Origin of the sequence: Streptomyces sp. RPT161 (assembly GCF_027533845.1) — a bacterium.
GTDB classification, from domain to species: Bacteria; Actinomycetota; Actinomycetes; order Streptomycetales; family Streptomycetaceae; genus Streptantibioticus_A; species Streptantibioticus_A silvisoli_A.
This window is the reverse complement of sequence record NZ_JAPZVN010000008.1, coordinates 1-228,821: the sequence shown is the minus strand read 5'-3', so window position 1 is coordinate 228,821 and position 228,821 is coordinate 1. Positions and strand designations below refer to the sequence as shown.

Sequence of the window (228,821 nt, the reverse complement as noted above, 5' to 3'; positions counted from 1 at the left end):
TCGCGCACCTGGTGCTGGCGCCCGACCTCCCGGCTCCGCGGGCCGGGGGCGACGCGCGCAGCGCGCGGTGGGCTCCGGTGGACGACCTGTTGCAGGCGGAGAACGGTGCGCCGGGCGAGGAGCATCGCGCGCCGCTCGCCTTCGATCACTCGCAGATCCTCGCCGACGGCGTGGAGCGCGCCAGGTCGAAGATCGAGTACTCATCGCTGGCCACCGCGTTCTGCCCGCCCGAGTTCACCGTCGGCGAGCTGCGCCGGGTCTACGAGGCGGTGTGGGGTGTGGCGCTGGATCCGCGAAACTTCCACCGCAAGGTGACCGGAACGCCGGGCTTCCTGGTTCCGGCGGGCGGTACCACAACGCGCCAAGGAGGCCGTCCCGCCCAGTTGTTCAGGGCCGGCGGCGCGACGTTGCTCAATCCGCCGATGCTGCGCCCCGAGGTGTGATTCACGGACCCGAACGCAGCCAACTTCTGTGCTGTGCTGGCCTGTTGCGCGGCCTCGTTGGTCTACTCCCTTACCGCACAGGGGTGTTGACGTGTGGGACGAGTCTGGCAGTCGCGTTGATGTGTCCGTAACTCCCCTGAGAAAGCACGTTTCTTTACGATAAAGCGTCAATTATGCGGTGAGGGGCGATCACCCTTTCGTGTGCTTTTCAGCAAAGCCCTCAAGGCCGCCGGGGACATCGCCGACAAAGGATGCGTGACTACCCTTGCGCACACCATGATGACCGCGGCCCGCCCCGTCGACTCCGGCCTCGCCGGGCATGGGGAGCTCGACCGCTACCCGTACGGGGAAGCCCCCGGCACCGACCGCCCCGGTAACCCCAACTGGGACGGGGTGGATACCGAGATGGGGCGGGTCGGGCGCCGCGCCGGAGGCAGCCGAGGGCGCGGCCTGCACGGCCAACTCGTCCAGCAGCTCGGCCAGATGATCGTCTCCGGCGATCTCGGCGCCGACCGCCCGCTCGTCCCCGAGGAGATCGGTCAGCGCTTCGAGGTCTCCCGCACCGTCGTCCGTGAATCACTGCGCGTCCTGGAGGCCAAGGGCCTCGTCAGCGCCCGCCCCAACGTCGGCACCAGGGTCCGCCCGGTCAGCGACTGGAACCTGCTCGACCCCGACATCATCGAGTGGCGGGCCTTCGGCCCGCAGCGCGACGACCAGCGGCGCGAGCTGTCCGAACTGCGCTGGACCATCGAGCCGCTCGCGGCCCGGCTCGCGGCCGGTCATGGCCGTGAGGACGTCCAGCAGCGTCTCGCCGACATGGCCGAGATCATGGGCCACGCGGTCGCCCAGGGGGACTCGCTGACCTTCTCCCGCGCCGACGCCGAGTTCCACGCTCTCGTCCTGCAGATCACCGGCAACCGGATGCTGGAGCACCTGTCCGGCATCGTCTCCTCGGCGCTCCAGGTCTCCGGCGGCCCGGTCACCGGCTGCGACCGCCCCACCGAGGCGGCGGTCGGGCTGCACCTGGCCGTCGTCGAGGCCCTGGCGAACGGGGACGCTCAGGGCGCGGAGGGCGCCATGCGGCAGCTGCTCACCCCGCACCCCGAAGTGGACCGCGTCGTTCCGGCGCCGCGCGAGCACTGAACCCGGCGGCCGCCCACTCGCCGCTCCCGCCCACGCCGCGCCGTACCGCCGGACAAGGACGGCCCCGTCGCCGGGTGTTCCGCCCGCGTCTTCCGTGCGCCGATGTCCCCGGCCGCCGCCGACCCCTCCGAACGGGCCCGGCGGCGGCCGTCTTCGGTGGAAGTGCCGGGCTAAGAGCTGGTTTACGCTGAATTACGGTGTGACACGGGCCACGCAGGACCCGCGTAACACTCGTAGGAGAGGCGCGATGACCTAAGAGGTGGTGCCGCAGAAGGAATACGGACGACATCGCAGATGCTGTGTTCCTGTGCGGTCCCGCCTCCACCGCCGGACCATCCCCGCCGGCGGCCGATCCCCTGCCGGGTGCAGGCGCGGTCGGAAGTCGTTCCCATCGTTCCGAGAGGTTGTTCGTGTCGGCCAGCACATCCCGTACGCTCCCGCCGGAGATCACCGAATCCGAGTCTCTGATGGCGCTCATTGAGCGGGGTAAGGCACAGGGCCAGATCGCAGGCGACGACGTCCGTCGGGCCTTCGAGGCGGACCAGATTCCGGCAACCCAGTGGAAGAACGTTCTGCGCAGCCTCAACCAGGTCCTCGACGAGGAGGGTGTGACGCTGATGGTCAGTGCCGCAGAGGCGCCGAAGCGCACCCGCAAGAGCGTCGCAGCCAAGAGCCCGGCGAAGCGTACTGCCACCAAGCCCGTCGCCACCACGACGAGCACCGTCAAGAAGACCGCCGCCGCCAAGACGGTGACCGCCCCGTCGGCCACCGCGGAGGTCTCCTTGGAGGCCGACGCCGAGGAGAACGCCGCCGGGGCGGGCGTGAAGAAGGCGGCCGCCAAGAAGACCGCGGCGAAGAAGGCCCCGGCGAAGAAGGCGACGGCCAAGAAGACCACGGCGAAGAAGACCGCCGAGGACGACCTCGTCGAGGCCGAGGACCTGCTGGACGAGGCGCCCGGCAAGCCCGGTGAGGCCGGCCCCGACCAGCCGGAGTCCGAGGGCTTCGTGCTCTCCGACGACGACGAGGACGACGCGCCCGCGCAGCAGGTCGCCGCGGCCGGCGCCACCGCCGACCCGGTCAAGGACTACCTCAAGCAGATCGGCAAGGTGCCGCTGCTCAACGCCGAGCAGGAGGTCGAGCTCGCCAAGCGCATCGAGGCGGGCCTGTTCGCGGAGGACAAGCTCTCCGCGGCCGACAAGCTCGCGCCCAAGCTCCAGCGCGAGCTGGAGATCATCGCCGAGGACGGTCGCCGCGCCAAGAACCACCTGCTGGAGGCCAACCTCCGTCTGGTGGTCTCGCTGGCCAAGCGCTACACCGGCCGCGGCATGCTGTTCCTGGACCTGATCCAGGAGGGCAACCTGGGTCTGATCCGCGCGGTGGAGAAGTTCGACTACACCAAGGGCTACAAGTTCTCCACGTACGCCACCTGGTGGATCCGGCAGGCGATCACCCGAGCCATGGCCGACCAGGCCCGCACCATCCGTATTCCGGTGCACATGGTCGAGGTCATCAACAAGCTCGCCCGTGTGCAGCGCCAGATGCTCCAGGACCTGGGGCGCGAGCCCACCCCGGAGGAACTGGCCAAGGAACTGGACATGACCCCGGAGAAGGTCATCGAGGTCCAGAAGTACGGCCGCGAGCCGATCTCCCTGCACACTCCGCTGGGCGAGGACGGCGACAGCGAGTTCGGTGACCTCATCGAGGACTCCGAGGCGGTCGTCCCGGCCGACGCGGTCAGCTTCACCCTGTTGCAGGAGCAGTTGCACTCCGTCCTGGACACCCTCTCCGAGCGCGAGGCGGGCGTGGTCTCCATGCGCTTCGGCCTCACCGACGGCCAGCCGAAGACGCTGGACGAGATCGGCAAGGTCTACGGCGTGACCCGTGAGCGGATCCGCCAGATCGAGTCCAAGACCATGTCCAAGCTGCGCCACCCGTCGCGTTCCCAGGTGCTCCGGGACTACCTGGACTGAGCCCTTCGTGGCGCCGTCTTTCGCGGGCCCGTGACCTCCTCGCGAGGTTGCGGGCCCGCGGGCTTTTCCGGATGCGGTACGGCTCCAGGTGGATGACGCTGAGTGTCCCAACCGTTCCGGATGGTCAGGAGACCGTATGTGCACCAGACCCCGCCGTCGGACGGCCGCCGCGGTGGTCGGCGGACTCGCGCTCTTCGCGGCTGCGGTGCCGCTCGCCACGTCCACCCCCGCCTTCGCCACAGGGGCCCACAGACACCATGAACGGGTCATAGGCGGCCGTCCAACGGGCATATCGGCGCACCCCTGGGTGGTGGCCCTGGCGAGCCGCGAGCGCTTCGGCGTCGACCGGTCGGGCCAGTTCTGCGGCGGGGCGCTGATAGCTCCCCGGGTGGTGCTGACCGCCGCCCACTGCTTCGGTCGTGATGTGCTCGGAGCCGACTGGTGGGCCATCCGCGACCTGCGGGTCGTGGCGGGCCGCTCGGATATGCGCGGCCACCAGGGGCGTGAGGTCCCGGTGCGCCATGTGTGGATCAATCCGTCGTACAACCCGCGGACCAACGCGGGCGACCTCGCGGTGGTCCGGCTGGCCCGCTCGCTCCCCGGGCGCACGATACGCCTGGCAAGCGATCGCGAGCTGAGAGGCGACCGCCAGGGGAGCGCCACGGTCTACGGGTGGGGCGACACCAACGGGCACGGTAGCTACTCACCGGTGCTGCGCGCCGCACGGGTGCGGCTGGTGTCGAACGAGGGGTGTGCGCGCGCCTACCCGGGGAGCCTGGCGGGCACGTACATGCCCGCGTCCATGGTGTGCGCGGGAGAGCCGCAGGGGGGACGGGACGCCTGCCAGGGCGACAGTGGGGGGCCTTTGGTGGTCCACGGCCGACTGGTCGGGCTGGTCTCGTGGGGGACGGGCTGTGGTGAGGCGGCACACCCGGGGGTGTACACCAGGGTTTCCGCCTATGCCGGTGTGATCCGGCACCTCCTGTAGCGGGCGCGTGGCGCCGTCCTGGTGTGTGTTGTTGCCCGCCGGGTGGCGGTATCAAGCGCACTTATGTGCCACTCGTAATGGCGCGTCACTAAGTGTGCGTGAATCTCACCGTTTCGCCGCGGGGTTAGCGGAACGGTTTGCGATCGAGCGCGTACGGATGGTGATGTTGAATAGCGTTGAGCGGCCACCCCTCGGTGGGGGTGGCCGCTCAACGCACCGGTCATGCCGGTCCGAGCTCGTCGTATGCGATGTGTAGGTCAGTCCTCGACGACCGTCGCCGGGGCGGCGGTGAGTCGTCCGGTCTCGTCCTGTATTTCCGCAGCGATCTTCTTCAGTTCCGGCTCGAACTTGCGCCCGTGATGCGCGCAGAACAGGAGCTCGCCACCGCTGATGAGAACGACGCGCAGGTAGGCCTGGGCGCCGCAGCGGTCGCAGCGGTCCGCCGCGGTCAGCGGGTTCGCGGGGGTCAGAACAGTAGTCACGTCGCCTCTTCTCTAGCTCGACGAGCTGTCGTACCAGGGTCAACATCCAACCAGGCCGAAAACGTTCCCGCTCGTGGCTTTTCCTCGAAAGTTGGGCCCGAGGCGGCCGGATGGTACCGGTTGGCGGCGAATAGGGATTAAAGAGTCAGTTGTGATATTTGGGGCATATGTCGGATTTTCGCCTCCCGGCAGGGTTGCCGGTTGTTGCTGAGGACGTGCCCGGAGCCTAAATGGTTCATGCCTAGTTGGGAACGTGATGTGGGTATCACTCGTACGAGGTATCGAACGTGCGATCGATGTCGGGCTAGCATAAACGGCGAAACCGGGTCGCGGCGAGGTCGCCCCGCCGGGCATCGGTACTCTCGTCGGCGAACAACCACAACTGCCCACACCGGAAACGGTTGCAAGAACTGCGAGGAGCTGCCCGCGTGACCGCCGACACATCAGCGCCGTCCACCGCCCTGCTCAGCGGCGCGGACCGCGACGGCTCGAACTACACCGCGCGGCACCTGCTCGTCCTCGAGGGTCTGGAGGCCGTCCGCAAGCGCCCTGGCATGTACATCGGCTCGACCGACAGCCGCGGTCTGATGCACTGCCTGTGGGAGATCATCGACAACTCCGTCGACGAGGCGCTGGGCGGCTACTGCGACCATATCGAGGTCGTCCTGCACGACGACGGATCCGTCGAGGTCCGGGACAACGGTCGCGGCATCCCGGTGGACGTGGAGCCCAAGACCGGCCTGTCCGGCGTCGAGGTCGTCATGACCAAGCTGCACGCGGGCGGCAAGTTCGGTGGCGGGTCCTACGCCGCCTCCGGCGGTCTGCACGGCGTCGGCGCCTCCGTGGTCAACGCGCTGAGCGCCCGGCTGGACGTCGAGGTCGACCGCAGCGGCCACACCCACGCCATCAGCTTCCGCCGCGGCGTGCCCGGCATCTTCACCGAGTCCGGGCCCGACGCCCCGTTCGACCCGGGCAGCGGCCTGCGCAAGGCCAAGAAGATCACCAAGAACCGCACCGGCACCCGGGTCCGCTACTGGGCCGACCGCCAGATCTTCCTCAAGGACGCCAAGCTCTCTCTGGAGAACCTCCACCAGCGCGCCCGCCAGACCGCGTTCCTCGTACCGGGACTGACCATCGTCGTACGGGACGAGCGCGGTCTGGACGAGGGCGCTCCGGCCGAGGAGGTATTCCACTTCGACGGCGGCATCAGCGAGTTCTGCGAGTACCTGGCGCCCGACAAGGCCATCTGCGACGTGCTGCGGCTGCGCGGCGAGGGCACGTTCAAGGAGACCGTGCCGGTGCTCGACGAGCGCGGCCACATGACGCCCACCGAGGTCACCCGCCAGCTCGGCGTCGACATCGCACTGCGCTGGGGCGCGGGCTACGACACCACCCTGCGCTCCTTCGTCAACATCATCGCCACCCCCAAGGGCGGCACCCATGTGTCGGGCTTCGAGCGCTCCATCGCCCGGACCGTCAACGACGTGCTGCGCGCCACGAAGCTGCTGCGCGTCGCCGAGGACGACGTGGTCAAGGACGACGCGATGGAGGGTCTGACGGCGGTGGTCACCGTCCGGCTCGCCGAACCGCAGTTCGAGGGCCAGACCAAGGAGGTCCTGGGCACCTCCGCCGCCTCCCGGATCGTGGCGAACGTGGTGGCCAAGGAGCTCAAGGCGTTCTTGACCTCCACCAAGCGGGACGACAAGCAGCAGGCCCGCGCGGTGCTGGAGAAGGTCGTCGCCGCTGCCCGCACCCGTATCGCGGCCCGCCAGCACAAGGAGGCGCAGCGCCGCAAGACCGCGCTGGAGTCCTCCTCGCTCCCGGCGAAGCTCGCCGACTGCCGCAGCGACGACGTCGACCGCACCGAACTGTTCATCGTCGAGGGCGACTCGGCGCTCGGCACCGCCAAGGTGGCGCGGAACTCGGAGTTCCAGGCGCTGCTGCCGATCCGCGGCAAGATCCTCAACGTTCAGAAGTCGTCCGTCTCGGACATGCTGAAGAACGCCGAGTGCGGGGCGATCATCCAGGTCATAGGTGCCGGTTCGGGACGCACCTTCGACATCAACCAGGCCCGCTACGGGAAGGTCATCTTCCTCGCGGACGCCGATGTCGACGGCGCCCACATCCGCACCCTGCTGCTCACCCTCTTCCAGCGCTACATGCGCCCGATGGTGGAGGAGGGCCGGGTCTTCTCCGCGGTGCCGCCGCTGCACCGCATCGAGCTGACCAACCCCAAGAAGGGGCAGGACAAGTACATCTACACCTACTCGGACACCGAGCTGCGGCAGACCCTGCTGGACCTCCAGCGCCGCAACGTCCGCTACAAGGACAGCATCCAGCGCTACAAGGGGCTCGGTGAGATGGACGCCGACCAGCTCGCGGAGACCACCATGGACCCGCGCCACCGCACCCTGCGCCGGATCAACATCGGCGACCTGGAGGCCGCCGAGCGCGTCTTCGAACTGCTGATGGGCAACGAGGTGGCGCCGCGCAAGGAGTTCATCACCAACTCCGCGGCCACACTGGACCGTTCGCGCATCGACGTGTGACCGCAGACATCGGTCAGCGGAAAACGGGAGGCGGATGGGAGGCTCCGGGGCGTACCGTGCGCCGTCATGGAGCTGACCATCCGCCCCTTCCGACCCGCTGACGCCGAGGCCGCCGCCGAGGTGCGTGACATCGTTGCGCCCTATCTGGTCTCGACACCGCAGACCATGGCCTGGCGCGCCGCTGAGGCGCCCGCCGACCAGCGGTACCGGATGCTCGTCGCCGAGGTCCGGCACGAGCGAAACTCCCCTCGCGGAAGGGCGGTTGACGGCGCGGCGGGGACCGGCCGCCGAGTGGTCGGAATCGCCGCCACCGGGTTGATCTACGAGAACAGCGTTCCGGGGCAGGCGTTCGCGAACCTCCAAGTGCTTCCCGAGGTGCGTCGGCGGGGGGTGGGCAGCGCCCTGCTCAGCGCCGCCGAGGAGTACCTCGCGGGCCAGGGGGCGGACACCGTGTTCGCCTGGGTCGTCGGCGACGAGACGTCGCTGGACTTCGCACGCCGGCGCGGCTACCGCCCGGGCCGCTCGGCCAGCTTCCAGCGCCTGGATCTGACGGACGGCACGCTGCCCGCCGTCCCCGAAGTTCCCCACGGGTACGAGCTGCGCACCGGCGCGGACTTCGCGGACGATCCGCGACCGCTGTACGAGGCGGACGCGGAGGCGGCGGCGGACGAACCCAGCGACGCGTCGTGTGACGGGATCGGGTACGCGCAGTGGCTCGCCCAGTACTGGAACTCGCCTGATTTGGACCGGGAGTTGACGATCGCCGTGGTGGCGGACGGGACCGTCGCCGCCTTCAGCATGGCGCACACCGACGGCCGCCGCCGGTATCTGTCGGGGATGACCGGAACACGGCGGGCGTGGCGCGGCCGGGGGCTGGCGAAGTTGGCGAAGGCCACCTCGCTGCACCGGGCACGGGCGGCGGGTTATGCCGAGGCGTTCACGGCCAACGACACCGGCAACGGGCCGATGCTGGCCGTCAACGCGTGGTTCGGCTACCGGCAGTGCGCCATCGAGACGAGGTATGTGCGTGTCCTCCCCGGTGGGTAGCCGCGTGGTTGATCGTTTCTTCCCCGGTGAGGCTCCGCTGGCCGCTCCGGATGCCGCCGCGTCCCCCGGCAGCGTGCCCCGCCTTGCGCGGCGGGGCGTCTCGTCCTCCACGGCCGGGCCCCGCCGCCTTCCGTGACCGCGTGCCCCCGGTCTGGGCGTTTCTCCACCCGTGGGTGGAGAGGCGATCTCCACCCAGGTTCAACCCTGGATCCGATCCGCGGGAAACGACGGATCTCTACCGTCGTAAGCGTCTGGTTTTCTCGAGGTTCCTCGCAGTTCGGAGGCGTTTCCCATGTCCGGTCTTACCGATGTCGCGGTGATCATCGCGGTGGTCGTGCTGGTGCTGGCACGCCAGCTCAGGCCGCAGAAGGTGGCCGACAGCGCTCGCTGGTGGATCCTTCCGGTGGTTCTGGTCGTCCTCTCGGTGCGCAACGGCGGTGTGGTCGACAACCGCCATGTGGCGCTGTCGGTGGGTCTGCTGGCCGCCGAGATAGTGGTGGGGCTGGGCATGGGCGCGGTGTGGGCGTACACCACCCGGCTGTGGCGGGAGGCCGACGGCTCGGTGTGGGCCAGGGGCGCCAAGGCGACCACGGCAGCCTGGACGGGCGGGGTGCTGCTGCGAATAGGCCTGGCCGCCGTGGGCGCGGTGCTGGGCGTGCACCAGGGCAGCGGAGCGACGATGCTGGCGTTGGCGGCGACGTTGCTGGTCCGGACCGGTTTGGTGATGTGGCGGGCCCGTGAGCTGGAGCCCGCGTACCGCGTCACCGCCGCCGCACCGTGACGGCGTACACGGCGGAAGGAGCCCACGTGCCGCTCAGCTTCTGGACAGCCTGGCCCTCCAAGGAGGCCCTGTCCTGGGAGAGCAGGACGACGGCGCACCGGGTGCTCGGCTGGGCGATGCGGCTGCTGATCGTGGCCGGAGTGCTGTGGGGGGCGTTCGCCAACGGGCGGATCCACGGCTGGCGTCCGGTGTGGGTGACGCTCGCGGTCGCGGCGGCCGTCCTGGTGGTGTGGGGCCTGATGCGGGTCACCGTGGAGCACCGGATCTGGCCCGCCTTGGGGCTGCTGGGATTGCTGTTCGCCGGAGCGTTCGCCGCGCAGAGCCAGCATGCGGGGTACGCCGCCACCGTCTTGTGGTGCGCCTGCGCGATCCTGGCGATGGAGCGGCTGCCACTGGCCGTGGCGATCCCGCTCACCAGCGCCGCCCTGGGGGCGTACGCGCTGCTGGCGAGCCGGGACAACTGGCTGACCACGGCGTTCACCGCCGCGGGGCTCGGCCTGGTGGGTTATGTGGTGCGGTTGGACAAGGAGGCCCGGGGCAACACCCAGCGGCTGCTGGCCCAGGAGCGGGCCGCTCGCGCCGCCGAGGCGGAGACGGCGGCGCTGCGCGAACGAGGCCGGATCGCCCGGGAGATCCACGATGTGCTGGCGCACAGCCTTTCGGCGCAGATGGTGCATCTGGAGGCGGCCCGGCTGCTCATCGAGCGGGGCGGCGATCGGGGCGAGGTGCTGGACCGGGTGGTGTCGGCTCGCCGGATGGCGCGCCAGGGCCTGGCCGAGACCCGGCAGGCGCTGTCGGCGCTGCGCGGTGAGATGACACCGGCGGAGGACTTCCTGCGCGAGCTGGTGGACTCCGAGGGCGCCCGGCTGCGGATCGAGGGCGAGCGCAGGGATCTGCCGGCGGAGGCTGGGCTCGCCGTGCGGAGGGTGGCCCAGGAGGCGGTGACCAACGCGCGCAAGCACGCGCCGGGGGCGAAGGTGGCGATCCGGCTCGACTATCTGCCGGGGGAAGTGGAGTTGGAAGTCCGCGACTTCGGCGGACGGCCTGTGGATAACGAGCCTGTGGATAACGGCGAACTCGGTGGCTCGGGAGGAGGCTACGGTCTGCTGGGAATGCGTGAACGCGCCGAGTTGCTCGGCGGCACGCTGGAGGCGGGACCGGCCGAGGAGGGGTTCGTGGTGCGACTGCGGGTGCCGGCGTGATGGCCGGGCGAGCGACACGTGTGGTGGTGGCCGATGACCAGACCGTGGTGCGGGAGGGCATCGTGATGCTGCTCGGGCTGCTGCCCGGGCTGGAAGTGGTGGGAGCGGCGGCCGATGGGGAGGAGGCGGTGCGGCTGGTGGCGGAGACGGCCCCGGACGTGGTGCTGATGGATCTGCGGATGCCCCGCTGCGACGGGGCGGAGGCCACTCGCAGGATCCGGCGCGACCATCCGGACACCCAGGTGGTGGTGCTGACGACGTTCGCCGATGACGATTCGCTCTTTCCGGCGTTGGAGGCGGGGGCGCGCGGCTATCTGACCAAGGACGCGGGCGGCGAGGAGATCCTGCGGGCCATCGAGGATGTGATGTCGGGCCAGGCGGGACTGTCGCCGAAGGTGCAGCGCCGCCTGCTGGAGCGGCTGGCCCAGGGCGGCCCGGTGGTCGCGCGGGCGGTCGGCCCAGCGCGCGGGGCGCCGGAGGAGCTGCCGGACGGGCTGACCGGACGCGAGGCGCAGGTACTGGCGCTGGTGGCGGAGGGCCTGTCCAACACGGAGATCGCCGCGACGCTCTACGTCAGCCCGGCCACGGTCAAGACCCATATCAACAACCTGTTCTCGAAGATCGGGGCCCGGGACCGGGCGCAGGCGGTGCGGTACGCGTTCCGGCACGGGATCGTGCGGCCCGCGCAGGACTGAGCGGCGGCGGTGGACACCGGGGGCACAGCGTTCGGAACCGCTCGGGGTGATGAGGTCCCGGACCTCATCACCTGATGGAGTGAACGTTTCGTCTTATCGGCGAGGGAGCTTCCGGATCTGCCCATTCTTGGGCGAACGGCCAATTGGCGTGCGGCTCAAGGAGATTCACTGTGGACGTACACGACGGTGGTGGGGCGGTACGGCTCGGGGTGCAGGACCCCTGGACCGAAGCCCTGGCCGTCGGCCCGTGGGAGGAACACGGCGGGCCGTCGCAGAGGCCGGAGCCCGGTGCGGCGGCGCGGGGGGAGCCCGACCGTACGGCGGTGTACCGGCAGGTGCAGGCCGGGGAGGCGTTCCAGGAGGTGCGGCGCCGGTATCGGCGGTTCGCGTTTCCGGCGGCGGGGGCGTGTCTCGTCTGTTACCTGCTGTATGTGACGGCGGCGATCACGGCACCTGGGCTGATGGGGCGTCCCGTGGCGGGGGCGGTCAATGTCGCGATGCTGGCCGGCCTCGCGCAGTTCGCCATGACCTTCCTGCTGACCTGGGCCTACGCGCGGCATGCGCGGCTGCGCCGGGACCGGGCGGCGCTGGAGTTGCGCTGGGACACCCAGGAGCGGGTGCGGTGACCGGGCGGCCCGGTATGGCGGTAGGGCAACTGCGAGCGACGTTGGCGCAGTTGGCGGCCCGGCATTCGGTGACCGGGCATCAGGCGCTGGCGCTCTCGCTGTTCACCGCCTTCGTCTCGATCACCTTGGCGATCACCGTCTGGGCTGGGCGGGGGCGCCGCTCGTCGGAGGAGTTCTTCTCCGGCGGACGGCTGTTCTCCCCGCTGGAGAACGGTTTCGCCATCAGCGGTGACTACTTGTCCGCCGGTTCGTTCCTCGGTGTCTCCGGGCTGATCGCGCTCTACGGCTATGACGGGGTGCTCTACCTCGTCGGGTTCTTCGTGGCATGGCTCGGCGTGCTGATGCTGGTGGCGGAACTGGTGCGCAACTGCGGCCGGTTCACCCTCGCCGATGTGCTGTCCGCCCGGATGGGCGAGCGGCCGGTACGGATCGCCGCTGGGATCTCGTCGATCACGGTGGCGGTGCTCTACCTGGTGGCGCAACTGGTCGGCGCCGGCAGTCTGGTCTCGCTGCTGCTGGACGGTGAGGCGGCGCACGCCAGGACCTGGACGGTCGGCGGCGTGGGCGCCCTGATGGTGTTCTACGTGGTGTTCGGCGGAATGCGTGCCACCACATGGATCCAGGTGGTCAAGGGGGCGTTGCTGCTGGGCGGTTCGGCGGTGCTGACGGCCATGGTGCTCGCCCACTTCCACGGCGACGTCAGCGCCCTGCTGCGCGCCGCCGCGCACGGCAGCGGGCACGGCGCGGCCTATCTGCGGCCCGGCCTGAAGTACGGCGGATCCCCGCTCGCCCGGCTGGACTTCGTCAGCCTCGGGCTCGCCCTGGTGCTCGGTACGGCGGGACTGCCGCACATCCTGGTGCGCTTCTACACGGTGCCCACCGCGCGTGCCGCGCGCCGCTCGGTGGTGTGGGCGGTCGCGCTGATCGGCGCCTTCTATCTGATGACGATGGTGCTGGGGTTCGGCGCGGCGGCCCTGGTGGGTTCCGGCGCGGTACGGGCGTCCAACGCGGCCGGGAACACGGCGGTTCCGCTGCTCGCCCTGAGTCTGGGCGGGGGAGCGGGTTCGACGGGCGGGACGGTGCTGTTCGCCGTGGTCGGCTCGGTGGCCTTCGCCACGATCCTGGCGGTGGTCGCCGGTCTCACCCTCGCCTCCTCGGCCAGCGTCGCCCACGACCTGTACGGCAGCCTGCGGCGGGGGCACGGCGGGCCGTCGAACACTCCGGACGCCCGGGAGGTTGCCGTGGCCCGGCTGGCGGCAGTGGCCATCGGGGCGGTGGCCATCGGACTGACGCTGTACGCCCAGGCGTTGAACGTGGCGGTCGTGGTGGGGGTGGCGTTCGCCGTCGCCGCCTCGGCCAATCTGCCCGTCCTGCTGCTCACGCTGTTCTGGCGCCGCTTCACCACCCGGGGCGCGGTGTGGTCCGTCTACGGCGGACTGGTGCCGTCGGTCGCGCTGGTGGTCTTCTCCCCGGTGGTCTCCGGCGGCCCCGGCGCGATCTTCCCCCGGCTCGACTTCGCCTGGTTCCCGCTGCAGAACCCCGGCATCGTCTCCATCCCCCTCGGCTTCCTGGTCGGTTGGCTGGGCACCGTGCTCTCCCCGGTGCCCGCCGACCCGGGCCGCTACGCCGAAGTGGAGGTGCGTTCGCTCACCGGTGCGGGCGCGGCGTAGCCGGGCTCAACTGCCCACCCGGTACCGGTGTTCCGGTCGCCCTGTCGTCCCGTACCGCAACTCCAGCCGCGCCATGCCCTCCCGTACCAGGTAGGACAGATAGCGCTGGGCGGTCGCGCGGGACACCCCGGTGGCCTCGGCGACCTCGGCCGCCGACAGGCCGGTCCGCGCGGAGCGGACCGCGTCCCGTACCACGGCGAGGGTCGGCGCCGAATGCCCCTTGGCCGGTACGGAGGGCAGCGCGCTCGGCCGGGCGGCGCTGAACAGCGCGTCCACATCGGCCTGGTCGGCCTCCGCGGCCGGGTCGAGCGCGTCCACCCGGTGCCGTAGCTCCCGGTACGCGGTCAGCCGTTCGGCGAGCGCGGCGGAGCCGAACGGCTTGACCAGATAGCCGATCGCGCCGAGTTGCATCGCCGCGCGGACCGAGCCCACGTCCCGGGCCGCCGTGGTCATGATGGCGTCCGGCCGCGGCGCGCCCGTCTCCTGGCTGAGCCGCCGCAGGATGTCCAGGCCGCTGCCGTCCGGCAGGTACACGTCGAGCAGCAGCAGTTCGGGCCGAGTCTCCCGGACGGCGGCGAGCGCGGCGTCGACGGAACCCGGCTGGCCGACCACCTCGAAGCCGGCCACCCGCCGCACATACGCGGTGTGGATACCGCCCACCCGGAAGTCGTCCTCCACCACCAGCGTCCTGATCGCGGTCCCGCTCACCAGCCCGCTCCCTTCGCCGCCGCCACGGGCGCCGCGCGGGGCACCGGCAGCACCACCGTGAACACCGCGCCCGGCCCCTCGCTCACCTCGATCGAACCCCCGTGCCGCAGCACCAGCCGGTGTACCAGGGCGAGGCCGAGGCCGCGGCGGGCGGTGCCGCGGTCCGGTCGGGTCGACCAGCCGTCCTCGAAGATCCGCGCCCGCGCCCGCGGCGGCACGCCCGGCCCGCTGTCGGCCACCCGTACCGTCACCCTCGCCGCGTCCTCCACCAGGGACAGCCGCACCCGCGCCGGGGACGTGCCGCCGCAGGCCGCCGCGTCCACCGCGTTGTCCAGCAGGTTGCCGACGATGGTCAGCAGCCGGTCCAGGTGCGCCGGCTGCTCGCCGAGTCGGGAGTCCTCACTCAGGACGAGGCGTACCCCGCGCTCCGCCGCCACCGTGGTCTTCGCCGTCAGCAGTCCGACCATCAGCGGGTTGCCGATCCGGGACCGTATGGATTCGGCCAGCGCCGGTTCGGCGCCCGCCGATTCCACCGCGTAGGCGAACGCCGCCTCGTGCTCGCCCAGTTCCAGCAGACCGGCCAGGGTGTGCATGCGGTTGGAGAACTCGTGCTGCTGTGCGCGCAGCGCGTCGGTCAGTCCGCGCACCGAGTCCAACTCCCGCAGCAGCCCCACCAGTTCGGTACGGTCCCGGACCGTCACCACCGCGCCCAGCTCATGGCCGCGCAGCGTGACCGGCATCCGGTTGACCGCCAGGCAGTGGCTGTCGGTCACCACGGTCAGGTCGGCGCCGGTCAGCGTGCCGTCCAGGGCGCGGCGCAGCCGCCCGTCGGGCAGTACGTCGGACAGCCGGGAGCCGAGCGCCGTGCCGAGGCCGAGCAGCCGCCGCGCCTCGTCGTTGACCACGGTGACCCGGCCCTGCCGGTCGAAGCCGATCACGCCCTCGCGGATCCCGTGCAGCATCGCCTCACGGTCCTGGAGAAGCCCGGCGATCTCCTCCAGCTCCAGGCCGAAAGTCGACCGTTTCAGCCGGCGGGCCAGCACAGAGGAGGCGGCCACGCCCACCGCCAGGGCCAGCGCGGCGAACAGCCCGAAGACCGGCAGCTCACGCCAGAGCTGGCCGATCACGTCCCTCTCCGGCATGCCCACCGACACCTCGCCGATCACATCCCCGGTGGGCCCGCGCAGCGGTGCCTTGCCGTTGGCGGAGCGGCCGGTGATTCCCTGGTCGACGCCCACGTGGTCGCGCCCGTCGAGCGCCACCAGCGGCCGTTCCGCCACCGGTTCGCCGATCAGGGCGGGCATCGGATGGGAGTGCCGGATGCCGTCCCGGTCGATCACCACCACATAGCTGGCGTGCGAGGCGCTCTGGATCCGCGCGGCGATGCTCTGCACGATGTCGCCCCCGGTGCGGTACGCGATGGCGTCCCGGATCTGCGGCTCTGCGGCGGTGGTGGACGCGATGGCCAGCGCCCGGCGCTCGTACTCGCGGTCCAGCTGGGCGCGTTGCGCCACGGCGAACAGCAGGAAGCCGATCGTGCTGGTCAGCCCGAGGATCGCGAGCTGGCTCAGCAGGATCCGACTGGACAGCTTCCGGTTGCGCCGCCCCCACCTGCGCGGCATGCGCGCGTACAGCCCGCTCAGCATGGACATGGGTGCCCTTCCCACCCCCCGGGTTGGACTCGGCACGGACACGCGCCCCGACGCGGCGCCCGCCCCCGTGATGCGCAGATTGTGCCCGCCAGCGGCGTCGCTGCCCACCCCCGAGACGGTGAGCACAACGAGCAGAACCTCGGACAACGCGGTAAAGCCGCGCAACGCGCGCAAGTCTCGCGGCCGTCGTCCGCTCCGCCCTACCGTCTCGGCACCCCGACCGTCCCAAGGTGGTGCGACAGCAGTGACCGCACAAGCGAACCAGACATCGACCGGCACGGTGCCGGCGATCGAACTGCGCGCGGCGACCAAGAGGTTCCGCACGCCCTCGGGCGGGATCTACACCGCCCTACGGGAGCTGGACCTGACCGTGGCGCCCGGTGAGTTCTGCGCCGTCGTAGGCCCCACCGGCTGCGGCAAGTCCACCACCTTGTCCCTGGTCTCCGGCCTGGAGCCGGCCAGCCGCGGCGAGACGCTGATCCACGGCGAGCCGGTGACCGGCATAGACCGGCGGGTGGGCTTCATGTTCCAGACCGACGCGGTCTTCCCCTGGAAGCCGGTGCTCGACAACGTCGCCGCCGGGCCGCGCTTCCGCGGCGTCGGCAAACGGGAGGCGGTCGACAAGGCACGCGACTGGCTGCGCCGCGTCGGACTGTCCGGATTCGAGGACCGGCTGCCCCACCAGCTCTCCGGCGGCATGCGCAAACGCGTCGCGCTCGCCCAGACGCTGATCAACGAGCCGGAGATCCTGCTGATGGACGAGCCGTTCTCGGCGCTGGACGTGCAGACCCGGCAGATCGTCCAGGACGAACTGCTGAGCCTGTGGGAACTGACCAGGCCCGCCGTCGTCTTCGTCACCCACGACCTGGACGAGGCCATCGCGCTGGCCGACAAGGTGGTGGTGCTGACCGTCGGCCCCGGCACGGTCAAGGACACCTTCGCCATCGACCTGCCGCGCCCGCGCAGGGTGCGGGACATCCGCTTCCATCCGCACTTCGTCGAGCTGTACGAGCGGATCTGGACCAGCCTGCGCGACGAGGTGCGGCTGGCCTACGCCCGCACCGTCGGAGAGCCGCCGCGCCCCGAGCCCGCCGAGGACCAGCCCCGTACCGACGACACGATCGGACAGCCGCGATGACCACCACCGCCCCCGTGCCCCCGACGGTTGACGACACCGACGCCGCGGAGCTGATGCGGGCCGCCAGGTCGGGCAGGCGCCGCCGCAGGCTGCTGGTCCTCAGCGCGCAGCTCGCCCTCGTTGTCTTGGTGGTCGGCGGCTGGCAACTCGCCTCGGCGCAGGGCGTACTGGACTCCTTCACCTACGGTTCGCCCTCGGGTGTGGTGGACCAGCTGAGGACCTGGTTCACCCAGGGCGCCTCCACCGGGTCCATCTGGCACAACATCGGCGTGACCATGGAGGAGACGGTCCTCGGCTTCCTCATCGGCACGCTGTCGGGTGTTGTCCTGGGCATCGCGCTGGGGCGGATCCACGCGCTGGCCGAGGTGATGGCACCGTTCATCAAGGCCGGGAACTCCATCCCGCGCGTGGTGCTGGGCTCGATGTTCATCATCTGGTTCGGGCTCGGGCCGTCCGGCAAGGTCGCGCTCGCCGTGGTGCTGGTGTTCTTCTCCGTCTTCTTCAACGCCTTCCAGGGCACCCGCGAGGTGGACCGCGACCTGATCGCCAACGCCCGCATCCTGGGCGCCTCGGAGTGGCAGGTGACCTCGCAGGTGGTGCTGCCGTCGGCGATGACCTGGATCGTCGCCTCGCTGCACGCCGCGTTCGGCTTCGCGCTGATCGGCGCCATCGTCGGCGAGGTGCTCGGCGCCCAGGCCGGGCTGGGGCAGCTCATCCAGCAGGCGCAGGGCAACTTCAACGCCAACGGCGTCTACGCGGGAATCATCATCATCGCCGTCCTCGCACTGGCCGCGGAGTTCCTCATCACCCGCTTCGAGAAGCGGGTACTGCGCTGGCGGCCCACCCAACTGTCCGGCGACACCGCCGGTCTGTGAACCCCCTTCCCTCCCCGTTCCGGTAAGGAGACCCGCGATGAAGCCGGTCAAGGCCAAGAAGTCCGTGCTGCTGGTGGCGAGTTGTACCTCTCTCGCCCTGTCGCTGACCGCCTGTGGCGGCGGCTCCGCGAAGACCGCGCCCAAGGACGCGACGGGCCGCTCCACCGTGCGGATCATGGTGGGCGGTCTGGACAAGCAGATCTATCTGCCGGTGATGCTGGCGCAGAAGCTGGGCTACTTCAAGGCGCAGGGCATCAACGCGGTGCTGTCCGACGAACCCGCCGGCGTGGACGCCGAGACCGACATGCTGGCCGGGCAGCAGGACGCGGTGGTCGGTTTCTACGACCACAACATCGACCTGCAGTCCAAGGGCAAGTCCACCGAGTCCGTGGTGCAGTTGCTCCAGGCGCCGGGCGAGGTGGAGATGGTGCGCACCGACGAGGCGGGTTCGGTGCACTCGCCCGCCGACTTCCGGGGGAAGAAGCTGGGCGTCACCGGGCTCGGCAGCTCGACCAACTTCCTCACCCAGTACCTGGAGGCCAAGAACGGCCTGAAGACGTCCGACGCCACCTCGGTCGCGGTGGGCGCCGGATCGACGTTCGTGGCCGCCATGCAGAACAAGCAGATCGACGCGGGCATGACCACCGAGCCGACGATCTCCATCCTGCAGCAGAAGGGCCTGGCCAAGCCGCTGGTCGACATGCGGACGGCGGCCGGTGCCAAGGCAGCGCTCGGCGGCACCTATCCGGCGTCCTGCCTGTATCTGACCACCGCGTACATCCAGAAGAACCCCGACGTGGTGCAGAAGCTGGTCAACGCCTTCGTCGAGACGATGAAGTGGATCAACACGCACAGCGCGGCGCAGATCGCCGACAAGATGCCCGCCGACTACTACGCGGGCGTCGGCAAGGCCACCTACACCAAGGCGCTGGAGAACGAGAAGGGCATGTACTCGCCCGACGGGCTGATGCCCGCCGACGGCCCGCGCACCGTGCTGAGCGTGCTGTCCGCGTGGGACCCCACGGTCAAGGGGCACTCGGTGGACCTGTCCAGGACCTACACGAACGAGTTCGTGAACAAGGCGCGTTGAGTACCGGGCCCGAGCAACTCCCGTCACTGCGACGGGAGTTCCTCCCGAACCGAGCGGACCTCCATGCGCACCGGGGTTCCCGGCTCGGCGCCGCAGCTCTCCGGGCGCGGCGGTGTCACGGTCACCTGCTCGACCAGGGCGTGCCACGCCCGGCCGTCGGTGTGCCAGACGCGTACCGTCCAACGGCCCGGTGACTCCTCGGCGGTGGCGGCGGTGAGCGCCTCGGCCCGGTCCTCGCCGATCAGCGCCCGGACCGCCAACTCGGCCGCCTGGACCGGCCGTTCGAAGGCGGAGCGGCCACGGCAGTGCTCCAGCACCATACGGCCCTCGCGGGCCGCCTCCACGATCCCCTTGGCGCGCGCCGCGTCCAGCCGCGCGTAGGCGTAGCCGTACGGCAGCACGAGCATCGTCGGGGCGAAACGATGGCCGCCGAGATGGGTGGCCTCCCACACCTCGCCGACCCCTGAGGCGACCAGTTCGGCCACGAGCGGCCGTCCGCGCAGGGCGCAGCAGCGGTCCCGCTTGGCGTTGGTGCACACCAGGGCCAGCGGCTCGCCCTCGTGGGGCACGCCGAAACAGCTGTCACCGCGGCCCAGCCGGGCGAAGTCCAACGCCAGCAGCTCCGCCGGGTCGGCCACCTCGGCGGTGCGCAGCCAACCGGCGCCGGGCACCGTGTGGGCCGCGAACACCCGCCTGCGCTCCGGATGGTGGTGGTCGGCGTGCGGTCCCGGCCTGCGGATCAGCCCCAGCCGTACGCCGGTTCCGGCGGCGGCCGCCTCCAGCGCCCGGCCGGTGCGCGGATCGAGGTGGCTGGAGGTGAGGGCCTTGGCGCCCCAGGGGCCCGGCTGCTCCAGCAGCAGCCAGGTCCGGGCGCTGGCCGCCGTCGCCTCGGACGGCTCGGCCAGCTCCCGGGAGGCGGTCGCACAGGTGATCACATGGTGAGCCTAAACCGGACGGGGCGCGCCCCGCCCGGTGCGGCGCCGTTACGCGGGGCCCGCGACCGCCGCCAGCGGCTTGTTCACCGGCGTGCCCGAGCCGTCACGGCGCGGATCCGGCTCGGGCAGCTCCACCGGCGAGCCGTCCGCCGCGCAGGCCCGGGCCGGGGCCGGGCCCGCCCAGGCCAGCGCCAGGCCGTCCTCGCCGCGCAGGAACCGGTGGCAGCGCACGCCACCGGTGGCCCGGCCCTTGCGCGGATACTGGTCGAACGGGGTCACCTTGATCGTGGTCTGAGTGGCGCCGTCCAGCGTGCCCTCGGCGCGGGCCACCGTGAGCACCAGCGCGTCCGAGGCCGGATCCACCGCGGTGAACGAGATCACCTTCGCGCCCGCCGACAGCTTGACACCCGCCATTCCGCCCGCCGGACGGCCCTGCGGCCGCACCTGGCCGGCCGGGTAGCGCAGCAACTGCGCGTCGTCGGTGATGAAGACCAGGTCCTCCTCACCGGTGCGCAGTTCGGCGGCGCCGACCACGCGGTCGCCCTCCTTCAGGCCGATGACCTCGAACTCGTCCTTGTTCGCCGGGAAGTCGGGCACGACCCGCTTGACGACGCCCTGCTCGGTGCCGAGCGCCAGCCCGGGGGAGGACTCGTCCAGCGTGGACAGGCACAGCACCCGCTCGTCCTCCGCCAGTGACACGAACTCCGAAACGGCCGCCCCGCCCGCGAGGTTGGGCGTCGAGGAACCCTCCGGCAGCGCCGGCAGGTCGACCACGGCCACCCTCAGCAGCCGTCCGGCCGAGGTCACCACGCCCACGTCGCCACGGGTCGTGGCGGGCACGGCGGAGACGATCACATCGTGCTTGGCGCGCTTGCCGCCCTCCCGCCGCCCGCCACCGCCCCCGGCGGAGGCGCCGCGCGCCGCCGCCGGGTCCTCGGCCGCCGCAGGCTCGCCGTTGGCCGTGCGCGCCAGCAGCCCGGTGGCGGACAGCAGCACCCGGCACGGGTCGTCGGAGACCTCCAGCGGCATCGCCGACACCGGCGCGCCCGCCGACTCCTCCAGCACCGTGCGCCGCGGAGTGCCGTACTTCTTGGCGACCGCGGCCAGTTCGTTGGAGACCAGCTTGCGCAGTTCCGTGTCCGACTCCAGGATGCGGGTCAACTCCGCGATCTCGCTGGTGAGTCTGTCACGCTCGGCCTCCAGCTCCAGCCGGTCGAACTTGGTCAGGCGGCGCAGCGGGGTGTCCAGGATGTACTGCGTCTGCGTCTCGGACAGCGAGAAGCGCTCCATCAGGCGCTGCTTGGCCTCCGCGGAGTTCTCGCTGGAGCGGATGAGCCGGATCACCTCGTCGATGTCGACCAGCGCGACCAGCAGGCCCTCGACCAGGTGCAGCCGGTCGCGCCGCTTGGTGCGGCGGAACTCGCTGCGCCGCCGCACCACGTCGAAGCGGTGGTCGACATAGACCTCCAGCAGTTCCTTCAGGCCCAGGGTGAGCGGCTGGCCGTCGACCAGCGCCACGTTGTTGATGCCGAAGGAGTCCTCCATCGGCGTCAACTTGTAGAGCTGCTCAAGTACCGCTTCCGGGTTGAATCCGTTCTTCACCTCGATGACCAGGCGCAGCCCGTGCTGCCGGTCGGTGAGGTCCTTGACGTCGGCGATGCCCTGGAGCTTCTTCGCGCCGACCAGGTCCTTGATCTTGGCGATTACCTTCTCCGGGCCGACGGTGAAGGGGAGTTCGGTGACGACGATGCCCTTGCGGCGCGCCGTGACGTTCTCGATCGTGGCCGTGGAGCGGATCTTGAACGTGCCGCGCCCGGTCTCGTACGCGTCGCGGATGCCGGACAGGCCGACGACCCGGCCGCCGGTGGGCAGGTCGGGACCCGGGACGAACCGCATCAGCGTGTCGAGATCCGCGTTCGGGTGCCTGATCAGATGGCGGGCGGCGGCGATCACCTCGCCGAGGTTGTGCGGCGGCATGTTGGTGGCCATGCCGACGGCGATCCCGGAGGCGCCGTTGACCAGCAGGTTGGGGAACGCGGCGGGCAGCGCGACCGGCTCCTTCTCCTGCCCGTCGTAGTTGGGCGCGAAGTCGACCGTGTCCTCATCGATGGACTCGGTCATCAGCACCGCTGCCGGGTCCATCCGCGACTCGGTGTACCGCATCGCGGCGGGCGGGTCGTCGTTGCCCAGCGAACCGAAGTTGCCGTGGCCGTCGACCATCGGCATCCGCATGGAGAAGTCCTGCGCCATGCGGACCAGCGCGTCGTAGATGGAGGCGTCACCGTGCGGGTGCAGCTTTCCCATCACCTCGCCGACGACGCGGGCGCACTTGACGTACCCGCGCTCGGGGCGCAGGCCCATCTCGTTCATCTGGTAGATGATCCGGCGCTGCACCGGCTTGAGGCCGTCCCGGGCGTCGGGCAGCGCTCGTGAGTAGATGACCGAGTAGGCGTACTCCAGGTAGGAGCCCTGCATCTCGTCGACGACGTCGATGTCGAGGATGCGCTCCTCGAAATCGTCCGGAGGCGTGGTCTTCGTGCTGCGGCGGGCCATCGCGCGGCTGCTCCTTGGGCGGACCTGGTCGGGTTGTGTCGGGTCCATTGTGGACCGCCCCACTGACAGCCCGGACCACGACCCGTCGCGATCGTCCCGCCACCCCACGACACCTGGGGCGGAATCCCGGGAACTTCGCGACCTGTCCGTGCGCTTGCCTAGAGTGGGGCACGATCTACACCGCGACCGGAAGGACGGCTAGCGCATGGCTCACATGGCCTCGTCGGAGGCACAATCCGGCGGCCTGACAGCGACGGAGCACCGCCTGGCCAACGGGCTGCGCGTGGTGCTCTCCGAGGACCACCTCACACCGGTCGCCGCGATCTGCCTCTGGTACGACGTCGGCTCGCGTCACGAGGTCGCGGGCCGCACCGGACTCGCCCACCTCTTCGAGCACTTGATGTTCCAGGGCTCCGCGCAGGTGCCGGGCAACGGCCACTTCGAGCTGGTGCAGGGCGCGGGCGGCTCGCTCAACGGCACCACCAGCTTCGAGCGCACCAACTACTTCGAGACCATGCCCGCCCACCAGGTGGAGCTGGCGCTGTGGCTGGAGGCCGACCGGATGGGCAGCCTGCTCACCGCGCTCGACCTGGAGAGCCTGGACAACCAGCGCGACGTGGTCAAGAACGAGCGCCGCCAGCGGTACGACAACGTGCCCTACGGCACCGCGTTCGAGCGACTGACGGCCATGGCGTTCCCGGAGGGGCACCCGTACCACCACACGCCGATCGGCTCGATGGCGGACCTGGACGCCGCCTCGCTGGAGGACGCCCGCCAGTTCTTCCGCACCTACTACGCGCCCAACAACGCGGTCCTCGCGGTCGTCGGCGACATCGACCCGGAGCAGACGCTGCGCTGGATCGAGAAGTACTTCGGCTCCATCCCCGCGCACGACGGCAAGCCCACCCCGCGAGACGGCTCGCTGCCCGAGCTGGTGGGCGAGGAACTGCGCGAGGTGATCCACGAGGACGTGCCGTCCCGCGCCCTGATGGCCGCCTACCGTCTGCCGCACGACGGCACCCGCGAAGCGGACGCCGCCGACCTCGCGCTGACCGTGCTCGGCGGCGGCGAGTCCTCCCGGCTGCACAACCGCCTGGTCCGGCACGACCGCACCGCGGTCGGCGCGGGCTTCGGCCTGCTGCGGCTGGCCGGTGCGCCCTCGCTGGGCTGGCTGGACGTGAAGGCGTCCAGCGGCGCCGAGGTGGCCGACATCGAGGCCGCGGTCGACGAGGAGCTGGCCCGGTTCGCGGAGCAGGGGCCGACGCCGGAGGAGATGGAGCGCGCCCAGGCCCAACTGGAGCGCGAATGGCTGGACCGGCTGGCCACGGTCGGCGGTCGCGCCGACGAACTGTGCCGCTACGCCGTGCTGTTCGGCGATCCGCAACTGGCACTGACCGCTGTCCAGCGGGTACTTGAGGTGACCCCCGAGGAGGTCAGGGCGGTGGCCGCGGCGCGGCTGCGGCCGGACAACCGGGCGGTACTGATCTACGAACCGACCGGGCGCGAGGGCGCCCCGGAGGGACCCGAGGGCCCGACCGTCGGCCCGGTCGAGGAAGACGGCGAGGAAGCCCGATGAGCAACGCCACGCAGTCCGCCATGACGTTCCACCCGCAGCCGCAGGCGGGCGCCGCCAAGCCGTGGGCCTTCCCGGCCCCCGAGCGCGGCGCGCTGCCCAACGGCCTGACCGTGCTGCACTGCCACCGGCCCGGCCAGCGGGTCATCGCGGCGGAGGTGCTGCTGGACGCACCGCTGGACGCCGAGCCCGCCGGCCTCGAAGGCGTCGCCACCATCATGTCCAGGGCGTTCTCCGAGGGCACCGACACCCTCACCGCCGAGGAGTTCGCGGCCGAACTGGAGCGCTGCGGCGCCACGTTGGACGCGCACGCCGACCACCCCGGGGTACGGGTGCAGCTCGAGGTCCCCGCCTCCCGGCTGGAGAAGGCGCTCGGCCTGATGGCCGACGCGCTGCGCGCGCCCGCCTTCCCGGAGGGCGAGGTCAGCCGGCTGGTCAAGAACCGGCTGGACGAGATCCCGCACGAGATGGCCAACCCGGCGCGCAGGGCGGCGGTCGCGCTGTCCGCCGAGCTGTTCCCGGCGGAGTCCCGGATGTCCCGGCCGCGGCAGGGCACCGAGGAGACGGTCGTCGACATCGACGCCGCGGCGGTGCGCGCCTTCTACTCGGCACATGTCCGCCCGGCCACCGCGACCGCCGTCATCGTCGGGGATCTGACCGGAATCGATCTTGACGCGGTACTGGCCCGGACCCTCGGCACCTGGACCGGCGACGCCGCGGCGCCCCGCCGGATGCCGCCGATCAGCGCGGACGACACCGCCCGGGTGGTGGTCGTGGACCGGCCGGGCGCGGTGCAGACCCAGGTGCTCATCGGCCGCGTCGGCGGCGACCGGCACGACATGGCGTGGCCCGCGCAGGTGCTCGGCACGTACTGCCTGGGCGGCACGCTGACCTCGCGGCTGGACCGGGTGCTGCGAGAGGAGAAGGGCTACACCTACGGGGTGCGGGCTTTCGGCCAGGTACTGCGCTCGGCGCCGGACGGCTCGGGGGCCTCGCTGCTGGCGATCAGCGGTTCGGTCGCCACCGACGTCACGGCTCCGGCGCTCGCCGACACCTGGCAGGTGCTGCGCACCCTCGCCAAGGACGGGCTGACCGACGAGGAACGCGACGTGGCGGTGCAGAACCTGGTCGGTGTCGCGCCGCTGAAGTACGAGACCGCCGCCGCGGTCGCCGACACCCTCGCGGACCAGGTCGAGCAGTACCTGCCGGACGACTTCCAGGCCCGGCTGTACGAGCGGCTGGCCGCCACCGGAACCGTGGAGGCGACGGCGGCCGTGGTCAACGCCTTCGCGCCGGACCGCATGGTGGTGGTGCTGGTCGGTGACGCCTCGGTGATCGAGCAGCCGGTACGGGAGTTGGGCATCGGCCCGGTATCCGTGGTCCGCGGCTAGCGACCCCGCCGTCCCGCGCGCCCAGGGGCGCGCGGGACGGCCATACGCGAGAATGCGCCGAATTCATCCCGGCCGCCGGAATCGCCGCCGATTTGGAATACAGTTTGGGAATGGCGACCGGCAAAACGCGATCGGAAGTGGACGGCACCGGTGAAGCGGCGCGGCGTATTTCCGCCCGCACGGTGTGCTCCGCGATCCGGGACGACATCGTCAGCGGATTCTTCGCTCCCGGCGGCCGGCTGACCGAGGAGTTGCTGGCCAAGCGGTACGGGGTGTCCCGGGTGCCGGTGCGTGAGGCGCTGCGCACCCTGGAGTCCGAGGGGTTCGTGCGCACCCGCAGGCATGCGGGCGCCACCGTCGCCGAGCCCACCGAGCAGGAGGCTGGCGATCTGCTCGAAATGCGGTCGCTGCTGGAGCCGTTGGGGGCGGCGCGGGCCGCCCAACGCCGCACCCAGCAGCAACTGCGGGTGCTGAGTGGGCTGGTGCGGCTGGGGCAGGAGCGTTGCAGGGAGGGGCAGTTGTCCGATCTGCCAGCGTTGGACGGCTGGTTCCACGAGACGCTGGCCCAGGCCTCCGGCAGTCCCGGACTCGCTTCGCTGCTCACCCAGTTGCGGCGGAAGATCTCCTGGATGTACGCGGTGGAGCAGGCCGGGCGGGGCCCCGGCGCCTGGGAGGAGCACGCGGCGATCACCGACGCGGTGGCGCGACGCGATGCGGTGCGGGCGCGCGAGCTGGCCGCCGCGCACGTCGCCAGGGCGACCGCCGCGCACCGGTTGAAACATGCTGTAAACACCAGACGCGACCGCATTTAACAGGCGTGCCGTATACAACTCGCAGGGAATTGCCCGGCCATTTTTCCGCGGATATGCGAATGGCGGTGCCAGGTATCTGAACCGATACCCGGCACCGCCGTGCCGCGCATTGGGCGCGGAAAGGTCTCAGACGGTTTCCGGCAGCTCGTCCAGGCCCTCGGCGACCAGCTTGGACAGCCGGTCGAGCGCCTCCTCCGCGCCCTCGGCGTCGGAGGCCAGCACGATCTCCTCGCCGCCCTGCGCGCCCAGCCCGAGCACGGCGAGCATGGAGGCGGCGTTGACCGGGGTGCCGTCGGCCTTGGCGATCGTGATCGGCACGCCGGCGGCGGTCGCGGCGCGGACGAAGATCGACGCGGGGCGGGCGTGCAGGCCCTCGGCCCAGCCGACGTTGACGCGGCGCTCAGCCATGGTTCAACCCTTCTGATGACTCTGGTTGTCTAGACCAGTTAACCACGACCGCGCGGGTGCCGGACGCCTCCCCGGCACGCCATGCGCCGAGCGTCGCCCGCGGCAGCGCCGAACCGGGCCGATCGGCCTACTCTTGCGCCCATGGAGACCTCGCGCACCCCGGCCTACCCCGTCCACTGGGAGGCGGACGTGGTGCTGCGCGACGGGGGGATCGCCCACATCCGGCCCATCACACCCGACGACGCGCAGCGGCTGGTCAGCTTCTACGAGCAGGTGTCCGACGAGTCGAAGTACTACCGCTTCTTCGCTCCCTACCCCCGGCTTTCCGACCGGGACGTGCACCGCTTCACCCACCACGACTACGTCGACCGGGTGGGCCTGGCGGCCACCGTGGGCGGCGAGTTCATCGCCACCGTCCGCTACGACCGGCTGGACGACGGCGTGGCGGAGGTCGCGTTCCTGGTCCAGGACGCCCATCAGGGCCGGGGTGTCGCCTCCGCACTGCTGGAGCACATCGCCGCCGTCGCCCGGGAGAACGGCATCCGCCGCTTCGACGCCGAAGTGCTGCCCGCCAACCGGAAGATGATCAAAGTCTTCACGGACGTGGGCTACACCGCTCAACGGAGCTTCACCGACGGCGTGGTCCGCCTCGAACTCGACCTGGAGCCCACCGAGGCCTCGGTCGCCGTGATGCGCGCCCGCGAGCAGCGCGCCGAGGCCCGCTCCGTGCAGCGGCTGCTGGCCCCCCGCGCGGTCGCCGTGGTCGGCGCCGGGCGGGCCGAGGGCGGGGTCGGCCGCGGCCTGCTGCGCAACCTGCTCGCCGCGGGCTTCACCGGCCGCCTGTACGCGGTCAACCGCAATTTCCCGCAGGGCATGGACATGCTGGAGCCGGAAGGCGTTCCCGGGTACCGCTCGGTGGCCGCCATCGGCCAGCCGGTGGACCTGGCGGTCCTCGCGGTGCCCGCCGAGGCGGTGCCGGAAGCCGTGGCGGACTGCGGGGTGCACGGCGTGCAGGGCCTGCTCGTGATCGCCAACGGCTACGCCGAGTCCGGCCCGCAGGGGCGGGAGCGACAGCGCGCCCTGGTCCGCCAGGCCAGGTCCTACGGGATGCGGGTCATCGGACCGAACGCTTTCGGACTGATCAACACCGCTCCCGGGGTGCGGCTCAACGCGTCGCTGTCACCCGAGGCACCCGCCGCCGGGCGGCTCGGGCTGTTCACCCAGTCCGGCGCCATCGGCATCTCCCTGCTGTCCGGACTGCACCGGCGCGGCGCCGGACTCGGCGGCATCTCGACCTTCGTCTCGGCGGGCAACCGCGCCGACGTGTCCGGAAACGACCTGCTCCAGTACTGGCACGACGACCCCGACACCGACGTGGCGCTGATGTACCTGGAATCCATCGGCAACCCACGCAAGTTCACCCGGCTGGCGCGCCGCACCGCCGCCGTCAAACCCGTCGTCGTGGTCAAGGGCGCCCGGCACTCCGGTGCGCTGCCGCCCGGCCACACCGTGCCCGTCACCCGCATCCCGGACGCCACCGTCTCCGCGCTGCTGAGGCAGGCCGGGATCATCCGGGTCGACACGGTCACCGAACTCCTGGACACCGGGGTGCTGTTGGCGCACCAGCCGCTGCCCGCCGGTGAACGCGTCGCCATCCTCGGCAACTCCGAGTCGCTGGGCCTGCTCGCGTACGACGCCTGCCTGAGCGCCGGACTGCGCCCGAGGCCACCGCGCGACCTCACCACCGGGGCGGCGCCCCAGGACTTCCACGCCGCGCTGGCCGCCGCGCTGGCCGACGACGAGGTGGACGCGGTCCTGGTCACCGCGATCCCACGGGTCGGCGCGGTGGACGCCGGTGACCCCGACTCGGCCGACGACCCGGCGCTGGCGGCGGCGCTGCGCACCGCGGCCGGGGCCGCCGCCAAGCCGGTGGCCGTGGTCCAGCTCGCCCTGGACCGGCTCGCCGACCGGCTGGGCGAGGCCGCCCCCGAGGGCGCGTCCGGCGCGCCCCGGATCCCCACCTACCCGGCCGCCGAGCGGGCGGTACGGGCGCTGGCCGAGGCGGTGCGCTACGCGCGCTGGCGGCGGGAGGACGCGACCCCCGGCCGGGTGCCGGAACTGGACGGCGTCGACGAGGCGGCGGCCAGGGCGGACGTCGACCGGCTGCTGGACGCCACCGAGCCCGCGGGCGGCCGGGGCGTCACCCTGGACGACGCGGCCGGAGGCGCCCTGCTCGGCCGGTACGGGATCGAGGTATGGGCCGCGCTGGCCGCCCCCGACGCCGACAGCGCGGTCGCCGCCGCCCGGCGGCTGGGCTTCCCGGTGGCGCTCAAGGCCACCGCCCCGCACCTGCGGCACCGCGCCGACCTCGGCGGGGTGCGGCTCGACCTCGCGGGAGAGGGCGAACTGCGGCGCGCCTACGAGGAGTTGACACGGCAGCTGGGCAGGCCCGACGAGGTGCGGCCGGTCGTGCAGTCCATGGCGCCGCGCGGGGTCGACACAGTGGTGCGGGCCGCCGTGGACCCGGCCGCGGGCTCGGTGCTCTCCTTCGGGCTCGCGGGCGCGGCATCCGAGCTGCTCGGTGATCTCGCGCACCACCTGGTGCCGGTCACCGACCGGGACGCCGCCCAACTGGTGCGCACCATCAAGGCGGCGCCCATGCTGTTCGGCTGGCGCGGCGCGGAGCCCGCCGACACCGCCGCCCTGGAGGAGACGCTGCTGCGGGTGTCCCGGCTGGTCGACGACCTGCCGGAGGTGGTCTCCGTTCACCTCGAACCCGTTGTCGTGGCCCCCCGCGGGCTCGGGGTCAGCGTCCTGGGCGCGACCGTGCGGCTGGCGCACCCCCCGGCCCGTACCGACCTGGGACCGCGTGCACTGTCGTCTCTGTGAGCGTGCGGCCGACACTAAGATGGTGCCCATGGCGAAGACCGGTACGACGACTCAGGGGCTGCGCGCGGCGATCGAGCGCAGCGGCTACTACCCGGCGCTCGTGGCGGAGGCCGTGGAGGCCTCGGTCGGCGGGGAACCGGTGGTGGCGTACCTGGTCAACCAAGAGACCACATTCGACGCCAACGAGGTGCGCCGACACATCACCGTCCTCGTCCTCACCCCCACCCGCTTCCTGGTCAGCCACACCGACGAACAGGGCGCGGACGACACCTCGCCCTCCCCGTACGCCACCACCTCCACCGAGTCCGTGAAGATAGGCCGGATCTCGTCCGTGGTGGTCAGCCGGGTCGTCGCCAACCCCGAGTCGTACACTCCCGGCACGCTGCCGCGCGAGGTGGTGCTCACCATAGGGTGGGGCGCCGTCAGCCGTATCGACCTGGAGCCCGCCGCCTGCGGGGACCCCAACTGCGACGCGGACCACGGCTTCACCGGCTCCTCCACCGCCGACGACCTCTCGCTGCGGGTGAGCGAGGCGGGCGACGGTCCGGAGGCGGTGCGCCAGACGCTCGCCTTCGCCCAGGCGCTCTCCGAAGCCACCGCCTCCGCTACGGCGCAGCGCTGATGGCGCAGCCTGCCGCGACCGGGCAGCACGGTTACCCCGCCCCGCTCGACATCCGCACCGCCCCCGCCCCCCGTTACGGGACGGCGGCCCTGGCCGACCTGCTGCCCGCGGTGGCGCGCGGCCTGTCGGTGCCGGGCGTTCCGGCCACCGCCCTGGACCTGACGCCGGCCGACCGGGTGTGCGTCTTCCTGGTGGACGGCATGGGCTGGGAACTGCTCAAGGCCCACCCGGACGAGGCGCCCTACCTGACCTCGCTGCTGGGCAGTTCGCTGGGCGGCTCCGGTACCCCGCTCACCGCGGGCTTCCCGTCCACCACCGCCACCTCGCTGGCCTCGGTGGGCACCGGGCTGCCCCCGGGCGCGCACGGCCTGGCCGGGTACACGGTCGCCGTACCGGGGCAGCGCCAGTTGATGAACCAGTTGCGCTGGCAGCCGTGGACCGACCCGCACAAGTGGCAGCCGTACCCCACGGTCTTCCAGCTCAGCGACGCCGCGGGGGTGGCCACCTGCCAGGTGTCCGCACCGGCCTTCGAGCACACCCCGCTGACCCAGATCGCGCTGTCCGGCGGAACGTTTCACGGTCGGCTGACCGGCGAGGAGCGGATGGACCTGGCCGCCGACCGGCTGGCCGCCGCCGACCGCACGCTGGTCTACACGTACTACAGCGAACTCGACGGCATGGGGCACCGGCACGGTGTCGACTCCGATGCCTGGCGCGGCCAGTTGATGATGGTCGACCGGCTGGCGCAGCGGCTCGCCGAGCAACTCCCGCCGCGCTCCGTGCTGTACGTCACCGCCGACCACGGGATGATCGACATCCCCTTCGACCCCGAGGCGCGGATCGACTTCGACGAGGACTGGGAGCTAGGCGCGGGCGTCGAGCTGCTCGGTGGGGAGGCGCGGGCCCGCCATGTCTACGCGGTGCCGGGCGCCGCCGCCGATGTGCACGCGGTGTGGAGCGAGGTGCTGGGCGACCGGATGTGGGTGGCCACCCGCGAACAGGCCATCGCCGCCGGGTGGTTCGGACCACGGGTGGACGAGCGGGTGCACGGCCGGATCGGCGACGTGGTGGCGGTGGCCCGGGACGACATCGCGGTGGTCGCCACCCGCAACGAGCCGGGCGAGTCCTCCATGGTCGGACTGCACGGCTCGCTCGCGCCGGTGGAACAGCTCGTACCGCTGCTCGAAGTGCGCGGCTAGACGCCTCCCGCCGCAGGCGTGGTGGTTCTGGGGCCTTGCTCCCGTGCCTTCCTGCCGCCGGGCCGCGTGGCACCCTGTCGACATCCTCTTTCCGAAAGGCCCATGGCTGCTCCATGTCCGAACTGGTGTACTTCTGCGGGACCATGGACTGCGGCAAGAGCACGCTCGCCCTGCAGATCGAGCACAACCGCTCGGCGCGCGGTCTCCAGGGGCTGATCTTCACCCGCAGCGACCGTGCCGGCGCCGGTGTGCTCTCCTCCCGCCTCGGCCTGTCCACCAAGGCCGTCGAGGCCACGGACGACCTCGACTTCTACGGGTACGTGGTGGGCCACCTGTCCGGCGGCGGCCGCGCCGACTACGTGATAGCCGACGAGGCGCAGTTCTTCACCCCCGAGCAGGTCGACCAACTCGCCCGGGTGGTGGACGACTTGGAGCTGGACGTCTACGCCTTCGGCATCGCCACCGACTTCCGCACCCGCCTCTTCCCCGGATCCCAGCGCCTGGTGGAGCTGGCCGACCGGATCGAGGTGCTCCAGGTCGAGGCGCTGTGCTGGTGCGGCGCCCGGGCCACCCACAACGCGCGCACCGTGGACGGCCGGATGGTCGTCGAGGGCGCCCAGGTCGTGGTGGGCGACGTCAACCACTCGCGGGGCGAGGTGGGTTACGAGGTGCTGTGCCGCCGTCACCATATTCGCCGGATGACGGCGGCCTCGGCTCGCGCGGCGGCGCTGTCCCCGGACGTGCTGCCCGTCGAACAGCACTGAGGTCCGGAGCCTGTCGGGCGGTTGTGCGACTGCCGCAGCCCACGACACGAGTTCTACGGCTCGGTGGTCCTGACCACGGAGAACCGGGCGCCCTGCGGGTCCTCCACGGTCGCCGTCCGCCCGTACGCCGAGTCGTGCGGCCCGCGCAGCACCCGCCCGCCCAACTCCACCACGCGGCGCGCCGCCTCGTCGGTGTCCGCCACCGCGAAGTAGGTCATCCAGTGCGGCCCGCGGTCGCGTGGCACCGCCTGGCCGACGCCGTGGATCCCGGCCACCGGGCGGCCCTCCAGCAGCAGTGTCAGGTAGTCCAGGTCGGCGGAGACCACGGCCTGCGTCTCGTAGCCGAAGACCGCGGTGTAGAACTTGCCGACGGTGGCCGACTCACGGGTGAGCAGCTCGTTCCACGCCAGCGTCCCCGGCTCGCCCACCACCCCGACCCCCAGGTGGGTGTTGGGCTGCCAGACCCCGAACACCGCTCCGCTCGGGTCGGCGGCGATCGCCATCCGGCCCGCCTCGTCGTCGGCGTCCAAAGGCCCCACGGCCACCGTGCCACCGCAGTCGCGGACCAGCTCGCAGGTGGCGTCCGCGTCCTGCGAGCACAGGTAGGTGGTCCAGGCGACGGGCAGGCCGCGGCCTTTGGGGACCTCGTCGATCCCGGCGACCAGGCGGCCTTCCCGTAGCGCCCGGACATACGGCCCGAAGTGCTTGGGGCCAGGCTGGAACTCCCAGCCGAACAGCCTGCCGTAGAACTCCTCGGTCACCGGCAGGCTGCGCACCAACAGGCTGACCCAGCAGGGCGTGCCCTGGGGACGCCGGGCCGATACCTCGGTCATCGGATTCTCTCCTCGCGCGACGGTTAGCGGGGGACGAGCCAGAGATGATGCTGTCACCACTGGGCCCGTCGCGCGCCCCCACCGCGCCGCTTCCACGGTGGGCCGCGAGGAGGATGCCCGGTTGGTCATCTCTTGTCCGTGTCACGACCGTTGCCGCCTCATGACGATCGGTATGCCGGGGTGAAACCGCCAACGGCCGTACCGGCGCCCGGAACCCGGTGCGGGGACAATGGCGGCATGGATGCCATCATCTCAGCGGCGGAGCTGCTCAGCGCCCCCCAGGACCGGACGATCCTCGATGTGCGCTACCAACTCGGCGGCCCGCCCGGTCGGCCGCAGTACGAGGCGGGACACATCCCCGGCGCCCGCTACGTCGACCTCGAGGCCGAACTCGCCGGGCCGCCCGGGGCGCACGGCCGCCATCCGCTGCCGGAACTCGACGTCTTCACCACGGCGATGCGCCGTGCCGGAGTCCGTGACGACCGGCAGGTCGTGGTCTACGACGGCGGGCAGGGCTGGGCGGCGGCCCGCGCCTGGTGGATGCTGCGCTGGGCGGGGCACCGGGACGTACGGGTGCTGGACGGCGGGCTGCCGGCCTGGACCGGCCCGCTGGAGACCGGCGAGTCACGGCCCGCCGAGGGCGACTTCACCGCCCGGCCGGGCGCGGCCCCCCTGCTGACCGCCGACGACGCGGCGGCGCTGGCCCGCACCGGGGTGCTGCTCGACGCCCGGGCGGCGGAGCGGTACCGCGGCGAGGTCGAGCCGATCGACCCGGTGGCCGGGCACATCCCGGGCGCGGTGAGTGCTCCGACGACCGAGAACATCGCCGAGGACGGCCGGTTGCGCTCGTCCGAGGAGTTGGCAAAGCGCTTCGCCGCCCTCGGTGTTGGGCAGGGCACCGAGGTCGGCGTCTACTGCGGCTCGGGCGTCTCGGCCGCCCAGCAGGTGCTGGCGCTCGCGGTGGCGGGCATTCCGGCCGCGCTGTACGTGGGTTCGTGGAGCGAGTGGTGCCATGACGGCAGCCGCCCGGTCGCCACGGGGGCGACGCCGTAGCGACCGGGCGGCTATGGGGAGCGCGTTGGGGCGCGCCGGGGGCCGCCGGGCGCACCCGGCGGCCCCCGGCGCGCTAGTCCTGCTTCTTACGACGGCTGCCGAAGACGATCTCGTCCCAACTCGGCACCGTGGCCCGCCGACCCGGCCGTACCCCGTCCGCCTCCGCCTGGCGGTCGGTGGTGCCGACCAGCCGCTCGCGGTGGCCGGCCACCGAACGCGGCATCAGCACGTCCGCGTAGGCGGAACCGGCGCCCGCGCTGGCCGCCGGGGCGGGCGGCGCCTCCTCCACCTCCGCGGGCTCGTCGTCCGGCTCGGTGGCCGAGGCCGTCTCGGAGCCCGTGGAGGTGGACGGGACCACCATGTCGCCGCGGAAGCTCGGCACCGCCTCCAGCAGGCTGGTCAGCGAGTCCTTGCCGTCCTCGGGACGCTCCTCGGACTGCTCGGCGCGGTCGGCGCGCTCGACCCGGTCCACGCGGTCGATGCGCGGCGTGCCGCGGTCCAGCGGACGGTCCCTGGGCAGCCGGGCGATCCGCGGTACGAACGGGAAGCTCGGCTCCGGCTGCTCCGGCACCGTCTCGCCGATGAGCGCCCGCGCCTCGTCGTCCACCGCCTGCACGAGCCGCCGGGGCGGGTCGTACGTCCAGGTGGCCGAGTGCGGTTCACCCGCGACCCGGTAGACCAGCAGCACCTCCCAGGTGCCGTCGTCCCGCCGCCAGGAGTCCCACTGGGCGCTGTCCTTCTCCGCGCCGCGCAGCAGCAGCCGTTCGGCCACCGCCTCGCCCAACTGCGGGCCGGTGCTCTCGCCCTGCCGCCGTACCGGCGTCTTGCGGGCGCGCTCGGCCATGAACGCCCGCTCCGCCAGCACCGGTCCCTCGAAGCGCCGAACGCGTTCGACGGGGATCCCGGCGAGCTGCGCCACCTCCTCAGCGGAGGCGCCCGCTCGTATGCGGGCCTGGATGTCACGCGGGCGCAGATGGCTCTCGACCTCGATCTCGATCTGTCCGAGGCGGGCTCTGTCGTTGCGTACGGCGGCGCGCAGCCGCTCGTCGATGGGGAGGGTGTACTCCGTGTTGTCCGCAGCTTTGAGCACCAGTCGTGTGCCGTCGTTGCTCACGGCCACGACACGCAGATCGGGCATGGGGACCTCCCGGGTGGTGCCTGCCGACGTCACGTGCGTCGCTGCTCCCGAAGAACGAGTGTGGCCTGCCCGACTCCGGCCTGCCACAACCTTGCCGACTTACCCGGCGTGTCGGGCACCTTCCCCAACGCGCCGTTATGGCACGGTTACCTATTCGCAACTGAAAGTGACGAGCTTCATCACTCCCTGTCACAAACTGTCGCGAATGCCAGTCCTGCTGGGCGGCGCCTGGCTGGCGGCACCTTCGGGACCCCTCCCGCAGGATCCGGGCAGCCGGACGGGAAACCGGTGCACGGGCTGGCAACAGTACTCCATTCGGGCCACTTCGGTGCAGCACCGCGCCGCCGATGTTCCGGGGGAGTGGGGGGAGTTGGGCTGGGCTCCGGGTGGGCGCCCGGTTTTCCGCGTGGCGATGTTCACACAATCTTCAGAACCGGAACTGACGCTTTTGCTTGTCGGTCCTTTCTGTGTGCAAGGTGGAAGAGACCGACAAGCAAGGGACGGGGATGGATGTCAAGGCGGAAAACGGTACGAAACCGGACAAGAAGCGCATCGATCTCAGCCTGACCCAAGTCGCCGGTAGCGGCGCCGCCGCACTGGTGGCGGCCTACCTCGCGTCCTTCCTGGGCGTCTACGGAACGATCCTCGGCGCGGCCGTGGTCAGCGTGCTCGCCACCACCGGCGGCGCGATCTTCCAGCACCTCTTCCGCCGCACCGGCGAACAACTGCGCGACGCGACCACCCCGATGGTCCGGACGCAGAACCGGCGCACGGGCCCGGCGGACGATGCCACCAGAATGCTCCCCGCGTACGCCAGATCGGCGGCGAACGACCCGACCGCCGTGGTGCCGAAGGCCGAGCCGGACACCGCGCTGCTGATGCCGCGGCTGCCGCACGACGAGTCGTACAGCGAGTCGACCCTGCACGGCACCCGCTGGCGCGGCTGGCGCCGCTCGCTGCTGGCGGCCGGAGTGGTGTTCGCCCTGGCCATGGCCGTGTTCACCACCATCGAACTGGCCTCGGGCAGCCCGCTGTCCCGCACCTCGATCGGCCAGGCGGTCAACCCCGGTGGCGCGCGCCACGCGCCGACCGTCCCCAGCCACCAGCCGAGTACGGTGCCCAGCGGCGGTTCCAGCGAGTCCGGAACCGACGGCGGCACGACCCCGTCGCAGGACCCGTCGACCGGAACGGGCGGTTCCACGCCGTCGGAGCAGCCGAGCGCTGGACCGTCGCAGGGAAGTGGCGCGGCCAGCCCCAACACCACGCCGTCGCAGGCGCCTTCGCCGGGCCCGTCGCACGGCACCGGCTCGGACGGCGGCGGCAGCGGTCAGGGCGCGGGCGGCGGTTCGGGCCAGCCGGGCGCCGCCCAGCCCTCCCCGCGGGGCGGTTCCGGTACCGGCGCCCAGTGAGCCGGTACCGGACGGCCGGTCACTCGCCCAGCACCCTGCGCAGGTAGTCGTTGGCGAACAGGCGCTGCGGGTCCAGCCGGTCCCGTAGCGCCTGGAACTCGCCGAAGCGCGGGTAGACCCGCGCGAGGTACTCCGCGTCGCGGGAGTGCAACTTGCCCCAGTGCGGGCGCCCCTGGTGGGCGGTCATGATCCGCTCCACCGCCGTGAAGTACTCCTGGTGGCGGCTGCCCCGGTACATGTGCACCGCGACATAGGCGGTGTCCCGCCCGGAGGCGGTGGACAGCGTGATGTCGTCGGCCGGGGCCACCCGCACCTCCACGGGGAAGCTGATCCGCAGCCCGGAGCGCTCGACCATGGTCTTCAGCTCGCGCAGCGCGCTGGTGGCGGCCGCCCGCGGAACGGCGTACTCCATCTCGATGAACCGCACCCGGCGCGGACTGGTGAACACCTTGTACGCGGCGTCGGTGTAGGTCCGCGCGGACAGCGCGCGGCTGGACACCTTCGCGATGGCCGGAATGGTCGACGGCACAGCCTTGCCCAGTGCGCAGACCGCCTGGAAGACCCCGTTGGACAGCAACTCGTCGTCCAGCCAGCCGCGTACGGGGTGCAGCGGGGCCGCCGGACCCAGACTGCGGTTGTTGCGCTTGGTGTTGCAGCTGTCGGTGTGCGGGAACCAGTAGAACTCGAAGTGCTCGTTCTCGGCCACCAGTTGGTCAAACGTGCTCAACACCGTGTCGAACGGCATGGGTTCCTCGCGCGCGGTGAGCAGGAACGACGGTTCCACGCCGAACGTGATCGCGCTGACCACGCCGAGCGCGCCGAGGCCGACCCGGGCGGAGGCGAACACCTCCGGGTTCCGCTTGGCCGAGCAGTCCAGTACCGAACCGTCGGCCAGCACCAGCTCAAGTCCCTTGATCTGGGCGGCGATCGACGCCGAGTCGCGCCCGGTGCCATGGGTTCCGGTGCTGGTGGCACCGGCGACGGTCTGCTGCTGGATGTCGCCCATGTTGGTCAGCGACAGGCCGGCCGAGTCCAGCAGCCGGTTCAACCGGTGCAGCGGCAGGCCCGCTTCGACGGTGACGGTGCCCGCGGCGCGGTCCACCGCGCGCACCGTGGTCAGCCGGTCCGGGCGGATCAGCAGCCCGTCGGTGGCGGCGACCGCGGTGAAGGAGTGCCCGGTGCCCACCGCCTTGGCCGTCAGCCCGTCCTCGGCGGCCTGGCGCACGGCGGCGGCCAGTTCGTCCACCGAGGCGGGGGAAACGATCCTGCGCGGTCGCACGGTCACATTTCCGGCCCAGTTACGCCACGTAGTCGTCTCGCTGGTGGTGCTCGTCGTACTCGTCACGCTGCGGCCCCTCCCGCTCCGGCGCCGGACGCAGCCGGCGGTGCCCGAGGAACGCCGCCGCCGCGGCCAGCGCCCCGGCGGCCGCCGGCACCGCGTACCCCGTCCCGGCGCCGGACGCGTCCACGACCGACCCGGCGGCGGAGGAGCCGAGGGCCACCCCGACCGCGAGCCCGGTGCTCGTCCAGGTCATGCCCTCGGTCAGCTGCGCGCGCGGCACCAACTGCTCGACCAGCGCCATGGTGGTGACCATCGTCGGGGCGATCGACAGCCCGGCGACGAACAGCGCCACGGCCAGGGCGGGCAGGTTCCCGACCAGTTGGAGGGGGATCATACTCACGGCCATCGCGCACACCCCCAGAAGGAAGCGGCGCGAAGCGCTGCCCTTCGGGCGCAGCAGCCCGAACACGGCTCCGGCGCAGCAGGAGCCCAGCGCGTACACCGCCAGCACCACGCTCGCCGCGGGCTTGTGCCCCTGCTCCTGGGCGAAGGCCACCGTGACCACGTCCACCGCGCCGAAGATCGCGCCGGTGGCGGTGAAGGTGACCACCAGCACCTGGAGCCCGGCCGACCGCAGCGCGGAGCCACCCGTGCGGTGCTCACCCGGCTGCGGCACCGGCTCGGTGCCCCGCTGGGCGGTCAGCCAGCAGACCCCGACCGCCAGGAAGCCCGCGGCCAGCAGCGGTCCGGCCTCGGGGAACCAGGCGGTGCTCAGTCCGATGGACAGGATCGGCCCGAAGATGAAGCAGACCTCGTCGAGCACCGACTCGAACGAGTAGGCGGCGTGCAGTCGGGAGGAGTCGCGGTGGATCGCCGCCCAGCGCGCCCGCACCATCGACCCCAGGCTCGGCGTGGCGCCCGCCCCCGTCACGCACACGAACAGCGCCCAGTCCGGCGCCCCGAGCCGTACGCACACCAGCAGTGCGGCCACCGCGGCCACGGTCACCGTGGCGGCGGGCCGAAGCACCGTCCGCTGCCCGTAGCGGTCCACCAGACGGGAGATCTGCGGGCCGATGACCGCGGCGGCCAGCGCGAGCGTCGCCGACAGCCCGCCCGCCAGCCCGTAGCGCCCGTTGACCTGGGAGATCATCGTCACTATCCCGATGCCGAGCATGGACAGCGGCATTCGGCCGAGGAATCCGGCGGCCGAGAACACCTTGGTGCCAGGGGCGGCGAATATCGCGCGGTAGGGGGCGAGCACGGGCGCTCCAGGCGGCTCAGTGAGCTGAGGGAAGGACGGGGCAGGACGCGGTAGATGGCTTATACAGCTTATGGATGGGGCGCAAGGGGTTTTCCGGCACGATCGGCACCCGCCTGGCGTCTCGGCCGCCGGTGGCGGATGGCAGGATCGGAGCCATGGCCGATCAGCTGGACCCCACTCCCTACGACGCCCTGTTGCTGCTGTCCTTCGGCGGCCCCGAGGGGCCCGACGACGTGGTGCCGTTCCTGGAGAACGTCACCGCCGGGCGCGGCATCCCGCGCGAGCGGCTGAAGGAGGTCGGGCGGCACTACTACCTCTTCGGCGGGGTCAGCCCGATCAACGCGCAGAACCGCGAACTGCTGCAGGCGCTGCGCAAGGACTTCGCCGAGCACGGCCTGGACCTTCCGGTCTACTGGGGCAACCGCAACTGGGCGCCCTATCTGACCGACACCCTGCGCACCATGGTGGACGACGGGCACCGCCGCGTCCTGGTGTTGGCCACCAGTGCCTACGCCTCGTACTCCGGCTGCCGCCAGTACCGCGAGAACCTCGCCGACGCGCTCGCCACACTGGCCGCCGAGGGCCGCGAGCTGCCGCGGGTGGACAAGCTGCGGCACTACTTCAACCACCCCGGTTTCGTACGGCCGATGATCGACGCGGTGCTCCGCGCCCTCGCCGAACTGCCCGAGGACGTACGGTCCGGCGCGCACCTGGCGTTCACCACCCACTCCATCCCGACCGCCGCCGCCGACACCTCCGGCCCCGTCGAGGCACACGGCGACGGCGGCGCCTACGTCGCCGAGCACCTGGACACCGCGAGGGTGATCGCCGACGCGGTACGCGAGGCGACCGGCGTCGAGCGGCCCTGGCGGCTCGTCTACCAGTCGCGCAGCGGCGCCCCGCACATCCCGTGGCTGGAGCCGGACGTCTGCGACCACCTGGAGGCCGAACACGCCGCCGGGGCGCCCGCGGTGGTGATGGTTCCGATCGGGTTCGTCTCCGACCACATGGAGGTCAAGTACGACCTCGACACCGAGGCCGCCGCCAAGGCCGCCGAACTGGGGTTGCCGGTCGCCCGTGCGGCGACCGTGGGCGCCGACCCGCGGTTCGCCGCCGCCGTGCGCGAACTGGTGCTGGAGCGGTCCGCCGTGGAGCGCGGCGAGAGCGTCCAGCGCTGCGCGCTGGGCGAGTTGGGGCCGAGCCATGACGTCTGCCCGATCGGCTGCTGCCCGGCCCGCGGCCCGCGCCCGGCCGCCGCGGGCCTCGACTGAGACCGCCGAGCCCGATGCCGTACGAGAGGACCGCTGTGGAAGACCTGGACCGTGAACTCCTGGAGATCGCGCTGGACGCCGCGGAGCGCGCCGGTGCTCTGCTGCGCGACGGCAGGCCCGGTGACCTGGTGGTGGCCGCCACCAAGACCAGTCCGATCGACGTGGTGACCGAGATGGACATCGCCGCGGAGAAGCTGATCACCGGGCTGATCGCCGAACGGCGCCCGGACGACGGCCTGTTGGGGGAGGAGGGTGCCAGTGTCCAGGGCAGCAGCGGGGTGCGGTGGGTCATCGACCCGCTGGACGGCACCGTCAACTACCTTTACGGGCTGCCCTCCTGGGCGGTGAGCATCGCGGCGCAGCGCGACGGGCGGACCGTCGTCGGCGTGGTGGTGGCGCCGATGCGCCGGGAGACGTACCACGCGGTGCTGGGCGGCGGCGCGCACGTCAACGGTGCGGCGGTGCGCTGCCGTACCGCCCCCGCGTTCGAGCAGGCGCTGATCGGCACCGGCTTCGGCTACCTCACCGAGCGGCGGGCCGCCCAGGCCGAGGTGGTGCGCGCACTGCTGCCCCGGGTCCGGGACATCCGCCGCGGTGGCTCGGCGGCGATCGACCTGTGCGACCTTGGCTGCGGTCGGCTGGACGGCTACTACGAGCGGGGGCTGAACGCCTGGGACTACGCGGCGGGTGAGCTGTTCGCCCGGGAGGCCGGAGCGCTCACCGGGGGCAGGCCGGGCCAGCCGGCGTCCACCGAGCTGACGGTGGCCGCGCCCGCCGGTCTGTTCGAGCCGCTCCAGGGGCTGCTGGACGAGCTGGGCGCCTGGCACGACTGAGCCGCGCCGACGGCCCGGATGCGCCCGCGCCCCGGACGCCTCGTCGAGGCGTCCGGGGCGCGGTACACGTCAGTGATTCGGTCCCGAAATAAAAAAGAGCGCGAAGCCGCGCCTTCACCTGGCGGAATCAGGCGACCTTGCGAGAGACCACGACACCGTGCTCGGCGGCGAGGCGGTGCAGGTCGTCAAGCTCGGCCTGCTCCACCTCGGCCAGGAACTCGTCTCCGGTCTCCAGGGCACGGTGCAGGTCGGACTCGGCATTCCGTATGCGTTGCATGATTCCGGTGGTGAATGCGTCCATGAGGCGCCCCCTCGTTGTCGTCGGTGGCACAAGGTGGTGTGTCTGCTCTGGGCGATCACTGTGAACGCGCACGGATACGCGCGAGGTGTGGGTCGTGACCGCGGGGTTGCAGTCGTCTTCCCCTGCCCCGGCGGAACGGAAACCTCCTTATGCCGGAGAAGTTTGCCGACGGCCTCGCCGCCGCCCTCCGCCGGACGTCCTCCCGGACTCCCGCACGGCCGCTTACCGGTGTTTTATGGGCATCCAAGGCAGGATGTAGGGACACCCAGTCTGTTTCGTGGAAGGAACCTGCCTCGTGCGCGTACTCGTCGTCGAGGACGAGCAGCTGCTCGCCGATGCCGTGGCCACCGGCCTGCGCCGGGAGGCCATGGCCGTCGATGTCGTCTACGACGGCGCTGCCGCTCTGGAGCGCATCGGGGTCAACGACTACGACGTGGTGGTCCTCGACCGCGACCTTCCCGTGGTGCACGGCGACGAGGTGTGCCGCAAGCTGGTCGGCCTCGGGCTGCCCACCCGGGTCCTCATGCTGACCGCCGCGGGCGACGTCAGCGACCGGGTCGAGGGCCTGGAACTGGGCGCTGACGACTACCTGCCCAAGCCGTTCGCGTTCAGCGAGCTGACCGCCCGGGTGCGTGCCCTGGGCCGGCGCACCAGCGTGCCGCTGCCCCCGGTGCTGGAGCGGGCCGGGATCAAGCTGGACCCGAACCGCCGCGAGGTCTTCCGGGACGGCAAGGAGGTGCATCTGGCGCCCAAGGAGTTCGCGGTGCTTGAGGTACTCCTGCGCAGCGAGGGGTCGGTGGTCTCCGCCGAGCAGCTGCTGGAGAAGGCGTGGGACGAGAACACCGACCCGTTCACCAACGTGGTGCGGGTGACGGTCATGACGCTGCGGCGCAAGCTCGGCGAGCCCGCCGTCATCGTGACGGTGCCCGGCTCGGGATACCGGATCTGATCCGCCATGGCCGTCTCGTCCTCCCCCTCCTCGTCCCCGGTGTCCGGACCGCCGCCCAAGACCCCGCCGAAGCCGACGTGGGACCCGCGCCCCGCGGAGGCCACCGGCCCCTGGCTGCGGCCGACGATCCGGATAAGGCTGACCGTGCTGTACGGCGGCATGTTCCTGATCGCCGGTGTACTGCTGCTGCTGATCATCTACCTGCTCGCCGCGCAGGCCATGCACTCCGGTGACGAGGCGCCGTTCCGGCTGTACAGCGGCAAGGTGCAGATCACCAGCAACACCTGTCCCGGACTGTCCGATCCCAGCCTGACCACGTCGAACTTCAACGACGCGCTCGACCAGTGCATGCGGGCGCAGCGCGAGCACGCGCTGAGCGACCTGCTGCGCCGCTCGCTGCTGGCGCTGCTCGGCCTGACGGTGGTCGCGTTCGCCTTCGGCTATGTGATGGCCGGACGGGTGCTGGCGCCGCTGGGCCGGATCATGCGCACCGCCCGCGCGGTGGCCGGCTCCGACCTGTCCCGGCGGATCGAGATGGACGGCCCGGACGACGAGCTGAAGGAGCTGGCCGACACCTTCGACGACATGCTCGACCGGCTGGGGCGCTCCTTCGAGTCGCAACGCCGCTTCGTCTCCAACGCCTCCCATGAGCTGCGCACCCCGCTGGCGATCAACCGCACCCTGCTGGAGGTGCAGCTCGCCGACCCCAACGCCTCGCCCGACCTGCAGCAGCTGGGCAAGACGCTGCTGGCCACCAATCTGCGCAGCGAGCAGCTGGTCGAGGGGCTCTTGCTGCTCGCCCGCAGCGACAACGAGGTGGTGGAGCGCAAACCGGTCGATCTCGCCGAGGTGGCCACCCAGGCGCTCGACCAGACCCGTGCCGAGGCCGTCGCCAAGGGTGTGGAGCTGCGCGGCGAGAACCTCCAGCCCGCGGTGGTGCGGGGGAGCGGGGTGCTGCTGGAGCGGATCGCGCTCAACCTGGTGCAGAACGCGGTGCGCTACAACGCTCCGGACGGCTGGGTGGAGGTCAACACGGCCACCGAGGACGGGCAGGCCGTGCTGACCGTCGCCAACACCGGCCCGGTGGTCCCGGCGTACGAGCTGGACAACATCTTCGAGCCGTTCCGCAGGCTGCGTACCGAGCGCACCCACAGCGACAAGGGTGTCGGGCTCGGCCTGTCGATCGTCCGGTCGGTGGCCCGGGCGCACGGCGGCTCGATCACCGCCACGCCCCGGGACGGCGGCGGCCTGGTGATGCGGGTCGCCATCCCGCTGTGACCTGCGACGTGACCAGCGGGGTAACCCGATCGGGCGATAGTGTGCGGCGCGCCCGGGACGCGTTCGCTTCGCGCGGAATTTTCTGATCTGTCCGACCGTTTGGCCCCCTGTGACCGATCGCACATGCGATTTCGGCCATGCATACTCTGAGTGATCAGTTCACTTGCGCAAAAAGCCGAAAAATCCATGTTTCCGCAGGTCATGATCACGGGAAGTACACGTGACGGCGTGAGTGAAGTGCGACATTCGGACCGTGTTCGGTCCTGATAGGCAGCCCACCCGATCACCTCTTCGGGGGTGCGGTTGGGTGTCGATTGAGTAACAGGCCTTGATGTGAGGCAAAATCTCCGCCTCGGGTCGGGCACAAGACCGGCCCCTCGCGCGTTACGTGCGCTGGAGATACCGCAAACACCCAGAGGGGGAGAGCGCCATGGCAACCGATTACGACACGCCACGCAAGACCGATGACGACGTCAACGAAGACAGCATCGAGGAACTGAAGGCCCGGCGGAACGACAAGTCGACGTCCACCGTGGACATCGACGAGTTCGAGCAGGCCGAGGGACTCGAACTGCCCGGCGCTGACCTCTCCAACGAAGAGCTCTCGGTGCGGGTGCTGCCCCGCCAGGCGGACGAGTTCACCTGCATGAGCTGCTTCCTGGTGCACCACCGCAGCCAGCTGGCCGAGGAGAAGAACGGCCAGCCGATCTGCCGCGACTGCGCGGCCTGACGGCCGGGGTAGCCGTGGCGGGCCCCGTACCGTTCCGGAAGAAGGGCAAGGTCGGCGCTCCGGCGGCAGACGACGGCGAGCGAGGCTCCGCTGACCAGCGGCGCGCGACGCGGCCCGACCGGGCGGCGGTGGGCGTCCGGCGGGGAGTCTCGCTCGTGCGTCGGGTGGGCAGCGGCGCGCGGGCCGGTGCCACCGTGCTCACCGAGCGGCTGGTCGACGCCGCGCCACGGATCCCGGTCCGCGACCTGGCCACGCTGCGGGCGCAGTTCCCCGGCCTCGGCCCGGAGGAGATCGCCGACCGGCTGGTCGCGGGGGCGACCGCCGGTACCGCCACCGTCGGTGCGGGCATCGGCGCCGCCGCGATGCTCCCGGTGCCGCCCGCCATGACCGCCGAACTGGCCGCCGAGACGCTCGCGGTGGCGGCCGTGGAGTTCAAGCTCATCGCCGAGCTGCACGAGGTCTACGGCGTGCCCGCGACCGGTACGGTCCGGCAGCGCGCCGCCGCCTACCTCGGCGCGTGGACCGAGCAGCGCGGCATCCAGGTCAGCAAGCCGTCCTCGGTCGACGTCGCGCTCAGCGCCCAGATGAAGCGCGAGCTGCGCCAGCAGCTCGTCAAGCGCACCGCGCGCCACCTGCCGACGCTCACGCCTTTGATGGTCGGCGCCGCCGTCGGTGCCGTACTGAACCGGCGCGACACCCGCAAGCTCGCCCAGCGGGTCCGCGCCGACCTGCGCCAGCGCCAGATGCCCTGGGAAGACCTGGACGCGCCTAGCGCGCCCTGACCGCCTCCAGTGCCGCGGCCAGCCGCTCCGGCGAGCGGGTCGACAGGTACAGGTACGGGGTCGGGTCCTGCGGATCGGTGACCTCGACCTTCAACGCGGTCGGCACATAGCTGCGCAGCAGCATGAAGGCCCGCATGTCCGCCTTGTACGTGCGCCATGCCCGCGCCTCCTCGGCGTCCAGTGCCAGCGCCTCGCCCAGCGCCTCCACCGGGATCTTCGCCTCCCCGGCCACCAGCGACCCGGCGACCACCCGGATCCGCGCCGAACCGTAGGAACTCACCAGGGCCAGGAACAGCGCCGTCGCCCCGACGAAGACACCGAGCAGCGGCAGCGTCCCGAACGGCAGCGCTATCAGCGCACAGCCGATTCCACCCACCACGGCGAGGAACCACCAGGAGCGCGGCACGGTGAGGCGTTCGTCGTAAGGCTGCATGGCAACAGCTTGACACGCGTGACTATGAACGCGTTCGACCGCTCCACACCCCCGCGTACCGGAAGGCTCGCTTCCGGTACGTGCCGGGCGATTCGATCCCCTGTGCGCACCGTACGGATTCCGCACCCGTAGGAGGGTAGGGTTCGGGCCGTGAGTGCAGCTACAGGATCCGACAGCGGCGTTGGCGCCGCGCTGACGCCACCGCCTGAGGCGACCCCACCGGTCCGGCACCCCGAGGCCCCCGAGCCGGGCACGCTGCTGGGGGCGCACTACGACCAGTGCTTCGGCTGCGGCGAGGACCAGCCGCACGGGCTGCACCTTCAGGCACGGGCCGGCGAGGGCGTCACCGTCACCGCCGAGTTCACCGTGCGCCCCGCCCACCAGGGCGCCCCCGGCCTCGCCCACGGCGGTGTGCTGACGCTGGCGCTGGACGAGACGCTGGGCTCGCTGAACTGGCTGCTGCGGGTCATCGCGGTCACCGGCCGGCTGGAGACCGACTTCCTGCGTCCGGTCCCGGTCGGCGCCACCCTCCATCTCCAGGCGCGCTGCACCGGCGTCGCGGGGCGCAAGATCTACGGTTCCGCCGTCGGCCGGATAGGCGGCCCGGACGGGCCGGTGGCGGTGCGCGCCGACGCCGTCTTCGTCGAGGTGAAGCTCGAACACTTCACCAAGAACGGCCGCCCCCAGGAGATCAAGGCCGCCCTCGCCGACCCCGACCAGGTCAAGGTCGCCCGCGCCTTCGAGGTGAACCCGTGAGTGCCGCCCGCGAACCGGTGGACGTGCTGATCCGCCGCGTCGACCCCGAGGTTCCCATCCCGTCCTACGGCCACCCCGGCGACGCGGGCGTCGACCTGGTGACCACCGAGGCCGCCGAACTCGCCCCCGGCGAGCGCATGGTGCTGCCGACCGGCATCGCCATCGCGCTGCCCGACGGGTACGCCGCGTTCGTCCACCCGCGTTCGGGGCTTGCCGCTCGGTGTGGTGTCTCCATGGTGAATACGCCCGGGACGGTGGATGCCGGGTACCGTGGGGAGATCAAGGTGATTGTGGTCAACCTGGACCCGCGCGAGAGCGTACGGTTCGAGCGGTTCGACCGGATCGCCCAGCTGGTCGTCCAGCAGGTCGAGAAGGTCCGCTTCCACGAGGTCGCGGAGCTGCCCGGCTCTGCGAGGGCCGCGGGGGGCTTCGGCTCCACTGGGGGGCATGCCGCGGTGGCGGGCCCGGCGGCTCGTACGACGGGTTCTACGATCGGTAAGGGCTACGCTTCGGTCGCCGCAGACCGGGAAGGACAGTGACCGTGTTCCGTCGTCGCCGCAAGGAGCGCGAAGACGCCCTCGACGGGCTTGCCGAAGAGGCGGGCCCGGACGAGACGACACAGGACGCCGACGCGTCAGAGGAGCCGGAGGAGTCCCGGCGCTTCAACCTGCCGCCAGCCCCGCGCCCGGACGGACCGTGGGACATCAGTGAGGTCAGCAACCCCGGCGAGGGCCGGGTGGACCTCGGCGGGCTGTTCGTGCCCGGGGTGGACGGCATGGAGCTGCGGGTGGAGGTGGCGGGCGACGCGATCGTCGCGGCGACCGTCGTGCTCCAGGACAGCGCCATCCAGCTACAGGCGTTCGCCGCGCCCAAGTCCGAGGGGATCTGGGGCGAGGTACGCGAGGAGATCGCTTCCGGGATCACCCAGCAGGGCGGTGTCATCGACGAGGTCGAGGGCCCGCTCGGCTGGGAGCTGCGCGCGCAGGTCCCGGTGCAGCTGCCGGACGGCACCAACGGTGTGCAGCTGGTGCGCTTCGTCGGCTGCGACGGGCCGCGCTGGTTCCTGCGCGGAGTGATCTCCGGTCAGGGCGCGGTGCATCCGCAGGCCGCCGGTGTGCTGGAGCAGATCTTCCGGGACACCGTGGTCAACCGGGGCGACTCGCCGATGGCTCCGCGCGACCCCGTCGTCCTCAAACTCCCCGACGACGCCCAGATGATGCCGGAGGGCCTCCAGGACCAGGGCGCGCCGGGCAAGTTCTCCGACGGCATCGACCCGATGCGCCGCGGCCCGGAGATCACCGAGGTCCGCTGACAGCGGTCGGCCGTCCGCGCCGCGGTGCCTGCCCGGGCGCGGCGGATCGCGTTTTGGACGCGATGGGATAACGCCTTCAATACGTAGGAAACCGGTGGCCCGGACCTGTGAAAACAGGTCCGGGCCACCGGTTTTTCTTGTGCGTATGGAAGGCGTCAAGGGCGCGACAAAGGGCGTAAGGGAGGCGTCAACGCGGCTCGCGTTCGGAGGATCGGCGGTTTCACTCGACGTTGTCCGAAATCCGATCCCGAAATAGGAGCACGCGATGGCCGACTTGGCCTTCGTCCTCACCACTCTCGCGGTCTTCGCGCTGGTGGCTCTGGTCGCCAAGGGGGTTGCGAAGCTGTGAGCGCCGAGAACATCACCGGCCTCGTCGTGGCCGTCGCCCTGCTGGGTTACCTGGTCCTCGCCCTCATCTACCCGGAGAGGTTCTGAGCGTCCACATGAGCCCGATACTCGCAGACGTGCTCCAGGTCTCCGCGCTGGTCGTGGCGCTCGCCCTGGTGTACGTGCCCCTCGGCGACTACATGGCCGGGGTCTACAGCTCGAAGAAGCACCTGCGCGTGGAGCGCTTGATCTACCGCTCCATTGGCGCCAACCCCGACACCGAGATGCGCTGGCCCGCCTATCTGCGCGGCGTCCTCGCCTTCTCGCTGATCAGCGTCCTGTTCCTCTACCTGCTGCAGCGGATCCAGAACCACCTGCCCGGCTCGCTCGGCTTCGCCGCCGTCACACCGCAGCAGGCGTTCAACACCGCCGCCTCCTTCGTCACCAACACCAACTGGCAGTCGTACTCCGGCGAGACCACGATGGGTCACGTCGTGCAGACCGGTGGCCTGGCGGTGCAGAACTTCGTCTCCGCCGCCGTCGGCATCGCGGTGGCCATCGCGCTGGTCCGCGGCTTCGCCCGGTCGCGCACCGGTGAGCTCGGCAACTTCTGGTCGGACCTGGTGCGCACCACCGTCCGCATCCTGCTGCCGCTCTCCTTCGTCGCCGCGATCGTGCTGGTCGCCTGCGGCGCCATCCAGGACTTCGGCACCTGGCACAACCTGACCACCCTGACCGGTGGTTCGCAGGGCATGCCGGTCGGCGGGGTCGCCTCGCAGGAGGCGATCAAGGAACTGGGCACCAACGGCGGTGGCTTCTTCAACGCCAACTCGGCCCACCCGTTCGAGAACCCGAACGCCTTCACCAACCTCTTCGAGATCTTCCTGATCCTCGTCATCCCGTTCGCGCTCACCCGCACCTTCGGCAAGCTGGTCGGCAACGTGAAGCAGGGCTACGCGATCCTCGCCGCGATGTTCATCATCTGGCTGGGCTTCGTCGTCCTGATGAGCTGGACCGAGTTCGCCCACCCGGGCGCCGCGCTCCAGGCCGCGCACGGCGCGATGGAGGGCAAGGAGCAGCGGTTCGGCGTCGGAGCGTCCGCGCTCTTCTCGGTCAGCACGACGCTCACCTCGACCGGCGCGGTGGACTCCTTCCACTCGTCGTTCACCGCCTTCGGCGGCGGCCTCGACCTGCTCGCCATGATGCTCGGCGAACTCGCGCCCGGCGGTACCGGTTCCGGCCTATACGGCATGCTGATCATGGCGATCATCGCGGTGTTCATCGCCGGTCTGATGGTCGGCCGCACCCCCGAGTACCTGGGCAAGAAGATCGGCGGCCGGGAGATCAAGTTCGCCGCGTGCTACATCCTGATCACCCCCGCGGTGGCGCTGATCTTCACCGCGCTGGCGATGGCCCTGCCGACGCCGATCCACTCGGCGGCCAACCCCGGCCCGCACGGCTTCTCCGAGGTGCTCTACGCGTACACCTCCGCGGCCAACAACAACGGTTCGGCCTTCGCGGGTCTGAACGCCAACACCGACTGGTTCAACACCACGACCGGTCTCGCGGTCCTGCTGGGTCGCTTCCTGCCGATGGTGTTCGTGCTGGCGCTGGCCGGCTCGCTCGCCGAGCAGCGGCCGGTCCCGGAGACCGCGGGCACCCTGCGCACCGAAAAGCCGCTGTTCGCGGGGCTGTTGGTGGGCACCGTGCTGATCGTCACCGGTCTGACGTACTTCCCCGCGCTGGCGCTGGGCCCGATCGCTGAGGGGCTGTCATGACCACCGGCGACATAAAGACTTCTGTCGAGGAACCCATGTCCACTGAAACTCCCGTACGGGCTCCGGAAGCGGAAGTCCCTGCGAACGCCCAGCCCGAGGGGGGCCGGGTAGGGGCCGGCGCGTTCGAGCCGAAGGCGCTGCTGAAGTCGCTGCCGGACGCGATGCGCAAGCTCGACCCGAGGGTGATGGTCAAGTCGCCCGTCATGTTCGTGGTCGAGATCGGCTCCGTGCTCACCACGGTCCTGTCCATCGTCCATCCCGGCGACTGGTTCGGCTGGGCGATCGCCGCCTGGCTGTGGCTGACGGTGATCTTCGCCAACCTGGCGGAGGCGGTCGCCGAGGGCCGCGGCAAGGCGCAGGCCGACACCCTGCGCAAGGCCAAGACCGACACCGTCGCGCGCCGTCTTGACGGCGATGCCGAGGAGAGCGTCCCCGGCACCGAACTGCGCGTCGGCGACCTGGTGGTCTGCGAGGCGGGCGACATCATCCCCGGCGACGGTGACGTGGTCGAGGGTGTGGCGAGCGTCGACGAGTCGGCGATCACCGGTGAGTCGGCCCCGGTCATCCGCGAGTCGGGTGGCGACCGCTGCGCGGTCACCGGCGGCACCAAGGTGCTGTCCGACCGGATCGTCATCAAGATCACGACGAAGCCGGGCGAGACCTTCATCGACCGCATGATCAGCCTGGTCGAGGGCGCGGCGCGGCAGAAGACGCCGAACGAGATCGCGCTCAACATCCTGCTGGCATCGCTGACCATCGTCTTCCTGCTGGCGGTCGTCACCCTCCAGCCGTTCGCGATCTACGCGAAGGCCGAGCAGTCGATGATCGTGCTGGTCGCGCTGCTGGTCTGCCTGATCCCGACCACCATCGGCGCGCTGCTGTCCGCGATCGGCATCGCGGGTATGGACCGGCTGGTGCAGCGAAACGTCCTGGCGATGTCCGGTAGGGCGGTCGAGGCCGCCGGTGACGTCTCCACGCTGCTGCTGGACAAGACCGGCACCATCACCTACGGCAACCGTCAGGCCTCCGAGTTCGTACCCGTGCGCGGCACCACCGCCGCCGAGGTGGCGGACGCCGCCCAGCTCTCGTCGCTCGCCGACGAGACGCCCGAGGGCCGCTCGATCGTGGTGCTCGCCAAGGAGAAGTTCGGCCTGCGCGAGCGCCACCAGGGCGAGCTGGTGGACGCCGAGTGGATTCCGTTCACCGCCCAGACCCGTATGTCGGGTGTGGACGTGGACGGCCGCAAGGTCCGCAAGGGCGCGACCGGTTCGGTGATCGCCTGGGTCCAGGAGCGCGGCGGCACGGTCGCCGAGGACGCCCAGTCGCTCACCGACACCATCTCCCAGGCCGGTGGTACTCCGCTGCTGGTCGCCGTCGAGGACACCGACGGAGCCCGGGTGCTGGGCGTCATCCACCTCAAGGACGTCGTCAAGCACGGCATGCGCGAGCGGTTCGACGAACTGCGCCGGATGGGCATCAAGACCGTCATGATCACCGGCGACAACCCGCTGACCGCCGCCGCGATCGCCGAGGAGGCGGGGGTCGACGACTTCCTCGCGGAGGCGACTCCCGAGGACAAGATGGCGCTGATCAAGCGGGAGCAGGCGGGCGGCAAGCTGGTCGCGATGACCGGTGACGGCACCAACGACGCTCCGGCGCTGGCCCAGGCGGACGTCGGTGTGGCGATGAACACCGGTACCTCGGCCGCCAAGGAGGCCGGGAACATGGTGGACCTGGACTCCAACCCGACCAAGCTGATCGAGATCGTCGAGATCGGCAAGCAACTCCTCATCACCCGGGGCGCGTTGACGACCTTCTCCATCGCCAACGACGTGGCGAAGTACTTCGCCATCATCCCGGCCATGTTCGCGGTCGCGTACCCGGGCCTGAACAAGCTCAACGTCATGGCGCTGCACAGCCCGCAGTCGGCGATCCTGTCGGCGATCATCTTCAACGCGCTGATCATCGTCGCCCTGGTGCCGCTCGCCCTGCGGGGTGTCCGGTACCGGCCGATGAGCGCCGACAAGATGCTGCGGCGCAACCTCGCCATCTACGGTGTCGGCGGCCTGATCGCCCCGTTCATCGGCATCAAGATCATCGACATGCTCATTACTCTGATCCCCGGGATCGGGTGACCCGCCATGAACAACTCCTTCCGTAACAGTGCCCGGCTGGCGTGGGCCGCGCTGCGCGCGCTGCTCGTACTGACCGTGGTGACCGGTGTGATCTACCCGCTCGCCGTGTGGGGCGTCGGCCAGGCCGCGTTCAACAACAAGGCCAACGGCTCCCAGGTGAAGGTCGACGGCAGGGTGGTCGGCTCCAGCCTGCTGGGCCAGAACTTCAACCTGCCGAAGAAGAACCCCAACGACCCCAAGGAGACCGCGCAGCCGGACCCCAGGTGGTTCCAGCCGCGGCCCTCGGCGGCCGGTACCGACGGCTACGACACCACCGCCTCCGGTGCGTCCAACCTCGGCCCGACCAACCCGCAGCTGGTCCAGACGGTCAACGACCGGCGCAAGCAGGTCGCCGAGTTCAACGGGGTCTCGCCGTCCGCCGTACCGGTGGACGCGGTGACCGCGAGCGGCTCGGGCCTTGACCCGGACATCTCGCCGGAGTACGCCAAGATCCAGGTCAACCGGGTCGCCAAGGCCCGCCACCTGGACCCGGCGAAGGTGGCCCAGCTGGTCGCCGACCACACCGACGGACGCCAGCTCGGCTTCCTCGGAAACCCGACGGTCAACGTGCTGGAGCTGAACATCGCCCTCCGGCAGCTCGCGGGCTGACCACCCGCCCATCCGGACCACCCGGTGCGCCGAACTCCCTTCGGCCGCCGGGTGGTTCGCTCTTTTCGCGTGCCGAACGGGCGTTTGGCGAAGACGGGTGCGTCAACGGGGCGTCAGTGGCCCGTCATCAGCGCGTATGGGACATGTGGCGCTTCTTGTGCGAGACCGCGCGCAACGGTTGGATCGACGCTGTGAACAGCGGAACGCGCCATGACGACCGACCCCCGAGTACCGGGCCTGCGTCGGTCGGGCTCCGCTTCCCCGTGACGCTCTGACGCGCCGTCGAGACGCACTGAGGCGTCGTCCTCCCCTTTTGTGACCGCCGCCCCTACCGCGGCGGTGCTCTCCCGTACGCATGCCCCGCGGCGCGCGGATCCGCGCGCCGCGGTGGTGTGCCCTGCCCATGGATCGGACCATGTCCCAAACCGCAAGCACGCCGTCCACCGGCCGTACGGCCCTGGTCACCGGAGCGACCTCCGGGATCGGCTGGGAGACCGCGCGGCTGCTCGCAGCACAGGGCTGCACCGTCATCGTGCACGCCCCCACCGCCGAGTCCGCCAGCGAGGCCGTCGAGCGGCTGGTCGCGGCGGGCGCCGACCCGTCCCGGCTCTGCCCGGCCGTCGCCGACTTCACCCGCCTTGAGGAGGTGGAGGCGATGGCCCGCAGGATCCGTGACAGCCACCCGCGGCTCGACGTACTGGTGAACAACGCGGCGGTGGCCGCTCCCGAGCGGCACACCATCACCGACGACGGCAACGAGATCGCCTTCCAGGTCAACTTCCTCGCCGCGTACCTGCTCACCCGGCAGCTGGAGGGTCCGCTCAACGCGTCGCCGAGCGGCCGGGTGGTCAACGTCTCGTCGTCGCTGCACCGCACCGCGTCGATCGCCTGGAGTGACCCCAACCGGGCCCGCCGCTACTCCCGGCTCGCCGCCTACGCGCAGTCGCAGCTGGCGCTCACCGTCTTCGCCGCCGACTCTGCGGTCCAGGCGGTCAGCGTGCACCCGGGCAACTGCGAGACCGCGCTGCTGCCGCTGTACGGGCACGAGGGAGCCCCCGCGGCCGAGGGCGCGGCGCACGTGGTGCGGCTGTGCGACCCCGGCACCGAGATCGTCAACGGCGCCTACTACGACCGCGCCGAGCGCACCGAGCCCGCTCCGGCGGCCACCGAGGAGCGCACCGTCAAGCGCCTGAACAAGCTCGCCGACCAGCTGGTCGGCTCGCACGCCTGAAGGGGGACGCACCGCTCATGTCCAAGCGAGCCCGCAAGAAGAAAGCCCGTAGGAAGAAGGGCGCCAACCACGGCAAGAAGGCCGGTCAGCGCTGACCGGTCAGGCCAGGACAAGGCCCCGGAACCGTCCGCACAGGGCGATCCGGGGCCTTCGTCGTTTCGCACTGACTACGCCGATGAGACTTCGATCACAAGAGGTTTGACGCAACGAATACGCATACCGGCCAAAACTTTACGCATCCCTAACGCGCTCATCCCCCATTCGAGGGACTACGCGGCCGAATCCATGCTTAGGATCGCTGGCCGTGACAATGCTCCCCAAGCAGTTCCTGCTGGGCCGCCCGCTGCGTACCACGCAGATGGGAGAGACGCTTCTGGCGAAGCGACTGGCCCTTCCGGTCTTCTGCAGCGACCCGCTCTCCTCCGTCGCGTATGCCACCGAGGAGATCCTGATGGTGCTGGCGCTCGGCGGCGCCGCCCTGCTCCACCTCGCCTGGTGGGTAGGTGCCGCGATCGTCCTGCTACTGGTCGTGGTCGTCGCCTCGTACCGGCAGACCTGCTACGCGTACCCAGGCGGAGGCGGCGCCTACGTGGTCAGCGCGGAGAACCTCGGCCCGACAGCGGCGTTGACCGCCGCCAGCGCGCTGATGGTCGACTACGTGCTGACCGTCGCGGTCTCGGTGGTGGCCGGTGTCGCCGCCATCACCTCCGCCTTCCCGGGCCTGAGCAAGCACGCGGTGCTGCTCTCGCTGGCCTTCGTGGCCCTGCTCACCGTGATGAACCTGCGCGGTGTACGGGAGTCGGGGCGTGCCTTCGCGGTACCCACCTACGCGTTCGTGATCAGCATCTACGTGATGTTCGCGTTCGCCGCGGCCCGCATGCTGATGGGCCACACCATCCGCGCCGAGTCCGCGCACCTGTCCATCCACGCCACCGGTACCTACGCCGGAATCGGCCTGCTGCTGCTGGGGCTTCGGGCCTTCGCCTCCGGCTGCACCGCGCTGACCGGTGTCGAGGCGATCAGCAACGGCGTCCCGGCGTTCAAGAAGCCCAAGAGCCGCAACGCCGCCATGACGCTGGCCGTCATGGGCACGCTGGCGATCACCATGTTCGTCGGCATCACCATCCTGGCGATGGTCTTCCAGGTGCACGTCGCCGACGACCCGACCCAACTCGGCCTGCCCGCCGGCACTTCGACGCCCACCGCGCTGGCCCAGATCGCCCGGGCCGCCTTCGGCAACGTCACCGTGCTGTTCTACTTCGTCCAGGCAGCCACCGCCGCGGTGCTGATCCTGGCCGCGAACACCGCGTTCAACGGCTTCCCGATGCTCGCCTCGATCCTGGCCCAGGACCGTTACCTGCCACGGCAGTTGCACAACCGGGGTGACCGGCTGGTCTTCTCCAACGGCGTGGTGCTGCTGGCGCTGGCCGCCGCGGGCCTGATCGTGGCCTTCGACGCCGACCTCAGCGAGATCATCCAGCTCTACATCATCGGTGTCTTCGTCTCCTTCACCCTGTCCCAGGCGGGCATGGTGCGGCACTGGGGACGCAAGCTCACCGACACCACCGACGCCTCGGGCCGGCTGCGGATCCGCAGGTCCCAGGCGATCAACGCGCTGGGCGCCGCGCTCACCGCGCTGGTGCTGGTGATCGTGCTGATCACCAAGTTCGCGCACGGCGCCTGGATCGTCTGCATCGCCATGCCCGCCCTGTTCCTGGCCATGAAGGCGGTGCGCAGGCACTACCAGCGGGTCGCCGAGGAACTGAAGGTGACACCCGACGCCCGCCCCGAGCGGCCGTCCCGGAACCACGCCGTGGTGCTGGTCTCCACCATCCACGCGCCCACGCTGCGGGCGGTGGGCTACGCCCAGTCGATGCGCCCGGACACCCTGGAGGCGGTCACCGTGGCCGTCGACCCGGCTGCGGCGGAGAAGCTGAACGACAAGTGGGCGGCGCACGAGATGGGCGTACCGCTGAAGGTGCTGGACTCCCCCTACCGGGAGATATCCCGACCGGTGCTGGAGTACGTGCGCGGACTGCGCCGGGAGAGCCCGCGCGACGTGGTCACCGTGCTGATCCCGGAGTACGTGCTGGGCCGTTGGTGGGAGCAGATCCTGCACAACCAGAGCGCGCTGCGGCTCAAGGCCCGGCTGCTGTTCACCTCCGGCGTGATGGTGATCAGCGTGCCGTACCTGCTGGACTCGGCCCAGCGCCGGGAGGAGCGGTTCGGCCGCGCCGCCGCTGGTGACCAGGGCGCGGAGGAGCCGCTGACCAGCGTCTGAGCGGCAGGGGGCGGCCGGACGACAGGGTGTCGTCAGAATCGTGTCAATACCTCGCCGGGCGCCCCCACCTGTCCGTTATGCCGTGAAGCCCCGCCGTAAGGTCATGTGTGCCAGATCAGCTCACCCCATACGAAGATGGAGCCATGGCACGCGGCAAACTGCGCATCTACCTCGGGGCGGCCCCCGGCGTGGGCAAGACCTACGCCATGCTCTCCGAGGCGCACCGGCGCCTGGAGCGGGGCACGGACATCGTGGTCGGCTTCGTGGAGCACCACAACCGCCCGCGTACCGAGGTCATGCTGCACGGCCTTGAGCTGGTCCCGCGCCGGGAGATCGAGTACCGCGGCGCCATGTTCACCGAGATGGACGTGGACGCGGTGCTGGCCCGCCGCCCCAAGGTCGCCCTCGTCGACGAGATGGCGCACACCAACATCCCGGGCAGCCGCAACGCCAAGCGATGGCAGGACATCGAGGAGTTGCTGGAGGCGGGCATCGATGTCGTCTCCAGCGTCAACATCCAGCACCTGGAGTCACTCGGCGACGTCGTCGAGTCCATCACTGGGGTGCGCCAGCAGGAGACCCTGCCCGACGAGGTGGTGCGCAGGGCCGACCAGATCGAGCTGGTCGACATGTCGCCACAGGCGCTGCGCCGCCGCATGGCGCACGGCAACATCTACAAGCCGGACAAGGTCGACGCCGCCCTGTCGAACTACTTCCGGCCCGGCAACCTCACCGCCCTGCGCGAACTGGCGCTGCTGTGGGTCGCCGACCGGGTGGACGAGTACCTCCAGCAGTACCGCGCCGAGCACCGCATCTCCAGCACCTGGCAGGCCCGTGAGCGCATCGTCGTCGGCCTGACCGGCGGCCCCGAGGGGCGCACCCTGATACGCCGGGCCGTCCGGATGGCCGCCAAGGGCTCCGGCAGCGAGATATTGGCCGTCTACGTCGCCCGTAGCGACGGCCTGGCCTCCGGCTCGCCCAAGGAGCTGGCGGTACAGCGCACCCTCGTGGAAGATCTCGGCGGATCGTTTCACCATGTGGTGGGCGATGACATCCCCACCGCGCTGCTCGACTTCGCCCGGGGCGTCAACGCCACCCAGATCGTGCTCGGCTCCAGCCGCCGAAAGGCCTGGCAGTACATCTTCGGGCCCGGCGTCGGCGCCACCGTGGCCCGTGAGTCCGGCCCCGACCTCGACGTGCACATCGTCACCCACGAGGAGGCCGCCAAGGGCCGCGGCCTGCCGATGGCGCGTGGCGCCCGGCTGGGCAAGGGCCGCAAGGCGCTGGGCTGGCTGGTCGGCTGCGGCGGCGCGGTACTGCTGACGGTGCTGCTCGACCAGTTCAACCCCGGGCTCGGGCTCGCCAACGACATGCTGCTGTACCTGTCGCTGACCGTGGCGGCGGCGCTGATCGGCGGCATGCTCCCGGCACTGGCCTCGGCGGCGGCCGGATCCCTGCTGCTGAACTACTTCTTCACGCCTCCGGTCCACACCCTGACGATCAACGATCCGCACAACATCGTCGCCGAAGTGGTCTTCGTCGCGGTGGCGATATCGGTCGCCTCGGTGGTCGACCTGGCGGCCCGCCGCACCCACCAGGCGGCCCGGCTGCGCGCGGAGGCGGAGATACTCTCGCTGCTCGCGGGCAGCGTGCTGCGCGGCGAGAGCTCGCTGGACGCGCTGCTGGACCGGGTCAGGGAGACCTTCGCGATGGAGTCGGTCGCGCTGCTGGAGCGGGCCGACGACTACGGCCCGTGGACCTGCGCGGGCAGCGTCGGCCCGTCCCCGTGCGTCCGGCCCGACGACGCCGACGTGGAGGTGCCGGTCGGCGACCACATGTCGCTGGCGCTCAGCGGGCGCGTGCTGCCCGCCGAGGACCGCCGGCTGCTCTCCGCGTTCGCCGCGCAGGCCGCGGGCATCCTGGACCGCCAGCGACTGCTGGGCGAGGCCGAGCAGGCCAGGGAACTCGCCGAGGGCAACCGGATAAGGACCGCGCTGCTCGCCGCCGTCTCACACGACCTGCGCACCCCGCTGGCCGCCATCAAGGCCGCCGTCTCCTCACTGCGCTCCGACGACGTGGCATGGTCGCCGGAGGACGAGGCTGAACTGCTCGAAGGCATCGAGGAAGGCGCGGACAAGCTCGACCACCTGGTCGGCAACCTGCTGGACATGTCCCGGCTGCAGACCGGCACCGTCACCCCGCTGATGCAGGAGGTCGACCTCGACGAGGTCGTCCCGATGGCGCTCGGCGGCGTACCGCCGGACTCGGTCACCCTGGACATCCCCGAAACGCTTCCGATGATCTTCGCCGACCCCGGCCTGCTGGAGCGGGTGGTCGCCAACGTGGTGGAGAACGCGGTCAAGTACAGCCCGCCCGACGAGCGCGTCCTGGTCGCCGCCAGCGCCCTCGGCGGCCGGGTCGAACTGCGTGTCGCGGACCGGGGCCCCGGCGTTCCGGAACACGCCAAGGACCGGATATTCGAACCCTTCCAGCGGTACGGTGACGCTCCGCGCGGCGCCGGAGTGGGCCTCGGCCTCGCGGTGGCCCGCGGTTTCGCCGAGGCGATGGGCGGCACGCTCGTCGCCGACGACACTCCGGGTGGCGGCCTGACCATGGTCCTCACCCTCCAGGCGGCGGCCACCGCGCTGCCGACCGCCTCCAAGCTTCCGGCGCAGGCCACCCCGTGACTGGCCACCTCATGACCCGAAAGGCAGGTTCCATGCCGCAGCCCTCCGGCGGGGCGACCCGGCCCCCCGTCAGGGTGCTCGTGGTTGACGACGAGCCGCAGATCGTCCGCGCACTCGTGATCAACCTGCGGGCCCGCAAGTACGAAGTGGACGCCGCACCCGACGGCGCTACCGCGCTGCAACTCGCGGCAGCCCGCCATCCCGACGTGATCGTGCTCGACCTCGGCCTGCCCGACATGGACGGCGCCGAGGTCATCAAGGGTCTGCGCGGCTGGACCCGGGTGCCGATCATCGTCCTGTCCGCACGGCAGGCCTCCGACGAGAAGGTCGAGGCGCTGGACGCCGGGGCCGACGACTACGTCACCAAGCCGTTCGGCATGGACGAGCTGCTGGCCCGGCTGCGCGCCGCGGTCCGCCGCTCCCAGCCCACCGGCGACGGGGACGAGGCGGTGCTGGTCGAGACCGACTCGTTCACCGTCGACCTGGCCGCCAAGAAGGTGAACCGGGACGGCGTCGACGTACGCCTCACCCCGACCGAGTGGCACCTGCTGGAGGTCCTGGTGCGCAGCACCGGGCGGCTGGTCAGCCAGAAGCAGCTGCTCCAGGAGGTGTGGGGACCGGCGTACGGGACCGAGACCAACTACCTGCGGGTCTACATGGCGCAGCTGCGCCGCAAGCTGGAGGCCGACCCGGCGCACCCCAAGCACTTCATCACCGAGCCGGGCATGGGCTACCGCTTCGAGCCCTGAGCCGCCGGCGTACGGGGGTGCGGGCCGTCCCCCGGACGGACCGGGCCGCCGCTTCGAGCCGTGGCCGGTATCCAGGGGGCGACCGGTACCCTTCCTGTATGAGTGGAGCCACTCGTCCGGACCGGCCGACCGGACGCCTGCGCCGGATCTTCGGTCGACTCGCCGCCTCCCAGGAGGACGAGCACGCCGAGGACCTGCGCAAGGACACACCGACGGCCGACTGCACCCGGATAAGGGACTGTCAGGACCGCCAGATCGTGACCGTGACCGGTACGCTGCGCACGGTCACGCTGCGGCCGCGGGCCGGTGTGCCCGCCCTGGAGGCGGAGCTGTTCGACGGCACCGCCCCGCTCGACGTGGTGTGGCTGGGCCGCCGCAGCATCGCCGGGATAGAACCGGGACGCAGGATCATCGCCTCCGGCCGGATCGCCCAGAACCGCGGTCGGCTGGTGTTGTTCAACCCCAAGTACGAGCTGCGTCCCGTCGGACAGGAGTAGCCGGTGGCGTTCACCAACAAGCGGACCGACCAGCAGGCAGACCAGGACCGGCGTTCGCCGGACGAGGCCGCCGCGTCCAAGGCGGCGGCCGACGCCGCGCTGCTTGAGGCGTTCGGCGGTGTTTGGGGCATGGTGGACACCACCGTCCCCGGCCTGGTCTTCGTGGCGGTCTTCACCATCCGGCACGACATCACCGCCTCGGCTGTGGCGGCGCTCGGGCTGACCCTGCTGCTGGCCATCGCCCGGCTGGTCCGCAAGCAGACCCTCAAGCACGCGCTGAGCGGGGTGTTCGGGGTCGCCTTCGGCGCGTTCTTCGCGATGCTCTCCGGCGACGCCAAGAACTTCTACCTGCCGGGCATGCTCTACACGCTGGGCCTGGCGGTGGCGTACGTGGTCTCGGCGCTGGTCCGCTTCCCGCTGATCGGGGTGCTGCTCGGCCCGATCCTGCGGGAGAACCTGTCCTGGCGGACCCGCAACCCAGGCCGCTTCCGGGCGTACACCAAGGCCACCTGGGCGTGGGGCCTCATCCTGCTGGCCAAGTCGGCGATCCTCTTCCCGCTGTACTGGTGGGGCAACGCCACCCAGCTCGGCTGGGTCAAGGTCGCCCTCGGCATCCCACCGTTCCTGCTCGCGGTCTACCTGACCTGGATCTTCCTGGCCAAGGCGCCGCCGCCGATCGACGTGATCGCCGAACTGGAGGCCGAGGAGGCCGCCGAACGCGCCAAGCGGGAGAGCAGCGCCGCCTGACCCGCGAACGCGACGGGGTCCGGAACCGAGTCGGTTCCGGACCCCGTCGCAGTGTCGGGGATCAGCCCGCGGTGTCCGTGCGGGAGACCGACAGCAACTGCTCCAGCTGCTCCTCGCGGTCCTGCGCGGCCACGAACAGCAGCTCGTCACCGGCCTCCAGCGCGTCGTCCTTGGCGGGCGTGAGTACCCGGTGGCCGCGGATGATCGTCACCAGCGAGGTGTCGGTGGGCCAGGCCACGTCGCCGACCCGGGTGCCGACCAGCGCCGCGTCCGGCGGAAGCGTCAGCTCCACCAGGTTGGCGTCGCCCTGGCTGAAGCGCAGCAGCCGTACCAGGTCGCCGACGCTGACCGCCTCCTCCACCAGCGCGGACATCAGCCGCGGTGTGGAGACGGCGACGTCCACGCCCCACGCCTCGTTGAACAGCCACTCGTTCTTGGGGTTGTTGACCCGGGCCACCACCCGCGGCACCCCGTACTCGGTCTTGGCCAGCAGTGAGACGACCAGGTTGACCTTGTCGTCACCGGTCGCCGCGATGACCACGTTGCAGCGCTGCAGCGCGGCCTCGTCCAGCGAGGTGATCTCGCAGGCGTCGGCCAGCAGCCACTCGGCCTGCGGCACCCGCTCCACCGAGATGGACGACGGGTTCTTGTCCACGAGCAGCACCTCGTGCCCGTTCTCCAGGAGCTCCCCGGCGATGGAACGCCCCACCGCACCGGCTCCGGCGATCGCGACCCTCATGAACGACTCTCCTCGGGCCCGTCGGCGAACGCCGCCTCGACCTTCTCGACCTCGTCGGTGCGCATCATCACGTGCACCAGGTCGCCTTCCTGCAACACCGTGGACGCTGTCGGCAGCACCGCCTCGCCCAGCCGGGTGAGGAACGCCACCCGCACCCCGGTGTCCTCCTGGAGCTTGCGGATGCGCTGCCCCACCCACTTGGTGGAGGTGGGCACCTCCGCCAACTGCACCGTGCCACTGGGGTCACGCCACAGCGGCTCCGCACCCGACGGCAGCAGCCGGCGCAGCATCTGGTCCGCGGTCCACCGCACCGTGGCCACCGTGGGAATGCCCAGCCGCTGGTAGACCTCGGCCCGGCGGGGGTCGTAGATGCGGGCCGCGACGTTCTCCACGCCGAACATCTCACGCGCCACCCGGGCGGCGATGATGTTGGAGTTGTCGCCGCTGCTGACCGCCGCGAACGCCCCGGCCTCCTCGATCCCGGCCTCGCGCAGGGTGTCCTGGTCGAAGCCGACCCCGGTCACCCGGCGCCCGGCGAAACCGGACCCGAGACGGCGGAACGCCGTCGGGTCCTGGTCGACCACGGCGACCGTATGACCCTGCTGTTCGAGGGTCTGGGCGAGTGTGGACCCCACTCGTCCGCAGCCCATGATTACGACGTGCACGCCTGTCCTTCCGGCTGTGTTCATCTCGTCGGAGACCATCCCAGCGTCTCAGACCGGGGCCAAAGCTACACACGCGCGGTCGTCGCGGGGAGTCCACGCACGGCTCGCAAGCGTTCCGCGCGGGCACACGGGGGTGGCGACTGTCGAGCAATCTTGACGAACCCTTAACATCCTCTGGTGTCCAATCTGACCGACCTGCCGAAACGGATCCTGATCGGCCGGGCGCTGCGCAGCGACCGACTGGGCGAAACACTGCTCCCCAAGCGCATCGCCCTCCCGGTCTTCGCCTCCGACCCGCTCTCCTCCGTGGCCTACGCGCCCGGTGAGGTGCTGATCGTCCTGTCCATGGCGGGCGTCTCGGCGTACCACCTCAGCCCGTGGATCACGGTCGCCATCGTGGTGCTGATGTTCACGGTGGTCGCCTCCTACCGGCAGAACGTGCACGCGTACCCCAGTGGCGGCGGCGACTACGAGGTGGCCACCACCAACCTGGGTCCGCGCGCCGGGCTCACCGTCGCCAGCGCGCTGCTCGTCGACTACGTGATGACGGTCGCCGTCTCGATCTCCTCGGGGATCGAGAACCTGGGCTCCGCGGTGCCGTTCGTCATAGAACACAAGGTGCTCTGCGCGCTCGCGGTGATCGCTGTGCTGACCCTGATGAACCTGCGCGGGGTCCGCGAGTCCGGCACCATCTTCGCCATCCCGACCTACGCGTTCGTCGGCGGCGTCTGCCTCATGATCATCTGGGGTGCGGTGCGGGCCCTCGTCCTCGACGCGCACATGAGGGCGCCCACCGCCGACCTCACCATCCACGCCGAGACCCCGGGCATCGCCGGGTTCGCCATGGTCTTCCTGCTGCTGCGCGCCTTCTCCTCCGGCTGCGCCGCGCTCACCGGCGTCGAGGCGATCAGCAACGGTGTACCCGCCTTCCGCAAGCCCAAGAGCAGGAACGCCGCGACCACGCTGGCGCTGATGGGCGGTCTGGCGGTGGTCATGTTCGTCGGCATCATCACGCTGGCGCTGACCACCCGTGTGCGGATGGCCGAGCACCCGGCCACCGACCTGCTGCGCGACGGGCACCCGGTGGGTCCCGGCTTCATCCAGAACCCCGTGATCACCCAGGTCGCCGCGGCCGTGTTCGGCGACGGCTCGATCCCGTTCGTCTTCCTGTCCGCGGTCACCGCGCTGGTGCTGTTCCTCGCCGCCAACACCGCGTACAACGGCTTCCCGGTGCTCGGCTCGATCCTCGCCCAGGACCGCTACCTGCCCCGCCAGTTGCACACCCGCGGCGACCGGCTGGCGTTCAGCAACGGCATCGTGGCGCTGGCCCTGTTCGCCGGGCTGCTGGTGTACCTGTACGGTGCCGACTCCACCAGGCTGCTCCAGCTGTACATCGTCGGCGTCTTCGTCTCGTTCACCCTCAGCCAGACCGGCATGGTCCGGCACTGGAACCGGCATCTGGCCACCGAGACCGACCCGGCCGAGCGCCGCCGGATGATCCGCTCCCGGGCGATCAACACCTTCGGCGCCTTCCTGACCGCCCTGGTCCTGGTCATCGTGCTGCTCACCAAGTTCACCCACGGCGCCTGGGTCGCGGTGGTCGGCATGGCCGTGTTCTACCTGCTGATGACCGGCATCCGACGGCACTACGACAGCGTGAGCGAGGAGCTGTCGGTAGCCGAGGACCCGGACGACCAGATGGCGGCGCCGTCCCGGGTGCACTCCATCGTCCTCGTCTCCAAGCTGCACAAGCCGACGCTGCGCGCCCTGTCGTACGCGAAGCTGTTCCGCTCCGACACCCTCGAAGCGCTCAGCATCAACGTCGACCCCGCCGAGACCGAACTGCTCCAGCGGGAGTGGGAGCGCCGCGATCTCGACGTACCGCTGAGGGTGCTCGACTCGCCGTACCGCGAGATAACCCGGCCGATCGTGGAGTACGTGCGCGACGTACGGCGCCACAGCCCGTGCGAGGTGGTCAGCGTCTACATCCCCGAGTACGTCGTCGGCCGCTGGTACGAGCACCTGCTGCACAACCAGAGCGCGCTGCGGCTCAAGGGGCGGCTGCTGTTCACCCCGGGCGTGATGGTCACCTCCGTACCGTGGCAGCTCGACTCCAGCGTCCGGGCGAAGAACCGTTCCCGTGGGCGGCGCGACTGGAGCGCCCCCGGTTCGGTGCGCCGCGGCCAGGTGTCCGCGCCCCGGCGGTCCGGCGAGGCGCAGCGGCCGGTCGGTGGCGAGCGGAGCGGGACGTAGACTGAGGGGCTGTTGCCTCAACGGAGGCACTGGATCGTGCTCAGGAGCCCCCGCACCGTGAAGAACCGCACCCGTGCGAACCGTACGAAGGACCAGGACACCGCGGGCGGCGGCTCGCTGGTGGGCGAGCGGTACGAGGTCGAGGTCGGCCCGGTCGCGCACGGCGGCCACTGCATCGCCCGCCATGAGGGCCGGGTGCTGTTCGTACGGCACGCGCTGCCCGGCGAGCGGGTGATCGCCCAGGTCACCGAGGGCGGCGAGGACTCCCGGTTCCTACGGGCCGACGCCGTCGAGGTGCTGCACGCCTCCGACGACCGGGTGGCGGCGCCCTGTCCGTTCTCCGGGCCCGGCCGCTGCGGCGGCTGCGACTGGCAGCACGTGGCGCCCGGCGCGCAGCGTCGGCTGAAGGTCGCCGTCGTCACCGAGCAGCTCGCCCGGCTCGCGGGGCTCACCCCTGAGGAGGCGGGCTGGGACGGCACCGTCGAGCCCGCCCCCGGTGACAAGGTGGCCAAGGGCCAGGTCCCGGCGTGGCGCACCCGGGTGCAGTACGCGGTGGACGCCGAGGGCCGGGCCGGTCTGCGTCGGCACCGCTCGCACGAGGTCGAGCCGATCGACCGCTGCCTGATCGCCGCCCCGGGGGTCAGCGAACTCGGCGTCGAGTCCCGTGACTGGACCGGGGTCGCCGCTGTCGAGGCCATCGCCGCGACCGGTTCCTCGGACCGCCAGGTGATCGTCACCCCGGCCCCCGGCGGTCGGCTGCCCATCGTGGAACTCGACCGTCCGGTCTCCGTGCTGCGGGTGGACGAGCAGGGCGGCGTACACCGGGTGCATGGCCGCGGCTTCGTCCGCGAGCGGGCGATCGACCGCACCTGGCGGGTCGGCTCCGGCGGTTTCTGGCAGGTACACCCGCAGGCCGCGGACATCCTGGTCGGCGCGGTGCTGGACGGGCTGAAGCCGCGCAAGGGGGAGACCGCACTCGATCTGTACTGCGGCGTCGGCCTGTTCGCGGGCGCGCTGCGCGAGCGGCTCGGCGACCGCGGCGCGGTGCTCGCCGTCGAGTCCGACAAGCGCGCGGTGGAGGACGCCCGGCACAACCTCGCCGACCTGGACCGGGTGCGGATCGAACTCGGCAAGGTCGAGCACGTCCTGCCGCGCACCGGCATCACCGAGGCCGACCTCGTCGTCCTCGACCCGCCCCGCGCCGGCGCGGGCAAGCCCACCGTCCGCCACCTCGCCTCCCTGACCCCCCGCCGCATCGCCTACGTGGCCTGCGACCCCGCCGCCCTCGCCCGCGACCTGTCCTACTTCGCCGCGGAGGGCTACCACCCGGTGTCACTGAGGGCGTTCGACCTGTTCCCGATGACGCATCACGTGGAGTGCGTGGCGATTTTGGAGCCGGTGCGCGAGGGCTCAGCCTGACGAGGTCTCGGAGGCCGGGGCCTCGGCCTCGGTGGTCAGGTGGTGCGGTGCCCCCGCCCACGAACGCAGTGCGGCGATGCTGGGGAAGTTGGCGACGTCCTTGTCCAGCGGGGTGCTGGTGTACTGGTGGAAGGTCCAGTGGTGCTTGACCCGCGGGTGCCCGGCGTTGGTGTAGTCGGCGATCCACAGGCCGTCGCCGCAGTTGGAATCGGTGTCCACGGTCAGCCAGTCGGTCCGGCTGCAGTAGACGACCACGCGATGGCCCTTCGCCCTGGCGCGGACGTGTGCCACCCAGGCGTCCTTGTATGCGCGCGCCTGCTGGTCCGAAACGTTTTGCCCGTACCATTCCCAGTCGAGGCACACGATGTCGCCCGCCACCAGGTTGATCTGGGCGAGGAAGTGATCGGCCTCCGCCGTCGGGGAGTTGGCGATGTGGGGGTAGTGGTAGAAGCCGGTCACCAGCCCGGCGTGGCGTGCGGTGGTGCGTTGGGCGACCCACTTCGGATTGACGTAGCCGAGGCCTTCGGTGATCTTGATGAAGACGAAGGAAAGCCCGGTGGTGGAGTAATCGCTGGGTTGGTAGGAACTGACGTCGATGCCCTGCAGCATGGTGGGGGCGCCTCCTCAAGGGTGGGGGGAAGAGGACGGAACGGGTGGGACGTGGCGCCCCACACGCAATGTTGTACCCGTGTGTGACACGGATGTCGCACCCGGGTGACACGGGGATCTTGAAATCGTGCGGCGCGGATGTGTTCCGTCACCGGAGCGAGGCCAAATATCCGAACTCGGCTTTCCGGCAGTGGGAGTTGGCGCGCGCCTAACCGCTGGTCAGCGCCGCGATTTTGGTGACCGTGTGCCAATTGCGAGAGGTGCCACTCACGCCGAGGCGGGCCGTCGCGAGATCGCGGACGAGACGGCTGCCGCTGATGCCGTTCGGGCAATGCACATACAACTCACGCTCCCCTTGCCGGAATTGGTCCGGAGCGTACCGTTCCGGATCCAGTTCGGCGAGCCTTGACGCGTCGATCGGGCCGGAAAGAAATGTCACCACAAGCCTGGCCGGGTCGATGCGCACCCCGGCGACCTCGCCCGCCAGCTCCCGCGCGAACGGATTGCGCTCGACGACCCGCTGGATATCCGCGCCGGTGCGAATCGTGCACGGCACCGTCAGCGCGCTCACCGCGGCGATGCGTGATTCCAACTCCTCGGCGAGCAGCGCCGGATCCGCCTCGGCGTGGTCGAAAACCGCGTTGCCGCTCTGCAGCAGCGTTTTGACGTTCTCCCCGCCCATGGCGCCGATCAGTTCGCGCAGGGTGCCCATCGGCAGCCGGTTCCGCGAACCGAGGTTGATGCCGCGCAGCAGGGCCACATATCTCGTCACCACGTCACGGTAGCCCGTTCGGAGGACTGCACCCCGGGCGGAACGGTTCGGCGCGCGGGGGAATGTCCTACGTTCCCGATCATGAATCCCAGCAACACCCGCCCCACCATCACCGAACTGCGGCTGGCCGCCTTCAAGGCACACCGTGGTGCGCGCTTCGCGCTCGGTCCGCTCACGCTGATCGCCGGAGGCGGCGGCAGCGGTAAGTCCAGCGTGCTGGAGGCGCTGGCGGTGCTGGCCCGGCTGGCCGGCGGTGAGGAACTGGGCGGCGCCTTCGACGGGGTGGTACGCGGCGGCGCGCCCGCCTGCGCGCCGCGCGGCCCCCGGCCGGACACCCGACGACGCGGCTTCCGCATCGGCTGCACGGTGGAGGGCCCGGCGGGGACGGTACGGCTCGACGTGGCGGTGCAGACCGAGCCGGAGCTCCGCGTCGTAGGCGAGCGCCTGACGGGCGGAGGACGGATCCTGCTGGCCACGGCGCTGAGGGATCCGGCCCGCCACGCCGTCCAGGCCGCCTGGCACACCGCGGGCCTGACCCGGGTCACCCGCGCGCCGCTGCCCGCCGACCGGCTGGCCACGGCTCTGCTGCCGCTGCGTGTGGCGGGTACGACGGACGGGCAGAGGCTGGTGCTGGCCGCCGCGGAGCAGGTGGTCATCGCGCTGCGCGCGGTCTTCCCCGTCGATCCGCAGCCATGGCGGATGCGCGAGCCCGCCCGGCTCGGCGACGGGCTGCTGCGCGGTGGGTGCGACAACCTGTCCGCCGTGCTGTACCGCACCCAGGACGAGTGCCGTACCCGGCACGCCGCCCTGGTCGGCGCAGCCCGGGTGGCCTGCGCCGGACCGGTGGACGGCCTGGTGGCTCATCCAGAGGGACACGACAGCGTGCTGGCCGCCGTGGACCGCGGACCGCTGGGCGCGACTCCGCTGGACCGGCTGGGCGACAGTGAACTGCGCTTCCTGGCACTGGCGTTGGTGCTGCTCACCGGGCCAGGCGTGCTGGAGATGGACCAAAGCGCCGAGGTGCCGCCCGCGTTGCGTGCCATGACGGTGCTGGCGGACGGTCTGGACAGCGGTTTGGACCGCCGTCAGACCGCCGAACTCCTCGCCCTGGCGGCCCGCGCCGCCCGCCGGGGGCATGTGCGGCTCCTGGGGACGGTGTACGACGCTGACCCGTTCGAGGACGCGGAGTCGGTGTCGGTGATCCGGTTGCGGCCTGCTGATGAGGGCGGGGCGCGGGTGCCGCAGCAGCGCGGGGACGCGGAGCGGGGCGCGTCCGCCGTGACGGCGCGCCGTGATCGGGAGTAGGGCCGTGCGATGCGGGGCCGGGCGCGGGGTGCGCGGCGCTCATGCGGTAGACCTGGCGGGGTGAGTGAAGAACTGCATGGACTGCGGCGCAGGTTGGTCGAGTTCGCGGCGGCGCGCCGCTGGGAGCCCTACCACACGCCCAAGAACCTCGCGGCGGCGCTGAGCGTCGAGGCGGCGGAGCTGCTGGAGATCTTCCAGTGGCTGACGCCGGAGGAATCGGCGCGGGTGATGGCCGAACCGGACACCGCGCACCGGGTCGAGGACGAGGTCGCCGACGTGCTGGCGTATCTGCTGCAGTTCTGCGAGTCGTTGGGAATCGATCCGCTGGCGGCGCTGTCGGCGAAGATCGACCGTAACGAGGAACGTTTCCCCAAGCCGTAACTCACTCGTGCGGGTGAGTGAGTTATCCACATCGGATTGGTTGTCCACCGAATTCACCGCCCTTCTTTCCGGGTTGATCGCCAGCCGTCACGCTGGGTGTCAGCCGGTCAACGAACCGGATCGTGAAGGGGGACAGGGCGATGGACGCTACACGACTCATCGTGGCGAACCGGCAGGCGCTCGCGCAGGCCACGGACGTGGCGGCGGTGATCGCCGAGGTCTGGCAGGCACAGGCGCTGGCCCAGGCCGTCGGTGCCTGGCTCGCGGCGCACGGTGACCCCGCGTTACGGGACGCGGCCCGCGCGCTGTGCCTTGCGGGCGGCCGGGCTCGGGACACGGCACAGCCCCAGGGCGCCCGCTCGCCCGTGATACGCGCGGCGCGGCTGACCGGGGTACGGGATCCTACGGCCGTCCTGCGGCGTCTGCTGGCCCTCCTGGCGGAGACGGGCGCAGCCGTGGCAACGCTCGCCTGCACGACGGAGGACGAGCGGGTCTACTGGCAGTGCATTGACGCGCTGGACGCGACGGACGAGACGAAGGACCGCGTGCGCGCGCTACTACGCCAGTACGGGGCGCGCCGCCCCGAGCCCACGGAGGAGCCGCCACCGGCGCCGCCATGAGGGGCGTGCCCGGCCGGAGCACTCAGCCTGCGGCAGGTTCGGCGAGCCACCACGACCGGCCAGGTCCACAGGTGCCGGACCCACCGCAGCCCGCCGGCCCGGCGGGCGGTGCGTCAGGCGGCAGGGCCGTCGGCGTCCGCCGACGGGGCGGGGGCGCGGTCGGACGAGCGTAGGTCCGCGTCGAGCCCCGCGAGATCCGCCGTCACGGCGGCAAGCAGTTCCTCCATCTGCTGCAGCAGCCCCTTGGGCGGTGCCGCGCCCGTGCTGCCTGCGTCCGAGAGGCCCTGGTCGGGGGCGGTCTCCTGGGACAACGTGGCCTCCTTGGGCCCTGGCCCTCCCCGAGCGGGCGGGCGATGTAACCGATCGTGGCGGGCGCCGGACTCGCGCGGGCCCGGCGCCCGGGCTCCGCCCGACCAAACGATCACGAATGCCGGCGGTCACTGCCAACGGGGCGCGGCTGGCGGCGAGTTGAAGATGTTCACCCTCCGGTGGCAGTCGGAAGCCGATGTTCGAGACAGGGGATTGACCGGCCCCCCGGTGGGCAAACAGGCGAAAGGAGTGGTCGGCGTGTGAACACATGTTCGCAAAGCACATGCGGTTTGCACGTGAACGTGATGCAGTGGAGTGGTTGTCCGACAGCGACCGGCGACAAGGGGTCCCCGCGATGACGAGTGACCGTCCGATCAGCGAGACCGAAGCAGAGGCCCGAGCACACGGCATCTGCTTCAAGAACGGCCCGCCCAGGCGCACGGGTGTCGAACTGGAATGGTTGGTCCACGATGACCTCGACCCCTTGCGCACAGTCGGCCGGGCACGCTACAGCGCCGCACTGGCCGACCTGAGACGACTCCCGCTGCGCTCCACGCTCACCCAGGAACCGGGTGGCCAACTCGAACTCAGCTCGCCTCCCGCGGACTCGATCACCGAGTGCGTGACCTCGATGGCGGAGGACCTGGCGGCGGTACGGGAAGCGCTGCACGGCCACCGGCTGCGCCTCGTCGGATACGGGCACGAGCCCTGGCGAAGACCCCGTCGGCTGCTGCGACTACCGCGCTACACCGCCATGGAGGAGTACTTCGACCGGAGCGGCCCGGTCGGCCGCGCCATGATGTGCGGCACCGCCTCCGTCCAGGTCTGCCTGGACGCCGGAACCGAGGGGCGGGGCCCGGACGGCTACGCGGCCCGCTGGCGGCTGGCCCATCTGATCGGGCCGGTGCTGGTCGCGTCGTTCGCCAACTCGCCGTTCAGCCGCGGTCAGCCCACCGGGATCCGATGTACCAGGCAGGCGGTGTGGGCGGCACTCGACCCGCCCCGCACCATGGCCCCGCCGGAGGCCGCCGACCCCCGCGACGCCTGGGCCGGATACGCACTGGACGCCCCCGTGCTGTGCATACGGCAGGACGGCGAAGCATGGGCGGTCCCCGAGAAGCTGTCCTTCCGCGACTGGATACGCGACGGCGGCCGCGACAGATCGCCGCGTGCGCCCACCGACGACGACCTCGCCTACCACCTGACCACCCTCTTCCCGCCGGTGCGCCCGCACGGCCATCTTGAACTGCGCATGATCGACGCGCAGCCGGGCGACGACGGCTGGATCGTCCCGCTGGCGGTCACCGCCGCGCTGCTGGACGACCCGGTGGCGGCGGTGGCGGCGCACCGTGCGGTGGGCACGCTGGACCTGCGCCCGTACGACCGCGCGCCCGGCAACCCGCTGTGGCGGCGAGCCGCCCGGCACGGGCTGACCGACCCGGCGCTGCGCCGCGCCGCCGAGGCGTGCTTCGCCGCGGCCCGCGACGCGCTGCCCAGGCTGGGGGCCTCGGTGGCGATCCGTACCGCTGTGGACGCCTTCACCGAGCGCTATGTCGCACGGGGCCGATGTCCCGCCGACGACCTGCTCGACCAAGTGACACAGGGGCAGCGGGCGACCGCCCGCACCGCCTCGCTGATCGGAAAGGACGGCCGACCGTGACGGCCCAGCACTCCGAAACCGCCGAGAGCGCCGACCCGGTACTCCTGAAGGAGCGGGTCGCGCGGGTACTGGACACCGCGCGCACCCGCACCAGCACCCTCACCACCTGCGTCGACGAGCAGGATCTGATCACCCAGCACTCTCCGCTGATGTCTCCGCTGGTGTGGGACCTCGCGCACATCGCCAACCAGGAGGAGCTGTGGCTGCTGCGGGCCGTCGGCGGGCGTGGCGCGATGCGCCCGGAGATCGACCCGATCTACGACGCCTTCGAGCACCCCCGGGCCGCCCGTCCGAGCCTGCCGCTGCTGTCGCCCGCCGAGGCCCGCGGATACGCCGCCGAGGTGCGCGGACGGGTCTTCGACCTGCTGGACGCCACGGCGCTGCACGGTACCGAACTGCTCACGGCGGGCTTCGCGTTCGGCATGATCGCCCAGCATGAGCAGCAGCACGACGAGACCATGCTGATCACACACCAGCTGCGGCAGGGGCACGTCGCGCTCACCGCGCCACCACCCGGCCCGGCCCCCGCCGACGCGCTACGACTACCGGCCGAAGTCCTGGTCCCCGGCGGCCTGTTCACCATGGGCACCGACACCGAGCCCTGGGCGCTGGACAACGAGCGGTCCGCGCACCGGGTGGACGTCGCACCGTTCTTCCTGGACACCACCCCCGTCACCTGCGGCGACTATGCGCGCTTCATCGAGGACGGGGGCTACCGCGAGTCCCGCTGGTGGCAGCCGAAGGGCTGGGCCATGGTGCGCGAACACGTCCTGGCCGCACCGCTGTTCTGGACCCATGAGGGCGGCCAGTGGCTGCGCCGGTGCTTCGGCGCGGTCGAGCCGGTGCGTGCCGACGAGCCGGTGGTGCACGTGAGCTGGTACGAGGCGGACGCCTACGCCCGCTGGGCGGGCCGCCGACTGCCCACCGAGGCCGAGTGGGAGAAGGCCGCCCGCCACGACCCGGCCACCGACCGCTCCCGGCGCTACCCATGGGGAGACGCCGATCCCACCCCGGCGCACGCCAACCTCGGCCAGCGCCATCTGCGGCCCGCCCCCGCGGGCAGCTATCCGGAGGGCGCCTCGCCGTACGGCATAAGGCAGTTGGTCGGCGACGTGTGGGAGTGGACCGCCAGCGACTTCCTGCCGTACCCCGGGTTCCGCGCCTTCCCGTACCGGGAGTACTCGGAGGTCTTCTTCGGACCGGAGTACAAGGTGCTGCGCGGTGGGTCCTTCGCCGTGGACCCGGTCGCCTGCCGCGGCACCTTCCGCAACTGGGACTACCCCGTCCGGCGGCAGATCTTCGCCGGGTTCCGCACCGCCCGCGACGCCGACCCCGCCGAGGTGCTCTGATGTGCCGCCACCTCGCCTACCTCGGTCCCGACGTCCCGCTGCGCCGGATCCTCGTCGAGCCGCCGCACTCGCTGTACCGGCAGTCCTGGGCGCCGCGCCGCCAGCGCAACGGCACCGTCAACGCGGACGGCTTCGGCGTCGGCTGGTACGCGCCCGACGACCCGGTACCGGCCCGCTACCGGCAGGCCCGGCCGATCTGGGCCGACCCGTCGTTCGCCGACCTGGCCCGGGTGGTGCGTACCGGCGCGCTGCTGGCCGCCGTACGGGACACCACCGACGGATCGACGCCCGACGAGTCCGCCACCGCCCCCTACGGCGCGGGGGGTTGGCTGTTCAGCCACAACGGCGCCGTGCCCGGCTGGCCGCGTTCCGTCGCCGGGCTGGCCGAGGAACTGCCCGCCGAGGAACTGCTCGACATCGAGGCGCGCTGCGACTCGGCGCTGCTGTGGGCGCTGGTGCTGCACCGGCTGCGGTCGGGCTACGCGCTCGGCGACGCCCTCGCGGAGACGGTCACCGAGGTCGCGGCCCGCACGGAGGCCCGGTTGAACCTGCTGCTCACCGACGGCAGCTGCATAGCCGCCACCGCCTGGGGCGACTCCCTGTGGCACCGGCTGGAACCCGGCCACGGCGTCACCGTCGCCTCCGAACCGTACGACGACGAACCCGGCTGGACCGAGGTCCCCGACCGCACCCTGCTGCTCGCCACCCGGGACGGGATCGAGACCACCCCCCTCAAGGAGCCGACCGTATGAGCGCCTTCACGCTGACCAGGCAGCTTCCGTTGGACGCCACCACCGCGGCACTGCGCGCCGACGCCGCGGTGGGACTGACCGCCAACCCCAAGTGGCTGCCGCCGAAGTGGTTCTACGACGCCCGCGGCAGCGAACTGTTCGAGGAGATCACCCGGCTCCCCGAGTACTACCCGACCCGCGCCGAGCGGGCCATCCTCGACCATGTCGCCTCCGACATCGCCGCCGCCACCGGCGCCAGGACGCTGGTCGAACTCGGCTCCGGCTCCTCGGAGAAGACCCGGCTGCTGATCGGCGCGCTGCGCGAGCACGGCACGCTGGCCACGTATCTGCCCATCGACGTCAGCGAGTCCGCCCTGGAACAGGCGGGCCGGGCGCTGCTCGTCGACTACCCGGGGCTGAACGTGCACGGCCTGGTGGCCGACTTCCAGGCCGGGCTCAGCCTCCCGGACAGCGAGGCCCCGCGGCTGCTGGCGTTCCTCGGCGGCACCATCGGCAATCTGCGGCCCGCCGAGCGGGCCGCGTTCCTCAACGCGGTGCGCACCGCGCTCGGCCCGGACGATGCGCTGCTGCTCGGCACCGACCTGGTGAAGGACGAACGGGTGCTGGTCGCCGCCTACGACGACGCCGCCGGAGTCACCGCCGAGTTCAACAAGAACGTGCTGAGCGTGCTGAACCGGGAACTCGAAGCCGACTTCGCCCTGGACGACTTCGACCATGTGGCGCTGTGGGACCGCGAACAGGAGTGGATGGAGATGCGGCTGCGCGCCCGGCGCCCGCTCACCGTCAAGGTCCCGGCACTGGACCTCAAGGTCGACTTCGCGCGCGGTGAGGAAATACGCACCGAGGTGTCGGCGAAGTTCCGCGAAGCCGGGGTGCGCCGCGAACTGGCCGCAGCCGGAATGGAGTTGGCGCACTGGTGGACCGATCCGGAAGGCCGGTTCGCACTCTCCCTGGCACGCCCCGCCCGGTAGAGCGCGGCATCGCGGCCGTACCCGGTGCAGGATGGAGGTTATGGATCTACGCATTTTCACCGAACCTCAACAGGGCGCCTCCTACGACACCCTGCTCTCGGTGGCCAAGGCCACCGAGGAGCTGGGGTACGACGCCTTCTTCCGCTCGGACCACTATCTGCGGATGGGGGCGGTCGACGGGCTGCCCGGCCCGACCGACGCCTGGATCACCCTCGCCGGACTCGCCCGGGAGACCAAGCGCATCCGGCTCGGCACGCTGATGACCGCGGGCACCTTCCGGCTGCCCGGCGTGCTGGCCATCCAGGTGGCGCAGGTCGACCAGATGTCCGGGGGCCGGGTGGAACTCGGCCTCGGCGCGGGCTGGTACGAGGAGGAGCACACCGCGTACGGCATCCCGTTCCCCAAGGAGAAGTTCGGTCGCCTTGAGGAGCAGCTGGCCGTCATCACCGGTCTGTGGTCCACCCCGGTGGGCCGGACCTTCGACTTCGACGGCACCTACTACCAGCTCAAGGACTCGCCCGCGCTGCCCAAGCCCGCGCAGCGCAAGATCCCGGTGATCATCGGCGGACACGGTGCCAAGCGCACCCCGCGGCTCGCGGCCCGGTTCGCCGATGAGTTCAACATCCCGTTCGCCTCGGTCGAGGACACCGAGCGGCAGTTCGGCCGGGTGCGCGAGGCCGCCGCGGCGCACGGCCGCAAGCCGGACGAGATCGTGTACTCCAACGCGCTGGTCGCCTGCGTCGGCAAGGACGACGCCGAAGTGGCCCGCCGCGCCGCGGTCATCGGCCGGGAGGTGGAGGAGCTGAAGGCCAACGGCCTCGCGGGCTCGCCGGACGAGGTGGTCGACAAGATCGGCCGCTACCGCGAGGTCGGCTCGTCCCGGATCTACCTCCAGAACCTCGACCTGAACGACCTGGACCACCTGGAGCTGATCGCCTCCCGCGTACAGTCGCAACTCGGCTGACCGGACGGCGCTCGCCCCCAACACCCCCAAGGAGCACCCGAGTTGCCCGCCCCGACCACCCCGCTGGCCGCCGCCCTCGCCGAGGGACCGGTGGTGCTCGACGGCGGTCTGTCCAACCAACTCCAGGACCAGGGCTGCGACCTGTCCGACGAGTTGTGGACCGCCCGACTGCTCGCCGACGCCCCCGGACAGATCGAGGCGGCGCACGCGGCGTATCTGCGGGCGGGCGCGCGGGTGCTCACCACCGCCAGCTACCAGGCCACCTACCAGGGCTTCGCCCAGCGGGGACGGTCCGAGCGGGAGACCTCGCAGCTGCTGCGGCGCAGCGTGGAACTCGCCCGGCGGGCGGCGCGCGGGCTGCCCGAGGTGTGGGTGGCCGCCTCCGTCGGCCCGTACGGCGCGATGCTCGCCGACGGCAGCGAGTACCGGGGCCGGTACGGGCTTTCGGTAAGGGAGTTGGAGCGCTTCCACCGGCCCCGGATAGACGCGCTGGCCGCGGCCGGTCCGGATGTGCTGGCCCTGGAGACCGTCCCGGACACCGACGAGGCGGAGGCGCTGCTCAGAGCGGTCGACGGCGTCGGGCTGCCGGTCTGGCTGTCGTACACCATCAGCGGCGGACGCACCCGCGCCGGGCAGCCGCTGGCGGAGGCGTTCGCACTGGCCGCGACCGTGCCCGAGGTGATCGCGGTCGGCGTCAACTGCTCCGCCGCCCAGGACATCGGCCCGGCGGTGGCCGTCGCGCACGCCGTCACCGGCAAGCCGGTGGTGGCCTACCCCAACGGCGGTGAGTGGGACGCGGTGGCCCGCACCTGGCACGACACGCCCCTCGACGTGGCGGCCCTGGTGCGGGACTGGCGGTCGGACGGCGCCCGGCTGATCGGCGGCTGCTGCCGGGTCGGGCCACGGGACATCGCCCGTGTCGCCGCCGCGCTCGCCCACCCGTAACGCCCGCTAATCCGCTGGTCAGCCGGGGCGCACCGGGTCATACTCGGGCAGGTGTTCCTGACGATGTCGACCACCGGCAGCGCGAAGTCCCCGGCCACCGATCTGGGGTTCCTGCTGCACAAGCACCCCGCCAGGGCCCAGGCGTTCGCCACCGCGCACGGCACCGCGCACGTCTTCTACCCCGAGGCGTCCGAGCGGCGTTGCACGGCCGCGCTGCTGCTGGAGGTCGATCCGGTGACCCTGGCCCGCCGGGCGAAGGGCAAGGGCCGTGGCGGCAGCCCCGATGTGGCGCTGGCCGACTACGTCAACGACCGCCCGTACGCGGCGACTTCGCTGCTCGCCGTGGCGCTCGGCAACGTCTTCTCCACCGCGCTCAAGGGAATCTGCCGCACCATGCCGCGGCGCGCCGCCGAGCCGCTGCCGCTGCGGGTCGAGATACCCGTGCTGCCCGCCAAGGGCGGTGCGGCCCTGGTCCACGCGCTGTTTGAGCCGCTCGGCTGGACCGTGGCCGCCGAACCCGTCGCACTGGACGAGCGGTTCCCCGAGTGGGGCGACTCGCGGTACGTGGCGCTGACCCTTGAGGGGCGGCAGCGGCTCTCGGACGCGCTGCGCCATCTGTACGTCCTGCTCCCGGTGCTGGACGACGCCAAGCACTACTGGATCGCGCCGGACGAGGTCGACAAGCTGCTGCGCGCCGGTGACGGCTGGCTGGCCGGCCACCCCGAGCAGAAGCTGATCACCTCCCGCTATCTGGCCCGCCGCCGGTCGCTGACCCGCCAGGCCACGGAGCGACTGGAACTCGCCAGGCTCGCCGCCGTGGACGACAGCGCGGACGAGGAGATCGACAACGCGGTGGACGAGACCGCGGACACCGAGGAGCGCCCGGTGCCGCTCGCGGTGCGCCGCCGCGAGGCGATCGTCGCCGCACTGCGCGCCGCCGGCGCCCACCGGGTCCTCGATCTCGGTTGCGGTCAGGGCCAGTTGGTGGGCGAGCTGCTCAAGGACGCGGCGTTCACCGAGATCGTCGGTGTCGATGTGTCGGTACGCGCTCTCGCCGTCGCCGCGCGGCGGCTGCGCCTTGATCGGATGACGGAGCGGCAGGCCGACCGGGTGCGGCTGCTCCAGGGCTCGCTGACGTACACCGACTCGCGGCTGAAGGGCTACGACGGGGCCGTCCTCAGCGAGGTCGTCGAGCACCTGGACCCGCCCCGGCTGCCCGCCCTGGAGTACGCGGTGTTCGGTGCCGCCCGGCCCGCCACCGTCATCGTCACCACGCCCAACGCCGAGTACAACGTGCGCTGGGAGACGCTGCCGGACGGGCGGGTACGGCATCCGGACCACCGCTTCGAGTGGACCCGCGAGGAGTTCCGCCGCTGGGCGGACCAGGTCGGCGAACGGTACGGCTACCGCGTGGAGTTCGGCGCGGTGGGCGAGGACGACCCCGAGGTCGGGCCGCCGACCCAGTCGGCCGTCTTCAGCAGGACCGAGAGCACCGCGAAGGGAGCGTCCGCATGAGCGAGCGCCGGGTACCACTGCCCGTCACCGACCTGTCCCTGGTGGTGCTGGTCGGCGCCACCGGCTCCGGCAAGTCCACCTTCGCCCGGCGCCACTTTAAGCCAACCGAGGTGGTCTCCTCCGACTTCTGCCGCGGCCTGGTCAGCGACGACGAGAACGACCAGAGCGCCAGCGCGGACGCGTTCGACGTGCTGCACCACATCGTCGGCAAGCGGCTTGCCGCCGGACGGCTGACCGTGGTCGACGCCACCAACGTCCAGTCCGAGGACCGGGCGCAGCTCGTCCGGCTGGCCCGCGAGCACGATGTGCCGCCCATGGCGATCGTGCTCGACGTCCCTGAGCAGGTGTGCGCCGAGCGCAACGCCACCCGCCCGGACCGCGCGGACATGCCCCGCCATGTCATCGCCCGCCACCAGCGCGAACTGCGCCGCTCGCTGCGCTCGCTGGAGCGCGAGGGCTTTCGGAGGGTGCATGTGCTGCGCGGCGTCGAGGAGGTGGCGGCGGCCGAGGTCACGCTGGAGCGGCGGTTCAACGACCTGCGCCACCTGACCGGTCCGTTCGACATCATCGGCGATGTGCACGGCTGCCGCGCCGAGTTGGCGGAGCTGCTGGACCGGCTCGGCTACGAGCTGTGCCACGACGCGGCGGGACGGCCGGTGGGCGCCGCGCATCCGCTGGGGCGCACCGCCGTGTTCGTCGGCGACCTGGTCGACCGCGGCCCGGACAGCCCCGGTGTGCTGCGCCTGGTGATGGGCATGGTCGCCGCCGGGAACGCGCTGTGCGTCACCGGCAACCACGAGGACAAGCTGGGCCGCCACCTCAGGGGACGCCAGGTCAAGCCCGGTCACGGCCTGGCCGAGACCATCGCGCAGCTGGCCGGGGTGACCGAGGAGGAGCCGGAGTTCCCCGACCGCGCACGGGAGTTCATCGGCTCACTGGTCAGCCACTACGTGCTGGACGGCGGTGCCCTGGTGGTCTGCCACGCGGGGCTGCCGGAGAAGTACCACGGCCGCACCTCCGGCCGGGTCCGCTCGTTCGCCATGTACGGCGACACCACCGGTGAGACGGACGAGTACGGCCTGCCGGTCCGCTACCCGTGGGCCGAGGAGTACCGGGGCCGTGCCGCGGTCGTCTACGGGCACACGCCCGTACCGCGGGCCACCTGGCTCAACAACACCATCTGCCTTGACACCGCGTGCGTCTTCGGCGGCAAGCTCACGGCGCTGCGCTGGCCGGAGCGCGAACTGGTCGAGGTGCCCGCGCAACGGGTCTGGTACGAGCCGGTCCGTCCGCTGGCCGGTCAGGCCCCGGGCGGCCACGACGGACGTCCCCTGGACCTGGGCGACGTACACGGCCGACGGGTGATCGAGACCGCCCGGCACGGCCGGGTCGCGGTACGTGAGCAGAACGCCGCGGCGGCCCTGGAGGTCATGAGCCGCTTCGCCGTCGACCCGCGGCTGCTGCCCTATCTGCCGCCGACCATGGCCCCCTGCGCGACCTCGCGGCGGGACGGCTATCTGGAACATCCGCAGGACGCCTTCGCCGCCTACCGCGCGGACGGCGTCGGCCGGGTGGTGTGCGAGGAGAAGCACATGGGCTCGCGCGCGGTGGCCTTGGTGTGCCGGGACGCCGAGACCGCCCGCAAGCGCTTCGGCACCGGCGGCGAGCAGACCGGTGCGCTCTACACCCGTACCGGCCGCCCGTTCTTCACCGACCCGGGCATGACCGAGCGGGTGCTGGACCGGCTGCGGGACAGCGTCGGGGGCGCGGGGCTGTGGGGCGAGCTGGGCACCGACTGGCTGCTGCTGGACGCCGAGTTGCTGCCGTGGTCGCTGAAGGCGTCCGGGCTGCTGCGCCAGCAGTACGCGGCGGTGGGCGCCGCGTCCCGGGCGGTCCTCCCCGCCGCCTTGGCCGCTTTGCGGCAGGCGCTGGAAAACGGCGCCGACGTCGCGGAGCTGCTGGCCCGGCAGGGCGAGCGGGCCGCGGACGCCGTCGCGTTCACCGACGCCTACCGCCGCCACTGCTGGCCGACCGAGGGCCTGGACGGGGTGCGGCTCGCCCCCTTCCAGCTGCTGGCGGTCGAGGGCCGCAGCCTGGCCACGCTGCCGCACGACGAACAGCTCGCCCTGATCGACCGGCTGGTCGCCCATGACCCGAGCGGCCTGCTCGCCGCCACCCGCCGTCTGGTCGTCGACACCGAGGACGAGACGTCGGTCGCCGACGGCATCCGGTGGTGGCTGGAACTGACCGCCGAGGGTGGCGAGGGCATGGTGGTCAAGCCGCTCCAGGCGTGCGTGCGCGGACCGAAGGGACTGGTGCAGCCGGGCGTCAAGTGCCGTGGCCGGGAGTACCTGAGGATCGTCTACGGCCCGGAGTACACCCGACCCGACAACCTGGCCCGGCTGCGTGCGCGCTCCCTGGGCCACAAGCGCTCGCTCGCGCTGCGCGAGTACGCGCTGGGGCTGGAGGCACTGGACCGGCTGGCGGCGGGCGAACCGCTGTGGCGGGTGCACGAGGCGGTCTTCGCGGTGCTCGCGCTGGAGTCGGAACCGGTCGATCCACGGCTGTAGCGTTCCGGCCGCCTGGCGCTGGGGCGCGCGTGCGGGGTGGGGTGCCCGCGCCCGGCGTGGGAAGGTTCTTCCATGGGCTTCCATGTGGATTCCGAGGCCGGGCGGCTGCGCCGCGTCATCCTGCACCGCCCGGATCTGGAGCTGAAGCGGCTGACCCCGTCCAACAAGGACGCGCTGCTGTTCGATGACGTGCTCTGGGTGCGCAGGGCGCGCGCCGAGCACGACGGCTTCGCCGACATACTGCGGGACCGCGGCGTGGAGGTCCATCTCTTCGGCGACCTGCTGCGTGAGACGCTGCTGGTGCCCGAGGCTCGCCGACTCGTCCTGGACCGGGTCTTCGACGAGAAGGAGTTCGGGCCGCTGGCCACCGATCACCTGCGGGCGGCCTTCGCCGACATGCCGGTGGCGGACCTGGTCGAGGCGCTGGTCGGGGGGATGACCAAACGCGAGTTCCTGGAAGGGCACGCCGAGCCCACCTCGGTGCGCTTCCATGTGATGGAGCCGGACGACTTCCTGCTCGCCCCGCTGCCCAACCACATCTTCACCCGGGACAGCTCGGCGTGGGTGTACGACGGGGTGAGCATCAACGCCATGCGCTGGCCCGCCCGTTGGCGGGAGACGGTGCACTTCGAGGCGATCTACCGGTACCACCCGATGTTCGCGGGCGGCCTGTTCCATGTGTGGTCGGCGGGGCAGTCGGCCTATCCGTCCACTATTGAGGGCGGTGACGTGCTGGTGATCGGCAAGGGCGCGGTGCTGATCGGGATGAGCGAGCGCACCACCCCGCAGGCGGTGGAGATGCTGGCGCGCGGACTGTTCGCGGCGGGCTCCGCCCGTACCATTGTCGCCCTGGACATGCCCAAGAGACGTGCGTTCATGCACCTCGACACCGTGATGACGATGGTCGACGGCGATACCTTCAGCAAGTACGCGGGCCTGGGGATGCTGCGTTCGTACACCATCGAGCCCGGCGCGGGCGAGGGGGAGCTGAAGGTCACCGACCATCCGCCGGAGCACATGCACCGGGCGATCGCGGCGGCCCTCGGCCTGGACGACATCAGGGTGCTGACCGCCACCCAGGACGTGCACTCGGCGCAGCGCGAACAGTGGGACGACGGCTGCAACGTGCTGGCCATCGAACCGGGCGTGGTCATCGCCTACGAGCGCAACGCCACCACCAACACCTTCCTGCGCAAGAACGGCATCGAGGTGATCACCATCCCGGGCAGCGAGCTGGGCCGGGGCAGGGGAGGCCCGCGCTGTATGAGCTGCCCGATCGAGCGCGACCCGGTCTAGCCCCGCCGCCGGCGGCGGGCGATGATGCCGGTGGCCGACGCGAGCGGGCCGCCGCATAAGGATGCGATTAATCGTATACACTTCCGGTGTCGCTGCCGCCCCACCTAGGAGCACCCGTCATGGCCATCGACCTCACCGGCCGCCACTTCCTCAAGGAGCTGGACTTCTCGGCCGAGGAGTTCCGCCACCTGGTGGAGCTGGCCGCGCGGCTGAAGGCCGCGAAGCGGTCGGGCACCGAGGAGCAGCGGCTGCGCGGCAGGAACATCGCGCTGATCTTCGAGAAGACCTCGACCCGCACGCGGTGCTCCTTCGAGATCGCCGCCGCCGACCAGGGCGCGCGGACCACCTACCTCGACCCGGCCAGCTCGCAGATCGGCCACAAGGAGTCGGTCAAGGACACCGCCCGGGTGCTCGGCCGGATGTTCGACGGCATCGAGTACCGCGGCCACGCCCAGGAGATCGTCGAGGAGCTCGCGGCCCACGCGGGCGTCCCCGTTTGGAACGGGCTCACCGACGAGTGGCATCCGACGCAGATGCTCGCCGACGTGCTCACCATGACCGAGCACAGCGCCAAGCCGCTGAACGAGATCGCCTACGCCTACCTCGGCGACGCCCGCTACAACATGGGCAACTCGCTGCTGACAACGGGTGCGTTGCTCGGCATGGACGTGCGCATCGTCGGCCCGAGGATCCTGTGGCCCGGCGAGTCGGTGGTCGCCGCGGCCCGCCGCCTCGCCGAGCGCACCGGCGGCCGGGTCACGCTTACCGAGGACGTGACGGAAGGAGTGCGCGGCGTCGACTACGTGCACACCGACGTCTGGGTGTCGATGGGCGAGCCAAAGGAGATGTGGGACGAGCGGATAGCGCTGCTCGGCCGCTACGCGGTCACCATGGACGTGCTGCGGGCCACCGGGAACCCGGACGTGAAGTTCATGCACTGCCTGCCCGCCTTCCACGACCTGGGCACGGCGGTCGGCCGGGAGATCAACGAGCAGTACGGGTTGGACTCGCTCGAAGTCACCGACGAGGTCTTCGAGTCGGAGCACTCGGTCGTCTTCGACCAGGCGGAGAACCGGATGCACACCATCAAGGCGGTGCTGGTGGCCACGCTCGGCTGACCGAGCGTCAGGCAGATGTCGTGAACCGCGGCGGGCGCCGCGGTTCACGACATCTGTCCATGCCCCGTGTCAAGTCACCGGAAGTGCTGGTCGCCGAGTCCGGCGCGGACCTGGAGGGGCACGGGCTGCGGCGCACCATGGGCCTGTTCCAGCTGGTGTGCTTCGGCGTCGGGGCGATCGTCGGCACCGGCATCTTCGTGGTGCTGTCCGACACCGTGCCCAAGGCCGGTCTCGCGGTGGTGATCTCCTTCGCGCTGGCCGCGGTCACCTGCGTGTTCACCGCGTTCTCCTTCGCCGAACTGGGCGGCGCCATCCCGGTCTCCGGCAGCTCGTACCCCTACGCCTACGCCACGCTGGGGGAGTTGGCCGCCTTCCTGGTCGGCTGGTGCCTGCTGCTGGAGTACGGGGTGTCGGTCTCAGCTGTCGCGGTGGGCTGGGGGCAGTACCTGGACGAACTGGTCGGCGGCCTGTTCGGCTGGCACCTCCCGGCCGCGCTCGCCGCCGCCCCCGGCAGCGGCGGAGTGGTCAACGTGCCCGCCGTCGCGGTCATCGTGCTGGCCGCGCTGCTGCTGGTGCGCGGGGTGCGGGAGAGCGCACGGGCCACCGCGGCCATGCGGTGACCAAGATCGCGGTGCTGGTGGTCTTCTGCGTCATCGCGTTCACCGCTTTCGACGCCGGGCACTTCACCCCGTTCGCGCCGCACGGTCTCGGCGGCATCACCGCGGCCGCCTCGCTCGCCGCCATCGTCGACCGGGCCACCGGATCCACCGCGGGCGGTTCGGTCATCGCCTTCGGCGCCGTGGTGGCGATCGCCTCCGTGGTGCTCACCGTGCTGTACGGGCAGACCCGCATCCTGCTGGCGATGTCCCGGGACGGCCTGGTGGCGCGGGTCTTCGAACACGTCTCGCCGAGGACCGCCACCCCGGTGGCCAACACCTGGATCGTCGCGGCGCTGGTCGCCGTGCTGGCGGCGGTCGTTCCGCTGGCGGTGACGGTCGGTCTGACCACCATCGGCACCTTGGCGATCACGGCCGTGGTCAACGTCTGCGTGATCGTGCTGCGGCTGCGCCGACCCGATCTGCGGCGTTCGTTCGCGGTGCCGCTCTATCCGGTCAGCCCGCTGCTGCCCCGGCTGGCCGGGACCGGATAGCCGAACGGATTCTATGTCGTACTCGTGACGGCGGTCACGAAGCGGTGATAACTTCGGACCGCGAGCGTCCGTCCGCCCTCCCCATCGCGAAGGAGGCCGTGCCATGAGCCCGATGCGAGGCTCCGCGACGATCACCGAGGAATGGCGCCATCTGAGAGTGGAGCGAGCCGACGGCGTCACCACCGTCACCCTCGACCGCCCCGACCGGCTCAACGCCCTGACCTTCGGCGCCTACGCCGACCTGCGCGACCTGCTCCCCGAACTCGCCCAGGACGGCCGGACCCGGGTGCTGGTGCTCGGCGGCGAAGGGCGTGGCTTCTGCTCCGGCGGCGACGTGGACGAGATCATCGGCGCCACCCTGGCCATGGGCGCCGGTGAACTGCTGGAGTTCAACCGGATGACCGGCCAGGTGGTACGGGCGCTGCGCGAGTGCCCGTTTCCCGTGATCGCCGCCGTCCACGGGGTGGCCGCCGGAGCGGGCGCGGTACTGGCGCTGGCCTGCGACTTCCGGATCGTGGAGCGCTCGGCGCGGTTCGCCTTCCTGTTCACCAAGGTCGGCCTGGCCGGGGCCGACATGGGCGCCGCCTACCTGCTGCCCAGGGTGGTCGGGCTCGGCCACGCCACCCGGCTGCTGATGCTGGGCGAACCGGTGTACGCCGCCGAGGCCGAACGCATCGGCCTGGTCAGCGAGTTGGCCGAGGACGGGCAGGCCGCGACGGCGTCGGCCGCGCTCGCCCGCCGGCTCGCCGACGGCCCGGCGCTCGCCTACCGCCAGACCAAGGCCCTGCTGACCGCCGAACTGGACATGCCGCTGGGCGCCGCCGTGGAAATGGACGCCGCCGCCCAGGCGTTGCTGATGACCAGCGCCGACTACGCCGAGTTCCACGCCGCGTTCACCGGCAAGCGCCCCCCGAAGTGGGAGGGGCGGTGACCGCGGCAGGTCCGCGGCGGATCGCGGTGATCGGCGCGGGCCCCGGCGGCCTGTACGCCGCCGCGCTGCTCAAACGGCTGGACCCGGCACGGGAGATCACCGTCTGGGAGCGCAACGCCCCCGATGACACCTTCGGCTTCGGAGTCGTCCTCTCCGACGAGACCCTCGGCGGGATCGAGCACGCCGACCCGGTCGTGTACCGGGCGCTGAGCGAGGAGTTCGTACGCTGGGACGCGATCGACGTGTCCCATCGCGGTACGGTCATCCGCTCCGGCGGCCATGGCTTCGCCGCGCTCGGCCGCCGCCGGCTGCTCGCCGTGCTGCACGACCGCTGCCGGAGCCTCGGCGTACGGCTGCGGTTCGCCGAAACCGCGCCGCCAGCCGCCGAGTTGGCCCGGGAGCACGACCTGGTGATCGCCGCGGACGGGGTGCACAGCGCGACCCGGGAGGCGTACCGGGACGTCTTCCGGCCGAGCCTGACCACGCACCGCTGCCGGTATGTGTGGCTGGCCACCGATCTCGTCCTGGACGCCTTCCGTTTCGAGATCGCCGAAACCCCGCACGGCCTGATGCAGGCGCACGGCTATCCCTTCGCCCGCCCGTCGCCCACCACCACCCTCAACGGAGGCGCTTCGCGCCGCAGTGATGATCGCCCGTCGCCCGCCACCACCCTCAACGGAGGCGCTTCCACCCTCAACGGAGGCGCTTCGCGCTCCCATTTGGATGGTGCCAGCACCTTCATAGTGGAGATGCGCGAGGAGGTGTGGCGGAGCGCGGGCCTCGACCGCTTGGACGAGGAAGGCTCGATCGCGCTGTGCGAGAAGGTCTTCGCCGATCTGCTCGGCGGCCACCGGCTGCGCTCCAACCGCTCCCGCTGGACGGCGTTCACCACAGTGACCAACGGCAGTTGGCGGGCAGGACGGGTGGTGCTGCTCGGCGACGCCGCGCACACCGCGCACTTCTCCATCGGCTCCGGCACCAAGCTCGCCATGGAGGATGCCCTCGCCCTCGCCGCAAACCTGCGGGAACAACCCGACCTGGACACGGCGTTGGCGGCCTACGAGGCCGAGCGCCGGGCCGTGGTGGAGAGCACCCAGCGCGCGGCGCTGGCCAGCCTGGAGTGGTTCGAGGAACTGGCCCAGTACGCCGACCAGCCGAAGCGGCAGTTCGCCTTCAACCTGCTCACCCGCAGCCGCCGGGTCACCCATGACAACCTGCGGTTGCGCGACCCGGACTTCACCGCCGCCGTCGAGACCGAGTTCGGCGTCGAGCCGGGCACCCCGCCGATGTTCGCCCCCTTCCGGCTGGGCGGTCTCACACTGCGCAACCGCGTGGTCGTCTCGCCCATGGACATGTACTCCTCGGCCGACGGCACACCGGGCGACTTCCACCTGGTCCACCTGGGCGCCCGGGCGCTGGGCGGCGCGGGCCTGGTGATGACCGAAATGGTGTGCGTCAGCCCGCAGGGGCGGATCACACCGGGCTGCGCCGGGCTCTACACCGACCGGCACGAGGACGCCTGGCGGCGCATCGTGGACTTCGCGCACGGCCAGTCCCCGGCGGCGCTCGGCCTGCAACTCGGCCACAGCGGCCGCAAGGGCTCGACCCGGCTGATGTGGGAGGGCATCGACCAGCCGCTGCCGGACGGCAACTGGCCGCTGGCCGCCGCCTCCGCACTGCCGTACCGGCCCGGGGTGAACCAGGTGCCGCACGCGCTGGACGCGGCGGGACTCACCGAGATCCGCGAGCAGTTCACGGCCGCCGCCGTACGCGGCGCGCGTGCGGGCTTCGACCTGCTCGAACTCCACTGCGCCCACGGCTACCTGCTGTCGGGCTTCCTCTCACCGCTGACCAACCAGCGCACCGACCGCTACGGCGGTGACCTGACCGGACGGCTGCGCTACCCCCTGGAGGTCTTCGACGCGGTACGCGAGGTCTGGCCCGCGGAGCGGCCCATGACGGTACGGATATCAGCCACCGACTGGGCGGACGGCGGCACCACCGCCGACGACGCGGTCGAGATCGCCCGTGCCTTCGCGGCGCACGGCGCCGACGCCATCGACGTCTCCACCGGCCAGGTCGTGCCCGACGAACGCCCCGCGTTCGGCCGCTCGTACCAGACGCCGTACGCCGACCGCATCCGCAACCAGTTGGGCATCCCGGTGATCGCGGTTGGCGCCATCTCCTCCTGGGACGACGTGAACTCCCTTGTCCTGGCGGGCCGTACGGATCTTTGCGCGCTCGCGCGTCCGCACCTGTACGACCCCAACTGGACCCTGCACGCGGCCGCGGAGCAGGGCTACTCGGGGCCGGGTGCGCAGTGGCCGCTGCCGTATCAGGCGGGCTCCAGGCGTCCGCCGACGGGTCGGGTCGACGGACCCAAGCCGCGGTTGACGTTGGAGGCCAGGTGAGGACGGCGGTCTCGAAGGTCAAGCCGCCGCTCCCGCCGGTCACGGCATCCGATGAACCGCCCGTACGAACTGCGCGCCCGGCTCGCGCAGCCGCTCGTGCAACGCCGAGAACACCTCCGCGGCCCGGCCGCCGGGCCAGTCCGCGGGGAGCAGTTCGGCCGGGAGGCCGGGATCCGCGTACGGCAGACGGCGCCACGAGTCCAGCACCCGTAGGTAGTCGCGGAAGGCGTCCTGCGGCGGTACGCAGGCGCGGCGGGACCAGGCGGCCAGTACCGGCTCCTGCTCGGCCAGGAACGCCCGGTGCAGCGCGGCGATGGCGTCCAGGTCCCACCAGCGGCTGACCGACTCCCGTGTGGGCTCGAAGCCCAGGTGGTCGCCGCGGAACAGGTCGGCGTAGCCGGCCAGGCCGAGCCGGTCCAGGGTGTGCCGGGCCTCCTCGTAGAGTTGCGCGGGGGCGATCCACACACCGGGGGCGGCCGTGCCGAAGCCCAGGCGGGACAGCCGTGAGCGCAGCAGATGGCGCTTTCGGCGTTCGGTCTCCGGGACCGAGAAGACCACCAGCACCCAGCCGTCCGCGCCCGCGGCCGGGGGGTGCCGGTAGATCCGGCGGTCGCCGTCCGCCAGCAGCTCGGTGGCGTCCGCCGAGAGCCGGTAGGCCGCCGCCGCGCCCACCCGGTCGGCGACCAGCAGTTCGCGCCGCTTGAGCCGGGAGACCGCCGAGCGCACCGACTGCGGGTCGACGTCCGCGGCGCCCAGCAGCCGGATCAGCGCGGCGACCGCCACCCGTCCCGCGCACTCCGCCCGGCCGTACGCCCCGAAGAACGTCAGGATCAGCGAACTCGGCGTATGCCCCTCGGTACGTTGCCCTTCCACGCGATCACTCTAGGTCGCGCAGCCGGAAGCGTTGCAGCTTGCCCGTGGGGGTACGCGGCAGCGCGTCCAGGAACGCGACCTCGCGCGGGCACTTGTACGGCACCATCTCGCCCTTGGCGAACTCCCGCAGCGCCCGCACCGTCCGCTCGTCCCGCGGCACCCCGTCGCGCAGCACCACGTACGCCTTGGTGATCCGCCCGCGGTCCGGGTCGGGGACGCCGATCACCGCCACCTCGCGCACGGCCGGATGGCGGGACAGGGCCTCCTCGACCTCCGGCGCGGCGATGTTGTGCCCGGCCGAGATGATCATGTCGTCGGCGCGTGCCACGTAGGTGAAGTAGCCGTCCGCGTCGCGCACATAGGTGTCGCCGGTGATGTTCCAGCCGTCGCGTACGTAGTCGCGCTGCCGCTCGTCGGCCAGGTACCGGCAGCCGGTCGGGCCGCGTACCGCCAGCAACCCCGGCTCTCCGTCCGGTAGTTCGCCGCCCGACTCGTCGACGACCCGCGCCTGGTAGCCGGGGACCGGCACCCCGGTGGTGCCCGGCCGGATCGCACCGTCGGCCGCGGAGATGAAGATGTGCAGCATCTCGGTGGCGCCGATGCCGTTGATGATCTCGATGCCGGTGCGCTCGTGCCACGCCTGCCAGGTGTCCGCCGACAGGTTCTCCCCGGCCGAAACGCACCGCCGCAGCGAGGAGATGTCGTATCCGCCGCCCTCCAGCGCGCCCAGCATGGCGCGGTACGCCGTCGGCGCGGTGAACAGCACGCTCACCCGGTGCCGGGTCACCGCCTCCAGCAGCGTCTCGGCACCGGCCCGTTCGAGCAGCAGCGTGGACGCCCCGGCGCGCAGCGGGAAGACCACCAGGCCGCCGAGCCCGAAGGTGAACCCCAACGGCGGGCTTCCGGCGAAGACATCGGACTTCTCCGGCCGCAGCACCAGCGCGGAGAAGGTGTCGGCGATGGCCAGGACATCCCGGTGGAAGTGCATGCACCCCTTCGGCATTCCGGTCGTCCCCGAGGTGAAGGCGATCAGCGCCACGTCGTCCGCCGAGGTGGCGACCGCGGGGAAACGATCCGGCTTACGCTGGGCGAGCCGCGTCAGGTCCCCCGGCCGCTCGCCGCCGAACGCCGCCGTGCGCAGCCCCGGCACCTCGGCCTTCTCCAGGTCGTCGAGTGACCGGATGTCACACAGCGCGTGCCGTACCCGGGCGATCCGGCAGATCACCGCCAGCTCCCGGGGGCGGTGCGCGGCCAGCACGGTCACCGCGACCGCGCCGGCCTTCATCACCGCGAACCAACAGGCCACCAGCCAGGGCGAGTTGGGTCCCCGGAGCAGCACCCGGTTCCCCGGGACCACCCCCAGGTCCTCCACCAGCACCCGTGCCACGCGGTCGGAGGCCGCCCGCAGCTCCTCGTAGCTCCACACCTCGCCGCCCGGCATGCGCAGGCAGGGGCGGTCGGGGCCGAAGCGTTCGGCGCTGGCGTCCAGCAGTTCCGTACCGCAGTTGAGCCGGTCCGGGTACCGCGGCAGTGGTGCGTCGAGCAGCAGACCCGGCCACTGTTCCGGCGGCGGCAGGTGGTCGCGCGCGAAGGTGTCCAGATGTGCGGAGGGCAGCAGGTCCATCGTGGGTCGCCCCTTTGCGACGGTCCGGGCAAGGGTGGGAATCCGGCCGTGCGATTGCCGAATCAGCGTAACGTGATGGTGACGACAGTCAACAGACCGCGATAAGCAACGCGTTGGGTTCCGTCAGACCGCGAAACGAGGAGGCAGCCCGGTGCCGGTGTTCGCACTCGATCCCGAACAGCAGGCGTGGTGTGAGCGCGTCCGCGAGCAGGCGGCCACCCGGCTGCGTCCGCTCGCCGAGGCGGGCGAGCCCGGCCGGGTCAACCGGCCGCTGCTCGCCGAACTCGCCCGTCTGGGAATGCTGGAGCGGCTGTTCCCGGTGGACGGCCGGCCCCGCGCCCTGGACCTGTGCCTGCTGCGCGAGTCGCTGGCCCGCGAGTGCACCGAGGCGGAGACCGCGCTGGCGCTCCAGGGCCTCGGCGCCCATCCGGTGCTGCGCGCACCGCAGTTGGCGCGGCGCTGGATCCCGCTGGTGGCCTCGGGCCGTGCGGTGGCCGCCTTCGCGCTGACCGAGCCGGACGCGGGGTCCGACGCCGCGGCGCTGCGGCTGCGGGCCGAGCCGGACGGCGCCGGGTGGCGGCTGACCGGTACCAAGCGCTGGATCTCCAACGCGCCGGAAGCCGACTTCTACACGGTCTTCGCCCGTACCGCACCGGATGCCGGGGCGCGCGGCGTGACCGCCTTCCTCGTCCCGGCCGACCGCCCTGGACTTACCGGCGAGCCGATCCGGATGCTCTCCCCGCACCCCATCGGCAGCCTGAGCTTCGACGGGGTGCCGGTCGGTCCGGACGATCTGCTGGGCGAACCGGAGCGCGGCTTCCGGGTCGCCATGGAGACGCTGAACCTGTTCAGGCCGAGCGTCGGCGCGTTCGCGGTCGGCATGGCGGGGGCGGCGCTCGACGCCGCCGTCCATCACGCCGGTCAACGCACGGCGTTCGGCGGGCCGTTGAAGGACCTGCAGGCCGTGGGCCACACCCTGGCCGAGATGGCCACCCGCACCGAGGCGGCGCGGCTGCTGGTGCTGGCCGCCGCGGAGGCGTACGACGCCGGGGCCCCCGACATCGCCAAGCGGTCGGCGATGGCCAAGCTGTTCGCCACTGAGACCGCGCAGTACGTGGTGGACGCCGCCGTCCAACTGCACGGGGCCGGTGCGCTGCGCGCGGGGCATCTGCTGGAGCACCTCTATCGCGAGGTGCGGGCGCCGCGGATCTATGAGGGGGCGACCGAGGTGCAGCGGTCCATCATCGCGCGGGAGTTGTACCGGTGAGCCGAGATAGGCGGATGCGGGTGGGTGGGGCTGCCAGGGACCCTCCCCACCCACCCGCCCCCTGTCAGATGTCGCGGAACGTCTCGATCTGGGCGCCGATGGAGTTCAGCCGCTCGGCCAGCTCCTCGTAACCGCGGTTGATGACATAGACGTTGCGCAGCACCGAGGTGCCCTCCGCCGCCAGCATCGCCAGCAGCACCACCACCGCGGGCCGCAGCGCGGGCGGGCACATCATCTCCGCCGAGCGCCAGCGGGTCGGGCCCTCGACCAACACCCGGTGCGGGTCCAGGAGTTTGACGCTCGCGCCGAGCCGGGTCAGCTCGGTCAGGTAGATCGCGCGGTTGTCGTACACCCAGTCGTGGATCAGCGTGGAGCCCTGGGCGGTGGCCGCGATCGCCGCGAAGAACGGCACGTTGTCGATGTTGAGGCCGGGGAACGGCATCGGGTGGATCTTGTCCAGCGGCGCCCGCAGCTTCGACGGCCGTACGGTGAGGTCGATCAGCCGGGTGCGGCCGTTGTCCGCCGGGTACTCCGGGCTGCGCTCGTGGTCCAGGCCCATCTCCTCGAGTACCGCGAGCTCGATCTCCAGGAACTCGATCGGCACCCGGCGGATGGTCAGCTCCGAGGAGGTGACCACGGCGGCGGCGATCAGGCTCATCGCCTCGACCGGGTCCTCCGACGGCGCGTAGTCCACGTCGCGGTCGATGTGCGGCACGCCGTGCACGGTGAGCGTGGTGGTGCCGATGCCCTCGACCTTCACGCCCAACTGCTCAAGGAAGAAGCACAGGTCCTGGACCATGTAGTTGGAGCTGGCGTTGCGGATCACCGTGACACCGTCGTGGCGAGCGGCGGCCAGCAGCGCGTTCTCGGTCACCGTGTCGCCGCGCTCGGTCAGCACGATGGGCCGGCTGAGGGAGCGTGAGGGGTCGACCTGGGCGTGGTACGAGCCGGAGGTGGCCGTGACGTCCAGTCCGAAGTGCCGCAGCGCCGCCATATGCGGATGCACGGTGCGGGTGCCCAGGTCGCAGCCGCCCGCGTACGGGATCCGGAACTGGTCGGTGCGGTGCATCAGCGGGCCGAGGAACATGATCACGCTGCGGGTGCGGCGCGCCGCCTCGGTGTCCATCGAGTCCAGGTCGAGCTCGGCGGGAGGCACGATCTCCAGGTCGTTGCCGCCGTTGATCCAGCGGGTGCGCACACCGATGCTGCCCAGCACTTCGAGGATCCGGTAGACCTCCTCGATCCGGGCCACCCGGCGCAGCGTCGTGCGCCCGGCGTTCAGCAGCGAGGCGCACAGCAGCGCGACACAGGCGTTCTTGCTGGTCTTGACGTCGATCGCGCCGGACAGCTGACGTCCGCCCACCACCCGCAGATGCATGGGGCCCGCGTATCCGAGTGAGACGATCTCGCTGTCCAGCGCCTCACCGATTCGGGCAATCATCTCAAGGCTGATGTTCTGGTTCCCGCGCTCGATGCGGTTGACCGCGCTCTGGCTGGTGCCCAGGGCCTCGGCGAGCTGCGACTGGGTCCAGCCGCGGTGCTGCCGCGCGTCACGGATGAGCCTGCCGATACGTACGAGGTAGTCGTCAGTCATGAGCAGAGGCTATCTCAGATATGAGATGCCGCTCGGCAGGGGGGTGGTGTGGCGCCCTGCTGTGCGGCGAATGGCCCAAAGCCCGTGCCGGGTGCCGGTCGGGGCCACGGCATGACCGCGCGGCGGTGATGTACTAGTGTTATCTCGACATCGAGATATCTGTCGAGGGGCGTACCGCTGCCGCGCTAGTAAGGCTCACCTAACTTAGGCCCACCTTAGTGCATCGGCCTCGAACCGCGGCGACAGGATGCGGTGGTACGCGCGAAACATGCATAAGGAGACTGTCGTGTCGGCGAACAGCTTCGACGCCCGCAGCACGCTGCGCGTGGGCGACGAGTCGTACGAGATCTTCCGGCTGGACAAGGTCGAGGGCTCCGCCCGTCTGCCGTACAGCCTGAAGGTGCTGCTGGAAAACCTGCTCCGTACCGAGGACGGGGCGAACATCACCGCCGATCACATCCGTGCGCTGGGCGACTGGGACGCGAGCGCCCAGCCCAGCCAGGAGATCCAGTTCACGCCGGCCCGCGTGATCATGCAGGACTTCACCGGTGTGCCGTGCGTCGTCGACCTCGCCACCATGCGCGAGGCCGTCAAGGAGCTGGGCGGCGACCCGTCCCGCATCAACCCGCTCGCCCCGGCCGAGCTGGTCATCGACCACTCGGTGATCGCCGACCGCTTCGGCACCCCCGACTCCTTCGCGCAGAACGTGGAGTTGGAGTACGGCCGCAACAAGGAGCGCTACCAGTTCCTGCGCTGGGGCCAGACCGCGTTCGACGAGTTCAAGGTCGTCCCGCCCGGCACCGGCATCGTCCACCAGGTCAACATCGAGCACCTGGCCCGCACCGTCATGGTCCGCAACGGCCAGGCCTACCCCGACACCCTGGTCGGCACCGACTCGCACACCACCATGGTCAACGGCCTCGGTGTGCTGGGCTGGGGCGTCGGCGGCATCGAGGCCGAGGCCGCGATGCTCGGCCAGCCGGTCTCGATGCTGATCCCGCGGGTCGTCGGCTTCAAGCTCACCGGCCAGCTGCCCACCGGCACCACCGCCACCGACCTGGTGCTGACCATCACCGAGATGCTGCGCAAGCACGGCGTGGTCGGCAAGTTCGTGGAGTTCTACGGCCAGGGCGTCTCCTCGATCCCGCTGGCCAACCGCGCCACCATCGGCAACATGTCCCCGGAGTTCGGCTCCACCGCCGCGATCTTCCCGATCGACTCCGAGACCATCAACTACCTGAAGCTGACCGGCCGTTCGGAGCAGCAGATCGCCCTGGTCGAGGCCTACGCCAAGGAGCAGGGCCTGTGGCTCGACCCGGCCGCCGAGCCGGACTTCTCCGAGAAGCTCGAGCTGGACCTGAGCACCGTCGTGCCGTCCATCGCCGGCCCCAAGCGCCCGCAGGACCGCATCGTGCTGGCCGAGGCCGCCGAGAAGTTCGGTCAGGACGTGCGCGACTACGTGCCGGTCGCCGACCTCGACGAGGCGGGCGTGGAGTCCTTCCCGGCCTCCGACGCCCCGGCCGTCTCCAACGGCGTGCCGAGCAAGCCGACCCAGGTCACCGCCCCTGACGGCGCGACCTACGAGATCGACCACGGCGCCGTCACGGTCGCCGCGATCACCTCCTGCACCAACACCTCCAACCCGTACGTCATGGTCGGCGCCGCGCTGCTGGCCAAGAAGGCGGTGGAGAAGGGGCTGACCCGCAAGCCGTGGGTCAAGACCACGCTGGCCCCGGGCTCCAAGGTCGTCATGGACTACTACGACCGCGCCGGGCTCACCCCGTACCTGGACAAGCTGGGCTTCAACCTGGTCGGCTACGGCTGCACCACCTGCATCGGCAACTCCGGCCCGCTGCCGGAGGAGGTCTCCAAGGCGGTCAACGACAACGACCTGGCCGTGGTCTCGGTGCTGTCGGGCAACCGCAACTTCGAGGGCCGGATCAACCCGGACGTCAAGATGAACTACCTGGCGTCCCCGCCGCTGGTCGTCGCGTACGCCATCGCGGGCTCGATGAAGGTGGACATCACCAAGGACGCGCTCGGCACCGACAACGAGGGCCACCCGGTGTTCCTGAAGGACATCTGGCCCTCCGAGCAGGAGGTCGAGGAGGTCGTCGCCTCCGCCATCGGCCAGGAGATGTTCGCGCAGGACTACGCCGACGTCTTCGCGGGCGACGCGCAGTGGCAGGCGCTGCCCATCCCGACCGGCAACACCTTCGAGTGGGACGCCGAGTCCACCTATGTGCGCAAGCCCCCGTACTTCGAGGGCATGACGATGGACCCGGCCCCGGTCGAGGACATCGCCGGTGCCCGGGTGCTGGCCAAGCTGGGCGACTCGGTGACCACCGACCACATCTCCCCGGCCGGTGCCATCAAGGCCGACACCCCGGCGGGCAAGTACCTCACCGAGCACGGTGTGGACAAGCGGGACTTCAACTCGTACGGCTCGCGCCGCGGCAACCACGAGGTGATGATCCGCGGTACGTTCGCCAACATCCGGCTGCGCAACCAGATCGCGCCCGGCACCGAGGGCGGCTTCACCCGCGACTTCACCCAGCCGGACGCTCCGGTCGGCTTCATCTACGACGCGTCGCAGAACTACCAGGCGGCGGGCATCCCGCTGGTCGTGCTGGCGGGCAAGGAGTACGGCTCCGGCTCGTCCCGTGACTGGGCCGCCAAGGGCACCGCGCTGCTGGGCGTCAAGGCCGTCATCGCCGAGTCCTACGAGCGCATCCACCGCTCCAACCTGATCGGCATGGGCGTGCTCCCGCTGCAGTACCCGGCGGGCGCCTCGGCCGAGTCGCTGGGCCTGACCGGTGAGGAGACCTTCTCCATCTCCGGTGTGACCGAGCTGAACGAGGGCCGCACCCCCGGCACCGTGAAGGTCACCACGGACACCGGTGTCGAGTTCGACGCCACCGTCCGCATCGACACCCCCGGTGAGGCCGACTACTACCGCAACGGCGGCATCATGCAGTACGTGCTGCGCTCGCTGATCCGGAAGTAGATCCGGCGGGCGCGACGTGCCCGACACGGCCGACAGGGCCGCACTCCACTTCAGGAGTGCGGCCCTGTTTTATGTTTCAAGCCTGTGAGACGACGGAGTGGCAGGTCTCAACTCGGGAAACTTCCCGTCCGGGACTGTGCTCGATCTTGCCGCCTCACAGGAAGTGGACTATACCTGTCGGCGTCCAACGGCCTTTCGATTTCGGCCCAGCTTCACCGTACGACCCAGCTTCGACCGACAGCGGTAGCCGGCGGGTTCCGGTGCACCGCCTGAGTCCTGAAGAAGGCGAGGACTTGAGCATGGGATCCACCATCGAGCCGAACCGGCTCAACCGCCGCGACCTCATCAAACGGGCCGCGGCGCTGGGAATCGCCGCCGTTCCGGCCAGTGGGCTGCTCAGCGCGTGCGCCGCCAGCGGCGGTGGCGGCAAGCAGGAGACCGGAAAGAAGACCGCGACCAACCCGTTCGGCGTGGTGGACAACGCGGGCCTGGAAGTCATCATCTTCAAAGGCGGATTCGGGGACGACTACGCCAGGCGGTTCGAGAAGCTCTATTCGAAGGAATTCCCCAACGCGAAGGTCACCCATACGCCCACCCAGAACATCACCGGCCTCCTGCAGCCCAGGCTGAACGGCGGTAATCCGCCGGACGTGGTGGACGACTCGGGCAACGCCCAGATCAAACTGGACGTCCTGCAGAAGGCCGGCCAGCTCGCCGACCTCACCCCGCTGCTTGACGCGCCATCAATAGACGATCCCGGCAAGAAGGTCCGCGACACCCTGCAACCGGGCACCGTCGAGCTGGGCACCATCGGCGGCACGTTCTGCACCCTCCAGTACGTCTACACCGTCTTCGGCCTGTGGTACTCGGGAAAGCTGTTCCGGCAGCACGGCTGGAGCGAGCCCAGGACCTGGGCCGACTTCATGTCGCTCTCCTCGGAGATCAAGAAGGCCGGTATCGCGCCGTTCGCGCACCAGGGCAAGTACCCGTACTACATCAACGTCGCCATCATGGACCTGGCCATCAAGAACGGCGGCCAGGACTTCCTGAACCGGGTCGACAGGCTCGACGAGACGGTGTGGGACGAGGCCCCGGCGAAGAACGCCATCGAGGCGGTCTACCAGATCGTCAGCAACAACTACCTGCTGCCCGGCACCAACGGCATGACCCACATCGAGGCGCAGACCGCCTGGAACCAGTACCGGGCCGCCTTCGTCCCGTGCGGCGCCTGGCTGGAGAACGAGCAGCTGAAGTCCACCCCGTCGGACTTCGAGATGACCTTCATGCCGATGCCGTCGCTGCCCGGCGACAAAATGCCGTTCGAGGCGATCCGTGGCGGTGCCAACGAGCCGTACATCGTGCCCGCCAAGGCGAAGAACGCGGCGGGCGGCATGGAGTTCATGCGGGTCATGCTCAGCAAGGCGGGTGCGATCGCCTTCGCGCAGACCGCCAACTCGCTGACCGTGGTCAAGGACGCGCTCGGCCCGGACGTCCAACTGCGCCCCGGCACCAAGTCCACGGTAGCCGCGCTGAAGGCGGCCGGGACCAACGTCTTCAACCCCACGTACCTGTACACCGCCAGCTCGCTCGACGTCGACATGGGAAACGCCAGCAGCGAGCTGATGGCGAACCGCATCCAGCCCGCCGAATGGCTGAAGCGGGTCAAGGCGGCGACGCAGAAGGCGAAGAAGAACGGTTCCTGACAGCACAAGGTGGCGGTACGCGCTGGACGTACCGCCACCACGGCGGGCCTCTCGATCGTCAGGCAGGAATTATGCGACACCGCAAGTACCCGTTCATCGTGGGCTTCCTCATCGTGCCGGTCGCGCTGTACGCGCTGCTGGTGATCTGGCCGTACCTGCAGACCTTCGGCTACTCGCTCACCGACTGGTCCGGCGAGTCGACCGTGATGCACTTCGTGGGCTTGCGCAACTACACCACGCTGTTCTCCGACGGCGTCTTCCGCCAGGCCCTGCTGCACAACGCGCTGCTGCTGGTGTTCCTGCCAGTGGTCACCATCCTGCTGGCGCTGTTCTTCGCCTTCATGCTCAACGTCGGCGGGCGCGGCGGCACCGGGGGAGTGCAGGGAGTGCGCGGCGCGGCGGTCTACAAGGTGGTCTTCTTCTTCCCGCAGGTGCTGTCCATCGCGATCCTCGCGGTGCTGTTCGAGGCCGTCTACCGCAGTGACGGCGGCGGGCTGCTCAACGGCATCCTCCTGAAACTCCATCTGGAGGACGCACAGCATCCGATCGAATGGCTCAACGACCCGAATCTGGTGCTGTGGTGCATCCTGGCCATCCTGGTGTGGTCCGGGGTCGGCTTCTACCTGGTGCTGTTCTCGGCCGCCATGCAGTCCATCCCCAGGGAGATCTACGAGGCCGCGCTGCTGGACGGCGCCGGGCGGGTGCAGACCTTCTTCCGGGTCACCCTCCCGCTGCTGTGGGACAGCGTGCAGACGGCCTGGGTCTATCTGGCGATCGCCGCGATGGACGCCTTCGCCCTGGTCTCCACGCTGACCCCGGGCGTGGCCTACGGCGGTGGGCCGGACTACCACGGCGAGGTGATGGCCACCTACCTGATGCGCAACTTCCTGTACTTCGGCAAGAGCGGCTACGCCTGCGCCATGGGCGTGGTGATCCTCTTCCTTACCCTGATCCTGTCCGCCGTCGCGCTGCGGGTCACCCGCCGCGAGCGCATCGAGTTCTGAGCGGGGACCGCGTCATGAGCACACCCATCAAGGACCCCACCCCGGCCCCGGTGGAACCGGCTCCCGCGCCGAGCCCGCGCAAGGCGGACCCGCGGACCCGGTTCGCGGAGGGCGGCGGGGTGCTGAACGTCTTCTCCCACGGGTTCCTCGCCCTGTGGGCCGTCATGATCGTGCTGCCGCTGGCGTGGATCGTGCTGAGCTCGTTCAAGACCGACGCGCAGATCGGCGGCAGCGCCTGGACCTGGCCGACGCACTGGTCGTTCGAGGTGTTCGTACGGGCCTGGGACAAGGGCATCGGCGGGTTCTTCCTCAACACGGTCATCGTGCTGTTCTTCTCGGTGACGCTCACCATGCTGTTCGGCTCCATGGCCGCGTACGTGCTGGCCCGCTACGAGTTCCCGGGCAACCGCGTGCTGTACTACCTCTTCGTGGCCGGGGCGATGTTCCCGGTCTACCTCGCGCTGGTGCCGCTGTTCTTCATGGTGCGCAACCTCGGCATGCTCAACACGTACCAGGGTCTGATCCTGGTCTACGTCGCCTACTCGCTGCCGTTCACCGTCTTCTTCCTGCACTCGTTCTTCCGCACCCTGCCGACGGCCGTGCACGAGGCCGCGATGATCGACGGCTGCTCGCACACCCGGGCCTTCTTCCAGGTGATGCTGCCGATCGCCAAGCCCGGGCTGCTGAGCGTCGGGATCTTCAACGTGCTGGGGCAGTGGAACCAGTACATCCTGCCGCTGACCCTGATGCAGAAGCAGAGCGGCTCCGACCGGGACCACTCGATGCTCACCCAGGGCCTGGTCAACCTGGCGCTCCAGCAGGGGTACGCCGGCGACATGCCCGCGCTGTTCGCCGGGATGACCATCGCCATGCTGCCGGTGCTGGTGGTCTACCTCTCCTTCCAGCGGCAGGTGCAGGCCGGACTTACGGCGGGCACGTTGAAGTAGCGCCGGCCGGGGACGGTACCGTCGGTCATCGAGCCGGGGGTGCGGTCGCCCCACGTACGATGTGTGATCATCCGGGGTTCCTGCCGCTCAATACCTTGACGGGGCATGACCCCTGAGGCTCTGCTTAGAGTTCATATGTTGGAGGAACGGCAGGGAGTGGATGGTCGTGGAGACTCCGGGATCGCAGTCCTCGCTGCACCGGGCCAATCTTGAGCGGGTGGTCCGCGCGGTGCGGCTGGCGGGCTCGCTCACCCAGGCGGAGATCGCCCGCGGTACGGGACTGTCCGCCGCCACCGTCTCCAACATCGTCCGCGAGCTGCGGGACAACGGAACGGTGCAGGTCACCCCGACCTCCTCGGGCGGTCGGCGGGCCCGCAGCGTGTCGCTGTCAGGGGACGCCGGAATCGTGGTCGGCGTCGACTTCGGCCACTCCCATCTGCGGGTCGCCGTGGGCAACCTGGCCCACCAGGTGCTCGCCGAGCAGACCGAGCCGATCGATGTGGACGCCTCCGCGGCGCAGGGCTTCGACCGGGCGGAACGGCTGGTGGCGCAGCTGATCGAGACCACCGGGATCGGTGCCGACAAGGTGATCGGCGTCGGCCTGGGCGTGCCGGGGCCGATCGACGTGGCCACCGGTGTCCTCGGGTCCACCGCGATCATGCCGGGGTGGGGCGGCATCAACCCGCGCGAGGAGCTGGCCGGGCGGCTCGGCATGCCGGTGCACGTGGACAACGACGCCAACCTGGGCGCCCTCGGCGAGCTGGTCTGGGGCGCTGGCCGCGGGGTGAAGGACCTGGCCTACATCAAGGTGGCCAGCGGTGTCGGCGCCGGCCTGGTGATCAACGGGCAGATCTACCGGGGACCGGGCGGCACCGCGGGCGAGATAGGGCACATCACCCTGGACGAGTCCGGGCCGGTCTGCCGCTGCGGCAACCGCGGCTGCCTGGAGACCTTCACCGCCGCCCGGTACGTGCTGGACCTGCTGCGCGCCAGCCACGGCCCGGATCTGACGGTGCCGAAGATGGTACGGCTGGCCCGGGACGACGACCCCGGGTGCCGCCGGGTGATCGCCGACGTCGGCCGCCACGTCGGCATGGGCGTGGCCAACCTGTGCAACGTGCTCAACCCGAGCCGTGTGGTGCTCGGCGGGGAGCTGGCCGAGGCCGGGGAGGTGGTGCTGGGGCCCATCAGGGAATCCGTGGCCCGGTACGCCATTCCCAGCGCGGCCCGGCAACTCGCGGTGGTTCCCGGTGCTTTGGGGGCCCGGGCGGAAGTGCTGGGCGCGCTGGCATTGGTGCTCAGCGAAATGGGCGATTCAACTCTTTTGCCGGATTCCGCGCCTGCCGCCCTCGCGTTCAGCTAGATAACGAGGCGTGTCGTTGTCATCTCGTTAATTATTTACTTCTTGACGGCAAGCTTTGGTGGGAGTTGACTCACGTCCACCTCGGCCGCAACGTCGCGGCCCCGTCAGGGAGGTACTCAGTGAACACCACTCTGCGTCGTGCAGTCATCGCGACGGCGGCCGTTTCCATGGCGTTGTCCATGGCGGCGTGTGGCAAGGCGGGCGGCAGCAAAACCAGCGCCGCCGACGTGAACAACGGATTCCGTATCGGTCTGGCGCTTCCGGAGAACCAGACCGCGCGGTATGAGTCGGTCGACCGACCGAAGATCGAGGCGAAGCTGCACCAACTGTGCCCCAAGTGCCAGGTCGATTACGAAAACGCCGCGCAGAACGCCAATACCCAGCAGCAGCAGGTCGACACGCTCATCAATGACGGCGACAAGGTCATCATTCTCGACTCGGTCGACTACAAGGCCATCCAGCCGTCGGTGCAGAAGGCGCACGACAAGGGCGTGAAGATCGTCGCGTACGACCGGCTCGCCCAGGGGCCGATCGACGCCTACACCTCCTTCGACAACACCCAGGTCGGCAAGCAGCAGGGCCAGGCGCTCCTCCAGGCCATGGGCTCCAAGGCCAGCCCGAGCAGCCAGATAGTCATGGTCAACGGCGACAAGGGCGACCCCAACGCCGCCCAGTTCAAGGCCGGTGCGCACAGCGTGCTGGACGGAAAGGTCAAGATCGCCGCCGAGTTCGACACCAACGGCTGGCTGGCCAACAACGCCAACAACGAGGTCTCCGGCGCCATAAGCCGGATCGGCGGCAGCAACATCGCCGCGGTGTACTCGGCCAACGACGGCATGGCCGCCGGTATCATCTCCGCCCTGCAGTCCGCGCACATCAACCCGCTGCCGCCGGTCGGCGGCCAGGACGCGCAACTCGACGGCGTCCAGCGGGTGCTGGCGGGCACCCAGGCGTTCACCATCTACAAGCCGTACAAGGACGAGGCGGACGCCGCCGCCGAGATGGCGATCGAGGTGGCCACCGGCAAGCCGGTCTCCGCGGCCGACACCACGGTGGCCAGCGCCACCAACAAGGGAATCCCGGCGAAGCTGATCCCGACCCAGATCCTGACCGACAAGAACATCCAGCAGACGGTGATCGCGGGCGGCCTGTTCACGGTCAACCAGCTTTGCTCCGGTCAGTACGCGGCCGACTGCGCCAAGGCGGGACTGAAGTAGCCGCCCTTTTTCCTCGCGGTCAGCGGTTGATGACCGCTGATATCAGCCGTCCGGTGCGCTGTCCCGGCAAACAGACCCCGCTAACGGGACAGCGCACCGGACATCCCCGGGGAGGCTTCCCCGGAAAACGGCCTCGCTTTCTCCGGCGCGGCATTCCCAAACTTTTCTCGCACAGCATTCCGCGTCTGCCACCGCAGCGCGGCATCCCCCGCCGGCCAGGCGGCGAAGGAGATGGTTCACGTGTCCGCTACGCCCGTGCTGGCGTTGCGCGGGATCTCCAAGCGGTTCGGTGCCGTACAGGCGCTCACCGATGTCGAATTGGAGGTCCGTGCCGGTGAGGTGGTCGCCCTGGTGGGCGACAACGGCGCCGGAAAGTCGACGCTGGTGAAGACGATCGCCGGAGTTCACCCGATCGACGAAGGCGTCATCGAGTGGGAGGGCCGGCCCGTGACGATCAACCGGCCGCATGACGCCCAGGGACTGGGCATCGCGACCGTCTACCAGGACCTGGCGCTGTGCGACAACCTCGATGTCGTCCAGAACCTGTTCCTGGGCCGGGAGGTCCGCAGGGTCGGCGTACTCGACGAGGTGGAGATGGAGAAGCGCTCCCGCGAACTCCTCAACACCCTTTCCATCCGCATCCCCAGCGTGCGGATCCCGATCGCCTCGCTCTCCGGCGGTCAGCGCCAGACGGTGGCCATAGCCCGTTCCCTGATCGGCGACCCCAAGGTCGTCATCCTGGACGAGCCCACCGCCGCCCTCGGCGTGGAGCAGACCGCCCAGGTCCTCGACCTGGTCGAGCGGCTCCGCGAACGCGGCCTGGCCGTCATCCTGATCAGCCACAACATGGTGGACGTCATGGCGGTCGCGGACCAGGTCGCGGTGCTGCGGCTGGGCCGCAACAACGGCGTCTTCGCCGCAAGGGAAACCACCCAGGAAGAGATCATCTCCGCCATCACCGGCGCCACGGACAACGCCGTGACCCGCCGGAAGGCGCGCACCGCGGAGGCGGACAAGTGAGCAACTCCGATCTGCACAAGCCCCCGGTCGCGGACGACGCCGAGCAGGAACCGGCGGTCGCCGCGCCGCCCCCCGCCGCCGACGCCATCGTGGCGGTCGACCCACGGCTGCTCATACGCGAGCAGGGACTCGCCGGCTATGTCACCGAGTTCAAGCGCCGCCTGCACAGCGGCGATCTGGGATCCATGCCGGTGATCGTCGCCCTGATCCTCATCTGGGGCGTCTTCCAGGGAATGAACAGCACGTTCCTGTCGGCCAACAACCTGTCCACCATCGCGTTCAACGTGGTGGGCACCGGCATGATCGCCGTCGGGATCGTCTTCGTCCTGCTGCTGGGCGAGATCGACCTGTCGGTGTCCTACGTCAGCGGTCTGGCCGGCGCGGTCTTCGCCGTGCTCAGCGTCTACCACGGGTTCCCCGAGCCGCTGGCCTTGGTGCTGGGCATCCTCACCGGCACGGCGATCGGCGCGCTGCAGGGCTTCTTCTTCGCCAAGGTGGGCGTACCGGCGTTCGTGGTGACGCTGGCCGGCTTCCTGGCGTGGAACGGCGCCATGCTCTGGGTGCTCGGCAAGAACGGCACCATCAACCTCAAGGCCAACGGCCTGCTGTACAACCTCTACAACTACACCTTCACCGACGTCGCCTACGCCTACGGTCTGGCGCTGATCGGGGTGCTGCTCTACCTCGGCTCCTCGCTGTGGCAGGCCAACCGCCGCCGGCAGGCCGGGGTGCCGTTCCGTCCGCTGACCGACATCATCGTCAAGACGGTGCTCCTGGCGATCGTCTCGTTCGCCGCCGCCGTGGTGCTCAACCAGGCGGACGGGCTGCCGCTGTGCCTGCTGCTGTTCCTGGCGGTGGTCATCGGTCTCGACCTGGTGCTGCGCCGCACCACCTACGGGCGGCAGATCTTCGCGGTCGGCGGTGGCATCGAGGCCGCCCGCCGGGCGGGCATCAACGTGGCCTGGATCCGGATCTCGGTGTTCATGCTGGCGGGCACGATGGCCGCGGTCGGCGGCATGTTCCTGGCCGGCCAGGTCAACTCGGCCCAGTCCACCCAGGGTGGCGGCAACACGCTGATGAACGCGATCGCCGCGGCCGTCATCGGCGGCACCAGCCTGTTCGGCGGCCGGGGCAAGACCTGGTCGGCGCTGCTGGGCGCGCTGGTGATCGTCTCGATCCAGCAGGGCATGTACATCCTCAACCTGAACACCGCGATCCAATACATGATCACCGGTGCGGTGCTGCTGGCCGCCGTGGTGGTCGACTCGGTGTCGCGCAGGACACAGAAGGCGTCCGGCCGGGCCTAGCGTCCGCCCTCCCCGGGTACCCGGCGTGCCACGGCACGCCGGGTACCGTTGCGTTCGCCCGGGTGACGTGAATCGCATCGCCCGGCCGACTTCGCTCAGGACGGAACATTAGACTCGACGGACTGACCGGCAACGCTCGACAGGTTCGACAGCACAAGGAGGCACGGGTGGCCCTGCTATCCCGTATCAAGGGACCGCGCGACCTCGACCGGCTCACCCAGGAGCAGCTGGTGGAGCTGGCGGGCGAGATCCGGACCTTCCTCGTCGAGGCCGTGTCCAAGACCGGCGGCCACCTCGGGCCGAACCTCGGCGTGGTGGAGCTGACCATCGCGCTGCACCGGGTCTTCGACTCGCCCAAGGACAAGGTGCTGTTCGACACCGGCCATCAGAGCTACGTCCACAAACTGCTCACCGGCCGTCAGGACTTCTCCAGGCTGCGCAACAAGGGCGGCCTGTCCGGCTACCCCTCGCGCGCCGAGTCCGAGCACGACGTCATCGAGAACTCGCACGCCTCCACGGTGCTCGGCTGGGCCGACGGCCTGGCCAAGGCCAACCAGGTGCTGGACCGCAAGGACCACGTCGTCGCGGTGATCGGCGACGGAGCGCTCACCGGCGGCATGGCCTGGGAGGCGCTCAACAACATCGCCGCCGCCAAGGACCGCCCGCTGGTCATCGTCGTCAACGACAACGAGCGCTCCTACGCGCCGACCATCGGCGGTCTGGCCAACCACCTCGCCACGCTGCGCACCACCGACGGCTACGAGCGCTTCCTCGCCCGCGGCAAGGACTTGCTGGAGCGCACCCCGCTGATCGGCCAGCCGCTGTACGAGACGCTGCACGGCGCCAAGAAGGGGCTGAAGGACTTCATCGCCCCGCAGGGCATGTTCGAGGACCTCGGGCTGAAGTACGTCGGCCCGATCGACGGCCACAACGTGGAGGCCCTGGAGTCCGCGCTGCAGCGCGCCAAGCGCTTCGGCGGCCCGGTGATCGTGCACTGCCTCACCGAGAAGGGGCGCGGCTACAAGCCTGCCGAGCAGGACGAGGCGGACCGCTTCCACGGCATCGGCGTCATCCACCCGGACACCGGTCTGCCGGTGTCCGCCGCGGGCACTGACTGGACGTCGGTCTTCGGCGAGGAGATGGTCAAGCTCGGTCACGAGCGCGAGGACATCGTGGCCATCACGGCGGCGATGCTCCAGCCGGTCGGCCTCGCCCCCTTCGCCGAGGCGTTCCCCGACCGGGTCTACGACGTGGGCATCGCCGAGCAGCACGGCGCGGTGTCGGCGGCGGGCCTGGCCACCGGCGGGCTGCACCCGGTGTTCGCGCTGTACGCGACCTTCCTCAACCGGGCCTTCGACCAGGTGCTGATGGACGTGGCGCTGCACAGGTGCGGGGTGACCTTCGTCCTCGACCGCTCCGGCGTCACCGGCCCGGACGGCGCCTCCCACCACGGCATGTGGGACATGTCGATCCTCCAGGTCGTACCCGGGCTGCGGCTCGCCGCACCGCGCGACGCCGACCAGGTACGCGCCCAGCTGCGTGAGGCCGTCGAGGTCAATGACGCGCCGACCGTGGTGCGCTACTCCAAGGGCGCCGTGGGCCCCGCGGTCCAGGCGGTCGGCCGGATCGGCGGCATGGACGTGCTGCGCGACCCGGCGGTCGGGCAGGAGCAGCCGGACGTGCTCATCGTCTCCGTCGGCGCGCTCGCCCCGATGTGCCTTGAGGTCGCCGAACTCCTCGACGCCCAGGGCATCTCCAGCACCGTCGTCGACCCGCGCTGGGTCAAGCCGGTGGACGAGGCACTGCCCGCCCTCGCCGCACGCCACCGCGTGGTGGTCACCGTGGAGGACAACTGCCGTACCGGAGGCGTCGGTTCGGCCGTCTCGCAGGCGCTGCGGGACGCCGAGGTGGACGTGCCGCTGCGGGACTTCGGCATTCCGCCGGTCTTCCTCGACCACGCCTCCCGCAAGGAGGTCATGTCCGAGATCGGGCTCACCGCCCCCGCCATCGCGCGTCAGGTGACCGGCCTGGTGGCCACGTTGGACGGCCGCTACGAGGACGAGCCGACCAGCGTCACCAGCGACTGACCGCACGCCCACCGATGGGCTGGGCGGACCACTGCGAGGAGTGGTCCGCCCGGCCCATCGGCGCATCTGCATGCGTGCCCTTTCGGGTGACCTGGCCATCCGGGTGCCGGGCTGGCAGACCGGCCGTCCCGACCATGTGGGCAGGACAACCGTGGAGGTGCGTCGATGGATGCCAGAACGCCACAGCCCGCGATCCGGTCGCGGAACCCGATGTTCCGCACGAAGTCCGTCGAGCAGTCGATCCAGGACACCGAGGAGCCCGAACACGCCCTCCGCAAGTCGCTGTCCGCCCTTGACCTGACCGTCTTCGGCGTCGGCGTCATCATCGGCACCGGCATCTTCGTCCTCACCGGCCAGGTGGCCAGGTCCTACGCCGGGCCCGCGGTCGCCCTGTCGTTCGTCGCCGCGGGCGTGGTGTGCGCGCTGGCCGCCCTGTGCTACGCGGAGTTCGCCTCCACCGTGCCGGTCGCCGGATCCGCGTACACCTTCTCGTACGCCTCGATCGGCGAGCTGCCCGCGTGGATCATCGGCTGGGACCTGATCCTCGAACTCGCCCTGGGCTGTGCGGTGGTGGCGGTCGGCTGGTCCGGGTACATCAGGTCGCTGCTGGACACAGCGGGGCTCCGCCTGCCGCGCGGGCTGACCGGGGTCGGCGCCGGCGGGGAGTTCGACCTGATGGCCTTCCTGCTGGTGCTGGTGCTCACCGGGGTGCTGGTCGCCGGGATGAAGCTGTCCGCCCGGCTCACCTCGCTGATCGTGGGGATCAAGGTGATCGTGGTGCTGATCGTGATCGTCGCCGGGGCGTTCTACGTCAGCAGCGCCAACTACATGCCGTTCCTGCCCGCCGCGCAACGGGCCGGCGGCGCCTCCTCGGGGCTCGGCGCACCGCTGGTCCAGCTGATCTTCGGGTACAAGCCGACGACCTTCGGCGTGTGGGGCGTGTTCACCGCCGCCGCCGTGGTGTTCTTCGCGTTCATCGGCTTCGACATCGTGGCGACCGCCGCCGAGGAGACCAGGAACCCCGCGCGGGACGTCCCGCTGGGCATCCTCGGCTCGCTGGCCGTGTGCACGGTCCTGTACGTCGCGGTGTCCGTCGTCGTCACCGGCATGCAGAAGTACAGCCGGCTGTCGGTGGAAGCCCCGCTCTCCGACGCCTTCAAGGTGAACCACGCGCCGGTCTGGTCCGGGGTGATCAGCTTCGGCGCGGCCGTCGGCCTCACCTCGGTCTGCATGATCCTGCTGCTCGGCCAGAGCCGGGTGTTCTTCGCGATGAGCCGGGACGGACTGCTGCCGAGGTTCTTCTCGCAGGTCCACCCGCGGTTCGGCACCCCCTACCGGGCCACCCTGCTGCTCGGTCTGGTGGTCGCGGTGGTGGCCGGTTTCACCAGCATCGCGGAGCTGTCGGAACTGGTGAACATCGGCACACTGTTCGCGTTCGTGGTGGTCGCGGTGGGTGTGGTGATCCTGCGCCGGACGCGGCCGGATCTGCCGCGCTCCTTCCGTACCCCGTGGGTTCCGGTCATCCCGGTGCTGTCGGTGTGCGCCTCGCTGTGGCTGATGCTCAACCTGCCCGCGGAGACCTGGCTGCGGTTCGCCGTCTGGATGGTCGTCGGCTTCCTCCTGTACTTCGCCTACGGGCGGCGGCACAGCCGCCTCGGCCTGCGCGGCTGACCGGACACGCCTCGTTTCCCAGTCCGGACCGCCGCCCGGTACGTTGGACCGCATGCCTGCCGCCCCCGAGACCGCCGGTGTCACGACGGCGCGGCTGCCGTCGCAGCGGGGCGACGGGACCGCGGTGGCCCGTACCGGCTCCGGCCACTACTGGGTGCGGCTGCTGCCGGTGCTCGCCGTGCTGGCCGCCCTGACCCGACTGCCGTCCTTCCTGCGCCCGATCTGGAACCCCGACGAGGGGTTCCTCGCCACCCAGGCGCGGATGCTGGCGCACGGCGGCGTGCTCTACGACACGGTGGTGGACCGCAAACCACCGCTGCTGCCCTGGCTGTACCAGGGCGCGTTCTGGCTGTTCGGGGACGCCTCGCTGACGCCGCTTCGGATCGCCGCGGTGCTCGCCCAACTGGTCACCGCGGCGCTGCTGGCCGCCCTCGCCCGGCGCCGCTGGGGGAACCTGGCGGGTGCGACCGCGGGCATCGGCCATCTGCTGGTCTCCGTGGGGCTCTCCCCCGAGGACAGCCAGGCCGCGACCTTCGAGGTCTTCATGCTCCCGTGGACGGTGGCGGCCTTTCTCTGCGCGGATCTCGCCCGCGGCCGGTCGGCGGCGCGCTGGGGTGCGCTCGCGGGGCTCGCCGTGGCGGGCGCGGCGCTCACCAAGCAGACCGGCGGCGCGGTGCTGCTGCCGGTGGTCTGGCTGCTGTGGCGGTCCGGTCCTGGCCGGGCGCGGGCGCTGGGCGGTCTCGCGGTCGGCTTCCTGGTGCCGGGGCTCGCCGTGGCGCTCGTACTGGGGGCGCACCGGTTCCTGTTCTGGACGGTGACCGGCTCGGGGTCCTACCTGTCGGTGAGCGGTGCCTGGCTGGTCGCCGTCGGGCGGGCGCTCGGCAACACGGGGATCCTGGCCGCCGCCTGTGCGGGGGCCGTGGTCCCGGCGCTGTACCTGCTGGCCAGGCGTCGCCGGTTCGCCGAGTCCGACCTGTGGATATGGCTGGCCGCTTCGGCGGTCGCGGTCACCACCGGTTTCCAGTTCTACGGCCACTACTACCTGCAGCTGCTGCCACCGCTGGTGCTGCTCGGGGTGGCCGCCCTGCGCCGGCTGCCGCGCTGGTGGCGCCCGGCCGCCGGATGGACCGCGCTGGCGGCCTGCGGCTTCACGGTCTGGGGGCTGGCGGCGCCGCACGGCGACCTGGACCACGCGAGCCGGGTCGCCGCCGCGATCGCGCACCGCACCGCGCCGGGGGAGACGGTTCTGGTCTGGGGCATGCACCCCGAGGACTACTGGCTGTCCGGCCGCGCGCCCGCCAGCCGTTATCTGACCGCCGGGTTCCTCACCAACTTCAGCGGCGGCCGCGGCGGCGCGCGGGTCGGCGAGGAGTACGCGGTGCCGGGCGCCTGGCGCACCTTCCGGCAGGAGATGGAACGCCGCCCGCCCGCCCTGATCGTGGACGACTCGCGCGGCCAGCCGTACGGCCCGGCGCACATCCCCGCCTTCCGCCACCTGCTGGCGGGCTACCACCGCACCGCCACCGCCGACGGCGCCGTGCTCTACGTCCGGCGGTCCTAGCGCGTCAGGCCGTCATGGCCGCACCGACCGCGGCCCCACGCAGACCACGCCGTGGGCCGCGGCCCGCTCGCGCAGCGCCCGGTCGGCGGTGACCAGCAGCAGCGGGCGGCCGGGGGCCTGACGGGCGGCCCGCTCCAGCAGCTCCACCATCCGGTCGTCACCGCTGCCCGGCGCCGCCTCCACCCGCACCTCAGGCACCGAGGCCACGTCGCGCGCCGCGCCCTCGACGACCAGGACCACTTCCAGTGGTGTGTTCTTCGCCCACTCGGGTACGTCGGCGTCTTCCGGGAAGCCCCGCTCGGCCAGCGGCACCAGGGCGTCGCGCAGCCGCTCGCTGGCGCCGTGCCGGTCCCGCCACCAGCCGTCCGGCACGGCCCCCACAGTGTTGGCCGCGTCCACGACAACCAGTGGTTCAAAGGTCATGGGCCTACCCTGGCACGGTCCCGCCTCCAGGGGCGGTGGTATACAGGCGCGGTAGGGCAACGCAGGAAGTGATGGGACGCGTGATGGCAGAGTCCAAGGGGCCACAGGAGGCCACCGGGCAGGTTGAGCCGACGGCTTCGGGTACGGCGGGCTCCCGCGGCGGCTGGCACCGCTGGCGTCCCTACTCGGCGGCGATCGTCGCGGTCGCGGCGATCTTCGTGGTGTCCGCGGTGATCGGCGCGCACGTACGGGCCGGTAAGAACACCACCGTCAAGCCGCCGAACGGTGTCCCCAGCGCGGCTCCGCTGAGCATTCCGATCAACCCCGCGGTGCCGGTGACCCTCACGGTGTACATGGACATGCGCAGCCCGCAGTCCAAGACGTTCGCGGAGAGCTACGCCAGCACCTTCGACCGGCTGCTCAACTCCGGCCAGGCCAGGATCGAGTACCGCCTGGTCACCTCGACCGACGCCAAGCTGGGCGGCAAGGGCTCCGCGATGGCCGCCAACGCGGTGGCCTGCGCCCAGGACCAGGGCAAGGACCAGTTCGAGGCCTACGTCAAGCAGTTGTGGAAGCACCAGCCCGCCCGGGCGCACGACAGGTTCGCCAGCGCCGCGTACCTGGAGAAGCTGGCGGAGAAGCTGCCGGGGCTTCCCAAGTCGGAGAAGCTCCAGGCTTCCGAGTTCGTGCCCTGTGTGAACGACGACGACCACGGCGGCTGGGTCATCGCCTCGCAGAAGAAGTACCAGCAGGACGGTCTCGGCGACGTACCGGTGCTGCAGATCAACGGCCAAACGGTGTCCCCGGCCAAGGACGGGCTGACCCCGGCCAAGCTGGTCTCCCTGGTGGAGCAGGCGGCGGCCCTCGCCGACACCCAGCCGTCGCCGTCCGCTTCCGCTTCGGCTTCCCCTTCGGCGCCCGCCAAGCCGTCCGCCACCGCCTCCGCGCCGAGTGCGCCGTCCCGTACACCGTCGGCGGGCTGACGGCGCCTCCGTTCCGCCAACGGGAGCATTAAAAACACATAATCCGACTCGCGCAGCCTGTCTTCTGCCGTTTCGCACCGGATGTCTCGCAGGATGGACCCCTAGGTGCTGGGCGGCTGGATGACGGAGGGCGGAGCCATGGTGCTACCGGTGTTCGCCGGATCTGTCGCCGCTGCCACGGAACGGGCACCCACCGCCACCGAGCCGACCGAACGCCAAGGCCCCTGTCTGCCGGGCTGGTTGGCGGTCAGCACCGGCGCCGCCGCCGCGGGCGCCGCGCTGTGGCTGCTGTGGTGGCGGGGTGTGCTCCCGGACCGGGTCGCCGGGTACGAGGTGCTGCCCGGCAGCCCGGGTTACGGAGCCGACTACGCGACCTGGGGCGCCGTGATGCTGCTCGCCGCGCTGGGCGCGATCGCCGTCGGCGGGCTCAACCGCGGCCGACCCGGCAGCGTTTGGGTGCTGACCTGGTGCGGCGGCTACCGCGGCACCGTACGGCGCACCGGACTGCTGTGGATCAATCCGCTGCTGACCAGGCGCCGGGTGGACGTGGCGCTGCGCCACTGGCGCAGTCGGCCCATCGAGGCCGTGGACGCCGACGGCACCCGGCTGCACGCGACGGTGCTGCTGGTCTGGCGGGTACGGGACACCGCCCGGGCCTGCTTCGCCGTCGACAACCACGTCGTCTACCTGCGCGACCAGATGGAGTGCGCGGTGACCCGGGTGCTCTCCCGGCTGCCCACCGACGACTTCCGCACCCGCTCGCGGACACTGCGCGACACCGACCACGTGGGTGACGCCCTGACCCTGGCACTGATGGAGGAGATGCGCCCGGTGGGCATCGAGATCGTCTCGGCCCGGCCGATGCGCATCGACTACGCGCCCGAGGTCGCCGTGATCATGCGGCGCAGGCAGCTGGCGGCCCTTGACGCCCGGCACCGCCAGGCGCTGGTCGGCGATGTGGTCACCACGGTCGCCGAAACGGTCTGCGGGCTCACCGACCGGGGCCGGATCGCCCTGGACGACCACGCGCGCACGGTGCTGGTGAAGGACCTGACCGCCGCCCTGTGCGGACCACCCGGCAGAACGCCGGGTTGAAGCGAGGACGCGAAAGGGCCGCCCGGGAGGGGACAACTCCCGGGCGGCCCTCGCGTGTCACCCGGTTACGCCGGGACGCTGGCGACGCCCGGGGCGAGGAACCGCTTGCCGTTCACCCGCTCCGAGACGCCCTCGCGGTCCAGGTACGGAGTGATGCCGCCCAGGTGGAACGGCCAGCCCGCGCCGGTGATCAGGCACAGGTCGATGTCCTGCGCCTCGGCCACCACGCCCTCGTCGAGCATCAGGCCGATCTCCTGCGCCACCGCGTCCAGCACCCGGTCGCGCACCTGCTCCTCGGTGAGCTTGACGTCGCCCTGCTCCAGCAGCGCCGCGACCTCGGGGTCCAGCTCCGGCTTGCCGGAGTCGTAGACGTAGAAGCCGCGCTTGCCCGCCTTGACCACCGCGGCCAGGTTCGGCGAGACCGTGAAGCGGTCGGGGAAGGCGCCGTGCAGCGTCTCCGACACGTGCAGGCCGATCGCCGGGCCGACCAGCTCCAGCAGCACCAGCGGGGACATCGGCAGACCGAGCGGCTCGATGGCCTTCTCGGCGACCTCGACCGAGGTGCCCTCGTCGATGACGTTCTGGATCTCGCCCATGAAACGGGTCAGGATCCGGTTGACCACGAACGCCGGGGCGTCCTTGACCAGCACCGCGGTCTTCTTCAGCTTCTTCGCCACACCGAAGGCGGTGGCCAGCGAGGCGTCGTCGGTCTTCTCGCCGCGCACGATCTCCAGCAGCGGCAGCACCGCGACCGGGTTGAAGAAGTGGAAGCCGACGACCCGCTCCGGGTGCTGGAGCTTCGACGCCATCTCGCTCACCGACAGCGAGGAGGTGTTGGTCGCCAGGATGGTGTCCGGTCCGACGACCGCCTCCACCTCGGCGAACACCTTCTGCTTGACGCCCATCTCCTCGAAGACGGCCTCGATGACGAAGTCCGCGTCGCCGAAGGCGGCCGCCTTGTCCAGGGAGCCGGACACCAGGGCCTTGAGCCGGTTGGCCTTGTCGTTGTTCACCCGGCCCTTGGCGAGCAGCTTGTCGATCTCGCCGTGGACGTAGGACACGCCCTTGTCGACCCGCTCCTGGTCGATGTCGGTCAGCACGACCGGCACCTCGAGGCGGCGGGCGAACAGCAGCGCCAGCTGGGAGGCCATCAGACCGGCGCCGACCACGCCGACCTTGCCGACCGGGCGGGCCAGGTTCTTGTCCGGCGCACCGGCCGGGCGCTTGCCGCGCTTCTGCACCAGGTTGAACGAGTAGATCCCGGCGCGCAGTTCGCCGCCCATGATCAGGTCGGCGAGCGCCTGGTCCTCGGCGTCGAAGCCCTGCCGCAGGTCCCCGTTCCTGGCGCCCGCGATGATGTCCAGCGCGCGGTACGCGGCCGGGGCGGCGCCGTGCACCTTGCCGTCGGCGATGAACCGGCCGCGCGCCACGGCCTGGTCCCAGGCCTCGCCGCGGTCCACCTCGGCCCGTACGACCTCGGTCTCGCCCTTGAGTACGGACGCGGTCCAGGCCAGCGACTGCTCCAGGAAGTCCGCACCCTCGAAGATCGCGTCGGCGATGCCGAGTTCGAAGACCTGCTTGCCCTTGAGCTGCTTGTTCTGGTTGAGCGAGTTCTCGATGATGACGCTCACCGCGCGGTCCGCGCCGATCAGGTTCGGCAGCAGCGTGCAGCCGCCCCAGCCCGGCACCAGGCCGAGGAAGACCTCGGGCAGCGAGAACGCGGGCAGCGCCTTGGAGACCGTGCGGTACGAGCAGTGCAGACCGACCTCGACACCGCCGCCCATCGCCGCGCCGTTGTAGTACGCGAAGGTGGGAACGGCGAGCGCGGACAGCCGCTTGAAGACGTCGTGGCCGCCCTTGCCGATGGCCAGCGCGTCCTCGTGCCGCTTCAGCAGCTCGACGCCCTTGAGGTCGGCGCCGACCGCGAAGATGAACGGCTTGCCGGTGATGCCCACACCGACGATCTCGCCGTCCGCGGCCTCCTTCTCCACCTGGTCGATCGCCGTGTTGAGGTTGGCGAGCGACTGCGGGCCGAAGGTGGTCGGCTTGGTGTGGTCCAGGCCGTTGTCCAGCGTGATCAGCGCGAACTTGCCCGCGCCCCGCGGCAGTTCGAGGTGGCGTACGTGCGCCTGGGTGACGACCTCGTCAGGGAACAGCTCGGCCGCCCCCTTCAACAGCTCAGCGGTGGTGCTCACTTGCCCTCCCAGTGCGGGTTCTCCCAGATGACGGTCCCGCCCATGCCGAAGCCGACGCACATGGTGGTCAGGCCGTAGCGGACCTGCGGCTGCTCCTCGAACTGGCGGGCCAGCTGCGTCATGAGCCGCACACCGGAGGAGGCCAGCGGGTGGCCGAACGCGATCGCGCCGCCGTACTGGTTGACGCGCGGGTCGTCGTCAGCGATGCCGTAGTGGTCGAGGAAGGCGAGCACCTGCACGGCGAACGCCTCGTTGACCTCGAACAGGCCGATGTCGGAGATCGACAGGCCCGCCTTGGCCAGCGCCTTCTCGGTCGCCGGAACCGGACCGATGCCCATCACCTCGGGCTCGACACCGGCGAACGCGTAGCTGACCAGCCGCATCTTGACCGGCAGGCCCAGCTCGTTCGCGACGTCCTCGGCCGCCAGCAGGGAGGCGGTGGCACCGTCGTTGAGGCCCGCGGCGTTTCCGGCGGTCACCCGGCCGTGGGCGCGGAACGGGGTCTTGAGGCTCGCCAGGTTCTCCAGCGTGGTGCCCGGGCGCATCGGCTCGTCGGCGGTGGCCAGACCCCAACCGGTCTCGCCCGCCTCGGGGTTGGTGCGGCGCACCGAGATCGGCACCAGGTCCTGCTGGATCTTGCCGTTGGCGTACGCCTTGGCGGCCTTCTCCTGGCTGCGCACCGAGTACTCGTCGGCCCGCTGCTTGGTCAGGTGCGGGAAGCGGTCGTGCAGGTTCTCCGCCGTCATGCCCATGAACAGGGCGGACTCGTCGACCAGCTTCTCGGAGACGAAGCGCGGGTTGGGGTCCACGCCCTCACCCATCGGGTGGCGGCCCATGTGCTCGACACCACCGGCGACGACCACGTCGTACGCGCCGAAGGCGATGCCGCCCGAGGTCGTGGTGACCGCGGTCATCGCGCCCGCGCACATGCGGTCGATGGAGAAGCCGGGAACGGTCTTCGGGAGCCCGGCGAGGATGCCCGCGGTACGGCCCAGGGTCAGGCCCTGGTCGCCGATCTGCGTGGTGGCGGCGACGGCGACCTCGTCGATCCGCTCCGCCGGCAGGTCCGGGTTGCGCCGCAGCAGCTCCCGGATGCACTTGATCACCAGGTCGTCGGCGCGGGTCTCGTGGTAGATGCCCTTGGGGCCCGCCTTGCCGAACGGGGTGCGGACGCCGTCAACGAAGACGACGTCCCTAGCGGTACGAGGCACGTTGGCTCTCCCTCATTCGTGTTCGCTCGCCGCCGGGCGCGCGGCGCTCCGCGGCGCGCGGTGTGGCTGGGCAGCCCGGCAGAGGACGCCGCATGGCGAAGCAGCGGCGGCTCACACGGTCATGCTACTTGCGGGTAACCAGTGTGGACAGTCCCCCCGCGGTAAGCGGTGAACGTCACATTCCCCGCAGGTCCGGGGCGCTGCCTCCCACCTGGCCGACCGGTCTGCCCTGGGGCCACGCCCACCCGTCCACCCGTCTGCCCTCGGCCTCTCGCCTGCCGTCGCGCACGGTTCGGCACGGACCGGGAGCGTGGGCTGCGAACGCGGCGGGGTGGGTGGGTGAAAACCCGCAGCGCACCGCCGACCGGACGTGCGCGGCCGTGCGCCCCGTCAAGCAAAGGCCGACGGTAATCAGGTCGGCGGGCGGGAGAACCCGTTCGCGAGGACCGCGGGGGCGGCCGATCGTCAGGACTCGGCCTGAACCGCCGTCAGCGCCCGCGCGATCACGTCCGAGACGAGTTCGATCTGCCATGGGCGCGCGGCCCGCTCCGCGAGCCGCTCGGCGATCGCCGCCGCGTTCGGCTCCGCCGGCGGCTCCCAGCACACCCGCCGTACCGCGTCCGGCGCCACCAGGTTCTCCTGCGGCACATTGAGCCGCTCCGCCAACGCGGTGACCGCCGCGCGGGCGGCGCTGAGGCGGGCTGCCGCCGCCGGGTCCTTGTCGGTCCACGAGCGCGGCGGCGGCGGACCTCCCTGCACCGGCCCGAGCTGCGGCTGGTCCCGCTCGGGCAGCGCCCGCGCCCGGTCCACCGCGGCCTGCCAGACGTCCAGTTGGCGGCGGCCCATCCGGTTGCCGAAACCGGGCAGCGCGGCGAGCGCGTGCACATTGGGCGGCATCGCCAGTGCCGCCGCCACGATCGCGGCGTCGGTCAGCACCCGCCCCGGCGAGACGTCGCGCTGCCGCGCGATCTCGTCCCGTACCGTCCACAACTCCCGTACCACGCCGAGCTGTCGGCGCCGCCGAACCTTGTGCATGCCCGAGGTGCGGCGCCAGGGGTCGGTGCGCGGCGCGGGCGGCGGCGCGGCGGCGATCGCCGCGAACTCCTGAAGCGCCCACTCCAGCTTGCCCTGCTCTCGCAGCTCGGCCTCCAACGCGTCGCGCAGGTCGACCAGCAGTTCCACGTCGAGCGCGGCATAGCGCAACCACGGCTCGGGCAGCGGGCGGGTGGACCAGTCGACGGCCGAGTGGCCCTTCTCCAGGGCGTAGCCGAGCACGTTCTCCACCATGGCGCCCAGGCCCACCCGGGCGAAGCCCGCCAGCCGTCCGGCAAGCTCGGTGTCGAAGATCCGGCCCGGCCGCATCCCTATCTCGGCCAGGCACGGCAGGTCCTGGGTGGCCGCGTGCAGCACCCACTCGGTGTCGGCGAGGGCCTCGCCCAGCGCGGACAGGTCAGGACAGGCGACGGGGTCGATCAGCGCGGTCCCTGCTCCGGCGCGGCGCAGCTGGACCAGGTAGGCCCGCTGCCCGTAGCGGTAGCCGGAAGCGCGCTCGGCGTCGACGGCGACGGGACCGGTGCCCGCGGCGAATGCCGACACGACTGCGGCGAGCGCCTCCGGGCTGTCGGTCACCGGCGGGATGCCCTCGCGCGGGTCCAGCAGCGGGACCGGCGCCGGGATTGCTTCGCTTGCTGCGGTCTCTCGGGCGTCGGTCACTCGTCAAGGGTAGCCGGGACGGCTCATGCGTCGCGCCCGTCGATGGAACGTTCCACGAACGGGCGCGCTGACCGCCGTACGGTTCGGGCTCAGTGGATGATGCCGGTGCGCAGTGCCACGGCCACCATTCCGGCACGGTCTCCGGTGCCGAGCTTTCGGGCGATACGGGCCAGATGGCTCTTGACGGTGAGGGCGGACAGCCCCATCGACACACCGATCGCCTTGTTGGACTGCCCCTCGGCCACCAGCCGGAGCACCTCCACCTCGCGCCCCGACAGCTCCCGGTAGCCGCCGGGGTGGCCGGGAGCGCCCGGTGGGCGGCGCTGGAGGCGGGCGCCGGGTGCCCCGATCGGGGCGGCGCCGGGTCGCTGCGCGAGACCTACATTCGTACGGGTGCCGGTGACGACGTAGCCCTTGACGCCACCGGCCAGCGCGTTGCGCACCGCGCCGATGTCGTCGGCGGCGGACAGGGCGAGTCCGTTGGGCCAGCCCGCGGCCCTGGTCTCGGCGAGGAGGGTGAGCCCGGAGCCGTCGGGCAGGTGCACATCGGCGACGCAGATGTCGCGCGGGGTGCCGACCCGGGGGCGGGCCTCCGCGATCGACGACGCCTCGATGACGTCGCGCACGCCGAGTGCCCACAGATGCCGGGTGACAGTGCTGCGGACGCGCGGGTCGGCGACGACGACCATGGCCGTCGGCTTGATCGGGCGGTAGGCGACCAGGCTTGTGGGGTGGTCGAGAAGAACCGACACCGGGCCTCCTGTGACGTGGCGGAACCGGACCGGCCGACGGGGGAGGGGGCCGGTGCTCCGTGGGGATAAAGGTCACAGTCCTCTTCGGCAGTATCGGAACGGTCCTTTAGGGAAAGATCACGATTTATTCCGTAACAATCCGGGCAAGTCGGATACGAGGCTGATCGATTCCGAACAAAAGAGCCAACGGTTCGATCAGCCAAGGACATTCGGTCCGCCGTACGGCAACCGACCGTTACCGTGGATCGTTATCGCGGGCCACGCCGGTTCGGCAGCGACACCACCCCGTCGCCACCCCCTTCGCCCAGCGCCGGAGGCAACCCGGCACTGGTGCACAGCAACTCGCACCACGCCACCAGGTGCGCCGCCATGTCGGGGAACCCGGCCGATGTGTCGGCGGGCGTCCAGGACGCCCGGACCTCGATCTCCGTGCTGGCCGCCCGGTCCGCCAGCGCCCCGAAGTGGTGCGAGGAACTGCACGAGACGGTGCCGCTCGGTTCGCTGTACGCCGCACCGCGCGCGGCCAGCGCCCCGGTCAGCCAGGACCAGCACACGTCCGGCAGCAGTGGATCGGCCGCCATCTCCGGTTCCAGCTCCGCTCGGGCCAGCGTGACCACCCGGAAGGTACCGTGCCAGGTGTCCTGCCCGGCCGGGTCGTGCAGCAGCACCAGCCTGCCGTCCGCCAGTTCCTCCCCCTCGACGACCACCGAGGCCTCCACCGCGTACGCGTGCGGGGCCAGCCGTTTGGGGGCCGGGATCTGCGCCAGTTCCACCTCGGCCCGCGTCCGGGCCGCTTCCAGTGTCTCCACCGCCCGCTGGAATACGAGCGGTGCCCCATCCTCGTCCACGAGGTGCCCCTGAGCCGCGACCATGCCCGGAAGACTAGGCCGCTGGCACCCATCGGCACGGGAGGAACACCGGTATGGGCGGGTCGCCCCTTCGGCTGACACGCGGTCGGCATTCGGTGGACATTCGGCGCGTGCGAAGATTCATCCGTGAATGCTCAGCAGCGGACAGACCAAGCACGCCACCGGACCGCCGATTCGGCGTTCATCCGGGCGTGTCGACGCGAGCCGGTGCCGCACACCCCGGTGTGGTTCATGCGGCAGGCCGGGCGTTCGCTGCCCGAGTACCGCAAGGTGCGCGAGGGCACCGCGATGCTCGAATCGTGCATGCGCCCCGACCTCGTCACCGAGATCACGCTGCAACCGGTACGGCGCCACGGCGTCGACGCCGCCATCTACTTCAGCGACATCGTCGTTCCGCTCAAGGCCATCGGCCTCGACCTCGACATCAAGCCGGGCGTCGGCCCGGTGGTCGCCGAGCCGATCAGGACCCGCGCCGACCTCGACCGGCTGCGTCCGCTGGAACCGGACGACGTCAGCTACGTCACCGAGGCGATCGGCATGCTGACCGGCGAACTCGGCGGCACCCCGCTGATCGGCTTCGCGGGCGCGCCGTTCACCCTGGCGAGCTACCTCGTCGAGGGCGGCCCGTCCCGCAACCACGAGCGCACCAAGGCGCTGATGTACGGCGACCCGCAGCTGTGGGCGGACCTGCTCGACCGGCTCGCCGACATCACCGCCGCGTTCCTGAGGGTGCAGATCGAGGCGGGCGCCTCGGCCGTCCAGCTGTTCGACTCCTGGGTCGGCGCGCTCGCCCCCGAGGACTACCGGCGCTCCGTCATGCCCGCCTCGGCGAAGGTCTTCGACGCCGTCGCGTCCTACGGCGTGCCCCGCATCCACTTCGGCGTCGGCACCGGCGAGTTGCTCGGCCTCATGGGAGAGGCGGGCGCGGACGTGGTCGGCGTCGACTGGCGGGTACCGCTCGCCGAGGCCACCCGCCGGGTCGGAGCGGACAAGGCGCTCCAGGGCAACCTGGACCCCGCCGTGCTGTTCGCCCCCGAGCAGGCCGTACGGGCCAAGGCGCGCGAGGTGCTGGACTCGGCCAAGGCCGCGCCCGGCCACGTCTTCAACCTCGGGCACGGCGTGCTGCCCAACACGGAGCCGGACGCGCTCACCCGGCTCGTGGAGTTCGTCCACCAGACGACCGAGGCTCGTTGACGGCGGTGGCACAGTGGAGGGCATGAACGCGGTGCGGGAGCGGCCCGAGCACGGATCCGGCGCGGGGCACGTACTCGTGGTCGGCGGTGGGATCTCGGGACTGGCCGCCGCTTTCCGCCTCGTCACCGGCGGTGCCAGGGTGACGGTGCTGGAGTCGTCGGCCCGGCTCGGCGGCAAGCTGTACGCCGACGAAATCGCCGGGGTGCCGGTCGACCTCGGCGCGGAGTCGATGCTCGCGCGGCGCCCGGAGGCGGTGGAACTGGCCCGCGAGGCCGGGCTCGGCGACGAGTTGGAGCCGCCCGCCACCGCTCGGGCCGCGCTGTGGACCCGCGGTCGGCTGCGGCCGATGCCGACCGGCCACATCATGGGCGTACCCGGCGACCTGGGACCGCTGTCCGCCTCCGGGGTGCTCTCGCCCGCGGGCCTGGCCCGGCTGCCCTTGGACCATGTACTGCCGCGCACCGAGGTCGGCGAGGACATCGCGATCGGCGAGTACGTGGCCGCCCGGCTCGGCCGGGAGGTGGTGGACCGGCTGGTCGAGCCGCTGCTCGGCGGGGTCTACGCGGGCAACGCCTACCAGATCTCGCTGCGCGCCGCCGTCCCGCAGCTCTACGAGGCGGCACGCGGTCGGCGCTCGCTGATCGAGGCGGTGCGCGACAGCCAGCGCCGGGCCGCCGCGGCCGGGCAGGACGGACCCGTGTTCATGGGCGTGCGCGGCGGCGTGGGGCGGCTGCCCGTGGCGGTCGCGCAGGCGTGCCGAGCGGCGGGCGCGGACATCAGGACCGGTACCGAGGTGCGCGAGCTGCGCCGCACCGCCTCCGGCTGGCAGGCGGTCATCGAGGGGACCGGCGGCCGATCGGCGCTGGCGGCCGACGCGGTGGTGCTCGCCGTGCCCGCGCCGGTCGCGGCCCGGCTGCTGGCCGCCGAATCGCCCGCCGCCGCGGCCGAGTTGGGCACCGTGGAGTACGCCAGCGTCGCGCTGGTCACCATGGCGTTCCGCCGCCGTGACCTGCTGAACATGCCCGCCGGCAGCGGCTTCCTGGTGCCCCCGGTGGACCGCAACACCATCAAGGCGTCCACGTTCTCCAGCCGCAAGTGGGGCTGGCTCGAGGAGGCCGGAGCGGACACCTTCGTGCTGCGCACCTCGGTCGGCAGGTACGGCGAGGAGGACGACCTGGCCTGGGACGACACCGACCTGGTGCGGCTGTCCCGGGAGGACCTCGCCGCCGCCGCCGGGATCAGCGCGGCACCCGTCGCGGCCCGGGTGACCCGATGGGACGGCGGGCTGCCGCAGTACCCGGTCGGCCACCTGGAGCGGGTGGCCCGGGTCCGCGAGCAGGTCGCCAAGCTTCCCGGCATGTCGGTGTGCGGCGCGGTCTACGACGGCGTGGGCATCCCGGCCTGCGTCGCCAGCGCCCGCAAGGCCGCCGACCAGGTGCTGCGGACCCTCGCCGGACGCTCGACGGGCACCCTGCGGACGGGCATCGAGGGCGGCGCGGGAGAATAGCCGCATGACCGAGAATGCTGCCCCCGCCAAGGCCCCCAACGCGGGCAAGAAGGCCCGTGACCTCAACGAAGTGATCCGCTACACCCTCTGGTCGGTGTTCCGGCTGCGCTCCCCGCTGCCCGAGGACCGCTCCGGCTACGCGGACGAGGTCGAGGAACTGTTCGAGCAGCTCGCCGCGAAGGACGTCACGGTACGCGGCACCTACGACGTGTCCGGTCTGCGCGCCGACGCCGACGTCATGATCTGGTGGCACTCCGAGAGCTCGGACGCGCTCCAGGAGGCGTACAACCTCTTCCGGCGCACCCGGCTCGGCCGCGCCCTGGAGCCGGTCTGGTCGAACATGGCGCTGCACCGCCCGGCCGAGTTCAACCGGTCGCACATCCCGGCGTTCCTCGCCGACGAGACGCCGCGCGACTACGTGAGCGTCTACCCGTTCGTGCGGTCCTACGAGTGGTACCTGCTGCCCGACGAGGACCGGCGGCGGATGCTCGCCGACCACGGCAAGATGGCCCGCGGCTTCCCGGATGTGCGCGCCAACACGGTCGCCTCCTTCTCCCTCGGTGACTACGAGTGGATCCTGGCCTTCGAGGCCGACGAGCTGTACCGGATCGTCGACCTGATGCGGCACCTGCGCGGCTCCGAGGCGCGCCGCCACGTCCGCGAGGAGGTCCCGTTCTACACGGGCCGCCGCAAGGCCGTCTCCGAACTGGTCGCGGGTTTGGCGTAGCGGCTTCCCGGCGGGTCGTTCGGCCCGGGGTGTGCGGCCGGTTGTACCGCCGACCTGCGCCGCCGTGGTCGCGTGCCGTCGCGGCGGCAGGAGGTTCAGCCGAGACGGCGAGCAACCGCGACGTCGGAGCCCGGCGGTACCAACCGACCGCGACCGGCTGACGATCCCGGTCAACAGCCCGGCCGCAGGCCGGGGTTCACGCCACCTGGCGTGAACCGCCCAGCGCCGCGCGCAACGCCGGGTCCCGCAGCACCGCCGGCCCGCACAGCGCGAGCGTCATCAGCGGCGTGCGGTCGTCCGAGCGACCGGTCAGCCCCGGCACCGCGGCACCACCGCCTCGGCGGTGCCGCAGCCGGGGCACGGGTATCGCCCGCAGCAGTTCCTGGCCCGCGGGCGAGGCCCAACGGGTGTACGGATGCGCCTCGATCCGGGCGATGACCAGACAGCCCACGGTCAACAGCAGCGGCAGCACGAACCACAGCGGGTCCGAGGCGTCCCCGCCGGGCCGGTTGATGCCGGTGGAGGCGGCCAGCAGCGCGCACACCAGCACGGTGGCGGCCCACGTCTGCCGGATCCCGGCCGTCATCCCGTCCCGGACCGCCGCGGGCACGGCCAGACCGGCCGAGGCCAGCCGCTCACCGAGCGCGCGCACGCAGTCGGCGGCGGCGTGCACCGCGCGCACCGCCGGTATGAGGGACTGGCCGCCGGGACCTATCGAGGCGATCAGCGAACGCTCCACCTCATCGCGGCCGACCGGGTCCACCACCGTCGCCCAGCCGGTGTGGGCGAGCAGCAGCCGCCGCTGCCGGGACATCGCCACCATCGCCAGATCGGTGACCCGGCTCGGCCCACCGGCGAGGAACGCCGCCTCGTACAGGCCCAGTTCCGGTTCCCCGGCCGCCGCGCGGTCGGGGCCGTAGGCGGGTGCCGGGGACTCCCGGGCGGCGGCCATCGCCGCCCGGCACAGCCGCGCGCAGGACATCAGCGCCGCCACCCAGGCGACGGCGACCAGGGAAACCCACATAAGGGTGTTCTACTGGATCCCACTGACAATCCGCCCTGGAATTTCGGCCGTTGGGATCCGATGGCCGTCGGACACCCGGGCCGGGGCGGGAGGCGGACGCCCAACCGGGCGGTTCAGAGCCGGATTTGAGGTTGCGCTCTGGCGGTGTACCACGGTCCGGACCAGACTGGCGCGCCATGGGGTCCGAAACGGGCGGGCGAAGCGGCGGAAACATCCCGGACACGGTGGACGTGCTCGTCATCTGCGGCGCGGCGGGTGTGGGCAAGAGCTCCACCGTGTACGAGGTGTCGCGTCGGCTGGCCGCGGACTCCATGGCTCACGCCGTCCTCGACTGCGACGAGTTGGACCGCATCCAGCCCTGGCCGGTGCCGGGGCTGCCGGTGTGGGAGATGGCCCGCCGCAACCTCGCCGCGGTGTGGGCGAACTACGCGGACCTCGGCCATCATCGGCTGATGCTGACCGGGGTCTTCGCGGACCTGCGGCAGGAGTTGCCGTGGATCGCCGAGGCGGTGCCTGCCGCGGCGTTCACGGTGGTACGGCTCACCGCGTGCCTGGACGTACTGCGGGAGCGGGTGACACGCCGGGGGATCGGCGGCCGGATCGGTGAGCAACTGGCCAGGAGCGCACGCCAGTTGGAGGAGATAGCGGCATCCGACCCACCCGGAACCCTGGTCGTGGACACCGGTGACCTGGACGTGCGCGCGGTCGCCGACCGGGTCATCGCGCTGTGGCCCGCGCTGGCGCCCACGGGCGACGTTCCCTAGCGGCAGGCCCCGCGACGGCGGTCAGCGCAGCGCCGGGTGGTCCGCGATCACCGTGCAGGACCCGGGCGCGATCTCGGTGAAGCCGGCGTCGCGCACCAACGGCAGCCCGCTTTCGGCCAGCTCGGCCCAGTGCGCCGCCTGCGGGGTGCGTACGGAGAGGGCGAAGCCCGAGTCCCGCCAGACGGCGCGGGCCGCGTCGGGCAGCGCCCACCAGGCCAGCTGTGCGGCGTGCCCGGTCTGGGCCATCGCCTTGCCCGCCGACATCTCCAGGCCGGGGTTGAGCCAGAGCACCGGCAGCGCCGGGTCCGGCGCGCCCACCGGCTCGGGGTCGGCCAACTCGGTACCGGAGACCTGCAACTTGGCCAGTTCCTTCGGCCAGCCGTCCAGCGGCACCGGCGGATACACCCGCACGTGCGCCGACCGGCCCTCCACCGTGATGCCTGGCAGCGACTGGGCCCGCCGCCACTCCGCGCCGCGCGCCCGGCGCACCACCTTGCGGATCCTGCCGTCCTCCCAGTCGCGCAGCAGCTCCGCCCACTCGCCGCCGTCCGCCGTGCGCGGGTCGGAGAGGAAGGTGAGCACCGCCCGGGCCGACGTCTCCAGGGCGTCGGTACGGGTGGGCGGAGCGTCACGCTCGATGCGGACCACGAGCGGCAGGACGAACTGCGGTGCGGCATCGCGGTCCGCGGCCGCCTCGGCGGCCGGATCGGCGAAGGGGTCAGCGCTGGTCACCGGCCCAGCATGCCACGAGCCCTAACTCGAACGGGTGAACGATCGGCGATGAGGGAACGAGGCCGCGGCGGGGGCCGTTGACCGGTACGACAGGCCTCCGCGGGGCGGCGGAGGCATCGGACACGGGGGTGAGCGGCATGAGACTGGAGGCGGTGGGGCGGCGCTACCGGGCGCGCGGGCCATGGGTGCTGCGGGGGATAGACCTCGATGTGCCCGAGGGGGCGCTGCTGCGCGTGGAGGGCGGCAACGGCAGCGGCAAGTCCACCTTGCTGCGGCTGCTCGCCGGGATCGACGTCCCGACCACTGGCCGGATCACAGGCCGCCCCCGTACCGCCTATGTGCCGGAGCGCTTCGCTGCCACCCTGCCGTTCGACGCCGCCGGGTACCTGGTCCACATGGGCCGGGTGTACGGGCTCTCCGGGCGGCAGGCGGCCGCCCGCACCGAGGAGTGGCTTGAGCGTTTCGGGATCACCGGCTTCGCGGGCACGGCGCTGGACCGGCTGTCCAAGGGAACCGCGCAGAAGGTCGCCGTGGCCCAGGCCCTGCTGGCCGAGCCGGAGTTGCTGGTGCTCGACGAGGCGTGGGCGGGGTTGGACACGGCGGCCCGCGCCCTGCTGGACGAAGCGGTGACCGAGCGGGTGGCCGCGGGCGGCACCGCCGTGTACGTCGACCACGATCCACGGCGGCTCGCCGAGGCCGCCCCCCGCCGCCACCGGGTGGCGGCCGGGCGGCTCACCGACGGCCACGGCGGTGCCGACGAGATGGCCCGGGTGGTGATCGAGGCCGAGGGCACCGGCGAGCCGCCCGCCGCCCTTCCGCCGCACAGCTGGACCGCTGGACCGGCGGCGGGCGCCCCGGGCCTGCTGCGGATCCGCGTGCCCGCCGACCGGTCGGACGCCGCGCTGCGGGCCCTGCTGGACGCGGATCCGCCCTGGCACATCCGCGCGGTGCGGCCCACCGGCGGTACGAGTCCTTCGGGAGCGGTGCGATGAAGGCCCTGCTGCGCTACCAGACGGCGCTCCTGCTGCGTTCGCAGCGCTGGCTCCCGCCGTTGCTGCTCTACGGTGTGATCACGGGCATCGGCACCCAGTCGGGGCAGCCGCTCCTGGACTCCCTCGGCTTCTCGGCCGGGGCGATCCTGCCGGTGTCCGCCTGGCTGGTACGGGTCTGCGCGACCGGTGAGCCGCCCGCCGCCCGTGCCATCACCCAGGCCGCCGCGGGACCGGGCCGGGTACAACTCGCCTGCACGATAACGGCGTTCAGCGCCTCCCTGGTGCTCGGTGCCGCCGGGACGCTGGCCGTCGCCGCCATCAGTTCTCCGTACACCGACGACCACACCCAGCCGGTGGCGGTGGGCCCGGCCGTGGCGGCCGGGCTGCTGGCCCTGCTGGCCTGCGCCCTGCTCGGCACTGCGGTCGGCACGCTGTGCAACCCGCCGGTGCTGCGCCGTCCCGGCTGGCCGATACCGGTCACCGCGCTGGCGGCGCTGCTGGTCCTGGTGGCCTCGGGTTCTCCGGCGAACGCCGCGGTCAGCGGCCTGGTCAGGGGATCGCACACTGGCGCGGTGCACCCGCCGATACTCCCGCTGGCCCTCACGGCCGCCGTCTGCGTGGCCGCCACGGCACTCGGTTGCCGTCTGGCCGCCAGACGCTGAACGCAGCGGGGGGATCAAAAGGGTTGGCGACCGAACCGTTGGCCGGGGCATGCTGAACCCATGCTGATCAGGGAAGCGACCCCTGCTGACTGGCCCGCGATCTGGCCGTTCCTGCGGGAGATCGTCGCCGCGGGGGAGACCTATACCTACCCCCGTGACCTCCCGGAGGAGCAGGCCCGCGCGATGTGGCTGCTGGAGCCACCGGGGCGGACGGTCGTGGCCGTGGACGACGGCGGAGCCGTTCTCGGCACCGCCAAGATGAACCCCAACCACATGGGCGGCGCCGCGCACATCGCCAGTGCGAGCTTCATGGTCGATCCCGGGTGCTCCGGCCGCGGCGTCGGCCGGGCCCTCGGCGAGCACGTGCTGGAGTGGGCGCGCGCCGAGGGCTATCGGGCGATGCAGTTCAACGCCGTGGTGGAGACCAACACCAGGGCGGTCGCGCTGTGGCGCTCGCTGGGCTTCGAGGTGCTGGCCACGCTGCCCGAGGGCTTCCACCATCCGACCAAGGGCTACGTCGGACTGCACATCATGTACCGGCGGCTGTGACCGTCGGCCGAAGGGAGGTGTCAGTCCTCGTCAGCGGTGAGCCGCAGCGAGATCGAGTTGATGCAGTACCGCTGGTCGGTCGGGGTCGGGTAGCCCTCGCCCTCGAAGACATGGCCGAGGTGGGAGCCGCAGCGGGCGCAGCGGACCTCGGTGCGGACCATGCCGTGGGAGCGGTCCTCCAACAGCTCGACGGCGTCGCTGTCCTTCGGGTCGTAGAAGGACGGCCAGCCGCAGTGCGAGGCGAACTTGGTGTCGGAACGGAAGAGTTCGGCCCCGCAGGCGCGGCAGGAGTAGACGCCCTTCGTCGTGGCGTCGGTGTACTCGCCGGTGAAGGCGGGCTCGGTGCCCGCCTGCCGCAGCACCGCGTACTCGGCGGGGGACAGCTCCGCACGCCACTGCTCGTCCGGCTTGTCGACCTCGTACGGCATCGCTCGCTCCTCAGCTCTCCACGGTGGCAAGGCGGGCCAGGATCTTCGGACCGAGTTCGGTCACATCGCCTGCCCCCATGGTGAGAACGAGATCACCGGGCTTGGCCATTCCGGCGATCCGGTCCGGGACGGCTTCCTTGTCGTGCTCCGCGTCGGTGTCGGCCCCCTTGGCGGCGGCCGCCTCGATGATCAACGCGCTGGTGACGCCCGGGATCGGGTCCTCGCGGGCCGGGTAGATGTCCAGCACCACCGAGGCGTCGGCCAGGGCGAGGGCCACGCCCATCTCGGTCGCCAACTGCTGGGTGCGGCTGAACAGATGGGGCTGGAATACCACCAGTACCCGGCCGTCGCCCGCACTGCCGCGGATCGCTTCGAGGTCGGCCGCGATCTCGGTGGGATGGTGCGCGTAGGAGTCGATGACCTGCACCCCGGCGGCGCTGCCCTTGAGCTGGAGACGGCGCTTGACCCCGGTGTAGGAGCCGAGCGCGGCGGCGAGCTCGGCGGCCGGGACGCCCAGCGCGGTGCCCGCGGTCAGCGCGGCGACGGCGTTGTGCGCGTAGTGGCGGCCGGGCACGGAGACGGTGAAGGTCAGCTCCTCGTTGTCCAGCAGCACGGTGACCTCGCTGGTCAGCCCGTGCGGGGCGATGCCCACGATCCGTACGTCCGCGTCGGCCGCCTCGCCGTAGGTGACGATGCGCAGTCCGTCCCGGCCGCGCAGCCGCGCGGTCAGCTCACGGGCGCCCGCGTGGTCGGCGGCGATCACCAGGGTGCCGCCGGGCACGATCCGGTCGGCGAAGGTCTCGAAGGACTCGTAGATCTCGCCCATCGAGGCGTAGTTGGCGTGGTGGTCGAGTTCCACGTTGAGCACGATCGCCACCTCGGGCGCGTACTTGTGGAAGCTGCGGTCGCTCTCGTCGGCCTCGGCCACGAAGATCTCACCGCCGCCGTGCCGCGCGTTGGAGCCGGGCACGTCAAGGTCGCCGCCGATGGCGTACGAGGGGTCGAGGCCCAAAGTGGTCAGGCTGACCGCCAGCATCGAGGTGGTGGTGGTCTTTCCGTGCGTACCGGCCACCGCGATCGCACGGCTGTCCGTCATCAGCCCGGCCAGCGCGTCGGAGCGGTGCACGACCGGAACGCCACGTTCGCGGGCCGCCGCGAGTTCCGGGTTGTCATCGCGGATGGCGCTGGAGACCACGACACAGGTGGCGTCCTCGGCGAGGTGCGCCGCCGCGTGCCCGATGTGCACGGTGGCGCCCAGCGCCCGCAGGGCGGCGGCGGTCTCGGAGTCCCTGGCGTCGCTGCCCGCGACGCGTGCGCCGCGCGTCGCGAGGATCTTGGCGATGCCCGACATCCCGGCGCCGCCGATACCGATGAAGTGCGGTCGGGCCATGGCAGTGGGGACGGCGGGTGCCATACGCGGGCTCCTTCGATGATGGCTGACAACTGCTCGGCCGTGATTGTCGCATCCTGTCTGTGGCCGCGCGGTCCGCGATCACTCGTTGTGCGCGTACAGCTTCAGTACGGGCACGCCCACGGTGTGGCGGGCGCGGGAGGCCCAGTCGCGGTGGAAGAACTCCTCCACCAGGTGCGGGGCGGTGAGCACGATCACCTCGTCGGCGCTGGTCTTCTCGACGACCGAGCGCAGCAGGACGAGCGGATGGTCCTCGACGATCTCGCCGACCGCCTGCGCTCCCGTCTTGCGCAGCTCGCGCAGGCTGTGTTCCAGGGCCTGCGACGCGGGGGCGAGCGCCTGCTCGCCCCCGGGCACGTCGTCCTCGTGCGCGGCGCTGCGCAGCTCGCCCAGGGCGACGTCGTCCAGGGCGCGCAGCAGTCGTTCCTGATCGCCGCGCGGCTGCATCAGGACCACGAAGGAGACAGGCTCGTCCGCGTGCAAGGTGGTGACAAGCTGCACGTCGACGGGGGCGAGCGGCTTCTCGATCATGAGTACGGTCGTGATCACGGACTCGTCCTTCTTTCTCGCGGGCCACTGATCCCCACAGAAACCATCCTGCCCTGAGTCCCTATGGGGCGCGCCGAATATCCCCTTCTCCGGGGAGAAAAACGGAACGAGTCATTCCGTAGGTGGTGGGCTCGTGCGGATGTCTGGATGCCCTGGGGGTCCGCCAGAGACAACGGAGGTCAGGCCCGGACGTAGCGGGTGAACAGGAAACCGTCCTCTTCGAGGATGGCCGCCGGAGCGAAACGTGCCGGTACGTCCAGGCCGGGACCGTCCATGATCCGTGGCGCGGTACCGGCGGCGACCAGCGGAGCGATGGACAGACACAGCTCGTCCAGCACCCCGGTCGCGGCGAACTGTGCGAGCAGGCGCGGGCCGCCCTCGGTCAGCAGCCGGGTCAGCCCGCGCGCGGCCAGCGCGCGCACCGCCTCGGCCGGTTCGACCCCGGCGCCCGCCCCGGCCACGACCACCTCGGCGCCGCGGGCCCGCGCGGCGCGTACCCGGTCCGGGTCCGCCTGGGCGCCGGTGAGCACCAGGGTCGGCACCAGCGGCTCGGTGAACAGCGGAAGGGAGAAGTCCAGGTCCAGGCTGGCGCTGACCACGGCGATCACCGGGGCGACCGGTTGGCCGAGCGCCGCGCGGCGCTCGGCGAACGCCTCCCTGGCCTTCGCCGGGCGGTACTCCTCCTGCCGCACCGTCTCCGCGCCGACCACGACGGCGTCCGCCAGGCCGCGCAGTACGCCGAAGATCCGCATGTCGGCCGCCGAGGACAACGGCTGCGACCGCCCGTCGTGCCGCGCCGCCCCGTCCAACGAGGCCACCATGTTCCCCCGCAGCCAGGCCGACGCCGCGCCGCGTGGCGCCGGGTAGGCGTACGCGTCGGCCAACGCGTCCAGGGTGTCCAGGGAATCGGCCTCGCCGACCGGGCTCACGGGAAACAAGCGACGCATGCGCAAAGTCTGTCACGCGATCATTCGACCCACGGCCCCGCCTCCGTCGGGCCGCGGCCGTTCCAGCGCCGCGCACTGCGCCCCACGCCGAAGCGTCAACCCCTTCCCGCCGGGACGGTGGTCAACTGTGGGAGTCCGGCGGCGCCGAATCCATCGAACCGCGCAAAATGCGGCAAACCAGCCGCACCCGGGTGGCGTCGGCCGCCCCGCCGTGGGCCACGGGGCGTGAGATGGCCGACAGCGCCGTCACGCGCTGGCGGATACGCTTGGGGGCTGTGTCCTCTCCCGCCTCCGCAGCTGACTCGCGGCACTCCGCTCCGCACCCGATAGCCGACGCCTCCGGTGACGTCCCCGCGTCGCTGTGTGAGCGTGAGCCGCACGTTCCGGCCGATCGGCTGGTCGCCGAGATGGTGCCGCCGCCGCGGTTCGACGCCGTACGGTTCGAGAACTACCTGCCGGACCCGAACCAGCCCAGCCAGGCCCAGGCGGTCACCGTCCTGCGCGGCTTCGCCGGGACCCTCGGCGCGGACGCCGCCGGTCCGGGCGCCAGGAAGCGGTGGTTCCGGCGAGAGCGCGGGGCCGCCGCGGCCAGCGGTCCCAGCGGGGTGTACCTCGACGGCGGCTACGGCGTCGGCAAGACGCACCTGCTGGCCTCGCTGTGGCACGCCGCCCCCGCGCCGCGCGAGCGGAAGGCGTTCGGCACGTTCGTGGAGCTGACCAACCTCGTCGGCGCCCTGGGCTTCCAGCAGGCGGTTGCCGCGCTCAGCGGCCACCGCCTGCTGTGCATCGACGAGTTCGAGCTGGACGACCCCGGAGACACCGTCCTGGTCTCCACCCTGCTCGGCAAGCTGGCCGACGCGGGCGTCAAGCTCGCCGCCACCTCCAACACGCTGCCCGGCAAGCTCGGCGAAGGGCGGTTCGCCGCCTCCGACTTCATGCGGGAGATCCAGGGGCTGTCCGCCCGTTTCCAGGCCCAGCGGATCGACGGCGAGGACTACCGGCACCGCGGGCTGCCGCAGGCCCCGGCGCCGTACTCCGACGAGCAGGTCACCGAGGCCGCGTACACCACTGCGCATGCGTCCCTCGATGACTTCGGCCCCCTCGTCGAGCACCTTTCGCGGGTGCACCCCAGCCGCTACGGCGCGCTGTGCGACGGGGTCGGCGCGGTCTTCCTGCGCGGGGTGGCCCCGGTCACCGACCAGGCCACCGCGCTGCGGCTGGTGGTGCTCGCCGACCGGCTCTACGACCGCGAGGTCCCGGTGATGGCCTCCGGCGTCCCGTTCGACCGGATCTTCAGCGAGGAGATGCTGGCGGGCGGCTACCGCAAGAAGTACTTCCGGGCGATCTCCCGCCTCACCGCCCTCGCCCGCGACGCGGGCCGCCCCACCAGCGGATAGCCCCTCATCCCCGGCCCACGCCGCCCCGTACCACCGCCGCCGAGCCCCCGGGCAGCACCAACCGCCCAGTGGAGCACGGCAGTTCGGTGGAGGCGGCCAGCACCTGGTGGCCGCGGAGTGGGAGTTCGCGCGACTGGTCCGCGAAGTTCACCGCGGTGCACAGGGTGCCGCGGTGCACCAGGATCCAGCGGGCGTCCTCGTCGAACTCGACCCGGACCGCCGCCGTGTCCGGGTCTGCCAGTTCGGGCTCGGCCGCACGCAGCGCGATCAGCGTGCGGTACCAGCGCAGCAGCCCCGCGTGCGGTTCGCGGCCTGGCTCCGACCAGTCCAGACAGGACCGCAGCCGGGTCGCCGGATCCTGCGGGTCCGGAATACTCGACGCGGGCCAGCCGTGCTCGGCGAACTCCCTGCGCCGCCCGTCCCGCACCGCGTCGGCCAGCGCCGGATCGGTGTGGTCGGTGAAGAACTGCCAGGGCGTGCCGGCCCCCCACTCCTCGCCCATGAACAGCATGGGAGTGAACGGCGCGGTCAGCACCAGCGCCGCACCCAGGGTGAGTTGACGTACCGTCAGGCGGTCGCCGGTGGCCCGGTTGCCGATCTGGTCGTGGGTCTGCGCGTAGCCGAGGAACCGGTGCCGCGGCACATCGCCGGGCAGCGGGCGGCCGTGCGCCCGGCCGCGGAACGACGAGTACGTGCCGTCGTGGAACCACACCCCGGTCAGCGTCTTGGCCAGGGCGGCCAGCGGGGCGCGCGCGAAGTCCGCGTAGTAGCCCTGGGACTCACCGGTCAGCGCGGTGTGCAGGGCGTGGTGGAAGTCGTCGCTCCACTGCGCGTGCAGGCCGATTCCGCCCGCGTCGCGGGGGGCGGTGGTGCGCGGGTCGTTCAGATCGGATTCGGCGATCAGGAACAGCGGCCGTCCGGTCTCGGCCGCCAACGCGTCGACCGCCGTGGACAGTTCCTCAAGGAACGGCAGGGCCCTGGTGTCGGCCAGCGCGTGCACCGCGTCCAGCCGGAGCCCGTCCAGCCGGTAGTCCCGCAGCCAGGCGAGCGCGCTGCCGAGGAGGAAGTCGCGCACCTCGTCGGAGCCGGGCGCGTCCAGGTTGACCGCCGCGCCCCAGGGCGTCTGGTGCCGTTCGGTGAAGTACGGCCCGAATCGCGGCAGATGGTCCCCCGACGGCCCCAGGTGGTTGTGCACCACGTCGAGCACCACACCGAGCCCGTGCCCGTGCGCCGTGTCGACAAAGCGCTTCAGCCCCGCCGGTCCGCCGTAGGGTTCGTGCACCGCCCACAGCGCCACCCCGTCGTACCCCCAGCCGTGCCTGCCGGGAAACGGGCACACCGGCATCAGCTCGACATGGCTGACGCCCAGCGAGGCAAGGTGCGCCAGCCGCGCGGCGGCCGCGTCGAAGGTGCCCTCGCGGGTGAACGTGCCGATGTGCAGCTCGTACAGCACGGCGCCGGGCAACTGTCTGCCCGCCCAGGGGTGCCGCCAGGTGTACCGGGCGTGGTCCACCACCGCGCTCGGCCCGTCGGGGCCGTCCGGCTGGCGCCGGGAGCGCGGGTCGGGCAGCGGTTCGCCGCCGTCCAGCACGAACGCGTACCGGGTGCCGTCCTCGTGCGGCGGCGCGCCCGCGCCGTCCGTCAGCCACCAGCCGGTGCGCGCCGGGTCGGACCGCATCGGGTGGTCCCGACCCGCGACGCGCACCGCGACCTGCCGGGCCTGCGGTGCCCAGACCTGGTATCCCACCGTCGTCCTCCCTACGGGCGTGCTCCGGCGTGCCCCGGTGTGCGCGGGCGATCTGACGGTATGTACCCCGTCAACGCGGCGCCCTTACACGATCGGTCGGGCCGTTGTCGGCCGATGCCCGCGGGTACTGGTCCGCTGGACACTCCGTGATCGGCACCGCAGAATCCCACCTGTGACGTCATCTGAGTTCCAGACGCATTCCGACCGGCCTTCGGACGCCGACCGGGACCGTGCCATCGAGGTGCTAAAGGAGAACGCCGTCCGTGGACGGCTGTCCCACGAAACGTTCCTGCAGCGGATGGAACTCGCCATCACCGCGCGTGGCCAGGGCGAGCTCGACGCCCTTGTCCACGACCTGCCGTCCGGCGGCCGGATGACCCGCTGGGCGACCGGCGTCGTCAGCACCGCCTCCGCCTTCACCATGCGGCTGCGCAGGGCTTGGTGGGCCGAGCGGTTGCCGAAGCTGATGCTGCCGGAGCCCGGCCCGTTTCCGCTGCGGATCGGCCGGGACCACGCCTCGGGGCTGCGCATAGGCGACGACTCGGTGTCCCGGGCGCACGCCGAGCTGCGCCGCGAGGGAGACGTCTGGGTGCTGCGTGACCTCGGGTCGATGAACGGCACCTGGGTCAACGGGCAGCGGCTGACCGGTGCCGCCGCGGTGCGCCCCGGCGACCTGGTGACCTTCGGCCGCATCGGCTTCCGCCTCTCCGCCCGCTAGGCGTCTCGCCGGGCGTTGACCGGCGGGCCGCCGGCCCGGCGATGCGGCGTACGCCAGCCGTGCGGCGTCCGGCGCGTTGGCCAAAGGCCGTGCCACAGACGCCGGTTGACCGTCCTCCGGCGGGTTGACCGCCGCTCACTCGACCAGGGAGAGCCACTTCCGGTAGCCGTCCGTGAAGGGTTCCGCGCGCTCGCCGATCGACTTCATCAGCCACTGGGCGGCCCGCTCGGCGTTCTCGACCACCTGGGCCGGGTACCCGTAGCGCACCCGGTGCTCGGCGAACTCGTCCTCGTCGTCGATGAACAGCGAACCGTCACGGCGGCGGACCACGTCGAGGTCGAGGTCGACCATGGTGACCACGCCGTCCTGCCAGCGCGGCACCGTGGAGATGTCGCAGTAGATCTCGGTCCTGTTGGGAGCCGCGTTGAAGGCGGCCGTCCACCAAGCGTCCCGGGGAAAGAGCAGCACGAACGCGTGCTCGTAGGTTATCGGCGGCTCATGGCCCCGCTGCGCGGTGTTCCCTGCCCGGCAGCCCAGCCACACGCCGTGCTCGTCCTCGCCGAGCCGTGTCGCGTAGTGGTGCCAGTGCAGCGAGCCGTCGTACTTGGTGTAGACCACTCTTGCCATCTGCTGTTCCTCACGCATGGTGCCCGACAGTACGTGACGGCCAGGGCGTCACACGAGCCGTAGCAGAGCCACCGGGAGGTCGCCGAGCAGTCGTGCCAAGTCGGCCTCCCCCTCGACCTCCTGACCGGTCAGCGGCGAGCGCCAGCGGCCGGGCGGCAGACGCAGCCGGGTACCGCGCCAGCCGCCCGCCGCCTCCAGGCGGCTGCTGAGCCGGGTGACCACGCTGACCACCCGGCCCGTCCGGCAGAACGCCACACAGTGCCCGGCCGCCGGGCCCTCGGCGGACAGCGGCTGATACGTGCCACGGGCGTCGAAGGCCTCGGGGCACCCCCGGCGCAGCCGTAGCGCCGCCGCCGTCAACCGCCGCTTCTCCTGGTCCAGGCCGCGTGGGGCGGCGCCGTTGTCCAACTCGGCCAGCAGGTCGGGCAGGAGGCGCACCGGAGCCCGGTTGTCCGGGTCCACCAGCGCGCCGTACACGCCCTCCGTGCCCTGGTACAGGTCGGGCACGCCCGGCATGGTGAGGTGGACCAGCGCCGCGCCCAGGACGTTGGCCCGCGCGTGGCCGTCGATCCGGCGGTTGAAGCGGGCCAGGGCCTGCCCTGGCGGCCCGCACGGCCCGGACCGTACGAAGGCCTCCACCGCCCGCTCGTACCCCTCGTCGGGCTCGGTCCAGCTGGTGCGCAGCCCGGCCTCGCGCTCCGACTTCAGCACCGCCGGAACCAGCCGTTCCGGGCGGATGGAACCGATGCCCAGGGCGGTCTGCCACACCGCGTACGCCAGGTGCCGGTCGGGCGGCGCAACGGCCTGTGCGTGGACCTCGGCCAGGAGATCGGCCCACTCGCCCGGCAGTTCGGACAGCACGGCCAGCCTGGCGCGTACGTCCGCGCTGCGCTTGGTGTCATGGGTGGACAGAACGGTCCCGGTCTCCGGCCAGTCGCGCGCCAGCCGGGCGCAGAAGGCGTGAAAGGCGTCGGGGGAGGTGCCGGGCCGCTCGGGGGACCCGCCCACCTCGTTCAGCGACAGCAGCGGCACATAGCGGTAGAAGGCCGCGTCCTCGGTGGACTTGGCGTGCAACGCGGAGGCGACCTGCGCGAACCGGGCCGCGAAGTCGTCGTGGTCGCCCCCGCGCCCCAGCCGCCCGAGCGCCAGGTCCCGCACCACGTCGACCGCGTGGGCCTCCTCGGGCACCGTGAAGCCGCCACGGGCGCCCTCGGCCGCCTCCTGGAGCACCTCGGCCGACTCCCGCCGACCCGGGTACGGCCGGTACACCGGCAGCCGTACCAGCAGCTCCCGCAGCGCGGTGCGCAGCGCCCAGGGGGCGTGGTCGGCCAGGTCGAGGCGGGCGCGGCAGAGGCGGTCGGCGGTGCGGACCAGCCGCTCGACCTCGGCGGCCAGCGCGCCGGTGACCACCTGGTACGCGGCCCGTCGCGCGGTCGCCTCCCAGTCGCCGCCCAGGTCGGGCTCGGGGGCGGCGAAATCGTGGTAGACGGCGGTCAGTTCGGCGACGCCCGCCGGGTCGGTGAACAGGCCGTCGATCCGGCGCAGCGCGTCATAGCCGGTGGTGCCCGCGCAGGCCCAGTCGTCCGGAAGCCGTTCGTCACCGCACAGGATCTTCTCCACCACGGTCCACCGGCCGCCGGACGCCTTGCGCAGCCGCTCCAAGTAGCCTGCGGGGTCGGCGAGTCCGTCGGGGTGGTCGATGCGCAGGCCGTCGGCCACCCCGTCGCGCAGCAGCCGCAGCAGGGTGGCGTGGCTGGCGTCGAACACCTCGGGGTGCTCCACCCGCACCCCGATGAGCTGCGAAATGGTGAAGAAGCGCCGGTAGTTCAGCTCGGTACGGGCCAACCGCCACCAGGCGAGCCGGTAGTGCTGCGCGTCTAGCAGCTCGGGCAGCGGCAGCCGCTCGGTGCCCGGGCGCAGCGGGAACGCGTGGTCGTGGTAGCGAAGTTCGCCGCGATCGGCGTCGACGCGCAGCGCGGGCAGCTCGTCGCCGAGCCGTCCGCCGAGCACCGGCAGCAGCACCTTGCCCTGGCCCGCCTGCCAGTCGATGTCGAACCAGCGGGCGTACGGGCTGTCCGGGCCGTCCCGCAGCACCTCCCACAGCGGCCGGTTCAGCCGCTCCGGCACCGGCACCGCCATGTGGTTGGGCACCGTGTCCAGGACCAGCCCCAGACCGTGCGCCCGCGCGGTGCGGGACAGCGACCGCAGTCCCTCCTCGCCGCCGAGCTCCGCGCGCACCCGGGTGTGGTCGGTGACGTCGTAGCCGTGGCTGGACCCCGGGGCCGCCTCAAGGACCGGGGACAGGTGCAGATGCGACACCCCCAGGCGGGCCAGGTACGGGACCGCCTCCTCGGCGGCGCGGAAGGGGAACTCCGGCCGAAGTTGCAGACGGTAGGTCGCGGTGGGCGGCACGGCGCCCGGCAGGTCGTCGCTCATCAACTGCCTTCCCGTCGTCGAACTCTACGCTGTCACGCCGGGCGCATCAGCACCACCAGACTGCGGTCCACCAGCCGCAGCCGGTCGCCCGCCTGGACCTTGCGGCCGGTGCCGGGCGGTACCCCGTCCGGTACGGCCGTGTCCACCACGACCTGCCACTGCGTGCCGTGGTTGATCGGAACCACGAACTCCATGGCGGCCTGGTGGGCGTTGAACATCAGCAGGAAGGACGCGTCGGTGATCTTCTCGCCGCGCGGCCCCGGCTCGGAGATCGCCTGCCCGTTGAGGAAGACCACCAGCGAACGGGCGTGCGCCGCCTGCCAGTCCCGCTGTGTCATCTCCTCACCCTCCGGGGTGAACCAGGCGATGTCGGAGAGGTCGTCGTGGGTGCCCTCGACGGGGCGGCCGTGGAAGAACCGGCGGCGGCGGAAGACCGGATGGTCGCGGCGCAGCCACACCATGGTGCGGGTGAACTCCAGCATGCGCAGCGCCTCGTCGTCCGCCGTGCCGCCGCTGCCGCTCTCCGCCCCCTTGGGCCAGGGCACCCACGTCAACTCCGAGTCCTGGCAGTAGGCGTTGTTGTTGCCTCCCTGGCTGCGGCCGAACTCGTCGCCGTGCGAGATCATCGGCACGCCCTGCGACAGCATCAGCGTGGCGACGAAGTTGCGCATCTGCCGGCCGCGCAGCGCCAGCACGTCCTCGTCGTCGGTGGGTCCCTCGACGCCGTGGTTGCACGAGCGGTTGTAGCTCTCCCCGTCCCGGTTGCCCTCGCCGTTGGCCTCGTTGTGCTTCTCGTTGTAGCTGACCAGGTCGTGCAGGGTGAAGCCGTCATGGCAGGTGACGAAGTTGATGGAGGCGAGCGGACGGCGGCCGTCGTCCTGGTACAGGTCGGAGGAGCCGGTCAGCCGGGAGCCGAACTCGGCGAGCCGGGCGGGCTCACCGCGCCACAGGTCCCGCACGGTGTCGCGGTACGCGCCGTTCCACTCGGTCCACAGCGGTGGGAAGTTGCCCACCTGGTAGCCGCCCTCGCCGAGGTCCCAGGGCTCGGCGATCAGCTTGACCTGGCTGACCACCGGGTCCTGCTGGACCAGGTCGAAGAACGACGACAGCCGGTCCACCTCGTGGAACTGCCGGGCCAGGGTGGACGCCAGGTCGAAGCGGAACCCGTCGACATGCATCTCGGTCACCCAGTAGCGCAGCGAGTCCATGATCATCTGGAGGGTGTGCGGGCTGCGCATCAGCAGGGAGTTGCCGGTGCCCGTGGTGTCGGTGTAGTACCTCTTGTCCGGCTCCAGCCGGTAGTACGAGGCGTTGTCCAGGCCGCGCAGCGACAGCGTGGGGCCGAGGTGGTTGCCCTCCGCCGTGTGGTTGTAGACGACGTCCAGGATCACCTCGATCCCGGCGGCGTGCAGGGCGCGGACCGCCGTCTTGAACTCCAGCACCTGCTGGCCGCGGTCACCCATCGAGGCGTAGGCGTTGTGCGGTGCGAAGAAGCCGATGGTGTTGTAGCCCCAGTAGTTGGTGAGCCCCTCGTCCACCAGCCGGTTGTCGGTGACGAACTGCTGAATCGGCATCAGCTCCAGGGCGGTGACGCCGAGTTCCACGAGGTGCTCGATCACCGCCGGGTGGGCCAGCGCCGCATAGGTGCCGCGCACCTCCTCCGGCAGACCGGGGTGCAGCATCGTCAGGCCCTTGACATGCGCCTCGTAGAGCACGGTGCGGTGGTAGTCGATGCGCGGCGGCCGGTCGTCGGACCAGTCGAAGAACGGATTGATGACCACCGACGTCATCGTGTGCGGCGCCGAGTCCAGGTCGTTGCGCGCGTCCGGCCGGTCGAACCGGTAGCCGTAGACGGCCTCGTGCCAGTCGATGGTGCCGCTCATCGCCTTGGCGTAGGGGTCGAGCAGCAACTTGGCGGAGTTGCAGCGGTGGCCGCGCGCCGGGTCGTAAGGCCCGTGCACCCGGAAGCCGTACCGCTGGCCCGGCATCACCCCCGGGATGTAGGCGTGGCGGACGAACGCGTCGCTCTCCCGCAGTTCGACGGCCGTCTCCGAGCCGTCGTCGTGCAGCAGGCACAGCTCGATGCGGTCCGCCACCTCGGAGAAGACCGCGAAGTTGGTCCCGGCACCGTCGTAGGTGGCGCCGAGGGGGTACGTCTGTCCCGGCCAGACCTGCATGTCGTCGACTCTTCCACTCAAGTTGGCGGGCACCAAGAGGGCGCCGTACCCCGAGCATCCTCGCTCACATGACCGCCTGGATGTCCGTTTTCGCAAGATCTTCCCCTGAACGGGTGGCCGAACGGCGGCCCGCCGAACGGGCCATGGCTGGATTACGAAGCCGTGAATGTCGTGAAGTCGCGTCCGTAACGCTGCGACGTGTCCCGCGCCCGCAGTACCCTTCCTTGATCGTGGACGGGGGAGGGAAAGGCGGTGTGGTGGTGGCGTCTGGAGGTCTGGTGCTGCCGGGTGGCGGTGACCAGGAGAACCAAGGCGGCACCACGGACGGGACGACCGGCGCGGTCTCCCTGGCACAGGCGGGCGTGAAACTGGACATCGGACCAGAACTGGACTGGGGCGCCGAAGCCTGGGCCGAGGTGCGCACCCGCGCCCGGCGCGCGGGGCGGGCCTACGTATGGCTGAATCTCGTCGAACAGCGGCTGCGGGCCGTGGTCGGCGCGGTGCTGCGGCCGATCTACGAGCCGGTGCACGGCGAGGAATGGGTCGTGGCCGCGGCGGGTCCGGCCGGACACGAGTGGGTGCAGCGGGCCGCCGCGGTACGGGAGGTGAGCCGCCGCAAGGGCTATCTGCTCGACCCGGCCGACGACAACGTGCTCAGCTTCCTGACCCTGCCGCAACTGCGGGAGTTGGTCGTCCAGCACTGGCCGTGCTTCGAGCCGTACCTGGACGAGCGGCGCGAACTGGAACTGGTGCTGGACGAGTTGGAGGTCGCCCGGCACGTCGTCAACCGCAACCGGGCACTGTCCGAGACGGTGCTGGCGCAGGCCGAACGCGCGGCGGCCCGGCTGATCGACATGCTCGGCGGCGACGCCTGGGCGGGCTCCGGCCGACGGCTGCCGGTGGACGCCGTGGAGGAGATCGTCGGGGACCGCTTCGCCGATGTGGTGGGCGTCTATCCGGACCGGGTTCGGCTGTTGCGCAAGATGCCCGCCGAGGACCTGTTCAGCGGCGCCCGGCGGTTGGACGCCACCGGCATCGGGTTGAACGTGCTGGTGCAGAACTTCTCCGGCCGCCGACTGGTGCGGCTCGCCGAGACCGGGTGCCGGGTGCGGCTGCTGTTCCTCAATCCCGCCAGCAGCGCGGTCCGCCGCCGGGAGCGCGAACTGGGCCTGGGGCGTGGGGAGATCAGCCGCTCGGTGGAGATGAACATCATGCACATGCGCCGGGTCCGCGCCCGGCTGCGGGACCCGGACGCCTTCGAGATCCGGGTCTTCGACGAGACACCGCGCTTCACCGCGTACCTGGTCGACGGTGACGGCGCGGACGGCGTCGCCGTCGTCCAGTCTTACCTGCGCAGGGCGCGCGGCATGGAGTCCCCGGTGCTGGTGCTGCGCGGCGGTAGCCGGAAGCTGGTGCAGGAAGAAGGCGGCGAGCCGCTCGAACGGCACGGTGAGCACGGGCTGTTCGAGATCTACCGCGAGGAGTTCGAGGGCGTTTGGGGGGATTCGCGCCCAGTGTCCTAGCGACCACCGCCGCCCGGCTGTCAGTGGTGCACGAGATGATGTGACCGCACCGGCGAAAGACTGCGGGAGGGGTGCTCGGCATGGGGTGGCACACGGAACCGCTTGTGGGGTTCGACCTGGAGACCACGGGCACTGATCCGGCGACGGCGCGGATCGTCACGGCCGCGGTGACGGAGGCCAAGGCGGGCGAGCCGGTGACGCGCCTCGCCTGGCTGGTCGACCCCGGGGTGCCGATACCCGCGGACGCCGCCCGGATCCACGGCATCACCACCGAGCGGGCCCGCTCCGCCGGGCGCCCGGCCCGGGAGGCGGTGGCCGAGATAGCCGAGGCACTCGCCGGGTACTGGGCGGACGGGGTGCCGGTGGTGGCGTACAACGCCAGTTACGACCTCAGCGTGCTGGCCGCCGAGCTGACCCGGTACGGGCTGCCGCCGCTCGGCACCGAAGTGGGGCCGGTCCTCGATCCGCTCACCGTGGACCGCGCGGTCGACCCCTACCGCAAGGGCTCCCGTACGCTTCAGGCCGCCTGCCAGGAGTACGGCGTCCTGCTCGACGGCGCACACGAGGCGGGCGCGGACGCGCTGGCGGCGGTGCGGGTCGCGTGCGCGCTCGCCGAGCGGCATCCGCGAATAGCCGCCGCCGAGCCCTGGGATCTCCACCGACGCCAGGTGGTCTGGTACGGCGAGTGGGCCGAGGGCTACCAGGGCTGGCTGCGGCGGCGCGACCCGGGCGCGGTCGTGGACGGCCGCTGGCCGCTACGGGCCGACTAGAAGGGGTACCGGACGGATCAGAACGGGTGCCAGCGCACCGTCTCGTCGCCCTCCCGCAGCGATGCCACCCGGCGGCGGAACTCCGCGAGGGCGGCGGGGTTGCCGGGCGCCTGCTGGGCCACCCATGCGCAACTCGCCGTCTCCCGGGCGCCGCGCAGTACCGCGCAGCCGTTCCACTCCCGTACGTCCCAGCCGTACCGTTCGGTGAACCGCGCGTACTGCGCGGGGGTGAGACCGTAGCGGTCCCGGTGCAGGGCCATCACCACCAGGTCGTGCTCGCGCAGATCGCTGGAGAACGTCTCCAGGTCGACCAGTACTGGCCCGTCCGGGCCGACCAGTACGTTGCGCGGCAGCGCGTCCCCGTGGATCGGGCCCGGCGTCAGGTGCGGCCGCAACTCGGCGACTCGTGCGGCGAGTTCATCGCGGCGGTGGCGTAGGAAGGCCGCGTCCGCCGGGTCGATGGCGTCGCCCGCCAGCCGTAGCCAGCGCTCCACTCCGCCCAGCAACTCGCGCCGCGGCAGCGGCAGTTCCGGCGGCGGGAGGGCGTGTACGGCGTGCAGCAGTGCGGCCAGGTCGGCGGAGTCGGGCGGGCGGACGGCTTCGGGCAGCCGGTGCCAGTAGCTGAGCGGGTGGCCGTCCACCACTTCGGCGTGCGGCCGCGCGGGGCGTACGGCGGGGACGCGGTGCTCGGCCAGCCACCGCGCGGTGCGTACTTCGCGCTCCGCGCGCGCCAGCAGGTCGGCCTCCCGGCCGATCTTGACGACCATGTCGCCCACGGCGAACACGGCGTTCTCACCGAGCGCCAGCAGTTCGGCTGCTGCTGGTGCGTGGGGCTGCCCCGCTGCCGCCAGCACGGCCCTGGCCCGCTGTTCGGTGAACGCCACGTCTTCCCTCCGGGTTTCGCATCGCTGACGACAGGGCCGCCGGATGGATCCGGCGGCCCTGTGTTTCTCCGTACCCCCGTAACGGAGTTCGTTCACAGACAGTACGGGGCCGATGGGGCGCCCCCATCCGGCTGGCCGGTGATCCTTGGGCGGTGCGGGGTCCTACCCGGGCAGTGTGCACGCCCCCTGGTGAGGGGAGGGCGTGCTCCTTCCTCCGGAGGATGCGGCCTGTTTCGTGGTTGCGGTAGGTCTCTTCCACCTCCCCCGCCCACCCGTTGCCGCGACCACCGGGGCGCAGCCCGCCCCGGGGGCTCAGGCCGCCCGCCGCAGAGGGTGGAAACCGCGCGCACAAGCGGCGTACCGCGACAGAACCAGCCGCGCCACCTCGGCCGCGTCACCGAGAACGGGCGCCAGGAAGTCCGCCCCCGCCGCGCCCCGGGCGATGCGGTCCGGCAGCACCCCGGGGGCGAGGACGTACGGCACCACGGCGACCCGTCGTACCCCCTCGGCCCGCAGCGCCGCCACCGCGTCCGAGGTCGAAGAGGGATCGGCGGGCCGCACGGCGGCCCACCCCGTGCGCTGCCACTCCCGCGCAAGGGAGGCGATGACCGCGACCGCCTCCGGATCCGACGACCCGGCGGAAGCCAACACGACCCCGGTCGTGCCCCGTTCGGCGGCGTGAACCCCGGCCTCGGCCAGCCGCCGCTCCATGGCGGCCGTCAGCAAGGCTGACGGCCCCAGCACGGCGGACTGCCGAACCGTCACGCCCCGATGCCGCCCGGCAGCCTCCCGCAGCACGGAGGGAATGTCGGTCTTGGCGTGGAACGCCCGAGTCAACAGCAGTGGCAGCGCCACCAGCTCCCGCACCCCCTCGGCCGCCAACCGGTCGATGACCTGGGGAACGCGAGGCGCACAGTGGTCCAGGAAACCGGGCTCCACGCGGACTTCCGGCCGCGCCGCCCGCACCCGCTCGCAGAGCGCGTGCACCGTCGCGGCGTGCCGGGGGTCCCGGCTGCCGTGGGCGATGACGAGGAGGGCGGGGGCCGTCATCGTGCTCCCGCCAGCAGGCCGCGCCCGCGCAGCACGCGGCGTTCGGCGGGTCGGAAGATGAGGAGTTCGATGCCGATGCCGACGATGAGGATGAGCGCGATGGCGGCGAGTACTCCGGGCATGTCGGCGTTGGTGCGGGCGTTTTCCAGGAGTTGGCCGAGTCCGGCGCCGAGGTCTGGTGAGGTGGCGATGATCTCGGCGGCCATCAGGGAGCGCCAGGAGAACGCCCAGCCCTGCTTGAGTCCGGCGAGGTAGCCGGGGAGTGCGGCGGGCAGTAGTACGTGCCGTACGCCGTGCAGTCCGGTGGCGCCGATGGTGCGGCCGGCGCGCAGGAACAGCGGGGGGACCTGGTCGATGCCGGAGACCAGTCCGTTGGCGATGGACGGTACCGCGCCGAGGAGGACGACGGCGTAGATGGTGGAGTTGTTCAGGCCGAACCAGATGATCGCGGCCGGTACCCAGGCGACCGAGGGCATGGACTGCAGCCCGGACAGGATCGGGCCGATCGCGGCCCGCACCGGGGCGGCGCGGGCCACCAGCAGTCCCAGGGGTGTGCCGATCACCACGGAGGCGAGGAAGCCCAGCGCGCCGCGGGAGACGGAGGTCCACACGTAGCCGAGCAGTGTGCCCTGCAGCCACATGGTGTGCAGCGAGCCCCATACGTCGCCGGGGCTGGGCAGTTGATAGTGCGGCTTGAGCTGGAAGTGGTAGGCGAGTTGCCACAGCACCAGTACCAGTGCGACGGCGGCGAGGGGCGGTAGTGCCTTGTCGCGCAGGATCTGTCCGACCGGCGTCTTGGCGGTGGTCGGGGTCTCCAGTGCGTCCAGGCCCGCTTCCAGACCGGCGAGGTCCGGTTTGGTGTCGGGCCTGCTCTCGGGCCTGGCTTCAGTGCTGGCCATGGCGGCGGATCTCCCCCCGTAGTTGTTCGGTGATCTGAACGGACAGGTCGGCGACCGCGGCGTCCTCGATGCGGCGCGGCTGCGGTATGTCGACCGTCCACTGGCGGGCTATGCGGCCGGGGCGGGAGGACAGCAGGATGACGCGCTGGCCGAGTCGTACCGCCTCGCGCACGTTGTGGGTGACGAACAGCACCGAGACCTTGGTCTCGGCCCAGATCCGGGTCAGCTCCTCGTGCAGCACGTCGCGGGTGATGGCGTCGAGTGCGGCGAACGGCTCGTCCATCAGCAGCAGTTGGCTGTCCTGGGCGAGGGCGCGGGCCATCGCCACGCGCTGGCGCATGCCACCGGACAACTCGTGCACCCGCTTGCCGTGGGCGCCCTGGAGGCGGACGAGTTCCAGCAGTCGTTCGGCGTGTTCGCGCCGCTCGGTGCGGGGCACTCCGCGCAGCCGTAGCGCGAGTTCGATGTTGCGGCCGGCGGTGAGCCAGGGGAACAGGGCGTGTTCCTGGAACATCAACGCGGGCCGCCCGCCGGGCACCTCGATGCTCCCGGCGGACGGCTGGTCGAGTCCGGCGACCAGGTTGAGCAGGGTGGACTTGCCGCAGCCGGAGGCGCCCAGCAGGCAGACGAACTCTCCGGGCGCGACGTCGAGCGTGATGCCGTCCAGCACGAGCTGCTGGGCGCCGGGTCGGCCGAACGACTTGGAGACCTGGTCGAGACGGGCCGCGTAGGGGTGGCCGGAGTCCTGCTGGACGGGCTGCTCGGTGACTTCAGTCGCCATGGTGTTACCTCCTGGTGGCGGCCTGGATCACAAGCCCGCGTCGGAGACCGCCGGCTTGCCGTCGGCCTTGAGGATCTTGTTGAGCAGCGTGAGGTCGTAGATGCCGTTCAGGTCGGGCGACTTGAGCAGTCCGGCCTGTACGGCGTGGGCTGCCTCCTCGCGCAGGGTGGAGGCCAGCGGGTCGTCGGTGACCTCGACGTTCCTGAACGCCGGGTCGAGCACGGCCGCGGGCAGCGGCTTTCCGGACAGCCTCTGCAACTGGGCGTTGGCGGCCTGGGCGGCCTGGGCGGGGTTGGCCCTGATCCAGGCGTTGGTGTCCACCGAGCCGCGCAGCACGGCCTCGACCACGTCGGGGTGCTCGGTGAGGAACTTCTGGGAGACGACCACGTTGGTGATCACGAACTGGCCGTTGTTCCACAGCGTCTTCTCGTCCAGCAGCTTCTTGGCGCCCTCGGTGACCAACTGCGAGGCGGTGGGCTCGGGTACCCAGGCGCCGTCGATCTGACCCTGCTGGAAGGCGATCGGGGTGGTCTTGTTGTCGATCCGCTCGACGGTGACGTCACCCTTGCCGGTGGTCGGGTCCTCCTTGAACCCCTTGGACGCCAGGTAGTTCAGCAGCGCCACGTCCTGGGTGTTGCCCAGCTGCGGAGTGGCGATCCGCTTGCCCTTCAGATCGTCCAGGCTCTTGACCTTGTTCGGGTTGACCACCAGGGAGACACCACCGGAGGCGGAACCCGCGATGATCTTCAGGTCCTGGCCGTGGGACTTCACATAGCCGTTGATCGCCGGGGACGGCCCGATCCAGCCGATGTCGATCGCGCCCGCGTTCAGCGCCTCGATCTCCGACGGACCGGCGTTGAACACCTGGGACTTGATCTGGGTGCCGCCCAACGCCTTCTGGAACAGCCCCCGTTGCAGACCGACCAAAGGGGTGGCGTGGGTGATGTTCGCGAAGTAGCCGATCGTCACCGAACTCGCGGACAGCTTCTTGCCGCCCGCGCTCGCGGCCGGGGCCGCGGTGTCGGCCTTCTGGGAACCGTAGCCGCAGGCCGACAGGCCCAACAGCATCAGGCAGACAACGGCGGCGGCTACGGTCCGGCTTCTGGGGGTACGCGGGAGGCGGTCGGCTGTCACGGGAGGTATTCCTCTCGTAGGCCCGGACAGTCACACGCCGTTACGGCGCGCCCGGGGCGATGGGGGCATGGGGACGTGCGGGGGGATGCGGGTACGCGTGGCTCACCGCGCACATCGCGACACTCCGCCCTGGCCGCTGCCCAGCGTGCCGCTGCCGATGCGGCCGCCCTCCTTGGCGAAGCCGGAGTAAGTCTCCGTGGTCATCAGAAGTCCCAACCATCGTCATCCACCGTGGGGTTGGTGTCGTCGGCGGCGGCGAAGGCCTCGCCGACCATGCCCGCGGTGAGTGTGGTGCCGTCGGCCGGGTCGATCAGCAGGAACGAACCGGTCAGCCGGGAGTCGGCGTAGGCGTCGACCGGTAGTGGCTGCGCGGTGCGCAGCACGACGGCGCCGATGTCGTTGGCGGACAGTTCACCGGGTTCGGTTTCGTGGCTGAGTCCGGCGGTGAGGTTGATCCGGTAGGGCAGGCCCTTCACGATCGCCTTGACGGTACGGGTGCCGTGCTTGAGCAGCACCCTTTCGCCCACCCGAAGCGGACGTTCGTGCAGATGGCAGGCGGTGGCCGTGATGTCCTGCGTCACCGCGGGCGCGGTGGCCGCGGGGGCGAGCAGGTCGCCGCGGGAGATGTCGAGGTCGTCGGCGAGCAGCACGGTCACCGACTGCGGCGCCCAGGCCACGTCCACCGGCTCGCCGAGGACGTCGATACCGGTGATGGTGCTGGTCGCGCCGGACGGCAGCACCGTCACCCGGTCGCCGACGCGCAGCACTCCGGAGGCGATCTGGCCCGCGTAGCCGCGGTAGTCGGGGTGCTCGGCGGTCTGCGGGCGGATGACGTACTGGACCGGGAAGCGGGCCGGTGCGCCGGTGGGGTCGGTGCCGACGGGGACGGTCTCCAGGTGTTCCAGGATGGTCGGGCCGCCGTACCAGTCCATGTGCGCGGACGGTGTCACCACGTTGTCGCCGCCCAGCGCCGAGATCGGGATCGCGGTGACCTCCGGCACCCCCAGCTCGGCGGCGTAGGCGGTGAACTCCTCGGCGATCTTCGCGAAGACCGGCTCGGCGTACTCGACCAGGTCCATCTTGTTGACGGCCAGCACCACATGCGGCACCCGCAACAGCGCGGCCACGGCGGCATGACGGCGGGTCTGCTCGACCACCCCGTTGCGCGCGTCGACCAGCACCACCGTCAACTCGGCGGTGGAGGCGCCGGTGACCATGTTGCGGGTGTACTGCACATGTCCGGGTGTGTCGGCCAGGATGAACCGGCGCCGGGGCGTGGCGAAGTAGCGGTAGGCGACATCGATGGTGATGCCCTGCTCCCGCTCCGCCCGCAACCCGTCGGTCAACAAGGCCAGATCCGGGGTCTGCTGGCCGCGCTGCCTGGAGGCGTGCTCGACCGCCTCCAACTGGTCGGCCAGTACGGACTTCGAGTCGTGCAGCAACCTGCCGACCAGCGTGGACTTACCGTCGTCCACGGATCCGGCGGTGGCGAACCGCAGCAGCGAGGTGGCCGCCAACTCCTCAGTGGTGGTGCTCATGGTCAGAAGTACCCCTCGCGCTTGCGGTCTTCCATCGCCGCCTCGGACAGCTTGTCGTCGGCGCGCGTCGCGCCCCGCTCGGTCAACCGGGAGGCGGCGATCTCGGCGATGACCTGCTCGATCGTGACCGCGTCCGAATCCACCGCGCCCGTGCACGACATGTCGCCCACCGTGCGGTAGCGGATCATCCGCCGCTGCACCGGCTCACCCGGCTTCGGGCCGCCCCACTCCCCGGCGGTCAGCCACATCCCATCCCGGGAGAACACCTCACGCTCATGCGCGTAGTAGATATCCGGCAGCTCGATGCCCTCACGGGCGATGTACTGCCACACATCCAGCTCCGTCCAGTTCGACAGCGGGAAGACCCGCACATGCTCACCGGGCGCGTGACGGCCGTTGTACAACTGCCACAACTCCGGCCGCTGACGCCGCGGATCCCACGCACCGAACTCATCCCGCAGACTGAACACCCGCTCCTTGGCCCGCGCCTTCTCCTCGTCCCGGCGCCCCCCGCCGAACACCGCGTCGTAGCGGCCCTCGCCGATCGCGTCCAGCAGCGGAACGGTCTGCAACGGATTACGGGTGCCGTCCGGGCGCTCACGCAGCCTGCCGTCGTCGATGTAGTCCTGCACGCTGGCCACATGCAACCGCAGACCGTGCGCGGCCACGGTGCGGTCCCGATACGCCAGCACCTCGGGGAAGTTGTGCCCGGTGTCCACATGCAGCAGCCCGAACGGCACCGCCGCAGGAGCGAACGCCTTCAGCGCCAGGTGCAGCATCACGATCGAGTCCTTGCCACCGGAGAACAGGATCACCGGCCGCTCGAACTCCCCCGCCACCTCACGGAAGATGTGCACCGCCTCGGACTCCAAAGCGTCCAAGTGGCTGAGCGCGTACGGGTTGTCGGTCCCCTCAGCGGTCACGGTCACCGTCGTCACGCCAACTCCCTCTCCACCAATAGCGCTTCCAGCGCGGCTGCGGACTCCGCGACACTCTGCTGATGCGCCTCGATCCGCAGGTCCGGAGCGGCGGGCGGCTCGTACGGGTCGTCCACCCCGGTCAGACCGGAGATCTCACCCGCCGCCTGCCTGGCGTACAGGCCCTTCACATCACGCACCGAGCACACCTCGACCGGAGTCGCCACATGCACCTCCAGATACGCGGTGCCGTTGGCCTCGTGCCGCTTGCGCACCGCCTCCCGGCTGTCCGCGTACGGCGCGATCACCGGAACCAGCACCTTCACACCGTGCGACGCCAGCAACTCGGCGACGAAGCCGATGCGTTGCACATTGGTGTGCCGGTCCTCACGGCTGAACCCCAGCCCGGCGGACAGGAACTCCCGGATCTCATCACCGTCCAGCACCTCCACCCGATGCCCACCACCACGCAGCGTGTCCGCCAACGCCCGGGCGATGGTGGTCTTGCCCGCGCTCGGCAGACCGGTGAGCCAGATCGTGGCGCCCTGGTCCGTCACGGTCTTCTCCTCGTGGTCCGTCATCCGTGCAGCCCGCATTCCGTCTTCGCCCGGCCAGCCCAGCGCCCCGCCCGCGCGTCCTCGCCCGCCAGCACCCGCCGGGTGCACGGCGCGCAGCCGATGGAGGCGTAGCCGTCGGTCAGCAACGGGTTGGTCAGCACGCCGTGTTCGGCGATGTACGAGTCGACCTCCCGCTGCGTCCAGCGGGCGATGGGGGAGACCTTGACCTTGCGGCGCTTGGGATCCCAGCCGACGACCGGGGTGTTGGCCCGGGTCGGCGACTCGTCGCGACGCAGCCCGGTGGCCCATGCCTGGTAGCCGCGCAGGCCCTCCTCCAGCGGCCTGACCTTGCGCAGCGCACAGCACAGGTCGGGGTCCCGGTCGTGCAGTCCCGGGCCGTACTCGGCGTCCTGCTCGGCGACGGTCTGGCGCGGTGTGAGGGTGATGACGTTGACGTCCAGCACCGCCTCCACCGCGTCACGGGTGCCGATGGTCTCCGGGAAGTGGTAGCCGGTGTCGAGGAAGACCACGTCCACGCCGGGGGAGACCCGGGAGGCCAGATGGGCCACCACCGCGTCCTCCATCGAGGAGGTGACGCACCAGCGCGGACCGAAGGTGTCCGCCGTCCAGCGCAGGATGTCCAGCGCGTCGGCGTCCTCCAGTTCCCGGCCCGCCCGCTCGGCCAGCGCCTGGAGTTCGCCTTCGTCATCAGGTATGTGGGTCTCCGTCATGTCCCGCTGCCCCCTTGGGCGTTGGCTCGGCCCAGCCCCTTCGCCAGCAGTCCGATGAAGGACAGCCGGAAGGCCCGGTTGCACGCACCGCACTCCCATGCGCCGTGGCCCTCCTCGGAGGGGCGCAGGTCCTCGTCGCCGCAGTACGGGCAGTAGAACGGCGCCGCACGCTCGCTCATGGCCCTTCCTCTCCGCGTTCGCTCGTAGCCACTGCCTCGCTCACGACAGCGCCTCCTCGCTCGCCCTCGCCGCCCAGTCGGCGAACCGCTCGCCGTCCTGGCGCTCGGCCTGGAAGCGGCGCAGCACCCGCTCGACGTAGTCGGGCAGTTCCTCGGCGGCGACCTTCAGGCCGCGCACCTTGCGGCCGAAGCCGGGGTCCAGGCCGAGCGCGCCGCCCAGGTGCACCTGGAAGCCCTCCACCTGCTCGCCCTTGTCGTTGAGCACCAGCTGGCCCTTGAGCCCGATGTCCGCGGTCTGGATGCGGGCGCAGGCGTTGGGGCAGCCGTTGACATTGATGGTGATGGGCTCGGTGAAGTCCGGTAGGCGGCGCTCCAGTTCGTCGATGAGGGAGGCACCGCGCGCCTTGGTCTCCACGATGGCCAGCTTGCAGAACTCGATGCCGGTGCAGGCCATGGTGCCGCGCCGGAACGGCGTCGGCTTGACCTGGAAGTCCAGTGCCTCAAGCCCGGCGACCAGCGAGTCGACCTGGTCGGGCGCCACATCGAGGATGATCATCTTCTGTTCGACGGTGGTGCGCAGCCGGTCCGAGCCGTGGACGGCGGCCAGTTCGGCGATCTTCGTCAGGGTGGCGCCGTCCACCCGGCCGACGCGCGGTGCGAAGCCGACGTAGTAGCGGCCGTCCTTCTGCTCGTGCACGCCGACGTGGTCCCGCCAGCGGTTGCTGGGCTGTTGCGGCGCCGGGCCGTCGACGAGCCTGCGCTTGAGGTACTCGTCCTCCAGCACCTGGCGGAACTTCCGCGGACCCCAGTCGGCCATCAGGAACTTCAGCCGGGCCCGGGTGCGCAGCCGCCGGTAGCCGTAGTCGCGGAAGATGCCGACCACGCCCGCCCACACATCGGCCACCTCCTCCAACGGCACCCAGGTGCCCAGGCGTTCGGCCAGCCGCGGGTTGGTGGACAGTCCGCCGCCGACCCACAGGTCGAAGCCGGGGCCGTGCTCGGGGTGTACGACGCCGACGAACGCGACGTCGTTGATCTCGTGCACCACGTCCTGCACCGGCGAGCCGGAGACGGCGGTCTTGAACTTCCGCGGCAGATTGGAGAACTCCTTGCTGCCGATGTACCGCCGGTGGATCTCGTCGACCGCGGGCGTACCGTCGATGATCTCGTCGGCGGCGATGCCCGCCACCGGGGAACCGATGATCACCCGGGGGCAGTCGCCGCACGCCTCCGTGGTGGACAGGCCGACCGCCTCCAGCTTCTGCCAGATCGCCGGTACGTCCTCGATCCGCACCCAGTGCAGCTGGATGTTCTGCCGGTCGGTGATGTCGGCGGTGCCGCGGGCGTACTGCTCGGACACCTCGCCGATGGCGCGCAGTTGGGCGACGGTGAGCCGTCCGCCGTCGATGCGCACCCGCATCATGAAGTACTTGTCGTCCAGCTCCTCCGGTTCGAGGATCGCGGTCTTCCCGCCGTCGATACCGGGCTTGCGCTGGGTGTACAGACCCCACCAGCGCATCCGTCCGCGCAGGTCGGCCGGGTCGATGGAGTCGAAGCCGCGATGGGCGTAGATCGTCTCAATGCGTGTCCGCACATTGAGACCGTCGTCATCCTTCTTGAACTGCTCGTTGGCGTTCAGCGGGGTGAAGTGGCCGACGGCCCACTGCCCCTCGCCGCGGTGGCGGCCGGCCTTGCGGCGGGACGGTGCGGCGGGTTCGGGACGCGGTGTGGTGGCCATGGCGATACGGTCCTTCGAGCGGGGACAAGGTACGCGGTGCGGACCCACTGACACCCCACCTGACCTGCGATTACTGATGCGGTGGGGACCCGGGCGGCCGCGACGGCGAAAGAGCGTGGACGGATCGGCGCTGGAGGGTCAGCTCACCGGACAGATGGCGCTGGACATGCGGCCGAGGTCGACGTGCAGTCGACCTACCAAGGCGATTCCAGCGCGAGACATGACGGAAGCGTGGCACGCCCCCGTTGGGGGAGTCCACTATTATCCAGAATGTGGACGCGCTTTTCTTGGATGGTGAGACGGTGTGTCGCGTGTCACCGTGCCGCGTCGGGCCATGGGCCGCCCGTGATGGCCGGCTTGTCCTCCTCGCCGGTCACCGTCTCGAAGACCCGGAAGCCGCGCCGCTCGTAATTGGCCAACGCGTGCGGCCCGTCCAGACTGCACGTGTGCAGCCACACCCGCTTGGTCGGCGCCCGGTGCGGCCAGCGCTCCGCCAGGTCCCAGGCCCGCGCGGTGCCGTACGACAGCAGATGGCCGCCGATCCGCCGACCCCGGAAGTCGGGCAGCAGGCCGAAGTAGACGATCTCCACCCGGCCCTCGTCCTGCCCCTCCAACTCCAGGTAGCCCGCGGGCGTACCGCGTTCATAGGCGACCCAGGTCTCCACGCCCGGCCGCTCCAGATGCTCCCGCCACCGTGCGCGGTCCCACCCCAGCCGGTCGGTCCAGGAGACGTCCGCACCGACCGCGGTGTAGAGGAACCGGCTGAACGCCGGGCACGGCACCTCGGCCCGCACCACGCGGATCCCGGCCCGCGGATCCGGTTGCGCGGCGGGGCTGAGGTCGGCGGCGGAGGTCTGCTCCAGGGACCAGGTGGTCACGGTGATGCGCATGCGGCACAGCCAACCACGGTCGACGGGCGTGCCGCCCGGCCGGGGGCGGCGACGAGATCGCGCCGCGACGGCGAGCAAGCCGACAAGGCGGACCGGTGGTGCCGAGCCGAACGAAACCGGCGAAGCCCCGCGCGGTCTACCGCTCGGCGGTCAGCCGGGCGAACACGACCACGTTCCCGGCGTACCCGGTCCGCCGGGAGAACGCGCCGCCGCAGGTGATCACCCGCAGTTCCGGCCGGCCGGCGTCGCCGTAGACCCGCTTGGCGGGGAAGGCGCTCTTGGCGAACAGCTCTATGCCGTAGACGGTGAACACCGCCGTCCGGCCGTCGGTACGGGCCACCTCGATGCGGTCGCCGCGGTGCAGGGTGCCGAGGTTGTAGAAGACGGCGGGGCCCGCCTTGTTGTCCACATGGCCGTCCATCACCGCGGTGCCGCTCTGACCGGGCGCGGGTCCCGCGCCGTACCAGGCGGCGAGGTTCTTGTTCTGCGGGGGCGGCACGCCGACCCCGCCCTCGTTGTCCTGGCCGACCCGCATCACCGGGGCGTTCACCCGGATGACCGGGATCCTGATCCGGGAGGGCGCGGCGAACGGCAGCGGTGCCGGGGCGTCGGCGGACGGGAGCGGGTCGGTGGGTGAGTCCACCGAGGCGGGGCGCGGCGGGCCGCCATGGGCCGTGGTGCCGTCGTGGACCAGGTATCCGCCGAGCACCGCCGCCAGGGCTATCGCGACCGGGGGGATCGGACCGCCGCGCCGTCGGGGGCGGGGGTCCGTGCCGGTCTGACGCGGCGTCGGCTCCGGTGTCCGGGGTATGTGCGCCATGCCTCCTCCTGAAGCCTCGCTGTGCGGAACGCTAGTCGTGGTCCGCGCGGTCGGCGAGATCTGACGGGCGAACGGGTGGCGGGCCGTGCCCCCGGTCGCCCGATGGGGCCACCGCCGTCCGAGTGAACGTCAGGAATCCGGTTTCGATCGCGTGTGACCTGCGGTGTTACCGGCCCAACTCCCTTCCCGGCGGGGCCCGCGGCGCTGGCCCGGACGGGCTTGCGGATGCGGGGGCATAAAGGCCGGGTGAGTCTCGGACGTGGACGTGCTCCAGCCGATCCCGGGGCGCCTCGCCCCAGGCACGTCCAACGGAGGATCACCATGACCGTCACTCGTGCCCTCGCAGTCACCGTCGTCGCCGGTGCCGCCCTCGGCCTGTCCGCGCCCCTCGCGGCGGCGGCGTCCGGTCCCGCGAACCCGTCCGCGAACCCGTCCGCCTCCAGCTCCGCCCCGAGCTACGGCTCCAACTCCGCCCCGAACAACATCATCGTCACGCCCAAGGACGTGAAGCCCGGCGGGACGCTCACCGTCACGGTGGACGGCAGCTCGTGCCGTGGCAGCGGCAAGACCTACAACGCCATCGTCGAGTCCAGCGTCTTCTCGCGCACCCCGCTCAAGGGGATCGTCAACCAGGGCTCCTCGGTCGCCACCGCGAAGATCTTCTCCACCGCCAAGAACGGCGCGTACAAGGTCACCGCCACCTGCGGCGGCAAGTCCATCACCGGTGGCGACTTCACCGTGGGCGACACCGCCGTCAAGGGCGACCCGCCGAAGGGCGCGGTACACAAGCTCGGCACGCTGGTCCAGGGCGCCAAGAGCGGTGCGCTGACCAAGGGCGGCGAGGGCAGCGCGACGACCAAGGGCGGCGGTGCGCTGACCAAGGGCGCCAAGACCGGCCTCGGCGGCAGCCACGGCGGCATCAACACGATCCAGGCCGCGCTCGGCGCCACGCTGCTGGCGGCGGCCGTCACCGGTGGCGGGGTCTACCTCCTCCGCCGCCGCGCGGGCTCGAAGTACTGACGTACCGCGCCCCGCACGGTCCGCCCCCGCAACCGGTAGCCGCGCGGGGGCGGACACGCGTGTCCGCCGGATGGGATCCGACGGGGCATCAAGCGGAGCGGCGTCTTCCACGGCTGCGGGGGGTCAGCGATGATGGGCCGCCGTCAACTGTCGGCGGAGAGGACACACCATGGCCGTGCTCCGGGCCGGACACGGCGTACTGCGCCGCAAGCCGGTCGAGGCGATCGAGGAGATCGAGGACGGCGAGGCCGCGGCCACCGGGGGACAGCTCACCCGCAGCCTGGGCCTGTGGCAGCTCACCGCCATCGGCATCGGCGGCATCATCGGCGCCGGGATCTTCACCCTGGCGGGCACCGTGGCCAACGGCGTCGCGGGGCCGTCGGTCGTGGTGTCCTTCCTGATCGCGGGCGTCGCCAGCGCCGCCGCGGCGTTCAGCTACGCCGAGTTCGCCGGGCTCATCCCCCGGGCGGGCTCCGCCTACACCTACGGGTACGCGGTGCTCGGGGAGATCGTGGGCTGGTTCATCGGCTGGGACCTGCTGCTTGAGTACACCGCGATCGTCGCGGTGGTGTCCATCGGCATCTCCGGGTACTTCGACTTCCTGCTCAGCCAGGCCGGCATCAAGCTGCCGGTGTGGATGCTCGGCGCCCCCGGCACCGGCCCCGGTCACCGTGTCGACCTGTTCGCCGCCGTGCTCTGCCTGCTGATCGCCTATCTGCTCACCCTCGGCATCCGCAGCGCGGCCCGCTTCGAGACCACGGTCGTCGGCATCAAGGTCGTGGTGGTGCTGCTGGTCATCGCGGTCGGGTTCCTCCACATCAGCGCCGCCCACTACCACCCGTTCTTCCCCTACGGCCTGGCCGGTACGTTCACCGGCGCCGCCACCGTCTTCTTCGCCGTCTTCGGCTATGACGCGATGAGCACGGCGGCGGAGGAGTCGCGGGACGCCCAGCGCCACATGCCCAGGGCGATCGTCTACTCGCTCGCCGCCTCGATGGTGCTGTACGTACTGGCCTGCCTGGTGCTGACCGGGATGCAGCGCTACACGGACATCGACAGGACCAGCGGCTTCTCCACGGCGTTCAAGTCGGTGGGCCTGAACGGCATCGCGAACGTGGTCGCGGTGGGCGCGATCATCGGCATCCTGACGGTGATGTTCACCTTCATGCTCGGGGTCACCCGGGTGTGGTACTCGATGAGCCGGGACGGGCTGCTGCCCAGGTGGTTCGCGCACACCCACCCGACCCGGCACGTGCCGACCCGGGTGACCTGGATCGTGGGCGCGGCCTCGGCGGCCATCGCCGGGTTCGTGCCCATCGGTACGGCGGCGGAGTTGACCAACATCGGCATCCTGCTGGCGTTCGTGGTGGTCTGCGTGGCCGTGATCGTGCTGCGCTACCGGCGGCCCGACCTGCCGCGCGCCTTCCGCTGCCCCGCGATGCCGGTGGTGCCCGGGATCGGCGCGCTGTTCTCGGTGTGGCTGATCACCTTCCTGCACTGGGAGACCTGGGCGCGGTTCGCCATCTGGTTCCTGGTCGGGATGGTGGTCTACTTCGGGTACTCCTACCGGCGCTCGGAGCTGGCCCGGATGCCGGAGGCCACCTAGCCGCGACCCGGGGCCGTCACTTCAGCAGCCGGGACAGCCGCCGGTCGGCCAGCGGCCTGCCGCCGGTCTGGCAGGTGGGGCAGTACTGGAGCGAGGAGTCCCGGTACGACACCTCCCGCACCGTGTCACCGCAGACCGGGCAGGGCTGGCCGGTGCGGCCGTGCACCCTCAGGCCGGTCTTCTTCTCGGCCTTCAACTCGCCCGCCACCAGCCCCCGCGACCGCTCCACGGCATCGCGCAACGTACCGCGCAGCGCCTCGTGAAGCGCGCCGACCGCCTCCTCGTCCAGCGTCGCGGCGATCTTGAACGGGGACATCCGGGCGGCGTGCAGCACCTCGTCCGAGTACGCGTTGCCGACTCCGGCGATCACCGACTGGTCCCGTAGCACGCCCTTGATCTGACGGCGCTCACCCGCCAGCAGTCCCGCGAAGACGTCCAGGGTGAACGCCGCGTCCAGCGGATCGGGCCCCAGCCGGGCGATGCCCGGTACCTCGGCCGGATCGCGTACGCAGTACACGGCGAGCCGCTTGTGCGTACCCGCCTCGGTCAGGTCGAAGCCCGAGCCCGCCGGTTCGGCCAGCAGCAGCCGCAGCGCCAGCGGCCCCTTGCCCGGGCGCGGCGGCGCCTCCGGCAGCTTGTCCGACCACCGCAGCCAGCCCGCCCGGGCCAGATGGACGACCAGGTGCGTGCCGTCGTCGGTCGCGATGTCCAGGAACTTCCCGTGCCGTGCGACGCCGGTGAGGGTACGGCCCTCAAGGCTGGTCAGCGGCGGGTCGTAGGTCTTGAGGACCTGTACGGACAACGGGTACACGCGCTCGACCGCGCGCCCGCTCAGCCGCTCGCCGAGGAACCCGGCGAGCGCCTCGACCTCCGGCAACTCGGGCATACCGCCAGTCTGCCACCGGCCGGGTGGTTCCTCAGGGCGAGGTGCGGGCGGCGCGGACCACCGGAGCGGTGGAGAACGGCAACAGGTCCAACCGGTTCTCGGGGCGCAGCAGTTCCACCGCGATCTCGTCGGCGAAGCGGTACGGCCGGTGGGCCAGTACGCCCGCCAAGTTCCGCCGCAGCCGGGACAGTTCGGCCCGAACGGTCACCTCGCGGGTGGCGTCGCCGAACAGGTCGGCCGCCAGCTGGGCGGCGCTGCTGCCCTCCCGGCGCATCGCGAGGGCGAACAGCAGCTCGGCGTGGCGCGGGCTCAGCCGCTGCGACCAACTCCCGGAGGGGCCGCTGACGGTGACCGTCCAGGACCGGGCGCAGGTCAGGTTCAGGATGACCCGGCTGGGCGCGGCGGTATCCCGCCTGCGTGCCGGGCCGACCCGTACCAGCCAGCCGCCCGGCAGCGGCTCCAGCACGCACCGCCCCAGCGACGGCAACCACGCCTCGCCCGCCATGGGCGCCTCGGGCAGTGCCACCCGGTCCATCGGCGGCAGACCGGTGATCGCCGCCGTCCAGCCGTCCCGGTCCACGGCCACCGCCTGGCCGTCCAGCCGCGCCAGCAGCGGTGCGGCGGCCGTCCGCAGCCGTTCCACCGACTCCCAGTGCCGGATGCGCAGTTCCCCCTCGGCGACCCGGGCGACCGCGCTGACCAGGGCGAGGGTGGTGGGGTGCGTGGTGGCGGCGGGACAGGTCACGTCCACCACGCCGAGCAGCCGGCCGTCGCGCGGATCGTGCAGCGGCGCGGCGGCGCAGGTCAGCTGGTGCAGGGCGCGCACGTAGTGCTCGGTGGAGTGCACCTGCACCGGGTGCCCGGTCACCAGCGCGGTGCCGATGCCGTTCGTCCCCGCCACGTCCTCCGTCCACGCGGCGCCCTCGACCAGCTCGAAGCGGTCCGCGCTGCGCCGCATCGCCGGGCTCCCGGCCCGCCACAGCACCCGGCCGTCGGCGTCGGTGACCACGACGATGTGGCAGCCGGACTCGGCGATCGACCGCAGCGACTCGCGCAGCGTCGGCAGGACCTCGCCGAGCGGAGAGGTCCTGCGGCGGTGCTCGATCTCGTCCAGCGGCAGGAAACCGGTGTGGTTCACCCGGTCGGGGTCGACCGCGGTGTGCAGCATCCGCTGCCACGAGTCGCCGATCAACGGCCTTGGCGCGGCTATGGGGTGACGTGCGGTCGGTGCCGCGTCAGGCGGCTGAGTGAGTACCACCGGGTCTGCAGGCTGCTGGTTCACGTGCGGTCTCTCCGAGCTGTCGTCCCCCGTGCCCTTCCGCGTTGCCCCTTATGGTGCCGCTCCGGCGGTGGCCCGCGCCGGGTATGCGCGAAAGAAGTGCAACGTTCTGCAACGGTTGCCGCCCGGGGTCGGTCTGCCGGAGAGTGACGCGGAGTCGATCCTGCCGCCCCCTCCCCCCTGGGGCCAACGGTCGACGCCCAGGGTGGTGCCGAGTCGGCGCGGCACCACCCCCGCCATTTCCGCCCCCCGCCATCGCTTCCGGCTGGGGGACGCACGGCGGCGAGCCCCCGGACCCCCGAACGGGGTCCGGGCGAACCGCGCTTCGGGGTCCGGGGCACGGGTCGTCGCCCCTCCCCCTCGAGAGCGCCGCGGGCCGGGCGCTAGCTCCCGGCGGGGCAGTCCGGAACCGGGCGGGCCCGGTTGACGATTGACGCCAGGTCCAACGTGTGCGGCAACGTGCCGAAGGCCGTGCCCCAGTCGCCGCCCAGACGGGACGCGCAGAACGCGTCGGAGACCTGCGGGGGCGCGAAACGCACCAGCAGCGAGCCCTGGAGGACCAGCGCCATCCGTTCCACCACACGGCGCGCGCGGGCCTCGATGCCCGTCAGGTCGGCCAGTTCGGTCAACAGGTCCTTGATCGCGGCGTCCAACCGGTGGTCGGCGCCGCGGGCCAGTCCCAGTTCGCCGAGGAACGCGCCCAGCGCGTCGGGCTCGCGTTGCAGCGCGCGCAGCACATCGAGCGCCTGCACGTTCCCCGAGCCCTCCCAGATGGAGTTGAGCGGCGACTCACGGAACAGCCGGGGCATGCCGGACTCCTCCACGTACCCGTTGCCGCCGAGGCACTCCAGCGCCTCGCCCGCGACCGCGGGACACCGCTTGGTCACCCAGTACTTGGCCACCGGAACGGCCACCCGCCGCAGGTTCCGCTCATGCTCGCTGTCGCCGTCGTAGCTGGCGGCCAGCCGCAGCGCCGTGGTGGTGGCCGCCTCCGACTCCAGGGCGAGGTCGGCCAGCACGTTGCGCATCAGCGGCTTGTCGATCAGCCGCCCGCCGAACGCCTCCCGGTACGCCGTGTGGTGGATGGCCTGGGCCACCGCCTGCCGCATGATCGCCGCCGAGCCGGAGACGCAGTCCAGCCGGGTGGCCGCCACCATCTCGATGATCGTCGCGACCCCGCGCCCCTCCTCGCCGACCCGGCGCGCCCAGGTGCCGGAGAACTCCACTTCGCTGGAGGCGTTGGATCGGTTGCCGAGCTTGTCCTTCAGCCGCTGGATGGCGAAGGCGTTGCGGGTCCCGTCGGGCAGAACCCGGGGCAGCAGGAAGCAGGTCAGGCCGCCGGGCGCCTGGGCCAGCACCAGGAAGGCGTCGGACATCGGCGCCGAGCAGAACCACTTGTGCCCGGTCAGCAGATACGTTCCCTCTTCGGCCAGCGGTTCGGCCCGCGTGGTGTTCGCCCGTACGTCGGAACCGCCCTGCTTCTCGGTCATGCCCATGCCGCACAGCGCACCGGGCTTCTCACCCGGCGCGAGCAACTGGGGTTCGTAGACCCGGGAGGCCAGCCGGGGCTCCCACTCGGCGGCCAGCGACGGCTCGTGGCGGAGCGTGGGTACCGCCGCGTGCGTCATCGACAGCGGGCAGCCGTGCCCCGCCTCGATCTGCGTCCAGGTGATGAAACCGGCGGTCCGCCGCAGGTGCCCGTCGGTACGCGACCAGGCGTCCGTCAGCCCCGCGGAGACGGCATGGCCCAGCAGCCGGTGCCAGCTGGGATGGAACTCGACCTCGTCAACACGGTTCCCGTACCGGTCATGGGTGCGCAGCACGGGCGGATAGGCGTTCGCCTCCTCGCCCCAGCGCTGGGCCTGGGCCGAGCCCGCCGCGCGGCCCAGCTCGCTCAGCTCGGCCGTGATCTCATCGAACCGCTCCGGCGCGGCGTGCCGTGCGACGCCCTCGGTGAGGGCCGGGTCGCAGGCGTAGACATCGTAGGCGACCAGCGGCGGAGCCTGGTTGGTCACCGTGTGTGTAGGGGCAGCCATGGCAGCTACGGTAGGCAGGTGGAGGCAGCAGAGGGAACACCACCGCCGAGACCGGGGCGGTTGCACAGAGCGCGAGCCCTGTACCGGAACGTCTCGAAGCGGAAACTGGTCTGGCTGCTGGTCAAGGACACGTTCAACTCCTGTATGGAGTACCGGGTCACCGGCCTCGCCGCGGAAGCCGCGTTCTTCGTGCTGCTCTCACTGCCGCCGCTGCTGCTCGGCCTGGTCGGTGCCATCGGCTACCTCGACTTCGCCATGGGCGCCGACACCGTCGGACACATCCGGAAGAACATCCTCACCGCCTCCGCGACCGTGCTGTCCGACAAGGGGGTCAACCAACTGGTCCGGCCACTGGTCGACAGCGTCTTCCGGACCGGCCGGGCGGACGTGGTCTCACTCGGCTTCATCATCGCCCTGTGGTCCGGCTCCCGCGCGGTGAACGTGTTCGTCGACACCATCACGATCATGTACGGGCTGGAGGGACGCCGCGGCATCATCCACACCCGGCTGCTGGCCTTCCTGCTCTACGTCGTCGCCCTGGTCGTCGGCGCCATCGTGCTGCCGCTGCTGGTCGCCGGTCCCGAGGCGGTGGTCAGCCTGGTCCCGCACAGCGCGGCGATCGTGGACGCCCTGTACTGGCCGGTGGTGCTGGTGCTCTCCATCGCCTTCCTGACCACCCTCTACCACGTGTCCGTGCCGGTGCGCTCGCGGTGGATCGAGGACATCCCGGGCGCGCTGGTCGCGCTGCTGATGTGGGTGCTGGGCAGCTTCCTGCTGCGCATCTACCTCACCCACACCGTCGAGGGTCCGACGATCTACGGATCGCTCGCCGCGCCGGTCGCGGTGCTGTTGTGGTTCGGCGTGTCGGCGTTCGCGGTACTGGTCGGCGCGGCCGTCAACGCGGCCATCGACCGGATCTGGCCCTCGGTGGCCACCGCGGCGGCCCGTGCCGAACGGGAACGGGAGAACGAGCGGGCCGCCGAGGAGATGGTGGCCCGCGCCGAGGCCCGGCGCGCCGCCAACCACGAGAGCCCCGACGACGAGATCGGGCCCGCGGACGAGCCGCCCGCCGAATTCCCCGAGCGCTGGGCGCACTTCCTCCCGCACCGCAATCTGCGCGCCCGGCTGCGGGCCAGGCACAAGGGCCACTCCCCGGCGAACGGCACGTCTTCCGCGAACGGCACGTCTTCCGCGAACGGCACGTCCTCGGCGGAGGGCACGGAGCAAAAACCGTTGGACGACGGATCGGACGATGCGTAACGTCGCCGACGTCAACTGCTGAAGGGGGCCGCGCTGTTGGCGCAGCCCTGATTGACGAGAGTGGGAGGTGAGGACCGATGACCGTCACCGCGTCGCACGCTGCCCGCGTTCGGGTGGCACGCCGAGTCACCGCATCCACTCCGCTCTTGTCGAAGGTTGACCATCGTGAACTCCCCGCTTTCCGAATACGGTTGGCACAGCGCGCTTGACACCGCGTTCGCTCCCTACGCGGCCGACGGTCTGGTCCCGGCCCGCATCGCGCGGGTGTACGGCGACCGGTGCACCGCGGCCACACCGCACGGCCTGGTCACGGCCTCCATCGCGCCTCTTTCCTCGTCCGACCCGCTGAAGTGGGTGTGCACCGGCGACTGGGCGGCGCTCGAACCCGGCGGTGACCCCGCACTGGTGCGGGCCCTGCTGCCGCGCGCCAACGCCGTCGTCCGCAACACCTCGACCCGCCGCTCCGAGGGGCAGGTCCTCGCGGCCAACGTCGACCACGTGGTGATCGCCGTATCGCTCGCCGCGGAGCTCGACCTCGGCCGGGTCGAACGCTTCCTCGCCCTCGCCTGGGAGAGCGGCGCCCAACCGCTCGTGGTGCTCACCAAGTGCGATCTGGTCGCGGATCCGGCCCTCGCCCATCTGCGCGCCGACACCGAGGCCGCGGCGCCGGGTGTGCAGGTGCTCGCGGTGAGCGCGCACACCGGCGCGGGCCTCGACGTCCTCACCGCGATCGTGTCCGGCGGCACCTGCGTGCTGCTCGGCCAGTCAGGCGCGGGCAAGTCCACGCTGGCCAATGCCCTGTTGGGGACGCGAAAGCAGCGGGTCCGGGCGATCCGCGACGCGGACGGCAAGGGCAGGCACACCACGACCACCCGCGATCTGCTGCCGCTGCCCGGCGGCGGGGCGCTGATCGACACACCGGGGCTGCGTGGCGTCGGCATGTGGGACGCGGAGTCCGGCGTGTCCCAAGTCTTCGCGGAGATCGCGGAGTTGGCCCTCGGCTGCCGGTTCCACGACTGCGCGCATGAGGCGGAACCGGGCTGCGCGGTGCTCGACGCGCTGGCGGACGGCACGCTGACGCACCGGCGTTGGGAGAGCTACCGCAAGCTGCTCAGGGAGAACGCGTGGATCGCGGCGCGCAGCGATGCCCGGCTGCGCGCCGAGCAACGGCGGGAGTGGAAGCGGCGGTCGGCCCTCGGCCGGGCCTCGGCAGAGGCCAAGCGGGGGCGTGCTGCGCGCTAGCGGTCTCGCCCGGCGGGGTGCCGTGGGACGCGGCGGTCGTGTGACCGGTGGCGACCGCGGCCGCCGGGCCCCGGATCCCCTCAGCCCGCGCCGTTGTGGCGGCGGCGACGGGCTGTGAGGGGGCTGCCCTCGTGCCAGAACGTGTAGACCACGCTGCCCACGCCGAGTGCGACGATCACGATGCCGAGTACGACGCTGTACACCATGCGTTCCTCCAACGGGTGGATCATGGCTGGCAGTTGGCCCTGGCTTCACGCGAGCTTCACGGTTTCTGCGTGCTCGTGACTTTCCCCCGCACCGCGATTTCACACCCGTTCTCCGTCGCAAGTCTGTTCCCGGCCGTCGTCTGCGGTGGAGTCCGTCAGGTCCGTCGCCGGACGGCGACGTCCGATTTCCGCCAGTCGAGGTGTCGGCGGTGCCGCAGACTGGGTCTTGTGATCGACGTGGAGACCGGATACCAAGCGGTACGCAGCCGGGACAGCCGGTTCGACGGGGTGTTCTTCACCGCCGTACGCACCACCGGCATCTACTGCCGCCCGAGCTGCCCCGCGGTGACCCCCAAGCAGGAGAACGTCACCTTCTACCCGACGGCCGCCGCCGCGCAGGGCGCCGGCTACCGCGCCTGCCGCCGCTGCCGTCCGGACGCGGTGCCCGGCTCGCCGGAGTGGGACGTCAGGGCGGACCTGGTCGGCAGGGCGATGCGGCTGATCCGGGACGGAATCGTGGACCGGGACGGCGTCGCGGGGCTGGCCGCCCGGCTCGGCTACAGCGCCCGCCAGGTGCACCGGCAGCTCACCGCCGAGGTCGGCGCCGGACCGGTGGCGCTGGCCCGCGCCCAGCGCGCGCAGGCCGCGCGGGTGCTGCTGCAGACCACCGACCTGCCGGTGACCCAGGTCGCCTTCGCGGCCGGGTTCGCGAGCGTACGGCAGTTCAACGACTCGATGCGGGAGATCTATGCCCGCACGCCCACCCAGCTGCGCGCCGTGACCCGCGGCCAGCGCGCCGCGGCCGGTCGGCCGCCCGGTGCGGCGCCCGGCGCCCCCGCGGTGCCCGCCGCCGGGGTGCCGCTGCGGCTCGCACACCGCGGACCGTACGACCCGACCGTCTTCGCCCTGCTCGCCCGACAGGCGGTACCCGGCGTCGAGGAGGTCACCGGCGAGCCCGGCGCGCGCACCTACCGCCGCACCCTGCGGCTGCCGTACGGCGTGGGGATCGCGGAGGTCGACGAGCCCGGGGCGAAGGACGGCGACGGCCGCTGGCTGGAGTGCCGACTGAGGCTGGCCGATCTGCGGGACCTGACCACCGCCGTGCAGCGGATGCGCCGTCTGTTCGACCTCGACGCCGACCCGGAGGCGGTCGCCGCGACACTGGGCGCCGATCCGCTGCTGGCCCCACTGCTGCGGAGAGCGCCCGGGCTGCGGTCGCCGGGGGCGGCGGACCCGCACGAACTGGCGGTGTGCGCCGTGCTCGACGCCCGGCCTGAGCGCACGTCCGCGCTGGTGACCGGGTACGGTGAGCCGTTGCCCGGCGGGCCCGACGGCGGGCTCACCCACCTCTTCCCGGCCGCTCGTACCCTCGCCGCGGCCGACCAGGCCGAGCTGCCGAAGCCGGTGCCCGCGCTGGCGGCCGCGCTGGCCGACGGCACGCTCTGCCTCGACCCCGGGGCGGACCGTGAACGGGCGCACCGCGCGCTGCTCGCGCTGCCCGGTGTCGACGAGTGGACGGCCGGATACATCCGGATGCGCGCACTCGGCGATCCGGACGTCTTCCTGCCCACTCCGGACACCACCCAGCGGGCCGCGAACGCCTGGCGCCCCTGGCGGTCGTACGCGCTACGGCACCTGTGGGCCGCGACCCCCCACAAGAACAGGATCGAAACACCATGACCGTCTACACCACGACCGACAGCCCCCTCGGCGAGTTGACCCTCGTCGGCGAGGAAACCCCGGACGAGGCCTTCGTGTTGACCTCCGTCACCGTACGGGGACAGCGCGGCGAAGTGACGGTGCAGCCTCGGTGGCGGTACGACCCGACTCCGTTCGTCGAGGCGGAGCGGCAGCTGAAGGCCTACTTCGCGGGGGAGTTGCGGGACTTCGACCTGCCCCTCGCGCCGCGCGGCACCGCGTTCCGCGAGCGGGTGTGGGCGGCGCTGGACACCATCCCGTACGGCAGCACCGTCACCTACCGCGAGCTGTCCGCCAGGGCGGGCTCGCCCGGGGCGGTCCGGGCGATCGGAGGCGCCGTGGGCGCCAACCCGCTGATGATCATCCGCCCGTGCCACCGGGTGATCGGCTCCGACGGCTCCCTCACCGGCTACGCCGGCGGCCTGGACCGCAAGCGCGCGCTGCTCACCCTGGAGGGCGTGCTGTGAGCGCCTAGCGGACCGGGAAGCCGAACCCGTACCCCTCCTGCTTGAGCTGCGGCAGTAGCCGCTCCAACGCGGCTACTGTCTGCGCGCGGTTGCCGCCGCCGTCGTGGAAGAGGATCGTCGGGCCGTTCCCCAGCTCGCCCAGCACCGTGCGCACGATGGTGCCGGTGCCCGGCTTCTCGAAGTCCTTGCTGTCCACGTTCCAGCCCAGCGGCCGCATCCCGTTGGCGGCGGCGGTCTGCCTGCTGTACGGGGTGAAGGCGCCGCCCGGTGCCCGGTAGTACATCGGCTTGACCCCGCCGGAGGCCTTCTCGATGTCCTGGGCGGCGTCCAGGATCTGCTGCTTCTGGTAGTCGTCGGACTTGTGGTCCATCGCCGTGTTGTGCGAGACCGAGTGGTCGCACAGCCGGTGGCTCTCCGCCACCACTTCCTTGACCAGATCGGGGTGGGCCGCGGCCTGCGGGCCGATCATGCAGAAGGTCGCCTTGACGCCGTTGTCCTTGAGCACCTTGAGGATCCTGGGGGTCCAGGTCGGGTCGGGGCCGTCGTCGATGGTGATGTTGACCGCCCTGCCGCCGCTCTCGCTGGCGTGCGCGATGTCCATGTTGACCTTGGGCGCCGGCAGTGCGGGGTCCGGGCTGGAGGTCTGGCCGGTGATCGGCGCCGGAGCGGAGGCGGAGGGCCGGACGGGCTTGGGCGCCGGGCCGGTGGGCTCGCCCGCCTGGGCGCTCCACCAGCCGGCCAGCAGTCCCGCCCCGGCGAGAGCCGCCACCGCTGCCGCCACCACACGCCTGTTGGCTGACCGAACTGCCTGCCGCACCATGATCCCCGGCCCTTCTGCACTTACGGTGTTCCGTTCGCGAATTCCTGTGGGGAGACGAGCGAAGCGCGGCGATGGATCCGCTTGTGACCGTTTGCTCATAAATCCCGTCGATACTTGACGCATGTCGCGAGTGCTTTTGATCGAAGATGACCCCGCGGTGCGGCACGGGGTCACCCTTGCCCTGCGCCGTCGCGGCCATGAGATCGAGGCGGCGGCGACCGGTGAGGCCGGGCTGGCCGCGCTGGAGACGTTCCGGCCCGACCTGGTGCTGCTCGACCTGATGCTGCCCGGCGCCTCCGGCTTCGAGGTGTGCCGGCGCATCCGCGCCACCCGGCAGCTACCGATCATCATGCTCACGGCACGCGGCGACGACATGGACGTGGTCCTCGGACTGGAGGCCGGGGCCGACGACTACATCGTCAAGCCCGCCCGCGGCGAGGTGCTGGAGGCGCGGATACGCGCCGTGCTGCGCCGCACCGCCCCCGCCGACGGCGACGGGGCGGACGGACTGCTGATGCCCCCGTCCGTCGAGACCTACGGGGACCTGAGCATCGACCGCGTGGGGCTGATCGTCACCAAGGACGGCGAGGACCTCGCGCTGCCGCCGTCCGAGATGAAGCTGCTGCTGTACCTGTCCGCCGCGCCCGGCCAGGTCTTCAGCCGCCAGCAACTGCTGGAGAGCGTCTGGGAGCACAGCTACCACGGCGACTCCCGGCTGGTGGACGCCTGTGTGATGCGGCTGCGCGCGAAGGTGGAGGACAACCCGCGCTCCCCGAAGTACATCCAGACCCTGCGCGGCTTCGGCTACCGCTTCGGGCCGCTGTGAGACGGCCCCGGATCCGCTGGTCGGCCGCGCGCGGCCTGCGCGCGCGGCTCGCGGTGGCGTTCCTGCTGGTCGCCGCGGTCAGTGCGCTGACCACCGCGGCGCTCACCTTCCAGGAGGCCAGGAAGGCCATCTTGCAGCGCAGCCAGGACACCGCGATCAACGCGCTGCGCTCGCAGGTCAACTCGCTCGCGCCCGACGTGCCCTTCCCGCCCAGCGCCGGCGACCTCCAGCACTTCGCCTACCAGCTCGACGGCGGCGGCCAGGCGCAGAACTGGCAGGCGTACGCCAGTTTCCAGAACGGCCCGCTGCTGCCGCAGCGCCCGGCCAACACCGGCACCGCCATCACCCCCCAACTGCGCGAGGCGGTGGCCGGCAAGGGAGTTCCGGTCTTCCAGCGGGTGATGAAGGACGGCCGCCCGTGGCTGGCGATCGGCATGCCGGTGTCGTACGCGGGCACCCTGCGCGCCCAGTCCGGCCTGGCCGTCTACGCGGAACTACCGCTCACCGCCGAACAGGCCAACACCGGCGCGCTGATCAAGGCCGCGGAGCGCGGCGCGGTGCCCGCCCTCGCGCTGTCCCTGGTGCCCGCGCTGCTCGCCGCGCAGGGCGTGCTGCGGCCGGTGCGCAGGCTGCGCAAGGCCGCCGGGGACATCGCGGCGGGCCGCCTCGACACCCGGCTCGACGTGCGCGGCGGCGACGAACTCGCCGACCTCTCCCGCACGTTCAACCACATGGCGGCGACGCTGGAGGAGAACGTGATCGAGTTGCGCCGCCTGGAGGCCACCGCCCGGCGCTTCGCCTCCGACGTCTCCCATGAACTGCGCACCCCGCTGGCCGCGATGACCGCGGTCACCGACGTACTGGACGAGGACGCGGCGGCGCTCGACCCGGACACCGCGGCGGCGGTACGGCTGGTGAGCGCGGAGACGGCGAAGCTGGTGCGGATGGTGGAGGACCTGATGGAGGTCTCCCGGTTCGACGCCGGGGCCGCCGCCTTGCACCTCGACGAGGTGGACGCGGCGGAGACGGTGCGCAAGTCCCTGCAGGCGCGCGGTTGGCAGGACCAGGTGGAAACCCGACTCGCGGGCCGGGTAAGGGCGTTGCTCGACCCCCGGCGGATCGACGTGGTCGTCGCCAACCTGGTCGGCAACGCACTGCGGCACGGCGGCGCACCGGTAAGGATCCGGCTCGCGGCCGGGGGAGGGCGCCTGCTGATCGAGGTCGCCGACAACGGTCCCGGCATACCGGACGAGGTGCTGCCGCACATCTTCGAGCGGTTCTACAAGGCCGACGCGGCCCGCGCCCGGTCCGAGGGCAGCGGACTGGGTCTGGCCATCGCCGAGGAGAACGTACGGCTGCACGGCGGCGAACTGCGCGCCGCCAACCGGCCGGAGGGCGGCGCGGTGTTCACCGTGGACCTGCCGCTGCGCGCCCGGGACCCGCACGCGCACCAACCATGCCCCCAGGACGGTGAGGAACAGTGATGGCGGTTAACCGGCGGTTGACGGCCGCCGCGTCGGGAGCCGTGGCGCTCGGCGCGCTCGTGGGGTGCGGCATCCAGCCCACCGGCGTCGTCGAGGCCGGGATTCCGGCGACGGGCGTCCATCCGCAGGCCACGGTGCGGCTGTACTTCGTCTCGCCGACCGGGCTGCAGTCGGTGACCCGGCCCGCGTCCGGCCCGGTCGGCCCCCAGGAGACGCTGGACCTGCTGCTCGGCGGCCCCAACAGCGCGGAGACCGCCCGCGGTATGACCACGGAACTGGCGCCGCCGATCGGCGTGGCCAAGGTCGTCACCGGCAACCAGCAGGTGCGGATCGTGATGTCCACCGACGTCACCCGGCTCACCCCGAACGCGGTCAGCCAGTTGACGTGTACGGCGGCCAACGCCGCCGCCAAGGAGGGCGACGGCACCGCCGCCGACATCGACGTCCGCGTGACCAGCGGCCACACCACCCTGGGCCCCCTCCGCTGCGCGGTCCCCTCCTCCCCACCCACCCCCGCCCCGGCGACGACGGCACCGTAGGGACGGCGTCGGAGGCAAGTCCCCGACGCCTCTTCGGTCACCGCCGAGAGCAAGACCCGCCGGTGCGGCGGGCGACTGCCGCCAGGCGGCACCGCGAAATTCGAACGTACCCCCGTTCGGGGCCCTCGAACGGGGCTGGCGAAGCGTAGCGTTCTGGTGAGAACCGTTTCCGCAGCCGTGTTGCCGCGGACAATAGGGACATGAGTCATCTGGGGGAGCGGCACCACCACGACGACACATGGTGGCGGCGGCTCTACGACGACGAAGGGACAGCGGACCTGCCCGGCGCACCGCCGGACGGTTCGCTGGACGAGCACTTCGCCACCGTACGGCGGGCCTTCCTGGGCCCGCCGGTACCCGCGCCACGGCCGTCGGCGGAGGTCATCCACGTGGGGGACCGGCCGCCCACCTACGACGCCGAGCCCACCGCCTGGCCGTGCGCCGACCCCGAGCGACTGGACGACCTGGTCCCCGACACCGTGCTCGACGGCGCGCGGTACGGGCGGTTGACGGTGCGTGCCGTCTCCGGGCGCGGCGACTCCGCGCGCTACCGTGGCGCACCGCGCGCCGACGCCCTGCTCACCGCCCGGTTCGGCACCGGAGACGACGCACTGCTGTTCCTCGCCGTCGCGGGCGGCACCCGGGCCGCCGACGACGCGCCGCGCGCCGCCCACGACGCCTGCCACGCCCTCGGCAGCGCGGTGGGCCGCAACCTCCCCCGGCTCGCCGAGGACATACGGTCGGGACAGCGCGGCGCGCTCAAGGCGGGGCTGCGCCGCCTCACCGCGCGGGCCTACGGAAGGCCGCACACCGACGGCGAATCCCCCGTGGCGCCGCACGACTTCGTGGCGTCGCTGCGCTGCCTGCTGCTGCCGCTGGACCCCGACTGCCGGACCCGGGTCTTCTTCGGTCTCGGCTCCGGCGGCCTGTTCCGGCTGCGCGACGGCCAGTGGCAGGACCTCGACCCGGACGCCGAACCCGAGGACGCGGGCACCCGGTTCCGGTTCCGCGCCTCGGTGGCACAGTGCGGAGATACGTTGCTGCTGTGCAGCGCCGGGCTCGCCGACCCGCTGCGCGACACACCGGAGTTGTCCGAGCACCTCGCACGGCGCTGGGGTCGGGCGGACGAACCACCCGGCCTCACCGCGTTCCTCGCCGACACCGCGACCAGGGTCAAGGGCTACGCCGACGACCGTACCGCCGTCGCGGTGTGGGAGGGCTGAACCCCCCTGCGGGAAAGGGAGTTGGGGGCTTGCCCCCGCGAGGACCCGGCGCGACGGCGAGCGACGACCAGGCCGCCCGCGGCGGCGGCCCGCACTCAGGATCCGCCGGAAGGCCTCAGCCGCAGGGTCGTGATCTGGAACGGCCGCAGTCGCAGTGCGATCCGGTCGCCGTCCGCGGCGGCGGGCTCCCGTGGCTGCTCCAGTAGATCGGTGACCTCCGCCCGGGCCACCGGGAAACCCGCGGACAGTGTGGCGCGCGCCCGGCCGCCACGCGACTCGTAGAGCCGGACCACCACGTCGCCGGAGCGGTCGTCGGCCAGCTTGACCGACTCGACGGTGATCGCCGGATCGTCCACCGCGACCAGCGGGTCCACCGGCGCACTGGTGGCCGCCGGACGCAACGGCAGGTTGAGCGCCAGCCCTTCGGCCACCGCATCGCCGATCCCCGCCCCGGGCAGCAGCGCGTAGCGGAACCGGTGCGTGCCCTGGTCGGTCTCCGGGTCCGGGCTGTGCGGCGCCCGCAGCAGCGTCAGCCGGACCGTGGTGACCGTCCCGGCCGCCCCGGAACCGCGGCTGGTGTCATGGCCGTACGTCGAGTCGTTGAGCACCGCCACGCCGTAGCCCGGCTCGGCCACGTGCGTCCAGCGGTGCGCACAGGTCTCGAACCGGGCCGCGTCCCAACTGGTGTTGGTGTGCGTCGGCCGGTACACGTGTCCGAACTGGATCTCGGACGCGGCCCGTTCGGCGTGCACGTCGAGCGCGAACGCGGCCTTGAGCACCTTCTCCGACTCGTGCCAGTCGACCTCGGTGGTGATGTCCATCCGCCTGCTGCCCGCCTGCAGCGCGATGTCCTGCACCACTCGCGAGCTCCCGAACTCCCGTACCACGCGCACCACCGCGCGCAGCGGCCCCGGCTCGGTGAGCGTCACCGACTCGGCGGCCACCAGGTCGGTGTGCTTGCGCCGGTAGTGCCGGTCGATGTCCCAGGCGTCCCACTTGTTGGGGTGGTCCGGGTGGATCTGGAGCAGGTTGCCCCGGCTGCCGGGCGCGAGTACCTCGCGCTCCGCCACCTTGTCGTACACCGAGTTGAGCAGACCGTCGGAGTCCACGGCCACCCGCAGCAGGTCGTTCTCCAGCACATGCCCGCCGGGATCGGCGTGCGCCTCCACCCGTACCCCGCGCGGCGGTTCGGCCGCCCCGGCCGCCCCCAGCGCGGGCACCTCGGCCCACACGGTGCGTCCGTCGCGCAGCGTCACGGCCTCTGCGCGCGGGTAGGGCGCGGCGTTGAGCAGCACCGTCTCGCCGCCCGCGGCGGTGCCGCCCAGCGCCGCGACCGCACCGTCGATGATCCGCTCCAGCTCGGCGCGCACCCGCTCGTAGGTGTCCCGGGCCTCCCGGTGCACCCAGGCGATGGAGCTGCCCGGCAGGATGTCATGGAACTGGTGCAGCAGCACCGTCTTCCAGATCCGGTCCAGGTCGTCGTACGGATAGGCGTACCCCGGTACCCGCAGCGCGGCGGTGGCCGCCCACAACTCCGCCTCGCGCAGCAGGTGTTCACTGCGCCGGTTGCCCTGCTTGGTCTTGGCCTGGGTGGTGTACGTGGCGCGGTGCAGTTCCAGGTACATCTCGCCGGACCACACCGGCGCCCGCTCACCGTATTCCGCTTCGGCCGCGGTGAAGAACGCCGACGGCCGGTCGACGGCCACCCGCGGTGACCCCTCCAGAGAACGCAGCCGCCGCGCCTTCTCCAGCATTTCGCGGGTCGGCCCGCCGCCCCCGTCCCCGTAGCCGAAGGGCACCAGCGAATGGGTCGCCAGTCCCTTCTCGGCGAAGTTCCGTACCGCGTGTGCGAGTTCCGAGGCGCGCATCTCGCAGTTGTAGGTGTCGACCGGCGGGAAATGGGTGAACACCCGGGTGCCGTCGATTCCCTCCCACCAGAAGGTGTGGTGCGGCATCTTGTTGGACTGGTTCCAGGACATCTTCTGGGTGAGGAACCAGCGGACCCCGGCGAGCCTGGCGAGTTGCGGAAAGGCGGCGGTGTACCCGAAGGAGTCGGGAAGCCAGATCTCCTGGGTGTCCACGCCGAGTTCCTCGCGGAAGAACCGTTTTCCATGGGTGATCTGCCGGGCCAGCGCCTCACCGCCGGGCATGTTGGCGTCCGATTCCACCCACATGGACCCCACCGGGGCCCAGTTGCCGCTTGCCACGGCCTTCTTGATGCGCTCCCAGATGTGCGGCTGGTTCTCCTTCACCCACGCGTACTGCTGTGCCTGGGAGCAGGAGAACACCAACTCCGGGTATTCCCGGGCGAGATCGGTGACATTGGCGAAGGTGCGGGACGCCTTGCGCACCGTCTCGCGCAGCGGCCACAGCCATGCGGAGTCGATGTGCGCATGACCGGTCGCGGTGAGCCGGTGGGCGCTGGCGTGTGCGGGACGGGCCAGGACCTCGGCCAGCTCGGCCCGGGCGGCCACCGCGGTACCGGCGACGTCGTGCAGGTCGAGCGCGTCCAGCGCGCTTTCCAGGGCGCGCAGGATCTCGTGGCGGCGCGGATCGTCCATCGGCAGCTCGTGCATCAGCTCCGACAGCACCTCGATGTCGAAGACCAGATGCCACACGTTCTCGTCCAGCACCGCCAGTTCCGCGGACCCGAACCGGTACAGCGGCGCGTCCCCGGCGGTGGTGATGTCGCCCAGCCGGGTCGGCCGGAAGTCCCGCAGCACCTGTGGGTTCGCCGCCGCCTCCAGCAGCAGCCGCACCGGCTCGCCGCCCGCCACCGGGGAGCCCACCGGCACCTGCCGGTTGCGCGGATGGACGCCCTTGATCGGCACGCCCTCCCAGTCGTAGACCAGCCCCTCCGCCTGGAAGCCCGGATGCACCCCGGTGAAGCCCGGATCGAGCAGCGCCTCGACCCGGCGCCCCGCCCACTCCTGCGGCACGGTGCCCTCGATACGGAACCAGCTGGTGGACCACGGAGCGCCCCATTCCGTGCCCGGCGAGAACGGCTCGTAGGCGGCCTTCAGCGCCTCCTCCACGGGCACCGGCTCGCCCCGTACGTGCCAGGCGCGCACCGTCATCGGGGTGCGCGCCGAATACACCGCGTCTTTGATGAACTGGGCGAGCGCCCGTTCCAGACGCCCCTCCACCAGCAAGCGATCGTCGTGCATCGCGGCTCCTCCCGCTGCGCCAAGCCGTCGGCCACCGCCGAAAGCCGTCCGCCATCGCACACCATTCCCAGGGGACCATTCCCCGTACCGGCGGGGCGACCCCCGAGGGATCCGACAAGACATCCCGGTTCGGGGAGTGGACCGCGGCCGGTTGGGAATGCATTCGGCGACGCACGTTCGAAGGGGGACACGTGACGGGGGCCGGAGCGGAATCAATGGACCGACTGTCGGGGGAACGGGTGGCACGGGACGGCAATGTGGTGTCCCATGGATCACGGGGGTCTCGGATATCCCGGGGAAAGCACGCGGTACGCGGCGCCCGGACGCCCCAACGCAACACACACCGGCGGGAGTTGCGCCGTCAGCTACGGCGCGCCGACCTGCCCGCCGTAGGGGAGGTGCGCGCACTGCTGCGGGACCAGTTACGCCGCTGGGAGGTGCCCGGCCTGGTCGACACGGCCGAGCTGCTGACCAGCGAACTGGTGACCAACGCGCTGGTGCACACGGATCAGGGGGCGGTGTTCACCGCGAGGCTGACCGGTGGTGCCGAGGGCCGGTTGCGGGTCGAGGTGCGTGACTTCAGCGCACGGCGCCCGAAGCCCCGCCAGGCTACCGACCACACGCCGTCCGGGCGCGGGCTGCTGCTGGTCAAGGAGCTCGCCGACGCCTGGGGGGTACGGGTGCAGCGGCTGGGCAAGACGGTGTGGTTCGAGCTGGCGGCGGCGTCCGCCTGAGCCGAACGCGACGGTCCCCGCGCCGGGTTGGCACGGGGACCGGGCTTAGAGGAACGGTTTCTGCGGACCGTGTCCCGCGCGAGGCGGGGCGGCCCGGGGTTCGACGGAACCGATTCGGCGGTGCGGACTCAGCCGAACTGCCGTTCAAGGTCCTTGAGTTTGGCCTCCAGCGAGTCCAGCCGCGGCAGCGCCTGGGTGTCGTCCTCGGCAGTCAGATCGACAACGGCGGGGCCGGATTCACCGGTGACGGGCTGCAGCGCCGGGCGGGGGCGTACGGGTAGCTCTGCCGCCTCGGCTATGACGGGCTCCGCGAGCTCGACCTGGGCGGCGGGCGTACCGCCGGTGGCCCCGGTACCGGTGTCGGGCGCGGTGGCGCCCTGGGCGGCCGGGGCGAGCTCCACCTGGCGGCCACCGCGGTGCTGTCCCCAGCCCCGGTGCTGGCGGGCGATCGCCTTGATGCGGGCGCGCTCCAGCCGGTCGTGGTCGCGGCGGCGCCTGCGGTTGCGCTCCTTCTCCCGGCGGTCGTCGCGGACCTCCTCGACCGCCTCGTCCAGAGTGCGGACGTTCTCCAGCAGCATCAGCGACCAGGCGCGGTAGGTCTCACGTGGTGCGCGCATCCAGCGCACCATACGGATCTGCGGCAGCGGACGGGGCACCAGCCCCTGCTCGCGCAGCGCGGCCCTGCGGGTCTGCTTCAGCGCCCGGTCGAACAGCACGGCGGCCGACAGCGACATCCCGGCGAAGAACTCCGGCGCCCCGGCGTGGCCCAGACCGCGCGGCGCGTGCACCCAGTTGAACCAGGCGGAGGCCGCCGCGAACGTCCACACCAGCATGCGTGAGCCGAGCGCCGCGTCACCGTGGCTGGCCTCGCGCACCGCGAGCACCGAGCAGAACATGGCCGCGCCGTCCAGGCCGAACGGCACCAGGTACTCCCAGCCGCCGTCCAGGCTCAGGTTCTGCCGCCCGAAGCCGACCAGGCCGTGGAACGACAGCGCCGCCGCGACCGCGGCGCAGCAGAACAGCAGCACATACGAGGCGCTGCCGTACATCGCCTCCTTCTGCCGCCGCCGCTCCTCCCCGCGCTCCCAGGAGTCCAGTTGCTCACCCTGCGCCGCCTTGGCCCGGCGACCGCGCACCACCACCGTCCCCGTGGCCGCCAGAACCGCCAGTCCCACGGCGCCCGACAGCGTCCAATCCAGCGATATGTCCGTAAGTCTCATCTGTGGTGGTTCCCTTGTTTCGCTTGTGTTCGCGCTGCGCGCCATCCTGGCGAATGACCCGCGTTCCCGAGGCGGTTTCGGGACAAGAGAACGCCAACGAGCGGGTGTTTCCGGGAGGCGGTGTGCGAAGTCTCGAACTACCGAACGGAGTTAGGTGAGTTGAGGCAATCGGCCGCACCCTATCAGGTGACGTGCCATCATTTCGCTTGCCGTTCCGCTTCGGCTCCGGTGCGTTCGATCCGCTGCGCGTCGCAGGTGCGCGGGCAGGTGACGCAGGGGTTTTCGGGGCGCAGCGTGTAGAACAGGCAGCAGGTCAGCCGGTCCCGGGTGTGCCTGCGCGAAAGCGCCCGGAATCCGGCGCCACCGGGGTACGGGGGAGTGCCGCCGGGCAGCAGCGCGTCCAACTCTGCGACCGCGCGGTCCTCCTCGCCGAGCAGCCGGGCGACATGCCAGAGGCCCTCGGTGATCTCGTCGCAGACCATTCCCCACAGCGCGTGCGGCCCGCGCCGGGTGCGCGCCCGGAACGCGTCGAGCAGCGGCCCCACGTGCTCGGCGATCGCACCGCGCAGAGCCCCCCGCAGCGCCGCCGCGTCCGGTACGGTCACCGCGCCCGGCCATCCGGCCGCCGGATCGTCCGGCAGGCACACCAGGGCGGCGGAGCGCACGGTCATCCAGTCGGCCGTCCGGTGGAACGACACGTCGGCCAACCCCACCCGGGGCACCCTGCGGTGCAGGAACCACGGCACGGTGAACAGCAGGCACGCGGGCCAGACGTAGCGGTGGAAGGCCAGGCTCGCCACCACATGGGGACGCGCCCGCGTGCCGTACTCCCGCAGGATCCCGGTCCCCACCCCGGCCAGGAACTCATCCAGCGTGCTGCCGCACTCGGCCAGTCGGTGTGCCCCGAGCCAGCCGTCACCGGTGCGCGGCGGCTCCTCGGTGACCCGCAGCCCGGCGAGGACCTCGGCGAGACGCGCGTAGGACGCGGCGAGCGGCGAGCCGCGGCGGAGCATGGCCGAGGGCATGGGCGAACCGTCCTGACCGGCGGGCCGGACACGTCCGGCGGCGGAGAACCAGCTACAGAGATCCACGCAGGGAAGCCTTACCTTAGCTGAACCGCGTCCGGCATGCCGCCGATGTGCGTCACCGGTGTCGAGTGGTGAAATAGGGGGCATTCGCCCGTACGGATGAATGTCGGTACGCCATGCGACAACACGTCAACGGGCTCATTGGACGATCGATCGACGCAGCTGGAGGAGGCCCCGGTGGAACAGGGCGCGCGGCCGCGCACGCGCGGCGCCGGGGCGCCGGCACGGGTGCCGGGCCAGGGACGGCCGGCGACGCCGTCGGAGACCAGGCTCGAACCGCTGGGTGGCGCGCGTGGCGCGCGTCCGCACGACGAGCCGGGGCCGGCCTGCCCGGCGCGCCGCCTGCCGGAGCGGTTGTCGCTGCGCGACCAGGTGCTGCGGGGGCTGCGGGACGCGCTGGTGACCGGCGAACTGCGGCCCGGGGTGGTCTACTCGGCGCCCGCCCTCGCCGAGCGGTTCGACGTGTCGGCCACCCCCGTGCGGGAGGCGATGCAGCAACTGGCCAGGGAAGGGGCTGTGGAGGTCGTCCAGAACCGCGGCTTCCGGGTGGCCGAGCGCACCGCGCGGGACCGGGCCGAGCTGGCCGAGGTTCGGGCACTGCTCGAAGTGCCGGTGATGCTGCGGTTGGCGCGCGGTGTGCCCGGCGAGCGGTGGGACTCGCTTCGGCCGCTCGCCCAGGCGGCGGTGGCCGCCGCGGCGGACGGCGACCGGGCGGCCTACGCGGAGGCGGACCGCGCCTTCCACGGCGCGGTGCTCGGGTTCGCCGGGAACTCCCAACTCGTGATCGTCGCCGACCAGTTGCACAGGCGCGCCCAGTGGGCGCATACCGTGGAACTCATGGCTGACGCCCTGGAGCACGTGACCCTGCTGGACGCCCTCGTCGAGGGCGACATCCCGGCGGCCGAATCCGTGGTCCGCGGCCACTTCGCGTAACGCCTACGGCGCGGCTCCTGTTCATGGCCGGTTCCGGTCGGCTCGGCACGGCCGGACTCCGCCGTCGTGGCCGCTCGCCGTCCCGACGGAGCTTCTCGGGGGCGAGCCCGCACGCCCGCGAGTGAGGGAAATGCGGCGAGCCGCCGAGTCGGCTCCGCCCGAAAGACCTACAGCGTGTCGCGAAGCCAGATCGGGAGGTCGCCGAGGAGGTGGAAGACGCGGGACGCCTCCTTGCGCAGGCGGGTGGATTCCGGTTCGGATTCCACCTGCGCCAGGGAAACCATCGCTGGCGGTGTGCCGATCAGAAAGTCCAGCTCCTCGCGGATCCGCAGGCATTCCGCGAATCCATAGCGCGCCTCGGCCAACTCCCCGTCCTGCAGGGCCAGTCCGGCCAGATGGCGCCATGTCGAGGAGGCCAGCAGACGGTCACCGTGCGCGGTGGCGCCCGCGTGCGCGCGCCGGAAGGCGAGCCGCGCGCCCGCCGGGTCGCCGGTGAGGTTCTCCGCGAGCATTCCGCGCCGGAAGTCCAGCAGCGCCCGGTCCGCCGCCCCCGGCGCCAGCAGCGCGGCGCTGCGGCCCAGTGCGGAGCGGGCCTCGTCGGACCGGTCCCGCACCCCGAACATCGTGGCCGTGTAGGCCAGTTGGCCCCGCTCGCAGGCCGCGCGCCCGCGCTCCTCGTCGGTACCGGCCAGCGCCTCCGCGGTACGCAGGGCGTCCTCCGCCTCGGCCCATCCGTCGCCGGTGAACACGCACCGTTCGATCAGCAGTGCCGCCCGGCGCAGCGCGGAGTGCGGTGAGCCGTCGCCGTCCAGCAGTGCCGCCGCCTGCGCCCAGCGCCCGCGCGACCGCAGCCGCCACACCGCGGGCGGATCCGGGGGACCGCCGTGCGCGATGCCGTCGGTCTTGTGCGTCTCCGCCTTGGAGGCGTCTGCCACAGTCCCCTCCCGCGCGCCGTCGGTACGCGAAGTTCAGCACGGCACACGGCGCCCAGCAAGAGGGACGTCGGCGGTGTCCCCCGTATGCCTTACCGGCTCAACTCATGCGCAGCGCAAGGAAGAAGTCCACCTTGTCCTCCAGCCGGGACAGGTCGCGGCTGGTCAACTGCTCGATCCTGCCGATGCGGTAGCGCAGGGTGTTGACATGCAGGTGCAGCCGGGCCGCGCAGCGGGTCCAGGACCCGTCGCACTCCAAGAACGCCTCCAGGGTGGGGATGAGTTCGGCCCGGTGCCGCCGGTCGTAGGCGCGCAGCGGGTCCAGCAGCCGTGCGGTGAAGGCGCGCCGCACGTCGTCCGGCACGAACGGCAGCAGCAGCACGTGCGAGGCCAGCTCCTCATGTCCCGCCACGCACACCCGGCCGGGCCGGGCGGCGGCCACCCTGCGGGCGTGCCGGGCCTCCTCAAGGGCGCCGCGCAGCCCCTCGGCCGAGTGGACGGAGGCGCTCACCCCGATCGTCAGCCGGCCGTCGCCGTCCAGGCCGCGCGCCAGCGGCGCCGCCACCGTGCGCAGCAGCCCGTCCGCGCGCAGCCCCACGGGCTCCGGCTCCTCCGGGCCCGCGGCGGGCAGCGGCAGCAGCGCCATCGCTTCCTCGTCGCTGTGCGCCACGGCGATCCGGTCGGCCGGGTCGGTGCCCGACGAGGCCGGGTCGACCAGGATCTCCTCCAGCAGCGCCTGGGCCACCGGACCGCCGGGCAGCTCGCCGCCCTCCCAGTCCACCCGGGCCACCACCACCTGCCAGTGCGGTGCCGCGCCCGCACCCGGCAGCAGCACCGGCGCGGCCACCCGCAGCCGGGCCGCCACCTCGGCGGGCGGCGCGCCGGTCTGCACCAGTTCCAGCACCTCGTGCGCCAGGCGGCGGCGTACCGCCCCCGCCGCGTCCTGCCGGTCCCGCTCGACGGCGATCAGCTGGGTCACCCCGTGCAGCAGGTCAAGCCGCTCGCCGGGCCAGTCGCCCGCGTCCGCCTCGACCGCCAGCATCCAGTCGGACAGCACCGTGGCGCGCGGGTCCGTCTCGGCGCCCCTGATCGGGAAGACCGAAAAGACCCGCCCGGCGACCTGTACCCGGTGCGGTGCGGGACGCCCGGTCCTGGACGCCGCAAGATGTTCTCCGGCCACTTCGGCGCGGATCTGGTCCGGCAGCTGTGGCGCCGAGCCCGCGATGCGGCGGCCGGTGGAGGAGAGCACCCAGGCGCGCAGGTCCAGGTCGGTGACGAGCAGGTCGAGCACCGCGTCCGGGCCGCCGCCCGCCGGACCGGCCGACATCAGCCTGCGGTGCCGGTCCACCACGGCCGCCAGATCCCCGGCGCGCTCGGTGGAGACCTGCCGCACCACATGCTCGGTGATGGTCGCGAACGCCACCCGCTCGTGCACCGCGAACAGCGGCAGCCGGTGCCGTGCGCAGGCCGCCACCAGCTCCTGCGGCACCCCGCCGACCTCGGCCTCGCCCGCGGCCAGCGCGGCCACTCCGGCGGCCGCCAGCCGGCGCACGAACGGCTCGCAGTCCTCGGAGCCGCGCAGCCAGGCCAGGCCGGTCAGCACCAGCTCGCCGCCGGACAGATAGCGGCTGGGATCCCGCAGGTCGGTGGTCATCACGCCGCGGACCGTACGGTCCAGCTCGTCCTCGCCGCCGAGCAGCCGCAGGCCCAGCGCCTCGGTGTCCAGCAGTGTGCGCAGCCGCATCGTTCTCGCCTTGTCTTGAATGACGCTCTTGTAATCCCGCGAGGTGGTGGGACCTCGCCTTTCAGAGGAATCTACAAGGTCCGGTGTCCGGCCAGCCAAGTGCTTCATGTTTTCGGTGACTGCACCCGACCGGTCGGTTCTTTGTGTACTGGGCCACAACACGTGAACACCACATGAACAAGCCCCTCGCGACCGTGCACCACCCGGCTCCTTCGACATCCGAGAAGAGACCCCCATGGACTTCCTGCGCCCCGCCAGTTGGGAGGAGGCGCTCGCCGCGAAGGCCGAGCACCCCACCGCTGTGCCGATCGCGGGCGGCACCGATGTGATGGTCGAGATCAACTTCGACCACCGCCGACCCGAAGCGCTCCTCGACCTGAACCGCATCGGTGAGCTGCGGGAGTGGGAGGTGGGCGAGGAGACGGTACGGCTCGGCGCCTGCGTCCCGTACACCCGGATCATCGAGAGCCTGCGCGCGGAACTGCCCGGTCTCGCACTGGCCGCGCACACCGTCGGATCGCCGCAGATCCGCAACCGCGGAAGCGTCGGAGGCAACCTCGGCGCCGCCTCCCCGGCCGGAGACTCGCATCCGGCGCTGCTCGCGGCCGGTGCCGAGGTCGAGGCGGTCTCGGTGCGCGGCACCCGGATGATCCCGGTCGAGGAGTTCTACACCGGCGTGAAGCGCAACTGCCTTGAGGCGGACGAGCTGATCCGCGCGGTGCACATCAGGAAGGCCGACGGACCGCAGCAGTTCTCCAAGGTCGGCACCCGCAACGCTATGGTGATCGCGGTGTGCGCCTTCGGCGTCGCCCTGCACCCCGAGACCCGCACCGTGCGCACCGGCATCGGCTCGGCCGCGCCCACCCCGATCCGGGCCACCGCGGCCGAGGAGTTCCTCAACTCCGCGCTGGAGGAAGCCGGTTTGTGGGACAGCGGCCAGATCATCCCGCCCGCCGTCGCCCGCCAGTTCGCGGAGCTGGTCTCCGGCGCCGCCAACCCCATTGACGACGTGCGCGGTTCGGCCGCGTACCGCCGTCACGCGCTGGGCGTGATGGCCCGCCGCACCCTGGGTTGGACCTGGGAGGAGTTCCGCGGAAACGAGAGGAGCGCACGATGCGCCTGACGTTCACCGTCAACGGCCGCAAGCAGGAGGCCGACGACGTCTGGGAAGGCGAGAGCCTGCTGTACGTGCTCCGCGAACGCATGGGGCTGCCGGGCTCCAAGAACGCCTGCGAGCAGGGCGAGTGCGGCTCGTGCACGGTCCGCCTCGACGGTGTGCCGGTCTGCGCGTGCCTGGTGGCCGCGGGCCAGGCGCAGGACCGCGAGGTCGTCACCGTTGAGGGGCTGGCCGACTTCGCCAAGCAGCGCGACGAGGGAGGATCCGCCTCGGGTACGTCGCTGGACGAGGCAAAGCGCTGGCAGTCCAAGCCCGGCGAGACGGGCACCGCCGCGCAGCGGCTCGCGCCGATCCAGCGGGCGTTCATCGACGCGGGCGCCGTGCAGTGCGGCTTTTGCACCCCGGGCCTGCTGGTCGCCGCCGACGAACTGCTGGAGCGCAACGCCTCCCCGTCCGACGAGGACATCCGCGAGGCCCTCTCCGGCAACCTGTGCCGCTGCACCGGCTACGAGAAGATCCTGGACGCGGTCCGCCTCGCGGCGGCCCGGAGCGAAGAGGCGGTCTGACCATGGGCGCGACCCGCACTCCCAGCAACATCACCCAGGGCAGCAAGGCCAAGGGCGGCATCGGTGAGTCCACGCTGCGCCCGGACGGCACCCTGAAGGTGACCGGCGAGTTCGCGTACTCCTCCGACATGTGGCACGAGGACATGCTGTGGGGCTTCACACTGCGCAGCCCGCACGCGCACGCCGAGATCAAGTCGATCGACACCTCGCAGGCGCTTGCCCAGGCCGGGGTGTACGCCGTGCTGACGTACGACGACCTGCCCACCGACGTGAAGAACTACGGCCTTGAGATCCAGGACACCCCGGTGCTGGCGCACGGCCGGGTACGGCACCACGGCGAGCCGGTGGCGCTGGTCGCCGCCGACCACCCGGAGACCGCCCGCCGCGCCGCCGCCAAGATCAAGGTCGAGTACGTCCCGCTGCCCGTCGTGCACGACGAGGCGAGCGCGCTCGCCGAGGACGCCCCGCTGCTGCACCCCGGCCGGGACGACCACCACGCCGGGCACGTCCCGCACCCGAACATCGTGCACCGCCAGCCGATCCACCGCGGCGACGTGGCCGCCGCCCGGGCCAGGGCCGACGTGATCGTCTCCGGAGAGTACGAGGTCGGCATGCAGGACCAGGCCTTCCTCGGCCCCGAGTCGGGGCTGGCGGTGCCCGGCGAGGACGGCGGGGTCGACCTGTACATCGCCACCCAGTGGCTCCACTCCGACCTGCGCCAGATAGCCCCGGTGCTCGGCCTGCCGCCGGAGAAGGTCCGGATGACGCTGTCCGGCGTCGGCGGTGCCTTCGGCGGACGCGAGGACCTGTCGATGCAGATCCACGCCTGCCTGCTGGCGTTGCGCACGAACAAGCCAGTCAAGATCGTCTACAACCGCTTCGAGTCCTTCTTCGGGCATGTCCACCGGCACCCGGCCAAGCTCTGGTACGAGCACGGCGCCACCAGGGACGGCAAGCTCACCCACATGAAGTGCCGGATCGTGCTGGACGGCGGCGCCTACGCCTCGGCCTCCCCGGCGGTGGTCGGCAACGCCTCCTCGCTCTCCGTCGGCCCCTATGTGATCGACGACGTGGAGATCGAGGCGGTCGCGCTCTACACCAACAACCCGCCCTGCGGCGCGATGCGCGGTTTCGGCGCGGTGCAGGCGTGCTTCGCCTACGAGGCGCAGATGGACAAGCTGGCCGCCGAACTCGGCCTGGATCCGGTGGAGTTCCGCCAGCTCAACGCGATGTCCCAGGGCACCGTGATGCCCACCGGACAGGTGGTGGACTCCCCGGCCCCGGTCGCGGAACTGCTGCGCAGGGTCAAGGCGATGCCGCTGCCGCCGGAGAAGCAGTGGGAGACCGCGGGCGAGTCGGCGGACGTACGGGCGCTGCCCGGCGGACTGTCCAACACCACCCACGGCGAGGGCGTGGTACGCGGTATCGGCTACGCGGTCGGCATCAAGAACGTCGGCTTCTCCGAGGGCTTCGACGACTACTCCACCGCGCGGGTGCGGCTTGAGGTGATCAACGGTGAGCCGGTGGCCATCGTGCACACCGCCATGGCCGAGGTCGGACAGGGCGGCGTCACGGTGCACGCCCAGATCGCCCGCACCGAACTCGGCGTCACCCAGGTGACCATCCACCCGGCCGACACCCAGGTCGGCTCGGCGGGCTCCACCTCGGCGTCCCGGCAGACCTACGTCACCGGCGGCGCGGTCAAGCACACCTGCGAGGCGGTACGGGAGAAGGTCCTGGAGCTGGGCCGCGCCCGGTTCGGCTCGTACCACCCGGCCTGGGCCACCGCCGAACTCCTGCTGGAGAGCGGCAAGGTGGTCACCGACGGCGGCGAGGTGCTGGCCGATCTGGTGGACGTCCTCGAAGGCGAGGCGATCGACCTGGAGCTGGAGTGGCGGCACCGCCCCACCGAGCCGTTCGACCTGCGGACCGGCCAGGGCAACGGACACGTCCAGTACTCGTTCGCCGCCCACCGCGCGGTAGTCGAGGTGGACACCGACCTCGGCCTGGTCAAGGTGGTCGAGCTGGCGTGCGCCCAGGACGTCGGCAAGGCGCTCAACCCGCTGTCCGTGGTCGGCCAGATCCAGGGCGGCACCACGCAGGGCCTGGGCCTGGCCGTGATGGAGGAGATCGTCGTCTCGCCGGAGGCCAAGGTCCGCAACCCGTCCTTCACCGACTACCTGATCCCCACCATCCTGGACACGCCCACCATTCCGGTGGACGTCCTCGAACTCGCCGACGAGCACGCCCCGTACGGGCTGCGCGGCATCGGCGAGGCGCCCACCCTGTCCTCCACCCCGGCCGTGGTCGCCGCCATCCGCGCGGCCACCGGCCTGGCCCTCAAGCGGGTGCCGGTGCGCCCGGAACACCTCACCGGTACCTGACCGAAGCTTCCGGGCGGTGGCCGGTTCTCGTCCCTCCCGCCACCGCCCGGATCCGGCCGGTCCGCCGACCGGCGCAGTGATCCCGTTCGTCTCGGGCCGTCCCCCGGGTCGTGCAGGCCAAAGCACCTTCCCAAATCCCGCGCCTGGCGCGGGTGCCCCTGTGAACCTTGGGAGTTGGACTCATGACCCAGTCGCAAGTCGAGCCGACGACGGTCGCGGAGGAGGCGGGCTCCGGCTCGCGCATCCCCTCCGGCCGCTCGTGGCTCGATCGCTACTTCCACATCTCCGATCGCAACTCGACCGTGGCCCGAGAGGTCCGTGGAGGTCTGACGACCTTCATGGCGATGGCCTACATCCTGCTGCTCAACCCGCTGATCCTGTCCGGGGCGGACATCAGCGGCCACCGGCTCGGCCAGGCACCGCTGGTCACCGCGACCGCGCTGGGCGCCGCGGTGACCACCCTGGTGATGGGCTGCGTCGGCAAGGTCCCGCTCGCCCTCGCCGCCGGGCTGAGCGTCTCGGGCGTGATGTCCACCCAGGTGGTGCCCAACATGACCTGGCCGCAGGCGATGGGCATGTGCGTGATCTACGGGGCGGTGATCGTCCTGCTGGTGGTCTCCGGACTCCGCGAGATGATCATGAACGCCATCCCGCTGCCGCTCAAGCACGCGATCACCATCGGCATCGGCATGTTCATCGCGCTGATCGGCCTGGTGCACGCGGGCTTCGTCGGCGTCGGCAGCGCGGACGCCCCGGTGACGCTGGGCGCCGGCGGGCATCTCACCGGCTGGCCGGTGCTGATCTTCGCCGTGACGCTGCTGCTGATCTTCGCCCTCCAGGCCAGGAAGGTCCCCGGCGCGATCCTCATCGGCATCATGGCCGGCACCGTGATCGCGGTGGTCGTGCAGGCGGTGGCGGGCCTGGGGGCCAAGGCGTGGGGCTACGCGGTGCCCGAACTGCCCAGGAAGGTCGTCTCACTGCCGGACTTCTCCCTGCTCGGCCATGTGGAGTTCGGCGGCTGGGGCCACATCGGCGGAATGACCGTCGGCATCATCGTGTTCACCTTGGTGCTGGCCGGGTTCTTCGACGCCATGGCGACCATCATCGGGGTTGGCACGGAGGCCGGGCTGGCCGACGCCAGGGGCCGGATGCCCGGGCTGAGCAAGGCGTTGCTCATCGACGGGGCAGGTGGGATGGTCGGCGGATTCGTCGGCGGCTCGGGACAGACGGTGTTCGTCGAGTCGGCGACCGGAGTGGGCGAAGGGGCCAGGACCGGCCTGGCCAGCGTGGTCACCGGCCTGCTGTTCGCCGCCGGGCTGTTCTTCACCCCGCTCGCCCAGATCGTGCCCAGCCAGGTGGCCGCCGCCGCGCTGGTGGTGGTCGGGTCGATGATGATGGGTAACGCCAAGCATGTGAACTGGAGCGACCGCTCGGTGGCGATCCCGGTCTTCCTGACCGTGGCGCTGATGCCGTTCACGTACTCGATCACCGCGGGTGTCGGCGCGGGCGTCATCGCGTACACGGTCATCAAGACCGCGCAGGGAAAATGGCGTGAACCCGGCGCCTTCATGTGGGCCCTGTCGGTCGTCTTCACCGTCTACTTCGCCCTTCACCCCATCCAAGGGTGGCTGGGCGTCCACTGAGGAGTGACACACCATGCTGGACATAGCTGAGGAGCTGCTGGGCTGGTGCGAGCGCGGGCGTCCGTTCGCGGTCGCCACGGTGGTCGCCACCGGTGGCAGCGCCCCCCGGCAGCCGGGCGCGGCGCTCGCCGTGGACGCTGACGGCACCGTGATCGGCAGCGTGTCCGGCGGGTGTGTCGAAGGAGCGGTGTACGAGCTGTGCCAGCAGGCGCTGGCGGACGGCGAGGCGGCCGTGCTCGAACGCTTCGGGTACTCCGACGAGGACGCCTTCGCGGTCGGTCTGACCTGCGGCGGAGTGATCGACATCTTCGTCCAGCGGGTGGACCCGGCGGCCAGCCCCGAGCTGGCCGGGGCGCTGGCCACCGCCGCCGCCGGTCGGGCGGCGGCGGTGGCCAGGATCGTCAAGGGGCCCGCCGAACTGCTCGGCGGCACCATGGCGGTGGCGCCGGACGGCTCGTACCAGGGCGGCTTCGGCGATCCGGAACTGGACCGCACCGTGCGCGCCGAGACCGCCGCACTGCTGGATGCCGGGCGTACCGCGACGGTGGAGGTCGGGGCGGACGGCAGCCGCTGCGGGGAGCCGCTGACGCTGCTGATCGAATCCAGCGTTCCGCCGCCGCGCATGCTGGTGTTCGGCGCGATCGACTTCGCGGCGGCGGTGGTGCGGATGGGGAAGTTCCTGGGCTACCGGGTGACCGTCTGCGACGCCCGCCCGGTCTTCGCCACCGAGGCACGGTTCCCGGAGGCCGACGAGGTCGTGGTGGACTGGCCGCACCGCTATCTGGACTCCCAGGAGCTGGACGAGCGCACGGTGATGTGCGTGCTGACGCACGACGCCAAGTTCGACGTACCGCTGCTGCAACGGGCGTTGCGGCTGCCGGTCGCCTACGTCGGCGCGATGGGCTCGCGCCGTACGCATCTGCACCGGCTCGACCGGCTGCGCGAAGTGGGCGTCACCGAACGGGAGTTGGCCCGGCTGTGCTCGCCCATCGGCCTGGACCTGGGCGCCCGTACGCCCGAGGAGACAGCGCTGTCCATCGCCGCGGAGATCGTCGCCCACCGCAGGGGCGGCACGGGCGTCCCGCTGACGGGCGCCCACACCCCCATCCACCACGACGTGCCCCGCACTGTCCACTCGGTGGCGTGAGACCGCGGACGGCTCCCGCCGCGCCGGTGGCGGCCCCACTCGGCTGACCCGGTGGTGCCGCACTCACCGCGACACCGGAAACCGAACCCGCAGCACCGCCCCGCCGCCAGGGGCGTTTCCCGCCTCGGCGGTGGTGCCGTGCGCGTGGGCCACCTGCTGGACGATGGCCAGGCCAAGGCCCGAGCCGGGCAGGCCGCGTGCCGACTGGGACCGGTAGAAGCGGTCGAAGACATACGGAAGGTCATCTTCCGTAAATCCGGGGCCATGGTCCCGGACAGTCAACTCGCCGTCCGCGAGCCGGACTTCGACCCCCGCCCCCGGCGGGGAGAACTTGGCCGCGTTGCCCAGCAGATTGGTGACCGCCCGCGCCAGCCGCGCCGGAACCCCGCGTACCACGCACGGCTCCAGCTCCGCCGAGAACGGCGTCGCGGGCCAGTGGCGGCGGGCCGCCGCGGCACAGTGCCCGACGATCTCGTCCAGCCGTACGTCCTCCGGCTCACCGGACGTCTCATCGCCCCGGGCCAGTTCGATCACATCGTCAACGAGTCCGCTCATCTCGGTGATCTGCGCGGACAGCGCACCGTTCACCCGCTGCCGCTGCTCACCCGTCAGCTCGTGCGAGAGCAGCGCGATGTTGGTGCGCAACCCGGTGAGCGGGGTGCGCAGTTCGTGCGAGGCGTCCGCGACGATCTGCCGCCGGGCGTCCAGCGCCTGCTCCAACTCGCCCAGCATCACGTTGAAACTGCCCGCCAACCGCGACAACTCGTCCCGCCCCGGCACCTCGATGCGGTGCCGCGGGTCACGGGTGGCCGCGATGGTCTCCGCGGTCCTGGTCAGCCGGGCCACCGGACGCAGCCCGGTGCGGGCCACCGCGTAGCCGAGCACCGCGGCGAGAACCGCGCCCGCCGCGCCGATCACCACCAGCGCCACCGCGATCCGCCGCTCACTGTGCTGGATCGAGTCGGTCCGCATCGACACCTGCACCGCCCGGCCCGGCCCGGCCGGGGCGAGATAGCTGCGGAACGGCAGACCGTGGAAGGCCGAGTCGGAGAAGTACGCACCGCGCTCGCCCCTGGCCACCGCCACCGCGCCGGGCACCACCGGCGGTACGTAGGGATCGGAGGCGGGCGCGGGCGTCACCGTGCCGTCGGAGCGGATCACCTGGACGCAGTCGGGGGAGCCGAGCCATGCGCACTCACCGCCCGGCGGCGCGGCCCCGGCCCGTATCTGCGGCACCACCCGGTTGGACTCGCGGATCAGGCCGAGGTTCAGCTCCCGGCCGAGCTGCTGCCCGACGGCGATGTACGCCGCCCAGCAGACCCCCGCCGCGACCGCGGCGACGGCCAGCGCGGTGGCCACCGCCAACCTCAGCCGCAGCGGAGCATGTCGCCGCTCCCTGCGCCGGGCCTCAGACACTGCGGCGCTCGCTCAGCAGATATCCGACGCCGCGCACGGTATGGACGATCCGCGGCTCGCCGCCCTCCTCCAGCTTGCGGCGCAGATATCCCACGTACACCTCAAGGGAGTTGGACGACGGCCCGAAGTCGTATCCCCACACCCGGTCGGTGATCACATCCCGGGTCAGCACCTGTCCGGCGTTGGTCATCAGCAGCTCCAGCAGCACCGCTTCGGTGCGCGTGAAGTCGATGGTCCGCCCGCCGCGCCTGGCGCGCCGGGTGCGGGTGTCCAGCACCAGGTCGCCGAAGCCCAGTTCGTCCGGCAGCTCCGCGGCGGCCTCCGGCCTGGCGCGGCGCAGCAACGCCCTGACCCGCGCGATGAGTTCGTCCAGGTCGAACGGCTTGGGCAGGTAGTCGTCCGCGCCCGCGTCCAGCCCGTCGATCCGGTCGGCCACCGCTGAGCGCGCGGTGAGCATCAGGATCGGCGTGCGGTCCCCGTCCGCGCGCACCCGACGGCAGACGGTCAACCCGTCCAACCCCGGCAGCATCACGTCGAGCAGTACGACATCGGGTGCGGTGGTACGGATCCGCTCCAGGCCGAGCAGCCCGTCACCGACCGCCACCACCTGGTAGCCGTGCACTTCCAACGCGGTGGTGAGGGCCTGGGCCAGGGTCGTGTCGTCCTCGACGACGAGCGCGAGCGCGCTCTCGGCCACCTGCGGCATCGGTCCTCCTGCGGTTGGTTTCAGCCCAAAAGGACGGCTTCAGCGGTAGTTCAGTTCCGCCAGCTCCATGGCCAGCCGGTCGCGCAGCGCCGGTACGCGGCCCACCAGGGGGAGGAGTGTGTCGCGCACCACTCGCGGCCCCGTGGCGATCCGGGTCAGCCGGTCGGTGAACGCCACCACCCGGCGCGCGACCGGGCGGCGGCGCTCCTCGTAGGTGTCCAGCCGCCCCTCGGCGAGCGCCCGGCCGAGGGCGTAGCCGTCCTGGATGCCGGTGTTCATGCCCTGACCGCCCAGCGGGCTGTGCACATGCGCGGCGTCGCCCGCGAGCAGCACCCGACCGGCGCGGAAGCGGTCGGCGACCCGGTGGTGGATGCGGAAGCGCGACGACCAGACGAGGTCCCTGACCTTCGCCCGGCCCGCGTCGCGGGCGTCCAACAGGTCCTGGACGTAGCGGAGTTCCGGCTTGGCGGGCGCGTCCTCAACGGTGGCGACCACCCGGTAGTGGTCGCCGGGGAACGGCACGATGAAGAAGAGCCCGTCCGCGCCGAACTGCAGCATCAGCCCGTCGTCCGCCCGGTCCTGCTCCAGGGTGACATCGGCGAGCACGAACGACTCGCCGTACGAACCGCCCTCGAACCCGATGCCGGCCGCTTCCCGGACCACGCTGTGCATGCCGTCCGCGCCCACCGCGTACGCCGCGCGCAGGGTCTCGCCGGACGCCATGGTCAGCGTGGCGCCCCCGGCGTCCTGAATGACGTCCGTGACCTCGTACGGCCGGTGCACCTCGCCGCCGAGCTGCCGCAGCCGGGAGGCGAGCACGTCCTCCGTCTCGTACTGCGGGATCACCAGCGCGAACGGGAAGCGGGTGGGCAGGCCGTCGAACGGCACCCGCAGCAGTCGCCGTGCCCCGTCGCGCACGGTGGCCTCGCCGACCCGGCGGCCCCGGGCGATCAGCTCGGGCGCGGTGCCCAGCTCGTCGAGCACCTCCAGGGTGCGGGCGTGCACCACTCCGGCGCGCGAGGTGTGGGCGGCCTGCTCCTGCCGGTCGAGCAGCACGAAGTCGATGCCGGCCGAGGCGAGGGTGATGGCGAGCGCGAGCCCGGTCGGCCCGGCGCCGACGATCGCGACATCGGTACGGGCGGGGAGTGCTGCGGCGTTCATGGGAACCCCCTCCAGCGGGTGTGCCAACAGCTGTTGGCCAACGTCTGTTGACATCGTGCGCCCGCCCAGAGAGCGATGTCAACACTTGTGGGCCAACGGTTGTTGGCATAAGTTGGGCGCCATGCCCGAGCACCGCGAACCGGCCGCCGAAAGGCGCTCCGACCGCACCCGCGCCGCGATCCTGCGCGCGGCGCGTCAGCACTTCACGGCGCAGGGTTACGAACGCACGACCATCCGCGCGATCGCCGCCGACGCCGACATCGACCCGTCGATGGTGATCCGCTACTTCGGCACCAAGGAGCGGCTGTTCGACGCCGCCCTCACCGTCGACCTGCGGCTGCCCGACCTCACCGCCGTCGCCCCCGGCGATGTGCCCGCCGTCCTGGTGCGGCACTTCCTCAACCGCTGGGAGGGCGATCCGACCGACGACGCGCTGCTGATGGTTCTGCGCTCGGCGGTCACCAACGACCGCGCGGCGGAGCGCGCCCGGGAGATCTTCGGCGTGCAGGTCGCTCCGGCGTTGGCCGCCGTCATCGGCCCCGAGGCGGCCGGGCGCCGGGCGGGCCTGGTCTCCGCCCAGCTCCTCGGCCTGGCCCTGACCCGCTATCTGCTGCGGCTGCCGACGGTCACCGCGCTGACGCCGGACGAGGTCGTGGCGACGCTGGCCCCGGCGATCCGGGAGACGCTGGGGCTCGGCGGATAGCGCCGCCAGCGGTGGGGTAATGGGCTCCGTGGCGTCCGGCGAACGGCCGGGCTCAAGGGAGGGCGACGGATGACCACACTCTCGTACAGCAGCGGCACCGGAACGACCCCGCTGCTCGGTGACACGATCGGCGCCAGTCTGGACCGCGCGGTCGCCGCCTTCCCGGACCGCGAGGCGCTGGTCGACATGGCGAGCGGACGGCGTTGGACCTACCGGGAGTTCGGGCGCGCGGTCGACACGGTGGCGCGCGGTCTGCTGGCGAAGGGGGTCGGCAAGGGCGACCGGGTCGGCATCTGGGCGGTCAACTGCCCGGAGTGGGTACTGGTCCAGTACGCCACCGCGCGGATCGGCGCGATCATGGTGAACATCAACCCCGCCTACCGCGTCCATGAGTTGGCGTACGCCCTGAACCAGTCCGGGGTGCGGCTGCTGGTCGCCTCGACCGCCTACAAGACCAGTGACTACCGGAAGATGGTCGAACAGACCCAGGGTGACTGCCCGGCGCTCCAGGACGTGGTCCACATCGGCGACCCGAGCTGGGACGAACTGACCGCCGCCGCCGAGACGGTACCGGCCGACCAGCCAGCCGCCGCCCAGGCGGGGCTGAGCTGCGACGACCCGGTCAACATCCAGTACACCTCGGGCACCACGGGCTTCCCCAAGGGCGCCACGCTCTCCCACCACAACATCCTCAACAACGGCTACTTCGTGGGGGAGTTGGTCGGCTACACCGAAGCGGACCGGATCTGCCTGCCGGTGCCCTTCTACCACTGCTTCGGCATGGTGATGGGCAACCTGGCCGCCACCAGCCACGGCGCCTGCATGGTCATCCCGGCACCGACGTTCGACCCGTCGGCCACGCTGCGCGCGGTGGCCGCGGAGCGCTGCACCTCCCTGTACGGGGTGCCGACGATGTTCATCGCGGAGCTGAACCTGCCGGAGTTCGCCTCGTACGACCTGTCGTCGCTGCGCACCGGGATCATGGCCGGATCGCCGTGCCCGGTGGAGGTGATGAAACGGGTGGTCGCCGAGATGCACATGGCGCAGGTGGCCATCTGCTACGGGATGACGGAGACCTCGCCGGTCTCCACCCAGACCCGCGCCGACGACGACCTGGAGCGCCGAACCGGGACGGTCGGCCGGGTGCTGCCGCACCTGGAGGTCAAGGTCATCGACCCGGTGACCGGGCGGACCGTACCGCGCGGCGAGGCGGGCGAGCTGTGCACCCGCGGCTACTCGGTGATGCTCGGCTACTGGCAGGAGCCGCAGCGCACCGCCGAGGTGATCGACTCCGCCCGCTGGATGCACACCGGGGACCTGGCGGTGATGCGCGAGGACGGCTACGTCACGATCGTCGGCCGGATCAAGGACATGATCATCCGTGGTGGTGAGAACGTCTATCCACGGGAGATCGAGGAGTTCCTCTACACCCATCCCAAGATCGCCGACGTCCAGGTGGTCGGTGTTCCCGACGAGCGGTACGGCGAGGAGATCCTCGCCTGTGTCATCCCGCGCGACGCGGCCGACGAGCCCACCCTGGAGGAGATCACCGCCTTCTGCCGGGGGCGCCTGGCGCACTTCAAGGTTCCGCGCCATCTGCGGATCGTTGACAGCTTCCCGATGACGGTGAGCGGCAAGGTGCGCAAGGTCGAACTGCGGGCGAACTTCGCGGGGTGATACGCGTGGTATGCCGGTAGCGCCCTGTGGATGAGGACGTTCAGAGGGAACTCATGGGTTCGTGTGCCATTCTGTGCCGCCATGACGACAGAGCAGCTCCGGCTGGACCGGCCCGCGGCCCCAGTGCGGCACGCGATGAGCAAGGTTCCGGAAGTGACCGCCTACTTCTGGATCATCAAGGTGCTGACCACCGGCATGGGCGAGACCACCTCGGACTACCTGGCCCGGGTGCTCAACCCGATGGTCGCGGTCGGCATCGCGGGCCTGGCCCTGGTGGCCGCGCTCGCCCTCCAGTTCTCCGCGCGCCGCTATGTCTCCTGGGTCTACTGGCTGGCCGTCACCATGGTCAGCGTGTTCGGCACCATGGCGGCCGATGTGCTGCACGTCGGACTGGGCATCCCGTACTTCGCGTCCACCGCGTTCTACGTGCTGGTGCTGGCCGGGATCTTCGCCGCCTGGTACGTCAGCGAGAAGACGCTGTCCATCCACAGCATCCACACCCGCCGCCGCGAGGTCTTCTACTGGGCCACGGTCATGGCGACGTTCGCGCTGGGCACCGCCGCGGGCGACATGACCGCGGTCAACATGAAGCTGGGCTACTTCTCCTCGGGCGTGATGTTCGCGGTACTGATCGCCATTCCGGCGCTGGCCTACTGGAAGCTGGGGCTCAACGAGATCTTCGCCTTCTGGTTCGCCTACATCGTGACCCGCCCGCTGGGCGCCTCGTTCGCCGACTGGATGGGCGTCCCCACCAGCCGCGGTGGCCTCAACCTGGGCACGGGGCCGGTGAGTCTGGGGCTGGCGGTGGTCATCGCGCTGTTCGTCGCCTACATGGCGGTCAGCCGCAAGGACGTCTCCCGCGCCTGAGGGGTGCGGGGCGTCCCCTCGAAGGCGACTACACCGCCCCCAGGTAGAGCCGCACCACCCGCTTGCACTCGGCGATGAGCGACGGATCGCCTTCCGGGTCCGCCCGGAAGGCGAGTTGCAGCACCGCGTCCGCGCACTCCACCGCCACCCGCAGGGCGAGTGCCGAACCCACGCCCTCCAGCGAGCCGGCGGCCCGCAACCGCTCCGCCACCGTGGCGTTGTTGTCCAGCACGTCGTCCAGCACGTGCTGCTCCGCATCCGTGCCGGGCCGCCCGGTCAGCCCGAAGTCCACCACCGCGAACCCGGGAACCGTCCGCTTCATGGCGACGAACTCATCGACGGCCAGGTCGACCAACTCCCCGGTACCCGAAGGCGGTTGCGCCTCCACGCGCCGCGCCAGCCGGTCCAGGTACCGCTCCAGATTGCGCGCGGCCAGCGCCGCCACCAGCCCGTCCTTGCCGGCGAAGAACTGGTAGAGCGTGCCGATCGGCACCTCGGCGCGCCGCGCCACCTCACGGGTGGTGAGCCCGCCGTACCCGGCCTCGTCCAGCAGCTCCGCCCCGGCGTCGAGGATCCGCTCGAACCGTTCCAGGCTGCGCTGTTGCACGGGACGGCGGCGGAGCGGGGCGGACTTCATACCAACCACTGTGCAGGATCTGTTCTTCCAGCGGCGAGTAACTATCATGAGCCGTCCTCATGTTCGCGTGGAAGGGGCCGCGCCCATGCCGCACATCCCCGCACTGCCGCCGACGTTCCGCTGGGGCGTGTCCACCGCCGCCTACCAGATCGAGGGCGCCACCGAGGAGGACGGCCGAGGCCCCAGCGTCTGGGACGCGTTCACCGCCCGGCCGGGAGCCATCAGAAACGCGCACCACGCCCGCACCGCCTGCGACCACTACCACCGCTGGCCCGAGGACATCGCGCTGATGCGGGAACTAGGGGTGGACGCCTACCGGTTCTCCATCGCCTGGCCGCGCGTCCAGCCCACCGGGCGCGGACCGGTCAACGAGTCCGGGCTGGCGTTCTATGACCGGCTCACCGACGAACTCCTCTCCCACGGCATCACCCCGCTGCCCACACTGTTCCACTGGGACCTGCCGCAGGCCCTGGAGGACGGCGGCGGCTGGCTGACCCGGGACACCGCGTACCGCTTCGCCGAGTACGCGGCGCACACCGCCGACCGGCTCGGCGACCGGGTGCCCGACTGGATCACGCTCAACGAGCCGTTCGTGCACACGGTGTTCGGCTACGCACTGGGCCGGCACGCCCCCGGCCGTACGCTGCTGCTCGACGCCCTGCCCACCGCACACCACCAACTGCTCGGCCACGCGCTGGCCGCCCGCGTCCTGCGGGAGCGCGGCGCCCGGGTGCTGATCGCCAACAACTGCACCCCGGTGCACTCGGCGAGCGGTACCCCCGCCGACCGCGCCGCCGCGGAGGCGTACGACACCCTGCACAACCACCTCTTCAACGACCCGCTGCTGACCGGGCGTTACCCCGATCTGTCCGGCTACGCCGTGGACGGGGACCTCGGCGGCGCGGTGCTCGACGGCGACCTCGCGCTGATCCACCGCAGCGTCGACGGCCTGGGCGTCAACTACTACAACCCCACCCACGTCAGCGCCCCGGCCGACGCCGGCGGCCTGCCCTTCGACCTGGTCCCGATCGAGGGTGTGCCGCGCACCGCCTTCGGGTGGCCGGTCGTCCCCGACGGTCTGCGCGAACTGCTGCTACGGCTGGGCCGTCGCTACGGCCAGGCGCTGGTCCCCATCACCATCACCGAGAACGGCTGCTCGTACCCCGCCCTCGACGACACCGAGCGCGTCGACTTCCTCGACGGGCACATCCGCGCCGTGGCCGACGCGGTCGCCGAGGGCATCGACGTACGCGGCTACTTCGTGTGGACGCTGATCGACAACTTCGAGTGGGCCGAGGGCTACACCCAGCGCTTCGGTCTGGTCCACGTCGACCACACCACCCAGACCCGCACCCCGAGGACCTCCTACCGCTGGTACCGGGAGCTGATCGCCGCACACCGCGGGGCGCGGCCGGGCGCGCCTGGTGCCACCATGTGATCCGGACGGGCACCGATCCCAGGGAGGGAACACATGGCGGACAGCGCGGCGACGGAGGAGTTCCGGGCGGCCCGGGACTTCCTGCTGCGGCACAGGGACGACTACCGCGCGGCCTACGACGGCTTCCGCTGGCCCAAGGCGGAGCACTTCAACTGGGCGCTCGACTGGTTCGACCGGCTGGCCGAAGGGGAGGCGGGCGAGCGCACCGCGCTGTGGATCGTGGAGGAGGACGGCGGCGAAGTACGCCACACATTCGGGGAGTTGGCCGAGCGCTCCAACCAGGTCGCCAACTGGCTGCGGTCGGTGGGCGTCCGGGCCGGTGACCGGATCGTGGTGATGCTCGGCAACCAGACCGAGTTGTGGGAGACCGCGCTGGCCGCGATGAAGCTGCGCGCGGTCGTCATCCCGGCCACCCCGCTGCTCGGCCCGGCCGACCTCACCGACCGCGTCGTGCGCGGCGCCGCCCGCCATGTGCTGGTACGCGCCGCGGACACCGGGAAGTTCGACGGTGTGCCCGGCGACTACACCCGTATCGCGGTCGGCGGCGCGCCCGCCGGCTGGCTCGCCTACGAGGATGCGTACGGCGCCGACCGCGGGTTCCGGCCGGACGGGCCGACCAGTGCCGACGACACCCTGATGCTCTACTTCACCTCGGGCACCACCGCACTGCCCAAGCTGGTCGAGCACAGCCATGTGTCCTATCCCGTGGGTCACCTGACGACGATGTACTGGATCGGACTGCGGCCGGGCGACGTGCATCTGAACATCTCCTCGCCGGGCTGGGCCAAGCACGCCTGGAGCAGCCTGTTCGCTCCGTGGAACGCCGAGGCGACGGTGTTCGTGCACAACTACACCCGCTTCGACCCGGCCCGGCTGATGGCCGAGATGGACCGCGCGGGGGTGACCGGCTTCTGCGCCCCGCCCACCGTGTGGCGGATGCTGATCCAGGCCGACCTGCGGCAGTTGGGCACGCCGCCACGGGAGGTGGTGGCCGCCGGTGAGCCGCTCAACCCCGAGGTGATCGAGCACGTGAGGCGGGTCTGGGGAGTGACGGTCCGGGACGGCTTCGGGCAGACCGAGACCACCCTGCAGATCGGCAACACCCCCGGTCAGCCGCTCAAGCCGGGATCGATGGGCCGCCCGGTGCCCGGCTACGCGGTGGCGCTGGTCGATCCGGTCAGCGGCGAGCCGGGCGAGGAGGGCGAGATCTGCCTGGACCTGTCGACCCGGCGGCCGGTCGGCCTGATGACCGGCTACGCGGGCGACGAGGAGCGCACCGCGGCGGCCACCGCGGGCGGCTACTACCGCACCGGTGACATCGGATCCCGGGACGCCGACGGCTACATCACCTACATCGGGCGCGCCGACGACGTGTTCAAGGCGTCCGACTACAAGATCAGCCCGTTCGAGCTGGAGAGTGCGCTGCTGGAGCACGAGGCGGTGGCCGAGGCCGCCGTCGTGCCGTCACCGGACCCGGTGCGGCTCGCCGTGCCGAAGGCGTATGTGGTGCTGGCCGAGGGCTGGGCGCCGGACGCGGCGACGGCGAAGGCCGTCTTCGCCCACTCGCGGGCGGTGCTGGCGCCGTACAAGCGGATCCGGGTGCTGGAGTTCGCCGAGCTGCCGAAGACCGTTTCCGGCAAGATCCGCCGGATCGAGCTGCGCGAACGGGCGGCGGGCGGGGTGGTGTCGGACCGCGAGTTCCGCGAACAGGACCTGCGCTGAGCGCCCCCGGCGCGCACGGGCCAACACCGCGCCCGAAGTGCGCCGTTGGCACCTGTTCATGGTGAGGTGACGGATTCCTGTCTGTCGGCGGCGCGTTCGGCCCGCGTACGTTTCCACCGCGGCCCACACGGGCCATCGGGCAAGCCGAGTCGAAGGGGGAGACGATGAGCGACGCCATCTTCCACGCGGGCACGCAGATCACCCTGAACGAAGCGCTGACCTCGGGCAACGGCCGGACCCTGCTGCGGCTACAGGAGGACCGCAACCTGGTGCTCTACAAGGACAACAAGCCCGCGTGGCAGGCGGAGAACGCCTGGTCGCACGGGAACATCCTGAAGGTGCAGGGCGACGGCAACGTCGTGCTGTACGACGAGAGCGAGCGCCCGGTGTGGGCGTCCAACACCGACGGCAACGACGGTGCGTACCTGGCCGTGCAGGACGACGGCAACGCGGTCGTCTACGACAAGGCGGGATCGCCGATCTGGGCCACCAACACCGGTGACTGACCGGCGCGGACAGACACCGGCCTGGGACGGTGGGGAGCGGCCCACCGTCCCAGGCCGGCCCGCTTGCTTGTACCGGCCCGCTCGGGCCGGTCCGCTCACGCCGGTCTGCCGCCGGGCGCGGTGCGGATCAGGTGGTCGGCGGCGTCGTTGACCGGTTGCGGGGTGCCGGTCAGGTCCATCACGAACAGCGGAACCCCGAGCTGGTCGGCGCGCAGCCGGGCGTCGTGCGCGTAACCGGCCAACGAGAAGAACGCCCCGGCGCGGTCCTCGTTCAGCGAGTTGAGCCAGAGCGTCTCGACGTCCCGCAGCGGCGTCGGCCGGGTGGCCGGATCGATCTGCGCCACCACGCCGTCGCCGCGCAGGTCGATCCCGGTCGCCGAACGGTCGGCGGCCACGGCCACATCGGCGAAGCCCAGCCACTTCAGGTACTGCGACGCGGCGGTGACCGCGTCACCGCCGGTGCGGATGGTCACCGGGCGGAACGGAGGCCGCCGTACCGGCTGCGGTACGCCGGTGTGCGCGGCGCCGGAGGTGCCGGTGTGCTGGAGGGCGGCCGGTTGCGACTCGCCGGATGGCAGGTCGGACGGGCCCCGGTCGATCGGGAGCCGGATGACGGCGCCGCAGGAGCAGCCGAGTTCGGGTTGCGGCCAGTCGTCGTCCCGCCCGCACGACGGGCAGCGCAGCGTCACCCAGGAGTCCTTCCAGGTCCGGTGCAGCACCAGGGTGGGCACGCCGCCGCGCAGCACGGCGAGGTTCACCGGGGCGCCGCACGGACACGGGTAGGTCGGCGGGGTGAATCCGTGTTCACGGCGGCAGGCGGGGCAGCGGACGGGCACGCTTTCGGCCATTGCGGAGCTCCAGGCGGATCCGATCCGGAGGGCGGTCGTGTTACCACCATATCCGGGGCCGCGCTCGCGGTCCCGGCAGGCGGCCCCGGCGGCTGACGCCCGCACAGACGCCAGCCGCCAGGGCGGCTTCTGGTCGGGGGCGGGGTGGTACGCCCGCGCCGCCGGTCCTCCACCCCTCAGAAGAGGCCGACGGCGCGGGCGAGTTGGTGCCCCCCTCTATCTGGTCCCCCTCGGGGATCAGCCTTCGCGCAGTTCGCGCACGGCGGCCTCGACCCGCTTGCCGTACTCCGGGTCGGCGGCGTGGAAGTGGGCGAGGTTGGCCTCGATCACATCGTCCCGGCTGACCTGGGAGAGGCTTCCGGCGATGTTGGCCACCAGCCGGGACCGCTCTTCCGGCGACATCAGCCGGTACAGCTCGCCGGCCTGGAAGAAGTGGTCGTCCTTGGTGTGCTCGGGTGCCGGATGCGTACCGGTGTGGCCGGACACGGCGAGAGCGGCGGCCAGCGGCTGGTCGGTCTGCACCGGGCCGTCATAGGAGTTGGGCTCGTAGTTCTTGGCCCGCCGCCCCTGCGGGTTGGTCGCCATGAAGCCGTCCCGGCCGTAGTTGAGCGCCGGGTTCCTCGGTGCGTTGACGGGCAGTTGGGTGTGGTTGACGCCCAGTCGGTAGCGGTGCGCGTCGGCATAGGCGAACAGCCGTCCCTGGAGCATCTTGTCCGGGGACGGGCCGATGCCGGGCACGAAGTTGTTCGGGGAGAACGCCGACTGCTCGACCTCGGCGAAAACGTTGTCCGGGTTGCGGTCCAGCACCAGGCGGCCGACGCGGTGCAGCGGGTAGTCGGCGTGCGGCCAGACCTTGGTCAGGTCGAACGGGTTGAAGCGGTAGTCGGCCGCCTCGGCCACCGGCATGATCTGCACGTAGAGCGTCCAGGACGGCTTGACGCCGCGTTCGATCGCCTGCACCAGGTCGCGCTGGTGGCTGTCCGGGTCCTTTCCGGCCAGCTCGGCGGCCTGCTCGCCGGACAGGCAGCGGATGCCCTGGTTGGTCTTGAAGTGGTACTTCACCCAGAACGCCGCACCCGCCTCGTTGACCCACTGGTAGGTGTGCGAGCCGTAGCCGTTCATGTGCCGGTACGAGGCCGGGATGCCGCGGTCCCCGAACAGCCAGGTCACCTGGTGCGTCGCCTCGGGGGCATGCGCCCAGAAGTCCCACACGTTGTCCGGCTCCTGGATGCCGGTGAACGGGTCGCGCTTCTGCGAGTGGATGAAGTCGGGGAACTTCACCGGGTCCTTGATGAAGAACACCGGGGTGTTGTTGCCGACGAGGTCGTAGTTGCCCTCCTCGGTGTAGAACTTCACGGCGAAGCCGCGCGGGTCGCGTACCGCGTCCGCGGCGCCGAGGTTGCCCGCGACCGTGGAGAAGCGGATGAAGATGTCGGTGCGCTTGCCGACCTCGGACAGGAACGCGGCCCGGGTGAAGCCGGTGACGTCGTCGGTCACCTCGAAGTGGCCGTGTGCGCCGGAGCCTCGGGCGTGTACGACGCGCTCCGGTATCCGCTCGCGGTTGAAGCGGGCGAGCTTCTCCAGCAGGTGCTGGTCCTGGAGGAGCAGCGGTCCGCCGACGCCCGCGGTGGCGGAGTTCTGGTTGTCGGCGACCGGGGCGCCGGACTCGGTGGTGAGTGTGGGCTTGGGCATGGGGACCTTCCGATGGGGGTCCGTGGGTCAGGTGTCCCGGGACATTACGAACGGCTTCAACAAAATGTCAATGGTTCCGCCCGGCGGCGCGCTTGGGCGCGACAGGACAGGTCGGCGCGCCGCCGGACGGAGCTCTGTGCGCACTACGGCGCGGGCTCGAACTCCTTGACGGAGTCGATGTTCGGGCCGTGCGGGGTGTTGGCCTCGCGCTCGATCATGATCTCGACCAGCACCGGCCGGGAGGTCGAGACGGCCTCCTTGCGGGCCCACTCGATGGCCGAGCGGATGTCACCGGGCTCCCAGACCCGGCGTCCCGAACAGCCGTACGCCTCCATGAGCTTGACGTTGTCGGAGCCGTACTCGTCGTAGTGGATGTCGACCTGGTAGTTCATGTCGTAACCGATCGACGCCTGGCGGATCAGGCCCAGGTACTCGTTGTTGAGCATGATCAGCACGTACGGCACGTTGTACTGGGCGGCGACCGCGAGTTCCTCGACCATGTACTGGAAGCCGTAGTCACCGACGATCCCGACCACTTCGTTGTCCCGGCCCTCGCTCAGCAGCGCCTTCTTGACGCCGATCGCGGCCGGGATCTCCCAGCCCAGCGGTCCCGCCTGGCCGCAGACCTGGTAGTGCCGCGGGCGGTGGGCCTTCTGGTGCTGGCCGCCCCAGATCTGGTACAGGCCGATGGCGGTGACGAAGTAGGTGTCCTCGTCGAAGATCTCGTTGATCTCCTTGTAGACCCGGGGCGCCTTGATCGGGGTGGTGTCGAAGTCCTCCCGGCGCACCAGGGTGCGCTTGAGCTCCTGGCACCGCTCGATCCACGGCTCCACGTCGGCCTTGGCGGCCCGCCGCTTCGCGGTGGCCAGCAGGGCTTCGAGGAACAGCCGGGCGTCCGAGACGATGCCCAGGTCCGGTTCGATGACCCGGCCCAACTGGCCCGGGTCGATGTCCACATGGACGAACGTGCGGTCGCCCTTGTAGGTGTCGATGTTCGCCCCGGTGTGCCGGTCGCCGAAGCGGGCGCCGACAGCGAGCACGAAGTCCGCTTCCAGGAAGGACGCGTTGGCGTACTTCTGCGAGGTCTGGATGCCGGTGGTGCCCAGGTTCAGCTCGTGGTCGTCCTCGATGGCGCCCTTGCCCATCAGGGTCACCTGGAACGGCACCCGCAGGTGCTCCACCAACTCCCTTAGCACTTCGGACGCTTCGGACAGGATCACGCCGCCGCCCGCCAGGATCAGCGGCCGCTCGGCGGCCAGCAGCAGGTCCAACGCGGCCTCGACACGCGGCGCGTGGGGCGCGACGGCCGTGACCGGCAGCGGTGCGTCGATCTCGGCGTCGTACCAGATCTCCTGCTGGCCCTTGTCCAGCGGGATGTCGATCAGCACCGGCCCGGGACGGCCCTCACGGGCGGTCCGGAAGGCCTCGCGGAAGATCCACGGGATCTGCGCCGCCTCCTTGACCTGCACCGCCCACTTGGTGACCGGCTTGGCGATCTCCACGATGTCGACCGCCTGGAAGGCCTCCTGGTGCAGCTTGGGGGAGACCGCCTGGCCGGTGATGCAGACCATCGGGATCGAGTCGGCCTGCGCGGTGTACAGACCGGTGATCAGGTTGGTGGCGCCGGGCCCCGAAGTGGCGATCGCCACCCCGACCCTGCCGTTGGTGCGCGCCCAGCCGTCCGCCATGTGGGTCGCGCCCTCTTCGTGGCGGACCGTCAGGTGGTCGATACCGCCCACCACCTCCATCGCCTTGTACAGCGGGAGGATCGCGGCGCCGGGGCAGCCGAAGGCGATGTCGACACCCTCGTCCTTCATGATCTGGACGGCCGCCTGCATGGCGGGGATCTTCTTGGCAACCATGGCGGTCAGCCCTCCACCTTCTGGCCGGACAGCCGTTCCACGGAGCGCAGCAGCGCGGAGTGGTCCAGGCCGCCGTCGCCCTGGGTGCGCAGCGACGCGATCAGTTGGGCGACGACCGCGCCGACCGGCAGCGCGGCGCCGACGTTGCGGGCGGCGTCGGTGACGATGCCCATGTCCTTGTGGTGCAGGTCGATCCGGAAGCCCGGCTTGAAGTCCCGGTTGAGGAAGTTGCCCTTCTTGCGGGTCAGTACGGTCGAGCCCGCCAGGCCGCCGTTGAGCACGTCGAGCGCGGCCGCGAGGTCCACTCCCGACTTCTCCAGGAAGACCACCGCCTCGGCGCACGCCTGGATGTTGACGGCGACGATGAGCTGGTTGGCGGCCTTGACCGTCTGGCCGGCGCCGTGCGGACCGCACAGCACGATCGTCTTGCCGAGCGCCTCGAAGATGGGCTTGGCCTGCTCGAAGTCGGCCTGCTCGCCGCCGACCATGATGGACAGCACCGCCTCGATGGCCCCGGCCTCACCGCCGGAGACCGGGGCGTCCAGCACCCGGATGCCCTTCTCGGCGGCCTTCTCGGCCAGGTCGACGGAGGTCTGCGGGGTGATCGACGACATGTCGATCAGCAGCGCTCCGGGCCTGGCGTTCTCCAGGATCCCGTGCTCGCCGTAGGCGATCGCCTCCACCTGCGGGGAGGCCGGGACCATGGTGATGATGACGTCGGCCTCCCGGACCGCCTCGGCGATCGAGGCGGCGGCGGTGCCGCCGTTCGCCGCCAGCCGTTCCAGCTTGGCCTGCTCCAGCGTGTAGCCGGTCACCTGGTACCCGGCCTTGATGAGGTTCTCGGCCATGGGGGAGCCCATGATGCCCAGCCCGATCCAGCCGATCGTCGGGCGGGTCGGTCGGGCGGAGGCCGCGAGTGCGTTGGTCATTTGGGGGTGCCCTTCGGGTGTTACGGGAAGTCAGTGGTGTGCGGCGCGCCGCGACCTGGGCAGCCACTCGAACGCGTCCGCGCTCGGGCCGTCGCCCGGCTTGTACTCAAGGCCGACCCAGCCGTCGTATCCGGCCTTGCGCAGACGGCCCAGCAGGTCGTCGAAGTCGAGTTCGCCGGTGCCGGGGAAGCCTCGGCCCGGGTTGTCGGCGATCTGTACGTGACCGGTCTTGTCGGTGTAGCGGTCGATGACCTCGTGCAGGTCCTCGCCGTTCATCGACAGGTGGTACAGGTCCATCAGGAACCTGGCGTTCCCCAGGCCGGTGGCGGCGTTGACCCGGTCCACCACCTCGATCGCCCGCGGTGCGCTGACGATCGGGCAGCGCGGGGACTCGGGGGCGTTGAGCGCCTCGATCAGCAGCACCGCGCCCACCCGGTCGGCGGCGCGGGCCGCCAACACCAGGTTCTCCAGGGCGAGTTCGTCCTGGACGGCCGGATCGACGCCGTCCATCCGGTTGCCGTAGAGCGCGTTGAGCGCCGTGCAGCCGACCGACCGCGCGAACTCGGCGGCCACGTCGACGTTGTCGCGGAAGCGGTCCGACTCGGCGCCGGGGATCGACAGCGCTCCGCGGTCCGGGCCGGGAAGCTGTCCGGCGTAGAAGTTCAGGCCGACCAGCCGGGTGCCCGCGGTGCGCAACGCGTCCCGCAGGGCGTCGAGTTGCGCTTGGTCGGGAGTGGGTGCGTCGACCCACGGCCACCACAGCTCCACCGCGGTGAACCCGGCCGCCGCCGCGGCCGCGGGGCGCTCCAGCAACGGGAGTTCGGTGAAGAGGATCGACAGGTTCACATCGAAGCGCGTGTCAGGGAAACCCACCGGGATGCGCCCCTTTCCGGAATCGCACTGTCTTCCATTGCGATCTATTTCGTATCGCGGAAGTTAGTTTCTGCGTATTGGAAGAGTGGGGGATGGGTGTGGCGAGTGTCAAGTGCCGGCGTCGAGCCGCGCACGGAACCGGTTAGGTTGAGGGCGTGCGATTGAGGGTTGAGTTCACAACGGAGCCGTTCGACCTCGACGAGGCCCCGCGACATGCGGTGGTGGCGCGCGAGGTGGTGCAGGCGGCCGATCTGGACCGGGTGGACGTCGGTCCGTTCGGCAACACCGCGGAGGGATCGGCCGAGGCGGTGCTGGCCGCCGTCCGCGACCTGCTGGAGCGCAGCCTGGACGCGGGCGCGACCCGGGTGTCCCTCCAGCTCAACGTGGTGGACGAGGGGGAGGGGTGAGCATGACCGCGCCCGGTTCCCACCCGCTGGTCGACGCCGTCAAGCCGCTGGTCGACGCCATGGGTGGCGAGATGGTCCCGCCGGACGCCGCGCGGGGTGACGACGTGGTGCTCAGCTGGGAGGGTGAGCAGGTGGTCGCCGTGCGGCTGCCGCACATAGCCGACTCGCTCGATCACATCCTGGCCGACCTGGAGCGCCGCCAGGGCCGCCCGCTCGCCGCACTGGACCGCAAGGAGAAGCAGACGGTGGTGCGGATCCTGGAGGAGCGCGGCGCCTTCTCGGTGCGGCACGGGGTGGAGACGGTGGCCTCCGCGCTCGGAGTCAGCCGCTTCACCGTGTACAACTACCTCAACCGCGAGAACGCCGCGAAGGGCAGCGAGTAACCGCCCGCATACGCCGTGTGACCAGTGATTTTGGAGCCGCCGCCCGGTTTTGTCCCGGGTGGCGGCTCTTTCTGTCGCAGAAAGTTCAACAAAGTGTTGACGGCGTGTGTCGGCTGGATCTAGCTTTCCGGCAAGCCCGGTCCAGCAGGCCCTGGAGGCCGCAGATGACTTCTCGTTCCACCGCGGGCCTCGCCCGCCTCAACGCCGTCGACGACGAGACCGCCGCCCGACTGCTGCGCGAGGTCTGCGCCTCCACCGCCTGGGCGGCCGCGGTACTCGCCAAGCGCCCGTACCCCGACGCGGAGGCGCTGTTCGCGGCGAGCGACTCCGCGCTGCGCGAGATGACCGCCGAGGACCTCGGCGAGGCGATGGCCGGCCATCCGCCGATCGGCCGCCCCAAGCCCGGCGACCCCGCCTCGGCGCGTGAACAGCGCGGTATGGCCGGGGCGTCGGACCGGCTCAGGGCCGAACTGCTCGAACTCAACCTGGCCTACCAGGAGCGGTTCGGGCATGTCTTCCTGATCTGCGCCACCGGGCTCACCGGCGAGCAGATGAGGGACGCGGCCAGGGCCCGGATCGGCAACACTCTGGAACAGGAGCGGGAGATCGTCCGCGGCGAACTGGGGAAGATCAACCGTATCCGGCTGACCCGCCTGGCATCGGCGGAAGGAGACCCGTCATGACGGACACCTCCGTGTCCACGCACGTCCTGGACACCAGCGTCGGCCGCCCGGCCGAGGGCGTACCCGTGCGGCTGTCGGTCCGCGGCGGCGCCCACGCCGAATGGACCGCGCACGGCGCCTCCAGCACGGACGCCGACGGGCGCTGCAAGGACCTGCCCGCCCTCCCCGAGGGCACCACCCATGTACGGCTCCTCTTCGAGGTCGAGCCGTACTTCGAGAAGAAGCAAGCCGATGTGCAGCAGGACGCCCCCGCGAATCGGGACAGCGGTCCGTTCTTCCCCGAAGTGACGGTCACCTTCGCCGTACGACCGGGCGAGCACCACCACGTACCGCTGCTGCTCAACCCGTTCGGCTACTCCGTTTACCGAGGGAGCTAGCAGACAATGCCCACGATTCTCGGCCAGAACCAGTACGGCAAAGCGGAGAACCGCGTCGTAAGGATCACGCGGGACGGCGACACCCACCACATCAAGGACCTCAACGTCTCCGTCGCCCTGTCCGGTGACATGGAGGAGGTCCACTACTCGGGCAGCAACGCCAACGTACTGCCCACGGACACCACCAAGAACACGGTCTTCGCCTTCGCGAAGGAGTACGGGATCGACTCCGCCGAGCAGTTCGGCATCCACCTCGCCCGGCACTTCGTCACCAGCCAGCAGCCGATCAAGCGGGCGCGCATCCGGATAGAGGAGTACGCCTGGGAGCGGATCGAGACCGCGGACGGCAGCTCGCGCTTCATCGGCGCCGACGAGGTGAAGCATTCCTTCGTCCGCAAGGGCCAGGAGGTCCGCACCGCCCAGATCACCTTCGACGGCGAGCGGTGGGAGGTGCTGGCCGGACTCAAGGACCTCACCGTGCTGAACTCCACCCACTCGGAGTTCTGGGGCTATGTGAAGGACAAGTACACCACGCTCAAGGAGACCAACGACCGCATCCTGGCCACCGACGTCAGCGCCTGGTGGCGCTACAACTGGACCAGCGACGAGGACCGCGCGCCCAACTGGGAGCGTTCGTACGCCCAGGCAAGGAAGCACATACTCCAGGCCTTCGCCGAGACCTACAGCCTCTCGCTGCAGCAGACGCTGTACCAGATGGGCTCGCGCGTCATCAACAGCCGCTCGGAGGTGGACGAGATCCGCTTCTCGCTGCCCAACAACCACCATTTCCTGGTGGACTTGGCGCCGTTCGGCCTCAAGAACGACAACGAGGTGTACTTCGCCTCCGACCGCCCGTACGGCCTGATCGAGGCGACCGTGCTGCGCGACGGCGTCGAAGCCCGGATACCGGTCGACATGACCAACCTCTGACGGACCCTCCGCACACTCGGCACCCGGAGCACCCGACGGGTGGGGCGGCCTCCTCGACCGCCCCGCCCGGCTCCGGCACTCAAATCCCCAGGGCCCTGCCGTGCCCGACCGCCAACGAACAGAACGAGGAAGCACCATGGCAGCACCGGCAGCCCAAGGCGGCGCGACGGCGCGCATCGTCATCGAGAACTGTGCCATCGCCACCGTCGACCAGGACGGCAGCGAGCACTCCCGAGGTCATGTGGTCATCGCGGGCAACCGCATCGAGTCGGTCGGCGCGGGACCCGCCCCGGCCGGTCTGGGCGACGTGGTACGCCGCGTCGACGGCGAAGGCCATCTGCTCACCCCCGGCCTGGTCAACACCCACCACCACTTCTACCAGTGGATCACCCGCGGCCTGGCGCAGGACTGCAACCTGTTCGACTGGCTGGTCACCCTCTACCCCGTCTGGGCGCGGATCGACGAGCCGATGGTCCACGCGGCGGCCCAGGGCTCCCTGGCCGCGCTGGCACTGTCCGGCACCACCACCGCGATGGACCACCACTACGTCTTCCCGCGCGGCGCCGGCGATCTGCTCGGTGCCGAGATCCGCGCCGCCGCCGAGATGGGAGTGCGGTTCTCGCCCACCCGGGGCTCGATGGACCGCGGCATCTCGGACGGCGGCCTGCCCCCGGACTTCGCCGTGGAGTCCACCGAGGCCGCGCTGGCCGCGACCGAGGAGGCGATCGACCGCTGGCACGACGCGTCCTTCGACTCGATGCTGCGGATCGGCGTGGCGCCCTGCTCGCCGTTCTCGGTCTCCACCGAACTGCTGTGCGAGGCCGCCGTGTTGGCCCGTGCCAAGGGCGTGCGGCTGCACACCCACGGCAGCGAGACGGTGGAGGAGGAGAAGTTCTGCCACGAGCTGTTCGGCATGGGGCCCACCGACTACCTGGAGTCCACCGGGTGGTTGGGGGAGGACGTGTGGATGGCGCACTGCGTCCACATGAACGACTCCGACATCGCCAAGTTCGCCGAGACCGGTACCGGTGTCGCCCACTGCCCGTCCTCCAACGCCCGGCTGGCCGCCGGGATCGCCAGGGTGCCCGACATGCTGGCGGCCGGAGTGCCGGTCGGCCTCGGCGTGGACGGCACCGCCTCCAACGAGTCCGGCGAACTGGGCACCGAACTGCGCAACGCCCTGCTGGTCAACCGGCTCGGCGAGCACCGCGAGAAGGCGCTCAACGCCCGCCAGGCGCTGCGGCTTGGCACCATGGGCGGCGCCCGGGTGCTGGGCCGGGAGCGGGAGATCGGCTCCATCGAACCGGGCAAGCTCGCCGACCTGGCGCTGTGGAAGCTCGACGGAGTGCTCCACTCGTCCATCGCCGACCCGGTCGCGGCGCTGGTCTTCGGCGCCGCCGCACCACTGACCCTGCTGCTCACCGACGGCAAGCCGGTGGTGGAGCACGGTCGACTCGTGACCGTCGACGAGGACGCCATCGCCCGCACCACCCGCGCCGAGGCCCAACGCCTGGCGAGAATCGCCGGGCTCACCGACTGACGCCCGCCACGACACCGACTGAGGAGGACGGTCCCCGGTCGGCCGCGCCGCCCCCGTGCCGGATGGTCACGGCAGGGGGCGGCGCATTTCTACCCCCAACCCCTCGACCCGCACCACCTCCCTGAAACCCGCGCGAGAGCGTGTAACCGACAGGAGGAGCACCGTGGTCGCCAACCCGGCTCCAGCAATCGCAGAGCGCAAACATCCGGTCGATCAGACCCTCCCCCCACTCAAGCTCGTCACCAGCGGTCTGCAGCATGTCGCCGCCATGTACGCCGGGGTGGTCGCGCCACCGCTGGTGGTCGGCAAGGCGTGTGGACTGTCGGGCGCCCAGTTGACCTTCCTGGTCGGCGCCAGCCTGTTCACGGCGGGCATCGCCACGCTGTTGCAGACCCTCGGCTTCTGGAAGGTCGGTGCCAGGCTGCCGTTCGTCAACGGGGTCTCGTTCGCCGGTGTGGCACCGCTGGTGGCGATCGCCAACACCACACCGCACCGTGACAGCCTGCCGGTGATGTTCGGCGCGGTGATGGTCGCCGGAGTCCTCGGCTTCTTCGTCGCCCCGTACTTCAGCAGGCTCGTCCGGTTCTTCCCGCCCGTGGTCACCGGCTCGGTGATCACCCTGATAGGCGTCTCGCTGCTGCCGGTCGCCATCGGATGGGCCGCAGGAAACGATCCGGCGCACCCCGCGGCCAGCGTCTCCGACATCGCGCTGGCCGTCATCACCCTGGCCATCGTGCTCGTGCTGCGGCGGACGCTGACCGGCTTCCTCCGGCAGATCGCGGTGCTCATCGGGCTGGTCGCCGGAACCCTGATCGCGATCCCGTTCGGCGCCACCGACTTCAGCCCGCTCGGCAGGGCGGGCCTCATCGGCTTCCCCACCCCGTTCCACTTCGGTGCGCCGCAGTTCCAGCTTCCGGCCATCGTCTCGATGTGCGTGGTCATGCTGGTCTGCCTGACCGAGTCGACGGCGGACATCCTGGCGTTGGGCAAGGTGGTGGAAAAGCCCGCGGACGAGGCGGTGTTGGCGGCGGGCTTGCGTGCCGACACGCTCGGCAGCGCCATCAGCCCGCTCTTCAACGGCTTCGCCAACAGCGCCTTCGCGCAGAACATCGGCCTGGTGGCGATCACCCGGGTGCGCAGTCGGTTCGTGGTCGCCGCCGGCGGCCTCATCCTGCTCCTGATGGGACTGTGCCCGGTGCTGGCCTCGCTGATCGCCCTGGTGCCGGGGCCGGTGCTGGGCGGTGCGGGCGTCGTGCTGTTCGGCACGGTCGCGGCCAGTGGTGTCAAGACGCTCGCCGAGGCGGACCTGGACAACGGCGACAACCTGCTGATCATGGCCGTCGCCCTGGGCATCGGCATCATCCCGATCGTCGCCCCCGACTTCTACGACGGGGTGGATCCGCATCTGCGGATCGTGCTCAACTCCGGTGTCAGCATGGGCTGTCTGGTGGCCGTCGTGCTCAACGTGGTCTTCCACCATCTGGGCCGCAAACCGGCGCAGCCGGTGGAGCCGGTGGACCCGGTGGACCCGGTCAGTGAGCCGGTGCCGTCCTGAGGCCGCCGCCCGCGAAGATCCGCCCGCATGGTCGATTGGCATCCGCCCTGGTCGGTGTTCTGATGTGACGCGAGCCACACCAGAAGGGGCTGTCATGGGCATCGAACCGTTGCGGCGCGGCGCCAGAGCCGCCGCCGTCACCGCTGTGGCGCTCGCCGCCACCGTCGCCGGGGCCCACCCGGTCAGCGCGCGCCCCCAGCTCCGGCACCACGGGATCGACGTACGGATCAGCCGTTCGGGCATCCGGGCGCCCCGGCACCACCAGTGCGGAAACGTCACGTTCCAGGCGCACACCAGCGACCGGCGCGGGCGGCAGCTCCAACTGTTCCGGCCCAAGCGCGGGGTGCGGCCCCGGCGGGTGCTGGAGGACCTGGTGAACGCGGTCAGCAGCGATCCGCGGACCGCGGCCGCCGGTATCCACGCGGTACGGGGCGACGCCGAGCCGCTGGGCGGCGCCTTCGTCACCCGGGGGGTGCCGGTGGAGTTCACCGAGTCGATCACCGCGGGCTGGGTCTACCTGCTGGACCTCACCGCCTTCCGCCGCCACCCCGGCCCCGACGCCGAGGTGGAGGCACTGCGGCTGCACGGCCCCTGCCGCTATGGGCAGCTGCGGCGCACCCCGACTGGACGGGTGCTCGCCGTGGACACCGACGCCGGTCCGCGCTTCCGCCCGCAGGACGTGGACAACGCGCACGGCACGTTCCTGGTGCGCAACATCTCGACCGAGATCCACGAGATGCAGATCCAGCGCGTCCGGCACGGCACCACCGACGCCGAACTGGCCCGGTACTTCGACGCGCTGGCGCACGGCCCGGTGTCCGGACGGTCACCGTTCACCGGCGAGCCGTCCGGGCTCGGCGCCATCGCGCCCGGCCGTACCGTCCTGGTCCATCCGCGCCATCTGCGGCGCGGCACCTACGCGTTGCTGTGCTTCGTCCCCGACGACGGCGGCGGCGCGCCGCACGCCTTCCTCGGTATGCACAGCGTCGTACGGCTGCGGGACTGATGTTCCGTCACCCCGCCGCCCGCCGAGGATCAGCCGAGCAACTCGTAGGCGGGCAGGGTCAGGAAGTCCACGTACCGTTCGTCCAGGGCGACCTGCAGCAGTAGGTCGTGGGCCTGCTGCCAGCTGCCGGCGGCGAACGACTCGTCGCCGATCTCCGCGCGGATCGCGGCCAGTTCCTCGGCGGCGACCCGGCGGGCCAGCTCGGCGGTGGCCTTCTCGCCGTTGTCGAGGACGACGCCCGCGTTGATCCACTGCCAGATCTGCGAGCGGGAGATCTCGGCGGTCGCCGCGTCCTCCATCAGGTTGAAGATGGCCACCGCGCCGAGCCCGCGCAGCCAGGCCTCGATGTAGCGGATGCCGACCTGCACCGCGTTGCGCAGCCCCTCGTACGTCGGCCTGGCGTCCAGCGAGTCGATGGCGAGCAGCTGACCGGCGGTGACATGGACGTCCTCGCGCAGCCGGTCCTTCTGGTTGGGCCGGTCGCCGAGCACCGCGTCGAAGCTGGCGCGGGCCACCGGCACCAGGTCGGGGTGGGCGACCCAGGAACCGTCGAAGCCGTCGGCCGCCTCACGGTCCTTGTCGGCCTTGACCTTCTCCAGCGCCTGGGCGTTGACCTCCGGATCGCGGCGCGAGGGGATGAACGCGGCCATGCCGCCGATGGCGTGCGCGCCGCGCTTGTGGCAGGTGCGGACCAGCAGTTCGGTGTAGGCGCGCATGAACGGCGCGGTCATGGTGACCGCGTTGCGGTCCGGGAGGACGAACTTCTCCCCGCCGTCACGGAAGTTCTTCACGATCGAGAACAGGTAGTCCCAGCGCCCCGCGTTCAACCCGCTGGCGTGGTCGCGCAGTTCGTAGAGGATCTCCTCCATCTCGAACGCCGCGGTGATGGTCTCGATCAGCACGGTGGCCCGGATGGTGCCCTGCGGAACGCCCAGGTAGTCCTGGGCGAAGACGAAGACGTCGTTCCACAGCCGGGCTTCCAGGTGCGACTCGGTCTTCGGCAGGTAGAAGTAGGGCCCCTTGCCCTTGGCCAGCAGCCGCTGGGCGTTGTGGAAGAAGTACAGGCCGAAGTCCACGAACGCGCCCGGCACCGGCTCGCCGTCCACCACCAGGTGGCGCTCGTCCAGGTGCCAGCCGCGCGGGCGCATGACCACGGTGGCCAGCTCCTCGTCGGGGCGCAGCGCGTAGGACTTGCCCTCGGGGGTGGTGAAGTCGATCCGCCGCTCGTAGGCGTCGATCAGGTTGAGCTGGCCCAGTACGACGTTCTCCCAGGTGGGCGCGGACGCGTCCTCGAAGTCCGCGAGCCAGACCCTGGCGCCGGAGTTCAGCGCGTTGATCGTCATCTTGCGGTCGGTGGGGCCGGTGATCTCCACTCGACGGTCGTTCAGCGCCTCCGGTGCGGGGGCCACCCGCCAGTCGCCGTCGCGGATCGCGGCGGTCTCCGGAAGGAAGTCCAGGCGGGCGGTGCGGGCGATCTCGTCGCGGCGCTCCCTGCGGCGGGCCAGCAGTTCGGACCGGCGTGGCGTGAACCGGCGGTGCAAGGCGGCGACGAATGTCAGCGCCTCGTCGGTCAGCACCTCCTCGGATCGCGGGACGGTTCCGGCGGCGACGACGACGGCCGGTTCCTGCGGCGCTGCTGCGGACATGGCGGTCACTCCTTCCCGCGCGGACCGTGTGCGGCGGTGGCGCGGTGGCGGCACGGGGTGCCGTGCATCGTGGGTACGGCGGCAGTGCGGCCGCGGCGAGGTGTGCGGCCCGGCCGAGGCTTCTGCTGGGTGGAGCATAGTTTCTGCATAGTGGAAGATCAACGGTTTGTGGCACCGAGTGCAGGGGGGTTCGTCAGGTCCGCTCGGCGCCGGGAAGATCGTCCAAGAGGAGCCGCAGGTCGGCGGGGGTGTCGATGTCGTAGGGCGCGGCGATGTCCCCGCACTCGACGAGTGTGATGCCGCTCTCGTGGGCTTTCAGATAGGCCCGGGCGCCCTGGTCGCCGGTCGCGGAGGCGGTGATCGCGGGCCAGTGATCGGCGCCGAACAGCACCGGATGGCCGCGTCGGCCGCCGTACGCGGCGGCGGCCAGCGTGCCCGGTGACACCGGCGCGGCCCCGGCGAGGACCCGGGCGACGGCGTCGGAGCCGATGCCCGGCTGGTCCACCAGCGAGACCAGTGCCGCGGGCGCGCCCAGCGGGGCCAGGGACTCCAGCCCGACGCGCAGTGAGGAGCCCATGCCCTCCGGCCAGGAGGGGTTGTCCACCAGGACGCACCACTGAAGACCCGTCGCCCGGTCCCGTACCTCCCGCGCCGCCGCGCCCAGCACCACATGGACCGGATCGCAGCCGCCGTCCCGCAGGACCCGTGCCGCGTGCTCCACCAGCAGGCCGCCGCGGTACGCCAGCAGGGCCTTGGGTTGGCCGCCCAACCGCCGGCCGGTCCCGGCGGCCAGTACCAGACCGGGCACCGGGGAAGCGGCGCCGTTATGTTCCACCATGCCCCCTGCATACCCCTTTCCGGCCCGGGGTGAAAACGGGAGACCTCTGTGCGGTGTGGGGAACAGGGATTTGATGGACGATCACACGACGTGACGGCGAGTGAGCACGGCGCCGGAAAATGCCACCCTGTGTGAGATTCGCGGTGCGCAAGGCCGCGAATCACCCCGCGCGCAAAGGTTTTTAGGACGTATTTAGCGCTCTGTGTGGCGCGGTGTGCGGAGCGTCGCCTTTACTGGTCCGGCCTACTGCGCTCGAAGGGGAGTGCCTAGTGTCGAACCACCGGACCGGGGTGGGCCCCGAGGACCCGCGGGTGGCGGAACTGCGCACCGCCGTCACCCGGCTGCGTCGCGAACTGGCGGGCTACCGCGGCCACTTGTCCGACCGCGAGATAGCCGAGGAGGAACTGACCGCGCTCGACGGTCAGACCTCCACCGGCGCACCCGCGGCGGACCGGCTGCGCTACTCACTGCTGCTCATCACGGGTGCGCTGGGCTCGGTGAGCGCGCTCTCCCCCGCACTGCGCGAACTGCGCAACGCGATAGACCTCTTCGGCCCGTTGGCTCCCCGCCCGACGGTGCCGCCATGGGGTGTCGCCCCCTAGCGAACCCGTTGTGTCAGGCCGGTCGGGCCAGGGCGATCGACAACTGCCGGGCGATGTCCCGCAGTACCGGAATGATCCGCTCCTGTGCCGCCTCGGTCACCCGCCCCGCCGGACCGGAGATCGAGATGGCGGCGGCCGTGGGTGAGTCCGGCACCGTCACCGCCAGGCACCGCACGCCGATCTCCTGCTCGCTGTCGTCCACCGCGTACCCGGCGGCCCGGATCCGCTCCAGCTCCGCGACGAACGCGTCCGGATCGGTGATCGTCTTCTCGGTCGCCGCGGGCATCCCGGTGCGGGCCAGCAGCGCCCGCACCTCGTCCGCCGGTACGTCGGCGAGCAGCGCCTTGCCCACGCCCGTGGAGTGCGGCAGCACCCGCCGGCCGACCTCGGTGAACATCCGCATCGAGTGCCGTGAGGGCACCTGCGCCACATAGACGACCTCGTCGCCGTCGAGCAGCGCCATGTTCGCGGTCTCGCCGGTGGCCTCCACCAGCTCCGCCAGATACGGCCTGGCCCAGGTGCCGAGCAGCCGTGAGGCGCTCTCGCCGAGCCGGATCAGCCGGGGACCCAGCGCATAGCGGCGGTTGGGCTGCTGGCGGACGTAGCCGCAGGAGACCAGGGTGCGCATCAACCGGTGGATGGTCGGCAGCGGCAGCCCGCTGCTGGCGGACAGCTCGCTGAGCCCCACCTCGCCGCCCGCGTCGGCCATCCGCTCCAGCAGGTCGAAGGCGCGCTCCAGTGACTGCACGCCTCCGGCGCCCCCGTTGGCGGCCTTGGTCGCGCTCGGGGTGTTGGCGGAGCTGCTGGAGCTGATCGACGGCACGTCCGGTCCTCTCGAAGCCGCTGGGCCGCCGGGTGGCAGCCCGTCGGCAGTACCGCAGCCTACCGGGCGCCGACGCTCCGATCGCTGCCGGTGACCCGTGACTGGGCATTGCTACATTCTACTCTACGGAAAGCTGATTCCATTTTGTGGAATCAGCTGAAACTTTCGCACTACCTCCGCCACCCCTCCGGTGAACCCTTGACGCTCCCTGCTCGGCGGATGAAGATTCGTCCAACAGTGCGTTCAACAGAACGTTGAAGTCCGGCGGGTGAAGAGGAGGGGAACGCGTGTCCGACGTGGAGCTGGTGCTGCGTTCGACGCGGGTCGTCACGCCCGAGGGGGAGCGCCCGGCCGCGGTCGCGGTCAGCGGCGGACGGATCGCCGACGTCCTGCCCTACGAGGCGGAGGTGCCCGCGGGCGCCCGCCTGGTGGACATCGGCGACGACGCGCTGCTGCCCGGCCTGGTGGACACCCACGTCCATGTCAACGACCCGGGCCGCACCGAGTGGGAGGGCTTCGAGACGGCCACCCGCGCCGCCGCGGCCGGTGGCGTCACCACCCTGGTCGACATGCCGCTCAACAGCATCCCGCCCACCACCACGGTGGCGGCGCTGACCACCAAGCGGAACACCGCCTTCGACAAGGTCCATGTCGACGTCGGCTTCTGGGGCGGCGCCGTACCCGGCAACCTCAAGGACCTCCAACCCCTGTACGACGCGGGCGTGTTCGGGTTCAAGTGCTTCCTGCTGCACTCCGGCGTGGACGAGTTCCCGCAACTGTCCCCGGCCGAACTGGAAGCGGCGATGGGGGAGATCGCCTCGTTCGGCGGCCTGCTGATCGTGCACGCCGAGGATCCTCAGCTGATCGACTCGGCCCCGCGCCCGCACGGGCGCAAGTACGCGGACTTCCTGGCCTCCCGGCCGCGCGCCGCCGAGGACACCGCCATCGGGCAGCTGATCGCCCTCGCCAAACGGCTCGACGCGCGGGTCCACGTACTGCACCTGTCGTCCAGTGACGCGCTGCCGCTGATCGCCGCGGCGAGGCGCGACGGGGTACGGCTGACCGTCGAGTCGTGCCCGCACTACCTGACCCTGACGGCGGAGGAGGTCCCGGACGGGGCGACGGAGTTCAAGTGCTGTCCGCCGATCCGCGAGGCGGGCAACCAGGACGCGCTCTGGCGGGGGCTGGCCGACGGCACGATCGACTGCGTGGTATCCGACCACTCGCCGTCCACCGTCGACCTCAAGCGCCTGGACACCGGCGACTTCGGCCAGGCATGGGGCGGCATCTCCTCGCTCCAGCTCGGACTGCCCGCGATCTGGACCGAGGCCAGAAGGCGCGGCCACAGCCTCAGCGATGTGGCCCGCTGGATGTCCACCGGACCCGCCCGGCTCGTCGGGCTCAGCGGCAAGGGTGTCATCGCGCCCGGCCGGGACGCCGACTTCGCGGTGCTCGCCCCCGAGGAGACCTTCACTGTCGACCCGGCCGCCCTGCACCACCGCAACCAGGTCACCGCCTACGCGGGCCGCACCCTGCACGGCGTGGTACGCGCCACCTGGCTGCGCGGACAACTCATCGCCGACCGCGGGGTGACCACCCGGCCCCGGGGCCGGCTCATCGCACGCGAACGACACGAGGAGCATGCATGACGCAGGTCACTCGCTTCACCGGCGACGCCAAGCCGTACGGTGGCGGCGATCCGTATGCCGACTACCGCGGTGCCGAGGTTCCCTTCGACCACCTGGTCGACCTCGCGGACCGCCGCCTCGGCGCCGGAGTCATCGCCGCCAGCGACGAGTTCTTCGCCGAGCGGGAGAACCTGCTGGTCCCCGAGCGCCCCGTGTTCGACCCCGAGCACTTCGGGCACAAGGGCAAGGTCATGGACGGCTGGGAGACCCGGCGCCGCCGGGGCGCCGGCGCGGACACCCCGCATCCGGTGGACGCCGACCACGACTGGGCGCTGATCCGCCTGGGCGCCCCCGGTGTGATCCGCGGCCTCGTCGTGGACACCGCGCACTTCCGCGGCAACTACCCGCAGAGCGTCAGCGTCGAGGCCACCTCCGCGCCGTTGTCCGCGTCGCCCGAGGAACTGCTGGCGCCGTCCACCCGGTGGACCGAGATCGTCGCGCGCACTCCCGTCGGCGGCCATGCCGCCAACGTCTTCGAGGTGGATGTCGAACGCCGCTTCACCCACCTGCGGTTGAACCAGCATCCGGACGGCGGCATCGCCCGGCTGCGGGTGTACGGCGAGGTGGCGCCCGACCCGGAATGGCTTGCCGCGCTCGGCACGTTCGACGTGGTCGCGCTGGAGAACGGCGGCCTCGCCGAGGACGCCTCCGACCGCTTCTACTCACCGCCCGCCAACACCATCCTGCCGGGCCGCTCCCGCAAGATGGACGACGGCTGGGAGACCCGGCGGCGGCGCGACAAGGGCCACGACTGGGTCCGCTACCGGCTCACCGAGCACGCGGAGATCCGCGCCGTGGAGATCGACACCGGCTGCTACAAGGGCAACTCGGCCGGCTGGGTGGCGCTTTACGGGCTGGACGCGACGGCCGACCGCGACGAGTGGTTCGAGATCCTGCCGCGCACACGGCTACAGCCGGACACCGTGCACCGGTTTCTGGTGACCGCACCGGCCACCACGCACGTCCGCCTGGACACCTTCCCGGACGGCGGCATCGCCCGGCTGCACCTGCACGGATCCCTCACCGAGACCGGCGCCCAGCGATTGCGCGAGCGCACCGCGCGACTGTAAGGGGCGCCGACTCAGGGGCGGTCGGGGTGAGGTGTCCTCCGGCCGCCCCGCCCCACGCCGCCCGCGGAGCCGAGCTCACCGCAACACCCGTTGCGCACGCCGTTGGTGCGCGGCGACCGTCTCGGCGTACCGCCGCCCGGAGGCCTTCACCGTCCGCCGCTGCGTGCCGTAGTCCACGTGCACCAGTCCGAACCGCTTCTCGTAGCCGTACGCCCACTCGAAGTTGTCCAGCAACGACCAGGCGAAGTACCCCGCGAGCGGTGCGCCGCGCCGCACCGCCCGGGCGCAGGCCGCCAGGTGGGCGCTCAGATAGGCCGCGCGCTCGGGGTCGTCGACCTGGTCGTCCGGGCCGACGGTGTCCGGGTACGCGGATCCGTTCTCCGTCACCAGGATGCGGCGGGCGCCGTACTCCTCGGTCAACCGCATCAGCATCGTCTCAAGCCCGCCCGGATGCACCTCCCAGTCCATGGCCGTGCGCGGCACCCCGGGCAGGTACACCTGGCGGGCGTACGGCGGTGCTCCGGTCGGATCGTCGGCGACCACGGTCCGGAAGTAGTAGTTGAGCCCCAGCCAGTCCAGTGGCGCCGCGATCGCCGCCAAGTCCCCCGTCCGGATGGGCAGTTCCACCCCGTACAGCTCGACCATGTCCTGCGGATAGCCGCGGCCGTGCAGCGGATCCAGCCACCAGCGGTTGCCGTGCCCGTCGGCGCGTACCGCCGCCGCCCGGTCCGCCTCGCGGTCGGTGGCGGGCTCGCAGGGGCTCAGGTTGTTGACGATGCCCACCCGCGCCTCGGGCGCTGCCGCCCGGATCGCGGCGACCGCCCGCCCGTGCCCCAGGTGCAGGTGGTACGAGGCGCGCACCGCCGCCGTCAGATCGGTGAGGCCCGGCGCCATGTCTCCTTGCAGGTGCCCGATCCAGGCCGAGCACAACGGCTCGTTGAGTGTCGCCCAGTCCCGCACCCGGTCACCGAGCGCCCCCGCCACCACGGCCGCGTACTCGCCGAACCGCTCCGCGGTGTCCCGGCTCGGCCAGCCGCCCCGGTCCTGGAGCGCCTGCGGCAGGTCCCAGTGGTAGAGCGTCGGAAAAGGCGTGACGCCCACTTCGAGCAGCGCGTCGACCAGCCGGTCGTAGAAGTCGAGCCCCGCCCGGTTGACCCGACCGTCACCGAGCGGCACCACCCGCGGCCAGGCGACGGAGAAGCGGTACGCGGTGACGCCCAGCTCCCGCATCAGCGCGATGTCCTCGCGCCAGCGGTGGTAGTGGTCGCAGGCCACGTCGCCGGTGTCGCCGTTCGCCACCTTGCCGGGTGTGCGGCAGAAGGTGTCCCAGATCGACGGCGCCCGCCCGTCGTCCCCCGCCGCGCCCTCGATCTGGTACGCGGAGGTCGCGACGCCCCACAGGAAGTCGGCGGGGAAGGCGGCGAGGTCGTCCACTCGGTGTTCGGTCACAACATCCCTTCCGGAGAGCTCACTTGACGGCCCCGGCGGTCAGGCCGGCGACGAGATAGCGCTGCAACAGCAGGAACCCGGCGACGACGGGCACGCTGACCACCAGCGCGGCCGCCATGACCTGGTTCCAGTAGACGTCGGTCTGGCTGGCGTATCCCTGGAGTCCCACGGCCAGGGTGCGGGTGGTGTCGTTGGTCATCACGGAGGCGAACAGCACCTCGCCCCACGCGGTCATGAACGCGTAGACCCCCACCGCGACGATGCCCGGCACGGCGGCCGGGACCACCACCCGCAGCAGTGCCCCCAACGGCCCGCAGCCGTCGGTGAGCGCCGCCTCGTCCAACTCGCGCGGGATGGAGTCGAAGTAGCCGACCAGCATCCAGATCGAGAACGGCAGCGAGAACGTGAGGTAGGTCAGGACGAGACCGCCGCGGCTGCCGTACAGGGCGACGCCGGTCGCGTTCCCGATGTCCACGAAGATCAGGAACAGCGGCAGCAGGAACAGGATCCCCGGGAACATCTGCGTGGACAGCACGGTCACCGTGAACAGCCGCCGGCCCCGGAACCTGAAGCGGCTCACCCCGTACGCCGCGAAGACCGCGACCAGCACCGACACCACCGTCGAACTCGCCGCGACGATGAGCGAGTTGACGAAGTAGTGCGCGAGCGGGACCGTGTGCCAGATGTCGACGTACGGCCGCAGCGTCAGCCTGCCCGGCAGCCAGTGGAAGGCGTCCTGCACCTCGGCCAGCGGTTTGAGCGAGGAACTGAGCATCACGTAGACCGGCGCGAGGGCGAAGGCGGCGAGCGCCGTGAGCACGATCCGCCGAGTCCACACGAAACCGGGGGTCTCACGCATCGGCATCCCTTCCACGTGCGGTGGCGACCAGGTAGCCGACCGTCACCAACAGCAGGAACAGCAGCAGGAGCACGGACATCGCCGCACCGGAACCGAAGTTCCAGGTGATGAACGACGACTGGTAGATGTGGATCGAGATCACGTCGGCGGCGGCCGGTGCCGACTTGCCGAACAGCACGTACGGCGTGTTGAAGTCGTTGAACGTCCACAGGAACAGCACCAGCACCAGCACCTGGTTGACCGGCCGCAGCGACGGCAGGGTGATCCGCCGGACCTGCTGCCAGATCCCCGCGCCGTCCATCGCCGCCGCCTCGTACAGTTCCCGCGGGATGTTCTGCAGCCCGGCGGTCAGGCACAGGAAGGCGAACGGCCAGGAGCGCCACACCGACACCGTGACCAGTGCCGCGAAGCTGTTGCCGCCGATCAGCCAGAACGGGTGTCCCGAGGCGAGGCGCAACTGGTCGTGGAGGACATGGTTCACCAGGCCGTTGTCCCGCTGGAACATGAACGACCAGGTGATGACCGCCGCGTAGACGGGCAGCGCGTACGGGACGAGGAAGACCCCGCGCAGCAGTGCCCGGCCGCGGAACCCCTGCTGCGTCAGGATCGCCGCCGCCGTGCCCAGCAGCCAGGACAGCCCGACCGACAGCGCCGTGAAGCCGCAGGTGATCAGGAACGAGTGGAGCAGCGCCTGCCCGACGGGCGCGTCGAACCGCACCGCCACCCGGTAGTTGCCCAGCCCGGTCCAGGGCGCCGATCCCCAGTCGCGGACGAAGAACTGGGTCAGTTCCTTGAAGCTCATCACCACGCCGATGACCATCGGCACCAGATGGACCAGCAGTTCGAGCAGGAGCGCGGGCAGCAGCAGGAGATACGGCAGCGCGGCACCGCGCGAACGTCTCCGGGGGCGGAGGCTGGTCGTCGCGGGCAGTTCGGCGGCCGGGGGCGGCGTGGTGGAGGCCGTGACCGTCATCTGACGTCACCTCAACTCGTCGGGAGTTGCTGCTGGGCCTTGGTGAGGGCGGCGCGCACGCTCGCGTCGGTGACCGGACGGCCCGCCGCCGCGTCGGCGAACAGGTCCTTGATGGCGGTGCCGACCAGCGTCTCGAACTGGCTCTCGTCGGGAACCTGGGGGAGCGGTGCGGCGCCGTGCGCCAGCACCTGGCGCAGGGTGGTCAGGTCCGGTGTGGCGAAGGCGGGATCGTCCTGGGCGTCCTTGACCGGCGGAATGGAGCCGAAGGCGGCGTTGAGCGTCTTCTGCTCCGCGGTGCTGGTCATGAACCGGACGAACTTCACCGCGCCGTCCCGGTTCTGGCTGTTCCGGAAGACCGCGAGGTTGATCCCGGCGACCATGGAGTCCACCCGGGTGGGCCCCGAGGCGTTGGCGGTCTGGAACGGTATCGGAGCCACGCCGTACGCGTCGCCCGGCATCCCGTGGGCCTTCAGGGAGGACGCGGCCGACTGCCACATCAGCATGGCGGCCCTGCCGGTCGCGAAGTCCTGTAGGGACTGCTGGGCGGCGTACTCGGCGTCACCGGGCGCGGTGATCCTGTCCTTCGCCATGAAGTCGACGTACTGCTTGACGGCGGCGACGGCCTGCGGGGTGTTGAAGCGCGGCCTGCCGTCGGCGGTGAAGAAGTCGGCGCCGTGCTGTCGGCCGAGGATGAAGGCGTGGTGGGCGTTCTCCGCGTAGTTGCCGCCCTCGATTGCCAGGCCGTAGTGGCCGCCGCCGGTCAGCCGCCTGCCGTCGGCGGTCAACTCGGCCCAGGTGGTGGGCGGCCGGGGGATGCCCGCCCGGCGGAACAGCGCGCGGTTCCAGTACAGGCCGTACGACAGGGAGTACAGCGGTACGGCCGCCGGGTCCCGGTCGGCCGCGCCGGTGGCCGCCAGGGCGGCGGGGGCGAAGCGGTTCCGGCCGCCGATGGCCGTGAGCAGCCGGGGGTCGAACGGGAGCAGGGCGCCGGTCGCCTGGAGCGAGGCGGACCAGGTGTTCCCGATGTTGAGCACGTCCGGGCCCTGGCCGGAAATGGTGGCGGCGAGCACCCGGTTCAACAGGTCGGGCCAACCGATGACTTCGAGCTTGACCTTGATGCCGGTCCGCCGCTGGAACCTCGCCAGTTCCGGGGCCAGTACGCGCCGGTCGTCGGCCAGGCTTGCGCCCTGGTTGCTGGCCCAGTAAGTGAGTGTCCTGGGGTGTGCGTTGCCGCCGTCGCCGCCGATCGCGGCACCGCCCCCGCAGGCGCTGGCGGTGAGGGCGAGGGCGGCGGTGAGGGCCGCGAGGCCCCTACGGTTCGGCACGGTTACCCCTGTTCGGGAAATGAACGCCTTTACGCCTTAATTCAAGCCGTGATTTAAACTGTGTGAAAACCCGGCGTCAAGGCTTCACGCAGCGATAGTTTCGGCGTGTCGGGGGAGGGGAGTTGGCACGGCATGCCGGACAGGACCCAGCGGACCGTACGTGACCTGCGTCGGGGCAACCGCTCCGCGCTGCTGCGGCATCTGTACTTCGAAGGGCCGCTCAGCCGCCTGGAGTTGGGACGGGACACCGGGCTGAGCGCCGGTTCGGTGAGCAACGTCATGGCCGAACTCATCGCGGACGGCCTGGTCGAGCGCGCCGGGGTGGCCGACTCCGACGGCGGGCGCCCGCGCATCCTGCTCAAGGTGGCTGCCGACTACGGCCGTCTGATCGGCGTGGACATCGGCGAGACCCGGGTCCGGGTGGGGCTGTTCGACCTCGACCTGACCGAACTCGCCTTCACCGAGCACCCGTTGGTCGACAGCGCACGGGATGTGGCGCACCTCGTCCACCTGGTCCTGGACGGGCTGCGCACCGTGATCGCCGAGTCCGGCGTCGATCCGTCCCGTGTCCTGGGCGTCGGCGTGGGCGTGCCCGGCATCGTCGAACAGGGCTGGGACAGCGCTGTCGTGCACGGCCAGACCATCGGCTGGGAGGCCGTGCCGCTGGGCAGGCTGCTGCGCGCCGGAACCAGCCTTCCGCTGTACATAGAGAACGGCGCCAAGACCCTCGGCCAGGCCGAGATGTGGTTCGGCGCGGGCCGTGGCGCGCGGGACGCGGTGATCGCGCTGATCGGCTCCGGCGTCGGCGCCTGTGTGGTGGCCGACGGCAAACCGTACCGGGGGACCACCTCCAGTGCGGGCGAGTGGGGGCACACCACGATGCGGGTGGGTGGCCGCCGCTGCCGCTGCGGCTCCCGGGGCTGTCTTGAGGCGTACGTCGGCGCCGCGTCGCTGCTTGAGCGGTGGGGCGGCGCGCCGGCCGGAGCCGGCGAGGAGGCGGCACTGGCCGCCCTGTTGGAGCGCGCGAAGCACGACCGGGAGGCGGCGGCCCTGTTGGACGAGACCGCCGAGTACCTCGGCGCGGGCATCGCCGATCTGGTCAACCTGTTCAACCCCGAACGCATCGTCATCGGCGGCTGGGCGGGCCTGCTGCTCGGCCCCCGGCTGCTGCCCGCCGTCCGCGCCGCCGCCGCCGAGTACGCGCTGCGGCACCCCGGTGGGCACGCCGCGATCGACCTCGGCCGACTCGGTGCCGACGCGGTCACCGTGGGTGCGGCGACACTGCCGCTGGCCCGCTTCCTGGACCACGGCGGACGGCCGCCGGTACCGGGAACTCCGCTGCGGGCGAGGGCCGTTGGGGAGTACGACGGGGGCGCCCCCCGCGTCCGCCCGGCCAGGCTGCCGCGGGCCGCTTCCGGCCGGGGCGTTGTCGGTGGCGACCGATAGCCTTCTTGACGAGGCGGTCCCGCGTACGGGGGCCGGTTCTTGGCGACCACCAGCCCTTGGGCCGAACAGGAAAGGACGGCGAACCGCCGTGTACCGCTGGGAGATCACCCGGGCCGCGCTGGCCCAGCGGGTCTTCGCCACCATCCGCACCGACAGCTACGACCAGGCCGCCGGGATGGCCGACACCCTGCTCTCCGCCGGGATCACCACCCTGGAGATCTCCCTGACCACCCCCTTCGCGCTGGAGGCGGTCACCACGCTGGTGCGGGAGGTGGGCGACGACGCGATCATCGGCGCCGGTACGGTGCTGGACGCCGCCTCGGCCCGGATGGCGGTGGACGCCGGGGCCCGCTTCCTGGCCGCGCCGAACCTCGACGCCGAGGTGATATCCACCGGCCACCGCTACGGCATACCGGTCTTCCCCGGCGCGGCGACGGTGAACGAGATCGTGCGTTCCCTCGAACTCGGTGCCGACGCGGTCATGCTCTTCCCCGCCTCCGCCGTGGGGCCCGAGTGGCTGGAAGACGTCCGTACCGCGCTGCCGCAGGCGCCGCTGCTGCCCACAGCGGGCATCACCCCGGACAGCGCGCCGCGCTGGCTCGCCGCCGGTGCGGTGGCCTGCGGCCTGGGCGCACCGCTGGTCGAGGGCGACCGTGAGACCGTCGCCAAGCGAGTAGCCGATCTGCTCGACCGCATCGCCGACCACGGGGAGTAGCGCCTCGGACCGCTGCCCATGATCTGGATTCGGCCGGAACTCCTGTTCGCCGCAGCGGCGTTGCCCGATAGCGTGTCGTAAGTTCCGGATGAGAGGGCGTGTGGTGGGGGAACACGAAGTGATCGATCTGACCGCGCTGGGTGCGGACTTCGTCCGCGATCCCTATCCCGTCTACGCGGCGCTACGCGCACGCGGGCCGGTACACCGCGTGCGAATACCCGAGGGCGCCGAGGCCTGGCTGGTCGTCGGCTACGAGGCGGGGCGCGCGGCGCTGACCGACCCGCGGCTGTCCAAGCAGTGGAAGAAGGCCGCCGCCGACTTCCCGCTCACCAGCCCCTCGGCCGGACCTCATATGCTCAACTCCGACCCGCCGGACCACGCCCGGCTGCGCAAGCTGGTGGTCAGGGAGTTCACCGCGCGCCGGGTCCAGGGCCTCGCCCCGCGCGTCCAGGAGATCACCGACGGCCTGCTGGACGCCATGCTGGCCGCGCCGGACGGCAGGGCCAACCTGGTGGAGGCACTGTCCTTCCCGCTGCCGATCGCGGTGATCTGCGAACTGCTCGGTGTGCCGATGCTCGACCGGGCGGCGTTCCGCGACTGGTCCAACAACGCGCTGTCGGCCACCGACCCCGCCGTACGCTACGCGGCCGCCCAGGAGGTCAGCGGCTACCTCGACCGGCTGCTGGACGACAAGCGGCGGCACCCGGGCGACGACCTGATGAGCGCGCTGATCCGCACCACCGACGAGGACGGCGACCGGCTCTCCGCCGACGAACTTCGCGGCACCGCCTGGCTGTTGCTGGTCGCCGGGCACGAGACCACGGTCAACCTCATCTCCAACGGCGTACTGGCCCTGGTCACCCATCCCGAGCAACTGGCCGCGCTGCGCGCCGACTTCACACTGATCGACAACGCGGTGGAGGAGATGCTGCGCTGGGACGGCCCGGTGGAGACTCCGACGTATCGTTTCACCACCGAGCCGTACGAGGTGGGTGGCACGGTCATCCCGGGTGGCGGGGAACTCGTGCTGGTGGCGCTCGCCGACGCCGACCGCGACCCGGACCGCTTCCCCGAGCCGAACCGCTTCGACATCCGCCGGCCCGCCGGTGGCCATGTGGCCTTCGGCCATGGCATCCACTACTGCCTGGGGGCACCGCTGGCCCGGCTTGAGGCCCGGATCGCCATCCGTACGCTGCTGGAACGCTGCCCCGACCTGGCGCTGGACGCCGACCCGGCGGCCCTGACCTGGCGCGAGGGCATGCTGATCCGCGGCCCGCACCAGTTGCCGGTCCGCTTCACACCTGCGGAAAGGTCCTAGGATCGCGACATGGCCAACCTCTACGACATTCCGCTGCGGACCCTCGGCGGCGAAGCCGGTTCGCTCGCCGACCACCGGGGCAAGGCGCTGCTCATCGTCAACGTCGCCTCGAAGTGCGGGCTCACTCCGCAGTACGCGGGCCTTGAGCGCTTGCAGGAGCGTTACGCCGAGCGTGGTTTCACGGTCCTCGGCTTTCCCTGCAACCAGTTCGGCGGCCAGGAGCCGGGTACCGCCGAGGAGATCGAGACCTTCTGCTCCACCACCTACGGTGTGAGCTTCCCGCTCTACGCCAAGGCCGACGTCAACGGCGCGGACCAGCAGCCGCTGTACGCCGAACTGACCCGGTTCGGCGATGCGCAGGGCGAAGCGGGTCCCATCCAGTGGAACTTCGAGAAGTTCCTCATCGCTCCTGACGGCACGGTGTCCGGCCGCTTCCGGCCGCGTACCGAGCCGGAGGCCGCGGAACTCGTGGCGGCGATCGAGGAGTTGCTTCCTCGCTAGGGCGGCCCCGGTTGTTCGCGGGGTCGCGGTCGGCGTATGACGGCCGGTCCGCGCCGCCGGGATCGCTCGCCGTCGCGGTGCGGGTCGTCCGCCCGCGACGGCGAGGTGGCGGACTGCTCACATGTCCTTGGCGATCTCCTCCAGCCACACCGGGCGGCCTTCCGCCCGGGACAGTTCACACGCCTCCGCCACCAGCAGGGCGTGCAGTGCCTCGCGGCCCGAGCAGGGATTCGCGGCCCTGCCCTGGGCGGCCTCGACGAACGCGGCCAGCTCGGCCCGGTACGCGCTGTCGAAGCGCTCCAGGAAGCCGGTCCAGGGCCGTTGGGGCCCCTGCGGACCGCCGGGTTCCGCGGAGGTGAAAGGGGTGCGATGGTCCAGGCCGACGACCAACTGGTCCCGTTCCCCGGACAGTTCCATCCGTACGTCGTAGCCCGCGCCGTTGTAGCGGGTGGCCGTCGCGGTGACCAGGGTGCCGTCGTCCAGGGTGAGCAGTGCGGCGGCGGTGTCCACATCGCCCGCCTCCCGGAAGAACGCCGCGCCTCCGGCGGAGCCGCGGGCGAAGACCTCCACCACCTCGCGCCCGGTCAGCCAACGCACCGCGTCGAAGTCATGGACCAGGCAGTCCCTGATCAGCCCACCGGACAGCGGCAGGAACTCCGGCGGCGGCGGAGCGGGGTCCGAGGTGATGGCCCGGATGGTGTGCACCCGGCCCAGCCGACCGTCCCGATAGGCTTCCCGGGCGGCCAGATACCCGGCGTCGAAGCGCCGCTGGAAGCCCATCTGCAACATGGTTCCGGCGGCCTCGACCTCGCGCAGCGCGCGCAGCGTGCCCGCCAGGTCCAGTGCGATGGGCTTCTCGCAGTACGCGGGCAGCCCGGCGCGGGCGGCGCGGGTGATCAGGTCGGCGTGCGCCGAGGTGGCCGAGGCGATCACCACCGCGTCCACGCCGGAGGCGAACAGGCCGTCCACCGACCCGGTCGCTCGGGCGCCGATGCGCGCGGCGACTTCGACGGCCCGGGCCGGGTCGACGTCGGCCACCACCAACTCGCCCACGGTGGGCAGCGCTTGCAGGGCTTCGGCGTGGAACGAGCCGATACGGCCGGCACCCACAAGTCCGATTCGCATGGCGGTCCTCAATCAGTTCTCTGGAAGGCGGAGTTCAGCGGTACAGGGCCGGGCGTTCGATCATCTCCACCGCCACCCTGCGGCCCTCGCTCTGCGCCCTCACCCCGGCCTCGCATACCGCCGCCGCGGCATAGCCGTCCCAGGCGCTGGGGCCCTCGACCTCGCCGCGCCGGGTGGCGTTGACCCAGCTCTGCACTTCGCGGTCGTAAGCCTCCTCGAACCGCTCCACGAAGTCCGGGGCGATGGTGCCTCCCCAGCGGCCCTCGGCGTTGGTGAGCAGGGAGTGCGCCTCGCCGATCCGGGCGGTGCCCCGCTCACAGACCACCTCGGCCTGAACCTGGTAGCCGAAGCGGCAGTTGACGTTGATCTCCACGTCCACCAGCGCCCCGCCGTCGGTCTCGAAGATGACGAACTGCGGGTCGTCCAGGCCCTCCGGGGCGTTGCCGGACGGAGTGGGGCGCAGCACGGTGACCGCGGTGATCTCCTGGTCGAGCAGCCAGCGCGTCACGTCCATCTCATGGACGACCGAGTCGTTGATCAGCATGGCGTTGGTGAAGCCGGGCGGGGTGGAGGCGTTGCGGTGCCGGTTGTGCAGCATCAGCGGGCGGCCGAGTCCACCATCGTCCAGCAGCGACTTCAGCCGCAGGTACTCCGCGTCGTAGCGGCGCATGAAGCCGACCTGCACCCTGCGGTGGCCCAGCCGCTGCTCGGCCTCCAGCACCCGCAGTGCGGAGGCGGCGTCCGGGGTCAGCGGCTTCTCGCACAGGACGGGCAGATCGCGGTCGAACGCGGTCAGCAGCGCGGCCTCGTGCGCCGGTCCGGGCGAGGCGATCAGCACCGCGTCGACGGTGGGAGCGGCCATAGCGGTGGCCGGATCGGTGTAGGCGGTACACCCCTCGATGCCGTCGGCGATCCGCTTGGCGCGTTCGGCGTCGATGTCCACCACGGCGGCGACCCGCGCTCCGCTGATCATTTCGTGGATGCGGCGTACGTGGTCGGCCCCCATCCGCCCGGTGCCGATCACGGCTACGCCGAGTGTCTCGTGCATCGCTGTTTCGTCCTTCCTGGACCGGGGCCTCACCCCGGCAAGCTCGTTGACAGATCCTGGGCCCGGCCCCCGGAAGCGACCTTGCCGCCACTCCGGCCCGTGGGGGTTCGGGGGC

General features: G+C 71.4%; 201 protein-coding genes and 1 pseudogene (1 of these 202 running past the window's edge). 124 read left to right on the top strand and 78 right to left on the bottom strand.

Features of this window, described 5'->3' with window-relative positions:
* The 4 genes from O5O46_RS18625 to O5O46_RS18610 form a co-directional block, all read left to right on the top strand.
* Nucleotides 1–443: the 3' portion of an NUDIX hydrolase gene (locus O5O46_RS18625; protein WP_269856605.1), read on the top strand. Its footprint begins 340 nt before the window's first position; only the last 443 of its 783 coding nucleotides appear in the window; its start codon lies beyond the left edge, outside the window; it ends in the stop codon at nt 441–443.
* 201 nt (nt 444–644) lie between these two features.
* The gene (locus O5O46_RS18620; protein WP_269856604.1) at nt 645–1,586 is read left to right on the top strand and encodes a FadR/GntR family transcriptional regulator; all 942 of its coding nucleotides are present in this window, start codon (nt 645–647) and stop codon (nt 1,584–1,586) included.
* Between the two features lie 404 nt (nt 1,587–1,990).
* Nucleotides 1,991–3,556, top strand: coding sequence for an RNA polymerase sigma factor (locus tag O5O46_RS18615; RefSeq protein ID WP_269856603.1), 1,566 nt, complete (start codon nt 1,991–1,993; stop codon nt 3,554–3,556).
* A gap of 136 nt (nt 3,557–3,692) precedes the next feature.
* Nucleotides 3,693–4,544, top strand: a complete 852-nt coding sequence (locus O5O46_RS18610; protein WP_269856602.1) for a S1 family peptidase — start codon at nt 3,693–3,695, stop codon at nt 4,542–4,544.
* Nucleotides 4,545–4,801: 257 nt separating this feature from the next.
* Here O5O46_RS18610 and O5O46_RS18605 read toward each other — a convergent pair whose 3' ends face one another.
* Nucleotides 4,802–5,026 carry a DUF7455 domain-containing protein gene (locus O5O46_RS18605; RefSeq protein ID WP_269856601.1) on the bottom strand — a complete coding sequence of 75 codons (225 nt, stop codon included), beginning with the start codon at nt 5,024–5,026 and terminating at the stop codon, nt 4,802–4,804.
* Between the two features lie 428 nt (nt 5,027–5,454).
* On the opposite strand from O5O46_RS18605, the gene O5O46_RS18600 reads away from it, so the two are divergent.
* From O5O46_RS18600 to O5O46_RS18570, 7 genes are all read left to right on the top strand, one after another.
* Nucleotides 5,455–7,575, top strand: coding sequence for a DNA gyrase/topoisomerase IV subunit B (locus O5O46_RS18600; protein ID WP_269856600.1), 2,121 nt, complete (start codon nt 5,455–5,457; stop codon nt 7,573–7,575).
* A 66-nt stretch (nt 7,576–7,641) separates the two neighbouring features.
* A complete protein-coding gene (locus O5O46_RS18595) occupies nt 7,642–8,622 on the top strand; it encodes a GNAT family N-acetyltransferase (protein WP_269856599.1) in 981 nt (326 codons plus the stop codon).
* 292 nt (nt 8,623–8,914) lie between these two features.
* Nucleotides 8,915–9,403 (top strand): CcdC protein domain-containing protein, encoded by a 489-nt coding sequence (locus O5O46_RS18590; RefSeq protein ID WP_269856598.1) that lies wholly within the window; start codon nt 8,915–8,917, stop codon nt 9,401–9,403.
* A 26-nt stretch (nt 9,404–9,429) separates the two neighbouring features.
* Nucleotides 9,430–10,605, top strand: coding sequence for a sensor histidine kinase (locus tag O5O46_RS18585; protein WP_269856597.1), 1,176 nt, complete (start codon nt 9,430–9,432; stop codon nt 10,603–10,605).
* Nucleotides 10,605–11,300, top strand: a complete 696-nt coding sequence (locus tag O5O46_RS18580) for a response regulator transcription factor (protein WP_269856596.1) — start codon at nt 10,605–10,607, stop codon at nt 11,298–11,300. Before O5O46_RS18585 ends, O5O46_RS18580 begins: the two co-directional genes overlap by 1 nt.
* A gap of 170 nt (nt 11,301–11,470) precedes the next feature.
* On the top strand, nt 11,471–11,926 hold the full coding sequence (locus O5O46_RS18575; protein ID WP_269856595.1) for a DUF485 domain-containing protein: 456 nt from the start codon (nt 11,471–11,473) through the stop codon (nt 11,924–11,926).
* 68 nt (nt 11,927–11,994) lie between these two features.
* The gene (locus tag O5O46_RS18570) at nt 11,995–13,596 is read left to right on the top strand and encodes a solute symporter family protein (protein ID WP_269856668.1); all 1,602 of its coding nucleotides are present in this window, start codon (nt 11,995–11,997) and stop codon (nt 13,594–13,596) included.
* Nucleotides 13,597–13,602: 6 nt separating this feature from the next.
* Here the strand turns inward: O5O46_RS18570 and O5O46_RS18565 are convergent, their stop codons facing one another.
* Together O5O46_RS18565 and O5O46_RS18560 are read right to left on the bottom strand one after the other, a co-directional pair.
* Nucleotides 13,603–14,304: a response regulator transcription factor gene (locus O5O46_RS18565; RefSeq protein WP_269856594.1), complete on the bottom strand. Its 702-nt coding sequence runs from the start codon at nt 14,302–14,304 to the stop codon at nt 13,603–13,605.
* Nucleotides 14,301–15,956, bottom strand: coding sequence for a sensor histidine kinase (locus tag O5O46_RS18560; protein ID WP_269856593.1), 1,656 nt, complete (start codon nt 15,954–15,956; stop codon nt 14,301–14,303). The genes O5O46_RS18565 and O5O46_RS18560 overlap by 4 nt, the downstream gene beginning before the upstream one ends.
* A gap of 244 nt (nt 15,957–16,200) precedes the next feature.
* Here O5O46_RS18560 and O5O46_RS18555 point away from each other — a divergent pair, with 244 nt between their 5' ends.
* Genes O5O46_RS18555 through O5O46_RS18545 form a run of 3 tightly spaced genes read left to right on the top strand, consistent with a single transcriptional unit; the run spans nt 16,201 to nt 19,059 of the window.
* The gene (locus O5O46_RS18555) at nt 16,201–17,094 is read left to right on the top strand and encodes an ABC transporter ATP-binding protein (protein ID WP_269856592.1); all 894 of its coding nucleotides are present in this window, start codon (nt 16,201–16,203) and stop codon (nt 17,092–17,094) included.
* Nucleotides 17,091–17,969, top strand: a complete 879-nt coding sequence (locus O5O46_RS18550) for an ABC transporter permease (protein ID WP_269856591.1) — start codon at nt 17,091–17,093, stop codon at nt 17,967–17,969. The genes O5O46_RS18555 and O5O46_RS18550 overlap by 4 nt, the downstream gene beginning before the upstream one ends.
* 37 nt (nt 17,970–18,006) lie before the next feature.
* Complete coding sequence (locus tag O5O46_RS18545) at nt 18,007–19,059, top strand: ABC transporter substrate-binding protein (protein WP_269856590.1); 1,053 nt, start codon at nt 18,007–18,009, stop codon at nt 19,057–19,059.
* A 23-nt stretch (nt 19,060–19,082) separates the two neighbouring features.
* On the opposite strand, the gene O5O46_RS18540 is transcribed toward O5O46_RS18545, so the two are convergent.
* Nucleotides 19,083–19,994: a sucrase ferredoxin gene (locus O5O46_RS18540; protein ID WP_269856589.1), complete on the bottom strand. Its 912-nt coding sequence runs from the start codon at nt 19,992–19,994 to the stop codon at nt 19,083–19,085.
* Nucleotides 19,995–20,042: 48 nt separating this feature from the next.
* On the bottom strand, nt 20,043–22,547 hold the full coding sequence (locus tag O5O46_RS18535; RefSeq protein ID WP_269856588.1) for a DNA gyrase/topoisomerase IV subunit A: 2,505 nt from the start codon (nt 22,545–22,547) through the stop codon (nt 20,043–20,045).
* Between the two features lie 205 nt (nt 22,548–22,752).
* On the opposite strand from O5O46_RS18535, the gene O5O46_RS18530 reads away from it, so the two are divergent.
* The 3 genes from O5O46_RS18530 to O5O46_RS18520 all read left to right on the top strand — a co-directional run bounded on the left by O5O46_RS18530 (nt 22,753) and on the right by O5O46_RS18520 (nt 26,323).
* Entirely contained in the window at nt 22,753–24,123 is a 1,371-nt protein-coding gene (locus O5O46_RS18530; RefSeq protein ID WP_269856587.1) for a M16 family metallopeptidase, read from the top strand.
* On the top strand, nt 24,120–25,511 hold the full coding sequence (locus O5O46_RS18525; RefSeq protein WP_269856586.1) for a M16 family metallopeptidase: 1,392 nt from the start codon (nt 24,120–24,122) through the stop codon (nt 25,509–25,511). The genes O5O46_RS18530 and O5O46_RS18525 overlap by 4 nt, the downstream gene beginning before the upstream one ends.
* Nucleotides 25,512–25,621: 110 nt before the next feature.
* Nucleotides 25,622–26,323, top strand: coding sequence for a GntR family transcriptional regulator (locus O5O46_RS18520; protein WP_269856585.1), 702 nt, complete (start codon nt 25,622–25,624; stop codon nt 26,321–26,323).
* A gap of 126 nt (nt 26,324–26,449) precedes the next feature.
* On the opposite strand, the gene O5O46_RS18515 is transcribed toward O5O46_RS18520, so the two are convergent.
* Nucleotides 26,450–26,731, bottom strand: coding sequence for an HPr family phosphocarrier protein (locus O5O46_RS18515; RefSeq protein ID WP_269856584.1), 282 nt, complete (start codon nt 26,729–26,731; stop codon nt 26,450–26,452).
* A 141-nt stretch (nt 26,732–26,872) separates the two neighbouring features.
* Here O5O46_RS18515 and O5O46_RS18510 point away from each other — a divergent pair, with 141 nt between their 5' ends.
* The 4 genes from O5O46_RS18510 (at nt 26,873) to O5O46_RS18495 (ending at nt 32,205) form a co-directional block, all read left to right on the top strand.
* The gene (locus O5O46_RS18510; protein ID WP_269856583.1) at nt 26,873–29,620 is read left to right on the top strand and encodes a bifunctional acetate--CoA ligase family protein/GNAT family N-acetyltransferase; all 2,748 of its coding nucleotides are present in this window, start codon (nt 26,873–26,875) and stop codon (nt 29,618–29,620) included.
* A 28-nt stretch (nt 29,621–29,648) separates the two neighbouring features.
* Nucleotides 29,649–30,242, top strand: a complete 594-nt coding sequence (locus tag O5O46_RS18505) for a DUF5998 family protein (RefSeq protein WP_269856582.1) — start codon at nt 29,649–29,651, stop codon at nt 30,240–30,242.
* Entirely contained in the window at nt 30,242–31,441 is a 1,200-nt protein-coding gene (locus O5O46_RS18500; RefSeq protein ID WP_269856581.1) for an alkaline phosphatase family protein, read from the top strand. Before O5O46_RS18505 ends, O5O46_RS18500 begins: the two co-directional genes overlap by 1 nt.
* Nucleotides 31,442–31,554: 113 nt before the next feature.
* The gene (locus tag O5O46_RS18495) at nt 31,555–32,205 is read left to right on the top strand and encodes a thymidine kinase (RefSeq protein WP_269856580.1); all 651 of its coding nucleotides are present in this window, start codon (nt 31,555–31,557) and stop codon (nt 32,203–32,205) included.
* A gap of 53 nt (nt 32,206–32,258) precedes the next feature.
* On the opposite strand, the gene O5O46_RS18490 is transcribed toward O5O46_RS18495, so the two are convergent.
* Entirely contained in the window at nt 32,259–33,038 is a 780-nt protein-coding gene (locus O5O46_RS18490) for a VOC family protein (RefSeq protein WP_269856579.1), read from the bottom strand.
* 237 nt (nt 33,039–33,275) lie between these two features.
* Between O5O46_RS18490 and O5O46_RS18485 the strand changes: the two genes are divergently transcribed.
* Complete coding sequence (locus tag O5O46_RS18485) at nt 33,276–34,091, top strand: sulfurtransferase (protein WP_269856578.1); 816 nt, start codon at nt 33,276–33,278, stop codon at nt 34,089–34,091.
* Nucleotides 34,092–34,164: 73 nt separating this feature from the next.
* Here O5O46_RS18485 and sepH read toward each other — a convergent pair whose 3' ends face one another.
* Nucleotides 34,165–35,262 (bottom strand): septation protein SepH, encoded by a 1,098-nt coding sequence (gene sepH, locus O5O46_RS18480; RefSeq protein ID WP_269856577.1) that lies wholly within the window; start codon nt 35,260–35,262, stop codon nt 34,165–34,167.
* 473 nt (nt 35,263–35,735) lie between these two features.
* On the opposite strand from sepH, the gene O5O46_RS18475 reads away from it, so the two are divergent.
* A complete protein-coding gene (locus tag O5O46_RS18475) occupies nt 35,736–36,638 on the top strand; it encodes a hypothetical protein (protein ID WP_269856576.1) in 903 nt (300 codons plus the stop codon).
* A gap of 19 nt (nt 36,639–36,657) precedes the next feature.
* Here the strand turns inward: O5O46_RS18475 and O5O46_RS18470 are convergent, their stop codons facing one another.
* Entirely contained in the window at nt 36,658–37,983 is a 1,326-nt protein-coding gene (locus O5O46_RS18470; protein WP_269856575.1) for a D-arabinono-1,4-lactone oxidase, read from the bottom strand.
* Nucleotides 37,937–39,181, bottom strand: a complete 1,245-nt coding sequence (locus O5O46_RS18465) for an MFS transporter (protein WP_269856574.1) — start codon at nt 39,179–39,181, stop codon at nt 37,937–37,939. The genes O5O46_RS18470 and O5O46_RS18465 overlap by 47 nt, the downstream gene beginning before the upstream one ends.
* A 155-nt stretch (nt 39,182–39,336) precedes the next feature.
* Between O5O46_RS18465 and O5O46_RS18460 the strand changes: the two genes are divergently transcribed.
* Entirely contained in the window at nt 39,337–40,452 is a 1,116-nt protein-coding gene (locus O5O46_RS18460; RefSeq protein ID WP_269856573.1) for a ferrochelatase, read from the top strand.
* 14 nt (nt 40,453–40,466) lie between these two features.
* Nucleotides 40,467–41,285 (top strand): inositol monophosphatase family protein, encoded by an 819-nt coding sequence (locus tag O5O46_RS18455; protein ID WP_269856572.1) that lies wholly within the window; start codon nt 40,467–40,469, stop codon nt 41,283–41,285.
* Nucleotides 41,286–41,412: 127 nt separating this feature from the next.
* Here the strand turns inward: O5O46_RS18455 and O5O46_RS18450 are convergent, their stop codons facing one another.
* Nucleotides 41,413–41,586, bottom strand: coding sequence for a hypothetical protein (locus O5O46_RS18450; RefSeq protein WP_269856571.1), 174 nt, complete (start codon nt 41,584–41,586; stop codon nt 41,413–41,415).
* Nucleotides 41,587–41,881: 295 nt separating this feature from the next.
* Here O5O46_RS18450 and O5O46_RS18445 point away from each other — a divergent pair, with 295 nt between their 5' ends.
* The 4 genes from O5O46_RS18445 (at nt 41,882) to O5O46_RS18430 (ending at nt 45,325) form a co-directional block, all read left to right on the top strand.
* Nucleotides 41,882–42,535 carry a response regulator transcription factor gene (locus O5O46_RS18445; RefSeq protein ID WP_255930808.1) on the top strand — a complete coding sequence of 218 codons (654 nt, stop codon included), beginning with the start codon at nt 41,882–41,884 and terminating at the stop codon, nt 42,533–42,535.
* A gap of 6 nt (nt 42,536–42,541) precedes the next feature.
* A complete protein-coding gene (locus O5O46_RS18440) occupies nt 42,542–43,813 on the top strand; it encodes a sensor histidine kinase (RefSeq protein WP_269856570.1) in 1,272 nt (423 codons plus the stop codon).
* Between the two features lie 430 nt (nt 43,814–44,243).
* Nucleotides 44,244–44,543, top strand: coding sequence for a DUF4193 domain-containing protein (locus tag O5O46_RS18435; protein ID WP_255930806.1), 300 nt, complete (start codon nt 44,244–44,246; stop codon nt 44,541–44,543).
* Between the two features lie 14 nt (nt 44,544–44,557).
* The gene (locus O5O46_RS18430; protein ID WP_269856569.1) at nt 44,558–45,325 is read left to right on the top strand and encodes a hypothetical protein; all 768 of its coding nucleotides are present in this window, start codon (nt 44,558–44,560) and stop codon (nt 45,323–45,325) included.
* Here O5O46_RS18430 and O5O46_RS18425 read toward each other — a convergent pair.
* On the bottom strand, nt 45,312–45,758 hold the full coding sequence (locus tag O5O46_RS18425; RefSeq protein WP_269856568.1) for a DUF3093 domain-containing protein: 447 nt from the start codon (nt 45,756–45,758) through the stop codon (nt 45,312–45,314). The two genes, O5O46_RS18430 and O5O46_RS18425, sit on opposite strands and share 14 nt — an antisense overlap.
* A gap of 150 nt (nt 45,759–45,908) precedes the next feature.
* Between O5O46_RS18425 and O5O46_RS18420 the strand changes: the two genes are divergently transcribed.
* From O5O46_RS18420 to O5O46_RS18360, 14 genes are all read left to right on the top strand, one after another.
* The gene (locus O5O46_RS18420; protein ID WP_269856567.1) at nt 45,909–46,514 is read left to right on the top strand and encodes a PaaI family thioesterase; all 606 of its coding nucleotides are present in this window, start codon (nt 45,909–45,911) and stop codon (nt 46,512–46,514) included.
* Entirely contained in the window at nt 46,511–47,053 is a 543-nt protein-coding gene (gene dut, locus O5O46_RS18415; protein WP_269856566.1) for a dUTP diphosphatase, read from the top strand. Before O5O46_RS18420 ends, dut begins: the two co-directional genes overlap by 4 nt.
* A 2-nt stretch (nt 47,054–47,055) precedes the next feature.
* Nucleotides 47,056–47,826, top strand: a complete 771-nt coding sequence (locus tag O5O46_RS18410; RefSeq protein WP_269856565.1) for a DUF3710 domain-containing protein — start codon at nt 47,056–47,058, stop codon at nt 47,824–47,826.
* Between the two features lie 345 nt (nt 47,827–48,171).
* Nucleotides 48,172–48,261 carry a K(+)-transporting ATPase subunit F gene (gene kdpF, locus O5O46_RS18405; protein WP_269856564.1) on the top strand — a complete coding sequence of 30 codons (90 nt, stop codon included), beginning with the start codon at nt 48,172–48,174 and terminating at the stop codon, nt 48,259–48,261.
* A gap of 8 nt (nt 48,262–48,269) precedes the next feature.
* A complete protein-coding gene (gene kdpA, locus O5O46_RS18400) occupies nt 48,270–49,931 on the top strand; it encodes a potassium-transporting ATPase subunit KdpA (protein ID WP_269856563.1) in 1,662 nt (553 codons plus the stop codon).
* Nucleotides 49,932–49,966: 35 nt separating this feature from the next.
* Nucleotides 49,967–52,066 (top strand): potassium-transporting ATPase subunit KdpB, encoded by a 2,100-nt coding sequence (kdpB, locus tag O5O46_RS18395; protein WP_269856562.1) that lies wholly within the window; start codon nt 49,967–49,969, stop codon nt 52,064–52,066.
* Nucleotides 52,067–52,072: 6 nt separating this feature from the next.
* Nucleotides 52,073–52,714, top strand: a complete 642-nt coding sequence (gene kdpC, locus O5O46_RS18390; protein ID WP_269856561.1) for a potassium-transporting ATPase subunit KdpC — start codon at nt 52,073–52,075, stop codon at nt 52,712–52,714.
* 415 nt (nt 52,715–53,129) lie between these two features.
* The gene (locus tag O5O46_RS18385) at nt 53,130–53,945 is read left to right on the top strand and encodes an SDR family NAD(P)-dependent oxidoreductase (protein WP_269856560.1); all 816 of its coding nucleotides are present in this window, start codon (nt 53,130–53,132) and stop codon (nt 53,943–53,945) included.
* A 17-nt stretch (nt 53,946–53,962) separates the two neighbouring features.
* Nucleotides 53,963–54,040: a 50S ribosomal protein bL37 gene (locus O5O46_RS35565; RefSeq protein ID WP_443072566.1), complete on the top strand. Its 78-nt coding sequence runs from the start codon at nt 53,963–53,965 to the stop codon at nt 54,038–54,040.
* Between the two features lie 215 nt (nt 54,041–54,255).
* The gene (locus O5O46_RS18380; protein ID WP_269856667.1) at nt 54,256–56,226 is read left to right on the top strand and encodes an APC family permease; all 1,971 of its coding nucleotides are present in this window, start codon (nt 54,256–54,258) and stop codon (nt 56,224–56,226) included.
* A gap of 143 nt (nt 56,227–56,369) precedes the next feature.
* Complete coding sequence (locus O5O46_RS18375; RefSeq protein WP_269856559.1) at nt 56,370–58,913, top strand: sensor histidine kinase; 2,544 nt, start codon at nt 56,370–56,372, stop codon at nt 58,911–58,913.
* 32 nt (nt 58,914–58,945) lie between these two features.
* Nucleotides 58,946–59,662 carry a response regulator gene (locus O5O46_RS18370; RefSeq protein ID WP_269856558.1) on the top strand — a complete coding sequence of 239 codons (717 nt, stop codon included), beginning with the start codon at nt 58,946–58,948 and terminating at the stop codon, nt 59,660–59,662.
* 98 nt (nt 59,663–59,760) lie between these two features.
* Nucleotides 59,761–60,159: an OB-fold nucleic acid binding domain-containing protein gene (locus tag O5O46_RS18365; protein WP_269856557.1), complete on the top strand. Its 399-nt coding sequence runs from the start codon at nt 59,761–59,763 to the stop codon at nt 60,157–60,159.
* Between the two features lie 3 nt (nt 60,160–60,162).
* Complete coding sequence (locus O5O46_RS18360) at nt 60,163–60,906, top strand: DUF3159 domain-containing protein (protein ID WP_269856556.1); 744 nt, start codon at nt 60,163–60,165, stop codon at nt 60,904–60,906.
* Between the two features lie 61 nt (nt 60,907–60,967).
* On the opposite strand, the gene O5O46_RS18355 is transcribed toward O5O46_RS18360, so the two are convergent.
* Together O5O46_RS18355 and O5O46_RS18350 are read right to left on the bottom strand one after the other, a co-directional pair.
* Nucleotides 60,968–61,645 carry a potassium channel family protein gene (locus O5O46_RS18355; RefSeq protein ID WP_269856555.1) on the bottom strand — a complete coding sequence of 226 codons (678 nt, stop codon included), beginning with the start codon at nt 61,643–61,645 and terminating at the stop codon, nt 60,968–60,970.
* Nucleotides 61,642–62,310 (bottom strand): potassium channel family protein, encoded by a 669-nt coding sequence (locus O5O46_RS18350; RefSeq protein ID WP_269856554.1) that lies wholly within the window; start codon nt 62,308–62,310, stop codon nt 61,642–61,644. Before O5O46_RS18350 ends, O5O46_RS18355 begins: the two co-directional genes overlap by 4 nt.
* 177 nt (nt 62,311–62,487) lie before the next feature.
* On the opposite strand from O5O46_RS18350, the gene O5O46_RS18345 reads away from it, so the two are divergent.
* Together O5O46_RS18345 and O5O46_RS18340 are read left to right on the top strand one after the other, a co-directional pair.
* Nucleotides 62,488–64,563 carry an APC family permease gene (locus O5O46_RS18345; RefSeq protein ID WP_269856553.1) on the top strand — a complete coding sequence of 692 codons (2,076 nt, stop codon included), beginning with the start codon at nt 62,488–62,490 and terminating at the stop codon, nt 64,561–64,563.
* Nucleotides 64,564–64,620: 57 nt separating this feature from the next.
* Entirely contained in the window at nt 64,621–65,982 is a 1,362-nt protein-coding gene (locus O5O46_RS18340; RefSeq protein WP_269856552.1) for a class I SAM-dependent RNA methyltransferase, read from the top strand.
* Here the strand turns inward: O5O46_RS18340 and O5O46_RS18335 are convergent.
* Together O5O46_RS18335 and O5O46_RS18330 are read right to left on the bottom strand one after the other, a co-directional pair.
* Nucleotides 65,974–66,591, bottom strand: a complete 618-nt coding sequence (locus tag O5O46_RS18335; RefSeq protein ID WP_269856551.1) for a glycoside hydrolase family 25 protein — start codon at nt 66,589–66,591, stop codon at nt 65,974–65,976. The genes O5O46_RS18340 and O5O46_RS18335 overlap by 9 nt on opposite strands.
* Nucleotides 66,592–66,799: 208 nt before the next feature.
* A complete protein-coding gene (locus tag O5O46_RS18330) occupies nt 66,800–67,351 on the bottom strand; it encodes a DUF1697 domain-containing protein (RefSeq protein WP_269856550.1) in 552 nt (183 codons plus the stop codon).
* Nucleotides 67,352–67,444: 93 nt separating this feature from the next.
* Between O5O46_RS18330 and O5O46_RS18325 the strand changes: the two genes are divergently transcribed.
* The 3 genes from O5O46_RS18325 to O5O46_RS18315 all read left to right on the top strand — a co-directional run bounded on the left by O5O46_RS18325 (nt 67,445) and on the right by O5O46_RS18315 (nt 69,669).
* The gene (locus tag O5O46_RS18325; RefSeq protein ID WP_269856549.1) at nt 67,445–68,668 is read left to right on the top strand and encodes an ATP-binding protein; all 1,224 of its coding nucleotides are present in this window, start codon (nt 67,445–67,447) and stop codon (nt 68,666–68,668) included.
* 9 nt (nt 68,669–68,677) lie between these two features.
* Nucleotides 68,678–69,049, top strand: coding sequence for a nucleotide pyrophosphohydrolase (locus tag O5O46_RS18320; RefSeq protein WP_443072561.1), 372 nt, complete (start codon nt 68,678–68,680; stop codon nt 69,047–69,049).
* A 140-nt stretch (nt 69,050–69,189) separates the two neighbouring features.
* The gene (locus O5O46_RS18315) at nt 69,190–69,669 is read left to right on the top strand and encodes a DUF6099 family protein (RefSeq protein WP_269856547.1); all 480 of its coding nucleotides are present in this window, start codon (nt 69,190–69,192) and stop codon (nt 69,667–69,669) included.
* A gap of 113 nt (nt 69,670–69,782) precedes the next feature.
* Here O5O46_RS18315 and O5O46_RS18310 read toward each other — a convergent pair whose 3' ends face one another.
* Entirely contained in the window at nt 69,783–69,980 is a 198-nt protein-coding gene (locus tag O5O46_RS18310) for a hypothetical protein (protein ID WP_269856546.1), read from the bottom strand.
* Between the two features lie 353 nt (nt 69,981–70,333).
* Between O5O46_RS18310 and egtA the strand changes: the two genes are divergently transcribed.
* The 13 genes and pseudogenes from egtA to O5O46_RS18245 all read left to right on the top strand — a co-directional run bounded on the left by egtA (nt 70,334) and on the right by O5O46_RS18245 (nt 87,610).
* Nucleotides 70,334–71,638, top strand: coding sequence for an ergothioneine biosynthesis glutamate--cysteine ligase EgtA (gene egtA / locus O5O46_RS18305; RefSeq protein ID WP_269856545.1), 1,305 nt, complete (start codon nt 70,334–70,336; stop codon nt 71,636–71,638).
* A 44-nt stretch (nt 71,639–71,682) separates the two neighbouring features.
* Nucleotides 71,683–72,987 (top strand): ergothioneine biosynthesis protein EgtB, encoded by a 1,305-nt coding sequence (gene egtB, locus O5O46_RS18300; RefSeq protein WP_269856666.1) that lies wholly within the window; start codon nt 71,683–71,685, stop codon nt 72,985–72,987.
* Complete coding sequence (gene egtC / locus O5O46_RS18295; RefSeq protein ID WP_269856544.1) at nt 72,987–73,739, top strand: ergothioneine biosynthesis protein EgtC; 753 nt, start codon at nt 72,987–72,989, stop codon at nt 73,737–73,739. Before egtB ends, egtC begins: the two co-directional genes overlap by 1 nt.
* Entirely contained in the window at nt 73,736–74,710 is a 975-nt protein-coding gene (gene egtD, locus O5O46_RS18290; protein WP_269856543.1) for an L-histidine N(alpha)-methyltransferase, read from the top strand. The genes egtC and egtD overlap by 4 nt, the downstream gene beginning before the upstream one ends.
* 40 nt (nt 74,711–74,750) lie before the next feature.
* A complete protein-coding gene (locus O5O46_RS18285; RefSeq protein ID WP_269856542.1) occupies nt 74,751–75,674 on the top strand; it encodes an LLM class F420-dependent oxidoreductase in 924 nt (307 codons plus the stop codon).
* A 42-nt stretch (nt 75,675–75,716) separates the two neighbouring features.
* Nucleotides 75,717–76,619 carry a homocysteine S-methyltransferase gene (mmuM, locus tag O5O46_RS18280; RefSeq protein ID WP_269856541.1) on the top strand — a complete coding sequence of 301 codons (903 nt, stop codon included), beginning with the start codon at nt 75,717–75,719 and terminating at the stop codon, nt 76,617–76,619.
* 51 nt (nt 76,620–76,670) lie between these two features.
* The gene (locus O5O46_RS18275; protein WP_269856540.1) at nt 76,671–78,134 is read left to right on the top strand and encodes a 3' terminal RNA ribose 2'-O-methyltransferase Hen1; all 1,464 of its coding nucleotides are present in this window, start codon (nt 76,671–76,673) and stop codon (nt 78,132–78,134) included.
* Nucleotides 78,131–80,704 (top strand): polynucleotide kinase-phosphatase, encoded by a 2,574-nt coding sequence (locus O5O46_RS18270; protein ID WP_269856539.1) that lies wholly within the window; start codon nt 78,131–78,133, stop codon nt 80,702–80,704. The genes O5O46_RS18275 and O5O46_RS18270 overlap by 4 nt, the downstream gene beginning before the upstream one ends.
* A 72-nt stretch (nt 80,705–80,776) precedes the next feature.
* Nucleotides 80,777–82,000 carry an arginine deiminase gene (locus O5O46_RS18265; protein WP_269856538.1) on the top strand — a complete coding sequence of 408 codons (1,224 nt, stop codon included), beginning with the start codon at nt 80,777–80,779 and terminating at the stop codon, nt 81,998–82,000.
* 119 nt (nt 82,001–82,119) lie between these two features.
* Complete coding sequence (argF, locus tag O5O46_RS18260; protein ID WP_269856537.1) at nt 82,120–83,118, top strand: ornithine carbamoyltransferase; 999 nt, start codon at nt 82,120–82,122, stop codon at nt 83,116–83,118.
* A gap of 59 nt (nt 83,119–83,177) precedes the next feature.
* Nucleotides 83,178–84,244: pseudogene (locus O5O46_RS18255) on the top strand (amino acid permease); the annotation flags it as partial.
* Between the two features lie 127 nt (nt 84,245–84,371).
* Entirely contained in the window at nt 84,372–85,199 is an 828-nt protein-coding gene (locus O5O46_RS18250; RefSeq protein ID WP_269856536.1) for an enoyl-CoA hydratase family protein, read from the top strand.
* The gene (locus tag O5O46_RS18245) at nt 85,184–87,610 is read left to right on the top strand and encodes an oxidoreductase (protein WP_443072560.1); all 2,427 of its coding nucleotides are present in this window, start codon (nt 85,184–85,186) and stop codon (nt 87,608–87,610) included. The genes O5O46_RS18250 and O5O46_RS18245 overlap by 16 nt, the downstream gene beginning before the upstream one ends.
* Before the next feature lie 39 nt (nt 87,611–87,649).
* Here the strand turns inward: O5O46_RS18245 and O5O46_RS18240 are convergent, their stop codons facing one another.
* On the bottom strand, nt 87,650–88,483 hold the full coding sequence (locus tag O5O46_RS18240; protein ID WP_269856534.1) for a PaaX family transcriptional regulator: 834 nt from the start codon (nt 88,481–88,483) through the stop codon (nt 87,650–87,652).
* 4 nt (nt 88,484–88,487) lie between these two features.
* Nucleotides 88,488–90,107, bottom strand: coding sequence for an AMP-binding protein (locus tag O5O46_RS18235; RefSeq protein WP_269856533.1), 1,620 nt, complete (start codon nt 90,105–90,107; stop codon nt 88,488–88,490).
* A gap of 151 nt (nt 90,108–90,258) precedes the next feature.
* Between O5O46_RS18235 and O5O46_RS18230 the strand changes: the two genes are divergently transcribed.
* Nucleotides 90,259–91,374 (top strand): acyl-CoA dehydrogenase family protein, encoded by a 1,116-nt coding sequence (locus O5O46_RS18230; RefSeq protein WP_269856532.1) that lies wholly within the window; start codon nt 90,259–90,261, stop codon nt 91,372–91,374.
* Between the two features lie 64 nt (nt 91,375–91,438).
* Here O5O46_RS18230 and O5O46_RS18225 read toward each other — a convergent pair whose 3' ends face one another.
* Entirely contained in the window at nt 91,439–92,968 is a 1,530-nt protein-coding gene (locus tag O5O46_RS18225) for a helix-turn-helix domain-containing protein (RefSeq protein ID WP_269856531.1), read from the bottom strand.
* A gap of 286 nt (nt 92,969–93,254) precedes the next feature.
* Between O5O46_RS18225 and acnA the strand changes: the two genes are divergently transcribed.
* The 11 genes from acnA to O5O46_RS18170 all read left to right on the top strand — a co-directional run bounded on the left by acnA (nt 93,255) and on the right by O5O46_RS18170 (nt 109,855).
* Nucleotides 93,255–95,975: an aconitate hydratase AcnA gene (acnA, locus tag O5O46_RS18220; RefSeq protein WP_269856530.1), complete on the top strand. Its 2,721-nt coding sequence runs from the start codon at nt 93,255–93,257 to the stop codon at nt 95,973–95,975.
* A 299-nt stretch (nt 95,976–96,274) separates the two neighbouring features.
* On the top strand, nt 96,275–97,678 hold the full coding sequence (gene ngcE, locus O5O46_RS18215) for an N-acetylglucosamine/diacetylchitobiose ABC transporter substrate-binding protein (RefSeq protein WP_269856529.1): 1,404 nt from the start codon (nt 96,275–96,277) through the stop codon (nt 97,676–97,678).
* Nucleotides 97,679–97,749: 71 nt separating this feature from the next.
* Nucleotides 97,750–98,682, top strand: coding sequence for a carbohydrate ABC transporter permease (locus tag O5O46_RS18210; RefSeq protein WP_269856528.1), 933 nt, complete (start codon nt 97,750–97,752; stop codon nt 98,680–98,682).
* A gap of 14 nt (nt 98,683–98,696) precedes the next feature.
* Nucleotides 98,697–99,629, top strand: coding sequence for a carbohydrate ABC transporter permease (locus O5O46_RS18205; protein ID WP_269856527.1), 933 nt, complete (start codon nt 98,697–98,699; stop codon nt 99,627–99,629).
* 166 nt (nt 99,630–99,795) lie between these two features.
* Nucleotides 99,796–100,992, top strand: a complete 1,197-nt coding sequence (locus O5O46_RS18200; RefSeq protein ID WP_269856526.1) for an ROK family transcriptional regulator — start codon at nt 99,796–99,798, stop codon at nt 100,990–100,992.
* Nucleotides 100,993–101,111: 119 nt separating this feature from the next.
* Nucleotides 101,112–102,209, top strand: coding sequence for a substrate-binding domain-containing protein (locus O5O46_RS18195; RefSeq protein ID WP_269856525.1), 1,098 nt, complete (start codon nt 101,112–101,114; stop codon nt 102,207–102,209).
* A gap of 231 nt (nt 102,210–102,440) precedes the next feature.
* Nucleotides 102,441–103,229, top strand: coding sequence for an ATP-binding cassette domain-containing protein (locus O5O46_RS18190; RefSeq protein WP_269856524.1), 789 nt, complete (start codon nt 102,441–102,443; stop codon nt 103,227–103,229).
* Nucleotides 103,226–104,536 (top strand): sugar ABC transporter permease, encoded by a 1,311-nt coding sequence (locus O5O46_RS18185; RefSeq protein ID WP_391858246.1) that lies wholly within the window; start codon nt 103,226–103,228, stop codon nt 104,534–104,536. The genes O5O46_RS18190 and O5O46_RS18185 overlap by 4 nt, the downstream gene beginning before the upstream one ends.
* Before the next feature lie 167 nt (nt 104,537–104,703).
* Nucleotides 104,704–106,623, top strand: coding sequence for a 1-deoxy-D-xylulose-5-phosphate synthase (gene dxs / locus O5O46_RS18180; RefSeq protein ID WP_269856523.1), 1,920 nt, complete (start codon nt 104,704–104,706; stop codon nt 106,621–106,623).
* A 210-nt stretch (nt 106,624–106,833) separates the two neighbouring features.
* A complete protein-coding gene (locus O5O46_RS18175) occupies nt 106,834–108,294 on the top strand; it encodes an amino acid permease (RefSeq protein WP_269856522.1) in 1,461 nt (486 codons plus the stop codon).
* A gap of 52 nt (nt 108,295–108,346) precedes the next feature.
* Nucleotides 108,347–109,855, top strand: a complete 1,509-nt coding sequence (locus O5O46_RS18170; protein WP_269856521.1) for an ArnT family glycosyltransferase — start codon at nt 108,347–108,349, stop codon at nt 109,853–109,855.
* Nucleotides 109,856–109,867: 12 nt separating this feature from the next.
* Here the strand turns inward: O5O46_RS18170 and O5O46_RS18165 are convergent, their stop codons facing one another.
* Complete coding sequence (locus O5O46_RS18165) at nt 109,868–110,278, bottom strand: PIN domain-containing protein (RefSeq protein ID WP_269856520.1); 411 nt, start codon at nt 110,276–110,278, stop codon at nt 109,868–109,870.
* Between the two features lie 83 nt (nt 110,279–110,361).
* Between O5O46_RS18165 and O5O46_RS18160 the strand changes: the two genes are divergently transcribed.
* Together O5O46_RS18160 and O5O46_RS18155 are read left to right on the top strand one after the other, a co-directional pair.
* Nucleotides 110,362–111,261: a DsbA family protein gene (locus O5O46_RS18160; protein WP_269856519.1), complete on the top strand. Its 900-nt coding sequence runs from the start codon at nt 110,362–110,364 to the stop codon at nt 111,259–111,261.
* A gap of 120 nt (nt 111,262–111,381) precedes the next feature.
* Nucleotides 111,382–112,356 (top strand): SPFH domain-containing protein, encoded by a 975-nt coding sequence (locus O5O46_RS18155; RefSeq protein ID WP_269856518.1) that lies wholly within the window; start codon nt 111,382–111,384, stop codon nt 112,354–112,356.
* Nucleotides 112,357–112,421: 65 nt separating this feature from the next.
* On the opposite strand, the gene O5O46_RS18150 is transcribed toward O5O46_RS18155, so the two are convergent.
* The 5 genes from O5O46_RS18150 to O5O46_RS18130 all read right to left on the bottom strand — a co-directional run bounded on the left by O5O46_RS18150 (nt 112,422) and on the right by O5O46_RS18130 (nt 119,099).
* Nucleotides 112,422–114,551, bottom strand: a complete 2,130-nt coding sequence (locus tag O5O46_RS18150; protein WP_269856517.1) for a 3-hydroxyacyl-CoA dehydrogenase NAD-binding domain-containing protein — start codon at nt 114,549–114,551, stop codon at nt 112,422–112,424.
* A complete protein-coding gene (locus tag O5O46_RS18145; protein ID WP_269856516.1) occupies nt 114,548–115,762 on the bottom strand; it encodes a thiolase family protein in 1,215 nt (404 codons plus the stop codon). Before O5O46_RS18145 ends, O5O46_RS18150 begins: the two co-directional genes overlap by 4 nt.
* A gap of 465 nt (nt 115,763–116,227) precedes the next feature.
* Entirely contained in the window at nt 116,228–117,475 is a 1,248-nt protein-coding gene (locus O5O46_RS18140; protein ID WP_269856515.1) for an HRDC domain-containing protein, read from the bottom strand.
* A gap of 89 nt (nt 117,476–117,564) precedes the next feature.
* Nucleotides 117,565–118,227 (bottom strand): response regulator transcription factor, encoded by a 663-nt coding sequence (locus tag O5O46_RS18135; RefSeq protein WP_255930217.1) that lies wholly within the window; start codon nt 118,225–118,227, stop codon nt 117,565–117,567.
* 248 nt (nt 118,228–118,475) lie between these two features.
* Nucleotides 118,476–119,099: a DUF3000 domain-containing protein gene (locus O5O46_RS18130; RefSeq protein ID WP_269856514.1), complete on the bottom strand. Its 624-nt coding sequence runs from the start codon at nt 119,097–119,099 to the stop codon at nt 118,476–118,478.
* A 123-nt stretch (nt 119,100–119,222) separates the two neighbouring features.
* Here O5O46_RS18130 and hemE point away from each other — a divergent pair, with 123 nt between their 5' ends.
* The 3 genes from hemE to hemQ are packed head-to-tail and all read left to right on the top strand — an operon-like array spanning nt 119,223 to nt 122,524.
* Nucleotides 119,223–120,290 carry a uroporphyrinogen decarboxylase gene (hemE, locus tag O5O46_RS18125; RefSeq protein WP_269856513.1) on the top strand — a complete coding sequence of 356 codons (1,068 nt, stop codon included), beginning with the start codon at nt 119,223–119,225 and terminating at the stop codon, nt 120,288–120,290.
* Nucleotides 120,291–120,312: 22 nt separating this feature from the next.
* Nucleotides 120,313–121,797 (top strand): protoporphyrinogen oxidase, encoded by a 1,485-nt coding sequence (gene hemG / locus O5O46_RS18120; protein WP_269856512.1) that lies wholly within the window; start codon nt 120,313–120,315, stop codon nt 121,795–121,797.
* A 4-nt stretch (nt 121,798–121,801) separates the two neighbouring features.
* Nucleotides 121,802–122,524 carry a hydrogen peroxide-dependent heme synthase gene (gene hemQ, locus O5O46_RS18115; protein ID WP_269856511.1) on the top strand — a complete coding sequence of 241 codons (723 nt, stop codon included), beginning with the start codon at nt 121,802–121,804 and terminating at the stop codon, nt 122,522–122,524.
* Between the two features lie 196 nt (nt 122,525–122,720).
* Here hemQ and O5O46_RS18110 read toward each other — a convergent pair whose 3' ends face one another.
* Nucleotides 122,721–123,548 carry a TIGR04222 domain-containing membrane protein gene (locus tag O5O46_RS18110; RefSeq protein WP_269856510.1) on the bottom strand — a complete coding sequence of 276 codons (828 nt, stop codon included), beginning with the start codon at nt 123,546–123,548 and terminating at the stop codon, nt 122,721–122,723.
* A gap of 176 nt (nt 123,549–123,724) precedes the next feature.
* Between O5O46_RS18110 and O5O46_RS18105 the strand changes: the two genes are divergently transcribed.
* Nucleotides 123,725–124,312, top strand: coding sequence for a hypothetical protein (locus O5O46_RS18105; RefSeq protein ID WP_269856509.1), 588 nt, complete (start codon nt 123,725–123,727; stop codon nt 124,310–124,312).
* 21 nt (nt 124,313–124,333) lie between these two features.
* On the opposite strand, the gene O5O46_RS18100 is transcribed toward O5O46_RS18105, so the two are convergent.
* Nucleotides 124,334–125,044 carry an aminoacyl-tRNA hydrolase gene (locus O5O46_RS18100; RefSeq protein WP_269856508.1) on the bottom strand — a complete coding sequence of 237 codons (711 nt, stop codon included), beginning with the start codon at nt 125,042–125,044 and terminating at the stop codon, nt 124,334–124,336.
* Between the two features lie 137 nt (nt 125,045–125,181).
* Here O5O46_RS18100 and O5O46_RS18095 point away from each other — a divergent pair, with 137 nt between their 5' ends.
* From O5O46_RS18095 to O5O46_RS18085, 3 genes are read left to right on the top strand one after another with little or no spacing between them, the layout of a single operon-like run.
* Entirely contained in the window at nt 125,182–126,036 is an 855-nt protein-coding gene (locus O5O46_RS18095) for an ATP-binding cassette domain-containing protein (RefSeq protein WP_269856507.1), read from the top strand.
* The gene (locus O5O46_RS18090) at nt 126,033–126,698 is read left to right on the top strand and encodes an ABC transporter (RefSeq protein ID WP_269856506.1); all 666 of its coding nucleotides are present in this window, start codon (nt 126,033–126,035) and stop codon (nt 126,696–126,698) included. The genes O5O46_RS18095 and O5O46_RS18090 overlap by 4 nt, the downstream gene beginning before the upstream one ends.
* 60 nt (nt 126,699–126,758) lie before the next feature.
* Nucleotides 126,759–127,247, top strand: coding sequence for a GNAT family N-acetyltransferase (locus O5O46_RS18085; RefSeq protein WP_269856505.1), 489 nt, complete (start codon nt 126,759–126,761; stop codon nt 127,245–127,247).
* Nucleotides 127,248–127,267: 20 nt separating this feature from the next.
* Here the strand turns inward: O5O46_RS18085 and msrB are convergent, their stop codons facing one another.
* The 4 genes from msrB to O5O46_RS18065 all read right to left on the bottom strand — a co-directional run bounded on the left by msrB (nt 127,268) and on the right by O5O46_RS18065 (nt 130,582).
* Entirely contained in the window at nt 127,268–127,675 is a 408-nt protein-coding gene (gene msrB, locus O5O46_RS18080) for a peptide-methionine (R)-S-oxide reductase MsrB (RefSeq protein WP_269856504.1), read from the bottom strand.
* A gap of 10 nt (nt 127,676–127,685) precedes the next feature.
* Nucleotides 127,686–129,089, bottom strand: coding sequence for a UDP-N-acetylmuramate--L-alanine ligase (murC, locus tag O5O46_RS18075; protein WP_269856503.1), 1,404 nt, complete (start codon nt 129,087–129,089; stop codon nt 127,686–127,688).
* Between the two features lie 78 nt (nt 129,090–129,167).
* Nucleotides 129,168–129,635, bottom strand: a complete 468-nt coding sequence (locus O5O46_RS18070; protein ID WP_269856502.1) for an indole-3-glycerol phosphate synthase — start codon at nt 129,633–129,635, stop codon at nt 129,168–129,170.
* Between the two features lie 179 nt (nt 129,636–129,814).
* Nucleotides 129,815–130,582 carry a pyrimidine reductase family protein gene (locus O5O46_RS18065; RefSeq protein WP_269856501.1) on the bottom strand — a complete coding sequence of 256 codons (768 nt, stop codon included), beginning with the start codon at nt 130,580–130,582 and terminating at the stop codon, nt 129,815–129,817.
* 230 nt (nt 130,583–130,812) lie between these two features.
* Here O5O46_RS18065 and zapE point away from each other — a divergent pair, with 230 nt between their 5' ends.
* Nucleotides 130,813–131,979: a cell division protein ZapE gene (gene zapE, locus O5O46_RS18060; RefSeq protein ID WP_443072565.1), complete on the top strand. Its 1,167-nt coding sequence runs from the start codon at nt 130,813–130,815 to the stop codon at nt 131,977–131,979.
* A gap of 4 nt (nt 131,980–131,983) precedes the next feature.
* Here zapE and treZ read toward each other — a convergent pair whose 3' ends face one another.
* Complete coding sequence (treZ, locus tag O5O46_RS18055) at nt 131,984–133,726, bottom strand: malto-oligosyltrehalose trehalohydrolase (protein ID WP_269856500.1); 1,743 nt, start codon at nt 133,724–133,726, stop codon at nt 131,984–131,986.
* 172 nt (nt 133,727–133,898) lie between these two features.
* Between treZ and O5O46_RS18050 the strand changes: the two genes are divergently transcribed.
* Entirely contained in the window at nt 133,899–134,444 is a 546-nt protein-coding gene (locus O5O46_RS18050; RefSeq protein ID WP_269856499.1) for a DUF1707 and FHA domain-containing protein, read from the top strand.
* A gap of 135 nt (nt 134,445–134,579) precedes the next feature.
* Here the strand turns inward: O5O46_RS18050 and O5O46_RS18045 are convergent, their stop codons facing one another.
* From O5O46_RS18045 to glgX, 3 genes are read right to left on the bottom strand one after another with little or no spacing between them, the layout of a single operon-like run.
* On the bottom strand, nt 134,580–135,089 hold the full coding sequence (locus O5O46_RS18045) for a DUF402 domain-containing protein (protein ID WP_269856498.1): 510 nt from the start codon (nt 135,087–135,089) through the stop codon (nt 134,580–134,582).
* Nucleotides 135,090–135,119: 30 nt separating this feature from the next.
* Nucleotides 135,120–137,507, bottom strand: a complete 2,388-nt coding sequence (gene treY, locus O5O46_RS18040) for a malto-oligosyltrehalose synthase (RefSeq protein WP_269856497.1) — start codon at nt 137,505–137,507, stop codon at nt 135,120–135,122.
* A gap of 32 nt (nt 137,508–137,539) precedes the next feature.
* Nucleotides 137,540–139,684 (bottom strand): glycogen debranching protein GlgX, encoded by a 2,145-nt coding sequence (gene glgX, locus O5O46_RS18035; RefSeq protein WP_269856496.1) that lies wholly within the window; start codon nt 139,682–139,684, stop codon nt 137,540–137,542.
* Nucleotides 139,685–139,944: 260 nt separating this feature from the next.
* Here glgX and O5O46_RS18030 point away from each other — a divergent pair, with 260 nt between their 5' ends.
* Complete coding sequence (locus O5O46_RS18030) at nt 139,945–141,207, top strand: SAV2148 family HEPN domain-containing protein (protein ID WP_269856495.1); 1,263 nt, start codon at nt 139,945–139,947, stop codon at nt 141,205–141,207.
* Between the two features lie 80 nt (nt 141,208–141,287).
* The gene (locus tag O5O46_RS18025) at nt 141,288–141,977 is read left to right on the top strand and encodes a 3'-5' exonuclease (RefSeq protein WP_269856494.1); all 690 of its coding nucleotides are present in this window, start codon (nt 141,288–141,290) and stop codon (nt 141,975–141,977) included.
* Between the two features lie 17 nt (nt 141,978–141,994).
* Here O5O46_RS18025 and O5O46_RS18020 read toward each other — a convergent pair whose 3' ends face one another.
* The 14 genes from O5O46_RS18020 to O5O46_RS17960 all read right to left on the bottom strand — a co-directional run bounded on the left by O5O46_RS18020 (nt 141,995) and on the right by O5O46_RS17960 (nt 154,095).
* The gene (locus tag O5O46_RS18020; protein WP_269856493.1) at nt 141,995–142,861 is read right to left on the bottom strand and encodes a phosphotransferase enzyme family protein; all 867 of its coding nucleotides are present in this window, start codon (nt 142,859–142,861) and stop codon (nt 141,995–141,997) included.
* A 312-nt stretch (nt 142,862–143,173) separates the two neighbouring features.
* Entirely contained in the window at nt 143,174–143,911 is a 738-nt protein-coding gene (locus O5O46_RS18015) for a sirohydrochlorin chelatase (protein ID WP_269856492.1), read from the bottom strand.
* Nucleotides 143,908–144,810, bottom strand: coding sequence for an ABC transporter permease (locus O5O46_RS18010; protein ID WP_269856491.1), 903 nt, complete (start codon nt 144,808–144,810; stop codon nt 143,908–143,910). Before O5O46_RS18010 ends, O5O46_RS18015 begins: the two co-directional genes overlap by 4 nt.
* Complete coding sequence (locus O5O46_RS18005) at nt 144,797–145,591, bottom strand: ABC transporter ATP-binding protein (protein WP_269856490.1); 795 nt, start codon at nt 145,589–145,591, stop codon at nt 144,797–144,799. The genes O5O46_RS18010 and O5O46_RS18005 overlap by 14 nt, the downstream gene beginning before the upstream one ends.
* A 27-nt stretch (nt 145,592–145,618) precedes the next feature.
* A complete protein-coding gene (locus O5O46_RS18000; RefSeq protein ID WP_269856663.1) occupies nt 145,619–146,659 on the bottom strand; it encodes an aliphatic sulfonate ABC transporter substrate-binding protein in 1,041 nt (346 codons plus the stop codon).
* 269 nt (nt 146,660–146,928) lie between these two features.
* Complete coding sequence (locus O5O46_RS17995; RefSeq protein WP_269856489.1) at nt 146,929–148,263, bottom strand: sulfate adenylyltransferase subunit 1; 1,335 nt, start codon at nt 148,261–148,263, stop codon at nt 146,929–146,931.
* Between the two features lie 2 nt (nt 148,264–148,265).
* Entirely contained in the window at nt 148,266–149,201 is a 936-nt protein-coding gene (gene cysD / locus O5O46_RS17990) for a sulfate adenylyltransferase subunit CysD (protein WP_269856488.1), read from the bottom strand.
* Nucleotides 149,198–149,761, bottom strand: coding sequence for an adenylyl-sulfate kinase (gene cysC, locus O5O46_RS17985; protein WP_269856487.1), 564 nt, complete (start codon nt 149,759–149,761; stop codon nt 149,198–149,200). Before cysC ends, cysD begins: the two co-directional genes overlap by 4 nt.
* On the bottom strand, nt 149,758–150,468 hold the full coding sequence (locus tag O5O46_RS17980) for a phosphoadenylyl-sulfate reductase (RefSeq protein ID WP_269856486.1): 711 nt from the start codon (nt 150,466–150,468) through the stop codon (nt 149,758–149,760). The genes cysC and O5O46_RS17980 overlap by 4 nt, the downstream gene beginning before the upstream one ends.
* Nucleotides 150,465–150,647 carry a hypothetical protein gene (locus O5O46_RS17975; RefSeq protein ID WP_269856485.1) on the bottom strand — a complete coding sequence of 61 codons (183 nt, stop codon included), beginning with the start codon at nt 150,645–150,647 and terminating at the stop codon, nt 150,465–150,467. Before O5O46_RS17975 ends, O5O46_RS17980 begins: the two co-directional genes overlap by 4 nt.
* A 40-nt stretch (nt 150,648–150,687) precedes the next feature.
* Nucleotides 150,688–152,385, bottom strand: coding sequence for a nitrite/sulfite reductase (locus O5O46_RS17970; protein WP_269856484.1), 1,698 nt, complete (start codon nt 152,383–152,385; stop codon nt 150,688–150,690).
* Between the two features lie 138 nt (nt 152,386–152,523).
* Nucleotides 152,524–152,607 carry a putative leader peptide gene (locus O5O46_RS35340; protein WP_313880174.1) on the bottom strand — a complete coding sequence of 28 codons (84 nt, stop codon included), beginning with the start codon at nt 152,605–152,607 and terminating at the stop codon, nt 152,524–152,526.
* 92 nt (nt 152,608–152,699) lie between these two features.
* The gene (locus O5O46_RS17965; protein ID WP_269856483.1) at nt 152,700–153,275 is read right to left on the bottom strand and encodes a GNAT family N-acetyltransferase; all 576 of its coding nucleotides are present in this window, start codon (nt 153,273–153,275) and stop codon (nt 152,700–152,702) included.
* Between the two features lie 136 nt (nt 153,276–153,411).
* Nucleotides 153,412–154,095, bottom strand: coding sequence for a class F sortase (locus O5O46_RS17960; protein WP_269856482.1), 684 nt, complete (start codon nt 154,093–154,095; stop codon nt 153,412–153,414).
* 321 nt (nt 154,096–154,416) lie between these two features.
* On the opposite strand from O5O46_RS17960, the gene O5O46_RS17955 reads away from it, so the two are divergent.
* Nucleotides 154,417–155,115 carry a hypothetical protein gene (locus O5O46_RS17955; protein ID WP_269856481.1) on the top strand — a complete coding sequence of 233 codons (699 nt, stop codon included), beginning with the start codon at nt 154,417–154,419 and terminating at the stop codon, nt 155,113–155,115.
* A 169-nt stretch (nt 155,116–155,284) separates the two neighbouring features.
* Entirely contained in the window at nt 155,285–156,721 is a 1,437-nt protein-coding gene (locus O5O46_RS17950) for an amino acid permease (protein ID WP_269856480.1), read from the top strand.
* Nucleotides 156,722–156,737: 16 nt separating this feature from the next.
* Here the strand turns inward: O5O46_RS17950 and O5O46_RS17945 are convergent, their stop codons facing one another.
* From O5O46_RS17945 to O5O46_RS17935, 3 genes are all read right to left on the bottom strand, one after another.
* Nucleotides 156,738–157,607 (bottom strand): Fpg/Nei family DNA glycosylase, encoded by an 870-nt coding sequence (locus tag O5O46_RS17945; protein WP_269856479.1) that lies wholly within the window; start codon nt 157,605–157,607, stop codon nt 156,738–156,740.
* A 31-nt stretch (nt 157,608–157,638) separates the two neighbouring features.
* Nucleotides 157,639–158,889 (bottom strand): GAF domain-containing protein, encoded by a 1,251-nt coding sequence (locus tag O5O46_RS17940; RefSeq protein ID WP_443072559.1) that lies wholly within the window; start codon nt 158,887–158,889, stop codon nt 157,639–157,641.
* A 380-nt stretch (nt 158,890–159,269) separates the two neighbouring features.
* Entirely contained in the window at nt 159,270–160,922 is a 1,653-nt protein-coding gene (locus O5O46_RS17935; protein ID WP_269856478.1) for an acyl-CoA dehydrogenase family protein, read from the bottom strand.
* An 18-nt stretch (nt 160,923–160,940) separates the two neighbouring features.
* Here O5O46_RS17935 and O5O46_RS17930 point away from each other — a divergent pair, with 18 nt between their 5' ends.
* Together O5O46_RS17930 and rsgA are read left to right on the top strand one after the other, a co-directional pair.
* Complete coding sequence (locus O5O46_RS17930) at nt 160,941–162,182, top strand: YihY/virulence factor BrkB family protein (RefSeq protein ID WP_269856477.1); 1,242 nt, start codon at nt 160,941–160,943, stop codon at nt 162,180–162,182.
* A gap of 165 nt (nt 162,183–162,347) precedes the next feature.
* Complete coding sequence (gene rsgA / locus O5O46_RS17925) at nt 162,348–163,424, top strand: ribosome small subunit-dependent GTPase A (RefSeq protein ID WP_269856476.1); 1,077 nt, start codon at nt 162,348–162,350, stop codon at nt 163,422–163,424.
* 80 nt (nt 163,425–163,504) lie between these two features.
* Here rsgA and O5O46_RS17920 read toward each other — a convergent pair whose 3' ends face one another.
* Entirely contained in the window at nt 163,505–163,630 is a 126-nt protein-coding gene (locus O5O46_RS17920; RefSeq protein WP_269856475.1) for a hypothetical protein, read from the bottom strand.
* Nucleotides 163,631–163,858: 228 nt separating this feature from the next.
* Here O5O46_RS17920 and O5O46_RS17915 point away from each other — a divergent pair, with 228 nt between their 5' ends.
* Together O5O46_RS17915 and O5O46_RS17910 are read left to right on the top strand one after the other, a co-directional pair.
* Nucleotides 163,859–165,310 carry an AlkA N-terminal domain-containing protein gene (locus O5O46_RS17915; RefSeq protein WP_269856474.1) on the top strand — a complete coding sequence of 484 codons (1,452 nt, stop codon included), beginning with the start codon at nt 163,859–163,861 and terminating at the stop codon, nt 165,308–165,310.
* Entirely contained in the window at nt 165,307–165,795 is a 489-nt protein-coding gene (locus tag O5O46_RS17910; protein ID WP_269856473.1) for a methylated-DNA--[protein]-cysteine S-methyltransferase, read from the top strand. The genes O5O46_RS17915 and O5O46_RS17910 overlap by 4 nt, the downstream gene beginning before the upstream one ends.
* Nucleotides 165,796–165,799: 4 nt before the next feature.
* Here the strand turns inward: O5O46_RS17910 and O5O46_RS17905 are convergent, their stop codons facing one another.
* The gene (locus O5O46_RS17905) at nt 165,800–166,615 is read right to left on the bottom strand and encodes a polysaccharide deacetylase family protein (RefSeq protein WP_269856472.1); all 816 of its coding nucleotides are present in this window, start codon (nt 166,613–166,615) and stop codon (nt 165,800–165,802) included.
* A gap of 121 nt (nt 166,616–166,736) precedes the next feature.
* Between O5O46_RS17905 and O5O46_RS17900 the strand changes: the two genes are divergently transcribed.
* From O5O46_RS17900 to O5O46_RS17885, 4 genes are all read left to right on the top strand, one after another.
* Nucleotides 166,737–167,441, top strand: a complete 705-nt coding sequence (locus O5O46_RS17900) for a response regulator transcription factor (protein ID WP_269856471.1) — start codon at nt 166,737–166,739, stop codon at nt 167,439–167,441.
* A complete protein-coding gene (locus tag O5O46_RS17895) occupies nt 167,438–168,925 on the top strand; it encodes an ATP-binding protein (RefSeq protein WP_269856470.1) in 1,488 nt (495 codons plus the stop codon). Before O5O46_RS17900 ends, O5O46_RS17895 begins: the two co-directional genes overlap by 4 nt.
* Nucleotides 168,925–169,464 (top strand): hypothetical protein, encoded by a 540-nt coding sequence (locus O5O46_RS17890; RefSeq protein WP_269856469.1) that lies wholly within the window; start codon nt 168,925–168,927, stop codon nt 169,462–169,464. Before O5O46_RS17895 ends, O5O46_RS17890 begins: the two co-directional genes overlap by 1 nt.
* A 200-nt stretch (nt 169,465–169,664) precedes the next feature.
* Nucleotides 169,665–170,687, top strand: coding sequence for a protein phosphatase 2C domain-containing protein (locus tag O5O46_RS17885; protein ID WP_269856468.1), 1,023 nt, complete (start codon nt 169,665–169,667; stop codon nt 170,685–170,687).
* Between the two features lie 95 nt (nt 170,688–170,782).
* On the opposite strand, the gene O5O46_RS17880 is transcribed toward O5O46_RS17885, so the two are convergent.
* The gene (locus tag O5O46_RS17880; protein WP_269856467.1) at nt 170,783–173,854 is read right to left on the bottom strand and encodes an alpha-mannosidase; all 3,072 of its coding nucleotides are present in this window, start codon (nt 173,852–173,854) and stop codon (nt 170,783–170,785) included.
* A 215-nt stretch (nt 173,855–174,069) separates the two neighbouring features.
* Here O5O46_RS17880 and O5O46_RS17875 point away from each other — a divergent pair, with 215 nt between their 5' ends.
* On the top strand, nt 174,070–174,588 hold the full coding sequence (locus tag O5O46_RS17875; RefSeq protein ID WP_269856466.1) for an ATP-binding protein: 519 nt from the start codon (nt 174,070–174,072) through the stop codon (nt 174,586–174,588).
* A gap of 128 nt (nt 174,589–174,716) precedes the next feature.
* Here O5O46_RS17875 and O5O46_RS17870 read toward each other — a convergent pair whose 3' ends face one another.
* Nucleotides 174,717–175,808 carry a DUF2637 domain-containing protein gene (locus O5O46_RS17870; protein WP_269856465.1) on the bottom strand — a complete coding sequence of 364 codons (1,092 nt, stop codon included), beginning with the start codon at nt 175,806–175,808 and terminating at the stop codon, nt 174,717–174,719.
* 197 nt (nt 175,809–176,005) lie between these two features.
* Nucleotides 176,006–176,833, bottom strand: a complete 828-nt coding sequence (locus O5O46_RS17865; RefSeq protein ID WP_269856464.1) for an iron-sulfur protein — start codon at nt 176,831–176,833, stop codon at nt 176,006–176,008.
* A gap of 225 nt (nt 176,834–177,058) precedes the next feature.
* On the opposite strand from O5O46_RS17865, the gene O5O46_RS17860 reads away from it, so the two are divergent.
* Nucleotides 177,059–177,829, top strand: coding sequence for a GntR family transcriptional regulator (locus tag O5O46_RS17860; protein WP_443072564.1), 771 nt, complete (start codon nt 177,059–177,061; stop codon nt 177,827–177,829).
* Nucleotides 177,830–177,996: 167 nt separating this feature from the next.
* Here O5O46_RS17860 and O5O46_RS17855 read toward each other — a convergent pair whose 3' ends face one another.
* Entirely contained in the window at nt 177,997–178,722 is a 726-nt protein-coding gene (locus O5O46_RS17855) for a hypothetical protein (protein ID WP_269856661.1), read from the bottom strand.
* 139 nt (nt 178,723–178,861) lie between these two features.
* A complete protein-coding gene (locus O5O46_RS17850) occupies nt 178,862–180,505 on the bottom strand; it encodes a PucR family transcriptional regulator (protein ID WP_269856462.1) in 1,644 nt (547 codons plus the stop codon).
* 235 nt (nt 180,506–180,740) lie between these two features.
* Here O5O46_RS17850 and O5O46_RS17845 point away from each other — a divergent pair, with 235 nt between their 5' ends.
* The 5 genes from O5O46_RS17845 (at nt 180,741) to O5O46_RS17825 (ending at nt 187,362) form a co-directional block, all read left to right on the top strand.
* Nucleotides 180,741–181,628 (top strand): FAD binding domain-containing protein, encoded by an 888-nt coding sequence (locus O5O46_RS17845; RefSeq protein ID WP_269856461.1) that lies wholly within the window; start codon nt 180,741–180,743, stop codon nt 181,626–181,628.
* Nucleotides 181,619–182,188, top strand: coding sequence for a (2Fe-2S)-binding protein (locus tag O5O46_RS17840; RefSeq protein WP_269856460.1), 570 nt, complete (start codon nt 181,619–181,621; stop codon nt 182,186–182,188). The genes O5O46_RS17845 and O5O46_RS17840 overlap by 10 nt, the downstream gene beginning before the upstream one ends.
* A 2-nt stretch (nt 182,189–182,190) precedes the next feature.
* Nucleotides 182,191–184,572 carry a xanthine dehydrogenase subunit D gene (gene pucD, locus O5O46_RS17835; RefSeq protein WP_269856459.1) on the top strand — a complete coding sequence of 794 codons (2,382 nt, stop codon included), beginning with the start codon at nt 182,191–182,193 and terminating at the stop codon, nt 184,570–184,572.
* Nucleotides 184,573–184,754: 182 nt separating this feature from the next.
* Complete coding sequence (locus tag O5O46_RS17830) at nt 184,755–186,215, top strand: NCS2 family permease (protein ID WP_269856458.1); 1,461 nt, start codon at nt 184,755–184,757, stop codon at nt 186,213–186,215.
* Nucleotides 186,216–186,228: 13 nt separating this feature from the next.
* Nucleotides 186,229–187,362: an XdhC family protein gene (locus O5O46_RS17825; protein ID WP_269856457.1), complete on the top strand. Its 1,134-nt coding sequence runs from the start codon at nt 186,229–186,231 to the stop codon at nt 187,360–187,362.
* A gap of 63 nt (nt 187,363–187,425) precedes the next feature.
* Here the strand turns inward: O5O46_RS17825 and O5O46_RS17820 are convergent, their stop codons facing one another.
* From O5O46_RS17820 to O5O46_RS17810, 3 genes are read right to left on the bottom strand one after another with little or no spacing between them, the layout of a single operon-like run.
* Complete coding sequence (locus O5O46_RS17820; protein ID WP_269856456.1) at nt 187,426–188,778, bottom strand: sensor histidine kinase; 1,353 nt, start codon at nt 188,776–188,778, stop codon at nt 187,426–187,428.
* Nucleotides 188,771–189,484: a response regulator transcription factor gene (locus O5O46_RS17815; protein ID WP_269856455.1), complete on the bottom strand. Its 714-nt coding sequence runs from the start codon at nt 189,482–189,484 to the stop codon at nt 188,771–188,773. Before O5O46_RS17815 ends, O5O46_RS17820 begins: the two co-directional genes overlap by 8 nt.
* Nucleotides 189,485–189,523: 39 nt before the next feature.
* The gene (locus O5O46_RS17810) at nt 189,524–190,645 is read right to left on the bottom strand and encodes an FAD-dependent oxidoreductase (protein ID WP_269856454.1); all 1,122 of its coding nucleotides are present in this window, start codon (nt 190,643–190,645) and stop codon (nt 189,524–189,526) included.
* A 121-nt stretch (nt 190,646–190,766) separates the two neighbouring features.
* Here O5O46_RS17810 and O5O46_RS17805 point away from each other — a divergent pair, with 121 nt between their 5' ends.
* The 3 genes from O5O46_RS17805 (at nt 190,767) to O5O46_RS17795 (ending at nt 193,892) form a co-directional block, all read left to right on the top strand.
* Nucleotides 190,767–191,348 (top strand): TetR/AcrR family transcriptional regulator, encoded by a 582-nt coding sequence (locus tag O5O46_RS17805; protein WP_269856453.1) that lies wholly within the window; start codon nt 190,767–190,769, stop codon nt 191,346–191,348.
* Nucleotides 191,349–191,417: 69 nt separating this feature from the next.
* Nucleotides 191,418–193,025, top strand: coding sequence for an AMP-binding protein (locus O5O46_RS17800; RefSeq protein ID WP_269856452.1), 1,608 nt, complete (start codon nt 191,418–191,420; stop codon nt 193,023–193,025).
* A gap of 81 nt (nt 193,026–193,106) precedes the next feature.
* On the top strand, nt 193,107–193,892 hold the full coding sequence (locus O5O46_RS17795; protein ID WP_269856451.1) for a COG4705 family protein: 786 nt from the start codon (nt 193,107–193,109) through the stop codon (nt 193,890–193,892).
* A gap of 28 nt (nt 193,893–193,920) precedes the next feature.
* Here the strand turns inward: O5O46_RS17795 and O5O46_RS17790 are convergent, their stop codons facing one another.
* Nucleotides 193,921–194,529 (bottom strand): TetR/AcrR family transcriptional regulator, encoded by a 609-nt coding sequence (locus tag O5O46_RS17790; protein ID WP_269856450.1) that lies wholly within the window; start codon nt 194,527–194,529, stop codon nt 193,921–193,923.
* An 85-nt stretch (nt 194,530–194,614) separates the two neighbouring features.
* On the opposite strand from O5O46_RS17790, the gene O5O46_RS17785 reads away from it, so the two are divergent.
* From O5O46_RS17785 to O5O46_RS17775, 3 genes are all read left to right on the top strand, one after another.
* Nucleotides 194,615–195,967 carry a GH1 family beta-glucosidase gene (locus O5O46_RS17785; protein ID WP_269856449.1) on the top strand — a complete coding sequence of 451 codons (1,353 nt, stop codon included), beginning with the start codon at nt 194,615–194,617 and terminating at the stop codon, nt 195,965–195,967.
* A gap of 33 nt (nt 195,968–196,000) precedes the next feature.
* Nucleotides 196,001–197,689 (top strand): AMP-binding protein, encoded by a 1,689-nt coding sequence (locus O5O46_RS17780; RefSeq protein ID WP_269856448.1) that lies wholly within the window; start codon nt 196,001–196,003, stop codon nt 197,687–197,689.
* 164 nt (nt 197,690–197,853) lie between these two features.
* Nucleotides 197,854–198,195 (top strand): hypothetical protein, encoded by a 342-nt coding sequence (locus O5O46_RS17775; protein WP_269856447.1) that lies wholly within the window; start codon nt 197,854–197,856, stop codon nt 198,193–198,195.
* 95 nt (nt 198,196–198,290) lie between these two features.
* On the opposite strand, the gene O5O46_RS17770 is transcribed toward O5O46_RS17775, so the two are convergent.
* The 5 genes from O5O46_RS17770 to O5O46_RS17750 form a co-directional block, all read right to left on the bottom strand.
* Nucleotides 198,291–199,043, bottom strand: a complete 753-nt coding sequence (locus tag O5O46_RS17770; protein WP_269856446.1) for a hypothetical protein — start codon at nt 199,041–199,043, stop codon at nt 198,291–198,293.
* Nucleotides 199,044–199,280: 237 nt separating this feature from the next.
* Complete coding sequence (locus O5O46_RS17765) at nt 199,281–200,735, bottom strand: catalase (protein WP_269856445.1); 1,455 nt, start codon at nt 200,733–200,735, stop codon at nt 199,281–199,283.
* 143 nt (nt 200,736–200,878) lie between these two features.
* Nucleotides 200,879–202,597, bottom strand: a complete 1,719-nt coding sequence (gcl, locus tag O5O46_RS17760; protein ID WP_269856444.1) for a glyoxylate carboligase — start codon at nt 202,595–202,597, stop codon at nt 200,879–200,881.
* A gap of 5 nt (nt 202,598–202,602) precedes the next feature.
* The gene (locus tag O5O46_RS17755) at nt 202,603–203,526 is read right to left on the bottom strand and encodes a 2-hydroxy-3-oxopropionate reductase (protein WP_269856443.1); all 924 of its coding nucleotides are present in this window, start codon (nt 203,524–203,526) and stop codon (nt 202,603–202,605) included.
* Between the two features lie 30 nt (nt 203,527–203,556).
* Nucleotides 203,557–204,399, bottom strand: coding sequence for a TIM barrel protein (locus O5O46_RS17750; RefSeq protein WP_269856442.1), 843 nt, complete (start codon nt 204,397–204,399; stop codon nt 203,557–203,559).
* A 155-nt stretch (nt 204,400–204,554) separates the two neighbouring features.
* Between O5O46_RS17750 and O5O46_RS17745 the strand changes: the two genes are divergently transcribed.
* From O5O46_RS17745 to O5O46_RS17710, 8 genes are all read left to right on the top strand, one after another.
* Nucleotides 204,555–204,806, top strand: coding sequence for a thiamine-binding protein (locus tag O5O46_RS17745; RefSeq protein WP_269856441.1), 252 nt, complete (start codon nt 204,555–204,557; stop codon nt 204,804–204,806).
* A gap of 2 nt (nt 204,807–204,808) precedes the next feature.
* A complete protein-coding gene (locus O5O46_RS17740) occupies nt 204,809–205,189 on the top strand; it encodes a helix-turn-helix domain-containing protein (RefSeq protein ID WP_269856440.1) in 381 nt (126 codons plus the stop codon).
* Between the two features lie 164 nt (nt 205,190–205,353).
* Entirely contained in the window at nt 205,354–205,872 is a 519-nt protein-coding gene (gene uraD, locus O5O46_RS17735) for a 2-oxo-4-hydroxy-4-carboxy-5-ureidoimidazoline decarboxylase (protein WP_269856439.1), read from the top strand.
* Nucleotides 205,869–206,249, top strand: coding sequence for a hydroxyisourate hydrolase (gene uraH, locus O5O46_RS17730; RefSeq protein ID WP_269856438.1), 381 nt, complete (start codon nt 205,869–205,871; stop codon nt 206,247–206,249). The genes uraD and uraH overlap by 4 nt, the downstream gene beginning before the upstream one ends.
* 6 nt (nt 206,250–206,255) lie before the next feature.
* Entirely contained in the window at nt 206,256–207,179 is a 924-nt protein-coding gene (gene pucL / locus O5O46_RS17725) for a factor-independent urate hydroxylase (protein WP_269856437.1), read from the top strand.
* Nucleotides 207,180–207,315: 136 nt separating this feature from the next.
* A complete protein-coding gene (locus O5O46_RS17720; RefSeq protein ID WP_269856436.1) occupies nt 207,316–208,719 on the top strand; it encodes an 8-oxoguanine deaminase in 1,404 nt (467 codons plus the stop codon).
* Nucleotides 208,720–208,882: 163 nt separating this feature from the next.
* The gene (locus O5O46_RS17715) at nt 208,883–210,274 is read left to right on the top strand and encodes a nucleobase:cation symporter-2 family protein (RefSeq protein ID WP_269856435.1); all 1,392 of its coding nucleotides are present in this window, start codon (nt 208,883–208,885) and stop codon (nt 210,272–210,274) included.
* A 94-nt stretch (nt 210,275–210,368) separates the two neighbouring features.
* Nucleotides 210,369–211,280, top strand: coding sequence for a hypothetical protein (locus O5O46_RS17710; protein WP_269856434.1), 912 nt, complete (start codon nt 210,369–210,371; stop codon nt 211,278–211,280).
* Between the two features lie 29 nt (nt 211,281–211,309).
* Here the strand turns inward: O5O46_RS17710 and aceB are convergent, their stop codons facing one another.
* Together aceB and O5O46_RS17700 are read right to left on the bottom strand one after the other, a co-directional pair.
* Nucleotides 211,310–212,926 (bottom strand): malate synthase A, encoded by a 1,617-nt coding sequence (aceB, locus tag O5O46_RS17705; RefSeq protein ID WP_269856433.1) that lies wholly within the window; start codon nt 212,924–212,926, stop codon nt 211,310–211,312.
* A gap of 193 nt (nt 212,927–213,119) precedes the next feature.
* Nucleotides 213,120–213,764 (bottom strand): nucleotidyltransferase family protein, encoded by a 645-nt coding sequence (locus O5O46_RS17700; protein WP_269856432.1) that lies wholly within the window; start codon nt 213,762–213,764, stop codon nt 213,120–213,122.
* A gap of 269 nt (nt 213,765–214,033) precedes the next feature.
* Between O5O46_RS17700 and O5O46_RS17695 the strand changes: the two genes are divergently transcribed.
* A complete protein-coding gene (locus O5O46_RS17695) occupies nt 214,034–214,366 on the top strand; it encodes a DUF5955 family protein (protein ID WP_269856431.1) in 333 nt (110 codons plus the stop codon).
* A gap of 13 nt (nt 214,367–214,379) precedes the next feature.
* Here O5O46_RS17695 and O5O46_RS17690 read toward each other — a convergent pair whose 3' ends face one another.
* On the bottom strand, nt 214,380–215,180 hold the full coding sequence (locus O5O46_RS17690) for an IclR family transcriptional regulator (RefSeq protein ID WP_269856660.1): 801 nt from the start codon (nt 215,178–215,180) through the stop codon (nt 214,380–214,382).
* Nucleotides 215,181–215,476: 296 nt separating this feature from the next.
* Here O5O46_RS17690 and allB point away from each other — a divergent pair, with 296 nt between their 5' ends.
* Together allB and alc are read left to right on the top strand one after the other, a co-directional pair.
* Complete coding sequence (allB, locus tag O5O46_RS17685; RefSeq protein WP_269856430.1) at nt 215,477–216,838, top strand: allantoinase AllB; 1,362 nt, start codon at nt 215,477–215,479, stop codon at nt 216,836–216,838.
* The gene (alc, locus tag O5O46_RS17680) at nt 216,835–217,947 is read left to right on the top strand and encodes an allantoicase (protein ID WP_269856429.1); all 1,113 of its coding nucleotides are present in this window, start codon (nt 216,835–216,837) and stop codon (nt 217,945–217,947) included. Before allB ends, alc begins: the two co-directional genes overlap by 4 nt.
* 75 nt (nt 217,948–218,022) lie before the next feature.
* On the opposite strand, the gene O5O46_RS17675 is transcribed toward alc, so the two are convergent.
* From O5O46_RS17675 to O5O46_RS17660, 4 genes are read right to left on the bottom strand one after another with little or no spacing between them, the layout of a single operon-like run.
* The gene (locus tag O5O46_RS17675) at nt 218,023–219,381 is read right to left on the bottom strand and encodes a GH1 family beta-glucosidase (RefSeq protein ID WP_443072563.1); all 1,359 of its coding nucleotides are present in this window, start codon (nt 219,379–219,381) and stop codon (nt 218,023–218,025) included.
* A gap of 34 nt (nt 219,382–219,415) precedes the next feature.
* On the bottom strand, nt 219,416–220,255 hold the full coding sequence (locus O5O46_RS17670) for a carbohydrate ABC transporter permease (RefSeq protein ID WP_269856427.1): 840 nt from the start codon (nt 220,253–220,255) through the stop codon (nt 219,416–219,418).
* Nucleotides 220,248–221,228, bottom strand: coding sequence for a carbohydrate ABC transporter permease (locus O5O46_RS17665; RefSeq protein WP_269856426.1), 981 nt, complete (start codon nt 221,226–221,228; stop codon nt 220,248–220,250). Before O5O46_RS17665 ends, O5O46_RS17670 begins: the two co-directional genes overlap by 8 nt.
* A gap of 11 nt (nt 221,229–221,239) precedes the next feature.
* Entirely contained in the window at nt 221,240–222,553 is a 1,314-nt protein-coding gene (locus tag O5O46_RS17660; RefSeq protein ID WP_269856425.1) for an ABC transporter substrate-binding protein, read from the bottom strand.
* A gap of 132 nt (nt 222,554–222,685) precedes the next feature.
* Here O5O46_RS17660 and O5O46_RS17655 point away from each other — a divergent pair, with 132 nt between their 5' ends.
* From O5O46_RS17655 to O5O46_RS17640, 4 genes are all read left to right on the top strand, one after another.
* A complete protein-coding gene (locus O5O46_RS17655) occupies nt 222,686–223,999 on the top strand; it encodes an ROK family transcriptional regulator (protein ID WP_269856424.1) in 1,314 nt (437 codons plus the stop codon).
* 88 nt (nt 224,000–224,087) lie between these two features.
* A complete protein-coding gene (locus O5O46_RS17650; RefSeq protein WP_269856423.1) occupies nt 224,088–224,714 on the top strand; it encodes a bifunctional 4-hydroxy-2-oxoglutarate aldolase/2-dehydro-3-deoxy-phosphogluconate aldolase in 627 nt (208 codons plus the stop codon).
* Between the two features lie 88 nt (nt 224,715–224,802).
* Nucleotides 224,803–226,032, top strand: coding sequence for a cytochrome P450 family protein (locus tag O5O46_RS17645; protein ID WP_443072558.1), 1,230 nt, complete (start codon nt 224,803–224,805; stop codon nt 226,030–226,032).
* 9 nt (nt 226,033–226,041) lie between these two features.
* Complete coding sequence (locus O5O46_RS17640) at nt 226,042–226,533, top strand: glutathione peroxidase (RefSeq protein WP_269856421.1); 492 nt, start codon at nt 226,042–226,044, stop codon at nt 226,531–226,533.
* 117 nt (nt 226,534–226,650) lie between these two features.
* Here the strand turns inward: O5O46_RS17640 and O5O46_RS17635 are convergent, their stop codons facing one another.
* Nucleotides 226,651–227,658 carry a Gfo/Idh/MocA family protein gene (locus O5O46_RS17635; RefSeq protein WP_269856420.1) on the bottom strand — a complete coding sequence of 336 codons (1,008 nt, stop codon included), beginning with the start codon at nt 227,656–227,658 and terminating at the stop codon, nt 226,651–226,653.
* Nucleotides 227,659–227,692: 34 nt separating this feature from the next.
* The gene (locus O5O46_RS17630) at nt 227,693–228,706 is read right to left on the bottom strand and encodes a Gfo/Idh/MocA family protein (protein ID WP_269856419.1); all 1,014 of its coding nucleotides are present in this window, start codon (nt 228,704–228,706) and stop codon (nt 227,693–227,695) included.
* Nucleotides 228,707–228,821: the final 115 nt, after the last annotated feature.

Bases quoted from the DNA above. Each gene is read 5' to 3' on its own strand.
- O5O46_RS17845 (WP_269856461.1), top strand. From the start codon at position 180,741: ATGGACTTCCTGCGCCCCGCCAGTTGGGAGGAGGCGCTCGCCGCGAAG.
- O5O46_RS18000 (WP_269856663.1), bottom strand. From the start codon at position 146,659: ATGCTGTTGGGCCTGTCGGCCTGCGGCTACGGTTCCCAGAAGGCCGAC.
- zapE (WP_443072565.1), top strand. From the start codon at position 130,813: ATGGCCGACAGCGCCGTCACGCGCTGGCGGATACGCTTGGGGGCTGTG.
- O5O46_RS35565 (WP_443072566.1), top strand. From the start codon at position 53,963: ATGTCCAAGCGAGCCCGCAAGAAGAAAGCCCGTAGGAAGAAGGGCGCC.
- O5O46_RS17880 (WP_269856467.1), bottom strand. From the start codon at position 173,854: ATGCACGACGATCGCTTGCTGGTGGAGGGGCGTCTGGAACGGGCGCTC.
- O5O46_RS18265 (WP_269856538.1), top strand. From the start codon at position 80,777: ATGGGCTTCCATGTGGATTCCGAGGCCGGGCGGCTGCGCCGCGTCATC.
- O5O46_RS17850 (WP_269856462.1), bottom strand. From the start codon at position 180,505: ATGCGGCTGCGCACACTGCTGGACACCGAGGCGCTGGGCCTGCGGCTG.
- O5O46_RS17765 (WP_269856445.1), bottom strand. From the start codon at position 200,735: ATGCCCAAGCCCACACTCACCACCGAGTCCGGCGCCCCGGTCGCCGAC.
- O5O46_RS18505 (WP_269856582.1), top strand. From the start codon at position 29,649: ATGGCGAAGACCGGTACGACGACTCAGGGGCTGCGCGCGGCGATCGAG.
- O5O46_RS18520 (WP_269856585.1), top strand. From the start codon at position 25,622: ATGGCGACCGGCAAAACGCGATCGGAAGTGGACGGCACCGGTGAAGCG.
- O5O46_RS17700 (WP_269856432.1), bottom strand. From the start codon at position 213,764: ATGGTGGAACATAACGGCGCCGCTTCCCCGGTGCCCGGTCTGGTACTG.
- O5O46_RS18250 (WP_269856536.1), top strand. From the start codon at position 84,372: ATGAGCCCGATGCGAGGCTCCGCGACGATCACCGAGGAATGGCGCCAT.
- pucL (WP_269856437.1), top strand. From the start codon at position 206,256: ATGCCCACGATTCTCGGCCAGAACCAGTACGGCAAAGCGGAGAACCGC.
- O5O46_RS18010 (WP_269856491.1), bottom strand. From the start codon at position 144,810: ATGGCCAGCACTGAAGCCAGGCCCGAGAGCAGGCCCGACACCAAACCG.
- O5O46_RS17810 (WP_269856454.1), bottom strand. From the start codon at position 190,645: ATGAACGCCGCAGCACTCCCCGCCCGTACCGATGTCGCGATCGTCGGC.
- O5O46_RS18580 (WP_269856596.1), top strand. From the start codon at position 10,605: ATGGCCGGGCGAGCGACACGTGTGGTGGTGGCCGATGACCAGACCGTG.
- O5O46_RS18370 (WP_269856558.1), top strand. From the start codon at position 58,946: ATGCCGCAGCCCTCCGGCGGGGCGACCCGGCCCCCCGTCAGGGTGCTC.
- O5O46_RS18550 (WP_269856591.1), top strand. From the start codon at position 17,091: ATGACCACCACCGCCCCCGTGCCCCCGACGGTTGACGACACCGACGCC.
- O5O46_RS18045 (WP_269856498.1), bottom strand. From the start codon at position 135,089: ATGCGTGAGGAACAGCAGATGGCAAGAGTGGTCTACACCAAGTACGAC.
- O5O46_RS18320 (WP_443072561.1), top strand. From the start codon at position 68,678: ATGCGGGGCCGGGCGCGGGGTGCGCGGCGCTCATGCGGTAGACCTGGC.
- O5O46_RS17955 (WP_269856481.1), top strand. From the start codon at position 154,417: ATGACCGTCACTCGTGCCCTCGCAGTCACCGTCGTCGCCGGTGCCGCC.
- O5O46_RS17785 (WP_269856449.1), top strand. From the start codon at position 194,615: ATGCCGCACATCCCCGCACTGCCGCCGACGTTCCGCTGGGGCGTGTCC.
- O5O46_RS18235 (WP_269856533.1), bottom strand. From the start codon at position 90,107: ATGGACCTGCTGCCCTCCGCACATCTGGACACCTTCGCGCGCGACCAC.
- O5O46_RS18380 (WP_269856667.1), top strand. From the start codon at position 54,256: ATGCTCCCCAAGCAGTTCCTGCTGGGCCGCCCGCTGCGTACCACGCAG.
- O5O46_RS18500 (WP_269856581.1), top strand. From the start codon at position 30,242: ATGGCGCAGCCTGCCGCGACCGGGCAGCACGGTTACCCCGCCCCGCTC.
- O5O46_RS18110 (WP_269856510.1), bottom strand. From the start codon at position 123,548: ATGTGGGTTTCCCTGGTCGCCGTCGCCTGGGTGGCGGCGCTGATGTCC.
- O5O46_RS17995 (WP_269856489.1), bottom strand. From the start codon at position 148,263: ATGAGCACCACCACTGAGGAGTTGGCGGCCACCTCGCTGCTGCGGTTC.
- O5O46_RS17890 (WP_269856469.1), top strand. From the start codon at position 168,925: ATGGCGGTTAACCGGCGGTTGACGGCCGCCGCGTCGGGAGCCGTGGCG.
- O5O46_RS17775 (WP_269856447.1), top strand. From the start codon at position 197,854: ATGAGCGACGCCATCTTCCACGCGGGCACGCAGATCACCCTGAACGAA.
- O5O46_RS18450 (WP_269856571.1), bottom strand. From the start codon at position 41,586: ATGGACGCATTCACCACCGGAATCATGCAACGCATACGGAATGCCGAG.
- O5O46_RS18025 (WP_269856494.1), top strand. From the start codon at position 141,288: ATGGGGTGGCACACGGAACCGCTTGTGGGGTTCGACCTGGAGACCACG.
- O5O46_RS17640 (WP_269856421.1), top strand. From the start codon at position 226,042: ATGGCCAACCTCTACGACATTCCGCTGCGGACCCTCGGCGGCGAAGCC.
- O5O46_RS18365 (WP_269856557.1), top strand. From the start codon at position 59,761: ATGAGTGGAGCCACTCGTCCGGACCGGCCGACCGGACGCCTGCGCCGG.
- O5O46_RS18095 (WP_269856507.1), top strand. From the start codon at position 125,182: ATGAGACTGGAGGCGGTGGGGCGGCGCTACCGGGCGCGCGGGCCATGG.
- O5O46_RS17780 (WP_269856448.1), top strand. From the start codon at position 196,001: ATGGCGGACAGCGCGGCGACGGAGGAGTTCCGGGCGGCCCGGGACTTC.
- ngcE (WP_269856529.1), top strand. From the start codon at position 96,275: ATGGGATCCACCATCGAGCCGAACCGGCTCAACCGCCGCGACCTCATC.
- O5O46_RS17645 (WP_443072558.1), top strand. From the start codon at position 224,803: ATGAGAGGGCGTGTGGTGGGGGAACACGAAGTGATCGATCTGACCGCG.
- O5O46_RS18535 (WP_269856588.1), bottom strand. From the start codon at position 22,547: ATGGCCCGCCGCAGCACGAAGACCACGCCTCCGGACGATTTCGAGGAG.
- O5O46_RS18325 (WP_269856549.1), top strand. From the start codon at position 67,445: ATGAATCCCAGCAACACCCGCCCCACCATCACCGAACTGCGGCTGGCC.
- O5O46_RS18175 (WP_269856522.1), top strand. From the start codon at position 106,834: ATGTTCCGCACGAAGTCCGTCGAGCAGTCGATCCAGGACACCGAGGAG.
- O5O46_RS17980 (WP_269856486.1), bottom strand. From the start codon at position 150,468: ATGACGGAGACCCACATACCTGATGACGAAGGCGAACTCCAGGCGCTG.
- O5O46_RS18210 (WP_269856528.1), top strand. From the start codon at position 97,750: ATGCGACACCGCAAGTACCCGTTCATCGTGGGCTTCCTCATCGTGCCG.
- O5O46_RS17665 (WP_269856426.1), bottom strand. From the start codon at position 221,228: ATGACGGTCACGGCCTCCACCACGCCGCCCCCGGCCGCCGAACTGCCC.
- O5O46_RS17805 (WP_269856453.1), top strand. From the start codon at position 190,767: ATGCCCGAGCACCGCGAACCGGCCGCCGAAAGGCGCTCCGACCGCACC.
- O5O46_RS18355 (WP_269856555.1), bottom strand. From the start codon at position 61,645: ATGAGGGTCGCGATCGCCGGAGCCGGTGCGGTGGGGCGTTCCATCGCC.
- O5O46_RS18090 (WP_269856506.1), top strand. From the start codon at position 126,033: ATGAAGGCCCTGCTGCGCTACCAGACGGCGCTCCTGCTGCGTTCGCAG.
- O5O46_RS18525 (WP_269856586.1), top strand. From the start codon at position 24,120: ATGAGCAACGCCACGCAGTCCGCCATGACGTTCCACCCGCAGCCGCAG.
- aceB (WP_269856433.1), bottom strand. From the start codon at position 212,926: ATGTCCGCAGCAGCGCCGCAGGAACCGGCCGTCGTCGTCGCCGCCGGA.
- O5O46_RS18085 (WP_269856505.1), top strand. From the start codon at position 126,759: ATGCTGATCAGGGAAGCGACCCCTGCTGACTGGCCCGCGATCTGGCCG.
- O5O46_RS18385 (WP_269856560.1), top strand. From the start codon at position 53,130: ATGTCCCAAACCGCAAGCACGCCGTCCACCGGCCGTACGGCCCTGGTC.
- O5O46_RS18160 (WP_269856519.1), top strand. From the start codon at position 110,362: ATGGCAGAGTCCAAGGGGCCACAGGAGGCCACCGGGCAGGTTGAGCCG.
- O5O46_RS18460 (WP_269856573.1), top strand. From the start codon at position 39,337: ATGGCCGATCAGCTGGACCCCACTCCCTACGACGCCCTGTTGCTGCTG.
- kdpC (WP_269856561.1), top strand. From the start codon at position 52,073: ATGAACAACTCCTTCCGTAACAGTGCCCGGCTGGCGTGGGCCGCGCTG.
- O5O46_RS17740 (WP_269856440.1), top strand. From the start codon at position 204,809: ATGACCGCGCCCGGTTCCCACCCGCTGGTCGACGCCGTCAAGCCGCTG.
- O5O46_RS18375 (WP_269856559.1), top strand. From the start codon at position 56,370: ATGGCACGCGGCAAACTGCGCATCTACCTCGGGGCGGCCCCCGGCGTG.
- O5O46_RS18285 (WP_269856542.1), top strand. From the start codon at position 74,751: ATGGATCTACGCATTTTCACCGAACCTCAACAGGGCGCCTCCTACGAC.
- O5O46_RS17870 (WP_269856465.1), bottom strand. From the start codon at position 175,808: ATGAGACTTACGGACATATCGCTGGATTGGACGCTGTCGGGCGCCGTG.
- O5O46_RS17720 (WP_269856436.1), top strand. From the start codon at position 207,316: ATGGCAGCACCGGCAGCCCAAGGCGGCGCGACGGCGCGCATCGTCATC.
- O5O46_RS35340 (WP_313880174.1), bottom strand. From the start codon at position 152,607: ATGTCTCGCGCTGGAATCGCCTTGGTAGGTCGACTGCACGTCGACCTC.
- O5O46_RS17865 (WP_269856464.1), bottom strand. From the start codon at position 176,833: ATGCCCTCGGCCATGCTCCGCCGCGGCTCGCCGCTCGCCGCGTCCTAC.
- hemG (WP_269856512.1), top strand. From the start codon at position 120,313: ATGAACGCGGTGCGGGAGCGGCCCGAGCACGGATCCGGCGCGGGGCAC.
- O5O46_RS18590 (WP_269856598.1), top strand. From the start codon at position 8,915: ATGTCCGGTCTTACCGATGTCGCGGTGATCATCGCGGTGGTCGTGCTG.
- O5O46_RS17920 (WP_269856475.1), bottom strand. From the start codon at position 163,630: ATGGTGTACAGCGTCGTACTCGGCATCGTGATCGTCGCACTCGGCGTG.
- O5O46_RS18225 (WP_269856531.1), bottom strand. From the start codon at position 92,968: ATGACTGACGACTACCTCGTACGTATCGGCAGGCTCATCCGTGACGCG.
- O5O46_RS18190 (WP_269856524.1), top strand. From the start codon at position 102,441: ATGGTTCACGTGTCCGCTACGCCCGTGCTGGCGTTGCGCGGGATCTCC.
- O5O46_RS18105 (WP_269856509.1), top strand. From the start codon at position 123,725: ATGGGGTCCGAAACGGGCGGGCGAAGCGGCGGAAACATCCCGGACACG.
- O5O46_RS17755 (WP_269856443.1), bottom strand. From the start codon at position 203,526: ATGACCAACGCACTCGCGGCCTCCGCCCGACCGACCCGCCCGACGATC.
- O5O46_RS17875 (WP_269856466.1), top strand. From the start codon at position 174,070: ATGGACCGACTGTCGGGGGAACGGGTGGCACGGGACGGCAATGTGGTG.
- O5O46_RS17840 (WP_269856460.1), top strand. From the start codon at position 181,619: ATGCGCCTGACGTTCACCGTCAACGGCCGCAAGCAGGAGGCCGACGAC.
- O5O46_RS18485 (WP_269856578.1), top strand. From the start codon at position 33,276: ATGGATGCCATCATCTCAGCGGCGGAGCTGCTCAGCGCCCCCCAGGAC.
- O5O46_RS18510 (WP_269856583.1), top strand. From the start codon at position 26,873: ATGGAGACCTCGCGCACCCCGGCCTACCCCGTCCACTGGGAGGCGGAC.
- O5O46_RS18595 (WP_269856599.1), top strand. From the start codon at position 7,642: ATGGAGCTGACCATCCGCCCCTTCCGACCCGCTGACGCCGAGGCCGCC.
- treY (WP_269856497.1), bottom strand. From the start codon at position 137,507: ATGAGCGACGACCTGCCGGGCGCCGTGCCGCCCACCGCGACCTACCGT.
- O5O46_RS18015 (WP_269856492.1), bottom strand. From the start codon at position 143,911: ATGACGGCCCCCGCCCTCCTCGTCATCGCCCACGGCAGCCGGGACCCC.
- O5O46_RS18335 (WP_269856551.1), bottom strand. From the start codon at position 66,591: ATGCTGCAGGGCATCGACGTCAGTTCCTACCAACCCAGCGATTACTCC.
- O5O46_RS17885 (WP_269856468.1), top strand. From the start codon at position 169,665: ATGAGTCATCTGGGGGAGCGGCACCACCACGACGACACATGGTGGCGG.
- hemQ (WP_269856511.1), top strand. From the start codon at position 121,802: ATGACCGAGAATGCTGCCCCCGCCAAGGCCCCCAACGCGGGCAAGAAG.
- O5O46_RS18435 (WP_255930806.1), top strand. From the start codon at position 44,244: ATGGCAACCGATTACGACACGCCACGCAAGACCGATGACGACGTCAAC.
- O5O46_RS18440 (WP_269856570.1), top strand. From the start codon at position 42,542: ATGGCCGTCTCGTCCTCCCCCTCCTCGTCCCCGGTGTCCGGACCGCCG.
- O5O46_RS17945 (WP_269856479.1), bottom strand. From the start codon at position 157,607: ATGCCCGAGTTGCCGGAGGTCGAGGCGCTCGCCGGGTTCCTCGGCGAG.
- O5O46_RS17935 (WP_269856478.1), bottom strand. From the start codon at position 160,922: ATGGCTGCCCCTACACACACGGTGACCAACCAGGCTCCGCCGCTGGTC.
- kdpB (WP_269856562.1), top strand. From the start codon at position 49,967: ATGTCCACTGAAACTCCCGTACGGGCTCCGGAAGCGGAAGTCCCTGCG.
- O5O46_RS17790 (WP_269856450.1), bottom strand. From the start codon at position 194,529: ATGAAGTCCGCCCCGCTCCGCCGCCGTCCCGTGCAACAGCGCAGCCTG.
- kdpA (WP_269856563.1), top strand. From the start codon at position 48,270: ATGAGCCCGATACTCGCAGACGTGCTCCAGGTCTCCGCGCTGGTCGTG.
- O5O46_RS17635 (WP_269856420.1), bottom strand. From the start codon at position 227,658: ATGCGAATCGGACTTGTGGGTGCCGGCCGTATCGGCTCGTTCCACGCC.
- O5O46_RS17965 (WP_269856483.1), bottom strand. From the start codon at position 153,275: ATGCGCATCACCGTGACCACCTGGTCCCTGGAGCAGACCTCCGCCGCC.
- O5O46_RS17670 (WP_269856427.1), bottom strand. From the start codon at position 220,255: ATGCGTGAGACCCCCGGTTTCGTGTGGACTCGGCGGATCGTGCTCACG.
- argF (WP_269856537.1), top strand. From the start codon at position 82,120: ATGGCCATCGACCTCACCGGCCGCCACTTCCTCAAGGAGCTGGACTTC.
- O5O46_RS17825 (WP_269856457.1), top strand. From the start codon at position 186,229: ATGCTGGACATAGCTGAGGAGCTGCTGGGCTGGTGCGAGCGCGGGCGT.
- O5O46_RS18455 (WP_269856572.1), top strand. From the start codon at position 40,467: ATGCCGTACGAGAGGACCGCTGTGGAAGACCTGGACCGTGAACTCCTG.
- cysC (WP_269856487.1), bottom strand. From the start codon at position 149,761: ATGACGGACCACGAGGAGAAGACCGTGACGGACCAGGGCGCCACGATC.
- O5O46_RS18065 (WP_269856501.1), bottom strand. From the start codon at position 130,582: ATGCGTCGCTTGTTTCCCGTGAGCCCGGTCGGCGAGGCCGATTCCCTG.
- O5O46_RS18545 (WP_269856590.1), top strand. From the start codon at position 18,007: ATGAAGCCGGTCAAGGCCAAGAAGTCCGTGCTGCTGGTGGCGAGTTGT.
- O5O46_RS17975 (WP_269856485.1), bottom strand. From the start codon at position 150,647: ATGAGCGAGCGTGCGGCGCCGTTCTACTGCCCGTACTGCGGCGACGAG.
- O5O46_RS17970 (WP_269856484.1), bottom strand. From the start codon at position 152,385: ATGGCCACCACACCGCGTCCCGAACCCGCCGCACCGTCCCGCCGCAAG.
- O5O46_RS18005 (WP_269856490.1), bottom strand. From the start codon at position 145,591: ATGGCGACTGAAGTCACCGAGCAGCCCGTCCAGCAGGACTCCGGCCAC.
- O5O46_RS17710 (WP_269856434.1), top strand. From the start codon at position 210,369: ATGGGCATCGAACCGTTGCGGCGCGGCGCCAGAGCCGCCGCCGTCACC.
- gcl (WP_269856444.1), bottom strand. From the start codon at position 202,597: ATGGTTGCCAAGAAGATCCCCGCCATGCAGGCGGCCGTCCAGATCATG.
- uraD (WP_269856439.1), top strand. From the start codon at position 205,354: ATGACTTCTCGTTCCACCGCGGGCCTCGCCCGCCTCAACGCCGTCGAC.
- O5O46_RS18560 (WP_269856593.1), bottom strand. From the start codon at position 15,956: ATGTCCATGCTGAGCGGGCTGTACGCGCGCATGCCGCGCAGGTGGGGG.
- O5O46_RS18170 (WP_269856521.1), top strand. From the start codon at position 108,347: ATGCCTGCCGCCCCCGAGACCGCCGGTGTCACGACGGCGCGGCTGCCG.
- O5O46_RS18515 (WP_269856584.1), bottom strand. From the start codon at position 26,731: ATGGCTGAGCGCCGCGTCAACGTCGGCTGGGCCGAGGGCCTGCACGCC.
- O5O46_RS17795 (WP_269856451.1), top strand. From the start codon at position 193,107: ATGACGACAGAGCAGCTCCGGCTGGACCGGCCCGCGGCCCCAGTGCGG.
- O5O46_RS18495 (WP_269856580.1), top strand. From the start codon at position 31,555: ATGTCCGAACTGGTGTACTTCTGCGGGACCATGGACTGCGGCAAGAGC.
- glgX (WP_269856496.1), bottom strand. From the start codon at position 139,684: ATGCAGGTCTGGCCGGGACAGACGTACCCCCTCGGCGCCACCTACGAC.
- O5O46_RS17905 (WP_269856472.1), bottom strand. From the start codon at position 166,615: ATGGTGCGGCAGGCAGTTCGGTCAGCCAACAGGCGTGTGGTGGCGGCA.
- O5O46_RS17770 (WP_269856446.1), bottom strand. From the start codon at position 199,043: ATGGCCGAAAGCGTGCCCGTCCGCTGCCCCGCCTGCCGCCGTGAACAC.
- alc (WP_269856429.1), top strand. From the start codon at position 216,835: ATGACGCAGGTCACTCGCTTCACCGGCGACGCCAAGCCGTACGGTGGC.
- pucD (WP_269856459.1), top strand. From the start codon at position 182,191: ATGGGCGCGACCCGCACTCCCAGCAACATCACCCAGGGCAGCAAGGCC.
- O5O46_RS18475 (WP_269856576.1), top strand. From the start codon at position 35,736: ATGGATGTCAAGGCGGAAAACGGTACGAAACCGGACAAGAAGCGCATC.
- O5O46_RS17910 (WP_269856473.1), top strand. From the start codon at position 165,307: ATGACCGTCTACACCACGACCGACAGCCCCCTCGGCGAGTTGACCCTC.
- O5O46_RS17900 (WP_269856471.1), top strand. From the start codon at position 166,737: ATGTCGCGAGTGCTTTTGATCGAAGATGACCCCGCGGTGCGGCACGGG.
- O5O46_RS17830 (WP_269856458.1), top strand. From the start codon at position 184,755: ATGACCCAGTCGCAAGTCGAGCCGACGACGGTCGCGGAGGAGGCGGGC.
- O5O46_RS18205 (WP_269856527.1), top strand. From the start codon at position 98,697: ATGAGCACACCCATCAAGGACCCCACCCCGGCCCCGGTGGAACCGGCT.
- O5O46_RS18610 (WP_269856602.1), top strand. From the start codon at position 3,693: ATGTGCACCAGACCCCGCCGTCGGACGGCCGCCGCGGTGGTCGGCGGA.
- uraH (WP_269856438.1), top strand. From the start codon at position 205,869: ATGACGGACACCTCCGTGTCCACGCACGTCCTGGACACCAGCGTCGGC.
- O5O46_RS18490 (WP_269856579.1), bottom strand. From the start codon at position 33,038: ATGACCGAGGTATCGGCCCGGCGTCCCCAGGGCACGCCCTGCTGGGTC.
- murC (WP_269856503.1), bottom strand. From the start codon at position 129,089: ATGGCACCCGCCGTCCCCACTGCCATGGCCCGACCGCACTTCATCGGT.
- O5O46_RS18155 (WP_269856518.1), top strand. From the start codon at position 111,382: ATGACGGAGGGCGGAGCCATGGTGCTACCGGTGTTCGCCGGATCTGTC.
- O5O46_RS18270 (WP_269856539.1), top strand. From the start codon at position 78,131: ATGAGCGAGCGCCGGGTACCACTGCCCGTCACCGACCTGTCCCTGGTG.
- O5O46_RS18130 (WP_269856514.1), bottom strand. From the start codon at position 119,099: ATGGTCGCGGCTCAGGGGCACCTCGTGGACGAGGATGGGGCACCGCTC.
- O5O46_RS18315 (WP_269856547.1), top strand. From the start codon at position 69,190: ATGGACGCTACACGACTCATCGTGGCGAACCGGCAGGCGCTCGCGCAG.
- O5O46_RS17815 (WP_269856455.1), bottom strand. From the start codon at position 189,484: ATGCCGCAGGTGGCCGAGAGCGCGCTCGCGCTCGTCGTCGAGGACGAC.
- O5O46_RS17630 (WP_269856419.1), bottom strand. From the start codon at position 228,706: ATGCACGAGACACTCGGCGTAGCCGTGATCGGCACCGGGCGGATGGGG.
- O5O46_RS18165 (WP_269856520.1), bottom strand. From the start codon at position 110,278: ATGACCTTTGAACCACTGGTTGTCGTGGACGCGGCCAACACTGTGGGG.
- O5O46_RS17800 (WP_269856452.1), top strand. From the start codon at position 191,418: ATGACCACACTCTCGTACAGCAGCGGCACCGGAACGACCCCGCTGCTC.
- egtD (WP_269856543.1), top strand. From the start codon at position 73,736: ATGAGCGCCTTCACGCTGACCAGGCAGCTTCCGTTGGACGCCACCACC.
- O5O46_RS17655 (WP_269856424.1), top strand. From the start codon at position 222,686: ATGCCGGACAGGACCCAGCGGACCGTACGTGACCTGCGTCGGGGCAAC.
- egtC (WP_269856544.1), top strand. From the start codon at position 72,987: ATGTGCCGCCACCTCGCCTACCTCGGTCCCGACGTCCCGCTGCGCCGG.
- O5O46_RS17950 (WP_269856480.1), top strand. From the start codon at position 155,285: ATGGCCGTGCTCCGGGCCGGACACGGCGTACTGCGCCGCAAGCCGGTC.
- egtA (WP_269856545.1), top strand. From the start codon at position 70,334: ATGACGAGTGACCGTCCGATCAGCGAGACCGAAGCAGAGGCCCGAGCA.
- O5O46_RS17960 (WP_269856482.1), bottom strand. From the start codon at position 154,095: ATGGCGCACATACCCCGGACACCGGAGCCGACGCCGCGTCAGACCGGC.
- msrB (WP_269856504.1), bottom strand. From the start codon at position 127,675: ATGCCGTACGAGGTCGACAAGCCGGACGAGCAGTGGCGTGCGGAGCTG.
- O5O46_RS18425 (WP_269856568.1), bottom strand. From the start codon at position 45,758: ATGCAGCCTTACGACGAACGCCTCACCGTGCCGCGCTCCTGGTGGTTC.
- O5O46_RS18530 (WP_269856587.1), top strand. From the start codon at position 22,753: ATGGCTCACATGGCCTCGTCGGAGGCACAATCCGGCGGCCTGACAGCG.